Here is a 225,212-nt window from a genome sequence, read left to right on the forward strand (position 1 = left end):
TTTTGAGAGGGAATTTCCGTGGCTGATGACGGCATGCGCGATACGTGGAATTCCATCCTCGAAGCTCTTGCATCAGATCCCGGCGTAACACCACCTCTGTACGGTTTTGCTTCCCTCATTGAACCCAAGGGGATTATGGCCGGAACCTTCTATCTTGAAGTTCCCAATGATTTCACCCGCAGCATGGTTGAACAACGCTTACGTGGTCCTTTGCTTTCTGCAATCGGAAGTCTGGGTGAATTGAGTGAGATTTCCACGTTCGCCGTTGTTGTTAACCCAGATTTAGTTGCCTTAGATGAGCCAGCTCCGGCTGTTGAGGTGGAAGAGGTCAAAGAGGATCGCAACCCTGTGACTGCGCCAACGATTATGGCGACGGAAAGTGAACTGGAATCACGACTTAACCCTCGTTATAACTTTGACAGTTTTGTTATTGGTGGTTCAAACCGTTTCGCACATGCGGCAGCTGTTGCTGTTGCGGAAGCACCAGCAAAGGCATACAACCCTTTGTTTATTTATGGTGAATCAGGTTTGGGAAAAACACATCTTCTTCACGCTATTGGTCACTATGCGCAGAGTTTGTATCCCACCATTCGTGTTCGTTATGTCAGTAGCGAAGAGTTCACCAACGATTTCATTAACTCCATTGCAAATAACCGTGGCGCGGCTTTTCAGTCTCGTTACCGCAATATTGACATTTTGTTGATTGATGACATCCAATTCTTGCAGGGTAAAGCAGAGACTCAAGAAGCGTTTTTCCATACCTTCAACACATTGCACGATCACAACAAACAGGTTGTCATTACAAGCGATGTTCAACCCAAACATCTAACTGGTTTCGAAGACCGCATGCGCACCCGTTTCGAATGGGGCTTGATTACAGATGTTCAAACACCTGACTTAGAAACACGTATTGCCATTCTTCGCAAGAAGGCTGAGCGAGAAAAACTCAGCGTTCCAGACGACATCATGGAATTCATTGCTACCAAAGTAACCAGCAATATTCGTGAGCTTGAAGGAACACTCATCCGTGTAACGGCATTTGCCAACCTCAACAAACAAGCTGTTGATCTTCCTCTGGTACAAACAGTTCTTAAAGACCTCATCACGCTTGACGAAGATGACATCATTGCGCCGATTGACATCATCAACAACACGGCAGATTACTTCCGCCTCGGTATTGACGAACTAACTGGCACTTCTCGAGCCCAAGCAATTGCTACTGCACGTCAAATCGCTATGTATCTATGTCGTGAAATGACAAACCTTTCTTTGCCTAAAATTGGTCAGCTTTTTGGTGGTCGCGATCACACGACAGTGATGCACGCGTGTAAAAAAATTGCTGAATTAATGAAAGAACGTCGTTCTATTTACAACCAGGTCACCGAACTGACCACACGTATTAAGCAGCGAAACTCGTATTCTCGCAATAACTAGGGTTTTCCCCCTGTGGATAACTCTGTGAATATGTGGGGAAATCGCCGAATGAGCCTGTGTATGAAAAATAAATTCTTGTGAATAAGAATGTTCCTTGCCTCTTCTAGATAAGGCCCCCTGTGGGAAGTACTCACACGCCAAACACAACTTACGCTGATGTAGTTTCTAGTAGATATATGGAATTTGTTGAGTTATGCACACTATCCACAGGCGTTAAGAAGATTAAAGAGTTATTTAATTATTCATTGAGGTTCAATAACCTTTAAGACCCAGGCTTATTTCGCCTATAAAAACCGCGATAGCATGAAAGACCCAGGTTGGGTTTGAAGGAAAGGCGCCTCACGGTGAAGTTTCAAGTAAACAGAGATGTGCTCAGTGAAGCCGTTTCTTTTGCCGTCAAAATGCTCCCGGCTCGCACGACTTTGCCGATTCTTGCTGGTGTTCTCATTGAAGCGAACGCTGAAGGTCTTGTTTTCTCTTCTTTTGATTACGAAGTTTCAACCCAAACCAAAGTGGCTGCAACAGTTGAAACGCCTGGACGAGTTTTGGTTTCAGGCCGGTTGTTAGCAGAAATTGCTAACCGTTTACCCAATGCCCCAGTTACTTTTGAAAGCGTCGAGTCGCGCATTCAAGTCAGTTGTGGATCAGCAAACTTCACTCTTCTATCTATGCCAGTAGAGGAATATCCGACCATTCCTCAGGTTGAGGGAGAAACTGGTGTTCTCCCTGCGGAAGAATTCTCTTCCGCAGTAGCACAGGTTGCTGTTGCTGCGTCACGTGATGATGTCACTCCGGTAATTACCGGTGTACAGCTAGAAATCACCGGAAATTCCCTGAGTTTGGTTGCTACAGACCGTTATCGTGTCGCAATCCGCGATATTCCTTGGGAATCTACAGGAACAGTTTCTGACCTTACTGCGTTAGTTCCTGCGCGTACCATGCAAGAAATTGGTAAAACCTTCGGTCACAGCGGAAATATTTCCATTTCAATCACCAACAAAGACGATCGTGAACTGATTGCTTTCACTGCCGATAACAAGACTGTTACCTCGCTGCTGATTAAGGGTAACTTCCCACCCGTGAAGCGTTTGTTCCCCGAAAAAGTTGAAAACTACGCAGTAGTTAATACCGCAGATCTTATTGAAGCAACCCGCCGCGTCAAACTAGTTGTTGAGCGTGAAGCGGCTTTGCGGTTTACTTTCGCAAACAATTCTTTGACCCTAGAAGCCATTGGTGGAGAACAAGCTCAGGCTTCTGAAACTATTGATGCAGTGGTATCTGGTTCTGAAGTAGTTGTTTCACTTAAACCAGACTTCCTCCTTGATGGATTGGGTGCTGTTCACTCAGAATTTACGCGCATTGGCTTCACTTCTGTAGAGAACCCTGCAAAACCAGGACCTGTCTTGATAACAAGCCAAACTTCTAAAGACACTCCTTCTGAAGACGCGTACCGCTACTTATTGCAGCCCAACCTGCTTCTTCGCTAGGGCTCAAGGATTCTGAGCGATGCACGTAAGCTCACTCAGTCTTCGTGACTTTAGAAATTACGCCACTGCAGATATTGAACCTTCCGTTGGTTCTGTTGTTCTTGTCGGATCTAACGGTCAAGGCAAAACAAATATCGTCGAGGCCATCAATTTTCTGGCAACCCTGGGCTCTCACCGAACAAGCATCGATTCTGCGCTCATTCGCCAAGGATCTGATGCGGCCATTGTGCGAGTAAACCTCGCACATGATGGTCGCACGATCCTTCTCGAAGCGCAATTGAATCGAAACGGCGCAAATAAAGCGCAGGTGAACAGGGCAAATGCCAAATTGCGTGATTTCCCGCGATATATTTCCACGGTCATTTTTGCTCCGGAAGATTTGATGTTAATTCGTGGCGAACCAGCTGGGCGGCGCAAGTTCATGGATGACCTGATAATCCAGAGAACACCGCGATTGGCCGGTGTCGTTGCTGATTATGATCGAGTGCTCAAACAACGCAATACCTTACTGAAAACAGCCAAGGTCAAAGATGTAGAGGCTGGAAACTTAGGAACTCTCGACATTTGGGATGAACGGCTGGTTTCTCTCGGCACAGAAATCATGAGCGAGCGTCGCCGCCTACTGGCTGATCTTTCACTTCCACTGACCTCGGCTTATCATGCAATTGCCGGTGCAGATCATGAGGTTTCACTGGAAATTAAGCCCTCAATTACCGGAGCAGACAGCTCTGAAGAGTATTTGGCAGCCTTTAGACACAGTCTTGAAACTGGCCGAATTCAAGAAATCGAACGCGGAATAACTCTTGTTGGTCCACATCGAGATGATGTGGAATTCACACTTAACGGATTACCAGCAAAAGGCTACGCCAGCCACGGAGAAACATGGTCATATGCACTCTCCTTGAAACTCGCTGCAGCGCGACTGCTCCGTAGTGAATCAGTGTTGGGCGACCCCATTTTGATTTTGGATGACGTTTTCGCCGAGCTTGATTCAACACGACGCCAACGGTTAGCCGACGCCGTTGCTGATTTTGAACAAACATTTATCACTGCTGCCGTCGCAGAAGACGTACCAGAAGCCTTAATGACACACGTGTTTCATGTGCAACGAGGAACTATTCACGCCGATGGAGGTGATCAAGCTTGATGGCTTCTGAGGGCAGCGGGCCTGACGCCGCTAACGCGGCGGGGCCCGAAGAGACAGAATCTATGGCGCTGTATGCCCGGTTGAAGTCTCAGGCAACCGGTACACCCCGGACACAGCTTTCCCGGGATGCCAAAGCTCGGCGCCGAAATGCGCAAGAGCATGCCAGCGAAATGCCATTTTCTCCCGGCCGCGACCCCAAAGGACTCGATGACGTCCTGGCAAACCTCACTCAGGAACTGGGATGGAAGGCGCCTTTAGCCCAATCTGATGTGCTGACTGATTGGCCGGAGATTGTTGGACCGGACATCGCGGCGCGCACTAAAGTTTTGGGAATTACGGACTCCACGCTGTCTGTTCTATGCGAGTCAACAGCCTGGGCTACACAGCTGAGATTAATGAGTTCTGAAGTCCTCACGAAGGTGTTAAATTCTCACCCAGAATCCGGCATTACCGCCATCCGCTTTCAGGGACCCAACGCCCCAAGCTGGAAACGTGGCCCCAAATCAATTCCAGGGCGTGGTCCTCGCGATACTTACGGCTAAGAATAGGTTTCTGGTCAAGCACTAAATAAAAACGCGCCAGAGCCCGTTTCTTCTGATTTTCTCAGCTCGAAAAAGATAGAATTAGAGCTGTCACGAAACGTGCATAAGGGAGTTACGTAACGAATGTCTGAAGAATCTGAAAAGCCAACACCAGATGGCGAATATGGCGCCAGTAATATTCAGGTTCTTGAAGGACTCGAAGCAGTTCGTAAACGCCCGGGTATGTACATCGGTTCAACAGGGCCTAGAGGTTTACACCACTTGGTCTATGAGATCGTAGACAACTCTGTCGACGAGGCGCTCGCAGGATACTGCGACGACATCAAAGTCTTCATGCGCAAAGACGGCAGCATTCGGGTTATTGACAACGGTCGTGGAATTCCAGTGGATATCCACCCCACCGAAGGTAAGTCCACCGTAGAAGTTGTTCTGACAGTCCTGCACGCTGGTGGAAAGTTTGGCGGCGGCGGATACGCCGTATCCGGTGGTCTACATGGTGTGGGTAGTTCTGTTGTTAACGCGCTGTCATCTCACCTCGAAGTTGAGGTCAAACGTCAAGGCTTCTCGTACACCCAGAGTTACAACATTGGTGTTCCCGAGGCACCCCTTGCCAAGCAGGGACCGACCGATGAGACGGGAACCACCATTACCTTCTGGCCGAGTGCCGACATTTTTGAAACCGTCGAGTTTGATTACGAAACCCTGCGCGCACGCTTCCAACAGATGGCGTTCCTCAACAAGGGCCTGCGCATCACGCTCATTGATGAAAATCAAGAAGACAGTGAAGGCAACGCACTGACCGTTTCTTACATGTTTGAAAACGGCTTGATGGACTACGTCCAATACTTAAACACCATCAAGAAGAATGACATCGTTCACGACGAAATCATTTACTTCGAATCCGAAGATGCCGAGAAGAAGATTTCTTGTGAGATCGCCATGCAGTGGACCACTGCTTATAGCGAGAGTGTTCACACCTACGCGAACACCATCAACACACACGAGGGTGGAACACACGAAGAAGGCTTCCGTGCAGCAATGACCACATTGGTCAATAAGTATGCTCGCGAAAAAGGCATCCTCAAAGAAAAGGATGAAAACCTTTCCGGTGATGATGTCCGTGAAGGTTTGACTGCGGTTGTGTCAATCAAGTTGGGTGAACCCCAGTTCGAGGGTCAAACAAAGACCAAGCTCGGAAACACTGAAGCGAAAGCGTTTGTTCAGCGCATCACCGGTGACTTCCTTGGTGATTGGTTCGAACGCAATCCCAACCAGGCCAAAGAAATTATCCGCAAAGCACTGCAAGCAGCAACGGCGCGTATGGCTGCGCGCAAAGCACGCGAAACAGCCAGACGCAAGGGCTTGCTTGAGGGTGGAGGCATGCCCGGCAAGCTGAAGGACTGCGCAAGCAAAGACCCATCGATTTCTGAAATCTTCATGGTGGAGGGTGACTCCGCAGGTGGTTCCGCTGTTCAAGGACGTAACCCTGAAACTCAAGCCATTCTTCCTCTGCGAGGCAAGATCCTCAACGTTGAAAAGGCGCGCCTGGACAAGGCATTGGCAAACAACGAAGTCCAAGCCATGATCACGGCTTTTGGTGCAGGTATCGGTGAAGACTTCAACCCAGAAAAAGCCAGGTACCACAAGATTGTGCTCATGGCTGATGCGGACGTTGACGGCCAGCACATCACCACATTGCTTCTGACCCTGCTGTTCCGCTACATGAAGCCACTAATTGAGCTCGGATATGTCTACCTTGCACAACCGCCGCTGTATCGATTGAAGTGGTCGAACGCAGATCACGAGTATGTCTACTCCGATGAACAGCGAGACCGCCAACTTGAAGCTGGACTTGCTGCTGGCAAGAAGATTCCCAAGGACAACGGAATTCAGCGCTACAAGGGTCTGGGTGAAATGGACTATCGCGAGTTGTGGGACACCACCATGAACCCCGAAACCCGCACCTTGCTTCAGGTGACTCTGGATGACGCGGTAGCTGCCGATGAAATATTTTCAACCCTGATGGGTGAAGACGTGGAATCACGTCGAAACTTCATTCAGAAGAATGCAAAGGATGTGCGTTTCCTTGACATCTAACGACAACCTCGTCACTACTGACGAAAATGGAGAAAACCGCATCCAGCAGGTAGACCTGCAGTTGGAAATGCAGCGTTCGTATCTCGATTACGCCATGAGTGTGATCGTGGGCCGCGCACTTCCTGACGTTCGTGACGGACTCAAGCCTGTTCACCGACGTGTGATTTACGCGATGTATGACGGTGGCTACCGTCCCGACAAGGCATTCTCCAAGTGTGCCCGTGTTGTTGGTGACGTCATGGGCCAATTCCACCCTCACGGTGACTCAGCCATCTATGACGCACTCGTGCGCCTGGTTCAGCCCTGGTCGTTGCGCTACCCATTGGCTTTAGGTCAGGGAAACTTTGGTTCTGCCGGTAACGACTCCGCTGCTGCTCCTCGTTACACCGAAACAAAGATGGCTCCGCTGGCGCTGGAAATGGTTCGCGATATCGACGAAGAAACCGTCGACTTCCAGGACAACTACGACGGTCGCACCCAAGAGCCTTCCATTCTGCCTTCGCGCTTCCCCAACCTGCTGGTCAACGGTTCGGTGGGTATTGCAGTGGGTATGGCCACCAACATTCCTCCCCACAACCTGCGTGAAGTAGCCGAGGGTGCACTGTGGGCTCTTGCTAACCCCGATGCAACCCGTGAAGAACTTCTTGAAGCGCTCATTGCTCGAATCAAGGGACCTGACTTCCCCACCGGAGCGCAGATCCTGGGCGTCAAGGGAATTCAAGACGCTTACCGCACGGGCCGTGGATCCATCACGATGCGTGCAGTCGTCAACGTGGAAGAACTTCAGGGCCGTACTTGCCTCGTTGTGACCGAGCTCCCCTATCAGGTCAACCCTGACAACCTCGCAATCAAGATTGCGGAGCTGGTCAAGGATGGCAAGATCACCGGTATCGCAGATATCCGCGATGAGACCTCGGGTCGTACCGGTCAGCGCTTGGTCATCGTTCTCAAGCGGGATGCTGTAGCCAAGGTTGTTCTCAATAACCTCTACAAACAAACACAGCTTCAGGAAAACTTTGGCGCGAACATGCTCGCCATCGTTGATGGCATTCCCCGCACCCTCTCCATCGATGGATTCATCTCCAACTGGGTTGAGCATCAGATTGATGTCATTGTTCGCCGCACGCAGTTCCGTCTGCGTAAGGCAGAAGAGCGTATGCACATCCTCAAAGGTTACCTTGCAGCTCTGGATGCCCTCGATGAAGTGATTGCACTGATTCGCAAGAGCCCCACAGTTGAAGATGCCCGCGATGGACTGATGTCATTCCTCAAGATTGATGAGTTGCAAGCTCGTGCAATCTTGGAAATGCAGCTGCGCCGTCTTGCAGCACTTGAGCGTCAGAAGATCATTGATGAGGCAACTGAACTGGAAGCTCAGATTACGGAGTTCAACGCAATTCTGGCTAGCCCCGCCCGCCAGCGTGAAATAGTGTCGGAAGAACTCACCGATATCGTGGCTCGCTACGGCGATGACCGCCGTTCAGAAATCATGCCTGGTTTCGACGGCGACATGAATGTTGAAGACCTCATTCCTGAAGAGGAAATGGTTATCACGGTGACCCGCGGCGGATACGTCAAGCGCACCCGCAGCGACAACTATCGCAGTCAGCACCGCGGCGGTCGTGGTGTGAAGGGAGCGCAGCTCCGTGCAGATGACGTCGTGGAACACTTCTTTGTCACCACAACTCACCACTGGCTGTTGTTCTTCACCAACACCGGACGCGTCTACCGAGCGAAGGCGTACGAAGTTCAAGAAGCAGGCCGAGACGCAAAGGGTCAGCACATTGCAAACCTGCTTGCACTGGGCCCAGATGAGCAGGTCACACAGATTCTGGATATCCGTGACTACAAAGCAGCTCAGTACTTAGCCCTCGCTACTCGTGATGGTTTGATCAAGAAGACGGCGCTGACCGAATACGACACCAACCGCACCGGTGGAATCATCGCGATCAAGCTGCGTGAAGGAGACGAACTCGTCTCAGCACTCTTACTTGAAGAAGACTCCGATGTTCTCCTCGTTTCACGCAAGGGTATGAGTATCCGCTTCACGGCAACCGATGAGGCACTGCGCCCCATGGGGCGCTCAACCTCGGGTGTGACCGGCATGAAGTTCCGTGGCGGCGACAGCCTTCTGTCGGCTTCATTAGTCTCTGACTCGGGCTTTGTGTTCGTCGTCACCGAGGGTGGTTACGCGAAGCGAACTGACGCAGACCAATACCGCACACAAAACCGTGGTGGTCTAGGAATCAAGGTTGCCAAGCTCAGCGAAGACCGGGGAGACTTGGTCGGATCACTCATTGTGGGTGAAGAGGATGAGGTTCTTGTCGTTCTTGAATCAGGCAAAGTTGTTCGTTCCGCAGTAAATGAAGTTCCTGCCAAGGGTCGCGACACCATGGGTGTTGTCTTTGCCCGATTTGAAGAAGGCGACAAGATTCTTGCTGTCGCACGCAATTCAGAGCGTAATCTTGATTCTGCAGAAGAGCAGAACGAAGAAGAAGTAACCAGCGGAGACGCTGTAGTGGAAGAGGCACCAAATGAGTAGCTCCATGGCAGACAAGCTCAAGAGCAAGCTCCCCCAAAAGGGAGAAAAAGCACCCAAAGGCCCCGAAGCCAAGCAGGTTCGACTCAAGCTTGTTTATGTTGATTTCATGTCAGCACTCAAGCTTTCCTTCCTTCTTGGGTTAGCTCAGTTCATCGTTGTTGTCATCGGCACCTTCCTGATTTACCTCGTCTTTGTTCAGACCGGCATCTTCGAAACTGCCAACAGTGTTGCTGGTGAAGTCCTCGGTAGTGGAAGCGGTTTTGACCTGAATTCGGTCGCGTCAATTGGTAGAACTGTCGGTGCAGCAGCAGCTGTCGGCCTGGTTAACCTCATTGTGATTACTGTTTTGGGTGCCATCTGCGCAGTTCTCTACAACGCAGCTGCAAAGATCACCGGCGGTCTGTCCGTCGGATTCACCAACCAGCAGTAAACATAACAAGGCTCGATTTAGAGATTTGCCGAGATTCCGGTAGTCTCGAATCTGCCTAAGCGGGGCTATAGCTCAGGTGGTTAGAGCGCTTCACTGATAATGAAGAGGTCCCAGGTTCAAGTCCTGGTAGCCCCACGCAATTGCACTTTATAAATTGATGTAAAGTAGTAAAAGCAATCGGGGCCTTAGCTCAATTGGTAGAGCGCCTGCTTTGCAAGCAGGAGGTCAGGAGTTCGATTCTCCTAGGCTCCACAACAAAAAACACCCGCCAGTTCTGGCGGGTGTTTTGTTTTTACTTCTTGGGCCTCAAGGATTTGTAATCCCAGATGACCTCAGTGCTAAGACGTAAATATCTCCGGAGATCATCCACATTGATATTTGTAACGTTCGTGAAAGTGATGCCTGCGGCTCGGTGCTTGCCGACACCGAGAAGGCCAGGTTCGGAGAAGTCTTTCCCACTCCAGAACAACACCTTCACTCCCAGCTTGTGGTCTTGATACCCAACGATGGGAATGTCATCTAAGAACCACACCGGGGCACCATGCCACACCTTGTATGTCGCAGTGGGAAGTGCTTGAAGGAATTCTTGGAACAAGAAATCAATGACAGGTCTGTTATCTCCGGTCACCGCTTCGTTGTATTTCACTACATCAACCATCAGTTGCGTCTATACCTCTATCGAAAACTATGACTCATCAGCAGGGGATTGGCCTGTATCGAGAGCGTCCAAATACCTATTTCCGCCAGCACAAATCGCAAGCGCATTCTCGATAAGAGTCTCAACATCTTCTGATTCGAGAAGGGTGTGAAGTTCAGGACCCCCCACCGGCAGCATTCCGCACAGCTGCCAGATTGACGCAACAGGCTCATCAGAGATTTCAGTGTCGGCATCCCAGAGCATCTCGCCATACTTACTTGCACGAGTGAGCAGGTTACGAACCTCTAACTCAAGACTCATGCGCTGAGAATCAAACGTGTAATCCCAGACCAGCTCAGGAAGATACTCCACTTCTGCTCGAGGGTAAGGATCTGGTTCTAACCACTTTGTGATGACGAAACGCTTGGTGCCTGTGGCGGTGATGCCAAGGTTTTCATCGGTCATGCCAAAGTCTTCTACTTTGGCAACCGTGCCAATAGTCAGACGCTCAGGTTGTTGGCCTGCAGATACACGTTGAGGATATAGGGGAACACCAAAGACAGGGTTATCGGAACCAACCAGGTCTCCCATGAGTTTGAGGTAACGGGGCTCAAATACTCGTAATGCCAAAGGCATATAGGGCATCAAGACTGACCCCACGGGGAATTGGGGCAGAATCAACGCCATGAGGATTATTCGTCTTCAGAGACCCAGAGTTCGTCATCTGCGCGGAAGGTCTGCCAGACAACGTAACCAACGCCAAGAAGTGCGGCAACACCGATACCAATAGCGATGTACTTTCCAGCACTCGCGGAGGCGGGAGCAGGCGCAGACTTTGAAACGGCGGCCTTACCAGCAGCTAGTTTTGCAACCTGCTTGGTCAGTTCGCCGGCCCGCTTGTCACGTGCCGCATCAATGACAGAGAGAGTGCTTCCAATGGCTGCTGCAATGGAGGGGAGCACGTCTTCCACGATTTTGTCGCGGGTATTAGTGGCGGCGGTGCGAGTGCCCCGAACAACACGCGGCACTACTTCTTCACTCGTGACGCGACCGAGTTCACGACTGGCCTGTCGGACGACACTTCCAGCGTGTGCGAGAACCTGCTGCTGTTCGTGCAACAGTGCTTCAGCCTGCGCTTTGAGTGCTTCTGCTTCTGTCATCTTTTTGCGTGCCATATTCCCATCTTGCCACTGTTGTCTGGGAAAGGCACCAGAGCGGTTCCTCGTTCAGCGAACGCGCAGAGAATTGACAGTGTCTGTGTGGAAAGATTGAGGCATGTCAAAACACACTGCAGTTGCCACGATGAACACTTCTCTTGGCCCTATCAAGATCAACCTTTATGGAAACCACGCTCCTAAAACCGTGAAGAACTTTGTTGGTTTGGCCACGGGAGAAATCGAGTGGATCGACCCCAAGACCGGTGCAAAGCGCAATGACCCTCTCTACAACGGCGTCATATTCCACCGCATCATTCCAGACTTCATGATTCAAGGCGGTGACCCTCTGGGCACCGGAACCGGTGGCCCTGGCTACCAGTTCGATGACGAGATTCACCCTGAACTCGACTTCACTCAGCCTTACATCCTTGCCATGGCTAATGCAGGTACCTACGGCGGCAAGGGAACCAACGGTTCTCAGTTCTTCATCACCACTGCACCCACCACCTGGTTGCAGGGCAAGCACACCATCTTTGGTGAGGTTGCAGATGACGCAAGCCGTGCAATTGTTGACCAGCTGGGTAATGTCTCGACCGATGGCCGTGACCGCCCACTCGATGACGTTGTGATCGAGTCGATCACAGTCGAACAGGTCTAACTTTTCGTGACCAACGAAGCAGGTTGGGGGGCTACCGAGGAGGTAGCCCCTTCCTGTTACCGCCATCCAGACGCGGCAACCTTCGTTAGATGCCAGCGCTGCGATCGGTCAGTGTGTTACCAGTGCCAAACTCCGGCACCGGTGGGTGTTATTTGCCCGGAATGTTTAGGCCAAGCTCAAGCTCGTGCCCCTCGAGTAGGTCGACAAGCACTTGGTGGCAAAGCTAACCAGACTCCTGTCGTCACATATTCCCTGATCGGGATTACGTTCTTCTTCTATGTGTTGCAGTTATTGCCAGGTTTAGATGCCACAAGCTTTTTGGCCTATGCCCCGCTGTATAGCTACGGCGAATACAGTGCCATCGGCGCTCCTTATGAGCCGTGGCGCATGATTACCTCTGTTTTTGCGCATTCAACGGGCTTTATTTTCCACATCGTGTTGAACATGTACACACTGTGGGTTTTTGGCCAAATGTTGGAGCGTTTGCTCGGTCGTGGTCGTTTTCTTACCCTCTATCTTGCTTCCGGCCTAGCCGGATCGTTGGGCGTCATGTTTTGGGCTTCTCACAACACTTTTGTTGTGGGTGCATCCGGTGCAATATTTGGTTTGCTCGGCGCTTTCTTGGTTATTCAACGCAAGCTCGGCGGCGAAACAACCCAGCTATTAGTGCTTGTAGGCATTAACTTGGTTATTGGTTTCTTGCCAGGAATGAGCATCTCGTGGCAAGCACACTTGGGGGGTTTGCTCGGCGGTGCACTGCTGGGTTTGATCTTTGTGCAGACAAGGAAGCCCTCACAACAGAAGCTTCAGTTTGCTCTAATTAGTCTGACGGTGGCCGTTTTTGTCGGACTTGCCCTCTCACACGCCCCGATGTTTGTGGCGGGTTAACAAACACAGTTATCCACATGCTTATCCACATGGGGAGAATTACACGCGTGTAATTAGAGTTATCGCCACCTGGTAGTCATCAAGAAACCGATGAAGGCGATGCCAAAACCGACCAAGATGTTCCAGGAACCCAGTGCCATGATGGGCAGGGTTCCCTGGCTGATGTAGAAGACAATGATCCACACCAGTCCGATGAGCATGAAGCCAAACATGACGGGCTTGAACCAGACAGGATTCGGCGATTCGTGAGCCGAGGTCTCAGGGTTGCGGGGAGCCTTTGTACGCTTCTTCTTTTCTGCAGCCATAGTGTTCAGAAGTCTACCGAATTCAGCAACCCCACAGGAACACCTCGGTGACCCGGGTAAAGTTGGAAGAGTGTTCAAGCCAGCAACCCTCTCTCGTGTCATGGGCATTGTTGGCGAACTTCTCATTACCTTTGGTGTCATTGTTCTACTATTTCTGGCATGGCAGCTCTGGATTAACAACGCCGTTGTGGCAAACCAGCAGCAAGCAGCTTCTCAAGAACTCAGCAAAGAGTGGGCAACGGATAAGGACAAAACTGCCTCTGCGCCGGCGAATGAAGACTTCGGCCCGGCACCGGCGTTCGGCGGAGTGGCCGAAGGGGCTAAATTTGCCACGTTGTATATCCCACGTTTAGGACCTGACTCTACGCGCGTTGTTGCGAACGGGATCGACCTCAGTACCATTCTGGACAAGGGTTACTATGGCCACTACCCCGATACACAGTGGCCGGGTCAACCTGGAAACTTTGCGGTAGCTGTTCACCGCACAGGTAACGGCAGCCCATTTGCTGATGCGCCTCAACTCCAGCCAGGGGACAAGATTTATGTGGAAACGCAGGAAGGTTTCTACACGTACGCCGTGCGTAACTACGAATACGTGTTGCCTATTGGTGTGGATGTGTTACTTCCCGTGCCAGGCTCAAACAACCCGTCCAACGGTCAAAGCATTATTACGATTACTACCTGTAACCCACTGCTTGGGGATGCAGAACGCATGATTGTCTATGGAGTCCTTGAATCGTGGCGCCCACAATCTGCCGGGCCACCCCCAGCAATGGTGAAGAGTCAGAGCGGAGTGAGCTGATGTACGCAGCATTGTGGAGAATCCTGCCGGGAACACTCTGGGTAAAGATTGCTATTCTGGCGGCAGCAGCAATTGTTGTCATCACAATTTTGATGATGTTTGTTTTTCCTGCCGTCAACACGGCTATTTCAGTACGAGAGGTGACGGTAACGCAATGACCACCATTCTCGTTATTGATAACTACGACAGTTTTGTCTACACCCTCAATGGTTACCTCCAAGAACTCGGCGCAGAAACCGTCGTGGTGCGCAACGACCAGATTCCTCTCGAAGAACTTGATCAGACGTTGGCAGAATACGACGGGGTTCTTGTTTCACCGGGGCCTGGTAAACCTTCTGATGCGGGAGTTTCCATCGCAGCTGTGCACAGTGCACACAAGCAAGGTATTCCGCTTCTGGGTGTGTGCTTAGGGCACCAAGCCATTGGGGAAGCGTTCGGAGCGACAGTAACCAATGCAGAAGAGCTCATGCACGGAAAGACCTCACTGATTACTCACGACGGAGGGCAGTTCTATCAGAATGTTCCTCAGCCGTTTACAGCAACGAGATATCACTCACTTGCTGTCGTCAAGGACACCGTTCCAGCGGAACTAACTGTAACTAGTCAGACTGCCGGCGGCGTGATCATGGGCTTACAACACGATTCTGCACCGATTTATGGTGTGCAATTCCACCCTGAATCAGTGCTCACCGAAGGTGGATACACCATGCTCGGAAACTGGCTGGAAGTCTGCGGACTCACTGGTGCCGCTCAACTGGCTCTGACAAAGAGCCCACTGATTAGCTAACTAGCCAGCGCAGTAGCTGAGGGTAATGGGAACACCCTGGTTCGACAGCCCAGGAGGCACGGACTGTGATCGAACAGTAGGTTCTGCAGCTTTCGTGCAGCCCATATCTGCTTGAACAACTGGGAACAAGTTGAGATCGCCAAGCAAGTTACTTGCTTCGGCCACGCTCTTGCCGCGCACGTCAGGAATATCGATCTTTCCGTTGGAGACGGAGATGTTGACCGTGGCACCTTGGAAACGTTGCGTTCCGAAAACGGGGTCAGTTGCAATGACTGCACCTGCAGCAACGGTGGGGTTTGTTGATTCAGTGACGAGCCCAACCTTGAAGCCAGCGTCTGTGATTGTCGTTTTCGCTTCTTCTATTGGAAGACCTGATACATCAGGAATAGCAACTTTGGACTTTCCGGTCGAGACGAAAACTTGAACGAGGGCACCAGGCTCGATCACAGTTTCTTTACCCGGTTCGGTGCGAATAACCCTGCCAGTTTTTACTAAGCCACTGCTCTCTTCCACTTTCGTGGGATAAAGACCGAGATCTTTCAACTCTTTTTCTGCAGCCTCATAGGTTTCACCCTTGAGTTCAGGAACAGTCACCGTGCTGGTGGGGAACAGATTGACGGGTTTGAGGGTTGCCACCCACAGACCCATACCTGCAATCGCACCGAAGACCAGGGCAACAATTCCAACAATCGCCACAACCCGTTTAGGTTCAGGCCTGAATTCTTCAGGCTGAACCAGAGTTGGAGCAGTTTGTGGGTCGTCTCCAAAGAGGAATGCAAACTCGGCAGGTAATTCATTACTCGACGTGTCAGTCTTTTCAAGAGCAGGCTCGGAGATAGGGCCAAGAAGCTCTTCGATGGGCTCGGGTTTCGTCTCAGGAACGACAACCTTGCCTGAGGCAGCGTCCTGCAGTGCTGCGCCAAAGGCATGTGTTGATTGGTATCGATCCTTGGGTGCTTTAGATAGTGCTTTCAGCACAACAGCATCTAGAGCTGGAGTCACCTTTGCGTTGAATGTGCTGGGTGCAACAGGCTGCGCGTGAATGTGTTGGTGAGCCACGGCAACAGCAGTGTCTCCTTCAAAAGGAACCTTGCCGGTGAGCATTTCAAAGAGCACCACGCCAATTGCATAAATGTCGGTGCGAGCGTCGACCTTCTTGCCCTGAGCCTGCTCGGGGGAGAAATAGGCGGCAGTTCCCAACACAGAAGTTGTTTGGGCAAGGTCGTCAAAAGCAGCTGCTGCAGCACGGGCAATACCGAAATCGAGAACCTTTACATTTCCCTGACGGGTAATCATGATGTTGTCGGGCTTGATATCGCAGTGAACTATTCCAGCGCTGTGGGCAAACTCAACCGCATTGAGAATTTCTCCGGCAACGCGAACTGCTTCGGGAACCTTTAACGGACCACGGGCAACCAGTTTGGAAAGCTCGAGGCCTTCGACGTACTCCATGACCATGTAGGCACGAACATGTTCGGTTCCGTCGGAATCTGTGACGGTTTCTTCACCCGAATCGAGAACTTTGACGATGTTGGGATGAGTTAGCGAAGAAGCAGAGCGTGCTTCTTGCTGGAATCGTGAGAGAAACTTCTTGTTGTTCGCTAAGTCCTCATTGAGAACTTTGATCGCAACTTTTCTGCCCAAGACAGCATCATGGGCGATATATACCTCAGCCATACCGCCACTGCCAACAAGTTTGCCTAGCTCGTATCGGCCGGCAATTACCTGCTTATGTTCTGACACGTATTTCCCCCGGTTGAACTAATTTCAAACTTAGTTACCGAGTTGGTTCACGGTAAAGCCAGTTGTGGGTGAAGCTGCCGAAGGAGCAAGTCCTGAGCAGTTTGCTTGATAGCTCACAGTGTATGAACCAACTGGCTGGGCGGGAATCGCTCCAGTCGCTGATGTTACGGTCGAGATTACATTGCCGTTGAGCAAGATGTTATATCCACTCAGGGCATGACCTGAAGGGCACGAGCTGTATCCAGACCACGACACATTGATTGCTTGTGTTGGAGTGTAGGTTGCATCCCCCTCGTCCAAAATTGGGGCTGCAGTCGGGGCGGGAGCGATCGGCAACGCGTCGTAATAGGTCACGTTGATTGTGGTGCCATTAGGAACCTGAGGTCCGGTGGGATTGACGTCATAGACAACACCAACCTTGTCAGCACTTGGTGCCGCAGTACCCTTGACCGCGTTGACTGTCATGTTGAGCTTTTCCAAAGCCGCTGTTGCCTCAGCCAAAGGCTTGCCAACATAGTCAGCTTTGTTAATCGCTGCTGTTGTTGGGGTTGGGGTTCCCGTGGGAGTTTTGGTTGGAGTCTTTGTGGGCTTAGCGCTCTGGGTGGAGTTTGTTGGCGTGGGTTCTGGTGTGTTTCCACCAGAAGTTAACGCAATGATTCCACCGACGATAACGAGTAGGAGGACGCCACCGAGAGCAATGAGAGGCCACAACCAGGGGCTGCGCTTCTTCTTTTCTTCCTGCTCAACTGGTTCTGGAGCATCGGGAATGGTCAACACTGTTGTTGCACCCGTTGCTGCGGTGCGAGGCATCACAGTGGTGGCATCAAGTGGAGCAGTGGAGGTTCCGAGAACACCAGGAACTGCTGCTGCTGCACCCTGGAGATCACCGCGACGTAATGCCTGCGCCGCACGAGCGAGGTTTGCTGCCGACGCAGGTCGGTCTGCTGGTTTCTTGGCAATGCAGGAGTAGACCAGGTTACGAACTGGTTCCGCAATCGTGTCTGGAAGTGGTGGAGGCTCTTCGTTAATCTGTGCCATGGCGATGGCAACCTGTGATTCGCCGGTGAAGGGGCGCTTACCCGCCAAGCATTCGTATGCGACGATACCCAATGAGTAAATATCCGTGGAGGGCGAAGCGGGGTGACCACTAGCCTGCTCGGGAGAAAGGTATTGAACAGTTCCCATCACCTGGCCGGTAGCGGTCAAAGGAACCTGGTCTGCAATACGAGCAATACCAAAGTCCGTGATTTTGACGCGACCCTCGGGGGTAATCAGCATGTTTCCAGGCTTGATATCGCGGTGAACCAGGCCAGCACTGTGCGCTGCCTGCAAGGCAGCAGCAGTTTGAGCCATAATGTCGAGAACCTTGTCGATCGACAATGTCTTCTCACGCTCAATCACTGTCGAGAGGGGTTCGCCGGGAACAAGTTCCATCACGAGGTAAGCGGAGCCTTCTTCCTCGCCGTAGTCGTAGACGTTGGCGATGCCTTCGTGATTGACCAGAGCTGCGTGACGGGCTTCAGCTCGGAAACGCTCCAGGAACCCGGGGTCTCCCAGGTATTCGTCTTTCAAAATCTTGATGGCGACGAGGCGACCAATCACAAGGTCAGTTGCCTGCCAGACCTCACCCATGCCGCCAATGGCAATACGTGACTGGAGTTCATAACGACCACCAAAGGTCATTCCAGCTGTTGGCCTCATTTGTTTAACCCCGCCTCTAGTACTTTTCTCGCGATTGTTGCTGTTATTTCGTTGGAATCCCCGGACTGTCCGAGGCCGCCACCGTTTTCAACCAAAACAGTGACTGCGTATCGCGGGCTGTCTGCTGGGGCAAACCCGGTAAACCAGAAGGTGAATGGCTCGCCATCACCGTTTTCTGCTGTACCAGTTTTACCCGCAACATCAACTCCGCTAATTCTCGCATTAGTTGCCAGTCCTGAGCGAACAGAAGCCACCATCATGTCCCTGAGAGTTGCTGCATTCTCAGCGGACATTGCCTGGGAGAAGTCTTTCGCAGAAAACTGAGAAATTGGCTTGAGACTGGGTTCGAGCACCTGGTTGACCACATTCGGATACATCACCATGCCTCCGTTGGCGATCCCAGCGGAGACGAGCGCTATTTGAAGTGGTGTGGCTCGAACGTCATATTGGCCAAAGGATGCCAGTGCTGTTTGTGGATCATCCATCACGACAGGGAATTCGCTCACTGCCGTCTTCATGGGAATTTCAAAGCTCGTGTTGAATCCGAACTTCTTTGCCTGATCCAAAATGGCTTTGCGACCAAGCTCAAGCCCGAGTTCGGCGAACGGGATATTGCAGCTTTGCTTGAGCGCTTGTTCCAGCGTTACTTCAGCGCCGGCGCCGGGGCAGGGCCCACGGTTCCAGTTCTTGATAAAGACATCAGTTCCAGGCAGTTGGAAACTGGCAGGGTTGGGGAAGGTGCTTTCGGGTGTGTACTTACCGGACTCTAATGCTGCCGCGACCATGACGAGTTTGAACACTGAACCCGGTGGGTTCAAATCTCCTGCAATGGTCTTGTCGATAAGTGGCTCAAGCGGATCTTCATTCAGTGCGGTGTATGCCGCAATGACGTCATTGGTGTTGTGAGAGGCCAAAAGGTTGGGGTCATAACCCGGCTTGGATACCATAGCCAGAATTTTTCCTGTGCTGGGCTCCGTCACAATGATTGCGCCCTCGTAATCACCGAGTGCATCCCAGGAAGCTTGCTGCAATACAGGGTCAAGGGTCAGTTCAACACTGGCACCTTGAGGTTCTTGTCCAGTGAGGATGGCATTGAGTTGGTTGAGGAATTGCGACCCTGTCTTTCCGCTGAGGTAGGAATTCATCGCTCCTTCAATACCTGTCAATCCCTGGGTCAAGGTGAAGTATCCGGTCACATTCGAGTACACGAAAGGGTTCGGGTAGGTGCGCTGAAAGCGGTATTTGTTATCGACAGGAACAGATTCAGCAATAGGCGTTCCCGCAACAAGAATGGGCCCGCGCTTATAGCGGTAGCTCTCATACATTGTGCGGGTATTCCTGCTGTCGGCGGAGAGCTGATCAGCGGTAACAACTTGTACGACACTGGCAGCAATGAAGAGTGCGGTGAACATTCCTATCACCGCGAGTGTGACCCGTTTGAGTTCTCTGTTCATCAGACCACCAACCGCGGTTCGTTCCTGATGGAATCAGATAGGCGTAAGAGAAGTGCCGCAATCATCCAGTTGGCAACAAGTGAGCTACCACCTGCCGCGAGGAATGGAGTGGTCAGACCCGTCAAAGGAATTACGCGCAGCACACCACCGATCACGATGAAGCACTGCAAGGCAATAGTGAAAGAAAGCCCTACGGCTAAGAGCTTGCTGAAGTCATCGTGACCAGCAAACCCGATACGCAAACCCCGGCCAACAAGGAGGAGGTAGAGGCACAATATGGCGAAGATACCAGCTAGGCCCAGTTCTTCTCCCAGGCTGGCGATGATGTAGTCGCTTTGAGAAACCGGGGTGATTTCCGGCATTCCTTCACCCAAGCCGGTTCCAATGATGCCACCGTGAGCCAAGCCAAACAGCCCCTGGACCAGCTGGAAACTTCCGCCTGCCGCATTGAAGTTGTCGTTGTTAAACGCGTCATACCAGTTAGAAAAACGACCGTTGACATAGTCAAGGGTTTGGTTCGCTACAACGGCGCCCAAGCCCACGAGGCTCAGACCCAGGATGACCCAACTGCTTCGGCCGGTGGCGGTGTACAGCATGACGAGGAACAAGCCAAAGAAAAGCAGACCAGTTCCCAAGTCACGCTGCAACACAATCACACTCATCGACAGCGCCCAGACCACCAGAATGGGCCCAAGGTCACGGCCACGAGGAAAGCGCATACCGAGGAAGGTGCGCCCCACCATTGACAGGCTTTCTCGGCGTTGGACTAAGTACCCGGCAAAGAAAACGGCCAGAGCGATCTTGGCAATTTCGCCGGGCTGGAAGGTCAATCCCGCTATCTGGATCCACACCCGTGCACCATTAACTGTCAGCCCGAGACCGGGAACCATGGGCAAGAGCACCAAGATAACCGCAACAAGACCAGCAACATAGGTATACCGCTGGAGTATGCGCTGGTGGCGAATGAGCACAATCGTTCCCAGGGCGGCCCCCATCGCTAATGCAGACCAGGCAATTTGTTTGGTTGCAAAACCATCCCAGCCTTCAGCGCCAACAGCGAGGTCAATGCGGTAAATCTCGGCAATACCTAAACCATTGAGCAAAGCCGCGATAGGGAGAATGAGGGCATCAGCTTGCGGTGCAACAAAACGCATGGCGATGTGTATGGCAAAAACCAATACTGCAAGCAGAGCACAGATTGCTAACGGCCCAGCATCAACTTTGCCCAGAACACCGAGCTGCACCAATACCAAGGCGGCCACATTAATCGCACTGGCAAAAATGATGAGAACCAGTTCAACATTGCGCATACGTTGGGAAACACGAACGCGCTTAAGCCGCCCGATGGATCCGGTGGCCACAAAATCTGCTGGAGGAGTGACGCTCATTACTTCTGAGCCTCACTGGCGAGAGAATCCACCAACGCCTGTGCCTCACCAAAGGTGGGGAAAGGGATGGTCTGTTCAATTTGAGCCTTTTGATAGTCGGTCAAGCTATCTAAAGGAAGATCGGTATCGACATACACATGAGAGAGGCTGATGCCGGCAAAGTTTTGTGAGATGCCCTGATAAATCACAACAGAGTCGGCGTCACTACCGACATAAAACTGGGTTTGGCTCCACCGATAACCCAAGATTGCTGCAATAAAGAGAGCGCCGATAACCAGAATGAGAGAACTAATGAGCATGACACGACGACGAATACGTCTGGCCTTCACGGCATCCAGTTGAGCGGTCAGAGGCGGCGGTGGAACCGTCATACCGCCAGTTGAAATGGGAAGTTTCTTTGGCTTCGGCCGGGGCTTGTTTGTTCCCGAGGGAATGAGGCGCGGCTCTGGTTGTTTGATCGGCATGGGGCCTGCAACAGATCCAACAAGCTCAGCAATATTTTCTGGCCCATCAGCGGTGATGTCCACCACAACAACAGTGACGTTATCGGGGGCACCACCGGAGAGACTGGCCTGCACGAGAGTATCAGCGGCATCTTCTGCCGTTTCAGCTTCTTGTAAGAACGGAAGCAACCGGTCGGTATGCACAACACCGGTAAGCCCATCAGAGCAGAGCATCCAGCGATCTCCGACAGAGACTTCTAACACCACGGTGTCAATTTCTGGAGACCCGTCCACATCGCCAAGTACGCGCATGAGTACTGAGCGACGAGGGTGGTCGTGTGCTTCTTCTTCGGTTATGCGACCACTATCTATCAGTCGCTGCACGAAAGTGTGGTCAACGGTGACCTGGCTCAGGTTTCCTTCGCGCAAGAGATAAATACGTGAGTCACCAATGTGTGCCAACACAACCTGGTTGCCCACGCGAAGCATTGCACTGACCGTGGTGCCCAGACCAGCAAGCTCAGGATGTTCATAAACAACGTCAGCAAGCATGTCATTTGCTTGTAGCAACGTTTGAATCAGATCCCGCTGTGCTGCTTTCACATCGTCATATTCTTTATCCAGCTGCAGCATGTGGCGAATAACTAGGTGCGAAGCAACATCTCCACCAGCGTGACCACCCATGCCATCGGCAACGATGCTGAGATAGGTTCCTGCGTAGCCGGAATCCTGATTGGATGCCCTGACCTTGCCCACATTGGAGGCTGCTGCGCTGAACTGAGACATATGCCTGGCCTAGCGGCGAACCTCAAAGGTTGTTGCGCCCACAGTAATGGGGGTGTTCAGGGGAATGGGAACGGGTGAGCTCACCCGTGAACCTGCGAGCGTTGTTCCGTTGGTGGAGTCCAAGTCTCTTAACAACCATGACCCTCCACGAACCTCAAGACGGGCATGGTGAGTAGAGGTGTAGTCATCTTGAATCACCAGACTGGAGTCGGGAGAGCGACCAATAGTTATGACGTCACCCTGCAAAGGAAGTTCTTGGCCGGCGAGATCACCCGAAGTGATGACAAGGCGCAGCGGGGTTCCATCGGCAGGAGCAATTTCTTGTGAAATCTCAGGAGCTAGACGTGGTTGCGCAGAAGTGAGGAAAGACTGCGCTCCAGGTGCGCTCGCCGGCTGTGGCGCAGGAAGTTTACGAACACGCTGACCAAAGAGATCACTGCGCACTGCGTATACAACAAAGAAGACGAAGACCCACAGCGCAACTAGAAAACCTATGCGCAGGATCAGAAGTGTGAGCTCACTCACGTGGACCCCAGAATCCACCGGGCGCTGGCGCTGGAGGAGATGAAGTGCTTTCTGCGCCTGCTGCCTGTGGTAGGAGGCGCAGGGTGATGGATGTCTGTCCGATGGTGATGATGGAGTCGGCTTCTAAAGCAGAAGAGACGAGCTTGTGACCATTGAGCTTGGAACCGTTTGTGGAACCTAGGTCGTTAGCTTGAGCACGGGTACCGTCCCACAGAATTTCTACGTGCTTGCGTGAAATACCCGAGTCCTCCACGGTGATGTCTGCTTCAGTGCCGCGTCCAATAATTGTGCGCGATTTGTTAATGGGGTAACGCTTTCCAGCAATTTCCAAAACAGCAACCCAGGTCACTGTGCCACTGACGTTTTCGGAACTGACCTGAACAACACCAACAGCAAGTGCAGGATCTTGTTTGAGTGAAATCTTGATGCCACCGGCGAACTGGTAGTGCTGAGTTGCTGCATGTTTGGCTACGAGTCGGGTGAGCTCATCGATGAGTGTGTCGCCCATGCTGGACATCTGTTCGAAGTCGGAGGGAGAGAGACTCACAACAAAACGGTTAGGGGCAATGATGCGGTCGCGGGAGAGAACTGCTGCTTTGGTATCCAACTCTCGGCGAAGAGCGGCAGTGATTTCGACGGGCTGCAGGCCAGAGCGAAACGTCTTCGCGAACGCGCCATTGACAACGCGTTCGAGGCCGCGCTCAAGGTTGTCCAGAATGCCCACAGGTCTCCTTTAGGGGGATATATCTCCTCCCCAAATGGTACTCGGCTCGCTGTGAGCAAGCTGGATGCGCGCCGGGGCCTCACTCGATCCACGCACTCAAATGGCGCAGGGGGACTGCTCCGTGATAACCTCGACCAGTTCGCGCGAGTGGCGAAATGGCAGACGCGCTGGCTTCAGGTGCCAGTGCCCGCAAGGGCGTGGGGGTTCAAGTCCCCCCTCGCGCACGAACAAACCCCCGGTGTAATGCCGGGGGTTTTGCCGCTTAAGACACGAAATTCTCTTGAGAAGATTAGTTCTATTTCTGGGCGTGAGCTGAAAGAATCATTTTGAGCGCACTGATGCGCAACCCCCACGTATATAAGGAGTCATTTTCATGGCTAAATTCACCATTGGTAAGGCAGTAGCTGTTGTTGCTATTGCTGCAGCTGCAAGCTTTGGTATGTCTGCATGTGCAACCCCTGCACCTGAGCCAACCGAAACGACAATCGGTGGCGACATCGTTGCACCTATCGAACTCAACTACCAGGACATTGATGGCCAGACTCTTGAGTTGGTTGTTGGCCAGGTCGTCAACATCAACTACGGCGGCATCAACGACGGTGAAGTTGAAGTTTCGATTTCTGACCCTAAGGTTGTCGAGTACTCGGCTGCTGCCTACGAGAACGACACTCAGTTCTCTGCAGGTCTGCTGGCACTCTCTGGTGGTGAGTCAACGGTGACGTTCACCTTCGCTGGTGAGGACCCACGTGAGCTGAACATCCAGGTTCTTCTCAAGTAGTTCTGCTGCAGTGTGAGGGCGCCCCTTTCGGGGCGCCCTTCCTTGTTTAAGTCACTCATATTTCATTCAGAAAACTCCCAGACTACACACAGCTGAATCCCAACTTAAACCAAAGGTACAGAGCTAACGTAGTCATATGAGCACAACCGCTCACACATCAAAAGACTTTTACACCAAGGAGAAACAACATGATCAAGAACCACAAGATCGCAAAGGTAGGAGCTATCGCAGCTCTTGCTGCAGCAGCAACATTCAGCCTCGCAGCTTGCTCGAGCGCTGCAGATGAAGATTCATCGGGCGCAGACGAATCCAGCGAAACCAGCCAGGTCGTCGCACCCACCATCGTTGATGTTGCAACCCTCAACGGACAGACCGTAGACATCAACAACGGTTCATTCGTCGACATCACCACTGGTGACACCGATCCTGCTGACTGGACCGCAGTCGTCAAGGACCCTGCAGTGGTGGCATTCACCGCTGGCGGCAAGTCTGGTGACGCAGTCCTCAACCCCGGACTTCAGGGAACCCAGGCTGGATCAACCCAGGTTGAACTGACCAACAAGACCACCGGAGAGGTAGTTACCTTCACTGTCAACGTGAAGTAATTTCTCTCACGGCCTCCAAGACAGACGGCCTCTCCCGAATACGGGAGGGGCCGTTAGTCTGTTAACAATGACCGGTCACCAGCACTCTTCGGCACTGCCGACCTGGTTGGCGTTGGTTGTGGCATTTATTGCCGGGTGTTTCATGACAACCCAAGCTCGCCTCAACGGTGAACTTGCTGTAGATCTCGACAACGGTTTTGTTGCTGCCAGCATTTCCTTCGGCTCGGGGTTTGTGCTTCTGTGCATCATCATGTTGGTGTTTAAGCGTGGTCGGCAAGGTTACGGACGTATTGTTGCCGACATCAAGCAGCGCACCATTCCGTGGTGGTTCACCTTGGCTGGATGCGCGGGGGCTGGCTACGTGCTTTCGCAGTCAATAGTTATTGGTTTCACCGGTGTCGCTCTCTTCACTGTGGCCTTTGTTGCGGGACTCACTATCGGCTCGTTGCTGTTGGATGTCTGGGGTATCGGCCCCGCCGGAAAAAGACCTCTTACTCGCAACAGAGTCTTCGGCGCAGCGCTCGGCCTGGTTGCAGTCGTGGTGGGCGTGATGGGTCAACCCATACAGACTGAAGGACTTTTTCTCTTGGTCATGCCCTTGCTTTTTGGGGCAACTGTGGCCTGGCAGCAGGCGGCAAACGGTCGGCTGACAGTTTCAGCGGGAACTCCCTGGAGCTCTACATTTATCAACTTTGGCGTTGGCACAGGAGTGCTCCTCATCGCCACAGCCATCCGTGTCCTAGAAACAGGTTTCCCTCCCAACTTTCCCACCGAATGGTGGCTGTATGCCGGTGGCCCTATCGGCATTATATTTATCGCCGCAAATGCCGTCGTTGTTCGAGCAATTGGCGTACTGCTGTTGAGTTTAGGAACTATTGCAGGTCAATTGACCATGGCAATTGTCTTTGACTCTCTGAACTCCCACGGCCACCCCTTGGGACTTTCCACCTTTGCTGGCACCGCGCTGATATTTGTGGCCGTAATCATTGCGACACTTCCCAAGAAGCACAGCGCAGAGCACGCGGCTTAACCCAGAAGCAACTCTCGCAAGCGATCTGCTGAATACACCGTGGCAATTGCTCCGACCGCTTCTGCAGGAGAACCATAACCCCACTCCACGATGATGGTGGGCAGGTTGTGTGCAGCTGCACCCTCAACGTCGTAGATACGGTCACCAATGAGCACTGAGCGGGAAATGTCAGCACCGGCTTGCTGTAACTCATCTAAGGCGTGTCCAACAACATGTGCTTTAGAAGTTCGTGAGTCATCTTCTGATGCACCTGCAATAACCGTGAAATAGGAGGTCAAATCAAAGTGAGCCAAAATTGCTCGAGCCTGATCTTCCGGCTTGCTGGTGGCTAAAGCCAGAGGAACCCCTGCATCACGTAACGAATCAAGCAGGCCAAGGATGCCCGGGAAAATGGCTGAATCAAAGGCACCATCACGACGGTAGTCCTTGCGATAAATCGTGAGCGCTTCACGCGCTTGCACCTCTGTCATTCCGGCTCGTTCTTGGAAAGACGCTAGGAGAGGAGGGCCGATATATGCCATGAACTCTTCCCGGCTGGGAACGGGAAGTCCCAGGTGAGCAAATGTATCGGTGAGGGCATCGATGATCCCCGGAGCAGAGTCGAGGATGGTGCCGTCAAGATCAAAGAGAACAGCTGACCAGGTGCGGGAAACTACAGAATTCATAACTTGGCAAGCTTAGGGCGCAAACCTGCGAACGTGAACGAAGCTAGCAGGGTTTTCATCCTGCTGGGCTAGAACAAGCGGCCGTGCTTGTCCTCAACACCGCGCATCTCGTCATAATCCAAGATGAGTGTGCGAATTCCACGGTCCTCCGCCAATGTTTTGGCCTGGGGCTTAATCTCTTGGGCAGCAAAGACACCTTTTACTGGTGCAAGGTGGGGGTCACGGTTCATCAGCTCGAGGTATCGAGTCAGTTGCTCCACGCCATCAATCTCTCCCCGACGTTTAATTTCAACAGCTACGCTGTTGCCGTTTTCATCGCGAGCAAGAATGTCCACGGGGCCAATGGCAGTCATGTATTCGCGGCGAACTAGGGTATACCCCTCACCGAGAAGCTCAATTTGTGCCGCAAAGAGTTCTTGAAGTTCGGACTCAACGCCGTTTTTTATGAGTCCAGGATCCTCGCCGAGTTCATGTTCAACATCGTTGTAAATCTCATAAATGCTGACAACGAGCATATCTGCTGTCTTGGCATGGGTGACGCGCCATATTTCGGTTACCCCCACGTCAGCCTGGTCTTTTTCCGGCTCATGAGTGGTGAGCGAACAGGGCGGACTCATCCAGTTCAGCGGTTTGTAGGAGCCGCCATCAGAGTGAATCAGTAGGGAACCATCTTGCTTAAGCATCAGTACACGTGTTGCCAGTGGAAGGTGTGCACTCAAGCGCCCCGCATAATCCACGGAACATTTCGCAACAACAAGACGCATAGTTTTAGGCTACTTCGTTGTTGTGTAGGAGCAAGTTGACCAGCTCCTCCGCATTCGAGACGGCAGCCATAGCTCCAGCAAATTCTTTCTCATGTGCATAGCCCCACCGAACAAGAATGGTGGGAATTCCATTGTGGGCAGCACCGTCAGTGTCATAGAAACGATCACCAATCATGACAGCGTTATGGTTTCCTAACTGCTGAAGTGCTTCTGCAATTACGGCAGCCTTGTCGAGACGCTTCTCACTCCCACCAACAATGGCGGAGAAGTATTCAGCCATGCCATAAGCCTCACACAGGCGCTCTGCTTCATGCTGAGGTTTGCTGGTGGCAACGGCCATGGGGAATCCAGCGTCATGAAACGTTTTGAGCGTGGACAAAATCCACGGGAAGAGATGCTGATCCGTCAGGCCATCGCGCTCAGCAAGCGAGCGGTAGTAGGCACGAGACTCATCTAGATGTTCCGGGGCAATAAATCGCTGCAGTGAAGTGCCGGTGGGGGGACCAATCAGGTATCTCAACTGGTCAGCCGGTGGAGGGGTCACGCCAAAGTGAAGAAGCACCTCTGTCAGTCTGCGCACGATGGCTACCTCTGAATCCAGCAAGGTTCCATCCATATCCCATAACAGGGGAGCCCATGGCCCAGTTGTGGAAATCACCGGGCCGGGCGTGTAGTCAACCTCAAAGGTGGTCATGAGTGAGGAATCCGCTCTTCCCCAATCGTGTTTCCCCCGTCAACAGCAATGACTTGGCCGGTGATGTAACTAGCACCAGGAGAAGCAAGCCATGCCACTGCAGAAGCAATCTCCTGTGGAGTACCACTGCGTCCTGCGGGGACAATATTTCCCTCTGCGGCTTCGGATTCCAATTGAGAGCCGGTAGCAATCCATCCCGGTGCCACCGCATTCGCGGTGATACCGTGTGCAGCTTCATCTACCGCCAGAGCACGGGTGAAGCCCACCATCCCTGCCTTTGCCGCGGCATAAGCGACGTCACCGCGAGTGGCCATGAATGCGCCAGAGACGGAACTGACGTTGATAATGCGTCCCCACTTGGCTGAGCGCATGAAGGGGACAACCGCCCTGGTGGCATGAAATGCCGTGGTGAGGTTCATCGCCACGGTGGCATCCCATTGGCGGGTTGACATCTCGATATCACCCTGCGCAATTGTGTCTTCCCCGACTGTGACCATCCCAGCGTTATTGACCACGATGGTGGGTTGTGCAGAGACATCAGCGAGTGCCTGAGATAGTGAAGCAGCACCTGCTTCACTATCGAGCGTGCACACAATGCCTACCGCATCAATCCCCAGTGTTTCGAGCTCAGCAACCCTCTCATGAATGCGGTCGGTGGTGCCTGTCACAATGACGCGAGCACCTAGCTCTCCCAGAGCAACAGCACAAGCCAAACCAATACCGGTTGGGCTGCCTGCTCCGGTAATCAGAGCGGTGGTGTTTGCCAAGCTCAATGACGAGGGCAAATGAGGAAAAGTCATAACTTCAGGCTACCTAACAGCGAACATGCAGATGGAGCCCTGTTCAAACTTCTAGGCTTGACCTATGAGCAAAAACAGCGACCTTTCGGGAATCGACGTCATTGAATTAGATGAGAACGTTCGCCCCCAAGACGATCTCTACCGTCACGTCAACGGCAAGTGGGAAGAGCGAACTCCTATCCCTGCCGACAAAGCACGCTATGGCTCATTTCACATTCTTGCCGAGGAAGCAGAAAAGGCAGTTCGAGACATCATCATTGAGGGCCAGCAAGCTCCCGAAGGAACCCAGCAGCGCACCGTGGGTGATTTGTACACCAGCTTCATGGACACCGAACTCATCGAATCTTTAGGCGTTGCCCCTATTGAATCACAACTCGCTGTTGCGTCGAACGTAGCAACAATTTCCCAGCTGTTGGACACGGTAGCCAGGCTAGAACGCCAGGGTGTCGGCGGATTCCTTGAGCTGTTCGTTGATAACGATCCCGGCAACCCAGAACGCTATCTCGTCTTTGCCGAACAAGGCGGAATTAACCTTCCGGATGAAAGCTATTTCCGAGAAGAGAAGTTTGCCTCTGCACGCGAGGCATACCTGAACCACATTCAGCGCATGTTTGAACTCACAGCAGAACACCTGCCAACTACTGCGGGACTCGATAACGCAGCTGTTCGCGCACAACGCGTCTTTGATTTAGAGTCTGCGCTCGCCGCCGCTCACTGGGATAACGTTCGCACCCGTGATTCGGTGGCAACTTATAACCCGATGACCTGGGCTCAGGTGAAAGAACTTGTCGAATCCGGTGCACGCGAAGCGATAGATCTTGATGCGGTTGTGGGATCTGACCCTAATGAGCATGTTGCCGATCTGGACTTGTGGCTCACCGCCCTCGATGCGCCTTCCGGTGCATTGGACACTGTTGTTGTTCGCGAACCCAGCTTTCTTGAAGGACTCGGTGCCTTATTGACGCAGGAGCACCTTGAAGCGTGGCGTGACTGGCTCAGCTGGAACATCATTCACTCGGCTGCCCCATTTCTTCCTGCAGCATTTGTTTCAGAAAACTTTGACTTCTATGGGCGCACCCTGACTGGAACCCCAGAACAGCGTGAGCGCTGGAAGCGCGGAGTATCCCTCGTCGAGGGAGCAATGGGTGAAGCAGTAGGCCGGGTGTATGTGGAGCGCCACTTCCCTGAGCGAGCCAAAGCCGAGATGGACGTTTTGGTTTCTCATCTTATTGAGGCCTACCGCCAGTCGATTACGGAACTGGAGTGGATGAGCGAAGCCACCCGTAAGCGTGCTCTAGAAAAACTGGATAAGTTCACTCCCAAGGTTGGATACCCCGTCAAGTGGCGTGACTACTCCAGCCTCGTTGTCAGCCCCACCGACCTGGTTGGCAACATGAGACGAGTTGCCGAGTTTGAATTCCAGCGTGAGCTGGGCAAAATTGGCAAGCCCATTGACCGCGACGAGTGGTTCATGACTCCTCAAACTGTCAACGCCTATTACAACCCCGGATTTAACGAGATTGTTTTCCCGGCTGCAATCTTGCAGCCACCCTTCTTCCACCCAGACTGGGATGACGCAGCCAACTATGGCTCCATTGGAGCCGTCATCGGCCACGAGATTGGTCACGGTTTTGATGACCAAGGCTCACGCTTTGATGGTGATGGTTTGCTCACGGACTGGTGGACTGATGAGGACCGTGCTGCTTTTGAAGAGCGCACCAAGAGCCTTATTGATCAATACAACGCACTCTCGCCTAAGCAGGTTCCCGGGCACTTTGTTAATGGTGAGCTCACCATTGGTGAAAACATTGGTGACCTCGGCGGGCTGGCCATTGCGTGGAAGGCATACCTGATCTCTCTCAATGGTGAGGAGCCTCCGGTCATTGATGGTCTCACCGGTGCACAGCGCTTCTTCCTCAGCTGGGCGCAGTCCTGGCAGCAGAAGGGACGAGATGAAGAAGTCATTCGTCTTCTCGCTATCGATCCCCACTCACCGAACGAATTCCGTTGCAACCAAATTGTCCGCAACATCGATGCGTTCTATGACGCATTTGATGTTCATCCAGCTGATGAGCTCTGGCTTGACGCTGATGAGCGCGTCAGTATTTGGTAGCCCTTAGTAAGATTGCTCCTTATGGCCCCCACCTCTCGTCTTGATGCTGTTATTGCTCTCGCCCAACACCGTGGCTTTGTTTTCCAAGCTGGTGAAATTTATGGCGGCTCCCGCTCCGCATGGGACTACGGCCCCTTGGGTGTTGCTCTGAAAGAGAACATCAAGAAACAGTGGTGGAACTACATGGTCCAGCGCCGAGACGATGTCGTCGGCTTGGACTCTTCGGTCATTCTTCCTCGCAAGGTTTGGGAAGCTTCTGGTCACGTTGAAGTGTTCTCCGATCCATTGGTGGAGTGCACCAGCTGCCACAAACGTCACCGTGAAGATCACCTCATAGAGGCATTCGAGGAGCGCAAGGGCCGCGCCCCAGAAGGCGGTCTCGCCGAGGTTCCCTGCCCAGATTGTGGAACCCGTGGTGCATGGACTGAACCTAAGCCTTTCTCTGGTTTGCTCAAGACTTACCTTGGTCCCGTCGCTGAAGAAGCAGGTATGCATTACCTGCGCCCCGAAACCGCACAGGGCATCTTTGTGAACTTCGCCAACGTGCTGCAAGCAGCACGGATGAAGCCACCTTTCGGTATTGGTCAGATTGGTAAGAGTTTCCGTAACGAGATCACTCCCGGAAACTTCATTTTCCGCACCCGTGAGTTCGAACAGATGGAGATGGAATTCTTCGTCGAACCTGGCACGGACGAAGAATGGCACCAGTACTGGATTGACCACCGCTTCGCGTGGTATGTCGACCTAGGAATCAACCCTGACAACTTGCGTCTGTATGAACACGCCAAAGAGAAGCTTTCTCACTACTCCAAGCGCACTGTCGATATTGAGTACCGCTTCGGTTTCCAGAGCGGTGAGTTTGGTGAGCTGGAAGGTATTGCCAACCGCACCGACTTCGATCTCAAGACCCACACCGAACACTCGGGCAAAGATCTCTCCTACTTCGACCAGACCAAGAACGAGCGCTGGACTCCTTACGTCATCGAACCTGCGGCTGGTTTGACCAGATCTTTGATGGCATTCCTGGTCGATGCCTACGTCGAGGAAGAAGTGGAAAATGCCAAGGGCGGAACGGACAAGCGCACCGTGCTCAAACTTGATCCTCGTCTTGCACCCATCAAGGCTGCTGTGCTTCCTCTGTCTCGTAATGAACAGCTATCTCCCATGGCTAAGGAGCTTGCCTCTGAGCTGCGCCAGTCCTGGAATGTTGACTTCGATGACTCAGGTGCCATCGGCCGCCGTTACCGTCGCCAGGATGAAATCGGCACGCCGTTCTGTATCACTGTTGACTTTGAATCTCTTGAGGACAAGTCAGTGACCGTTCGTCACCGTGACACCATGGCGCAGGAGCGCATCCTCATTGAGGATTTGCACATGTACCTCGCTCTTGCTCTCAAGGGTGCATAGTTCGCCCTCGTCTCATGGCAGCAGCAAAGGCTTCCTCATCACGATGTGATGTGTTGACGATTGGCAGCGACCTTGCTGCTTTCGTTGCTGCATTGGATTGTGCCCGCATTGGGCTCAAGGTTGATTTGTGGATTCCGAAAGATGCAGATTTTTCAGGACCGGCAGAGTTCTCTCACCGGGGTGGAATTGTTGCTGCGGTTCTTGATGATCTCGGCGTTGACTACGAGATTGTCATCCCCGCCACTGGTGAGGAAGAGATTTGTGGAATCCCCGCCAATCCGTTTTCCCCTGCTGTTCGCGCAGCTGTGGGGTGGTCGGGTGCCTGGAGAATCTATCTCGACCGCATTAAGCCCGTGCTGACCATAGGCAATGAAACTAATCTCGGCACACTAGTTTCCCAGCGATTGGGTAAGGCAGCACTGACCAAACTTGTGGACCCTGTGGCTACTCAGCGCTACGGCTATCTGGCACAAGACCTTTCTGTTGATGCTGTTGCGCCGGGTCTTGCGCAAGCGTTGACCCGCTGCGGATCGTTGAGCAACGCAGTGGTTGAACTCATGCTGGCCGATCGCAGAATCGTTGAACGCGTAGTTGTTCCAGGCGGTCAACAAGCAATCCTCGACGCGGTGATTTCCAAGATGGACTACTTCGCCGAAAAAGTGACGCGGGTTGCAGACCCAACCAAAAAACTGGAATCTGCTTGGAAGAAAGCAGGTGTTATTCTTGCTGACCTCGGTGACGTTTCCATTCCGGATGGCATTAATCTCGAACGTATCGCTGAGGTAGGAATTTCCTCAAAATCCCCAGGTTTAGAGAGCGCTATCCCGGCATCCCAACATGCCGCACTGGGAATGAGAAGGGTGCTTTTGAGCGACCCTGAAAAACCTCCCATTGGGACTCTCAGCTTCGAGGGATAGGCTAGAGATGCAACATATGCGATTTTCGACATATTGAACGGAAGAAATCATGAAGGGCAAGCTCCTTTTCATTGCAGGTCTCGCAATTGGCTACGTCTTTGGCACCCGTGCTGGCCGTCGACGCTACGAGCAGATTAAGTCTGCCGCCCAGAACATCTGGGAGTCAGAGCCCGTTCAGTGGTCGGTCAAGCAGGCACAGGACGCTGTCGGCGATGTCGCTGAAGAAGCACTCACCGTTGCCAAGCGTGTCATTCACCAGGTCACTGGTGAAAAGCCTGCCGCGAAGAAGGCACCTGCCAAGAAGCCAGCCGCCAAGAAAGCTCCAACCGAGTCCGCTGCAAAAATGGCCGCACCCAAAACTGAACCTAAGCCTGCCGCGAAGTAACCATGTCTGCCTCTCAACCGTCAAATAAGGAAACCTCAGAGAAGTCTCTGTTCACACTGTTGCGTGAACTGCCCGGCATCCTGATGGATCTGCTGCAGGCAGAGTTTGAACAGTTCAAGCGTGAGATGGCACGCAAGCTCAAGAATCTGGGTGTTGGAGCAATACTCATTCTTATTGCTGTGACTCTGCTGAGCTTCCTCGTGTTCACTTTGCTGCTGGCCGGTATTTTCGCGTTGGCGCTTGTCATGCCACCCTGGGCAGCAGCACTCACCGTTGCCGGCATTCTGTTGTTGATCATCATTATCTTGGTGGGAATTGCTGCCGTGCAGTTCAAGAAGGGCAGCCCCCCACTACCCACCGAAACTTTCGATAGCGTCGTTAAAGATGCTCACGCATTCAAGGGAGATGACAACAATGGCATCTAACCCTCAGCTGAAAAAGGTTTCTGAAGAAGAGTTCTATGCTGAGCCTTCCTATGTTTCAACCTTGAACAACGCTGAACTTCAAGAACACCTCAGCGCAACACGTGACAAGCTCTCGACCACTTTGGATCAGTTGGAAGACAAAGCCAATGTTCCTAAGCAACTAGGCAAGGCGAGAGATCGTCTCCAGGCACGCTTCATGGTGATGCGAGAAGAACAACCACTTCTACTTCTGGGTATTGGTGTGGGCGCCGTGGCTCTTGCCGGCGCGATCATTGCAGGCGTTATTCGTTCAGCTCGTAAATAACCACGTTTTCAGATCGACATTAATGGCCGGTCAGCGGTTTCTTCAGTTTGTTGTCTGGAGCAACACAGGAGCACAATAGAGGCGATGTCATTTACCTCTCCGATCGAGACGCGCCCACTATACGGGCATCGCGTCCTTGTACCTCGCGGTGGACCCTGGGGCGACTCTGTCGCATCAGCTCTCCGCGCTAAAGGTGCATCAGCGGTAATTGCACCCATGGTGAACTTTGCCCCAACCGATGATGCCCCTGCGCTCGATGCTGCGTTGAAGTCGTTAGCTGCCGGTGAATTTGACTGGGTCACGTTAACGAGTGCAACAACAGTGGATGTTCTCTCGGCGCACCAGGCCGTCATTCCTCCGAGCACCAAAGTTGCTTGCGTTGGTGAAACAACAGCTACCGCTTTGGCTGCTGCTGGTTACAAAGCGGACCTTGCGCCCAGCGAGGAGAACACTGCTCACGGCCTGCTCGAAGAGTGGACTGCAGCAACCGGTGGCGTGATTCCACTTCGCGTTCTTACCCTGCGTTCTCAGATTGCAGTTCCGGTTTTGACTGAAGGTTTGATTCGCATTGGCCACGACGTTCACTCTGTGGTGGCATACCGCTCAGTTGGTGTTGATGTGTCCGAGGGCGTCATCACTGATGTTCGGCAGGGGAAGTTCAGCGCCATTCTGGTGACCTCAGGTTCTGTTGCAGAACAGATCTCGCTTCAGATTGGCGAGATCCCTGAGAAGACTTTCACCGCGGCAACAGGTCCTCGCACAGCAAAAGACGCGCGTTCATTTGGTTTGCGTATTGACGCCATCGCAGATGAAATCAATATTGAATCAATGGTCGACCTTCTTGTCGACCATGCTCTGAAGACTAAGCCTTAACGTTGGCGTGCTCGTCACAGTAGACGGGCTTCTCTGCACATTCCTCGCAAACAACCATCTGTTCTCTGCAGGACTTGTCAACACAGTTCACCATGTGGTTTGACTTGGTTCCACAGCTTACGCAAGTGCCTAAAAGTTTGACGTCGGGCGCGAAGTCCATGGTGATGCGCTTATCAAAGACATAGAGCGAGCCTTCCCACAGGCCCTGGTTTCCACGAGCCTCGCCATAGCGAACGATACCGCCATCTATTTGGTAGATCTCCTTGAAGCCCCTTGCTTTCATGATGGGGGTCAGGATTTCGCAGCGGATTCCACCGGTGCAGTAGGTGACGATGGGCTTGTCCTTGATGTGGTCATACTTACCACTTTCCAGTTCTCGTACGAAGTCGTGAGTGGTCTTCACGTCAGGGACGATGGCGTTCTTGAATCGACCAATCTCTGCTTCCCACGCATTACGACCGTCAAAGAAAAGAACTTCGTCACCACGCTCTGCCACGAGAGCATCAAGTTCGTGGGGCTTGAGCTTCTTTCCGCCGCCAACGATTCCGCGGCTGTTCACTTCGATTTCGTCGGGCACTCCAAAGGCAACAATTTCAGGACGTGCCTTCACGCTGAGCTTAGGGAAGTCCAGGCTTAGGCCGTTTTCGTCAAGCCCCGTTCCATCGCTCCATTTGGCGTCCATCTTTTTGAAGCCGGGATATTCCTTTGTTTTGCGCAGGTACATCTTGACGTTGTTGAGGTCTCCGCCCACGGTTCCGTTGATGCCGTGCTTGGAGATAAGGATGCGTCCACGAAGGTTCAAGCTTTCACACAGGTCACGCTGCCAGAGGCGAATTGCATCAGGGTCAGCAATGGGGGTGAATGCGTAATAGAGAAGAACTTTGGGAACTGCCATGTATATAAGGGTACGCGCCCTCGGCGAACATCGCACTATTCATATTGACAATCATTCTCAATAAGACTTAGTTTGTTTACATGAAAAAAGCTGCTACCCTCATTGCCCTCGCACTTGGCGCACTCTCTCTGAGCGCATGCAGTGCTCCCACAGAGAACACTGAAGGGCTGAGCATTGTTGCAACAACAACCCAGGTCACTGAATTCACCAGCACCATAGTTGGCTCTGAAGGAACTGTCACCGGACTGATTCAGCCCAATCAGAGTGCTCACTCTTTTGACCCATCGGCTAAACAACTGTTGCAGCTATCTCAAGCTGATGCTGTTGTCATGAACGGCGCAGACCTTGAGCCTTGGCTGCAAGACGCCCTGGATGCAGCTAACTTCTCGGGCGAGATCATCGATGCCTCGACCGGAATTGAACTGTTGGCTGCTGGTGAATCTGAAGAAGACCACGCGGGGCATGCTGAAGATGAGCACAACCACGGTGAGGGAGATCCGCATGTGTGGACATCGCCCGCCAACGCGGAAGTGATGGTCTCCAACATCGCAGCAGGACTTTCTGCCCTTCCTGAGGTAACAGACCAGATGAAGGCATCTTTTGAGGCGAATGCCACTTCCTATAACCAACAACTCACAATCTTGGATGAATGGATTGTGGCGAACTTTGCACAAGTTCCCGAGACACAACGACTCCTGGTTACCAATCACGACGCCTTTACTTACTTTGTTCATGCTTACGGCATCACTTTCCTGGGGTCGATCATCCCGAGCTTCGACGACAATGCTGAGCCAAGCGCTGCAGAATTAGATGCGCTTATCGCTCTCATTGAGGAGTCCGGCGCATCGGCAGTCTTTTCCGAAAGCTCTATCTCACCCAAGCTGGCAGAAACCATTGCCACTGAAGCAGGGGTAAAGGTGTATTCAGGTGATGATGCACTCTATTCAGATTCACTAGGTGTTGCTGGCTCTGCAGGGGAAACCTACATCAAAGCCACCATCCATAACGTGACCAAGCTGATGGAAGCATGGGGATACCTCGTGCTTCCCGTTCCCGCGGAGCTCACCTCATGAGCCCACGGACTCGGCCGATTCCCATCGTGACCAATGATGCTCTCACCATCACTGGAGGTTCCTTCAGTTATGGCACAACTCCAGCGCTAACAGATGTCACAATCTCGGTTAAGCCCGGTGAAGCCATGGCGTTAATTGGACCTAATGGTTCAGGAAAGTCAACGTTGCTCAAAGGGGTATTGGGGCTGATTCCACTTGTGGAAGGGTCAATGGGCTTGGGAAAAACCGAAGGCATTGGATACCTGCCTCAGACAGAACACATCGATCCTGAGTTCCCCGTCACCCTCAAGCAAGTGGTCATGATGGGGCGTTATCGCAAGCTAGGACTGTTTCGATTTCCCTCAAGTTCTGACCGTGCAGCGGTTCGCAAAGCCATCGCCAGCGTGGGGTTGACCAATGTAGCGAACAAGCGTTTTGGTTCACTTTCTGGCGGACAGCAACAACGTGGATTCCTCGCTCGGGCCCTAGCGTCAGAGCCCGGGCTTCTGCTGTTGGACGAACCATTCAATGGTTTAGATCAGCCCAACCGTGATGCGTTGACGCAGACCATTCGGGAACTCAAGAAAGCGGGTGTGGCCATCATCGTGACCACTCACGATTTGGACTTAGCTCGTGAAGTTTGTGACACCGTACTTTTTGTCAACGGACGTCAGGTTGCATTCGGTCCCAAAGAAGAAGTACTCACCCTGGCCAACCTGCAAGAAGTCTTCTCCGACTTCCAGGTTGAAATTGATGAGCACACTGTGGTCGTTCCTGGACACGAAGGTCACTAACAGTGAACCTCCTCGACTCCTTCACCACCGCATTCACCCTGCCCTTTATGGGCAGGGCTTTGTTGGTGCTCATGGTGTTGAGTATTGCCGCAGGCGTCATTGGTGTCTTTATCAACTTGCGCGGACTGGAATTCCTCAGTGACGGACTGACACATGCTGTGTTTCCTGGCCTAGCCGCCGGCTTCGTCTTCGCCGGTCAAGGTGGAGTCATCATCGGGGCACTCGTTGCAGCAGCTGCCGCAACGATTGTGCTCACCCTGATGAGCAACAATCGAGTGACTTCAGATGCCACCACTGCCATCGTGCTCACCGCCATGTTTAGCCTGGGAGTCATTATTGTCTCCGCATCTCCTGGTCGTGCAGGCGGGTTAGAACAGTTGCTCTTTGGCCATCTGCTCACCGTCACCGATACAGAAGCAGTCACGACCGCTGCTGTCGCAGCGGTTGCATTGCTACTTGTAGTTCTCACTTTTCGTAGGCAGGTGTTTCGTGCCTTTGATCCTGAGGGCAGTGCTGCTGCCGGCTATCGCCGGGTCAGCACTGAGCTGGTACTGAATGTTGCCATTGCGCTAGTGATAGTTGCGGCGTCCAATGCTGTGGGGAACCTTCTCGTCCTTGCTGTGTTAATTGTTCCCGGGGCACTGTCACGATTGGTCTCGAGCAGACTCGGCGGCATCTTCGCTGCCGCCATCGGTTCAGCTTTGCTTGCCTCCTGGTTAGGTCTTTCCATCGGATTCAATATTTCAGTCGTTGGTGGCGTTGATGTTCCCGCTGGAGCAACCGTTGCACTGAGCTTTGTTGCGCTGTATGCCATCGCCTTGGTTGCTCGAGTACTGCGAAGGGGTGTCAACGCATGAGTTACTTCGAGCGTGCCCTTGTCGTCATTGTCCTCATTGGTGCACTTGCAGGACTTGCTGGAGTCTTGGTTGTGTTGCGCAAGCGTGTGCTCTTTGCTCAAGCACTCACTCACGCAACATTCCCCGGTGCCGTCATCGCCACCATTCTGGGAGCAAGCTTGCAGGTGGGTGCACTGATTGCCTGCATCACTCTGGCTGTGATCTTGACATTTCTCAGTCGCATTCGCGGGCAAGGAACTCAGGCAGCATCTGGCGTGATGCTAACTGCCGGCTTTGCTGCGGGAGTTCTCCTTCAAGCGCTGAATCCCAGCATCCCCATCCAGATTGATTCCTTCCTTTTCGGTTCGATCCTTTCTGCAACATGGCTTGATGGAATCGTTGCGGCAGCAGCACTTGTGGCAGTGATTGCTGCGTTGTTGATTTGGGGGAAACAGATTCTTTTCTTCCTCTTTGATTCTGAAAGCTATGCCGCAACAGGAGCAAAGCCATGGTTGATGGATGCTGCCTTACTCCTCATCACCACAGTTACGGTCGTTGCTGCAATTCCCGCCGCTGGAGCAATCTTGGCTATTGCCCTGATTGCTGCGCCGGCTGCAGCCGCGCGATATTTCACCGACAAAATTGTGGTGATGTTGTGGCTTTCGCCCACACTCGGTGTGTGTGCCGGAGTCAGTGGCCTGCTTATTTCACGATGGGTTGGAGTCAGTGCAGGTGCAAGCATTGCTCTGGTGTCGGCCGCCATATTCTTCATCGCATGGGGAACATTCACCATGCGCCGCCCTGCAGTTTTGGGAGTAACCACATGAAGCGCAATACCTGGCAACGGGAAGCAGTGAGAACCGCACTGAATGAGCGCGGAGATTTCATCAGTGCTCAGAGACTTTACACAGAGCTCAAGTCAGAGGGCTCGCCCATTGGTTTGGCCACGGTCTATCGCGCTCTGACAGATCTTGTCTCGACAGACGAGGCAGATGCCCTCCAGTCTCCCGATGGAGAGAACCTCTATCGTGCATGCTCCAGTGATGGACATCACCACCATCTGATTTGCCGCCAGTGCGGTCACACCGAAGAAATCGAAGCTGAAGCCGTGGAATCCTGGGCTGCCCAAGTTGCCACAGAGCACGGATTTACTCAACCTCGTCACGTTGTGGATGTTTTTGGACTTTGCCAAAAGTGTTCCTAGAGCATCCGGTGTGACCAACTTCGGCTTAGTCTCGCGGAAGTTGAGCTCAGTGAGTTTGCATAAACAACCAGCCTCAACGTAGACTTGATCCTTGGCTGCGCGGAATTCCTCGCGTATGCAGTGCACGTTCTCTCTCCCTTCGTGAGTCGGGGGTGTTCGTGTGCAGACAAGGAATCTTGGGCAAGACAATCTCGTCTTGCGGTATTAGGAGGATAGACATGGCTGCGACCTGTCAGGTGACCGGAGCCGTACCCGGCTTTGGGCACAACATTTCACACTCGCACCGACGCACCAAGCGTCGTTTCGATCCCAACATTCAGAAGAAGACGTATTACGTACCCTCTCTTCGTCGCAATGTCACGCTGACTCTGTCGGCTAAGGGAATCAAGGTTATTGACGCACGTGGCATCGAGTCCGTGGTCAAGGACCTTCTCGCTCGTGGGGAGAAGATCTAATGGCTAAGCAACAGGACGTACGTCCCATCATCAAGCTGCGCTCGACCGCGGGAACTGGTTACACCTACGTAACCCGCAAGAACCGCCGCAACACCCCCGACCGTCTTGTACTCAAGAAGTACGACCCCGTAGTGCGTCAGCACGTTGAATTCCGTGAGGAGCGCTAAATGGCTAAGAAAAGCAAGATTGCTCGTAACGAGCAGCGCAAGGTAGTAGTAGAGCGTTACGCTGCAAAGCGTCTCGAACTCAAGAAGGCTCTGGTTGACCCCAACGGTACCCCTGAGTCCCGTGAAGCAGCTCGTCTCGGCCTGCAGAAGCTTCCTCGCAACGCTTCTCCAGTTCGTCTGCGTAGCCGCGACGCTATCGATGGCCGTCCCCGTGGTGTTCTCACCAAGTTCGGTATCTCTCGTGTGCGTTTCCGCGAAATGGCTCACCGTGGCGAATTGCCCGGTATCACCAAGTCAAGCTGGTAATCCACACGCATTAACTCTGCTGGCCTCGAACGACGTAAAGTTCGAGGCCAGCACTGTTTAAGCCCGATTTAAACCTTCAACCATCACTTCAGGTGTTCTCGTGCCACGCCGGTGCGAATTCCGCGTAAACACGCGGAAGTGCTGATACTTTTTCGAATGGTCAGACAGACCAAACGAGACGGCCCTTGTGGCTCAACCGTTCCAAACAAAGCGCTACTTCGGTAGCTCAAAGTCCAGGAGGACACAAATGGCTCTCAACAAGTCTGAGGTTGTCGCAGCAGTTGCCGCTCACACCAACCTTTCACAGGCAAACGTCAACGGCGTTATCGACGCTCTCTTCGCAGTTGTTGCTGCTGAAGTTGCTAAGGGTGGAAAGGTAACCATCCCTGGCTTCATCTCCTTCGAGCGCACCAACCGTGCAGCTCGCACCGGTCGTAACCCTCAGACCGGCGCAACCATCCAGATCGCAGCTTCCAAGTCTGTCAAGGTCTCGGCTGGTAGCAAGCTCAAGGCTGCTGTCAAGTAGTCACGAGTTTCACTCGCTTAGGTGGGTGTGGGCCTTCGGTCCACACCCACTCTGCATTTAACCTTCAGTAAAAATCTCTAGGCTTGACTTGTGTCTAGATTGTTCAAGATTGCTGCACCAGCACTCGCGTTGCTGGTTGCCTTCGTTGCACTCTTGATTGCTTTAGCTATTGGCGGAGGTTCGCGTACACAGGCTTTGGGTGACCCTGGTGATGTTGTTCGAATCGGGTTGCCGATTGCCAAACTGGTGGTCAATCTTTCAGCTGCTACGCTCATCGGTTCGCTTGCCCTCGCACTGTGGGCTTTCGCCTCGCGGGAGAAGGCCTACTTTCGCAGTATCGATATCGCTGCTGCTGCAGCACTGGTTTTGACGCTGGCTTCAGCTGCGACATCATTCCTGACGTTCCTCAACGTCAGCGCTATGCCCTTCTCACTCGATGACAAGTTCGGAAATCAACTCGGGTTCTTCCTCACCGAAATTGCCTTGGGCCAAGCCTGGTTAATCACGACAATCGTGGCTGCGTTCGTGGCCGTGCTGTGTATTGCGGTGACAAACCAGACCGCTCTGTTCTTTGTCGGTCTGGCAGCGGTGGGAACCTTGGTTCCCATGGCGCTGCAAGGTCACGCAGCTGGTGTCTCAGGCCACGCGATGGCCATTACCTCTATGGGTCTCCACCTCGTCTTTGTCTCGGTCTGGCTCGGCGGTGTGGTCACACTCGTATTGCTGCGAGGAATCATTGAGCCTGATCGACTCCAGATCATCGTTTCACGCTTCTCCACGCTGGCCATCATCGCCTTTATTGTTGTAGCCGTCTCTGGTGTGGCCAACGCAATGTTGCGCGTGGGAACACTCGAGAACCTTTTTGGAACCGCCTATGGACAGCTTGTGCTGGCCAAGGTTGCCGCCATGACTGCCTTGGGAGTGTTCGGTTTCTGGCAACGCGGTTTCTTGGTCAAACGCATGACCGGTGCCGCTGTACAAAAAATGTTTTGGTGGTTTATCGCCATCGAACTCGTTGTGATGGGTATTGCCTCCGGAATAGCGGCCGGATTGGCACGAACCCCAACACCTGTTGATCAGGTATTGAACCCCAACCCCACACCCGCAGAGATTCTGACGGGAGAGCCTCTGCCACCCGAGTTCACCTTCATGCGGCTTTTTACTGAATGGCGCATAGACCTCATCTGGATGTTGGTGTGTGGATTCGGTATCTTCTTCTATCTGGTTGGGGTCTACCGCCTGCACAAGCGTGGAGACAAGTGGCCCTGGTACAGGGCTGTGTTGTGGGTATCAGGTTTGCTCCTGCTGTTCTACATCACCAGTGGTGGTATCAACGCCTACGAGATGTACCTCTTCTCTGCCCACATGGGTGCACACATGGCATTGGGAATGATGGTTCCCATCTTGCTAGTTCCAGGTGCTCCGGTCACACTGGCCATGCGTGCTATTGACAAGCGGCAAGACGATTCCAGGGGTGGCCGTGAATGGATTCTCAAAGCTGTGCACTCTGGTTATGCCAACGTCATTTCGAATCCAATTTTTGCCACTGTGAACTTTGTCGGCTCGTTGTGGTTGTTCTACTACACCCCAATCTTCCGTTGGGCCACCAGTGACCATATCGGCCACGAGTGGATGATTGTTCACTTCTTACTCGCTGGATATTTGTTTGTTCAGTCCCTGATTGGTATTGACCCCGTCAAATCGCGGTTGCCTTATCCATTCCGACTGATTCAACTTCTTGCCGCGATGACCGTGCATGCTTTCTTTGGTTTGGGCGTCATGTCGAGCGAGAGTTTGATGTTGGCTGACTGGTATGGCGCCATGGGTCGAACTTGGGGCTCAACACCGCTCGAAGACCAGCAAGCTGGTGGCGCTATTGCCTGGAGCGTCGGTGAAATCCCCAACATGATTCTTTCGCTCATCCTCGGTTACCAGTGGTTCCGCTCGGATGCCAAAGAAGCTAAACGTAAAGACCGGCAAGCAGATCGCACCGACGATGCAGAGCTCAAGGCCTACAACGAGATGCTCGCCCGCCAAGCACAGCGGGATGCACAGCAGATCTAGGTTAACACGATGGCAAGATTGCCATCGCTTCGAATAGTGATGCTGATGTTGATGACCGCATCCACAGTTTGATCTAGCGGGGTTATGGATCCGTCATACAGGGACTGCACTTCACCAGTGATGCGCATCTTTCCCACGGCATTGCTAACTTGCCAGGTCGTTTCACCAGGCTGGACATCAATGTCGGGATATTCCACAACCTCCCAGGTTGGCTTGCCCACAATGCGATTACCTGTTTGATATCCAAAAGGACAACCGGTGGGTTGCAGCACTCGCTGCTTGACGCACTCATCGAGATAGTCGTTGACTTCCTTTTGAACGCGCTTCTTGAAAGCTGTGTTTGCCTGAACATCGACAACAACTTCTGCAGTATCTCCCGGGCTAGCCACATCAACCACAACTTTTTTGGCAGTCAACCAGGTCGAAGTGTGGTCAAAGACGTAGTTCCCGGGAGCAAACAGGACAAAGGTTCCTGTTCCACCCCATACCGTTGCGTCCTTGCCAGAAGGTGTCGAACGCAGATCAATCTGTCCCGAATCCCCCACACTAAAGGCAGCATCATGCCAAACAGAGACTTTGGCTCTCGCCAGTGGAGGCTCAGCAAAAGCCCACGACTCGAACACACCGAAGGTGTTCCCCAACTTAGTGAGCACGAAAGTTGCGGAAGCTTTTTGGCCCCCGAGAGTGTAGCTCGCGCTGACAGTGGTCTTCTCGTCATTGCCCTTCACCTCAGTGATGGTGATGTCACTGAGGTGGCCTAGGGCTGAGCCGCGCAACAAGGTCTTATCGACGTCTTCGGGAAGAGAATCTGCAACACCGGGCATGGAAAGCGCCGAGGCAGCATCATGACGTGCAAGGGCGGAGAGGTATTGGTTCACAAAACCCGAAGCGCTAAAGAGTGCGTTGTTAATTCCCACACCTATCAAGAATGTGAGGATGAGCAAGAGGGCAGTGGCGCCACCTAAAATCACGCCTTGGCGTTTGCTCAATTTCACTTCTTCATCCTACAAACCACGGCTGGGGGCCACCTCTCGCCGAGGCAGCGGCGAGTAAACTTGGGGAGTGAACACCGTCTCCTTATCACCGCAACAGCAGGAGGTGTTTAAGCTCATCGAGGAAACTCGAGAGCATGTGTTCATCACGGGGCGTGCAGGAACAGGCAAGTCCACTTTGCTGAATCATTTGGCATACACAACAGAGAAAACTATTGCGGTGTGTGCCCCCACAGGGGTGGCCGCTCTGAATGTCGGCGGCCAAACAATTCATTCCCTTTTTCGCCTGCCCACAGGATTGATTGGTTCTTTGGATCTGAACCATGGTCCGGACCAACGCAAGATTTTGAACGCCATCGACACACTGGTGATCGATGAAGTGTCGATGGTCAACGCAGACATCATGGATGCAATAGATCGCGCCCTGCGCGAAGCGCGCCATCGTAAGAAGGAAAGCTTCGGTGGCGTGCAGGTCATCATGTTTGGTGACCCCTATCAACTTTCTCCCGTTCCACCGCGCACCCCCGAAGAGAAGGAATACCTTCAAGCCAGGTATGCATCAAACTGGTTCTTTGACGCGGCAGTGTGGCAAGACACCCCGCTGCGGATTATTGAACTCACCGAGATTCACCGTCAGCGTGACGATGCGTTCAAAGAAATGTTGAACGCTGTTCGTCACGGAACGGTGACACCCTCTTTGGGCGCCGCACTCAATGCCGCAGGAAACAGGCCTGTTCCAGAGGGCGAAGACATCATTATTCTTGCCACTACCAATGCTCGCGTGAATGCTATCAACGCAGAACAGTTAGCCAAGTTGCCAGGGAAAAAGAAAGTAGCTGCTGCAGATATCAGTGGTGATTTTGCTGCAAACGCATTTCCGGCCGATGAGGATTTGGAACTCAAGCTGGGCGCTCAGGTGATGTTCTTACAAAACGACAGTGAGGGTCGCTGGGTCAATGGCACAGTCGGCACCGTCACCAAAATCACGGACACGGTTTTTGTCTCCGTTGCCGGAGTGGAACACGAGGTTCATCCGGTGACCTGGGAGAGATACAAATACTCCTACAAGCAGAGCACTGATGAGCTCAGCCGTGATGTGGTTGCAGAGTTCACGCAGTTCCCACTGCGGCTCGCCTGGGCGGTCACCATCCACAAGGCACAGGGTCAAACCTATGACCGGGCACTGATCGATATGGGTTCCCGGGCTTTTGCTCCGGGGCAAACCTATGTTGCGCTTAGCCGCATCACCTCACTTGAGGGCCTTTACCTCTCACGGCCTTTGCGCCCTTCTGATGTCATCGTTGATCCTGACGTTGAACGCTTTATGGGACGGGTCGAGTCTCTCGGCCAACCACTTGAGGGATAGCGATGATTGTCCTCATCGATGGTGACTGCGCACTGTGTGTGGGACTGATTGAGTGGTTGGGAAAACGAATCCCTACCGACAAACTCACGCCAAGTAACATCAGCATTGTTCCCGGCGAATCTGACTGGGGTGCCGAGCTACTTCGAGAAGCACAAGTTAGAGATTTTGACTCGGTTGTCGTGATCAGGGATGGCCTGGTTCTCCAAGAAAGCAACGCTGTTCTCGCACTTGCAGACGTGTTGCCTCGGCGTTGGCAGGTGCTAACGACGATAGCCAAAATCGTTCCCCGTCCTTTGCGCGATGCACTCTATCGATGGGTAGCGAGGAATAGGATCTCCTGGTTTGGGCGCAAGGAGATGTGTGTGCTCGAGTCTCCAATTGCCGTCGTGACCTATGGCCCACGAGGGAAACTCAATCGGCCCTGAAGCCGGCAATTAGTTCAGGCGATCAACCAGTGCGGAGGCCAAGCCAACGTATCCGGCGGGAGTGAGTTCCAGCAGGCGAGCCTTCGCTTCGTCACCAATCTCGAGCTCGGAAACAAAAGCAATCAGGTCGTCACGACCAATGCGCTTACCGCGAGTGAGTTCCTTGAGCAGGGCATACGGATCAGAAATGGTGGAGCGACCTGCAGCGACCTCAGCGCGAATGACGGTCTGGATAGCTTCGCCCAGGATTTCCCAGTTGGTGTCCAAGTCATAGGCAAGGGCTTCTGAATCCAGGTCGATTTCACTCAAACCTCGGCGAATGTTGTCCAAAGCTAACAGGGAGTGACCAAAGCCCACACCCACGTTGCGCTGCGTGGTGGAGTCGGTCAGGTCACGCTGCAGGCGGCTGGTCACCAAGGTGGCTGAGAGGGAGTCCAAGATTGCGCAGGAGAGCTCGAGGTTAGCTTCAGCGTTCTCGAAACGAATCGGGTTGATCTTGTGAGGCATGGTTGAGGAACCAGTTGCGCCAGCCTGTGGAATCTGGCGGAAGTAGCCCATCGAGATGTAGGTCCAGATGTCTGTGGCGAGGTTGTGAACAATACGGTTTGCGTGAGAGATCCGTGTGTACAGCTCTGCTTGCCAGTCGTGAGATTCAATTTGCGTGGTCAGCGGGTTCCACGTCAGACCCAAAGAGGTCACGAACTCTTCAGAAATCTGCGGCCAATGAGCAGCGGGGTCTGCAGCAAGATGTGCAGAGAATGTTCCTGTTGCTCCAGAGAACTTCCCCAGGTACTCGGATTGTTCTATTTGCTTCTGAATACGCTCAAGACGATAAACAAAAACTGCAAGCTCTTTACCCATCGTGGTGGGAGTAGCAGGCTGTCCGTGAGTCTTAGCCAGCATCGCTTCGTCGCGGTAGTCCACCGAGAGTTCACGCAAGCGCGCAATAACGGAGCTCAGCGCAGGCAGCCAAATGTTCTTCGTGGCGTCTCGCACGATGAGTGCGTAGGAAAGATTGTTAATGTCTTCGCTCGTGCAAGCAAAGTGGGTCAGCTCTGCAATGTGATCTAAACCGAGCTCAGTCAGCTTCGCGCGCACCAAATACTCGACAGCTTTCACGTCGTGACGAGTTGTAGCTTCGAGGCGAGCAAGCTCATCAATCTCTGGCTGGCCGAAGTCGGTCACCAGCGCGCGCAGGGCAGCAATGTTTGCTGCGCTGAGTGGACTGGTGCCAAACATGCTGTGGTTAGTGAGGTAAATCAACCACTCGACTTCCACCGTCACACGTGCACGGTTGAGACCTGCCTCCGAGAGGTATTCACCTAATGGGGAAACAACAGCGTGGTATCGACCATCGAGTGGGCTGAGTACCTGAGGAGGAAGCGTCATACCTCTATTCTCCCAAACATTTATGGCATCCCTTCACAGGCAGGGCAGGGCATTCCTTTCCACAGAAACACAGGAGCCTGATCTTGGCATTTCTGGACTGAAGCACAGTAGTGCCCGTGCACGATGACCTGTCCTCCTTCTCCTTGCCATTGCAAACCCGACTGATCTGGCATGACCTCGTAGCCACGATTGATGCCAGTATTCACACTCTTCGACATGGAGTTCCTGACCCACTGTGGTGGGGAAGTGCCAGAGTGTCCTATGACGCTCAAGTGGAAGAGATTATCTGTGAATTACTTCAGGCCAAGAGGGAAATTCTTCTCGCACTGGAGCATCCAGGATGTTGAGAACTTCTACCAGCACTGGGATAGACACTGTCGTCCTCGATGACCTCTCCGCCAGAGTGCATGCCCGCGCAGCAGAGCTTGAGCATGCCCTTTCCCGAGTCTTTCCCTCCTCATACACTTCAGCACCGCTTCGACTTTGTTTTGTTCTTTCGACTCAGTGCGCTCGCCGAGTGAGAAATCTCGCGATACAAGCTGCGGAAGGGTCGAGGCAGTATGCCCAGCGTGAGCTATATCTTCGGGGCGTCTCGGAACAAATCAGCTCCACCTTGATGTGGAATCTCGGCAGAGCAATGCCCACTCTGGTCGCAGCCTATGGCCCCGCCATCATTGGCGGCGTTGCCGTCGTGTTGGGGCTTTCTGCAGCGCGACGCATTGCACCTGGAAGTGCCTATGACGCATTTCTGACACAGTTCGAGAAGAGAGTGCCAGACCAAGGGCAAGTGTTGAGTTCTCCGTTAGTCGTGACGGCAACGGCGCATCTTGTTTCGGGAACTGATGATTTTGTGGCAGGAGTAGTGGGGCTGCCCAAACCATCTCGTGATGGCATCTTCTCCGGAGAAGATGCTGTAGCCACAGGAGTAATTGCGGGTTTAGGTCTGGTTGGTGCACGCACTCTGCAAGAGACTCCTGTTCGGGTCAGCGCGATCTCCCAATTCACTGCGTCAGCACCACAGGGATATCACGACGTTATTTCACGAATACCTCGTGCAGAAGATGGTGCAGAACAAATTCGCATCGAACACTACGAAACTGGCTATGTGGTGTATCTCGGCGGAACTATTGATGCCGGTGTTGAACCAGGCAATGAACCGTGGGATATGACGAGCAATATGCATTCGATAGCGGAGCTAGATTCGGGAAGCTATCGTGCCGCTGTGATGGCCATGAAGGAAGCTGGCATCACTGCAAGCGACAATGTCATTCTTGTCGGCCACTCTCAAGGTGGATTAATTGCAGCGCAGCTCGCAGCGTCAGGGGAGTATCGGGTCAGTGATGTGGTGACGGTGGGAGCTCCGCTTCATCACATCGTGGTTCCCGAAGACATCCATGTTGTGTCTGTAGAACACAGCGAAGACGTCATTCCATCCCTCAGTGGTGTGGCGGCACCCGTGGCGGTGGCCACACATCTCACCGTCAAACGGTCTCTGTATTCCGGTACGAGTGCTCCCAGGGATCAGGTTTTACCTGCTCACAACCTTTCTCGTTACATCGAGACAGGTGCGGTTATGGATCGCAGTAGTGACACCAAACTCGATGCACAACACCAACGCTTATCCAGGCAAATGCAGGGAACAGCAACGGTCACCACATTTCGTGGTGACCGTGTGCAGTGAAGATGTTTAGGCGTTCGCTGCCGGACGCAAAATCAGTCCGAGCAGCCAGCTGATAATCGAGAGCACCAGAGCTGCCCAGAAGCCTGCCCAGAAGCCCGCCACTTCAAGACCGTAACCAAATCCGAAGACCTGAGTTAGCCACGCAGCAAACATGAGCATCAGGCCGTTGACAACAAGAGCCATGAATCCCAAAGTCAAGATAAACAGGGGGAATGCCAAGAACCGCAGCACACGACCCACGGTTCCGTTGACAAGACCAAAAACGATGGCAACAAAAGCCAAAGTGAGAATGTGACCAATAGCTTGCTGATCGCGAGGAATAATCCAGAGGTTCTCAGGAAGCAATACGGTGGTCAACCAGAGCGCAATGGCGTTGATGACAACAGAAAGAGAAAAAGACTTCATGGTCTCATTCTCTCAGTTCCCAGATTTAGTTGGGTAGCTCCTAGGGTTTTGGCAAGAGATTGTAGAAGACCTACCAGTTTGAGCCCCTGAGACGGGATAGATTGGGTACATGGCCGATGAGACTTTAGATCCCATGGTGCAGTTCCTCACGCCCGAAGGTAACTTTGCTCCCAGCGAGAGCGCTGAAGAGTTTCTTCCCTACTTTCAGCGACTAACTGAGGCTGATCACCGCAAGTTCTACCGCGACATGGTTGTGATTCGTCGCTTCGACACCGAAGCAACCAACCTACAACGTCAAGGGCAGCTTGCACTCTGGGTTCCTAGCCACGGCCAAGAGGGGGCACAAGTTGGTTCTGCACACGCAACGAAAGACCAAGACCACATCTTCCCTGCCTACCGCGAGCATGCCATTGGGATGATTCGTGGCATAGATGTCTTAGACATCATCCGTGTTCTTCGCGGATTAACCCACGGCGGATGGGATCCCACCAACCCTGCCTACAAAAACTTCCACATCTATACCCTCGTGATTGGGTCTCAGGCACTTCATGCCACCGGGTATGGAATGGGCATCAACTTCGATGGCGCCACTAACACCGGAAACCCTGACACCGACCAGGCGGTTATTGTCTACTTCGGTGACGGGGCAACAAGCCAGGGAGATGTCAGCGAGGCCCTTGTCTTCGCAGCGAGCTACCAAACCCCTCAGGTGTTCTTTGTGCAAAATAATCACTGGGCTATCTCGGTCCCCGTCAGCACACAAGCACGTGTTCCGCTCTACAAGCGCGGTGAGGGATTCGGCATTCCCGGTGTTCAGGTGGACGGTAATGACGTCTTTGCTAGCTATGCGGTCACCGCCAAGCAACTCGATGATGCACGAAACGGAAAAGGCCCAAGCCTTATCGAGGCACACACCTACCGCATCGGCGCACACACCTCCAGCGATGATCCCACCAAGTACCGCACTGATGCGGAACTGGACTCCTGGATTGCCCGCGATCCCATCAGCCGCATGGAAGCATTCTTGCGCAACGCTGGTGCACCCCAGTCCTTCTTTGACGAAGTGCACAACGAGGCGGCAGACTTTGCCAGCGATATTCGCCGCCGCACCATTGAGCTTCCTAACCCGGAGCCTGCCAGCATGTTCAACCATGTTTACAGTGACCCACACCCGGTCACTGCAGAGCAGAGCGCGTGGCTGGCCGCCTATGAAGCATCCTTCGACGAGCAGGGAGGTGGTCACTAGTGGCTATAGAAAACCTTCCGCTTGGAAAGGCCATCAACCTGGGTCTGCGTCAGGCCATGCTCAATGACCCCAAAGTCATCATGATGGGTGAGGACATTGGAACTCTCGGTGGTGTCTTCCGAGTGACCGAAGGCCTCAAACAAGAATTCGGCGCCAACCGTGTGCTGGACACCCCGCTTGCAGAATCCGGAATCGTGGGCACAGCCATTGGTTTGGCTATGCGTGGCTACCGCCCCGTTGTTGAGATTCAGTTCAACGGTTTTGTCTACCCCGCATTCGATCAAATCACCAGCCAGCTTGCGAAACTCACCAACCGTCACGAGGGAGCCATGCAATTCCCGGTCGTGATTCGTATTCCCTACGGCGGTCACATTGGTGCAGTGGAGCACCACCAAGAAAGCAATGAAGCGTACTTCTTGCACACCGCTGGTTTGCGCGTGGTCAGCCCCAGCAATCCTCACGATGCCTATTGGATGATCCAAGAATCCATCCAGTCCAATGATCCAGTGATCTTCTTTGAGCCCATGAGTCGCTACTGGCCCAAGGCAGATGTCGACACCTCCGCATCGAACTTCCCGCTGCATGCATCACGAGTCGTGCGCCAAGGAACCGACGTGACTGTTGTCGGTCATGGAGCCATGGTCAGTGTTCTGCTGCAAGCAGCAGAAGTCGCTGCCCAAGAAGGCATGAGCTTGGAAGTAATTGACCTGCGTTCACTCTCACCGATTGATTACTCGCCCGTTTTGGAATCTGTTCGCAAGACCGGTCGTTGCGTGATTGCTCAGGAAGCTCCCGGCAATGTGAGCCTGGCTTCGGAGGTAGCCGCAACAATTACCGAGAAGGCCTTCTACTCTCTTGAAGCACCTGTGTTGCGTGTGACAGGATTCGACACCCCCTTCCCTCCAGCAAAGCTCGAGGCCATCTACCTACCCGACTCGGACCGCGTCCTTGACGCAGTCGACCGAGTGCTGAGTTACTAGGAGTGACCAGATGACGGTATCTAAGTTCTATCTTCCCGACGTTGGTGAAGGTCTCACTGAGGCAGAAATTGTTTCCTGGAAGGTCAAGCCTGGCGACTCGGTCGCCATCAACGACATCCTGGTTGAGATTGAGACGGCAAAGTCTCTCGTTGAGCTGCCCAGCCCCTATGAGGGTCAGGTCAGTGAACTTCTTGCCCAAGAGGGTGAAACTGTCGAGGTGGGAACTGCCATCATCACTATCTCTTCAGCTGGCGACTCTATGTTGACCGCCCCCACTCCTACCCTCGCTCAGGCAGCCATGGCGAACGAAGTGTTCGTCACCGCTGACAGCGAGATGGATGGCGCCAAGGACGCTAAAGACGAAGCCTCAGGAAGTGTTCTCGTTGGCTATGGCGTTGGCGGCCACGCCGCTACCCGTCGTCGTCGCGGCGGTAACGCTACAGCTCCCACCCCGCCTGCAGCACCTGCCGTAGTGACTTCGACCCCACAAGCAGTTGCTCCTACTCCCGTGGCTAAACGCCCAGCATCACTGCCTGTGACAGAAGCAGTGCCTGTCATTGCCAAGCCCCCTATTCGCAAGCTGGCTAAGGACTTAGACGTGAACCTCGCTGAAGTTCAGGCAACCGGTATCGCCGGAGAGATCACTCGTGATGACGTGATTCGCCACGCCTCACAAGCATCTGTTTTCCGCAACATTCAAACTCCTGAATGGCCTGAAGAGCGAGAAGAACGCATCCCCGTTAAGGGCGTGCGCAAGGCCATCGCGACGGCGATGGTGCAAAGCGCATTCACAGCCCCACACGTGTCTGTTTTCGTGGACGTTGATGCGACCCGCACCATGGAGTTCGTCAAGCGACTCAAGAACTCTCCTGACTTTGCTGGTGTGAAGGTGTCGCCACTGCTGATTCTGGCCAAGGCCATCATCTGGGCAGTGCGACGCAACCCCACCGTGAACTCCACCTGGACGGACAAAGAGATCATTGTTCATCGCTATGTGAACTTAGGTGTTGCCGCAGCAACACCTCGCGGTCTCATTGTTCCGAACGTCAAAGACTCTCAAGAGATGAGCCTGCTTGAGCTCGCTCAAGCTCTCGAGAAGCTCACTCTGGATGCTCGTGACGGAAAGACCTCGCCAGCTGACATGGCTGGTGGAACAATCACCGTGACCAACATCGGTGTGTTCGGCATGGACACCGGAACACCCATCTTGAACCCCGGTGAAGTGGGCATCTTGGCCCTCGGAACAATTAAGCAAAAGCCCTGGGTTGTCGACGGTGAGGTTCGTCCACGTTTCGTCACCACCTTGGGTGCTAGCTTTGACCACCGCGTCGTTGATGGTGATGTGGCAAGCCGCTTCTTGGCGGACGTGGCCAGCGTGGTTGAAGAGCCCGCGTTGCTGCTCGACTAGAGAGAGTCGAAGAAGGCCACCCAGATGGCCAAGCCGATAATCAGGATGCCACCGGTGCCTTGAACAATCGCCAAACGCTTGGGGTCTTTGGCAAACCAATCGCGAGCTAACCCCGCACCAATTGCATACATCGAGTCACTGAGCACCCCAATAACTTCGAAGATCAATCCGAGAATCAACAACTGCAACATCACGTTGCCCTGCTTCACGTCAACGAAGCCAGGCAGTACAGCGGTAAAGAACACCATGGTCTTGGGGTTACTTATTCCCACCAAGAATCCTTCACGCAGTGTTTTGAGTTTGGATTGCTGGGGGCCACTGGCATCAATATCGAAACCGTGGTCTTTGCGGTGACGGAAAGCTTGAATACCCAGGTAAGCAAGATAAGCCGCCCCTAGGTACTTGATGCCATAGAACAGAAACTCTGAACTGGCCACAATTGCGCCCAAGCCCAAAACCACTGCAATCAACCAAACTGAGGTGCCAATCGCATTACCGACAACCGTGAGAACACCGGCGCCCTTGCCCAGGGCAAGAGAGCGCCCGACCGCGAACATCACCGAGGGGCCGGGGATCAAAATGATCACCAGCGCCGCAATGGTGAACGCAATCAGGTTCTCAATAGGGGGCATGAGAAAAAACTAGCTACTTTCGAGAACAGCCATGGCGGCGTTGTGACCACCAATGCCGGACACAGCGCCACCACGACGGGCGCCAGAGCCACACAGCAGAACACCGGGGTACTCGGTTGCGACTCCCCAACGCTTGGCGGGAGTGGAGAGGTCGTCACCGTTTTCAACCCAGGGCCAGGAGAGCAGGCCGTGGAAAATGTTTCCGCCTGTCATGTTCAATGCGTCTTCCAAATCCAAGGTGGTCTTGGTTTCAACACACAACTCACCATTGGCATCACGCATGAGAACGTCTTCGATGGGCTCAGCGAGCACACTGTTGAGTGAGCGCAGCACTGCTTCTTGCAGCTGTGCTCGAACAGCATCATTGTTCTGACGGTTGACCAGAGAGTGTGGTGCGTGAATACCAAACACCGTCAGTGTCTGTGCGCCGGAAGAACGCAGCTCTGGCCCCAAGATGCTGGGATCACTGAGCGAGTGGCAATAAATTTCACACGGCATCGTTGACGGGATATTACCTGCAGCGGCTTCTTCGAAAGCTTTCTGCAACTGACCGTAAGTTTCGTTGATGTGAAAGGTTCCACCAAATGCCTGCTCGGGTGTGACGGTGGGATCGGCCAACTTGGGCAGTCGCTTGAGCAACAAATTAACTTTAACTTGAGCGCCCTCCGGGCGCTTCTCAGGTGCCAGTTCTTCGCCGAGCAACTGAGCAAGAACCCACGGAGAAACGTTAGCGAGAACCCAGGGAGTGCTGACTTCGTGTGCCCGACCATCTTTGGTGTAAAACACAGAACTGAGGTCACCCATTGATTGAGCTGGAGCAATAGCTGTTACTTCGGCTTCGGTAAGCAAGGATGCACCTGCCTCGCGTGCGGCGCGAGCAATTTCACCGGAGACGGCACCCATGCCACCTACGGGGACATCCCAGTCGCCGGTGGTGCCTCCAATCACGTGGTACAGGAAGCAGCGGTTTTGGTCCAGGCTCGCATCGTGGGGGTTGGAGAAGGTGCCGATAATGCCGTCGGTGTAGGCAACGCCACGGGCAACCTCACCCTGGATGTCGCGTTCAATGACCTCACCGAGAGGGCGCTCAATAAATTCATCCCACACAGCATCGTTTCCCAGAAGCTGCTTAGCTTCTGAGCGTGTGACGAGAGGCTCAGTCACTGTTGGCCATAGGGCCTTTGCTAGCTCGATGGTCTTGGCATAGAACTTCTCAAAGCCGGCAGCATCTTCTGTTTCCCCTATGCGCGAGAACGAGGATGCAGTTGCGGAAGCATCTTGGTTGTCGACAAGGAGACCGACTTCGGGGTTTCCAGGAACTGGAGTGTAGGACGAGTATCGACGGCGAATCAGTTTCACGTCTAACCCGAGGTCATCAATGATCTTCTGGGGCAAGAGGCTGACAAGGTAGCTGTAGCGGGACAGACGAGCATCAATGCCGTCAAAAGCTTCAGCTGAAATTGCAGCACCCCCAAGGTGGTCACTTCGCTCCAGCACAAGAACAGACCGTCCGGTCTTAGCTAAATAGGCGGCAGCGGTCAGGCCGTTGTGACCCCCGCCAACGATAACGACGTCGTAGGCTTCATTGCTCATTCCTCCAGCCTAGCGGGGACGTTTGGGAACAAACTATTCGCGATAAATGAGTCGTGACATCACGATAGAAGTTCTCGTGTGATCAACGTTAGGAGCGTTTCGCACTGCTTCCAAAGCATCCTCGAGGCTCGCAATATTGTGACTACGCATGTGCACAATCGCGTCGGCACTTCCGGAGACGGTCCCAGCATCAACAACATCTGGAACACCCTCGAGGAGTCGACGAAGCTCATCTGGAGCAACTGTGCCGCGGCAGAACAATTCCACATAGGCCTCGGTCTCCAGGCCCTCAACTGAGGGGTCCACGTGGATGGTAAATCCACGAATCACGCCGTCAGCCATCAAGCGATCGACACGACGTTTGACGGCTGAAGCAGACAGCCCAATCACGCTTCCGATGTCCCCATAGGCTGCTCGAGAGTTCTGACGCAGTTGATCAATGATGCGACGGTCCAAGTTGTCCATGAGATGAGCTTATAAAGTGGAGAGGTGAATACGCCCCTGCGAACCCGTCTGGCGATTTCTGCAGGAAAACTTGCAGCCGCCACATCGAGGCTTGCTGGCCGCGGTGAGGGAATGATTATTGGCGGCAAAGTTTCCCTCAAACTTTCTCCGCATGCTCTTGAACATCTTTCGCAGGGACGTGTTGCTGCTCTTGTTTCAGCAACAAATGGAAAGACCTCCACAACACGATTACTCGCCACCGCGCTGAGCCAAAGGGGACCGGTCGCTTCGCCCACCACTGGCGCGAATATGACAGAGGGTGCCGTATGGGCGCTGGCAACCGGTGCACCAGGAGCTCAGGCTGTGCTCGAAGTTGATGAAGCCTATCTGCCACGCATCGTGGCAGAGACACAACCGAAGGTTGTGCTCCTTGGTAACCTCAGCCGTGACCAGCTGGATCGCATGAGTGAAGTGGCCATGTTGGCACGCAAGTGGCGCAAGATGATTGAGCAGAACCCTGAGGTTCTGATCATCGCAAACGCGGATGATCCCATGATTGTTTTTGCAGCAGAAAAGGCCAAGAACATTGTGTGGGTTGCAGCGGGTCAGGCCTGGACAGCAGATTCTTCTGTCTGTCCCGAGTGTGGAACGTTGCTCACTCGTGACGAGAACTCATGGAACTGTTCAGGCTGTGGACGCAGGCGCCCAACACCCGACTGGGTTTTTGAGTGGACCGCCTCTGCGGGGACGCACCAAGCAACGGCGGTCTCACCGCAGGGCAAGAAATATGACCTATCCAAACTGAATTTGCCTGGACGCTTTAATGCGTCCAATGCAACGATGGCCTTAGCTGCCTGTAGTGAGTTGGGGGTTGACCTCGACAAAGCCGTCCAGCTCATGTCGGGCGTGGCTGCAGTATCAGGCCGCTATGCAATCGTGAAATCTGGTGCACTCAAAGTCCGCTTGTTATTGGCAAAGAACCCCGCTGGGTGGAGTGAACTTCTCGACATCATGCCCCCGGCACCAGCACCTGTGATCATCATGATTAATTCCAATCACGCCGACGGGCGTGATCCTTCCTGGTTGTGGGATGTGCCGTTTGAACGTTTAGCCGGGCGAACTGTTGTTGCGTCGGGTAATCGTCGACGTGATCTTGCTGTTCGACTTTTGCACGCCGGAGTTGATGCCCTGGTTGTGGAAGATCCTTTTGCCACGGATGCTGACCTGCCTGCCTCTGTTCGAGAGCTAGATGTCATTGATTGTGCAGCAACCTATACGGCCTTCCAAAAGATTCGTGTGGGCGCACTCGAAGGTGCGGTGGATGCATGAGCAAGACAGTAAAGATTGCTTCGATCTTTCCCACTTTGTTGGGAACCTATGGTGATGGTGGCAATGTGGCTGCACTCAAACACATTGCCGGCTTACATGAGATTGCTGTCGAGATTCTCGAAATTTCTCCCGGACAAACAGTTCCGCACGACGCGGACATCTATGTACTCGGTGGTGGTGAAGATACCGCGCAGTCCGCTGCCGCAGCTGCGCTGCACAGCAGCGGAGCGCTCGCCGAGGGTGTGAAGAACGGGGCTTCAATTTTTGCTATTTGCGCCGGATACCAAATCTTGGGCCACACTTTTCTCGATGCAGAAGGCAAACCCTCGCAGGGCTTAGGTCTGCTTGATGTCACCACGGATCGTTTAGAGAAGCGTGCTGTCGGAGAAATGATTGCCATCCCCAGTGAGTTCGCTCCAGTGGGACTTACCCAAGCCTTTACTGGGTACGAAAACCATGGCGGTCATACCCACTTGGGTTCTGATGTTCGCCCGCTGGCAACTGTCTCGCATGGTATCGGCAACGGCGATGGCACTGAAGGCGCCATCAATGGCAGAGTCATTGGCACCTATTTCCACGGACCCTGTTTAGTGCGCAATCCGCTCATGGCGGAGCAACTCTTGAGCTGGGCAGTTGATCGTCCACTGGAACACATCGTGGAGCCGGAAGTCGAAGCACTTCGCCAAGAACGATTCGATTTTGTCACCAAGACGTAGGATTGCCCAATGACCAGTGCTGCTCCAACAACCAAGCCTGAGAAATTATTCTTTGGCCAGCCCCGCCAACTCACCACGATCTTTGGCGTGGAAATGTGGGAGCGGTTCTCTTTCTACGGCATGCAGGGAATCCTGTTGTTGTACATGTTCTACCCTGCAGACAAGGGTGGTCTCGGTATCGACGTCAAGGTCGCTACCGGCATTGTGGGTGCTTATGGCGGTGGCGTGTATCTCGCCACCATTCTGGGCGCGTGGTTAGCTGACCGGCTTTTTGGCAGCGAACGTGTCCTGTTCTTTGCTGCGGTCATGGTCATGTTTGGCCACGTTGCGCTCGCGGTTTTGCCTGCTTACACCGGCCTGATTGTTGGTTTGATTCTGATTGCAATCGGTGCCGGTGGTGTGAAAGCAAACGCCACCAGCATTGTGGGGCAACTTTATGCACCTGGTGATGTTCGCAGAGATGCCGGTTTCTCTCTGTATTACCTAGGCATCAACCTGGGTGCATTTGTTGGCCCACTCGCCACCGGTTTCTTGCAGACCACCTACGGATTCCACTGGGGCTTCGGTCTTGCGGCAGTTGGTATGGCTGCCGGTTTGACCCAGTACTCGATTGGTCGCCGCAAGCTACCTGAACAAACGCGTCTTGTTCCTAATCCTCTTCCCGCAAACAAGAAGTGGGTTGTGGGAGCGTTGGCTCTGGCCGGCATTGCCCTCATAGCAATCTTGGTTCTCTCCGGAGTGATTACCAGTGGCAACCTCTCCACCGTGATCATTGTGGTGACGCTTGCCGCAGCTATTGCGTATTTCGTTGTCATTTTGGGTAGCAAGCTCATCACGACGGTGGAACGCAACCGGGTGCTGGCATTCATTCCGCTGTTTATTGCCTGTGCTGCGTTCTGGTCGCTGTATCAGCAGCAGTTCACTGTTGTGACGGTCTTTGCTAATGATCAGCTGAACCTGAGCATCTTTGGTTGGGACATGCCCGTCTCGTGGGTGCAGTCCATCAACCCCATTTTCATCCTTGCCCTCTCTGGTGTGTTCGCCGCACTGTGGACCAAATGGGGAACAAAGCAACCCAGTACCCCGGTCAAGATGGCTTTGGGAACAATCGTGATGGGTTTTGCTTTCTTGCTGTTCCTCACCATTTACAGCGCTGCACCACACACCGCACCACTGCTCGCTTTGGTTGCCATCTTGTTCGTGTTCACCATTGCTGAGCTTTTGATTTCTCCTGTGAGTCTCTCGGTGAGCACCAAGCTGGCACCGACTGCCTTCCGCACCCAGATGGTTGCCCTGTTGTTTCTTTCCAGCGCTTTGGGTACAGCAATGTCAGGTCAGCTCGCTGGTTTGTATGACGAGAAGCATCCAGAGATGAACTTTGATTACTTCGCCTACTCTGGCTTGGCAGCTATTGGTCTCGGTATTGTGCTCTTACTGATGCGCAAGTGGGTTCTCAAACTGATGGAAGGCGTTCGCTAATGAAAACCGCCGAATTCATTGATGCACAAGGTGTGACCATTGTCTATGACGTGTATTCGGTGAAGAACCCCCGAGCAGTTGTTCAAATCATGCACGGCCTCGGAGATCACGCAGGCCGCTATGCGCACGTCGCTGCCGCATTGAACTCGGCAGGGTTCTCGGTTTATGTCCCGGATCAGCGTGGACACGGTCGCACAGGTGTCAAGCAGTTTGGTGGAGATCTTTCCAAGCTAGGAAAGCTGGGTCCCGGCGGTTTCCGTGCCGCTGTTGCGGACTTCACTGAGATGACCAACATCATTCGTGCTGAGAACCCTGGGGTTCCCATCGTTTTGCTGGGCCACAGCATGGGGTCGCTCATGGGCCAAGTTCTGATCAATGATCACGCAGCAGACTATGCCGCGGTCGTTTTCTCGGGAAGTGCCTATCGCCAGCCAGGTTCCATGAATGCCGGCAAGCTCAATAAGCGCTTCGACACTCCAGGCTGCACCGGCCACGAGTGGCTCAGCCGTGACCCAGCTGTCTGGAAAGCATTCAAGGAAGACCCCTGGACCTTCGAAGCTGACACTCTCAAGCTCTATGGCGTTGCCGATGGCCTACGCCTGTTCGGCAAACCAGCTAAAGGTATGCCGCAGGTTCCACTGCTGCTCATTGTTGGTGAAGACGACACCTTGGGCGGTAAGCCCAGCAACATCAAACTTGCAGAAAGCTATATCGAGCGCGCTGGTCTAACCGATGTCACGTTGGGTGTTTATCCTGAAGCACGTCACGAAATTTTCAACGAAATCAACAAAGAAGAAGTCATTGACGACATGATCTCGTGGATTTCTGAACGGATTGCGTCCTAAACAATTCGGCAAGTGTTGCCGAGTTCCGCATCAATCCCGCCAGAACGGGCTGTGTCCACGTAGTTGGGGTGCAGATCCAGCCACTGGGTGACAAACCAGCACCCCGAGGTGACCTTCTTGGTCGTGGAGGCAATGATGTCGTCTATGGTGCGACGAACCAAGATGGCGCCCAAGCCTTCATTTCGATGAGCGGGGTCAATGAAGGTGCCTGTAATCATGATGTCGTTCTCACGAGAAAGGTAGTTGGCTACGCCAACTTCCTTCTCATCAACCAAGATGACATAGCGAGATTTGCTGGGCTGGTGAACGACTTCTGTGCTCATAGAACGAGCCTACGACGAGAACTGCCAGAATAGGCAGGTGAGTTCTGCAACCGGTCGCGTCATCAAGGGAAACAACCTTGATGTTTTGGCGACGTTGCCAGATGAGTCCGTCACCCTGATCTATATCGACCCACCGTTCAACACGGGACGTGAACAAACACGCAGCAAGGTCACTTCTGTCCTTGCTGCGGATGATTCCACCAAGGGTTTAGTGGGCTTCAAAGGCAAAAGCTATGAGCGCACCCGCAGCGACCTCATGAAATATGACGATCGCTTCGATGACTACTGGGCATTCCTCGAGCCTCGCCTGCGCGAAGCATGGCGTTTACTGGCCGACGATGGCACTCTCTATCTGCACCTCGACTACCGTGAGGCACACTATGCCAAGGTGATGCTGGATGCCCTTTTTGGCCGTGACAGTTTTATCAATGAACTCATTTGGGCTTATGACTATGGCGCAAAAGCCAAGGGTCGCTGGCCCGCCAAGCACGACACCATCTTGGTTTATGTGAAGAACCCCAAGACGTACTACTTCAACTCTGAAGAGGTCGACCGGGAGCCCTATATGGCTCCAGGTTTGGTCACGGCTGAGAAGGCCGCCAAAGGAAAACTTCCCACAGATGTGTGGTGGCACACCATCGTCTCTCCGACCGGCAAAGAGAAGACGGGCTATCCCACGCAAAAGCCTGAAGGTATTCTTCGCCGCATCATTCAAGCCTCCAGTCGCGAGGGCGACACTGTGCTGGACTTCTTTGCCGGCAGCGGAACAACCGGTGCTGCTGCTCTTGCTTTGGGTCGAAACTTCATCTTGGTGGATCAGAACCCTGAGTCACTCAAGGTGATGAAGTCACGTTTTGCCGAGTATGACAAGCAGGTGTCTTTTGAGTAATCACGAACTTCCACGCACGGAACAAACTCGAGTTAAGCGTCTTGATGAGAAGCAGGTTTTCGATCGCGATGCGTTGAACGCTCTTCTGGACGAGGCCATTTATGGTCACGTTGCTGTAGTTCGAGATGGTAAACCGATGGTGTTGCCTGTCGGTATTGGTCGGGATGGCGATCATCTGCTTATTCACGGCTCAACCGGGTCGGGGATCTTCCGGGAAATAGCAGATGGCCGAGATGTGTGCGTTGCAGTGACGCTGTTGGATGGCCTTGTGTATGCCCGCTCGGCTTTTGAGAGCTCAATTCATTACCGCTCTGCCGTCATCATGGGCACAGCAACAGTTATTGAAGGCGATCAGAAACTTGCTGCTTTGGCCACACTGACTAACCACATGATGCCAGGTCGCTGGGATGAGGTTCGCGAGACCACCAAGAAAGAACTCGCAGCAACCATGGTGCTGAGCATCCCGCTGGATGTTGCCAGCGTGAAGGTGAGTGCTGGTCCGGTTGATGAGTTCGAGAATGATGGAGATGACCGCTCCATCTGGGCAGGAGTTTTACCTCTCCGTGTTGTTGCGGGTGAACCGACAGCTTCTGAGATGACTCCAGAGGGAACTCCCATCTCACCCTCTGTCATTAGACAGACTCAGCGACTGGTCTAGTTCACAACCCTTGCGATGTTAACGAGGTGGGCCCCGGTGAATACCGGGGCCCACGTCAGTATTTGTTAGGAAGAAGCTTTGGCTTTCTTTTTGGCTTCTGCTTTTTCTTTGTGTGCTTGACGTGCAGCTTCACGCTTTTCAGCCTCTTTGAGGCGGATAGCTCCTGTAGCTGTTCCAGGCTCGACCATCGCGCCCATCATCTCAGCTGAACTCTCAGCAATGAGCATGGCATCTTCTTCAGCAGCTTCTTGCATCGCAGACTTCTGGCGAAGAGGAGTTGCTTTGAGGAACCAGCTGAGGATGAAGGCGATGGTTACAACGACCAGACCAATCCAATAAACCTGAACGGTTGCGTCAGCAAACCCAACGAGGAAGGGCTTTGCTAATGCTTCGTTGGCACCAACTAGGAATGACGTGTCACCGTTAAGGGAGGATCCAATCGCAGTGGGGTCTTTGTAGATTTCGATAATGGCCGCGTTGGCAGGGTCCTGAGTTACAGCAGGGTCTGCCAGTGCTTTGGCAACACCCGCGGTGATAGAGGGTGTGGTGAAGGCACTCTTGAGTGCTTCAGGAATGGCGTTGAAGAGTACTGAGAACAAAATGGCAGTTCCTGCAGTACCACCCATGGTGCGGAAGAAGGTCGACGAGCTGGTGGCGACACCAATGTCACGGGGACCAACAGAGTTCTGGCTGGCCACGGTGAGGGTTTGCATGAGCTGACCCAGACCAGCACCCATAAAGAACATGCCCAGCATGACAAACCAGAATGGGCTGTCCCAGCTCAGGCGTGTAAAGAGCAAGAAGCCCAGAATCATGAACGCAGTACCAACTCGAGGGAACCACTTGTAGCTTCCTGTGCGAGCCATAACCTGGCCACTCACAATGGACGCAATCATCATGCCCAGGATCATCGGCAGCATGAGCAGACCGCTCTCGGTGGGGGTAGCACCCTTGACCAACTGGAGGTAGAGAGGGATGGTCATCATGGCGCCGAACATGCCAAACCCAACAAACACACCCAAGATAGTGGCCATAGTGAAGGTTTGAGACTTGAACATCTTCATGGGGATCAGTGCGTCATCACCCATGGAGCGCTCAATCATGACGAAGGCGACAGCCGATGCCACACCGATGAGGTAGCAGGACAGGGATGCAGTGGAGAGCCAGCCCCACTCGCGACCTTGCTCAGCGACGAGAAGCAGGGGAACTGTTGCGGTAATAACCGTGGCAGCACCCCACCAGTCAATTCGAACTCGGCGGTGGGTCTTGGGCAGATGTAGTGCCTTGAGAACGATGCCGAGGGCCACGATTCCAATGGGCACGTTAATGAGGAAGACCCAACGCCATCCTGCGATGCCCAGAATTTCTGGAGTTCCTGAAAGCACACCACCAATGAGTGGGCCAATCACGCTGGAGACACCAAACACGGCAAGGAAGAAGCCTTGGTATTTTGCGCGCTCGCGAGGAGCAAGCATGTCGCCCATGATGGCCAGCGGCAATGCCATCAAACCACCAGCACCAAGGCCCTGGATGGCGCGATAACCCGCCAGCGAATACATCGTGTCTGCTGTTCCTGCCAGGAATGAACCGATGACGAAGATGCTGATGGCAATGATGAACAGCGGTCGGCGACCAAAGATGTCGCTGAGCTTGCCATAAAGAGGAGTCGAGATGGTCGACATGATCATGTAGGCCGTGGTGACCCAGGCTTGGAGAGCCATTCCGTCGAGGTCATCGGCGATAGTGCGCATCGAGGTGCTGACCACGGTTTGGTCGAGCGCGGAGAGGAACATACCGGACATCAGTCCGATCATGACGAGCATGATCTCTCGCTTGGACATCACCGCGTCGGCGACAGCTTTTGCAGACATATACAGCCTTTGGTTAGAAGGAAAACTTTTTAGTAGTTACTAAAAGTAACTGAGGTAACACATAGTATCCTAGAACCGCAAAAGCAACCACAATCTTCGCTGGGGGTGAACACATGAGTACTGATCTGAACAGCATTAAGGAACGTATCCAGGCAACAGATAGGGATGTCTTCTTCTCGGTGCTCTCCCACATTGGTGATAAGTGGAGTCTGGTTCTCCTCGGTGTGCTCAGTAGAGAACCCATGCGCTACACCCAACTGGTTGAACGCATCCCAAAGATTTCTCGCCGCATGCTCACGGTTACGCTGCGGCAGCTGGAACGCGACGGATTGATTGAACGCGTCGTTCACGCAGAAACCCCACCGTGGTTTGAATATGCACTAACCGAATTGGGTCAAACGCTCATTGTTCCTGTTCGCGCTCTCGCTGACTGGACGTTGGACAACATTGATCTCATTATTGAAAAGCGTGCCGCCTACGACCGGGAAAACCCCTCCACATGATTCGCACGACTGCCATGAGCTTTGTGTTGATCGCTTCTGTCTTTCTGGGAGGTTGCGCCACAGGAAGTGCTCACACTGCCACGTCAACCCCCACTGTCACCCAGAGTGCGACGCCAACACCCACAGCGACGCCAACACCGAAGCCTGCGCGCACGCCCTTCTTCGACATCGATGACCCCAACTCCATCACCGTGGTGGTGAATAAACACCGCCCACTCAATCCCAGCAACTTTGAATCACCGGACATGTCGGTGCCCACAGCACTCTCGAATCCCTACAGTCGCCCCTTGCGAACCGAAGCAGCTCAAGCACTCGATCGCATGGCCACCGATGCCGCAGCAGCTGGAATCCTGCTCAGCGTTGCCAGTGCCTATCGCAGCTACGACACCCAGGTTGCAACCTATAACGGCTTTGTCGCCCGGGATGGCCAAGCTAGAGCAGACACATACTCTGCAAGACCTGGTCACTCCGAACACCAAACCGGGTTGGCTGTTGACCTCAACGATGGCGGCCCTTGCCAGGTCGATGTCTGCTTCGCAGACACTGCCGCAGGGCAGTGGCTAGCCGCGAACTCCTGGCAGTACGGCTTCATCGTTCGCTACCCCAATGGCTACGACTCCATCACGGGGTACCAGTATGAGCCGTGGCACTTCCGTTATGTCGGAACACGCGTCTCAACTGCGATGCACAATCTAAACATCCCCACCCTGGAGCAGTTCTTTAACCTCGAACCTGCTCCGAGTTATTACTAAGAGTTCAGCGCAGCGTCCACAATCTTCTTTGCCTCTGCTTGAACAAGCTTGAGGTGCTCAGGACCCTTGAATGATTCCGCATAGATTTTGTAGACGTCTTCAGTACCTGAAGGGCGAGCAGCAAACCACGCCAATTCGGTTTCCACCTTCACACCGCCAATGGCTTCGCCGTTGCCGGGAGCGTGAGAGAGCTTGGCAATGATGGGATCGCCCGCAAGCTCTGTTGCGGTGATGTCATCACCGCTGAGCTTGCCCAGGCGAGCCTTCGCTTCGCGGTCTGCCGGTGCATCCACGCGGGCATAGGCAGGATTACCGAACTTCTGTGTGAGATTGGAATACAACTGTGAGGGGGTCTTGCCGGTGACGGCAATAATTTCTGCGGCCAGCAAAGCCAAAATGATGCCGTCCTTATCAGTGGTCCACACAGTTCCATCCTTACGGAGGAACGAGGCGCCGGCGCTTTCTTCACCGCCAAAGCCCACCGAGCCATCGACCAGACCGGGCACAAACCATTTGAAACCAACCGGAACTTCCCACAGCACTCGGCCTAAACCGTCGGCAACAAAGTTGATCATGGAGCTCGAGACCAAGGTCTTACCGATGCGGGCATCAGGACGCCATCCGGGACGGTGTGCAAACAGGTATTCAACGGCCACGGCGAGGTAGTGATTAGGGTTCATCAGTCCCGCATCGGGGGTGACAATGCCGTGACGGTCAGCATCTGCGTCGTTACCGGTGAGCAAATCAAAGTCGTGACGCTTGGAAATGAGGGACGCCATCGCATTCGGGCTAGAAGGATCCATGCGAATCTTCTCGTCCCAGTCCAAGGTCATAAATGACCAGGCGGGGTCAACCTCGGGGTTCACCACAGTGAGGTTGAGGCCATAGCGTTCCTTAATGGCGCTCCAATACGCCACAGAAGCTCCACCGAGAGGATCAGCACCGATGTGAACGCCCGATTCAGCAATAGCTTTCATGTCAATGACGTTCTCCAGATCAGCAACGTAGTGCTCGAGGAAGTCATACTCCTGAATTAACCCCTCAGGGTTGGTGCGCTTGACATCAACCAAGCCACCTTCGATCAGTTCGTTCGCCCGAGATGCAATCCAGTTTGTGGCAGAAGAGTCCGCAGGACCGCCGTGCGGAGGGTTGTATTTGAAGCCACCATCCTGAGGTGGGTTATGGCTGGGGGTCACCACAATGCCGTCAGCTTCATCCCCATGCCCGGCTTTGTTGTATTCCAAAATGGCGTGAGAGACAGCAGGCGTGGGTGTGAAACCGTCGCGTGAATCTGTGAACGTGCGAACACCATTTGCGGCAAGTACTTCCAGAGCCGTCTCGTGGGCCGGGCGGGACAAACCATGCGTATCCATGCCGATAAAGAGGGGACCGGTGATGCCTTGCAGAGCACGGTATTCCACAATTGCTTGGGTTGTTGCCAGGATGTGCTGCTCATTAAACGCAGCGTTGAGTGAAGAACCGCGGTGGCCACTGGTGCCAAAAACGACGCGCTGTTCAGGCACTGTCATATCTGGTGTCAGGTCGTAATAGGCCCTCACCAACTCATGAATATCAATGAGATCGGAGGGAAGGGCAGGGGTTCCGGCGCGAGTAGTCACAAGCCAAGTTTGCCAGTGCCGGTACATTTGGAACATGAGTTCTTCAGAAAAAGTTTCCACGGCGCCGGCATACAGCTATCTCGGGCCTGCCGGAACCTTTACTGAAGCTGCCCTCTCGCAGGTTCCTGAAGCTGCCGGAAAGACCTGGCACTCAGTCAATAATGTTGGCGAGGCTCTTGCAGACGTGGTCTCCGGTCGTTCTGTTGCAGCCATGATCGCCATTGAAAACTCGGTCGAAGGTGGCGTAACCGCAACCCAAGATGCTCTGGCCAACATCCCTAACTTGCGCATCATTGGCGAATACCTTGTCCCCGTTGAGTTCGATCTCGTCGCGCGAAAGGGAACTTCCCTCGCAGAAATTAACGTCATTAACGCCCACCCGGTTGCTTATGCTCAATGCCGTGGCTGGTTAGAAAAGACCCTGCCTCACCATGGCCACATTCCCTCCTCAAGCAATGTCGCGGCAGCGGCCAGTCTCCTCGAGACTGACACCGCTGATGCCGCCATTGCTCCTGCGGGCATCGCCAAACACTATGACGTGGATGTTCTGGCTTCAGGGATTGCAGACAACCCCAACGCGGTAACCAGATTCGTCCTCGTAAGTAAGACCACTGAACTTCCTGCACCCACAGGTTCAGATAAAACCAGTTTGATTGTGGAACTGCCCGATGACCGCGCCGGTGGACTGTTGGAGATGTTGGAACAGTTCGCAACTCGTGGTGTGAACCTCTCACTGATTCAGTCACGCCCCATCGGAGATGAATTTGGTCGATACCGATTCGTCATCGACGCGGAAGGTCACGCCCGTGACGAACGCGTTGCTGATGCGCTTCTTGGTTTGCGCCGCTTCAGCCCCAAGGTCATCTTCCTGGGTTCCTACCCTCGTGCAGACAAAGTCACCACCCAGCATTCCCAGCGTTACGCCGACGGCATCTTCCAAGATGCACGTGCGTGGCTTGCGGAAATACTCGGCGACTAGCCTGAACTAAACTGGGCATGTGATTGACCCAGTATTGCTTCGCGAAAACCCTGACGTTATCCGTGCCTCACAGGTGGCCAGAGGGTCAGACCCTGGATTAGTCGACGCTGCCATCGAAGCTGATGCTGCCCGCCGTTCCGCACTTGCCTACTTTGAAGAGCTCCGCGCTGAACAAAATGTGTTCAGCAAGAAAGTCGGTCAAGCTCAAGGTGACGAGAAGAAAGCACTCCTCGCTGAAGTTGCCGAGCTAGCTGCCAAGGTGAAGGAAGCTAACGCAGCTGCCACAGCAGCAGATGAGGCATACACCGAAGCTGCACGAAAGATTCACAACCCCATCATCGAGGGCATCCCATCCGGTGGCGAAGAAAACTTTGTCACTCTCCGTGAAGTGGGCACCATTCCCTCCTTCGACTTTGAGGCCAAAGACCACCTCGAACTCGGTGAACTTCTTGGCGCTATCGACATGCCCCGCGGCACCAAAGTTTCTGGTTCACGCTTTTACTTCCTCAAAGGAATTGGTGCTCGTCTCGAGCTTGCTCTGATGAACCTGGCTCTTGATCGGGCACTCGAAGCAGGATTCATTCCGCTCATCACCCCCACACTCGTGCGACCTGACATCATGCAGGGCACGGGTTTCCTAGGTGAGCACTCCGACGAAATCTATTACCTTCCTGCAGACGACCTGTATCTCACGGGAACAAGTGAGGTTGCGCTCGCCGGATATCACGCCGACGAAATCATCGACCTCAGCAACGGCCCACTGCGGTATGCCGGATGGTCAACGTGTTATCGCCGTGAAGCAGGATCTGGCGGAAAAGATACCCGCGGAATTATTCGAGTTCACCAGTTCAACAAACTCGAAATGTTTGTCTACACCACACCCGAGGAAGCTGAAGCAGAACACGACCGCCTGGTTGCCTGGCAAGAGGACATGCTTCAGTCTCTGGGATTGGCCTACCGTGTCATTGATGTTGCCGCTGGAGATTTGGGGTCTAGTGCTGCACGCAAGTTCGATATCGAAGCATGGGTTCCCACTCAGGGTGCATTCCGTGAACTAACCAGCACCTCGAACTGCACTACTTACCAGTCACGACGTCTTGACACCCGTTACCGCACTGAAACTGGAAAAACAGCACCGGTTGCCACACTCAATGGAACCCTCGCCACAACCCGTTGGTTGGTTGCCATTCTGGAAACCCATCAGCAGGCAGATGGTTCCGTCATAGTTCCTGAAGCTTTGCGCCCCTACCTGGGCGGTATTTCCGTTCTGACTCCATTGGATGCCCAGTGACCCAGGTTGCCCCAGAAGATCGGTGGCTTGTTGCCCTTGATGTTGATGGGACTCTGCTCACCCACCGCGGTGATGTAGCCCCAGAGGTTGTCGAGGCAGTCCGTGCCGCAGCAGCTCGTGGTCACGAGGTCATGCTGGCAACAGGCAGGGCCTTGGTTGAAACTATTCCGGTCCTGCGCCAGCTCGATATATGGCCTGAATATGTTGTGTGTTCTAACGGAGCAATGTTGCTCAAACGTGAACCTCTTGCCGATGACGGTTATGTCAAACATCATGTGGAAACATTTCGCCCCGAGGGAGTGCTTAACCTTGTCAAGGGTCATCTTCCTGACGGCATGTATGCCGTGGAAGATGAATTCGGTGACTACTACTTCACCGAACCTATTCCTGGCGTTGATCACAACTTGCTTGCCCACCAGGTCAAATTCGAAGAACTTCTTAACCTGCGAGCAACGCGCGTGGTCGTGGTCTCACCCGATCATGAAACAGAAGACTTCCTCCAGGTAGTTGAACGTATCGGCCTCAAGCAGGTGAGCTATTCCATCGGCTGGGCCGCCTGGCTCGATATAGCCCCGGAGGGTGTCAGCAAAGCCTCTGCATTAGAAAAGGTCCGTGAAGCATTAGGTTTTCCTCGGTCCAGATTGTTTGCTGCAGGAGATGGCAATAACGATATCCAGATGCTGGAGTGGGCTGCTGAGATGGGGCGCGGCGTTGCCATGGGTAATGCTGAACCAGAAATCAAGGCTGTTGCCAACGAAGTGTGTGGCCAGGTTCACGAGCTGGGATTGCTCGAAGCACTGGGTAAATTGCCCTAAAACCCGCTTTCAGGTCTTTCGCAGGATGCTCTGAAAGCCTAAAGCTTGTCATTCGGGTAGACTCATGCAGTCGAATTCTTCGTGAACTCGACAAGGAGGGCTGTCCGAGCGGCCGATGGAGCTGGTCTTGAAAACCAGTGTGCAGCAATGCATCGTGGGTTCGAATCCCACGCCCTCCGCCATATTCCGTCACTGATCGGGGAAAGCATGAGTGAGCAGAAAGCAACACGTGCGCGCCGCATACGCAGCGCGCGTGCCGCTATACGCCACGGCAATGTGGCACCCCGCAAGGGTGGCCGCACGCTTCTGAGTTGGATTGGCGCAGGCCTGGCCGTCGTCATGGTTGCTACCGCCTCCATTGCCGGTATCGCTTTTTGGGACATCGCTCGCGGCGCCAAAGAAGGTGTAGCACTGGCGAACGATCAGCGCATTCCTGACATCGGCGCTATCGAGGGTGGCGTGAACTTCCTTCTCGTCGGTAGTGACTCTCGCGAAGGCACCGACCCTGGTGTTTTCGATGCTGACCCCGGTAGCGTTCTCAACGACGTCAACATCCTGCTTCACATCTCAGCGGACCACACCAATGCAACCGTGGTTTCCATTCCCCGTGACATGGTTGTGCACTATGCGGACTGTCCCGACGGTGGTGGCGGCTGGTCTGGCCCCATTAACGGAACGTTGAACGAGGGTGGTCTGCCCTGTGTTGTTCTCACCGTTGAAGAGCTCACCGGCTTGAGTATCCCCTTCGCTGCCATGATTCAATTCAATGGCGTGATTGAGATGGCAAACGCCATCGGTGGTGTTGAGGTCTGCGTGGCCGAACCCATCGAGGACGAATACACCCAAACATTCCTCGATGCTGGAATGCACACCCTCTCAGGTCTCCAGGCACTGCAGTTCCTGCGCACTCGTCACGGTGTGGGTGACGGTAGTGACCTCGGCCGTATTTCCAACCAGCAAGTGTTCCTGTCTTCTTTGGTGCGCAAGCTCAAGAGTGCACAAACACTGACCAACCCTGTAGCGCTCTTCGGTCTGGCCAAGGCTGCTATCTCGAACATGACGCTCTCTAACAGCCTCAACAACATCGACACAATGATGTCTATCGCGATGGCGCTCAAAGATATTCCGCTCGAGAATGTTGTCTTCGTTCAGTACCCCAGCTCCACCGGTGGAACAGGAATTTATGCGGGCAAGGTTCAGCCCAATCAAGCCGAAGCTGAAGCTCTCTTTGCTGCGCTGTTGGCAGATCAGCCCATCGCATTGAGTGGAACCACCGGTAACGGTTCAGTGGTTGACCCTGATGCAGCAGCCAAGGCTGCTGCCCAGGCAGAAGCAGAAGCAAAAGCCGCCAAGAAGGCAACTGCTACACCGACCCCCACGGCAACACCGGGTGCAACAACTGCGCCCACACAAACCTCAGCTCCTGTTGAAGTTGCTGTTCTCCCAGAGAACGTGAACGGTCAGACAGCAAACGACTACACCTGCTCTGCTGGCCGCACTCTCGACCAACAGTAAGCCCCGATTATTCCCGTCACAGCTGTCCGGGTATGATTGCTCTGGTGCTTCTGCATGCCAGGAGTCCAAGGAGACGTCGCATAGTTCGGCCTAGTGCACCACCCTGCTAAGGTGGAGTCCTCGTAAGGGGACCGCGGGTTCAAATCCCGCCGTCTCCGCCAGAAAAGAAGCCCCGTAAGGGGCTTTCTTTATCGGAAAGGCGCACCGTGAAAAGACTCAGCCCAGCACTGTCGGCTTTGTATCTTGTCCTGATGATCACCGTGGTGGTCAGTATCGACAGTGCTTTTCTCCAGCACTATCCCGAGCTGCGACTGATTGGCAACATTCTTATCGTTGCTGTGTTCGCTGCAGGTTATTTCCTTCTTGCGCGTCTGAAGAAGTGAACCTGAATTTTCAACTCTCAACTTTTTCTTGAACCTTTGGGGTTTCTCCCGTATAGTCAAAAGGTCGGCTCTTGACACTGCATTGTGATGCAGATGGGTTTGTAAGTCAGGTGGGCCGGTTCCCCAACAATTCTGTTGGTGATAGTCACTCGAAGTGAATCGGTCCCGGCCAAAGACTGCCCGGGTTCTTATCAGCACGTTTGTGTGTTGTTTTGCAACGAATCCAACCCAGAGAAAAAGTCATGCCTAAGAATAAGAAACCAGCCGGCGGTCGTCCGGCTAAGAATTTTGAACCACGCTACGGCGCGAAGAAGTCCGGCGGTCCTTCCGCTGGTTCTCGCAGCCCTGGACACCGCGGATACCGTCCCGAGTCCACTGAAGCACCACGTAAAAACCGCTGGAGCAACGAAGACCGTGACGCACGTCGTGGTGCGCCTGCGGGCGAGCGTCCCGTTTACGGTGACCGCGCACCACGTGGTGACCGTAATGAACGCCCCGGATACAACCGCGGCGAGCGTTCTGATCGTCCTGCTTACGGTCACCGCACCGAGCGTCCACGTTACGAGCGTTCAGAGCGTGCTCCCTACGGAGATCGTGCACCACGTTCCGAGCGCCCCGCATACGGTGAGCGTTCCGAACGTCCTTCGTTCAACCGTGGTGACCGTAATGAACGTCCTGCGTACAACCGGGGAGAGCGTCCACGCTACGACCGTGATGGAGCACGCGCAGAGCGCGCTCCATATGGTGACCGTGCACCGAGGAACGACCGTCCTTCCTACGGGGACCGCAACGATCGCCCCGCCTACAGCCGCGGTGAGCGTTCTGAACGTCCACGTTACGAACGTTCCGAGCGCCCCTCCTACGGTGACCGTGCTCCGCGCGGTGAGCGTTCCTATGGTGAGCGTAACGACCGTCCCGCACGTAATTTTGGTGGGGATCGTCCACGCTGGAACAAAGACGAGGCTCCTCGTCGTTCCGCTTCAGACTTCTATCCTGCAAAGGACGAGAAGGCCCGCTTTACTCCTGAAGAAGACGTCGTTCTTGAGCGTCTGGAAGCACAAGCAACCACTGCAGCCGATGTTGACGGTGTGAGCTTCTCTGACCTGGGTTTGGGAGATAACATCTGCCGCCAGTTGGCAACCATGGGTGCTGTAGCACCATTCCCCATCCAGGCAGCAACTATTCCTGATGTGCTCTCCGGCAAGGATGTTCTTGGCCGTGGAAAGACCGGATCGGGAAAGACCATTGCCTTCGGTTCACCCGTTGTTGAACGCCTGATGGAAAACAACGGTGGCAAGGACCGCAAGCAGGGTCGTCCACCACGCGCTCTCATCCTGGCTCCAACCCGTGAGCTCGCAATGCAGATTGACCGTACCGTGCAGCCTATTGCTCGCTCTGTCGGTTTGTTCACCACTACTATCTTTGGTGGAGTACCTCAGCACAAGCAGGTCATGAGCCTGCGCCGAGGTGTGGACATCATCATTGCGACACCTGGTCGTTTGGAAGATCTCGTGGAGCAAGGTCACATTGACCTGGGCCACATCTCCATCACGGTGCTCGATGAAGCAGATCACATGTGTGATCTGGGCTTCCTCGAGCCTGTGCAGCGTATCCTTCGCGCCACCAAGGCAGATGGTCAACGACTCTTGTTCTCGGCAACCCTGGACAAGGGTGTTGCCGCAATCGTGAACGAGTTCCTGAAGGATCCCTCGGTTCACGAGGTTGCTGGTGAAGACCAAGCCTCTTCCACCATTGATCACCGTGTTCTCGTAGTTGATCACCGCGACAAGCCTTTCGTGATTGAACAGCTTGCAGCTCGTGAAGGAAAGACTTTGATCTTCTCGCGCACCCGTGCCTATGCTGAGCAGCTAGCTGACCAGCTAGAAGATGCAGGTATTCCAGCAACCAGCTTGCACGGTGACCTGAACCAAAACCGCCGAACACGTAACCTTCAGTTGCTGACCAGCGGACGTGTCAATGTCCTGGTGGCTACAGATGTTGCTGCTCGTGGTATCCACGTCGATGACATCGATCTGGTTATTCAGGCAGACGCTCCTGATGAGTACAAAACCTACATGCACCGCGCCGGTCGTACTGGCCGTGCAGGTAAGCAAGGAACTGTGGTGACGATTATTCCTCGCACCCGTCAGCGTCGCATGAACGACCTGTTAGGCCGCGCAGAGATCGAAGCCGAAATGGTTCCAGCACAGCCAGGAGACGAACTGCTTCAGCAGCTCGCTTCAGCAAACGCGTAGTTCTTAAGAGACAAGTGCCGCATCCTTCGGGTGCGGCACTTGTTCATTAACCCAGTGAACTAACTCAGAGCAAGAAGTGCTGCTGCGGTGAGTGCAAGAACCATACCTACCAGTTGAAGTTTGGTGATCTTCTCCCGCAGTACCAGTGCTGCCAGGATGATGGTTCCTGCGGGATACATCGCGGTGAGCACGGACATCACACTCAAGTTGCCCGTTTGAATGCCCAATAACAGCAGTGCGTTTCCTGTGGCGTCCAATAATCCACAGCCGAGGGCAAGCAAGATTCCGTTGCGGTAGTCGGTAGCTCCGGCGTCACCAACAATAAGATCTGCACGTGGCGAGCCATCTTTTCCGAGGTAGCCCTTTTTGTGAGCCCAGCGAATCAACGCCATTCCGAAGACCACGGAGAACATGATGGTGATGTTCACAAAACGGTTGAAAACCAGTGGGTAGAGGCCAGCATCTGAGGGCGCTTGATCAAGCACAATCAAGAAAAGACCGATCAGAATGCCCGAAATGACCGCGAAGATAATTCCACGTGCTTTGGGTTTCACCGCTTCTTTTTCTGGAGTGAAGGCAACCAAAACAATCGCGACAGCACCGATAACGAGTGCGACATAACCGAACCACACGAGGCTTTCACCGTTGATAAGCAAGGCCCACATCACAGGGAAGATTGCAGAGATCAGTGCACCTAGAGGGGAGAGAATACTCATCGGGCCAATGGCGAGTGCGGCATAGAGCAAGAGAATGGCTACAGCACCACATAGTCCTGAGAGCAAACCCCACACGATGGCGCCGTCACTGATTTCACCGGGAATGAGAAACGTGTAACCAATCAGCAGGAACAGGCCTATCAGTCCGGCAATACCTGTTGCCAAAAAGGCGCCCATCCGCTTAGAAGCAAGGCCTCCAAGGAAGTCACCGCTACCAAAAACAAGGGCCCCTGACAGGCCAAAAATTACGGTGAGCATTACTCCAGCCTAGATGTTTCCTGAGAGTCTCGGTGAGGAAACAACAAAGATAACGGGCTCTCTCAACTGAAAATTGTAGGAGCCCCACACACCGTTTGAAACTGGGTTCGTCATGCGCTCAAATAGGGCCTACGTTGTAGGTATCCGCCATGAAAGGCCACACACGATGTCTATCCTCGACAAAGTTGAGACAGTAAACGACGTTGCAACTGAAAATGAAGCCGCGATGATTGATCGCGCCTACTTATCTCGCTATTTGCTCGGCAAATGGGCAGACGTTCGGCTTGCCTCACGTGCCCTGGCCGGTAAGCCTGAGATGCACAACATCCCTGGTCTTGGCATGGAGGAGCACCGCGCTCGCGTGCTTGGCCAACTTAAGCTTTTGGTTGAAAACGGGCAGGTCCACCGGGCTTTCCCTGCCGCGTATGGTGGGCTCGATGACCACGGTGGAAACCTGGCAGCTTTCCAGGAGCTGGTAGCTGCTGACCCCTCCCTTCAGATCAAGTCGGGTGTGCAGTGGGGTTTGTTCACTGCCGCAATAGCTCACTTGGGAACCAAAGACCACCACGATCGTTTCTTGCCTTCTGCAATGTCATTGGAGACCCCTGGTATCTATGCCATGACCGAAACTGGCCACGGTTCCGACGTTTCTTCGCTCGCAACGACGGCTACTTTCGACGAGGCAACTGGGGAGTGGGTTATCAACACTCCTTTCCGTGGGGCGTGGAAGGACTACCTCGGTAATGCTGCCAAGCACGGCAAAGCTGCTGTTGTCTTTGCCCAGCTGATCACTAAAGGCGTGAGCCACGGTGTTCACGGTTTCTATGTGCCCATCCGCGATGAGAACGGAAACTTCCTCCCCGGCATCGGTGGTGAAGATGACGGTTACAAGGGTGGTCTCAACGGTATTGATAACGGTCGTCTGCATTTCAACCACGTTCGTATTCCTCGTAACAACCTGCTCAACCGTTACGGCGATGTCGATGAGAACGGAAACTACACCTCACCGATTGCCAGCCCAGGACGTCGTTTCTTCACCATGCTGGGAACCCTGGTGCAAGGACGTGTCTCCCTAGATGGTGCTTGTGTAAATGCTTCCAAGATTGGTCTGCAGATTGCAGTGACCTACGGTAACCAACGCCGCCAGTTCTCCAACCCCGGCCAGGAAGAAACAGTGCTTCTGGATTACCAGCGCCACCAGCGTCGCCTCATTCCTCTCATTGCGACCACCTATGCGCAGAGCTTCTCTCAGGAAGTTCTCCTTGAGAAGTTTGATGACGTGTTTAGTGGTCGTGAGGATTCTGACGCGAACCGCGAAGACTTAGAAACCATGGCAGCAGCCTTCAAGCCACTATCTACCTGGCATGCACTCAAGACTTTGCAAGATTGTCGCGAAGCATGTGGCGGTCAAGGCTTCCTGGCAGAAAACCGTCTCACACTCCTGCGTGCAGACATGGATGTCTATGCCACTTTCGAAGGGGACAACAACGTTCTGCTTCAGCTGGTTGCTAAGCGTCTCCTGACCGACTACAGCAAAAAGTTCAAAGATGCAGATACCGGTTCCCTTGCTCGCCTCGTGATGGAGCAGGTCACCGAACGTGCTGTGACGGGATCTGGTTTGAGACGTTTGGGTCAGAACGTCCACGACTTGGGTTCGACTGCTCGTGCCGTAAAGGAACTTCGTGATCCTGACACCCAACGCGATCTGCTCACCGACCGCGTCGAGACCATGATTGCCAACATCGCTCTTGAGTTGCGTGACGCAAAGAAGAATGGCCAGGAAGCAGAAGCTTTCAACCGGAACCAAAGCGCCCTGATCGAAGCAGCTATTGCTCACGGCAACTTACTGCAATGGGAAGCATTCACTAATGCTCTCGACAAGATCACTGATGAGGGAACTCGTCAGGTTGTGACCTGGGTTCGTGACCTCTTCGGCCTCCACGTCATTGAACAAAACCTGTCCTGGTATTTGATCAACGGTCGTCTGTCTGCTCAGCGAGCTTCTGCGGTGACCGCATATGTTGATCGTTTGATCACTCGCTTGCGTCCCCATGCTCAAGACCTTGTTGATGCTTTCGGGTATGGGCAAGAGCACCTTCGAGCTGAAATCTCCTCCGGTGTTGAGCAGGCTCGACAGGACGAAGCCAGGGCTTATATGGCTGAGCTGGTTCGTTCGGGTCAAGCACCTATTCCAGAAAAATCTTCCAGATAGTAGCCTCCAAGCACACAGAAGCCGCCTGACGTATTCGCCAGGCGGCTTCTGTGTTTGGTACTTAGATCACGTGGTTTTCGTCAGATTCTTTGATCTGCTCTACTTCCACTTTGCGTGTGGATCCAAGGGACAAGGTTGCTAAGAAACCAAGTACCAAGAATCCTGCAGCAGCGAAGGCACCGTAACGTGTTCCGTCAGAGAGCGCTTGCTTGGCGTTGTCTGCAATGGGCTGTGTGGTGGGATCAGCTTCGAGCTGAACAATTGCACCACCGGCACTATCAACAACAGCAGTGACAACCTGGGTGACCTGCTCTTCAGGCAAGCCTTCAGAGGTCAGGTCATTGGTGAGTTGAATTTGCACCGAGGTGAACAAGATAGTTCCCAAGATTGCGATGCCCAGTGCCGAACCAAGCTGGCGTGAAGTGCTCTGGGTTCCGGATGCCTGACCGGATTCTTGAACGGGAACATCTTTCAAGATGACGTTGGTCAGCTGAGCGGTAGCAAGACCAACGCCCAGACCGTAGACGAACAGCCACGGAACCACATTGATCCACGAAGCAGTGGGGCTGATAGCAAAGCCGACACCAGCCACCCCCACAATCTCAAGCAGGATACCCAACCGCACCATTGTGACGGGCGATACACGACCGGAGAGGCCGCCGGCTAGACCGGAGGCAACGAATGCACCACCGGCGAGACCCAAGAGAACAAAACCGGTCTGTAGTGCGTCATACCCAATGACGAACTGCAACCACAACGGCAGCGACAAGATGATGCCGAACTCTCCCAAAGAGATCACCATGGCGGCAATGTTTCCGTTGCGGAAGGAGGCAATGGTGAACAGGTTGAACGAGATGAGTGCCGACTTGCCCTTCCGGATGCGGTTAGCACCGTGGGCGATGAATAAGGTCGACGCCAGAATAAAGACAAGGAAGAGCACAGGGATGATTGAAATCTTTCCGGGCCACGTCCAGTCACCAACTGTGAATGGCTTGTTGACTTCCCACCAGCCATAGGTGCGACCTTCAATCAGGGCAAAGACCAGAGTCGACATCGCGATGACGGAGTAGAAAGCTCCCAGCCAGTCAATGCTGCCGGTGGCAGATTCTTCCTTTGATTCCTTGACGGTCAGCAGTGCACCAATAATGATGATGATGCCCAGGGGAATGTTGATACCAAAAGCCCAACGCCAGGAGTAGTCCGTGGTTAGCCATCCACCGAGTAGGGGCCCAACGGCCACCATTCCACCGATGGTGGAACCCCAAATAGCGAAGGCGATGCCACGCTCTTTGCCCTGGAAGGTTGCATTAACCAACGAAAGTGTGGTGGGAAGGACCATCGCCCCACCGAAACCTTGCAGCACACGAGCGGCAATCAAGATGTCGCCACTTTGGGAGAATCCAGCAATCACAGAGGACACCACAAAGATTGCCATACCAAGAACCATCACCTTACGGCGGCCGAAGCGGTCGGCTAGGGCACCAAAGACGAGAAGTAACGCAGCAAAGACGAGTGTGTAGGACTCTTGAACCCACTGCACTTGGGTGCTGGTAATTCCTAAGTCTTCGATGATAGAGGGAATCGACACATTGATAATGGTCGAATCCACAATGATGAGTGAAACGGCGAGGCTGATAAATAGCAGGCCAAACCAGCGTGTGCGGGGAGAAGTCATGAATTCAATCTACTCTGCACTCGACTGCGTAGGCTGGAGGCAAGGGAGGTGAAGAACTTGGCAGAATATTACGTAGAAATAGCAGAACCTCTCGAGCCCGGCCGCAAACCACGTCAGCACCACCCCACGCGTGAGCGGGTGAGAGGAAAAGGATATTTTCGCCGCCTCGGTCCGGGTATCGTCACCGGTGCCGCCGATGATGATCCTTCGGGAATTGGTACGTATTCTCAGGTAGGTGCCGCCACCGGGAACCGATTGCTGTGGAGTGCACCCCTGCTGCTTCCCCTCGCTTTTGCCGTTCAAGAAGCCTGCGCACGTATTGCTCTTGTGACTGGACACGGTTTGGCCGGCGTCATAAAGAGGCGCATGCCTGCGCCAATTTTGTACCTGTGTCTGGCGTTGGTTGTTGTTGCCAACACAGTCAATATTTCTGCAGACCTCGGTTCTATGGCTGCGGCGTTGCAGCTTCTTGTTCCTGTTCCACAACTTCTTGGTGTGGTGCTCTTCGCTGCGATTATTGTCATCGCTGAGGTGTTCGTTCCGTACCATCAATACGCCAAGATTCTGCGCTGGTTGTGTTTATCTTTGCTGGCCTACGTGGCTGTGATGTTCGTGGCTCAGGTTGAATGGTCCCAGGTTCTCCGTGATCTCTTTATTCCTCAGTTCACCTGGAGTAAAGGTGACATCGCGTTGCTTATTGCAATTGCGGGAACAACAATTTCTCCCTACCTGTTCTTCTGGCAATCTGCTGAGGAGGTTGAGGAACGACGAAAGAGCCCACACTATCGGGTGACAGCAACACACGTTCGTGCCATGCGTGGAGACGTCTTCGCTGGGATGTTTACCGGAGTTTTTGTGATGGCTGCCATCATGATTACGGCCGCGGCGACGTTGCACAAAAATGGAATTACAAATATTCAAACAGCCGAACAAGCCGCACAGGCACTGACCCCTATTGCGGGAGATTTTGCTGGAGTGCTTTTTTTGCTGGGCATCGTGGGAACAGGTTTGCTCAGTGTTCCCGTCCTGGCAGGAGCGAGTTCCTATGCCATGGCTGAAACCTTTGGCTGGCGTGAGAGTTTAGAGAAGCGCCCCAGCCAAGCTCGGGCTTTCTATGGCGTGATTTTCTTATCCATTTTGGTGGGCCTCGTTCTCAACCTCATCGGGCTCAACCCCATGCAGTTTCTCGTCATTGCTGCAATTACCAATGGCTTGGCCGCGCCAATACTGATGGCGGTGATTTGGTGGCTTGCCAGCGATGAAAAGCTCTTGGGCAAATGGAAGAGCCCCCTGTGGTCCAGAGTGCTTCTGGGCATCGCAACTTTCACAATGGCATTGCTGCCCTTGCTGTGGTTGTTAGCGCCCTAGGCAGCTACTTCTTTCTGCTTCTTCTTGCTGAAGACAAAGAGGTAAAGAATTTCGAGGATGCCTGCAGTGTTGAGAACAAACAGCACCGTGAACCAGGGAACAGACCTCAACGACCCTGCGCGATAGAGCGCGAAGGCCTTCCAGATTGAGCTCCAGAGAACGAGCACCATGATGAGGGCAAAGAGGCCAGGTTCTTCCATGAAGAGACCTTGATCAGTGTTCATAACACCATTCTATGAAACTCACCCTGTTTGTGAGCTGAATCTCCTGCTAGCGTCGAGCAGGTGAGCACAACGTCGCGCAAAATAACCGCTGTAATCCGCTGGGGAATTTCTGCATGGGTCTTCGCAGCCATCGCCACCCAGATTTGGTCCGAGGTCGTCAACGACGCTTTTTATCCAGAGAAGTACTTCAGCTACTTCACCATCCAATCCAGCCTGATCAACATCGTCGCCTTTGCGGTCGGTGGCTGGTTAGCGTGGACTCGCGTGCAGGATACGAGACTGTTCACCATCGTTCGTGTCTCTGTTTTCTCGTATGCGATTGTCACCGGTGTGGTGTACAACCTGTTGCTGCGCAACATTCCTTCTGAGGGTTACGAACCCCCTGCGTGGTGTAACGAAAGTACGCACGTGTGGGTCCCGATTGTGATTGTGCTCGAATGGCTGTTTGCTTCTGGCCGCATCTCACTGCGCCTGAGAGCAATGTGGTGGGCATTGCTGTATCCGCTTGGTTGGGTTGCCTTCACCGTGGTTCGGGGAATGATCACAGGATGGTGGCCATACCCCTTCCTGGAGCCTGATGGCCCCAATGGTGTTGGCGGTGTAGTGGCATACATCTGTGGTATTGCCGCATTCATGGCTTTCAATGCATTTATCGCATTGCTTATTGCACGCGTGTGGGCTCGCCTGCGCTCGCAACCTTTGCACCCATAAGAGTTCTAGGCTGAAGATATGAGCGATAGGTTCGACACCGCAGAAATTCTCAAGGCCAGCTTTACAGCAGAGGATCTTCTCGACGATGATGCTCCGACAACCCTGACCGAAGATGACGCCTGGCGCCAAGGTTATCCCTATGACACCAAGATGACCAGAAAAGAGTATGAGCACCGAAAGCATGTCTTACAGGTGGAACTACTCAAACTGCAGGTGTGGATTAAGGAGACAGGTCAGCGTGTCATCCTCTTGTTTGAAGGTCGCGATGCTGCCGGCAAGGGTGGAACCATCAAACGCTTCATGGAGCACCTCAACCCTCGTGGCGCACGAGTGGTTGCTCTGGAAAAACCAACAGAACGTGAACGCACCCAGTGGTATTTCCAACGCTATGTTGAGCACTTTCCTGCGGCCGGAGAACTGGTCATGTTTGACCGCTCCTGGTACAACCGGGCAGGTGTGGAACGTGTGATGGGGTATTGCACAGACGCCGAGTATGAGGAATTCATTCGCTCTGCTCCAGAGTTCGAACGCATGCTAGCCAACTCTGGGATCAAGATTTTCAAGTTTTGGTTCTCGGTTGGTGAAGCAGAACAGCGCCGGCGTTTTCTTGAACGTCGCACTGACCCCGTTAAAAGATGGAAGCTTTCCCCCACGGATTTAGCGTCCCTAGATAAATGGGATGCCTACACCGAAGCCAAAGAGGCAATGTTTAGAGCCACAAGCACGGATGTTGCACCGTGGACGGTGGTGAAGTCCAACGATAAGAAACGTGCACGTCTTGAGGCAATGAAGTGGGTTCTTAATGCTTTCGATTACGAGGGCAAAGATTCCAGCGTGATCGGTGAAAATGACTCACTGATTATCGGTAGCCCTGCAGATGTTTATGACCAGGGTGAATCACCTACAACGGCTATCCCTGTTGTCACGAAGCTGAGATAGACCCGATGCCTCTCAATCACGAAGCTCAGGCTTCCATCGAATTTTTCTCCCGACCTCGTGCAAGCAGGGCTGAACGGAAAGTGTTGGGGGAGCACTTGCGAGAACAAGTTCCCCTCGAAAGTCATGCTCAGCTGCCTGCGCCAGAACGCAGAGCTGATGCACTGACTATTCTTCGCAGTCAAGAAACAGTCCGCGAACCCACGCTCGTTCCGCTTCGTTATGAGCGAATGTCACAGAATCCCTTTGCCCATCTCCGTGGGGCTGCTGCTGTGATGGCACACGATCTTTCCCTGCAACCCACGAGTGGTATTGAAGTGCAACTGTGCGGAGATGCTCACTTAGCGAACTTTGGCATGTTTGCCTCACAAGAACGCAGTCTTGTTTTTGACCTCAATGATTTTGATGAAACGTCACCCGGACCATTTGAATGGGATGTTAAGCGCTTAGCAGCGAGCTTTGCTTTAGCTGCTCGCAACAACGGATTGAGCAGGGACGAACAGTTCACTGCGTGCCAGATTGCGGCCCAGTCTTATCGCGAATGGATGGCCGCCTTTAGTGAGCGTAAGACACTTGATCTATGGTTCGCCAAAGTGGATGTGAAGTGGATGATGTCTCAGATGAAAAATTCTGACATTCGCGACATGTTTGAAAAAGCAAGCAATAAGGCCAAGAAGAAAACAGTTGATTCTGCCGTGGACAAGCTCACTGAGGTTGTTGATGGTCAGCGACGGTTCCGTTCCGACCCACCGCTGTTGACCCCCATTGATGATGTGGAATTAGGAACCGTGGTTGAAGCGCTTGCGCCTGTGTTCACTGATTACATCACTACTTTGCAACCCGACAGAGCTGTATTACTTTCTCGTTACTCCTTCAAACACTTAGCTTTCAAAGTCGTCGGTGTGGGATCTGTTGGAACACGAGCGTATGTCATTTTGCTGGAATCCGGTGATGGGGAGCCGCTGATTCTTCAGGCTAAGCAGGCGGGCGCATCCGTGTTGGAGCCATATGTGGGGGAGAGTGTTTTTGCTAATGCAGGTGAGCGGGTCGTGGTGGGTACCCGTTTGATGCAGGCAACGGGAGATCCATTCCTTGGCTGGTGCCACGGTGGTACTGCAGTGCCACATGATTTCTACTTCCGCCAGCTGTGGGATATGAAGGGTTCGATTGATGTCGCCAAGTTGGATGTTGACGGCATTAATTCCTATTCCCGCATTTGCGGTGCAGTTCTCGCTAGGGCACATGCCCGTGCTGGTGATGCCTCGTTCATCACGGGATACTTAGGCACCTCAAAGACCTTTGATAGAGCCATCGCTGAGTATGCCCTGGGCTATGCCGATATTTCAGAGCATGATTATCAACAACTCGTCACTGAATTGGCAGCACAATGACCTCACCAGCATCGGTAGTTTCTGACATCACAATTCCGCTGGAATCTGGTGAACACATTCCTGGAAGGCTTGCCGTCCCATCCGGGAGGGGCCCTTTTCCCGCGGTGGTGATTGTGCACGAGGTTTTCGGTATCGATGAATCAATGACAGCCCACATCACTCGCATGGCCAGTGCGGGCTACCTTGTTCTCATGCCGGATCTCTATAGCAGGGGTGGAATGCGGAAATGTTTGAAAGCGACATTCCGCGCACTGGTGGATGGAACCGGTCAGGCATACCTGGATATTGAGGCTGCAAAAAACTATCTCCTATCCAGGCCTGATTGCACCGGCAAGATTGGCGTCATGGGCTTTTGCATGGGCGGCGGCTTTGCGTTGCAACTGGTGAATAAAGGCTATGACGCTGCAGCGGTGAACTATGGTCAAGCCGCGAAAGACCTCGATGCCCAACTACAGGGATCCTGCCCGATTGTGGCTAGTTTCGGCGGTAAAGACCTCTCCCTCAAGGGTGCTGGGCCACAGCTGGAGGCTGCGTTGACCAAAGCAGGTATCGCGCACGATGTGAAGGTTTACCCGGAAGCATCCCACGCATTTATGAACCCCACGCAAGCAGGACCAAAAGCTTTGCGGCCACTGATGAATACCGTAGTTGGGTTCAAGCCACGACCTGAGGAAGCAGCCGACGCCTGGCAGCGCATCGAGCGCTTCTTTGGCGAACATCTCGCCTGATGCGCGCCATTAAGCTGGAGGGGTGACTACACCCCAGCTTCCCGATCGCTCCAAGGCGCTGATGGACGCGCTCTCTAAGCGCGTCGTCATCGCTGATGGCGCCATGGGAACCATGCTGCAAGATCACAACCCAAGCCTGGAAGACTTTCAGCAGCTCGAGGGGTGTAACGAGATACTCAATGTGAGCCGCCCGGATATTGTCACCGCGGTTCATGATGCCTACTTCGAAACAGGAATTGATTGTGTTGAAACCAACACCTTTGGTGCCAACTGGTCCAACTTGGGTGACTATGGCATTGAAGATCGAATCACTGAGTTAGCACAGGCCGGGGCAGAAATAGCTCGAGCAAGCGCTGAAAAGTTTGAAGCCCAAGATGGTCGCATGCGATGGGTGCTGGGATCAATGGGGCCGGGAACAAAACTTCCCAGCCTGGGTCACACCACTTATGCCCACCTCAAAGCAACATTTGCTGAAGAAGCAGTCGGACTCATCCGCGGTGGGGCTGATGCTTTCCTAGTTGAAACCTCTCAAGATCTGTTACAAACCAAAGCTGCGGTTAACGGTTGTAAGCAAGCCATCGACGAAGAGGGCATCAAGCTCCCCATTTTTGTTGAGGTCACCGTGGAGACCACCGGAACCATGTTGATGGGTTCCGAGATTGGTGCAGCACTGACGGCCCTCGAGCCGCTAGGCATTGACATGATCGGGTTGAACTGCGCCACCGGTCCTGCCGAAATGAGCGAGCACCTCCGTCAACTGTCGAAGAATTCCACCGTTCCGGTCATGGTGATGCCCAACGCAGGTTTGCCAGAACTCACCGCCGATGGTGCTCGCTATCCACTTGGGCCAGAAGAGTTGGCAACCGCTCACGAACAGTTTGTGAAAGAGTTTGGTCTTGCTCTGGTTGGTGGATGTTGTGGGACAACTCCCGCACACCTCAAAGCTGTGGTTGACCGTGTTGGTGGGATGAAACTCTCGCCACGCAACCCTCAGCATGAAGCAGGTGTGGCAAGCCTCTACCAGCACGTCCCGTTTGACCAGGACAACACCTTCCTCGCTATTGGCGAGCGAACCAATGCCAACGGCTCCAAAGCGTTCCGTGAAGCGATGCTTGAGGGTCGTTGGGATGACTGTGTCGAGATTGCCCGAAAGCAAGTTCGTGACGGTGCCCACCTTCTTGATGTGTGCGTGGACTACGTCGGTCGCGATGGCACCGATGACGCCCGCGAAATCGTGTCACGATTCGCGAGTGCGTCGACGCTGCCATTAGTCATCGACTCCACAGAACCTGCCGTGCTGCAAGCGGGAATGGAACTAATTGGTGGTCGCCCAGTTGTGAACTCGGTCAACTTCGAAGATGGCGATGGACCTGATTCTCGTTTTGGCAGAATTATGCCGCTGGTGAAAGAACACGGCGCAGCCGTGATTGCTCTGACCATCGATGAAGAAGGTCAGGCACGCACCACTAAAGACAAAGTGCGCATTGCGAGTCGTTTGATTGACACCCTCGTTAACGACTGGGATATGCGCGTAGATGACATTATCGTTGATGCTCTCACCTTCCCCATCGCAACCGGTCAGGAAGAAACCAGGCGCGATGCCATTGAAACTATCGAAGCCATTCGCCAGATCAATGCCAAATACCCGGGGATTCACACCACATTGGGTGTCTCCAACGTTTCCTTTGGTTTGAACCCCGCCTCGCGTGCTGTGCTCAACTCGGTTTTCATCCACGAGGCAGTCGAGGCTGGCCTCGACTCTGCCATCGTGGATGCAGCCAAGATTGTTCCCCTGGCTTCCATCCCTGAGCAGCAGCGCAAAGTCGCCCTGGATTTGGTCTGGGACCGGCGAGAATACGATGCTGAGGGAAACCTCACCTATGACCCACTTGCCACCATGTTGGATCTCTTTGATGGTGTTGATTCAGCCAGTTTGAAAGATGCGCGTGCTGCAGAACTTGCCGCGCTTCCTGTGGGAGAGCGCCTCGAGCGCCGCATTATTGACGGCGAATCGAAAGGCCTCGACGAGGACCTCGACCTCGCCCGCGCCGAAGGTACTTCAGCACTCGACATCATCAATAACCACTTGCTGGCTGGCATGAAGGTGGTCGGTGAGCGCTTTGGTAGCGGTGAAATGCAGCTTCCATTCGTGCTGCAGTCCGCAGAAGTGATGAAGACCGCTGTGGCGTTGCTCGAACCTCATATGGAAAAGAGCGACGAAGCGGGCAAGGGAACCATCGTCCTGGCCACCGTCCGTGGTGACGTTCACGACATTGGTAAAAACTTGGTGGACATCATCCTCACTAACAACGGCTACGACGTCATCAATATCGGCATCAAAAAAACCATCAACGAAATCATTCAGGCTGCGGAAGAAAACAATGCTGATGTGATCGGGATGAGTGGTTTGCTGGTGAAGAGCACCGTGGTGATGAAAGAAAACCTTGAAGAACTCACCAGCCGTGGTTTGGGAACCAAGTGGCCCGTCATTCTCGGTGGTGCTGCCCTGACCCGAACTTTCGTAGAGGATGATTTAGCTTCTATGTTCGATGGCACCGTGCGATACGCACGCGATGCCTTCGAAGGTTTAGCCCTGATGGAACCACTGGTTGCCATCAGTCGTGGTGCTGATCCTGACAGTGTTGGGCTACCTCAACTCAAGAAGCGTATTCACAAGCAGAGCCTGCTGGAAGTAACCGAACCTGAGAACATGCCAACCCGTTCGGATGTGGCATTGGATAATCCCGTCCCCACACCACCATTTTGGGGAACACGCATCGTCAAGGGTATTGCGCTGGCTGATTATGCGGCTTTCCTCGATGAACGTGCCACGTTCATGGGGCAGTGGGGTCTCAAACCCAGTCGCGCCGATGACGGAGCCAGTTACGACGAGTTAGTCGAGACCGAAGGTCGCCCTCGCCTGCGTTACTGGCTTGATCGTATCCTTGCCGAGGGCATGATGGATGCCTCGGTTGTCTATGGTTACTTCCCTGCCGTGTCTGAAGGAGATGATCTCGTCATCCTCAACCACGGCGATGATCCTCAAGGAATTCTGGGCCAACCAGGACTTTTAGCACCAGATGGGGGCTCAGAGCAGCTTCCAGGCGGGGGAGCCCTTGGCACTGACCGCCTGCGATTTACCTTCCCACGCCAACGTCGTGATCGTCACTTGTGCCTCTCTGACTTCGTCAAGTCTCGAGAAAGCGGCCACGTAGATGTTGTGGGATTCCAGCTGGTCACCGTTGGTGCCACTGTCGACCAGTTCACCGCCAAAATGTTCGCAGAAAACGCATACCGCGACTATATGGAGCTCAACGGTTTAGCAATGCAGCTCACTGAGTCGTTAGCGGAGTTCTGGCACTCCCGAATGCGCGAAGAACTGGGATTCAAGGCTGAAGATCCTGATGATCTCGCAGGAATGTTCAAGCTCAACTACCGAGGTGCTCGCTTCTCCCTGGGATACCCCGCATGCCCTGATATGGAAGACCGCCGCAAGGTTGTTGAGTTACTACGGCCAGAACGTGTAGGCGTTGAACTGTCCGAAGAACTGCAGTTACATCCAGAACAGTCCACCGACGCTTTTGTATTCCACCACCCCGAGGCTAAATACTTCTCCGTCTAACTGAGAAACCTTCGGAGAGGGCAATTGATGCCCAACACCCAATAATTCGCATATGTCAAAATATGTACATAATAAATACACAAAATTATGTACATATTTACTACACTCTAGACATGTGGTACTCAAACCCCGATGTCATCGTCAGTGTTGCCGATGCTAGAGAGAATATTTCGAAGATTTTGAAGACTTTTCGGGCAGACCCGAATGCTCTTCCTGTGGTTTTGGGTGCGCACCGCAAACCTGAAGCGGTCATCGTTCCCTACAAGGACTACATAGCTGGCCGGAGGGTTCTTCAAGGCGGATCTGGCAACGTCAGTATGGAAGCCCTTGGCGAAATGAGCGAGGTTCTCCACAAACTGGCTGCCATGAACAACATCGATGAGTTGGCCATCTTTGGGCCCGCACTAACAGACTCACTGACAGAAAATGATCCTCTCGACATGTTGGTGGGACCTAGTGCTCAGGCCACATATTTTGACCTGGTGCAGTTTGCCACCGAGATGGAGTTGGTTCTGCGCAGGTTTGTCAACGTTGTCAACCGCGACGGATTACACCCCATCTCGGATGCACACATCCTCGAAGAAGCTGTGTATATCTAGAGTTTTGCTCGACGCAGGGCTTTCAAAGCCGGGGCACCAATGAGGGCAAGTCCGATTGCAGTTGTGATGGCGCGAACAGTGTCCCAGGTGAGGGTTGACGTCAGGAGCGTATAAACCACAAAATGGCTGAGGTTCTCAAACAGGCTGCCACCTGGAACGTAACTGATATCTGTTGCTGGCCCTACGCCAAATGGCCAGAACCAGAGGTTCATGATCGCGCCGAATAGATACGAGGCGCATACGCCGTAAAGCACCAGAACCACAATTTCTTTGCGACGGGATGATTTATCTGTGGGCGGGGTACTTCGCCCAGGCAGCAACCCAGCACCTGCACCCACCCAGCCGGCAGCAAACATTTGGAAAGCGGTCCACGGACCAAATCCGCCCCACAGCACAGAAGACAGTGCGATGGTGAGCATGCCGAGAAGAAAACCAAAGCGTGCACCAAAAGCACGACCGCCCAGAATCAGCACAATAAAGACAGCTTCAAAACCTCCCACTCCCGTGCTGGCAATGCGCACGGCTGTGCCCACGGCGGTCAGCAAACCCAAGAGGGCAAGAGTTTTGGAACTAGTAATGCTGCCATCAAGAATCAGCGACATCACGACAACCAGCAGTGGAACAACAGCAAAGACAACAAAAGGAACGGCGGCTTGGGTTTGGGTGGGAAGAGCAGAAGTGAACAGTGGCCAGGCAAAAGCAGCAAGTGCCAGGAGCGAGGCTGCCACCATAAGGCTCGTTCTCGTTGAACTCAGTCGCGTCATCATGCGTTCACCTGCTCGGGGTGAATTAGTGTTCCCTCGGCCACGGTGAAGATTTGCGCGTGAAGACTGCGCGCAAATTCACCATCGTGCGTAGCAAAAACCACAACAGTTCCCGTTTCGGCAACACAGCGCAGAACCTCTGCCATGGCAGAGCGTGAGTGAGGATCTAAACCTCGAGTGGGTTCGTCAATGGTGATGACACCTGGTTTCCAACTGAGTTGAAGAGCAATAGCTAGAGCACGTTGTGTTCCCGCAGATAAGTCACGAGGATGTGTTCTCAACAACTCCGGCGATAAAACATCACGAGATAACAGAGAGCGGAAGGTGAGCTTGGTCAGTCCCGTGTTGGCAGGAACACCAGCAATCTTGTCGGCATACTCAAGTTCTTCCGCCAAGCTTTCGGTCATGAACAGCCAAGAGGCCTCTTCGGGAACAGCTGCGATTCGGCTGACCTTTTGTGTTGCAGGAAGGGTCGATAGGTCTGTTCCCAACACTTCCACCACTCCAGCGGACTGTGTGTTGCTGAGTGCAGTTAGGAGCGATGTTTTTCCCACTCCGTTTGCGCCAGTGAGCGCGATGATCTCTCCCGTGCGTGCAGTGAAGGTGACATCACTCAAGACCTTCTTTTCACCGTGAGTAACTTCTAAGCCGTTGACGGCAAGAACCTGATCGGAGCTTGTCAACGGAAAAGTACGAGCAGGAAAGCTTGAAGCAGGAACAAATTTTCCTTCGGTAACTTTTCCAGCTTCAAGCACGAGCCAGCGAGGATCGAGACTCTCTAAAGCAGAAGTGTGGTGTTCAGAGAGCACGATGGTCATACCTGCGGCGCGGAGGTGATCCAGAATGTCGATGAGCTCAGACACTGACGCAGAATCAAGATCTGCTAGCGGCTCATCAAGTAACAGAATGTGGGGTGATGTCGCCAGTGCACTCGCGAGAGCCACCCGAGTTGCCTGACCAGCTGAGAGCATATCCACAGGTACGTCTGCATAGTCACAAAGACCATATATACCCAGGAGCTCTTCAATTCGGGAAGGAATGATTTCCTTGGTTTCACCGTGGAGGCGAAGAGTGTATTCCAGTTCTTCCCGTGCCGTGGATGCGGTGAAACTGAGGCGAACATTTTGGGGAACAAAACCAATGAGCTTTGCGGTGTCGCGCGGCGGTACATGAAGGCGGTCAACGCTACCCAGGCTGAGAGTACCTGTAGCTATGCCCGCATGGAAATGCTGGCTGAGGCCAGCGATGCTCTCTAAAAGAGATGTTTTTCCAGACCCTGTTGCACCCGTCAGCACGGTCACAGTGCCTGGGGCAAAAGAAACGGAAACATTGTTCAACACGGTGTGATTACCGAAGCTCAGAGAATATTCATCGAATGTGATGGGACTTGGAGTGGCCTCGCGAAGCTGTTCTTGCGAAGCAAAACCTTTAAGTTCCATTGCGGCAGCTGCGGCGACTGACTTTTCAACGGTGTGCTCGAGCACGGGAACGACCACGGCAAAACGAGAGGAGATTCCGCGCAGGGTTCGATACGTGTTGATCTTCTTTACTTGAGCAAGCAACGTGGGGAAGCTTGCCAACGCAATCATCAGCGCTGTTCCAACAGAACGCGAATACTTCAATCCTGAAAGGGAGATCAGCAGCTTCCTGAAGTCAATGAGAGAGCTCAATAAACCGCAGGCAATGATGACGGCCGCAAAAGGGAGGGCAAGCAGTGCCGCTTGCCCCACAGCGGTCCAACTGAATGATCCAAAGAGCAGGCGATAAATAATACGCAGTGCAATAAAGAAGCCGGCAAACGACAGACTCACCCACAAGGGTGTCCATCGTGAGCGACCGGGCAACATTATTCGCTCACGGGAGTGGGGGTGCTGTCACCGGTGGTGAAAACCAACCCGAGAGACTCACCCTTCTTGATAGTGAGATCGCCCAAACCAGACTGGGCATATTCCCACTGGCCGCCGGCAGATGATTTCTGCCACAGCGCCCAGTAGGCAAATGCGGGAGGCATATCTGCACAGGATTCAATAAATTCTGCTTGACCTTCAACAACAACTGGTTCAGTCGGAGAGGGCAGTCCATTGACTCGGCAGACAATCGCGTCGCCGTAGGTAGCTGTTCCTTCGGTTTCGAACCCGGCCTCGTGAACAACATCGATTGCTTTGGCGGAGTCACCAGAGATATCAACACAGGTCGTACTTCCGGTTCCATCGAGAACACCAAAGTTCACAACGACTTCAACGCCGTTGCATCCTGAAGTTTCTTCAGGGGTTGTTACGGCCGGGGCCGAAGAGCAGGCGGTGAAAGTGAAGGCAAGCAGCAGACCACTGGTTACCAGAAGAGCGCGGGGGATAGACATGGGTTCTCCAGAGATAAATACAGTACGCAGCTGGAGGCTTCCTTTGATGTGCGCGGTGGTATTAGTTTATCCAGACCGCTGAGGCACTATTGCGTAGAGTAAAGATATGACTGAACACGAACTACTTGAGCTGTGGAACAAGGCTCGTTTCCACATAGTTGTTTCTCAATTTGCGCCAACCTTCTTGCTCATTGTCACCGTGGGCCTCATTACCCTCGGCTTAGCATCAGCACCGCTGTTCCTCACCCTGGCAACAGTCGGAATTTTGCTTGCTTCTGGAATTTTGGGTGCGCTTGCTCAGTACTCCAGCGCAACACAAGCACAAGCTATCGCAGAAGATTTGGCAGCGGTGAAGAACCCATCAGCAGCAACTCGACAGGTTATTGCTTTTTCACAATGGCTCAACGTTGTTCGTTTTGTGACGCCAACAATCTTTGTGTTGATTTTCTTACTGCTAACAGCAGTTTTGCTTGTGGGCTAGAACCCGAAGTCTCCAAAATCACCAAAACCGGCGTCACCGAATCCGGCATCTCCCATACCAGGGTCGCCAAATCCTCCATCAGCTGAGATGGTTTCATTTGCGCCAAAATCTGAACCAGGATCGCCACCAGTGTCAGCACCTGCCGTGTCAGCTCCCATATCCATGGGCATGAAGGCAGTCATCAAACTTGATGCGATGACATAACCGGCAACGCTTCCCAGAAGCGAGCTAGCAAACATGGATCCAAAACCAGGAGCTGCACCTGCTTGTCCCAGTGTGCGTTCCATCGTTCCAGGCTGACGCATTTCAGAACGTGTAGCTGACACTGCCAGAGCACGTGGCTCCTCGCTCAGGGGAGCCTCCCCAGCAGGTGCGTCTGCACTGAGCTGGGTGTAAAGCATGTGACGCTGTTCGGGGGTGAGCTTGCTAAAAGCTTCCTCATGCACCTGTTCTATTGCTTCAGGGGAAGCCGTGCGCAGCAGGTAGCGGTATCGCTCAACAGCTATCTCGTCTTCGTTGCGAGCAGCACTCGCCTGACGAACCTGCTGTGTGGTGCGACGATATTCTTCGTCTTGGTTAGTTCCAAAGAGTTTGTCGAGAAATCCCATGGCAACAATGTATGGCGAATTGCTGAAAGATTGCCGAAAGATTCTTAGGAGTGAGCTGGTGTCTCCCGGGGAGCCCGAGCATCTGCCATCGCCCGGATAATGAAACCGACCACAGCGCCGGTAATGGCTATGGGAGCTATAGCTTCCCCGGCGCCACCTATCAGCACTGCGGCAAGAAGAGCACTAGTTGCAGGTAGTTTCAGAAAAGCTGCAGAAGCTCCAGCAATACCTGCAGCCGCAAATGCGCTCACAGGTGAGCCAGGGAAATGAAGGCTTACCAGCACTCCCACCGCAACACCCAAGAAGGTGATGGGGAAGATAGGTCCGCCACGGAAACCTGAGCCCAAGGTCAGGGAATAGATTGCTGTCTTGGCCAGCAGCACAACAATCACCACAACCACAGAGCTCTCGGCAATGAGGCCAGACATTCCGCTGTTTCCGCTAAAGAGCAGCTGGTTGAGTGGAACACCAAAGTAAGACTGTCCAACAAATACCAGCGCAATGATGATGGCAACAGAAATAAACAGTGTAGGAGCAAACATCTTGTCAGAGAAGGCTTGAACACGACCACCCAAGGCACGGGTAGACAGTGCAATCAGTCCGGCCAGCACAGCGACCAACACTGCTCCAAGAAAATCGCCGGGGTTGATGGTGGTGTAGTCAGGAATTCCGTGCACAGCTAGTGGGTGCCCCGCGAAGCCAGGAAAATTCCAGATACCTATTTGCACGACATAACTTGCCGCCAAGGCTGTCATTACGGGGATGACTAACACGTAGGGGACAACTCCCAGGGCAGCAAATTCCAAAATCATGAACGCAGTAATAAAGGGGTTACCGAAAACTGCACCTATGGCTGCAGCACCGGCAATAAACATCGCCGCTTTCCTGGTCTGCTCGTCTTTATTGCGGGTGAATACAAACGCAAGGCTCGTGCCCAAGATGATCAGTGGCGCCTCAGGACCTAGTGATGCTCCTGCAATCAAACTCACAAACGCAGTGAGCAAGATGGCTGGAGCGAAGCCACCAGGAGTATCAAAGTGGAACCCCGTCAACGGGCCAGGGCCTGCATGACCAGGCATCTTGCGAATGAAGATAATCAACACCGCAGCAACGATTAAGAAGATTCCTGCAAGCCACCAGGGTGCTTCGGTGAATCCCAGTGCGTGAGGAATGACCCCGTACAGAAACTCTTGGCCAAGCTCGACAAGCGTGAGAAAAGCCGTTGCAGCTAACGCCGCAAGAACACCAAAGATGGCGGGCATGACTAAAAGTGAGAGGAGCTGTTTCCCCGGAGAAGTCTTCATTCCTTCATTGTGGCGGGAAAGTTGACGTCATACTCCAAAAAACACAAAAGCCTCCGAATAAATCAGAGGCTTCCAGTGGTGGCTCCGACGGGCGTCGATCCCGTGACCTCACGATTTTCAGTCGTGTGGAGGACGATTCTGATGAATGAGTTTCAGTTACAAACCCATATATTACCTATTTCTATGGTGCTACTCGTTGACTTCAGTCGGGTTTGTTCTGAGGGTTTTATGGGCATCGACAATTCAGTTTCAAACAAGGATTGCTATAGCTCGGCTTCAATACCGGCAATGACAAATTTCTCTAAAGACGCTGCTTCAGTAATGAAAGGCTTTCCTGAATCTATTCGTTCTGCAGCAGAGGTTATCGCAGCAAAAATTAGGCTGACCTGAGAAGAAGGATCCTCGATACCCAACTCTTTTAGTGGCGAGATAAGGCTCGTAAGAAAGTAGCCGTGCATTGCCATTAGTTCGCCACGTTGTTCTTCACGCAGATTTTTGACGGAGATTTCTCTGACGACGCGGTGTTCTTTACTTGCCATGTGGGCGAGGGAGTAGTGAATCCACAGACGCACTTGTTCCATTGGCTCTTGTTCGGCCGAGACAATACGGTCGATCTCATTGCTGAGATCTGCCATGTCGTTGATGAGTAGTTCACCAAGAATGTTTTCTCGGGAGGAGAAATACTGATAAATCGCAGGACGTGACAATCCAGTTACTTGAGCGATTCGCGCCATGGAAATTCCCTCAATGCCGGATGAATCTAGCAACTCGAGAGCAGCCGTCAAAATCGCGTCTCTGCGGATATCTGCAATCGGGGAAATCATGATGGTTAATCCTATAAGCGTGCGGTTATAACGCTTTCAGTAATTTCTCAGCTTGAGCGCAGTTTCACTTGTTGCGCAGCGACTGACGCTGCCTTGGCAATTTTGTCCACGTCGTCATCTGTCAAAGCACCGGAGACAAACCACGCCTCAAATGCCGATGGAGGTACCGAAATTCCCTGTTCAAGAAGCGAATGGAAGAACACCGCAAATGCCGAAGTGTCCTGCTTTTTTGCATCATCAAAGTTACTGACGTTTTGAGAAGTGAAGAAGAAGGAAAAGAGGTTTCCCGCCTGCTGAAAACTGTGTTCGACATCTGCTGCGGTTAAGGCATTGGAGATAGCGGAACCCACTTCACGAGCTCTGGAATCAAGTGACAAATAAAGCTCAGAGTCACACAGTTCTAGCGTTGCCAGACCGGCAGTGGTGGCCACAGGGTTACCGCTCAGTGTGCCTGCTTGGTATACAGAACCGCTTGGGGCGAGAAGTTCCATGACGGAAGCAGAGCCACCCACGGCAGCCAACGGCATACCTCCGCCAATGACCTTGCCGAAGGTAAAGAGGTCAGGAGTCCAGGCTTCTTCAAGCCCAAACTTTCCCCACCATCCACCGTGAGAAATACGGAAGCCCGTCATGACCTCATCCAAGATGAACAGCGCACCGTTTTTCTTCGTGATATCCGAAAGGAATTTGTTGAAGCCTGGCGAAGGTGGAACAACGCCCATGTTGGCAGGAGTTGCTTCGGTGATGACAGCGGCAATGTCAGAACCTCGCTCAGCGAAGAGTCGATTCATGGCCTCAACATCATTGAAGGGAACAACAATGGTGTCTTGGGTTTGTCCTTGGGTGACTCCTGGAGAGTTGGGTAATCCAAGGGTTGCAATTCCGGAACCTGACTGAACCAACAAGGAATCACTGTGACCGTGGTAGCAGCCCGCAAACTTCACAATGAGATTGCGACCGGTTGCTGCACGAGCAAGACGAACAGCTGTCATCACAGCTTCTGTTCCGGAGGAAACAAAACGCACACGCTCACAGGCAGGAACGCGGGCAGCAATTTCTTCCGCGAGGAGTACTTCGCCGGGGCCTGGTGCACCAAAAGAGAATGACTTCTCCATTGCTGACTTCACACGGCTCACAACATGAGGATGTGCATGTCCCACAATCATGGGACCCCACGAACCCACAAGGTCCACGTATTCGTTGCCGTCAACATCCCAGATCTTTGAGCCTTCGCCCTTAACGAAGTAGCGAGGAGTGCCACCTACCGATTGAAATGCGCGAACAGGTGAACTCACGCCCCCAGGAATAATGCGCTGGGCACGGTTGTGCCATTGGAGAGAAGTCTCAAAAGTGGTCATGATTGCTCTTTCAGTTTTTGGGCAAATTCAAGTGCCCAGTAGGTGCAGATAATGTTTGCTCCAGCTCGCTTGAGGGCATAAAGCAGTTCGAAAATGGTTGCCTCGCGTGGGATTACACCTTGGGCAGCTGCTGTTTCAACCATGGAATACTCCCCCGAAACCACATAGGCGGCCACTGGCTTGGAAGAAAGTTGCGCTGCCTGGGTGAGAACATCCATATATGCGAGTGCAGGTTTCACCATCACCATGTCTGCGCCCTCTTCAAGGTCCAAGAGAATCTCTTCTGCACCTTCTTTGGTCCGACGGAAGTCTTGTTGATAGGTTTTGCGGTCGCCTGAGAGTTGTGATTCAACAGCGTTTCGGAATGGCCCATAGAAGTTCGAGGCATACTTAGCGGCGTAGGCAAGGATTCCTGTGTTTACAAACCCACGAGCATCCAGGCCAGCACGAATAGCTGCTACCTGTCCGTCCATCATTCCGCTGGTTCCCAGAAGATCAGCTCCTGTTTCTGCAAGGACTGATGCCATCGCTATGTAGTGCTCAAGCGTCGCATCATTATCGACAGCACCCGAGGAGTTCAACACTCCACAATGGCCGTGATCGGTGAACTCATCCAGGCACAAATCCGCCACAAGAACAAGCGCATCTCCCACGTGCTCACGTGCTGCTTTGATAACTCGAGACAAGATTCCCTCGGAGAGGCATGCCTGACTTCCTGTCTCGTCTCTATGCTCTGGAACAGCAAAGAACATGACAGAAACAATTCCGGCGGCAATCGCGTCATCGAGGACGTGAAGGAAAGTTTCTTCAGTATGTTGGAGCACCCCAGGCATTCCTTTGATCTCCCGTGGTTTAGTAATCCCCTCTTTCACAAAGACGGGGAGCATGAGATTCTTTGGGCTTAATGTGACATCTGCAACGAGCTCGCGCATCGCTGGGGTAGTCCGGAGCCGACGTGGGCGGTTAATCATGAACTGTGTGCTTTCAGATATTCGGAGATGGTCAAAGCAACAGTTTCAGGGCTTGGGTCAGCTGATACCGCAGATACGTTCAGGCCCAGTACCTCGGCTTGGGTAGCTGTTGTGCGCCCAGCACAAAACACTGGAAGATCAACATTTCCGTTGAAATCAACGAACGCTCGCGCAGCGCTAGGGGAGCGGAGCAGCACAGCGGAAATCTGACCTCCAGCGATTTGCTCAACAGATGCAGGAAGATGTGTGACGGCTTCCGTCGCGTAAATCACTTCTTCAATGAGCTCAAATCCCCGTGTAATGAGGGTCCGTGAGAGAGACTTCATCGCTATTGAGCTGGAGGGAATGATGACCGGACACGGTTCTGTTTGCGCAATAACCGCCGCTAAAGACTGTGAGTCTGCTTCCAGGGCACGAAGTACATTCACCGCTCCCACGTCACGCAATTGCTGTTCTGTTTGAGCACCGATGGCAGCTAATCTAAGTTCAGGTTGTGACTGAATAATCTGTGGAAGTTCATCCGGATTAAGTTCGGCCTGAAAAAAGGACAACGCATTAGTCGACGTAGCGACGAGCCATTTCTTTCCCGGCGCAATTAATGCGTCGCGCATTCGTGCGACACCCACTGGGTTATGCGCCTTGGTAATGCTCAGATAGGGGTCGACAATGCTCTCGATTCCATACGTGGCAAGCGCTGATTGATCAACATCATTTCTATTAGCACGGATGAGGAGGATGCTCATTTCCACGCCACCCTTTCTGCGATAGGGCTTACCTTCAACCGGGAAGCAATCTCCAGACCTAATTCGCTTGCCTGAGAGTATTCATCTATCCCAAGCTCAGCGCTAAGTTCTACTCGCTTGGACTCTCCGGTACTTTCCACAGACAACTCTGCACGGAGGGTGAGGGTTCCCTGATCCCACGAGGCCCAAGCTCCAATTGCTGTGGCGCAACCAGCATCGAGACCAACTAAGACGTGACGTTCTGCAGTGACAATGAGTCGAGTCTCTCTGTCATCGAGAACAGCGAGGAGCTCTCGGATCTCAAAATCTTCAGAGCGGCATTCAATAGATAACGCGCCTTGACCCGCTGCCGGGATGAAGTCCGTGTTGTCAAAGATTTCACACACCACATCTGCCCGTCCGATACGGTTCAGCCCTGCCATGGCGAGCAGGGTGGCATCGAACCCTCCCTGTTCCACCTTGGCAATTCTGGTATCGATATTTCCACGGATGGACATCACGGTCAGATCGGGTCGTAACTGCCGAATACGTGCTGTGCGTCGGGGTGAAGAAGTTCCGATGACAGCCCCTGCAGGCATTTGCATGAGCGTGATATTTCCTCGGCTGATGAAACCATCTCTCGAATCTTCACGGAGAGGAATACAAGCTGTGTCAATTCCTGGAAAGGGCTGAGCGGGGAGATCTTTCATCGAATGCACAATGAAGTCGACTTCATGCGAGAGGAGTGCATCGCGTAAAGCCGAGACGAACAGACCCGGAGTCTTTGCTTGATTGAGCGGTTCGGTGCTGATATCGCCCTGCGTCTGGATCAGTACTTCCTCAATCTGAAGATCGGGATACTTCAGGCATAGCTGGGAGGTAAAGAGTCGGGTCTGGGTGAGAGCCAAAAGACTTCCTCGGGTGCCCACACGTAATTTAGTCACGCTCATTCACCTCGATGTTGAACAGGAGTCGAACAGCATTGATGTAGTCGTCGTGATTACCATCAACAGCGAGCTCTTTGGCCTTCACTGAGGGCGCATGCAAGATTGCATTTGTGACCTTGCGCAGGGACTTCTGCACTTCCTCGGCAGCTGAATTCCCGGACTTTCGTCTTACGCTTTCAATCTCTTCATCAACCCAGAGACCGATGTGTGAGCGGAGAGCGGCAACGACAGGATCAATGCTCCGAGACGCCATACTGTTTTCAAAATTCGTCACAGCAGTATGAATTATTTCTCTTGCAGTGAGGACAGAATCAATGTGTTCTTGAGGAGCCCGATGTTTGATCTGCTCAAGATCAATCACACTCGTATGCTCAAGTTGAGAAACTTCGGGCGCGACATCTTTCGACAGTGATACATCGATGAGGACTAAATCTGGCTTGCCAGATCGGTGGGCGAGTACTTCCTGTGCAAGAGTTACATCGACGGCATACCCAGTTGCGCCACTTGCGCTAACGATGAGATCTACCTCTGCCATGACCTGGACAAGTTGGTCTTTGCTCACGGGAGTTGTTTCATGGTTTTCTGAAAACTTCTCTGCCCGTCCCGCACGTGAATACACAAAGATGTTGTCAACGCCGAGTCGTTGAATTGCCGCAGTAACTACTCTGGAATATGCACCGGTTCCAATGAGGAGAACGGACTTCCCGGCAATTCCACCCAGCTCTTCTGAAGCGATTTCTAGCGCCGTCATGATGACCGAACGTCCCGAAGCGCCGAGACCAGTTTCTGTCATCACGGCCTTGGAGACAGATGCTGCGTTTTGGAACAAATGGTTCAAGTTTTTGGAGACAAAGCCACGCTGATGCGCTTGTGTGAGTGAGCGTTTTACTTGGCCTGATATTTCTTCTTCGCCCACAATCATGGACTCAAGTCCTGATGCCACAGAAAACAAGTGCTGGGAAACACTATCGCCATAGAGGACCTTCAACATCGAGGTCACCACGTCAGTAGGAACTCCTAAAGCTTTTGCGACGACAGATGTGACGTAATCCAAAGAGTCGTGAAAAGACTCAGCTTCGAAATAGATCTCAAAACGGTTACAGGTCGCCAACACGACAACCCCTTCAAGAACAGAATCGCTCGGACTCAGGGCATTTAGTACCTCTGCCGATGCTGATTCAAACTTCTCGAGATCAGTTAACGGGGTGTCGTGGAAGTCAGTTCCTAAATAGACGAGTGCCACAAAGCTCAAGATAACAACAGGCCTTCTGACACCGTGTCAGCTTTTCTGATCGCACCGCTCTAGAGAATAAGCCTGTGATACTTCCTGCGGAACATCCTCTGAACACCGGCAAGACCAGTGCGTCTCTCTTGGTGCTGAACATGCGCGGTCACCGCACTTGTCCGTTGCCAGTGTGGTTCATGCGGCAAGCAGGGCGTTCACTTCCTGAATATCGGAAGTTGCGCGAAGGCATTGCGATGCTAGACAGTTGCCTCACTCCTGAGCTTGTCGTTGAGATCACCATGCAGCCGGTTCGCCGCCACGGTGTGGATGCTGCTATCTTCTTCTCTGACATTGTGATCCCCCTCAAACTTGCAGGACTCGATGTTGACATCAAGCCAGGAGTTGGGCCTGTGTTGGAACATCCGGTGCGCACCCAAGAAGCCGCCGACGCGTTGCACCACATCGATGCCGACGCCTTTGCTCCCATCACCACCGCTGTTGACATGCTCGTGAAGGAACTGGGTTCAACCCCCCTAATCGGGTTTGGTGGCGCTCCCTTCACCCTTGCCTCCTATCTCATCGAAGGTGGCCCATCGAAAGACCTTCCTCATTCCAGAGAGATGATGCGAAACCAGCCTGAGCTGTGGGCACAGATTTTGAACTGGTGTGCTGACATCACGGCACAGTTCATTTCTGCCCAGATTGTTGCAGGTGCGAGCGCACTCCAAGTATTTGATAGCTGGGCAGGACGTCTGAGCCCGGAAGAATATGAAACTTTTGCCAAGCCCTATTCAGAACGATTGTTTTCACAGCTTGCAATTCTCGTTGACAAGGATGGAGTTCCGGTTCCGCGCGTTCACTTTGGCGTAGGGACAGAGCCTCTCTTGGAATCCATGCATGGAGTTGGTGCAACCGTGATGGGTATTGATTCGCAGACTGATCTAGCTCGAGCATCTGCCCTCTTCCACGACAAGGTCCCTCTCCAAGGCAACATCTCTACAGAACTGTTGACAGCAAACTGGGAGACCTTGGCAGAACACATTGATTCAGTAATCGCTTCTGGCGTGAAGGCTCCAGGGCATGTGGTCAATCTGGGCCATGGTGTTCCTCCTGAAACAGATCCAGACGTGCTCACCCGAATTACTGAATACATCCACCGCACAACAGCATGATTCAAGCAGATCGGGTGGTCATTGGTGCCGGGATTTCCGGCATGCTGGCAGCGCTTCGGGCGACTTCCCGTGGCGAAACGGTTGTAGTTCTCGAGAAAGAAGCGCACGCTGGTGGACTGATTGCCCCCGTCACTATTGGCGAGATTGATATCGATGCTGGCGCTGAAGCGTTTTCAACCGCCGGGGAGAGCTTCCTGCAGCTGCTGAAAGAATTGGGGTTGAACGGCCACATCGTTTCCCCCCACCGAACCGATGCGCGCATCGTTGCCTCCCCGACGCTTCGATATCCGATTCCGCATGGTGTTTTAGGGATCCCGAGTTCACTTGAGGACCCCGAGCTCGCTTCCATCATTTCTCCGCAGGGACTGGAAGAAGCTCGCCACTTAGATTCTCGACCAGTCGGGGAGCTGCAGGATGTGACGGTGGCTGAACTGGTTGAAACCCGTCTCGGTTCTGAGTTTGTTGACAAGTTAGTCGATCCTCTGTTTAGCGGGGTTCACGGCTCGTCAGCGCACACGCTGTCGGCCGAATCCACAATTCCCGCACTTCTGCGAGCTCTTAGAGAAACAGGATCTCTGTGTTTAGCAGCACGACAAATTCGTGCCGCCCAGCCGCGGCCTGGAGCCGCCGTGGCAAGTCTTGATGGCGGCATGTTTACTTTCGTCGCTGAGCTCTATCGCCTTTTGGTGAGCAAGAAAGTTTGGTTCTCTTTCAACGGCAAAGTTGCCAGTGTCCAGCAGGAGAATGACCAGTGGCGCTGTGAAACGAGTAACGGAGCCTTCGTCAGCACCCACCTGACTATTGCAACCGGAATCAGTACTGCTGCACACGTTCTCACCCCCCGTGACAGTCCAGAAGCAGAGGCTGAACTTGCACCTCTGGAGACTCATTCCGTGGATGTTGCTCTCGTAATTCTGTTTGTCGAATCGACCCAGCTGGACTCCTTCCCCCTCGGTAGTGGAGCGCTCATTACGGAGAGCAGTGGCGTGACAGCCAAGGCATCAACTCATGTGAATGCCAAGTGGGAATGGGTAGACAATGCTCTGCCAAAGCATCACCATCTCATTCGCCTGAGTTACGGCAGAGATGGAATTCTTCCCGAGGGCGATCTCATTGCACTTGCTCACGATGACCTTCCCCGCCTCTACCAAATTGATGACTCGACTATTCACGGCGCGGTTGTTCAGCATTGGCCCGGTTCGCTCTATCAAGCAAGTTCTTCGGCCAAAGAATTACAAGAGCAACTCCTTCACACTGCACAAAAACTCGAAGTCGAACTGTGTGGCTCCTACATTTCCGGGAACGGACTACTTGGCATTACTCGTGATCACTACCAAAGGATGACCCCGTGACAGAAACAAAATTCGACACCATCAACGACACCATTCGCTACACCAACTGGACCGCATATCGCATGACGAGTCCCGTCGGTCTGCCTGACGCTGCGCAAGAAGAGTTCACCGAATGGGTTGCGAGCTTGGCTGCCCGCGACATCACCCTGCGTGGAACATACGACATTCGAGGGTTCCGTGGCGATACTGCATTGCTGTTATGGATTCATGCCAGCTCTGCAGAAGAAGTTCAGGATGCTCTCAAAGAGTTCTCCCGCCTTGAATTCGGCAATCACTTTGAATCCACCTGGTCTGGAATGGGACTTCATCGCCCTGCAGAGTTCAATCGGACTCACGTGCCCGGCTTCATGTTGGGCAAGGAAGCAAAGAGGTGGCTGTGCATGTATCCCTTCGTGCGCTCTTACGACTGGTACCTCATTCCTGAAGAGGAGCGTCGCGAGATGCTCGTCGAACACGGTGTTGCGGGTCACAAATACGAAGGCATCACTTCTAGCACGGTGGCGTCTTTTGCTCTTGGCGATTACGAGTGGCTGTTGGCTCTTGAATCTCAAGACCTCCACGAAATTGTTGACATGATGCGCGACCTCCGATACACCAAAGCACGAATGCACGTCCGCGAAGAAGTTCCTTTCTTCACCGGCCGCAACGTTGAACTGACACAGATTGCCGAGAACTTCTCATGACATACGACGCAATTCTCCTCACCTCTTTTGGCGGACCTGAAGGACCCGATGAAGTGATGCCCTATCTCGAGCGCGTCACAGCAGGTCGTGGTGTTCCACGAGAAAGGTTGGAAGAGGTCTCGCACCACTACCTAGCTCTAGGTGGTGTCAGCCCCATTAACGAACAAAACCGTGCTCTTCTTGCAGCAATGAAGGAGAGGTTCCCTGAACGCGGAATTGATATCCCGATCTATTGGGGTAATCGCAACAGTGCACCATTCTTTGCTGATGTCGTCAAGGAAATGTATGACAACGGCCACCGTCGTGTTCTTGCGTGGGTTACGAGCGCATACTCTTCCTACTCAGGGTGCAGACAATATCGAGAGAACCTCTATCAAGCCCTGGCGGACAATGACCTCGTCGGCAAAATGGTCATAGACAAAGTTCGTCACTACTTTGATCACCCAGGTTTCCTCCAGCCTGTTATCGAAGACCTTGAGGACAAACTCCAAGCAATGGTCAAGAACGGCCTAGATTTTTCAGAAATCGACGTCATGTTTGCCACCCATTCCATCCCAGATGCCATGGGTGAAACGAGTGGACCACCAGCTTTGCGAGAAACCTTTGAAAAGCCAGGCGGTGCCTATGCAGCGCAACATCTTGCTGCTGCAGAAATAGTGATGGATAAAGTCCACTCTGACCTAGGAGTTTCTCCGGTCTCATGGCAGCTCGTCTATCAATCTCGCAGTGGCTCCCCACAGGTACCCTGGCTCGAGCCTGACGTTAATGACGCAATACGTGATGCGCATAAGTCGGGTAAGAAAGGCGTCATTGTTGTTCCCATTGGATTCGTCAGCGACCATGTTGAGGTGATTTGGGATCTTGACAATGAAGCACAGGAAACTGCGTCAGAGCTTGGGTTGGAATTTGCTCGTGTCACTACTCCTGGGAGTAGCCTCGCTTTTACGGATGGCATCGCGGATCTCATTTTGGAACGGATCAACGAAGCTACGCCTCAAGCACTCTCACCTCTGGGACCTTGGCCAAGCCAATGTGCGGTGGGGTGTTGCCCTAATTTGAGACGTGAACTCAAAGTCATAGCCGAGGCCAGCGCAGAATAAGCAGGAAGCTCTGAAATCTGCTAATGATACATCCGACAGAAAATCAAAAAACCCCCGCGCAAGCGGGGGTTTGGTGGTGGCTCCGACGGGCGTCGATCCCGTGACCTCACGATTTTCAGTCGTGCGCTCTACCAACTGAGCTACAGAGCCCTAAGCAAAAGTGTCGCTTAGATGAAAAACCCTTCCGAAGAAGGGCATCCGCGACCCTGACGGGACTTGAACCCGCGACCTCCGCCGTGACAGGGCGGCGCGCTAACCAACTGCGCTACAGGGCCTTACATGGTAACTAATTTCAGTCTATATCCTGGTGACCCCAACGGGATTCGAACCCGTGTTGCCGCCGTGAAAGGGCGGAGTCCTAGGCCGCTAAACGATGGGGCCGGGAAGCAGACTGAAAGCAGCTACCGAGAGACAAGCATAGGGAATATTTGTTCGCTGCGCCAATCGAACTATCCACAGCTTCGGAGAGCCTTCCCAGCTTTCTCCAAGTTCGCTTGTTACTGTCGAAAAGACCGTGCCTATTAACGAGTGGAGATAGCATGCCTCGCAAGAGTGAATCGCGCACAGCGTCACGTCCCTCGTTGCGTGTTCTTCCTATCCTGCTGATAACTGCAGTGCTTGCTGTTGTTGCGCTCGTGGTGGGTAATTCTCTTGCCCAACCTGCTTATGCCGTGGACTATCCGTCCTGGCAGGACGTTCAAAACGCGAAAGCTAACGAGGCGGCCAAGAACGCACAGGTTCAAAAGATTCAAGGCTTAATAGCTGGTCTGCAAGCAGAAGTTGAGGCAACTCAAGCTGAAGCTGAAAAGAAGGGCGCTGAGTATCAGATTGCTCAGCAGAAGTTTGACGAAGCAGACATTCTGGCTCAGAACCTCACCGCTCAAGCACAAGCTAGTGCTGAAAAAGCAAAAACTGCTTCTACCCAAGCAGGACGCCTTGCTGCACAGCTATACCGTTCTGGCGGTAGTGATCTGAGCATGAACCTTCTGATGCAGAAAACCGCTGATGGAAGCGACAAGCTTCTGCAAAAGCTCGGCAGCATGAGCAAGATGGTCGAACGCTCCAACGCGATTTATGCTCAAGCTCAAACAGCAAAGAACGAAGCAGAGTCACTGTCTAAGCAAGCAGAGGTTGCAAAGACTGCACGTGAAGAGCTTCGCGTTCAAGCAGAGACTGCCATGAACGAAGCTATTGCCGCCAACGAGGCTGCCAACGCAAAGCTTGCAGAGAGTGAACAGCAGTCGGCAATTCTTGAAGCACAGCTTGCCGCACTCAAGGACACAACAGCTCAGACGGTTGCTGGCTACCAGGCCGGTGTTGAAGAACGTAAGCGTCAAGAAGAAGAAGCACGTCGCGCTGCTGCCGCTGCTGCCGCTGCGGCACTGGCTGCACAGGGCATCACGATTTCTAATGCAGGTTGGGCACACCCCGCTCCTGGTTATGGTGTGACCAGTGACTACGGCTGGCGTTCGATGGGTGACTTCCACCTCGGAACCGATATTGGTTCACGCTGTGGATCTCCTCTCTATGCTGCGTCCAGCGGAACCGTAACTTATGCAGGATGGCAGGGTTCCTACGGAAACTTGATTCGCATCAACCACGGTGGCGGTGTTTCCACTGGTTACGCTCACATCAGCCCAGGCGGAATCATGGTTTCTGTGGGCCAGCAGGTTTCAGTCGGTCAGCAGATCGCAACAACTGGAACAACCGGTAACTCCACTGGTTGCCACCTTCACTACGAAGTTCGTCTCAACGGATCAACCACGAACCCTCGCGCATTCATGGCTGATCGTGGAATCGGTTTCTAAACCACAACAGAGTTAACGACTGATGCCCCGCTCTGGTGAGCGGGGCATCAGTGATTAAAGACGACGTGCTTAGTGGCCTTCAGCCTTGAGGCGAGCAAAACCGTCAACAACAATTTGCTCTGCTTCGGCGGCGTTGCCCCAACCTTCGACGTTGACAAACTTGCCAGGCTCGAGGTCCTTGTAACGCTTGAAGAAGTGGTCGATTTCGTTCTTGGTCTGCTCAGGAACATCAGAGATGTCCTGGATGTGTGCCCAGCGAGGGTCCTTAGCTGGAACACAGATGACCTTGGCATCTGATCCAGCTTCGTCGCTCATGTTGAGTACACCAACGGGACGAACACTGACGCCAACACCTGGGAAGACAGGGTATTCGAGAAGAACGAGTGCGTCTACTGGGTCACCGTCGAGTCCGAGAGTGTTCTCGAAGAATCCGTAATCGGTGGGGTAAACGAAAGTGGTGAACAAAACACGGTCGAGGTACACACGACCTGTTTCGTGGTCTACCTCATATTTGTTGCGGCTTCCTTTAGGGATTTCAATGATGACATCGTACGCGGCCACGAGGGCTCCTTCACGGTTGGGATGAATACCTAATAACGTTACTTGATAATGACTCAACGACCTCGACTCACGCCAGCTGTGGCTGACGTTCGCCGTGCCGTTCGAACGAACCTCACAGATGTAGAACACGGCAGTGTTGTTCTCGTCGCGCTCAGCGGTGGACCAGATTCCCTCGCTTTGGCTGCAGGGCTTGCTTTCGAAGCCCCAAAATTAGGCCTGCGTGCTGGTGCCGTCATTGTGGATCACGGTTTGCAGCAGGGTTCTGCCGATGTTGCTGCGCGAGCTGCAGCACAGGCACAAGCCCTTGGCTTGGACCCGGTCATTATCCGTTCAGTGAAAGTTGTGCCACTGTCTGGACCTGAGGCTGATGCGCGCACTGCGCGCTATGCCGCACTAGATACGGTAGCCAAAGAAACGGGTGCTGTGGCTGTTCTGCTAGGACACACACTCGATGACCAAGCAGAAACAGTATTGCTCGGTCTCACTCGTGGTTCGGGTGCGACGAGTCTGGCTGGAATGAGCGAGATTAATGGAATTTATCGCCGACCGCTGCTGGGGATTCGTCGCACAGACACCGTTGCGGCCTGCAATGACCAGCAGCTAGAGCCATGGAACGACCCACATAACGAGGACAGCGCATATACGAGGGTTCGTATACGAACAGAGATCATGCCGCTGCTCGAAGACAAGCTTGGACCAGGTGTTGCTGAAGCTCTTGCTCGCACAGCTGAACAACTGCGCCAGGATGCAGTTGTATTGGACGCACTAGCTGAAGAAATTATGCCGACAGTTCTGGTGCCAGCACCGGGAGAGCCTGCCGACAACACCCGAGCAGGGTTAGAGATTACTCAGCTGGAAGGGTTGCCTGTAGCCATTCTGAATAGGGTTATTCGGCGCACCGCACTCGAGTTTTTTTCGGTCAGTTTGAGTGCAGCACACACCACTTCCATCACCAGACTTATTACGCACTGGCATGGACAGGGTGAAGCACACGTTCCCGGTATTAGAGTTGAGCGACAAGGTACTCAACTCGTTATGAGTTCCACCTCGTCCCCGCCCACCGAGTCTTCAGCTCACCAGCACTAAAGGATCGCACCCATGGAGTTGCGCGACGTCGAATCAGACATCACCGAAATCCTCTTCACCGAGGAGCAAATTCAACACCGCCTCGCAGAGCTTGCTCGCGAAATTGAGCGCGATTACGAAGGCAAAGACGTCCTCATCATCGCCGTGCTCAAGGGTGCTGTGATGGTGCTCAGTGATTTGGTGCGCGAGTTGAAGTTCCACGCACACATCGACTTCATGGCTGTGTCCTCCTATGGTTCCAGCACGAAGTCTTCAGGTGTTGTTCGTATCGTGAAAGACCTCGATGCTGAAATTGCTGGCCGTCACGTGCTCATCGTGGAAGACATTATTGACTCTGGTCTGACCCTGAACTGGTTAATCGGAAACCTTGAGTCCCGCGGCCCTGCTTCAATCGAGGTTGTGGCAATGTTCCGCAAGCCAGAAGCCATCAAAGAACCGGTAGACGTGAAATACGTGGGCTTTGATATTCCTCCAGCGTTCGTTATTGGCTATGGCCTCGACTACAACGAGGACTACCGCAACGTTCGTGGTTTGGCTGTTTTGGCTCCCCACGTTTACGGCGGAGAAGACCCCCACGCCTAAGAATCCTTCGGCGGATGCGATTCCGCCCTCGGCAAACACCCAGCGGGCATAGCGTTCCGCCCGATACCCTGAGAAGACCATGAAACTGAAGAACCTTCTGCGCGGTCCCCTGCTGTACATCGTTGTTGCCGTTGTTGCGGTCTGGGTTGGCTCATCGCTGATCTCGATGACCGGATTCCAATCGGTGAGCACCGACGATGGTTTGACCTTCCTTAAAGACAACAAGGTTGCCAGTGCCACCATTGTTGACATAGAGCAGCGCGTAGATCTCAAGCTCAAAGAAGCTGATGAGAAATACGGCACAGACGTGCAGTTCTTCTATGTGGCCCCTCGTGGTGTTCAGGTCGTTGATGCGGTGAACGCGTCCGAACTGACCGATGGCTTCAACGATGAGGTTCCTAAAGAGAACTGGTTCCTCAGCATGCTGGGCATCCTGCTGCCGGTTATCTTGATCGGTGCCTTCTTCTGGTTCATGCTCTCCTCCATGCAAGGTGGCGGCCGCGGTGTGATGCAGTTTGGTAAGTCACGCGCCAAGATGGTCACCAAAGAAACCCCCACCGTCACCTTTGCTGACGTGGCTGGTGCTAACGAGGCCGTGGAAGAACTGGCAGAAATCGTTGACTTCCTCAAAGAGCCCGAACGATTCCTGGCTGTGGGTGCTCGCATCCCCAAGGGTGTGCTGCTCTATGGCCCTCCCGGTACAGGTAAAACCCTTCTAGCTCGTGCAGTAGCTGGTGAAGCTGGCGTTCCTTTCTTCTCCATTTCTGGTTCCGACTTCGTTGAAATGTTTGTTGGTGTGGGTGCCAGCCGTGTACGCGACCTGTTCGAACAGGCTAAGCAGAACGCCCCCGCAATTATCTTCATCGATGAAATCGATGCCGTCGGTCGTCACCGTGGTGCCGGTATGGGTGGTGGTCACGACGAGCGTGAGCAGACCCTCAACCAGATGCTGGTGGAGATGGACGGCTTCGACGTCAAGGCCAACGTGATTTTGATTGCGGCCACCAACCGCCCTGACATTCTTGACCCTGCACTGCTGCGTCCAGGTCGTTTTGACCGCCAGATTGGTGTTGACGCGCCAGATCTGGAAGGCCGCAAGAAGATCTTGGAAGTTCACGCTAAGGGCAAGCCCATGGCGAAGAACGTTGATCTTGAAGTTGTCGCCCGCAAGACTCCTGGGTTTACCGGTGCTGACCTCGCCAACGTATTGAATGAAGCAGCGCTTCTGACTGCCCGCTCCAACGCGCAGCTAATCGATAACCGTGCACTCGACGAGTCCATCGACCGCGTGATTGCCGGACCTCAGCGTCGCAGCCGTGTGATGAAGGACCAAGAAAAGCTCATTACGGCATATCACGAGGGTGGTCACGCTCTGGCAGCTGCCGCAATGAACTTCTCTGACCCTGTAACCAAGGTGACGATTCTTCCGCGTGGTCGCGCCCTCGGTTACACCATGGTGCTTCCACTGGAAGATAAGTACTCGGTCACACGTAACGAACTACTTGACCAACTCACCTATGCGATGGGTGGTCGTGTTGCAGAAGAGATCGTTTTCCACGATCCCACCACCGGTGCATCGAACGACATTGAGAAAGCAACGAACATTGCCCGCAAGATGGTCACCGAATATGGCATGAGTGCAACCGTTGGTTCAGTCAAGCTCGGTGGCGCATCCGGTGAGATGTTCCTTGGTCGTGACATGGGTCACCAGCGTGACTACTCCGAGGTCATGGCCGAGCACGTGGATAAAGAAATTCGCGCTCTGATCGAGAACGCTCACACCGAAGCGTGGAAGGTGCTCAACTCAAACCGAAAGGTTTTGGACCGCCTCGCTACTGAACTTCTGGAGAAGGAAACCCTCGATCACAACCAGCTCGAGGAAATCTTCAAAGACGTGAAGAAGCTTCCCCTGCGTAAGCAGTGGCTCTCGAGCAATGAGCGACCAGTTTCCAAGCTTCCACCTGTGAAGGTTCCAGCTAAGAAGGCAGAACCAGCCGCGAAGGCAACTAAGCCTGCTGCCAAGCCAGCTGCCAAGAAGGCTCCTGCCAAAGCAGTAGCTGAGCCAGCTTCACGCTCACCCAAGAAGCCCAGCACCAAGGCATAATTATGGCAATCGACCGGGCACGTATTGAGGCTGCCGTCGTCGAGCTCCTGCACGCTATTGGCGAGGACCCGACGAAGGAGGGTTTTTCTACGACCCCGGAAAGGGTTGCACAGGCCTATTCGGAGTTCTTTGCTGGCGTGGGCGAGGACCCTCTGGTGCATCTTGCCGAGAGTGTTCCTGTCGACCAACTCTCTGATGCCGTGGTGGTCACCAACATCACCGTTAGGTCGATGTGTGAACACCATCTATTGCCGTTCTTAGGTGTTGCTCACTTGGCCTATCTGCCTGGCGACCGGGTTGTCGGGTTGGGAAAACTTCCTCGCGTTGTGAACACCCTGGCTGCACGTCCCCAGATGCAAGAAAGCCTGACCGAACAGATTGCGGACGCCTTGGTCGAGGGCTTGGACCCACGCGGAGTCGTGGTTGTTGTCGAAGCCAAACACCAGTGCGTGGGTGCACGTGGTGTGGAGCAAACCGACAGCCGAACCATCACTATTGCTTCTCGCGGGGAATTGACCGACCCTGTTGCACGTGCTGAAATTATGACGCTGATAGGTACGTCAACCGCAGGACATGATCATGGCTGAGCATCGCACCCTCATCATGGGGATTCTCAACGTCACCGAAGATTCGTTCAGTGACGGTGGAAAATTCCTCAACACCGAAGCCGCTATCAAGCACGGCATCGCCATGATGGAGCAGGGCGCTGACATCATCGACATTGGTGGAGAGTCCACTCGTCCAGGCGCGCAGCGCGTTAGCGTCGAAGAAGAACAACTCCGCGTGCTGCCGGTGGTGGGAGCACTGGTGCGCTCTGGCGCCACCGTCAGCATCGACACCATGAATGCTGCAACAGCACTGCTCGCCGTTGAGCATGGTGCAACCTATGTCAATGATGTCTCCGGTGGTCTTGCAGACTTTTTTATGCCCAAGATGGTTGCACAATCAGACGCGATGTATATCGCCAGTCACTGGCGTGGTCACTCCGTGGACATGGACAACAAAGCTCTCTATAAAGATGCACCCACAGACATCACTCGTGAATTGAGCGACAGGGTTGATGCACTTCTCGAAGAAGGCATCAAACCAGAGAAGCTCATCCTGGATCCAGGTTTAGGTTTTGCCAAAAACTCAGAACACAACTGGCAAATGCTCGGTCGCCTTGATGAGCTCAAAGCACTGGGCTATCCCCTGTTGATTGGTGCATCCCGGAAGCGTTTTCTTGCTTCTCTCCTTCCTGAAAACGCCACGATGGAAGATCGTGACTCTGCCAGTGTTGCCGTGAGCGTTCTGGCAGCACAAGCAGGGGTGTGGGGTGTGCGAGTTCATGATGTGGCTCGCACCTATGGGGCACTTCGTGTTTTGGAATCCTGGAATAAGGGCGCACGTGGTTAAGGATCGCATCGCACTTACTGGGTTGCGTGTCCACGCCAACCACGGCGTCTTCGACTTTGAACGCGAACAAGGTCAACTCTTCATCATTGATGTCACCGCCTGGCTTGATCTTTCTCCCGCTGCACTTTCCGATGACCTTGCGCAAACAGTGCACTATGGCGAACTGGCAGAAGAAGTGGTGGCAGCTGTTGCCAGTGAACCTGTAGACCTCATTGAAACAGTCGCAGAACGCGTGGCGCAGGTTGTGCTCACGCATAAGCCCGTTGACCGTGTTGAGGTCACCGTGCATAAACCCGAAGCTCCTATCAGCATCCCCTTTGCCGATGTCGCCGTCACGATTGAGCGTTCACGCTGATGGATGCTCCGCGCAGAAATGCCATCATCGCCTTTGGTTCCAACCTCGGTGATCGTGCACAGACCATTCGTGAAGCAGCTCGAGAAGTAGGCGATTTGGGCGGAACAGTGTTGCTGTCGATGTCTCCGCTGTATCAATCAGCTGCTATCAAACCTGAGGGTGTCGATCTGGATGCCCCGGAATATCTCAACGCCGTGGCACTGATCAACACCGACCTCCCTCCGCAGGATTTGTTGACCGAGCTAGCTGGCATTGAACAAGACCACGGTCGAGATCGTCATGAGCGTTGGGGTGATCGAACCCTCGATCTCGATATCGTGTGGATGGATGGGGTGGAGATGGCCACCGAGCATCTCACTATTCCTCACCCCCGTGCTTTAGAACGCTCCTTTGTGGTTGTTCCTTGGTGTGATGTTCAACCAGATGCCACAGTAGAACCAGTTGGAGCACTTGCTCCCTTGGCAGATCAACTACGTCACGAACTTCACCGATGGGAGGCCACAGCTTGAAACGCACAGGACCGGCTCCACTGATTGGACTCTTCCTCATAGGTGGCGTCGTTGCTTACCTCTTTGAGCTTGTCATGCAATCCCGGGGTGGACTCATTTTTGTTCCACCGCTCACTGTTGCCGTAACTTTGGCAGCCGTTGCTGTTGCAGTCATTCTGTTGGCTATTCCTATTCGTCGCCGTGTGACAGGAAAACGCAGAGAACCCATTGATCCGCTTTACGCTGCCCGCGTGTTGGCGCTCGCCAAAGCAAGCAGTCTTGCTGGGGCGCTACTTGGCGGTGTGGGAGCAGGAATACTGTTCTATCTCCTTAGTCGGCCTATTGCCCCCAACGGCGCAATTTTGACCAATGTGATTTCGCACATTGTTTCAGCAGTCATCCTTGTTGCAGCTGGCTTGATTGCCGAATCTTTGTGTGCTCTTCCCCCCGAGGATAACGATGAAGGGGCTGTCGGTGAACCAGCAGCGTGATGGACGCCTCGGCGTTGGCATCATCGGCGCTGGCAACGTCGGGCCCATTTTGGGAGCTGCGCTTGCAGGAGCCGGTCATGCTCTTGTTGGTATCTCCGCAATCTCCAAGCAGAGCAAAGAGCGCGCTGCCGCACTTCTTCCTCAGGTTCCCGTCTTGGATGTTACCCAGATCGTGGAGCGTAGCGAACTCGTCCTCATTGCTGTTCCCGATGAAGAACTTCCTGGCTTGATTACTGGCCTTGCCACTGCGGGAGCATGGCAGCCCGGACAGATCGTTCTGCACACCTCGGCGAAGTATGGAGTTGATGTTCTTCTGCCTGCGCAACAAGCTGGAGTCATTCCCCTGGCTTTGCACCCAGCTATGGCGTTCACCGGAACCAGCATGGATATTTCACGACTGAGCGAAAGCTACATTGCTGTGACAGCGCCAACACCAGTTTTACCTATTGGCCAAGCACTCGCCGTGGAAATGGGTGGCGAACCCATTGTTATTGCCGAGAACCAGCGGACTGCCTATGCCGAGGCCATTGCAACGGCCACGCAGTTTTCACTGGCCATCGTGGAGCAGGCAACTGGAATATTGGCAGACATGGGCATCGACAACCCTGGGCGCGTTGTTGCCCCCCTGATTCGATCGACAGTGGACAACGCCCTCGGTCAAGCTGGAGATGCATCACGTTTGGGCTTTACCGGAATCGACGATTTCGTATGAGCACACCCATCGTTCTCCACTCAGCGGCAGAGTTAGCAAAACTCAGAGCACAGCTGACCGCAGAAGGAAAGACTCTGGCACTCGTGCCCACCATGGGTGCTCTTCACCGGGGGCATCTGGCACTGGTATCACGTGCCCGTGAATTAGCGGATGTGGTGATGGTCTCCATTTTTGTGAACCCGCTGCAGTTTGGCGCTGGGGAAGATTTTGATCGGTATCCTCGCACCCTGGATTCAGATGTTGCTGCGCTCTCTGGGGCAGCAGAGTTTGTCTTTGCTCCTGACGCTGATGAGGTTTATCCAGACCGTGTGGGGGGAGAGGCTGTTCCCCTCCAGCACGCAGGACCAGTCGGTGATCTTTTTGAAGGGGCACGCAGACCAGGCCATTTCGATGGCGTGCTGACGGTGGTTGCCAGACTCTTTGATCTTGTTGAGCCAGACGTTGCAGTGTTTGGGCAAAAGGATGCCCAGCAGGTGTTCTTAGTTCGCCAGCTCATTACAAAGAACAGGGTGCCTATCACCTTTGAGGTGGTTCCCACCGTCCGTGAAGAAGATGGCGTTGCCCTCTCTAGCCGTAACCGTTACCTCAGCGAAGAAGAGCGCGCAGCGGCAGCAGCGCTGCCGCACGCTCTTCTTGCTGCATCTCATGCAGCACTGCATGAAGGTGTACAGGGTACTCGGGAAGCAGGCATCAGAGCATTCGAGCAGTACCCGCTGGTTAGACTTGAGTATCTCGACCTTGTCGATCCCACCACGTTCTTGCCTGCTGCAGATGACCATCAGGGGCCAGTCACTGTGGTGGTGGCCGCCAAGGTGGGAAATACACGCCTGATTGATACCGAAAACATTGAAAGACTCCACGCATGAGTGAGAACATCGCACCTGAGCCCGAACTGACAGAAGCCGAAGTCAGCGAGCAGAAGGCCGTTCGTCTTACCAAGCGTGAGCGCTTAAACGAACTGGGTATCGGGGCGTATCCCGTGACTGTTCCTGTCACCGACAGCATCAGCTCTGTTCGTGAACGCTTTGACGGTCTTGAAGCAGACGCCACAACTGGTGTGACCGTCGGCGTAGCTGGCCGTATTGTTCACCTGCGCAACACCGGCAAGCTCTGCTTTGCCAGTTTGCAGTCAGGTGACGGTAGCCGTATTCAGGCCATGGTGTCTTTGGCTGAAGTCGGCGATGAACAGCTTGAACTCTGGAAAGACCTCGTTGATTTAGGCGACCTCATCTTTGTCAGCGGTGAAGTTATTTCCTCACGCCGAGGCGAGCTTTCCATCATGGTCTCTGAATGGAAGATGGCCTCTAAAGCTGTTCTTCCCTTGCCCAACATGCACAACGAGCTCAACGAGGAAACTCGTGTTCGTGCCCGCTACCTTGACCTCATCGTGCGTGAACAAGCTCGCAAGACTGTCTTCGCTCGTGCGAAGACCATGGCGTCTTTGCGTCAGACCTTCACTTCATTGGATTTTGTTGAGGTTGAAACCCCCATGCTGCAGGTCATGCACGGTGGAGCATCAGCTCGCCCCTTCGTGACTCACTCCAATGCTTTCGATATGGAACTGTTCCTGCGCATCGCCCCCGAGCTGTATTTGAAGCGTGCTCTCGTTGGTGGCATCGAACGTGTCTATGAAATCAACCGCAACTTCCGTAATGAGGGCGCTGACAGCACACACTCACCTGAGTTTGCGATGCTCGAAGCCTATGAAGCCTACGGCGACTACAACTCCATTGCTGATCTCACCCAAAAGCTCATCCAGGATGCTGCTGTGTCCGTTGCCGGTAGCCACGTGGTCACCTGGGCTGATGGCACAGAGTTTGATCTTGGCGGCCAGTGGGATCGCATCAGCATGTACCACTCGCTCAGCGAAGCAGCCGGAGTAGAGATCACTCCTGAAACCTCTGTGGCTGAACTGCAACAACTGGCAGATAAAGAAGGCGTCGAAGTTCACCTGGCTAACCACGGCAAGCTCGTGGAAGAACTGTGGGAACACTTTGTCAAAGATGGCCTCAGCCGCCCCACATTTGTGATGGACTTCCCCGTCGAAACTAGCCCGCTGGTGAAAGAGCACCGCTCGATTCCAGGCGTAGTGGAGAAATGGGACCTCTACGTTCGTGGCTTCGAACTTGCCACCGGATATTCCGAACTCAATGACCCTGTGATTCAGCGTGAGCGTTTTGTGCAGCAAGCTGCATTGAGCGCAAAGGGCGATGTGGAAGCTATGCGCCTGGACGAAGATTTCCTCAAAGCTCTCGAGCACGCCATGCCACCTGCTGGCGGCATGGGTATGGGTATGGACCGCCTTCTCATGGCCATTACTGGTCTAGGTATCAGGGAAACCATTATGTTTCCCCTGGTGAAGTAATCAGTTCACACCGGTAGTCTGACAAGCATGGACAACTTCTGGCTCAACGCCCTGTGGTCGGTTACACCCACTGTCATTCTGGGGCTCTTGTTCTGGTTAATTATTCGGTCCATTTTGCGTTCGGACCGAACCGAACGCGAAACCTACGCCAAGCTGGAAGCCGAAGAACGCGCTAAGCGCGGTCTGTCTACGGACACACAATCGGGGGCTCAGCAATGACACAGGGTGACGTTAACTTCTGGATCACCATCATCCTGTTCCTGATTGACTTCGCTATCCGCGTAGCCGCCATCATTATTGTTCCTCGTAACCGCCGTCCTTCTTCTGCCTTGGGCTGGTTGCTCGCTATCTTCTTCATCCCGTTCATCGGCGTGATTTTGTTCCTGTTGATTGGTAGCCCACGTTTGGGCCGCAAGCGTCGCCGTCGTCAGGCAGAAATTAACCAGTTCATTATGGACGCCACTGAGGGAATGGACACTCTCAAGCACGATAAATCATGGCCTGCGTGGTTGGATTCCATCGTTGCCATGAACCGCAACTTGGGTGCTATGCCCATGATCGGCGGTAACAGCGCTCAGATGCAGATCGATTATGAGAAAAACTTTCTCGACATGGCAGCTGACATCGACAAGGCAAAGAACTACGTCCACGTCGAGTTCTATATTCTGGCTGCCGATTCCACGACAGAACCGCTTTTTCAAGCAATGGAGCGTGCTGTTCAGCGAGGCGTCACTGTCCGGGTTCTTTTTGACCACATCGCCGGTAAGCGCACCGTTGGGTACAAAGAAACAAAGAAGCGCCTGACGGCGATTGGCGCCGAATGGCACCTCATGCTTCCTTTCCTTCCTCTTGAAGGAAAGTATGAGCGTCCTGACCTGCGTAACCACCGCAAACTTCTCATCATTGACTCCAAGATTGGTTGGATGGGTTCACAAAACCTCATCGATTCCAGCTATCTCAAGAAGTCCAACATCAAGCGAGGGCTGCACTGGAAAGATGCCATGGTTCGCCTGGAGGGCCCCATCGTCGCTGGTCTCAACGCAATCTTCATTACCGACTGGTATTCCGAGACAGATGTCTTGCTAACCCGCGAAGCAGCACCACTGGCTGTGTCGTCGAATAAGAATGCGTTGGATTGCCAGATTGTTCCATCCGGACCTGGCTTCGCATCCGAGAACAACCTGCGCATGTTTTTAGCACTGATGTATTCAGCACAAGAAAAAATCATCATTACCTCGCCCTACTTCGTGCCCGATGAGTCTTTGATGTATGCCATCACCTCGGCATGTCAGCGTGGTGTTCGCGTGGAACTGTTTGTCTCCGAAATCGGAGACCAGGCCTTGGTTTACCACGCACAGCGTTCCTACTACGAAGCATTGCTTCGTGCCGGTGTTGTGATTTGGCTCTACAAAGCACCCACAATCTTGCACTCCAAGCACATGTCTATCGATGACGACGTTGCGGTCATTGGTTCTTCCAACATGGATATGAGATCCTTCTCGCTCAACCTTGAAGTTTCGCTCATGGTCAAGGGAGCTTCTTTCGTCAAGCAGATGCGCGAAGTAGAGGACGCTTATCGAGAGGATTCTCGTGCGCTCACCTTGGAAGAGTGGATGCAACAGCCACTGCGCTCAACCGTTCTTGACGGTTTGGCACGTCTAACTTCTTCTCTTCAGTAAACGAAGGTTGTCACAATGGCCTACGAAGCAGCTCCCACTCGCTACGACATTATGAATTACCGCAGAAGCGGTAAGTGGGGTTTGAAACTTCCTGAGATTTCCTTAGGTCTCTGTCATAACTTCGGTGACGAAGGTTCACTCAAGAACCAGAAGCAAATTCTTCGTCGAGCATTTGATTTGGGTGTGACTCACTTCGACCTTGCCAACAACTATGGCGTTCCTGCCGGCTCTGCCGAGTCACACTTCGGCGAGGTCCTCGCTTCAGATTTCAAGCCTTACCGAGACGAGATGGTCATCTCGTCCAAGGCAGGGTATTTCATGTGGGACGGCCCTTATGGGGAATGGGGGTCTCGCAAGTACTTGATCTCTTCCTTGGATCAGAGCCTGAAGCGCATGGGTCTGGACTACGTCGATATTTTCTACTCCCACCGTCCAGACCCCAACACCCCCATTGAGGAAACAATGGGCGCACTGGCTTCCATCGTGCAGCAGGGCAAGGCGCTGTATGTCGGTATCTCCTCCTACACCCCCGAGCAAACTCTGGCAGCAAAAAAGGAACTTGATCGACTCGGTGTTCCCCTGCTGATTCACCAGCCTCGCTACTCCATGTTTGATCGCACCATCGAGCGCTCTGGTTTGCTTTACACCCTTGATGAGATTGGTGCGGGTTGCATTGTGTTCTCGCCTTTGTCTCAAGGCATGCTCACCGATCGCTACTTGAAGGGCATCCCTAAGGATTCGCGTGCTGCCCTCGGCGTTCATCTCGGCGAAGAGCGCATCAATGAGGTTTATCTCGAGCGCGTCCGCGGTCTGGCGGCTATCGCCGAGGCCCGCGGCCAGACGCTCGCTCAAATGGCTTTGCTGTGGACACTGCGTAACCCTAGTGTCACCTCAGCACTCATTGGCGCCTCGTCGGTGAAGCAGCTCGAAGACAACATTGCCGCTATTCACGGTCCAGAGTTTGAGCCGGAAGAACTCGACGCAATCGATGAGTTTGCCATCCACGGAACAGACAGCGGATCCCACAGAAAAAGCTAATTACTCCCCCACATCAGCAGGAGTTCCACCTGTCATCCGAACAAGCTCACTAAAGGTGGTTTGGTAGACATAGGCCGGGTGACCTCCAGCTGACCAGATGGTCTCATATTGAGCAAGGTCGTTATCAACCAGAGTAGGAAGTTCGGTGGCAAGGCCCACGGGGGAGACTCCACCAATGACATAACCCGTTGCTGCACGCACATCATCAGCGTTGGCCTTGGTGATCTTCTTTCCACCAAAGGCAGCAGAAACTTTGTCGGTGTCCACGCGGTGTCCACCAGAACTCATCACGAGTACGGGTTCGCCATCGGCGAGGAAGACGAGCGAGTTTGCAATTTGACCACGGGTAATGCCAAGACCTTCTGCAGCGGCTTGGGCGGTGTGTGCGTTGTCATCGAGGCGAACAACATCACCATCTGCGCCGTGCTCTTTCAGAGCCGCCCGGAAACGCTCGACAGATTCGGGGTGTTGAATTTCAGTCATGGTTAGTGCTCGTGATTCACGGAGTCGCTGACCTGTAGTGCCATGCGACCGTGCGTAAACGCACCACCTGCACGTAGTGCTGCAGCGACCCAGGCTGCTTCAGCAATCTCGGCATCGTTTGCTCCAGCTTTGATAGCCCCCTTGGTGTGTGCATCGATACAGAAAGAGCATTGAGTGGTGAATGCGACACTCAGTGCCATGAGCTCGCGGAACTTGAGTGGAATAGCTCGGCCTTCTTCGGCAAAGACAGCGTTGTCGAAAGCGAGGAACGCCTCCATGATGTCGGGGGTTTCTTTTTTATACACGCGGCCGAACTTGCGGTTCTCGGTTCCGTCATAAAGATCACTCATGGCCTGGGCAACTTTCGTGGTCGAAGGTGAACGTGAGGCATTTCTGGGGCAGGTATTACGGCGCCCTCGTATGCGACGGTACCAAAGACTCCGTCAGGTTTGTTGCCCTCAACAACATCGCTTTGCCACTGCTGGCGCATCTGGACGATTTCTTCATGGCTGCGGCCGATGAAGTTCCACCACATCACGAGTTCTTCTTCAAAGGGCTCACCACCTATCAACAGAACTCGAGAGGGCGAATCGCCAGAGGCGATGGTGATGTTGGTGTGGCCAGGCTCAACATAGGCGAGTTCATCTTTGAGCGCCTGTTCACCGTTGACAGTAAGCTCACCCGAATCAATGAGGAAACCGTGTTCGAAGCTACGCTCTACCGGGATGGAGATGGTGGTGTTTTCGGGGATCAGGATCTCTGCTGCCACTAGTGGGGTAAAGGTTGTTGCTGTGGATGTCGCGGTCACGTCATCACCGGTGAGGCTTCCCACAAACACCGTGAACTGGGCCGAGCCAATACTCATGCGGGGAGAGATGTGGTGCTCAAAGAAGGGAGCAATGAACCTGTGTTCATCAGGTAGGGCAACCCATAACTGCACACCGTGGAGTCGGGAGGTGGTGCCGGTGGAAACCTCCGAGTGAGAAATTCCCGCACCTGCAGTCATCAGATTCACTTGACCAGGGCTGACCAATTGACTGCTGCCGACACTGTCGTGGTGCTCCACTTCGCCCTCAAAAAGCCAGGTGACTGTTTGCAAACCGGTGTGTGGGTGGGGGGCAACATGCATGCCACCGCTGAGTTCAACAAGGTCTGGACCAAAGTGATCAACAAAACACCACGCACCAATCGTGGTGCGGTGCCGGTTAGGTAAAGTTCTGCGCACCGTCATCGCTCGCAGGCCACCCAGGGGCACATCGCGAGGAGTCAGAATGCTCATACTTACAGACTACGTTTTGGGGTGAGCATTTATTCCATGCTCTAAGCGTTCCCCCTCCAGCGAACATCACCATTCCAGCTCACGCCGTGGGCGAACAGGGGCACCATTGAGGGCAATACGGCGTTACTCTCAAAAGCAAGACCTGCACTGGATACGAACACCACAGTGCTGATGGGAGAAAAATGTTTGAGAGATTTACCGACCGCGCTCGCCGCGTCGTTGTCTTGGCGCAAGAAGAAGCCAAGATGCTCAATCACAACTACATCGGCACTGAGCACATCCTCTTAGGTCTAATCCACGAAGGCGAAGGTGTTGCAGCAAAGGCTCTCGAGTCCCTCAACATCTCCCTCGACGCCGTGCGCGAGCAGGTCCAAGACATCATTGGTCAAGGCCAACAGCAGCCCACCGGCCACATTCCGTTTACTCCACGAGCAAAGAAAGTTCTTGAGCTTTCGCTGCGTGAAGCCCTGCAGCTAGGACACAACTACATTGGCACTGAGCACATCCTCTTAGGTCTCATCCGTGAGGGTGAAGGTGTTGCTGCTCAGGTGTTGGTCAAGCTCGGTGCTGATCTCAACCGTGTTCGTCAGCAAGTTATTCAGCTTCTCTCTGGCTTCCAGGGTAAGGAGCCTGTTGCGGCCGGAAACAAGGACGAGGCAGCTTCTGCTCAGGGTGGTTCTCAGGTTCTTGACCAGTTCGGTCGTAACCTCACTGCCGCTGCCCGTGAAGGAAAGCTTGACCCAGTTATTGGGCGCGAAAAAGAGATTGAACGCGTCATGCAGATTCTTTCTCGTCGTTCCAAGAACAACCCTGTTCTGATAGGTGAGCCCGGTGTTGGTAAGACTGCTGTTGTCGAAGGCCTCGCTCAGGCGATTGTTTCCGGTAATGTTCCTGAGACACTCAAGGACAAGCAGCTCTACACCCTCGACTTGGGTTCTCTCATTGCTGGTTCTCGATACCGTGGTGACTTTGAAGAGCGCCTCAAGAAGGTCACCAAGGAGATTCGCACCCGTGGCGACATCATTACTTTCATCGACGAGATTCACTCACTGGTTGGTGCTGGTGCTGCGGAAGGCGCAATCGATGCTGCCTCCATCCTCAAGCCTCTGCTTGCTCGTGGTGAACTCCAGACCATTGGTGCAACCACTCTGGATGAATATCGCAAGCACTTTGAGAAGGATGCAGCGCTGGAGCGCCGCTTCCAGCCCATTCAGGTTGCGGAGCCTTCCTTGCCTCACGCGATTAACATCTTGAAGGGTCTGCGCGACCGTTACGAAGCACACCACAAGGTTCAGATCACCGACGGCGCCATCGTGGCGGCAGCAAACCTTGCCGACCGTTACATCCAAGACCGCTTCCTTCCGGATAAGGCCATTGACCTTATTGACGAGGCAGGGGCTCGTCTGCGTCTATCCATCCTCTCCAACCCACCAGAGCTGCGTGAATTGGATGACCAGATTGCTCTGACCCGCAGCAAGAAGGAAGCAGCAATCGAAGACCAAGACTTCGAACGTGCTGCCGCATTGCGCGATGAAGAAAAGCAGCTGCAAGCTGAGCGTGTTCGCCGTGAGGCTGAGTGGCGCAAGGGCGATGCAGGTGGTCAGGGCATCGTGGACGAGGGCGTTATTGCCGAGGTTCTTGCCCAAGCGACTGGTATTCCTGTCTTCAAGCTCACCGAAGAAGAATCAGCTCGCCTGGTCTTCATGGAGAAGGCCCTGCACCAGCGTGTGATCGGACAAGAGAAAGCTATTGCCGCTCTGTCCAAGACCATTCGCCGCACCCGCGCGGGACTCAAAGACCCCAAGCGTCCTTCTGGGTCGTTCATCTTCGCCGGTCCAACTGGTGTTGGTAAGACCGAGCTGGCAAAGGCACTGGCTGAGTTCCTCTTTGACGACGAAAACGCCATGATCTCACTCGACATGAGTGAATACGGTGAAAAGCACACCGTTTCACGTCTGTTTGGTGCTCCTCCCGGATTCGTCGGATTCGAAGAGGGCGGTCAGCTCACTGAGAAGGTGCGCCGCAAGCCCTTTAGTGTTGTTCTCTTCGATGAGATTGAGAAGGCACACCCTGACATCTTCAACTCTCTGCTCCAGATTCTGGAAGAGGGTCGACTCACCGATGGTCAAGGACGTGTTGTTGACTTCAAGAACACCGTCATCATCATGACCACCAACCTGGGAACCAAGGAAATCTCCGGCGGCCCTGTTGGTTTCCAGCTTGAAGGGGACGCAGTCAATGACTACGACCGCATGCGCGGCAAGGTCAACGAAGAGCTCAAGAAGCACTTCAAGCCTGAGTTCCTCAACCGTGTTGATGACATCATTGTGTTCCCTCAGCTGAGCAAGGAAGAGCTGGTTCAGATTGTGGACCTGTTCACCAAGCGCCTGAGCGACCGCATGATGGATCGCGACATGACCATCGAGCTCACTCAAGCTGCGAAGGACCGCCTCATCGAGGTCGGCTTCGACCCAGCTCTGGGTGCTCGTCCGTTGCGTCGCGCCATGCAAGCCGAGGTCGAAGATCGCCTTTCCGAGAAGATTCTCGAAGGCCAGCTCGCAGCTGGAGATCACGTCCACGTGGACTTCATTGGTGGCGAATTCGTCTTCACCACCACTGCGCGTGAAGCGGTTGGCGTATCCGTTGCCTCTCAGGCCAACGGTATTTCGGCTACGCCAGAGATTGTGGCCGACGGGGAGTAATCCTCTCGCCAGAGTATTCTGGGGAGCATGACTTCTTCACCCATTCACGTTCGTCGTGCTCGCACGGCAGACGTGCCATGGATTCTCGAAGTCACGAAACCATTGGTTGACTCCCGAGTTTTGTTGGGCAAAGACGCTGTCTCTATTTATGAGGCTGTTCAAGAGTTCCGAATCGCCGAAGACAGCGACGGCAACCGCATCGGTTGCGGTGCTCTTCACGTCATGTGGCAAGACTTGGGTGAAATTCGTACCCTCGCTGTCACTCCCGAATGGCTGGGCAAAGGCGTTGGCGCTGCCATTTTGGCCAGGCTCGTCGACGATGCCACAGAGTTGGGACTTGGGCGACTCTTTTGCCTCACCTTTGAGGTGGACTTCTTTACCCGCCACGGTTTTGTGGAAGTCTCGGACGCCATCATTGATCCTGAAACCTATGCTCAACTGGTGCTTTCGCACGATGAGGGTGTCGCCGAATTCCTGGATCTTGCCCGTGTAAAACCCAACACTCTGGGAAATACAAGGATGCTGCGCGTCCTGTAGGTAATTTAGGGGCATGAGCTCTCAGATGCCTGGACAACCTGGACGCCTCTCACCCGCGGTTTATCGCCGCCGCAGATTGGTCGCTCTTCTCGCACTTATTGCTGTCGTTACTGCGGTTGTACTCATCATTGTTCGTCCCGGTCAGGCAACGCCAGAGCCCACCCCCACCGCAACAGCGAAACCCACACCCACCGCTGTTGCATCAGAGACTCCCACCCCTACCCCCACTCCAACAGTTGATGTGTCCTCCTATAAAGAGTGCGCTGTGAAGAACCTCGTGGTGACTCCTGTCACCGATGGTGTGGATTACCAAGCAGGTGTTTTGCCTAATCTGTCTCTCACTATCCAAAACACAGGAAGTACTGCCTGCTATTACAACGTGGGAACAGCGGCACAGCAGCTCACCATTACTTCCGGTGCAGAAACGTACTGGGTTTCCACCGACTGCCAAACAGAGAAGTCTGACACGGTCGCCATTTTGGAGCCCGGTGTTGTTTACCCTTCAGCTCCAGTTGCCTGGCCTCGTGAGCGCAGCGCTCCCGACACCTGTGGTGGCGTGCGCGATCAGGTTCCTGCCGGTGGTGCTTCCTATTACCTCACTGCCAAGGTGGGCGAAGCAACCTCCAAGACCTCAAGTCAGTTCCTGCTGTACTAGCACTTTTCTTTGAACGCCTGAAGGGCGTATGCTCGACCTCGTGACAAGTCCCTGGCTTGCCGACCCCGATGTTGTGGTTCCCGGCACTGTTCGCGCAGTCGTGCGCGACTCATGGTCGCGCGCGGAACAAAGCCAACTTGATCCTGATCGGATGCTCTCTCCACTTCTCTTTGAAAGCAGTGAACTTCACGACTATCGGGAAGCACACCCCCTGGCTCAAATGATGCCGGTTATTCGCAAGCTTCTTGTGCGCGATGCAGATAACGATTCAGGAATGCTCGTTGCTGTGGGGGACGCGATGGGACGCTTGCTTTGGGTTGAAGGTGACCAAGGGCTCAAGTCTCGTGCCGAGTCAATGATGTTTGTTGAAGGCTCTGACTGGAGTGAATCCGTGGCGGGAACCTCAGCACCGGGAACAGCCCTTGCCTTGGATCACGCGATTCAGATTCGCCGGGATGAGCATTACAACCGTCTTGTTCACGCCTGGAGTTGCACGGCTGTTCCTGTTCACGACCCAGAGACCAAAGCCATTATTGGTGTTATTGATATCACCGGGGGAGACCAAGCGGTGGATCGTCACACCATGCCACTGGTTGAGGCAACGGCTCACGCTGTTGAGACAGAGCTCATGGTGAGCAGGCTTCGCAGTCGTGATGCCGCATCCTCGCGGTCAGCTGCGAACTCCAAGTTTGTCTTGTTCAATAACTTGCCTTCTTCAGTGAAGAACAAATCAGCTCGGGCGACACTGCACATCCTTGGCCGAGATACAGCACTTCTCACCATTGGAGATCGCTCCCTCGAGTTGACTCAACGTCATGCAGAAATTATGACGCTGCTGGCCTGGAACCGTTCGGGGTTATCTGCCGAACGGTTGTCAGAGCTGTTGTGGGGAGACCCTTATGCCACGTCTCGCTTGCGCCCAGAAATGGTGCGCTTGCGCAAGCTCCTGGAGAAGTTCCAGCCGGGGATTGCACCAGAGTCTAAGCCGTATCGCCTCCCGGAGCAGGTTGAGATAGATGCCCAGCACGTCGTGGCTTTGCTGGATCGTGGCGCCCACCGGGCAGCGTTGTCCGCGTTCCGCGGGACGCTGCTTCCGGACTCGGTCTCACCGGGTATTGAAGAGATTCGAAACGAAGTGTGTTCGCACCTGCGTGAGTCACTCCTCAGTGATGCTTCGGTGGAAGTTCTGATGGACTACGCCAACTCCGAGCAAGGCTTAGAAGATCTTGATGTGTGGCATCAGGTGCTGAAGATGTTGCCGGCAAAGTCCCCCAAGCGTGCCCATGTGGTTGCTCATGTGGAGAATCTCGTCTTCCTGCAAGGGCAGTAATTCCCCTTCGCAACTTTCTGCAACCTTTCGCTCCCTAATGTTGTACTGCCATATCCGGCACTACGACAAAGACGTCGAAAGGTACATAAATGACTGTCTATGCAAACCCCGGCACACCTAATGCCGTCATCACGTTCAACCACAAATACGACAACTTCATTGGTGGCAAGTATGTTGCACCGTCGTCTGGTGAATACTTCGAGAACATCACGCCAGTAACTGGCCAGGTGTTCTGCGAGATCGCCCGCGGTAATGCCAAAGATGTTGACATGGCTGTTGCAGCAGGATGGAAAGCCTTCGAAACCTGGGGTAAGACCAGTGCCACCGAACGTGCCATCATCTTGAACAAGATTGCTGACCGTATGGAAGCAAACCTGGAGCTCCTTGCTGTTGCAGAGACCTGGGATAACGGTAAGCCTGTTCGTGAAACCATGGCCGCAGACATTCCTCTGGCCATTGACCACTTCCGCTACTTCGCTGGTGCCATTCGTGCTCAAGAAGGCGGCATTTCCGAACTTGACCACAACACCGTGGCCTACCACTTCCACGAGCCACTGGGTGTAGTTGGCCAGATCATTCCCTGGAACTTCCCCATCCTGATGGCTGTCTGGAAGCTTGCACCAGCACTGGCTGCAGGTAACTGCATCGTGCTCAAGCCAGCCGAACAAACCCCAGCATCGATCCACGTACTCCTGGATCTGATCAAGGACCTCATTCCAGATGGTGTGCTCAACATTGTTAACGGTTTCGGTATCGAAGCTGGTGCACCTCTTGCCTCTCACAACAACATCCGCAAGATTGCGTTCACTGGTGAAACCACCACTGGTCGCCTCATCATGCAGTACGCAAGTGAGAACCTCATTCCTGTCACACTCGAGCTCGGTGGAAAGAGCCCCAACATCTTCTTCGAAGACGTTGCAGCTCAGAAGGACGCCTACTACGAGAAGGCACAGGAAGGTTTCACCATGTTCGCCCTGAACCAGGGTGAAGTGTGCACCTGTCCTTCCCGTGCACTGATTCAGGGCTCCATCTATGACGGGTTCATGGCTGACGCTCTGCCTCGTGTGGGCAAGATCATCCAGGGCAACCCTCTGGACACCAACACCATGATTGGTGCACAGGCATCCAATGACCAGCTGGAGAAGATCCTCAGCTACATCGACATTGGTAAGGCTGAAGGTGCCAAGGTTCTCATCGGTGGTGAACGTGCAGACCTCGGTGGTGAACTCTCCGGTGGTTACTACGTCCAGCCCACTGTCTTCGAAGGTAAGAATTCCATGCGTATCTTCCAAGAGGAAATCTTTGGCCCTGTGGTGTCCGTCACCTCCTTCAAGGACTACGACGACGCCATCAGCATCGCCAACGACACCCTCTATGGTCTTGGCGCAGGTGTATGGAGCCGTACCGGTGACATCGCTTACCGTGCTGGTCGTGCCATTGAGGCAGGGCGCGTGTGGACCAACACCTACCACCAGTACCCTGCTCACGCTGCCTTCGGTGGCTACAAGCAGTCTGGTATCGGTCGCGAGAACCACAAGATGATGCTCGATCACTACCAGCAGACCAAGAACCTCTTGGTCTCCTACGCAGAAGGACCCATGGGCTTCTTCTAAATCGGCACTATCAAACAGGCAACAAACACGGGAGAATCATTACATGGACTACACGAGGGTTGATTACACGCAAGAAGCCGCTGAGCTTCTGCGCAAGATGACACTCAAGCACGGTCCGTTGATGTTTCACCAGTCGGGGGGCTGCTGTGATGGCAGCTCCCCGATGTGTTACCCCGTCGGGATGTTTCGGGTCGGGGGATCCGACGTCCTGCTGCAAAAACTCGAGATTGACGGCCTGGACCCCATCGAGTTTTATATGTCGGCATCGCAGTATGAGTATTGGAAATATACCCACCTCACCGTTGATGTGGTGAAGGGTCGAGGTAGCGGATTCTCGGTTGAAGCTCCCGAGGGAGTTCGTTTCATGATTCGCTCACGCATGCTCACCGACGAGGAGATCGAACACTTCGGTCTTCTCAAAGCTGAGGCTGTTTAGAAGGCAGCGTCAATTTCGCGCTCGCGGGCATCTTTTGCAGTGTCAAAGGCTGCCTTGAGTGCAGAGCGCAATGTTCCCACATTGTGATCAATGCGAGTGCTAAAGCCCAAGCGGGTCGCTTCGGCATCACGCTGCTTACCGCCAGTGACGGGCCGAATTTCTCCAGCCAAGGAAATTTCACCAAAAGCCGCCACAGTATGCGCAATTGGCTTGTCATGGAATGCACTCGCCACGGCAATAGCAATCGCTAGGTCAGCACCAGGCTCATTCAATCGAACACCGCCCACAGTGGAGACATAGACATCTTTGTCACTGAGTTTGAGTCCTGCTCGGCGCTCTAAGACAGCCAGCAACATGGCAACACGTGAGCTGTCTAACCCGTTGGTGACTCGACGAGGATTGGGAGCACTGCTGGGAACCACAAGCGCTTGGATTTCCACGGGAAGAGGTCTCTTGCCTTCCAGGGCAACCGTCGCACACGTTCCGGAAACAGCAACGGAAGACCGACTCAGGAATAAGCCGCTGGGGTCAGGGACTTCGGCGATGCCGTCACCTGTCATTTCGAAGCAGCCCACCTCGTCAGTGGGGCCAAAGCGGTTCTTGAGTGCGCGGACAAAGCGCAAGGCGGTTTGACGGTCTCCTTCGAAGTGGCAGACAACATCAACCAAGTGTTCGAGAAGGCGGGGCCCGGCAATGGTGCCGTCTTTGGTGACGTGACCAACGAGAAGAATGGGGAGGTTTCGTTCTTTCGCTACGCGAATGAGAACGCTAGTGACCTCGCGAACCTGGCTGGGTCCCCCAGCCAGACCATCCACCGCAGAGCTGGCAACAGTCTGTACGGAGTCAACAATGAGCAAGGCAGGTTGTACTGCATCAATTTGGCCGATGATGGTCGACAAATCTGTCTCAGCTGCAAGGTAGAGATTTTCGGTGAGCGCGCCCGTGCGCGACGCACGCAAACGTACTTGACTGACGGACTCTTCCGCGCTGACATAGAGAACTTTGATGTCTGTCTTGGCAGCGCGAGATGCCACCTCGAGAAGCAGAGTGGACTTTCCTACGCCAGGTTCTCCAGAAAGCAGGATGGCAGCACCGGGGACTATTCCCCCACCCAGCACACGGTCAAACTCGTTGATTCCGCTGGCCCAGTGGGAGAGTTCACCATCGACCGGAATTTCCGTGATGGGCCGAGCAGCATTCTCTTCGCTGACAAATACAGGGGTCATCTTGACTTGGATACCGGTCTTTGTGGACTCTTCCACGACGGTGCCCCATGCCTGGCATTCACCACAACGGCCAACCCACTTAACCGTGGTCCAACCACATTCAGTGCAGGTGTATCCAGGAGTTGCTTTGGCCATGCGGACAGCCTAGCTGTGGCGGCGGACAGTGGATTGGTGGCGTGCGCAAGCTGTGCGTAAACTCTTTAATACTGGTTCCGTGTCCGAGCGGCCGAAGGTGCAACTCTCGAAAAGTTGTGTACGTGAAAGCGTACCGTGGGTTCAAATCCCACCGGGACCGCCATAGGAAGTCGTTAGACAAAGAAAACACCTGAATGTTTTTATTCAGGTGTTTTCCTATGTGCGGTCAACTCCCGCGTGCTGATTAATCAATTTCTTTGCAGAAGCGGAACTGTCGCTTCAAGAACGACTCGGTTGGCGTCGTTTTTTCTTGTCCACATGATGGTGAGATCATTCAACAGTTGTGTACCCAATCCTGGAGTAGATGCTTCGGATACAGGGAAACCATTGTTTGATACCACTAACAAAATGTCTTGACCTTTCGGATCTAGGGCTAAGTGGACATCCACCTCAGTAGCGTCTCCATGACGGATGGCATTGGAAATGGCTTCCCGGAGAATCTCAGCAAGTACTCTGTTTGTTCCCTCTGACGCTTCAATGTGCTGTGTGAGATCTAGAGAAATATCTAGGTTGATGGCGACAGCACCGCTCCAGAGCTCGATGAGCTCCTGTATTGATTCTTCGATATTTTGTGTTTTGGTGTCAGGTTCCTTCAACAGCAAGAGTGCTTCAGCTATTGGTTGTCGAACATACTCAATATCTTTTTTGGTCAGTTTGGTGTTCGGAGCGAACTGTTCAAGCCTGAGAAGCGATGCCCAAATAGCATCTTGTATTGGGCCGTGGAGCACTCGTGACATCGATTCTTCAAATTGCCGAGCCTCGGAATTCTCACTCACAATTTCTCGCCTGACTTCGTTGTTAGCCAGTGTTAGTTCTGAATTTAGATCTTTGAGCATTCTGCGAGAAGTACCCACGAGAGCAATAGTTGTGAGGATTGCGACAAAGTAGAAGAACAACATGATGATTTTGTCGTACGAATTGATTTCCGAGATGAGGAAGAAAAACCATCCACCCAAGACAGATAGAACAAAGGGAACAGTGATGAAGAGGATTATTCGAGCAGGTAGGCCCCAGTGCTGAGGAACTTGGTTCCAAAAAAACCTGAATAGAACGAGCACGCCGAGAAAAATTATCGAAAATACAAGAGAATTCGCCAAGGTATTTGGTTTGTTATAGCTTGCGAGAGAAGTCAGTAGTGGGAAGTACATCCACAACACTGATATCAATGGGTACACAGGGTTCCCAGTGAATGTTTGACGAATCAAATTGCGAAGTGCAATCTTTGTTTCTGGAACTTCCAGTTTGGATTCCAGATCTAGTCGTGCTCCACGCCCTAGTTGATAGCTCAATGGTCTGACGACGGTATCTATTAAGTCTTTGAGTCTTTCTGCATCATGAGAAGAGTTATTTCCGTCTGCTAAGGCAAGAGAACTAGAAAGCTGGGTCTCAATGTTTGAAATGAGAGATTGTTTTCTGCTTTGCAACCTACTGTGCAAATCAAGCTGTGTGTTTTTTGATGTAGCGAGCAACGTCGCCAGTTGAGAGTTTTGACGCGAAAAGTCTCGCGCGGAAGCTATTAGATACCCCATGACAACTAGCACAATGAGTTGGTTTGCCTGCGCAGCTCCAAATCTTGCCCAGAATTGGCTGCTATCCGTTATTCCAAAATTTTGAAGTAACCAGTCAAATGTCGTTAATCTGAGCAAGATCGACGTTTCAAAAAGAATGAGAGTGCTTAAGGGCCTCAGCCACGTGGGTAAACGTGGATTAAGCACGTAACGGCCACATGCCAGAACTAATGCCATTGGGAGAAACGGAAGAGCATTTGCCAACCAAAAAAGCGGCATCTTTCCTTCAAGATCGACTTTAAAGTCCACCAATAGAGCGCCATTGAGTTGGATGAACAAAAGTAGCGCAACTGAGATCCAATTGATCGCTTCTTTGCGACCGAGGCTTCTCCAAAAATCAATCATGATTGTGGGCGCTTGGGGAGGCCACTCTCTGCTACAAAAATTCTCACTGCTTCAACTCGTGGCGAAATAAGGTCGTCTTGTGACAGTCCAAAGACTTTAAAGATTCCACGGATGATCTGTTCTACCGAAGAAATAGTCACCCCACGTTGCCGAGCTATTTCTTTATTGGAGAGTCCTTGGGCCATCATCTGCAAAATCTCTCTTTGAGTTTTTGTCAACATACCCAGACCGCCCACTCGCTGCCGGTCATGTCGTAGTGATTCTGTTTTGCCACGCATCGCCTCTTGGACAGCTGTTACTAAAGCATCAGTTGACTTAATGATGCTCTTTCTGAGGTACGCAACACCTTCTGGAATTCTTGCGTCTTTCATCCCAGCACTGACAGTGTCTCCGTGACGGCTCAGAAGAATAGGAGTGATGTCGGGTCTGATCTTGCGAACAAGTTGAACAAATTCAATACCGTTCGGACCAATGCCCAAATCAATGTCTACGAGAACTGCGTCTGGATCAAATTCACGAAGCGCACGCTTTGCTAAGAGAGCTGAAGTAGAAAGCTGTGCTTGAAAGCCTGCACTGGTTAACGCAGTTGTGATGAGCGAGCCAGTGAACTCGTCATCTTCGACAATGAGAATTCGACGCTGAAACATCTTTTGGCCCTTCGGTTAAATGTCAGTTTCTCATCATTCAGGTTCATACAGATGAGCAAATCAGGGGTATGCCACTGAAAGCAACAACCTGCATCTACAAGCAAAAACTTAACTATTCAATAGTTAGCCACTGAAAACGAGGTTCAGGTTTTGAAGACCTTTGTATTTTGACACCGTCTCATCTGAATTGTTGAGCGAGCTCATGATTTATTCACGAAAGCTTCGTGAATACGCAAATGGAAGTATTTCATGCCTAAAATTTTTCGACTCTTGTTAGCAACTTCTCTTTCGTTTTGCATGGTGTTCTTCGCCCTGCCTGCACACGCCACAACCCCTGACCCGACAATGCAGGGTGGTACTGAGGGAGTGCTTTTTGTCACGGAGATGACGGACGGTGCCATTTACATCGGTGATTTCAAATCAACACCGACTCCCAAGTCAATCTTCTGGCAAGACACAGCAAGCTCCGTAAACCAGGTTGCCGTTACTTCCGGTTACGTTGCTTGGGCGTCAAATGGCGGTGGATCGAACATCAGAGGCAAGGTATTAATATCGCCAATTGCCACAACTGCTGGCACGATAACTACAGTTTCTCTTCCTTTAACTGGCTCAACTGTTCCTGTAATTCATGCTCTAGCTGCGGACTATTTTGGGGAGAGATTCTATGCGGCCGCGAGCGACAATAAAATTTATTCGTTCAAGAGCGACGGCACAGATCTTCGCATTGAATTAAGCCACAGCTCAGTTATGAAAATTCGTTGGGGGATGTGGGTTGATTCTTACAACAACACATTGACCTATTGCACTTTCTCCAACTACGTCAATGGCGCAGATACACCAGGGGACCTGTTCCAATTCACAATTACAGGGTCCACTGTAAGTGCCCCCGTAACTCTCAAGGCTAATTTCCTCCAAGACTGCGATGGAGTAGGGGTCGATCCGGTTGACGGGAAAGTTTTTGCAGCGAGCTCTGCCGCGCCTTGGGCATCTTTTGCAACGTATCTTCCCTCAGATCCATCGTCATTCGCCACTATTGCATACAACCCTGTTCTGACGAGCACTGCACCTTCTTCAATGTTTGTTAGTCACTCAACAGGAAAGTTTTACTTCACAACTGAACAGTATGTGCATGAGGCAAATTTTGACGGAACACAAGTGCGAACACTGTATGTAGGGACTCATACTGGAGCAGGCTTTCAAAATCTAGCTGTCTACTATGGGGCAACAATTGCGAATATCAACAGTACAGCGGCGGCGGCTCGCGGAGACGTCCCTCAAAGTTCAAGTGGAACGTCTTCGATTTCTACCTCTAGTTCACCAAGCCTTGCAGCTACTGGCGACAGGACAGGCACAGCCCCATACTTCTTTGCTGGTGCCGCCATATTGTTCGGTTTAGGAATGCTGTTACTTCGAAACACCATCATCAGGAAGCGACGTTAATTCCTCTCAGTGCGAATGGGTCATCCAGGGCAGGGGTTTTGCTCTGAATGCGACCATTCCGGGAAAGTAAGGGTACTTGGGGCGGTGGAATTCAGTGGTGTGCCACTGAATTCCACAAGCTTCAACAGCGGGATTTCTTAACCTTTTGTTGGAGGCCAATTCCTATGTCATTTTTGTCGAGTCTTCAGCCTGTTCGCTTCGTTCTGGTGCTGCTGTTCATGGTTGGCACTTTGATTGCTTTTCAGCCACAGTCTGCTCAGGCAAGTGTTTCCTCAATCACGATTGTGAGCAATGGTGGGGCGTCCGAAGGCAACGGATGGTCAAAAACCAATGGAGTCATTACTTCTTCAGCGCCCGTGAGTATTAATGCTTCCGACATTGTTGCGTCGCTTGCTTCTGGGAATACTCAAATTTCTGCAACAACTATTGACGTCAATTCGGAAATAGTCTGGACCAATTCCTCGAAGCTCACTCTGACGGCGACTGGAGCATTGAATATCAATAAATCCATCCAGGCGTCCGGAACAACGGCAGCATTGGAGTTGACTTCAACGCCGTTGTATAAATTGGCAACTGGCTCCGGAGCAAGTATTCAACTCACGGGCGCAACACCTTCACTCACAATTAATTCTCAAGTCTTTACTGTGGTGAATACCAAGGCTCAGTTACTGGCACTCACTTCGTCATCAACCTTTATTGCCTTAGGAAGATCTTTAGCACTAACAGATACCTATTCAAACTCCGTGGTCACGGGAGCTTTTTCATCAGTATTCGACGGTCTTGGTAATGAAGTCTCCGGTCTGAAAATCACTACAGCGGCAGGACCAGCAACAAACCTCGGATTCTTTTCTGAATTGCGTGGAGCCACAATTCGCAATTTCGGAGTGACGAATGCATTTATCCAGACGACATCTTCAAGCACTTCGAATAACATCCGTGTTGGGCTTATTGCCGGGTTGGTTGGTGACTTAACTTCATCAACATCAACACCATCTGCTTATTCGTCAAACATTTCACATGTGTGGAGTTCAGGGTCTGTCGTCGCTCAAGACACAGCAGGTACTGATCAGCAAGGCTCTTTTTTTGCTGGGGGGCTAATTGGTTGCTTCAACAACGGCAGTCTCTTCATCTCTGATTCGTATTCGACTGCAACAGTAGGATCAGCGGGAACATATTCCAACCAAATGGCTAATGGCGGCTTATTGGGTGACGCATTTGCTCTCCACGGTACGAACGGAAATATTCATCTTGAGCTTGAGCGAACGTATTCAACAGGTGTAATCCTTGAGGGTGGACATGGACTTTACTACGGAACGGGTGGATTGGTAGGTCAGTTCATCGCTGATGGGTCAACATTCATTAAGGATTCTTTTTCGTGGGCAGCAATTACTGGAAGTGGGCAATCTGTCGGCGGTATAGCTGGTTGGCGTGAATGGTGGCAGTCACGAACCACAGGAGGAATTTACTCCAGCTATACAACCTTCACTACTTTGGGCAATTTCTGGCAAGCCAATAGCGCTTTTGATAGCTACACATCAGTAACAGCCACTCCAGGCACAACATTGCCCAATGGATTCAGTCCTTCAGTTTGGAGTAAATCATCGGGTTCGATGCCAATTCTGCAGGGATTAGCTTCGCCGCAGGTTCCATTGTTCGTCAAAGTTGTCGCACCAACTGATGGAACCTACAGCACCATGTCTTATGTCATCGTCGACTCTGCTGGGACAACTCAAAACCTAGCTACTCTCGGTTTAGCAGCACCAACGGGAACAGTTCAATACTCGATTCCCTCAGCAGTCAGTCCTGGAACTTATTCAGTCTCATATGTTTCAGGCCTCAGCCTCACCGGCGTCAATGCCAATAATTACTACCTCGCGCCATTCACGACACCAACTTCTGTCACAATTACATCTGCTCTGACGGCTCAGACGGTTACCTGGTCACCAACAAATACCTCGGCGTCATTCACCTCGGCCCAGCTCACACCGAATTCCTCCGCAACTTCTTCTGGCTCCGGTGCCATTAGCTACGCGGTAAACAATGCAGGAACTACCGGCTGCACAGTTTCTGGATCTAACCCTCCCGTGATTTCTTTCACGTCAGCAGGTGATTGTGTCGTTCGTGCCTCTGCGGCTGGAACGGTAACTGAAGCGTCAGCATTCAAAGATGTTGTTTTCACCATTACAACACCGCAGGCTCAAACAGTCACTTGGGCGCCTACCAACACTCAAGTTATGGCAAATGCGTCACCGTTAACCCCCTCTGTTTTAGCAACTACGAGCGGAACCGGAAACATCACATACAGTGTTCAATCTGACACCACATCCCAGTGCACAGTTGGCAACTCAACAGGAATCGTGAGTTTTTCTGGGGCGGGCGTATGCGTCATACGCGCAACTGCGAATGCAAATGCAACATATAGCTCTGCCTATAAAGACGTCACATTCACCATTGGATCCGCGACGACAACTATGTCGCTGACCTTGGATGTTGCTATTGGTAATGCGATAACAAACGCACCAGTTGATTATGCCACCACCGGTTTGCAGCCTGGCGCTGTCTGGAATCTTGTTTTGCGATCGACACCCCAAACCTTGGCCAGCGGAAATATCGGTTCTTTAGGTGCAGTTGTAGGCTCTACAGCAATTCCTTCGGGGCTCAGTGCTGGGTGGCATTCTTTGACCCTTTCAGGCACCAGCATTAATGGCGGTTTAGTCTCCACTGCAGTCTGGTTCGAAGTGAGTGCGACAGGAACATTGTTGGCCTCTCAGACAACTGAGCCTTCAGAAAACACGATAAGTCCAACTGGATTACCTAGGACTGGCTTAGCCGCTGTTAATTTTCTTATCTTGGGAATATCTTTGCTGCTCCTGGGAATGTATCTCCTGCTTGCCTACCGGGGAAAATTGGATACAGTTGCGTAATTCATTTTCAAGTTGGACTAATTAAGGCCTTTGAAAAGGACACATCGTGGACACAATTGAACGAAACTACGCATTTAGCTGAGTTATCGAAATGCCCTCAAGACGCTGTTTTTCCGCGCACTTCTCACATTCACCCAACTGTGACTGGGGCTATGTAAAGAATTTAATTCCCACCAGGACCGCCAGAAAAGCCCCCTATTTATTCAATAGGGGGCTTTTGTTATGGTCTGTGACTGGTACTGGGTTTACTTCGAGATTTTCTTTTTTCGAAGGACGAGCACAGATCCTGCTAGTAGCAGTCCCGCAGCGAAATAGAGTGCAACAGGCACAGCTCCGGAATTAGTTTGACCTGTTGCAGGAAGTGAAGACGGGGTTGGACTTGCAGTTGGACATGGCAAGTTTCCTGCGTCAGTAACACTGAGGCTAATGACATCGGAGGCGCTTTGAGCCCCAGCAGTTGCAGTAATTGTGTAGTTCGCTTGGCTTGATGCCGCGCTGGCCGTACCTGAAATTGAACCGGTGGCAGTGTTGAGGGACAATCCTGCCGGTAGCACTGGTGAAATTGCGTACGACGGGCTTGAAGCAAAGTTAGAAGCTGTCCAAGCGAAGTTGCTGGTGAAGGCAGTGCACGTATCTGCTACTTGACTAGGGTTACCAGCATTGAGCTCTGCAGGGAAACTAATTAATGAAGTGGCAGGAGTGTTGACATTTCGGGCGATAGCCATGTTGTCGAATTCAAAGCCACCTGAGGAACCCTGAGAGAAGACAAGTGTGTCAAAAGTTAACCCGTTAGCACCAATGAGGTGCACATATGCGAATGGTTCAGTGTTGGTGAGGTTTCCACATCGAGAGGTTGTGAGTACTGGGTTTCCAAAGTATTCACAAGATTGGTAGGACGTATTGTCAATTGCCGTAATTGAGCCCACGCCGTTATTGAGCAATGAAACAAGGGATGCAGTTGTGAAAGTTCCGACAAGGGTGCCAGAAGTTCCACCTGAGTAAAGCTTCACGGTGTTGTTAGCGTCACCTGCTGACCACCAGAAACCTAGGTAGCTTTCTGGTTGGTCGAGTGTAAGTGTCACAGTCTTGTTGCTGGGGACGCTCGCATAGTTGGTCCCGTTGCCCGAGGGCCGGCTCAATGCAGCACCTCCTGCTCCAGTGGTAGCGCCACCGTATTGGTTAGGACCAGAGATGCTGCAGCCGGTGGTGGTGATAGTTCCGATTGATGTTGAGGTGTCAGATGTCCATGCTGTAGGGCATGCACCTGTTGTGTAGCTGTTGAAGGTGGCGATTTCTGCACCAGCAACATAGGTGTTCTGAACCGTAGGGGGTGAAATGTAAAAGTTAAGCGTTGGATTTGATGCACTAGCGGAAACTGGTGAAAGCACCAGAGCGCAGAGTGCAGCGGTGAGAGATAGTCCAAGAAGCTTTTTCATTACAACCTATGTTTTTGGAAATTAGATCTTATTGAGAGGTGATGAGAGAAATACGCCCACTGCAATAAAGAATTGGGATGGGGAAAAGTTTTAATCCTTTCCTAAATTAGCAGAGAAAATACCTATGTTTTGATGTGTTTTTTCCTTAGTTCCCGCGCAAAACCCTATGGAGGAATTTAACCCTTCCCTCTTATGGCGCAGGGAAAAGAAAGATAGGTGCCCACTGCGGGTGGTAGGCATAAATAAGAACAAGGAAGACAACGACGTCAAAGAGTAAGTGCACGGTAATGACGTAGTAGACCGATTTACTCTTCTCAAAAATCCACGCCTGAATCAGCGCGAACGGAATCGTGAGTAAAGGTCCCCACGAGCGATAGCCAAGTTCCCAGAGGAATGAAACAAAAACGATTGCTTGTAAACCGTTGGCAAGCCACAACGGGAAGTGCCGCCTGAGCAGCGCAAAGATGGTGCAAATAAAGAACAGCTCATCCCAGATGCCGACAAAGCCAACGCCAACAAACAGTCGAGCAATTTCAGAAGGCTCGGCCACGGCAGGCCAGTTGAGATAACTTCCCGAGCCGATGAAATACACCGGCAGGATCAGCCACCCCAGGATGAGAACTAGTCCAAGCCAGATCCATTCCAACCTGGTCCACGGTTGTCCTGGTCTACCCGGAAAAGTAATGGCGTGGTCTTTGAAGACCCACCTGCTGAGTGAGTAGGGCACAGCAACAGCCAGAACCAGAACGGTTCCCATCAGAGCGATGTTGCCCCATTCCAGATTGGCTTTGAGGTCAATCTGTTCGATACCAACGAGGGGAATAGCGATAAGCAAAAGGTCTCTGGCAAAGCGCCATGAGATGGTGAAAGCGAGAGCAAGACCTGCGGTTACGGTGAGGTATCCCCACGGGGTATGCAGCACAAAAAACAGCGGGGCTGAACTGACTATCAACAGAGCTGACAGAAACATGCGTGCCCGAGTCCACTGAGTTGCGGGCAGGGTGAAACTGGACGCACTGGCAGTCATGCCTCAAGAGTATGTGACGACTGTTGGGAGTACTCTCAGCAAATTTCAAGCATTGGGTTTGAGAACTCACGCGCTAGGGTGAAGTCACGACTAAGGGGTAACACATCATGCATAAGAAGCTGTTCTGGGTTTATTTCATGCTCTCCATTGTGGGACTGATCACTGCCTGGATTTTCAACGGCATTGCAGTGATGAATCAGGAGGACTACCTGGGTGCCTGGTTTGGTTCTGCAGTTGATTGGGTGCTCTCGGCCGATCTCACTATCGTCGCCATCGCTGTAGTGGTGTTCATGATTACCGAATCTCGACGTATTGGAATGAAGCGTGTGTGGTTATACATCCTGCTTTCTGGTGTGACCGCGATGGCCTTCACCTTCCCACTGTTTATGGCCATGCGGGAGCGTCAGCTAGTCAAGAAAAGTTTGTTGGAAAACAAATAACCGGCTCTTTTGAGCTAAAGAACTGAGGTCTAAATTTACTTGTTTGAAGCGGTGGATCTTCTAAGCAAGAAAAATGTCGCACCTGTTAGGAGAAGTACCGCTCCCATCCAGAGAGAATCAATGTTTCCTCCTGTTTGAGGGAGAACTGCTGCACTAGATGTCGGTGTCACAGGTCCGATTCCCGAAGTTTGTAGCAGGGTTCCGCTGCTGCTTACTTCGAACCAGACTGCGTGAGAAATTATTTCACCGTTTGAACCTGTTCCAGTCAGCGTGATGCTGTGCCATCCTTCTGAGAGTCCGGCAGGAATTTGTGCCGAACCGGAAAGCAAACTGCTGCTAAAGGTTCCCGACGCAATTGTTTGCGGGTTCGAACGAACAATTAGCGTCCACGCAGAGTTACTTTGAAGGCCAGAAGCTGCATAATCAACAGTCGAGTTAGCAACATTTGAGCCGGTTGTCATATCTAACGCCAAGGAAACGGTAGGTGTAGATGAAGAGATACTGAAGTCCACATCCTGTGTGTCAGCGAGATAGTTTGTTGTGGATGCCGCTGTTGCACGAACTGAACAAATCCCAACTCCAGTAAAGCTCACAACGCCAGTTGAACTATCAACAGAGCAGCCGGTTGTTCGCGCATCAACCACACTGTAAGAGATTTGCCCATCACCGTTTGTCGTAGCAGGGCTTGAAGGAGTAACAGATGACAGATTTCGCAATACAGAAGTGTTCGTTGGGGCCCAAGTAACTGTTTGGGAGGGCAGAGGAGTCCACTGAGCGTGTAATGTCACGTTTGATGTGCCTGCCGAAACTGCTGAGGCGGTGAGGGCAGTGCCACCCGTGGCTGCTGCGAACCAGCCCGCGAAGGTATATCCAGAACGTGTTGGTGCGGTGGGAAATACCAAGGTGTTTCCGTATACGTAGCTTCCGTCATTGACTGCACTTCCACCGTGCTCGTCGTATGTGACGTTATAGGTATTGGCGCTCCACTGAGCGTAAAGTGTGACGCTTGCGTTGCCTGCTGAAACATCACTGGCACTTCGAGCTGTGCCCCCAGAGGATGCGGCAAACCAACCTAAGAATGAATGCCCGGTCTTAGTGGGGTTCGTGGGGTAAGTAAGGGAGCCACCGTGAGTAAATGTTCCATCATTGACAGCACTTCCCCCCTGTTCAATGTATGTGACGTTGTAAGTGTTTACCGCAAAAGCGGGATACAGGGTCGTGTTAGCGATGAGGTTATAAGAGCCCGTGGTTCCATTTGTTTGATTGGCGCTGTCAGCCCAGCCAGTGAATGTATAGCCAGGCTTTGCTAACGAACCGCTGTTCCCGTCGAGAGTTATGAGACCGTTTCCTGTCCTAGAAGCGGGTGCAGAGCCACTCGTTGAACCGGTTGCAGAGTAGGTCAGAGTATATGAAGCTGCATTGCTTGCAGCTTCTGCTGATGTAATTGCTGCAGTGTATATTCGGACGTATTTGATTGCACCGTTGAAGGAAGCATCAGTACCCCAGTTACTTCTGCCAATGTAATTGTTGTTTCGAATTACATTGAGCGGCAAAGAAGTATAGGTGCTTCCTAGATCGTTCGAATCGTTGAAGAAACTGACTTGGCCGACAGCCGTATCAATCTCCGCCCCATTTTTGTACATTCTGCACTTTGAGCCATCGAGAGTAATTACGAATTTGGCGAATACCCCTGCTTGTCCATTGTTTAGAAGTGCTTGATTCGTACTGATGCAGCGGGATTTACCATTTGCGCCATGAAAGATTTCTATGGCAAGTTCGTTGGGATTGCTTGACTCACCTAGCACCCCAACCCAAATGTTGTCTGCTGCTGGACCGTTGCCAAAATCAAAAATTCTTTCCCAGGCCTGGTTAGTGGCACCAAAATGACCTTCGAATTCGATAGTGATTCCACTTCCGAAGTTATTGAATCCTGAACCCATGTCAACATAGGAATTGCTTCCGAGATTGCTTGCCCCACTGTTGGGAAATTCCAGAGCACCTGTTGCATTGTTGTAATTGAGAGATCCGGTAATTGTTCCATTTCTATTGAATGAAGATAAGTCTCGCCACGTTCCCGGAGTTGATGAGTCATATGAACCAGAATCTGAAGCAACGAGGTTTAGAAACAAATCCGATGCTGAAACAGCATGAACTGCCGAAGAACCAAGGAGAACGAAAACAGTAGTAAGCGATAAAGCAGTTGTATTGCGCTTGAGCATGCGCTTAATCCAAGTGAACAACTCTTACCTCATCATCGGAACGCCCATTTAGGACTGAAACTTTATTCAGTCTAAACCAGCTGTCTATTTTGGGTTCATCAGAGCGATTACTGCTACACATCTGTATCTTTGAACTCATGGACGATCAAAACTCTGTAATGAGTGTGGGCTCGAAGAACTCAGTGTTGAGCTTATGGTCCACGAACTCGTTTATGTCCATCGGTTCTCGAGGATCAGCCTTTTCAATCGGATCCATTGGGTCCTTTGGCAGCATTCTTTCTATTGGTTCATTTCTGAGCGTGCTAAGCATTATGTCGAGCCTCGCATTTCTGGGCCTGATGGCGTCAAAGAAACGTGCCAAGCTTTCACGTCGCTGAAGTTTTTTCGCGCAGTTGGTGGATAAATCCCCCTCGCCGGGCAGTGTTCCGGTAGAAATAGGTCATGAGCGTGCGAACTCCTGATCCCAACGGCGGCTGGCTAAGTGACGACGAGCTCTCCTCGATCCGCCGCCGGCTTCCCCTTCTCTACGTTGAGGCAGTGCCTGTTCGGGTTGACGGTCTCGGAGTTGTCACAGAGGTTGGATTACTTCTTCGCGCAAATGCAACTGGAGAAATGACCCGCACAATCGTCTCTGGCCGTGTGATGTATGGCGAGACTCTTCGCGAAGCGCTGTTTCGCCACCTTGAAAAAGACTTGGGCCCCATGGCGTTCCCGCTCTTGCCAGCAAACCCCAATCCTTTCCACGTTGCAGAGTATTTCCCGCTTCCGGGCATCTCACAGTTCACCGATGAACGCCAGCACGCAGTCTCAATGGCATATGTGGTCCCCGTCACAGGCACGTGTGATCCGCGCCAAGACGCTTTGGAAATTACCTGGCTCACACCGCACGAGGCAGCCAGTAATGCGGTGACCTCTGAGATGGAGGGCGGTCGGGGAGCATTGCTCCGAGCCGCTTTAGCATCCGTTGGTGCACTGAATTAGCTAGTTCACCTCGAATAGGGGATTACCCCTTTCTTAAACAAAATGCCTGATTTTGGCTAAATTTCTGCCCGTATACTGATAGGGACTGTTTATTCCAGGTTTGTCGAGGCGAAAGGACATCGTGGATATCGAACTTCCCGTTGTGCCTGACAAAAAGGGACTAGACCCCCAGCAGGTTAACGTTGCTCTCACCGACGTGCAGATTGAGGTCTCACGCCTGGAATCTGAGCGTGCAGAAATAGATAAGCGCATTGACACTCTTACCCGTGAGGTCGCAGAAGTGCGCAGTGCTCTCAAACGCGCCAGCGCAAAGCCTTCCTTCTCTGATCTTGGTGCTGCGTTTGAGCAGACACTGCGAGTTGCTGAGGAACAAGCGGGCAAGCTCATCTCCGATGCACAAGCTACCAGTGCTCTCACTCGTCGAGCGGCAGAAGAAGAAGCTGCAGCAGTCACCGAAAACGCCAAAAAGCAAGCAGCAAAACTCATTGCAGACACCGAAGCCCGTGTTGAACGTCTGAACAAAGAATCTGAGAAGAAACTCAGCGATGCTCTCAAGACAGCGAAAGCAACTCTTGCCAATGCAGAAATTCAACACGAAGAAGCAATCAAGATTGCCGAAGCAATCACTGTTGGCGGCGCTCAGGTTCGCGAATCACTTGAGACTGAGTTGGCTCAAGAGATTGAACAGTCTCGTATTGAAATCGCAACATTACGCCAAGTACACGAACGCGATAAGCGACGGATCGACGAAGAAATCGAGATTCTCCGTGCCAAAGCAGAGCGTGACAACGGTCGCCTCATTGCCGAAAACGAAACGTACATCGCAAAACTGCTTGAAGAGTCACAAAAGAACCTCGATATCGCCCGGGAACGTGCACGCGAAATTCTGGTCGAGTCTCAAAAGAACTTTGCCATCTCACGCCAAGAGGGAGTTGCCCTCGTTCGTGAAGCTCGAGAAACCGCAGCAGGAATTATTCGCCGCGCACGTGCTCGTACGAACACTTTGACTGAACGTCTCGAAGAACGTTCTGCAATCTTGCTGGAGAATGGCGAGAGCTTGCTTGATGGCATCAACACGGAACGTGAGGCTGTCGAGGCCTTCAATTCTGAGCTGCGCATCATTGCGTTGTCTGAGCAGAACAAAGATGACGACAACCTGCTGAACTATGTTTCTATCGCAGATGACGAGCTTGCTGAAGAACTCACCGTCGAAGCTTTGGACATGAACGATGATTCCCCAACCGATGAGATGAAACGGTAGGGGTGAAGTATGGATCTGACTCGCTCTTTTAAAACTGTTCGTCGTAATGGTTATGACCCCAATGATGTTAAGCGTGTATTCCGTGATGCTGAAGTGCGCATGGAAGAACTTCGCCAAAGCACACGCTCAGGTATTGCCACCGTTGACAAGCTCGAGCGAGAGCTTGCTGACTTCCGTGATGCACTGCGCCGCTCGAACGCTAAACCCACGTTTGCTGACTTGGGTTCCGCATTCGAGCAGACCCTCCGTGTTGCTGAAGAGCAAGCAGACAAGCTGGTTGCCGATGCTGAAGCTGATGCCAAGGTAGTCCGGGAGTCAGCCCGCGCCGAAGCAGAAACCGTCACACGCGCGGCAAAAAACAAGGCCTCCGCTTTGCTTGTTGAAACCGAAGAAGCTATTGAAGACAAGCGCCTGGAAGTTGAGCGTGAAATAGCTCAGCTGAACATGAAGGCAGAGTCTCTTATTCTTCAGGGCAACACCGCTAAGGAAACCGCGCAGCGTCGTGACGCTGCACTGCTTGCCGAAGCTGAGCGCGATGCTGCTGACGTTCGTGCGCGGTTGCACCAAGAAATCGAAGACGCCAAGACTGAGCTGGAAACCCTGCGTCAAATTGCTGAGCGTGAACAGCTTCGTATCGAGCGTGAAATCAAGCTTGCTATGGAAGAGTCCGAACGTGAACGTCTTGCCCGTCACGAACAAGCAGTCGCTCAGGTTGAAGCACAAACTCTCGAAGCGAACGAGCTTCTGCGCGCAGCAGAAGAAGAAGCTCAGAGCCTCAACCAACAGATGGATGAGTTTGCTGCAACCACTCGCGCAGATGCCGAAGGCCTTCTCAATGCTGCACGCGAGAGTGCAACAAACCTGATTAGCCGCGCTCGTTCACGTGCTGAAACTCTAGCCATCCTCTTTGATGAGCACGCTCTCGAAATGATGGAGAAGGCAGAGCGTCGTCGAGAAAGTCTCGAGCGTCAGCGTGAAGCAATGCGCGAATTCTCTCTCGAACTCAAGGCACTGGCTTCGGCAGATGCCATGGTTTCGCTCGACGAATCTGAGTCTCAGCGCGACTAGGTTCTAGTTCCAGGTTGGTGCAAGTTTCTTCAGTTTTGCGCCGCGAATCTGCCAGAACGTCCATAGTCCTATAAAGACAAAGGGTGTGAGCAGTCCAGCTTTGATCACCAAGCGATCACGATAGAGAGTCTGGTTGTTATCTGCTGGTGAGATCGCCATGCGGTGATCCCAGTTTTTCACCATCTTCATGGGTCCACTGAGCGGCTTACCCGAGTCAATCATCATCCGAACGCCGCCAGGACGCTGAGTGAAACTGACGTCGATGGTTTGGTGACCCATTGGGATGACACCGAATAAACGCATGGAAACTTCGTGCGGACCATCACCTATCCACGCCTGAGGAAACCCGCCTGGTTCTTTGGAAACAATCTTGAGCCACGGAGAGGAGACAGCCGTGAAGACTTTCGGGTTGGCAATAGCCCGCCACGCAACATCAGGCTCACAATCGAGTGTGAGTCGAAGAAAGACGTTCATGGATGCCCCTGGTGGTGTGCGGGGGAATTCCCCCTCCTTCACACGCTAGCTGATTTCTCGCTTTTCCCAGTGGATTAAATTGGCGCGATTAAATCCCCGGCCACATTCACCGCAGCTCAACACTTTCTTGGGCTGACGGAAACGGTAGTGTTCATGCCCTGCTGGGCAGGTGCCCAGCCAGGGAGCAAGCTCATGTGCCGCACTTCCGTCATGGGTTCGCTTACCGTCATATCCCAGGTCATAGGCGATCTTCTTCCAGGTTGGGCCGTGTCCGGCCCGAGGTCCGGCAATCGCGTGAGCAACTTCGTGCAAGAGAATCTGATGAACTTCATCGTCCTCATATTTGGCAGCCAGGTGCCTGGAGACAGAGATCTTTTTTTCCGTGAAATTACACAGACCTGCGCGCGTGCGAGCATGGTCGAACCCAAAACTCCACACTGCGGGATCAAGATGCAGGCGGATGAGGGCATCGGCCCACTTTGTTACCCGATCCAGGTCTGCCATGGTTACTTCTTTGAAATCTGAAAGATTGTTTTATTCGGGGTGGGGGAGGCTATGGCGGTGGTGTCCAACACAATGGGGGCACTGCCAATGAACTGTTTCATTTCCGCACCCTCAACAGCTTTTGCCGGGTGAGGTCCACCTGCAAGCAGGCGGGGCAGCCATTGGCCAATGGCAGGATCCTGTGTTCCCACCAGAACCACATTGCCAAAGCGCCGCCCTTTGAGCACCTGTGTTTCTGCCAAAGCAATCACATGGGGAAGTACTGCGTTTAATGTTGCAGCCTGTCCACGGGCAAAGGCCAAGCCAGGACCGTCGGCCACATTAACAATGAGCACACCAGAAGGAGCAAGAAGCTTTGCTGCTTCGGTGTAAAACTCGACGCTGGTGACATGAGCGGGTGTGCGTGCTCCACTAAAAACATCCACAATCACGACATCGACGTTGCCGTGAAGTCCACTGGGCAGTTTGCCCAGGACTTCACGTGCATCGCCGTACCTCATGCGGATGTTTGCATTTTTTTGCAGGGGAAGGTGTTCCCTAACAAAGTCGATGAGGTCTTGCTCGAGTTCAATGACCTGTTGCCGGGAACCTGGCCTTGTTGCCTCGACATAGCGGGGGAGGGTGAGAGCGCCACCGCCTAAATGAACAGCGGTGATGGGTTGACCAGGTTTCCCAACCTGATCGAGAACGTGGCCAATGCGGCGAATGTATTCAAAAAAGAGCTCGCTGGGATCGTCAATAAAGACGTGTGATTGGGGAGTTCCATCAATATCGAGAATGAAGGCGCCATCTTGATATGGGTCAGGTTCAATAGTTGCGCGCAAACCGGAAGACTTCAGGGTGATGGTTGGGTTGGTCGCCATGTCTCTACACCACCAGAAAAATCGAACTAGACATCGGCCCGCAAACCGTTATAGAGTTGTAATTTGCGCTCGATGTTTTGTCATGCCCTCATATTGCGGTCGGGGTGACAGTACAACAATCTCGTGGAGAACTCCACGAGTGGCCCCACTTTAGCGGGTCTCATCGGGTTTGCAATTTATCCCACACCAACCACAACCATGATGGTCCATGACGGACCCACGGAGGTTATTTCCTTGGCTGCTGCGCGCAACGCAAAAGACACCAAGTCCATCAAGAACGGCCGTAGTGCATCGCGCTTGTCGTTCGCGAAGATTACGGACACTCTGACTGTTCCCGATCTTCTGGCACTTCAGACCGAGAGCTTTGACTGGCTCGTCGGAAATGAACACTGGCAGAAGCGTGTGGAAGAAGCAAAGAAGGAAGGTCGCCAGGACCTGCCTTCACGCACTGGTCTAGAAGAGATCTTTGAAGAGATCTCTCCCATCGAAAACCTCGATGAGACCATGCAGCTCTCTTTCACCAACCCGTATCTCGAGCCTGAGAAGTACTCCATCTTCGAGTGCAAGGAGCGTGGCAAGACCTACGCTGCTCCTCTGTATGTCGAAGCAGAGTTCATGAACCATGTCACGGGTGAAATTAAGACCCAGACCGTGTTCATGGGTGACTTCCCTCTCATGACCGAAAAGGGAACCTTCATCATCAACGGCACCGAGCGTGTAGTTGTGTCTCAGCTGGTTCGTTCCCCCGGTGTGTACTTCGAGCGTGCACAGGAAAAGACCTCTGACAAGGACGTTTACTCCGCACGCATCATCCCAAGCCGTGGCGCATGGCTCGAATTCGAAATCGACAAGCGTGACGCTGTTGGTGTTCGTATCGACCGTAAGCGTAAGCAGTCTGTCACTGTCTTCCTCAAGGCCCTCGGTCTGACCAGCGAAGAAATCGCAACTGAGTTTGCCGGTTATGACTCCATACTGCAGACCCTGGAAAAGGACACCATCCTCACCAAGGAAGACGCTCTGCGCGACATTTACCGCAAGCTCCGTCCAGGCGAGCAGGTTGCTGCTGAAGCTGCACGTGCGCTTCTGGACAACTTCTACTTCAGCCCCAAGCGCTACGACCTCGCCAAGGTAGGTCGTTACAAGATCAACCGCAAGCTCGGTCTTGAAGCTCCGCTGACTGACTCTGTTCTTCGCGTTGAAGACATCATTGCAACTATCAAGTACCTCGTTGCACTGCACAACGACGAGAAGACCTTCCCCGGTGTTCGCGATGGCAAGAAGGTTGACATTCGTCTCGACGTAGACGACATCGACCACTTCGGTAACCGTCGTATCCGCGCCGTCGGTGAGCTCATCCAGAACCAGGTTCGTACCGGTCTGTCCCGTATGGAGCGCGTCGTTCGCGAGCGCATGACCACTCAGGACATTGAGGCGATTACTCCTCAGACCCTGATCAACGTGCGTCCCGTTGTCGCAGCAATCAAGGAGTTCTTCGGAACCTCACAGCTGTCACAGTTCATGGACCAGAACAACCCGCTTGCTGGTTTGACCCACAAGCGTCGTCTGTCCGCTCTGGGCCCCGGTGGTCTCTCACGTGAGCGTGCAGGTGTTGAGGTTCGTGACGTTCACTCGTCTCACTACGGACGTATGTGTCCTATTGAAACCCCTGAAGGCCCCAACATTGGTCTGATTGGTTCGCTCGCATCCTTCGCGCGTATCAACGCTTTCGGTTTCATTGAGACCCCCTACCGCCGCGTGGTCAAGGGCAAGGTAACCGAGCACATCGATTACCTCACCGCTTCGGAAGAAGATGACTTCGTTGTGGCACAGGCAAACGCTCCACTGACCAAGGACAGCCACTTCGCTGAAGAGCGTGTTCTGGTTCGTCGTAAGGGTGGCGAGGTTGAACTCGTTCCTGCGGCTGAAGTGGACTACATGGATGTGTCCCCACGTCAGATGGTGTCTGTTGGTACCTCGCTGATTCCATTCCTCGAGCACGACGATGCAAACCGCGCACTCATGGGTGCCAACATGCAGCGTCAGGCTGTGCCACTGCTGCGTAGCGAAAGCCCGCTGGTTGGTACCGGTATGGAAAACTTCGCCGCAATCGATGCTGGTGACGTGATCCTCGCAAACGCTGCTGGTGTCGTTTCTGAGGTGTCGGCTGATGTCGTCACTGTTCAGCTCGATGCTGGTGGAACCGAGGACTACTTCCTGCGTAAGTTTGACCGCTCGAACCAGGGCACCAGCTACAACCACCGTGTCATCGTGACCGCTGGTGAGCGTGTTGAGGTTGGTCAGGTCATCGCTGATGGTCCTGCCACCGAAAACGGTGAACTGGCTCTGGGTAAGAACCTGCTCGTGGCATTCATGCCCTGGGAAGGTCACAACTTCGAGGATGCGATCATCCTCTCCCAGCGTCTGGTTCAGGACGACGTCCTTTCCTCAATTCACATCGAGGAATACGACGTTGATGCTCGTGACACCAAGCTGGGTAAGGAAGAGATCACTCGCGACCTGCCCAATGTGTCCCCTGAACTCATCGCTAACCTCGACGAGCGCGGCATCATCCGTATCGGTGCAGAGGTTCGCCCCGGCGACATCCTCGTCGGTAAGGTCACACCTAAGGGTGAGACTGAGCTTTCTGCTGAAGAGCGCCTGCTGCGCGCCATCTTCAATGAAAAGAGCCGCGAAGTTCGCGACACTTCTCTGAAGGTGCCTCACGGTGAAGCCGGAACCATCATTGGTGTGAAGGTATTCGACGCAGAGAACGACGAAGACGAGCTCGGCTCGGGCGTCAACCAGCGCGTTGTTGTCTACATCGCTCAGAAACGTAAGATCACCGAAGGTGACAAGCTTGCTGGTCGTCACGGAAACAAGGGTGTTATCGCCAAGATTCTCCCTGTTGAAGACATGCCATTCCTCGAAGACGGAACTCCTGTCGACGTCGTGCTCAACCCACTGGGTATCCCCGGTCGAATGAACTTCGGTCAGGTTTTGGAAACCCACCTCGGGTGGATTGCGAAGCAGGGTTGGAAGGTTGAAGGCAACCCAGAATGGGCTGCAAACCTTCCTGCAGAAGCATTCGAGGCTGCCCCTGGCACCAAGGTTGCTACCCCCGTGTTCGACGGTGCTCTCGAGGAGGAAATCGCTGGTCTACTCGATGTGACCACACCTACTCGTGACGGTGACCGCCTGATTGGTGCTTCCGGTAAGGCACGTCTGTTCGACGGTCGTTCTGGTGAGCCATTCCCTGAGCCCATCTCTGTGGGTTACATGTACATCCTGAAGCTGCACCACCTTGTCGATGACAAGATTCACGCACGTTCAACGGGTCCTTACTCGATGATCACGCAGCAGCCTCTGGGTGGTAAGGCACAGTTCGGTGGACAGCGCTTCGGTGAGATGGAGGTGTGGGCACTGGAAGCTTATGGTGCCGCTTACGCACTTCAGGAACTTCTCACCATCAAGTCCGACGACATCGTGGGCCGCGTCAAGGTCTACGAAGCCATCGTCAAGGGTGAGAACATCCAGGAACCCGGTATCCCCGAATCGTTCCGTGTTCTCATGAAGGAAATGCAGTCCCTCGGTCTCAACGTTGAGGTTCTCAACGAAGCTGGCGATGTCGTCAGCCTCCGCGACGCCGACGATGAGGCATACCGTGCCGCTGAAGAGCTCGGTATCAACATCTCTACCCGTTTCGAGTCTTCGTCCATCGACGAGATCTAAACGACAGTCAGACAAGTAAGAATCTAAGGAAAGAGTTAAATTGCTCGACGCAACCGCTTTTGACAAGCTTCGTATCGGTCTGGCCACTGCTGACGACATTCGTCGTTGGTCGTTTGGTGAGGTCAAGAAGCCCGAAACAATCAACTACCGTACCCTCAAGCCTGAGAAGGACGGCCTCTTTGGTGAGCAGATCTTCGGACCTTCTCGCGACTGGGAATGCTCCTGCGGCAAGTACAAGCGTGTCCGCTTCAAGGGCATCGTGTGTGAGCGCTGTGGCGTAGAGGTCACCAAGTCATCCGTGCGCCGTGAGCGCATGGGTCACATTGAGTTGGCCGCTCCCGTTACTCACATCTGGTACTTCAAGGGTGTTCCTAGCCGTCTGGGTTACCTCCTGGACATGGCGCCGAAGGACCTCGAAAAGGTCATCTACTTTGCTGCCTACATGGTTATCGACATCGATGAAGAGGGCCGTCACGCTGACATGCCTGGTCTGGAGAACGAGCTTCGTCTCGAGCTGAAGACCCTCGGCGACCAGCGCGATGCACGTATTGCTGACCGCATGCAGCGTCTGGAAAACGACCTGGCAGCTCTCGAAGCTGAAGGGGCAAAGTCCGACCAGAAGCGTCGTGCGAAGGACGTAGCTGAGAAGGAAATGTCTCAGATCCGCAAGTCCATCGACGACGAAATCGCTCGCCTCGAGCGCGTCTGGGAAGACTTCCGCAACCTCAAGGTTGGCGACCTCAAGCCTGAAGATGCTGTCTTCAACGAGCTGGTAGACCGCTACGGCCTCTACTTCGACGCCTTCATGGGTGCTGAAGCAATCAAGCGCCGCTTGGAAACCTTCGACCTGGAAGCAGAAGCGGAAGCTCTGCGTCTGGAAATCACCGAAGGTAAGGGTGCAAAGAAGATCCGTGCGATCAAGCGCCTCAAGGTTGTTTCTTCCTTCATCAACACCGGAACCAGCCCAGCGGCAATGGTTCTCGATGTTGTTCCTGTTATCCCACCAGAGCTTCGCCCCATGGTCCAGCTCGACGGTGGACGCTTTGCGACCTCTGACCTCAACGACCTTTACCGTCGTGTGATCAACCGCAACAACCGTCTGCGTCGTCTGCTTGACCTTGGTGCTCCAGAGATCATCGTGAACAACGAAAAGCGCATGCTGCAGGAAGCCGTTGACGCGCTGTTCGACAACGGTCGTCGTGGACGGCCCGTTACCGGAACCGGTAACCGTGCGCTGAAGTCACTCTCTGACATGCTCAAGGGTAAGCAGGGTCGTTTCCGTCAGAACCTGCTCGGTAAGCGCGTGGACTACTCCGGTCGTTCCGTGATTATCGTTGGTCCTCAGCTGAAGCTCCACCAGTGTGGTCTGCCCAAGCAGATGGCTCTCGAGCTGTTCAAGCCATTCGTGATCAAGCGTCTGATCGATCTGAGCCACGCTCAGAACATCAAGAGTGCTAAGCGCATGGTTGAGCGTAGCCGTCCCCAGGTGTGGGATGTTCTCGAAGAGATCATCCGCGAGCGTCCAGTTCTGCTGAACCGCGCACCAACCCTGCACCGCCTCGGTATTCAGGCATTCGAACCTCAGCTCATTGAAGGTAAGGCTATTCAGCTTCACCCTCTCGTGTGTGCTGCGTTCAACGCTGACTTCGACGGTGACCAGATGGCTGTTCACCTTCCTCTGTCGGTTGAGGCTCAGGCCGAAGCACGCATTCTCATGCTGGCTTCCAACAACATCCTCAAGCCTTCAGATGGTCGCCCCGTGACCTTGCCTACTCAGGACATGATCATTGGTCTGCACCACCTCACCACCGTGAAGGAAGGTGCAACCGGTGAAGGACGCGCATTCAGCTCAATTGCTGAGGCAATCCTGGCTCACGACCAGCACACGCTGGACCTCAACGCGATGGCACGCATTCGTCTGAACGATGTTGTCTTTGCAGAGGGTGACGCACCTGAGGGTTACACCGGTGGTCCCGTATTGGTCAACACCACGTTGGGCCAGGCACTTTTCAACGAGGCTCTGCCCGCTGATTACCCCTACGTCCAGAAGGTTGCTGACAAGGGCACCATCTCGGCTATTGTCAACGACCTTGCTGAGCGCTACCCCAAGACCGTGGTTGCTGCCACCCTTGACAACATCAAGGATGCTGGTTTCCACTGGGCTACTCGCTCGGGTGTGACCGTTGCACTCTCCGACGTTCTGACTCCTCCTAACAAGCGCGAAATCGTTGCTGGTTACGAGAAGTTGGCTGCCAAGGTTCAGTCTGAGTTCGAGAAGGGCATGATCACTGACAACGAACGTCGTCAGGAACTGATCAAGATCTGGACCGATGCTACTGCTGAAGTTGCTGAAGCTATGCTGAAGAACTTCCCTGCAAACAACACCATTAACCGCATGGTCACCTCTGGTGCTCGTGGTAACTGGCTGCAGGTTCGTAACATCGCGGGTATGCGTGGTCTGGTGAACAACCCGAAGGGTGAAATTATCCCTCGTCCGATCATCAACTCGTACCGTGAAGGTCTCTCCGTTGTGGAGTACTTCATCGCTACCCACGGTGCTCGTAAGGGTCTGGCTGACACCGCTCTGCGTACTGCAGACTCCGGTTACCTCACTCGTCGTCTCGTCGACGTCTCGCAGGATGTCATCATCCGCGAGGAGGACTGTGGCACCACCAAGGGTCTCGACCTGCCTATCGCTGCCGCTAACGCAGCCGGTGAGCTCGTCCGTGACGCCAACGTGGAGAACTCCATCTACGCTCGTAGCCTCGCTGCTGACGCAGTCGACGCCAAGGGTAATGTCATTGCCAAGGCTGGTGACGACGCAGGTGACGTTCTGATTGACACCCTCATCGCTGCTGGTATTCACGAGGTCAAGGTCCGCTCGGTCCTCACCTGTGAGTCTGCAACCGGTGTATGTGCTGCCTGCTACGGCCGTTCACTGGCGACCGGCAAGCTGGTCGACATCGGTGAAGCCGTCGGTATTATCGCTGCTCAGTCCATTGGTGAACCTGGTACTCAGCTCACCATGCGTACCTTCCACACGGGTGGTACCGCTGGTGCAGACGACATTACCCAGGGTCTGCCTCGTGTTCAGGAGCTCTTCGAAGCACGTACCCCTAAGGGTGCATCGCCTATCGCTGAGACTGCTGGTCGCATCACCATCGAAGAGACCGACAAGAGCCGTAAGGTCATCCTCACACCAGACAACGGTGATGAGCCTGTGATCTACCCTGTGCTCAAGCGTTCGACTCTCCTCGTATCTGATGGAGACCACGTTGAACTCGGACAGCAGCTCCAGGTTGGAACCGTTGACCCCAAGGAAGTTCTGCGCGTACAGGGCGTTCGCGCCGTACAGCAGCACCTCGTTGGTGGCGTGCAGGGTGTTTACCGCTCGCAGGGTGTACCTATCCACGACAAGCACATTGAGGTCATCGTTCGTCAGATGCTCCGCAAGGTAACTGTTGTTGAGCACGGTGACACTGAACTGCTCCCTGGTGAGCTCGTTGACCGCTCGCGTTACACCGAGCTCAACCGTGCTGCTCTGCAGGAAGGCAAGAAGACCGCTTCGGCTCGTCAGGAAGTCCTCGGTATTACCAAGGCATCTCTGGCAACTGAGTCATGGCTGTCGGCTGCCTCCTTCCAGGAGACCACCCGTGTTCTCACCCAGGCTGCGATGGACGGCAAGTCCGATCCTCTCGTCGGCCTCAAGGAGAACGTCATCATCGGTAAGCTCATCCCCGCCGGAACCGGTCTTGCGAAGTACCGCAACATCGCCGTCGAGGCAACCGAGGAAGCTAAGGCAGAACGCTACCCCAACCGCATCTTTGCGGCAGAGGGTGACTTCTCCGACGCTGACCTGAGCTTTGTCGACTTCGAGTCTTTCTCGTCGGATGACTTCTCGGGTAACTACAACTAAGTAGGAATCGAACTCTTCTCGAGTTTGAGACTTACCGAAAGCCCCGCCACAAGGCGGGGCTTTCGTCGTTGTACGCTGGGCGCATCATGAGTGATGTTGCACAGGAACACCCCGAGTTTTTCAAGCCAACTCCCGAAGAGGAGGCCGCTCGCGGTGCTGGTTTTTCCTCGGTGGCAGCAGGAACCAGTGCAGATTCTCCCGCTGTTGAGACCAAGCCCAGCAACCGCACTACGGCAGCGCTGGTAGCGCTGCTCGGGGGTGCGATCTTTGCTGTTCTCTACGCGTTAGCTGCCTGGGGTTATTCGGCGGCTGCCTGGCTATATGGATCTTCGTCAGCTGGCACGGAAGCTGCTGCGTTCATTCAAGAACGCAGTCTGAGCTTCCTGCTGACTCCGGTGTATTGGTTGACCGTTTTTGCCTTCACGCTCTACTTTGTCCTCCTGGCTATCCTGGTGAACACGGGCCACTGGCGCTCTTTTGTGCTGTGGGGTCTGCTGGTTGCTGTGTTGACGTATGCCACTGCTATTGGGGCGGGACTGCTCACTGTTCGTGCGTGGACCTTGACCTACAGTGAAGCAATTGAGTTTATGTGGCGTGGAATCGCCTTCAACCCGCTGGTGTTGGTTGCCGTTGTGCTCTCTCGTGAAATTCCTATCTGGCTCGGTGGTTGGATTGCGCTGAAGGCACGCAAGTATCGTGACGCGGACCAGAGAGCTGTTACTGAGGAAATTGCCGTTTGACCCGGTGCCATCAGCTGGGATAAGCTCTTTGATTGGTGCGTTTTGCGCGCCAGAAACACCTTAAGGGTCAACCCACTATTCCGGTGGTGAACCCCCACGGCATATCTGTCATCAATGACTCCACACTCGTGGCGTCGCGGCAGATGTTTAGCTAAATCGTTTAGCGGCTGTCACCGTGCAGTTTTAATAAGGAGAAATAGTGCCAACTATTAACCAGTTGGTTCGTAAGGGACGTACGCCTAAGGTCACCAAGACCAAGGCTCCAGCCCTGAAGTCGAACCCACAGCAGCGTGGCGTATGCACCCGTGTGTACACCACCACCCCTAAGAAGCCAAACTCGGCTCTTCGTAAGGTTGCTCGTGTCAAGCTCAGCAACGGAACCGAAGTAACCGCCTACATTCCCGGTGAAGGTCACAACCTCCAGGAGCACTCGATGGTGCTCGTTCGTGGTGGTCGTGTAAAGGACCTCCCCGGTGTTCGTTACAAGATCGTTCGTGGTGCTCTCGACACCCAGGCCGTGAAGAACCGTAAGCAGGCTCGTAGCCGCTACGGAGCGAAGATGGAGAAGAAGTAATGCCTCGTAAAGGTCCCGCTCCTAAGCGTCCCGTTGTCGCCGATCCCGTATACGGCGCCCCCATTGTTACCCAGCTCGTCAACAAGATTCTTCTTGATGGCAAGAAGGGTCTCGCAGAGCGCATCGTTTACGGTGCACTCGAAGGTGTAACCGCTAAGACCGGTGCAGATGCAGTCGTCACTCTCAAGAAGGCACTCGACAACGTGCGCCCCACCCTTGAGGTTCGCTCTCGCCGTGTTGGTGGTTCGACCTACCAGGTCCCCGTTGAGGTTAAGCCTCACCGTGCAAACACCCTCGCACTGCGTTGGTTGACCAGCTACGCCAAGGCTCGCCGCGAAAAGACCATGACCGAGCGTCTCATGAACGAGATTCTCGATGCATCAAACGGTCTGGGCGCAGCAGTCAAGCGTCGCGAAGACACCCACAAGATGGCCGAGTCGAACAAGGCCTTCGCTCACTACCGCTGGTAGATCAGAGCCAGTCCCTGTTCACCCCTAATTTCGGAGGAATCCTGTGGCACAAGACGTGCTTACTGACCTAAACAAGGTCCGCAACATCGGCATCATGGCCCACATCGATGCTGGAAAGACCACCACCACTGAGCGAATCCTGTTCTACACCGGTGTAAACCACAAGATCGGTGAAACTCACGATGGTGCGTCAACCATGGACTGGATGGCCCAGGAGCAGGAGCGTGGTATCACGATTACTTCTGCTGCAACCACCTGTTTCTGGAACAAGAACCAGATCAACATCATTGACACCCCCGGTCACGTTGACTTCACCGTGGAGGTGGAGCGTTCGCTCCGCGTTCTCGACGGTGCTGTTGCTGTGTTCGACGGTAAGGAAGGTGTTGAGCCTCAGTCTGAGACCGTATGGCGCCAGGCTGACAAGTACGACGTTCCTCGTATCTGCTTCGTCAACAAGATGGACAAGCTGGGTGCTGACTTCTACTTCACTGTAGACACCATCATCAAGCGTCTTGGCGCTAAGCCACTTGTTATCCAGCTTCCTATCGGTTTCGAGAACACCTTCGAAGGTGTTGTTGACCTGGTAGAGATGCGCGCACTCACCTGGCGTGGAGACGCTAAGGGTGACGTGGAAATGGGTGCCAAGTACGACATCGAAGAGATCCCAGCAGATCTCGTTGACAAGGCAAACGAATACCGCGCCAAGCTCATCGAAGCTGTTGCTGAAGGTGACGACGAACTACTCGAGCGTTACCTCAACGGTGACGACCAGTTCACTGTTGCTGAGATCAAGAAGGCCATCCGCAAGATGGTAATCGCTTCTGAGATCTACCCCGTTCTGTGTGGCTCTGCCTTCAAGAACCGTGGTGTTCAGCCTATGCTCGACGCTGTTGTGGACTACCTCCCCAGCCCGCTCGATGTTCCTGCAACCCAGGGTCACGACGTGCGCGATGAGGAAAAGGTTCTCGAGCGTAAGCCAGATGCAAAGGAGCCTTTCTCGGCTCTGGCCTTCAAGGTTGCGGTACACCCCTTCTTCGGCCGTCTGACCTACACCCGCGTTTACTCGGGTGCAGCTGACTCCGGTGCTCAGGTGCTCAACGCAACCAAGGACAAGAAGGAACGTATCGGCAAGATCTTCCAGATGCACGCCAACAAGGAAAACCCTGTTGAGTCGATGTCTGCTGGTCACATCTACGCCGTGATTGGTCTGAAGGACACCACCACTGGTGACACCCTCTGCGATCCTGCAAACCCCATTGTTCTTGAATCAATGAGCTTCCCCGAGCCTGTTATCTCGGTTGCTATTGAGCCCAAGACCAAGGCTGACCAGGAGAAGCTGGGTACTGCTATCCAGAAGCTTGCTGAAGAAGACCCCACCTTCCGTGTTGAGCAGGACCAGGAAACTGGTCAGACTGTGATCTCCGGTATGGGTGAGCTTCACCTCGATATCCTCGTTGACCGTATGCGTCGCGAGTTCAACGTTGAGGCAAACGTGGGTAAGCCACAGGTTGCCTACCGCGAGACCATTCGTCGCAAGGTAGACAAGCACGACTACACCCACAAGAAGCAGACCGGTGGTTCTGGTCAGTTTGCTAAGGTTCAGATCTCGCTCGAGCCTCTCACTGTTGAGGGCGACAAGATCTACGAATTCGATAACCAGGTCACTGGTGGACGTGTTCCTCGTGAATACATTCCATCTGTTGACGCTGGTTTCCAGGCCGCTATGGCAGTCGGTGTTCTCGCCGGCTACCCCATGGTCGGCGTCAAGGGCATCCTCGTTGATGGTGCCTACCACGACGTTGACTCATCGGAAATGGCCTTCAAGCTTGCAGGCTCTATGGCCTTCAAGGAGGCGGCCCGAAAGGCTGACCCCGTTCTTCTCGAGCCATTGATGGCTGTTGAAGTTCGTACTCCTGAGGAGTACATGGGTGACGTTATCGGTGACCTCAACTCTCGCCGTGGACAGATTCAGTCCATGGAAGATGCAACAGGCGTCAAGGTCGTTAGCGCCCTTGTTCCTCTGTCGGAAATGTTCGGATACGTCGGTGATCTGCGGTCGAAGACCTCAGGTCGTGCGGTGTACTCGATGACCTTCGACAGCTACGCCGAGGTCCCGAAGGCTGTCGCCGACGAGATCGTCCAGAAAAACAAGGGCGAGTAATTTCGCTCCTTGTGAGTTCAGTAAAATAAATCAAACCCTGTAGTTTCCAACCGGAAGCTACTCGAATGTCCTAGGAGGACCCCGTGGCTAAGGCCAAATTCGAGCGCAACAAGCCTCACGTAAACATCGGAACCATTGGTCACGTTGACCACGGTAAGACCACTCTTACCGCAGCTATCTCCAAGGTTCTCGCTGACACCTACCCATCCGCAACCAACGTTCAGCGCGACTTCGCGTCGATCGACTCCGCTCCTGAAGAGCGTCAGCGCGGTATTACCATCAACATCTCGCACGTTGAGTACGAGACCCCTAAGCGTCACTACGCACACGTTGACGCTCCTGGTCACGCCGACTACATCAAGAACATGATCACCGGTGCTGCTCAGATGGATGGCGCAATCCTCGTTGTTGCTGCTACCGACGGTCCTATGGCTCAGACTCGCGAGCACGTTCTGCTCGCAAAGCAGGTTGGTGTTCCTTACCTCCTCGTTGCTCTGAACAAGTCCGACATGGTTGACGACGAAGAAATCCTGGAGCTCGTCGAGCTCGAAGTTCGTGAACTCCTTTCCAGCCAGGGCTTCGATGGCGACAACGCTCCTGTTGTTCGCGTATCTGGTCTCAAGGCTCTCGAGGGTGACCCCAAGTGGACTCAGTCCATCCTGGACCTCATGGAAGCAGTAGACACCTCTGTTCCAGACCCAGTACGTGACAAGGACAAGCCATTCCTCATGCCTGTTGAGGACGTATTCACCATCACCGGTCGTGGAACCGTTGTAACTGGTCGCGCCGAGCGCGGTACCCTCCAGATCAACTCTGAAGTTGAAATCGTTGGTATCCGCCCAACTCAGAAGACCACTGTTACTGGTATCGAAATGTTCCACAAGCAGCTCGACGAAGCATGGGCTGGCGAGAACTGTGGTCTTCTTCTTCGCGGTACCAAGCGCGAAGAGGTTGAGCGTGGCCAGGTTGTTGTCAAGCCTGGTTCGGTTACTCCTCACACCAACTTCGAAGGAACTGCTTACATCCTTTCCAAGGATGAGGGTGGGCGTCACAACCCATTCTTCGGTAACTACCGTCCACAGTTCTACTTCCGTACCACCGACGTAACCGGCGTCATCACCCTGCCTGCTGGCAAGGAAATGGTTATGCCTGGTGACACCACTGACATGACCGTTGAGCTGATTCAGCCCATCGCTATGGAAGAGGGCCTCGGCTTCGCTATCCGTGAGGGTGGTCGTACCGTAGGTGCTGGTACCGTAACCAAGATCATCAAGTAATTTCATTACTGATCGGAAAGCCCCGGCCTCACGGCCGGGGCTTTCTTCGTTAACTTCGATAGATTTGAGGGCGTGAGTGTGCAACGCAAACAGCTAGTCGGCTACAGTGCCGTTGCTCTAGTTGTACTTGCTGCACTCATTCTTATTGCGCAGTGGCTGCGCACCCTGCCTGAGGTGGAACGCTTTCTCACCTCCTATCCAGGGACAACACCACTTCCGCAGAATGCGCCGGTGGGGATTCCCGCCTGGTTGGCCTGGCAACACTTTCTGAATTTCTTCTTCTTATTGTTTGTCATCCGTACGGGCTGGATAATTCGCTCCAAGAAACGCCCCCCAGCGTTTTGGACTCCCACAAAGTTTCGCCTGAATAAAAATGCCCCAGCACAACGCATGGGGTTGTATCACTGGTTCCACATCCAGATGGATTTCTTGTGGGTGCTCAATGGAGTGATCTTCATAGTGATGCTGTTTGTCACTGGACAGTGGGTGCGTATTGTTCCCACTTCGTGGGAGGTGTTCCCGAACGCTCTCTCAGCTGGACTGCAATATGCGTCACTGGATTGGCCCAGTGATAATGCGTGGGTGAACTACAACAGCCTGCAGGTGTTGGCCTATTTCCTCACTGTCTTTATTGCTGCACCCATTGCGATTAAGACCGGCCTGCGACTGTCGCCGCTGTGGCCGAAAGAGGGCTGGCTGCACCGGGTGTTCCCCGAGAAGCTCGCTAGGTCTTTGCACGTGATCGTGTTGTTCTATTTCTTTGTCTTCATCGTCGTGCACGTCACCCTCGTCTTCACTACAGGTGCTCTGCGTAATCTCAACATCATGTTTGCTGGCAATGATGGAACTTCGTGGCTGGGGGCCGGTATGTTCGCCCTGTCTGTTGTGGCGATGGTTATTGGTTGGGTGCTCATGCGCCCCAGCATTCTCAAACCGATTGCTGCTTTTTCTGGAAAAGTCCAAGGCTAAGCCTTCCCCCTCAGCGGAAGAGGGTGTGCGGTGAAAAGACCTCAAGAGGAATAGTCTTTCTGGCATGTGGGCGACACTGATGTCTCTACTGCCGAGCCGCGCAGACTATGTCGCCTTGCCCCGAACGTGGAAATCAGACCTTCTTGCCGGACTCACTGTAGGTATCGTTGCGCTGCCGCTCGCTCTCGCATTCGGAGTGAGCTCGGGTGTGGGTGCTGAAGCCGGTTTGATCACGGCAGTTGTCGCAGGGTTTATAGCCGCCGTCTTTGGCGGCTCCAATGTTCAAGTCTCGGGTCCAACCGGAGCCATGGTGGTGGTACTAGCTCCGATTGTGGCCAATCACGGTATTGCCTCGGTCGTGATTGTCGGCCTGCTGGCCGGGGTGTTTGTCCTCGTGATGGGAATCTTCCGGCTAGGCCGGGCAATCAGTTTTATTCCCTGGCCGGTCATCGAGGGTTTCACACTCGGAATTGCGGTCATCATTTTCTTGCAGCAAATACCTGCTGCGGTGGGCTCTCCTGAATTCGCAGAATCACCGAGTGCACTTATTTCTGCGTGGAATGCCATCGCGGCAACCAACCTCAATCTCGCGCTGTGGTCGTTAGGTGTTGTGTTACTGGTTGCCCTCATGATGGTTGTTGTTCCCACGGTGTTGCCCATCGTTCCTGGTTCTATTGTGGCGATTGTGGTGGTCACCTTGATTGCAGAGTTGAGCGGCTCACCCCTGCAACGTATCGGTGAACTTCCCAACTCCCTGCCACTTCCGGCCCTACCGGACTTTGCTGGAATCTCAGTGGGGGAGTTGATTGTTCCCGCCCTGGCAGTGGCAGCACTGGCAGCTATTGAATCTCTGCTCTCGGCACGCGTGGCAGCCTCGATGGCAAATACCGGAATCTTTAACCCCAACCGGGAACTCATCGGGCAAGGCCTGGCCTCGCTCGGGTCAGCGCTTTTCGGTGGCATGCCTGCCACCGGAGCAATTGCCCGCACCGCCGTGAATGTTCGCTCAGGCGCCCAGACCCGCATGGCAGCTATCGTGCACTCGGTGGTGTTGTTAGCCGTGGTCTACATCGCCACCGGTCCCGTCTCCAGGATTCCACTTGCTGCGCTTGCTGGAGTGCTCATGGTTACTGCGGTGCGGATGGTTCCCAGCCGTGCCGCGTGGAGGATTCTGCGCAGCACCAAACATGATGCGTTCATTTTTGTCATCACCGCGGTGATCACCGTCACCCTGGATCTGGTGGAAGCAGTGGTGGTGGGAATTCTTGTAACGGTGCTCTTTTCACTTCGCGCTCTGTTCATGCGCGGCCAAGTGCATCGAGTGACTTTGCCTGGGCCGTCACAGCCGTCAGATGAGCGGATCGCTTTGTTCCGGATTGAGGGGGCCCTCTTTTTTGGGGTTGCCGAGAAGATTCATGAAGAGGTCACTACTCATCCGGATGTGACTGTGGTGATTATTCAGCTCTCGGGAGTGCAGTTTCTTGATGCCACCGGTGCACAGATTGTGGCGGAGATGGTGACTCAGCTCGAACGGGACGGGAAAACCGCGATTATCAAGGGAATTCCCCAACAACACCGTGAGCTAATTACCCGCGTGGGAGTGCTGGGGCAACTGCGTCATCCCAACCATGTGTTTGATAATTTAGAGCTTGCCATCGCCCACGCACGCTCGCATATAACACGCGAAGATGCTGCGGCGGCGGAAGGTCGCCCACGACCCTTCTTTAGCTAGGGCAACTGTGGCGTCTTTAGTGGGGAAACTGCTCGACACGCCCGGGTTGCACTCTGGTTATAAAGTGTGGCAGACTCTTCAAGTTCGACATTTTCTGCCTTTGTGCAGAAATCACTACCCTGGCAGTGCATAACGGCGGAGAGATTCCGATCACGTTAGGCCGCAGGTAGAGAACATCGCCAAAGCTCTCAGCTGAGCCTGGGGTAACCCGGACTTTGCCGTGTTCGCGCGGGAGAGAGCCCAAGCACATTGACATGTAAACAGTGGTGCGACACCTAAAAGTAGAGTGCCAGCGTTTTAACGCGATGCGTCCAATGCGGTCCCGAGGCTGTACGACGCACTGAATGAAAGAGAGAGTCACATGGCGGGACAAAAGATCCGCATTCGACTTAAGTCATATGACCACGAGGTCATTGACTCCTCGGCGCGCAAGATTGTCGACACTGTAACCCGTGCGGGTGCAACTGTTGTCGGCCCTGTGCCCCTTCCTACCGAGAAGAACGTTGTTTGTGTAATCCGTTCTCCTCACAAGTACAAGGACAGCCGCGAGCACTTTGAGATGCGCACCCACAAGCGTTTGATCGACATCGTCGACCCCACGCCCAAGGCTGTTGACTCGCTCATGCGCCTTGACCTTCCTGCTGACGTCAACATTGAGATCAAGCTCTAGGGGACGACATGGCAAACGCAACTAAGACTGTTAAAGGTCTGCTGGGCAAGAAGCTTGGTATGACCCAGGTATGGGATGAGAACAACAAGCTTGTTCCCGTCACCGTTATCGAAATCACCCCTAACGTGGTTACTCAGCTGCGCACCACTGAGAAGGACGGCTACGAAGCTATTCAGATCGCTGGCGGCGCTATCGACCCTCGCAAGGTGAACAAGCCTGCAACTGGTCACTTCGAGAAGGCTGGAGTTACTCCTCGCCGCCACGTGACCGAAGTTCGCACCCCCGACGCTTCTTCCTACACTGTAGGCCAGGAACTCACCGTTGACTCCACCTTCGAAGCCGGCCAGAAAGTCGACGTCGTTGGAACCAGCAAGGGTAAGGGTTTCGCCGGTGTTATGAAGCGTCACAACTTCAAGGGTGTATCTGCATCTCACGGTGCACACCGTAACCACCGTAAGCCTGGTTCAATCGGTGCTTCCTCGACCCCCAGCCGCGTCTTCAAGGGAATGCGCATGGCCGGTCGTATGGGTGGAGAGCGCGTCACCGTGCTCAACCTCAAGGTTCACGCAGTAGACGCAGAGAAGGGCCTCTTGCTCGTCAAGGGAGCTGTTCCTGGTGCACGTGGCCGCCTCGTATTCGTTCGCAACGCAGTGAAGGGGGCGTAGTCCATGGCTACCGTTACCACTCTCGACGTCGTTGACCTCAAGGGCAAGAAAGCAGGCTCTGTCGAGCTTCCTGCAGAGCTCTTTGACGTTACCGTCAACGTCCCACTGATCCACCAGGTTGTCGTCGCTCAGCTTGCTGCTGCCCGTCAGGGTACGCACAAGGTCAAGGGCCGCGGCGAGGTTTCTGGTGCAGGTCGCAAGCCTTTCAAGCAGAAAGGAACCGGTCGCGCTCGTCAGGGTTCGATCCGTGCTCCTCACATGACCGGTGGTGGCATCGTGCACGGACCCGTGCCACGTAGCTACGCACAGCGCACCCCCAAGAAGATGATCGCTGCAGCTCTGCTCGGTGCTCTTTCTGACCGCGCTCGCGGTGGACGTATTCACGCCGTCACCGCATTTGGTGAGAAGGCTCCTTCCACCAAGGTCGCTGCCGAGTTCTTGAACACCATCGCTTCGAGCAAGAACGTACTGATCGTTCTTGACCGTAACGATGACCTGTCGCTCAAGAGCGTTCGCAACCTGCCTAACGTTCACGTTCTGAACTCAGACCAGCTGAACGCTTACGACGTGCTCGTCTCTGACGACATCGTGTTCACTCAGGAAGCAATCACTTCCTTCGTGAACAGCAAGAAGAAGGAAGAGGCCAAGTAATGACTAACGCAGCTTGGAACAAAGACCCACGCGATGTTGTCATCGCTCCGGTTGTCTCCGAAAAGAGCTACGGTCTGATCGACGAAGGTAAGTACACCTTCCTGGTTGACCCTCGCTCCAACAAGACCGAGATCAAGCTCGCTATCGAGAAGATCTTCTCGGTTGAGGTTGCTTCAATCAACACCCTGAACCGTCAGGGCAAGACCCGCCGTACCAAGTTTGGAATGGGTAAGCGCAAGGACACCAAGCGCGCCATTGTCACTCTGAAGTCCGGTTCCATCGACATCTTTACGGCCGTTGGCTAAGCGGAACGGATAAAGAGGATTAATCATGGCTATTCGTAAGTACAAGCCCACAACCCCGGGCCGTCGTGGCTCGAGCGTTGCGGACTTCGCTGAAATTACCCGCTCGACTCCTGAAAAGTCGTTACTTCGCCCCCTGTCCAAGACCGGTGGCCGTAACAACCAGGGTCGCATTACTACCCGTCACATCGGTGGTGGCCACAAGCGCCAGTACCGCGTTATCGACTTCCGTCGTAACGACAAGGACGGCGTATTGGCCAAGGTCGCTCACATTGAGTACGACCCCAACCGCACCGCACGTATTGCACTGCTCCACTTCGTTGACGGCACCAAGCGCTACATCTTGGCTCCCAACAAGCTGAGCCAGGGTGACTTCGTTGAGTCCGGCCCCAGCGCCGACATCAAGCCAGGTAACAACCTGCCTTTGAAGAACATCCCTACCGGTACCGTTATCCACGCGATCGAGCTCAAGCCCGGTGGCGGCGCAAAGATGGCGCGTTCGGCTGGTGCATCTGTTCGTCTCGTTGCTAAGGATGGCCCCTACGCGCAGCTTCGTCTGCCTTCGGGTGAAATCCGCAACGTTGATGCTCGTTGCCGCGCCACCATTGGTGAAGTTGGTAACGCAGAGCAGTCCAACATCAACTGGGGTAAAGCAGGACGTATGCGTTGGAAGGGCGTTCGCCCAACCGTTCGTGGTGTTGCTATGAACCCAGTCGACCACCCACACGGTGGTGGTGAGGGTAAGACCTCCGGTGGTCGTCACCCTGTCAGCCCCTGGGGTCAGAAGGAAGGCCGTACACGCCGTCCTAACCAGGAAAGTGACAAGCTCATCGTCCGTCGTCGTACCGTCGGCAAGAAGCGCTAGTAGGAGTTTAAGAAGATGCCACGCAGTCTTAAGAAGGGCCCCTTCGTTGACGAGCACCTGCTTCGCAAGGTTGTTCGCCAGAACGAGGCCAACACAAAGAACGTAATCAAGACCTGGTCACGTCGATCCATGATCATCCCCGCGATGCTCGGTCACACGATTGCAGTTCACGACGGTCGCAAGCACATTCCTGTGTTCGTTACCGAAACCATGGTCGGACACAAGCTTGGTGAATTTGCACCAACTCGTACCTTCCGTGGCCACGTGAAGGATGACAAGAAGGGCCGTCGCCGTTAATCGCGGTGACGAGAAGGAGTAGAAAATGGTGGAGTCAGTCGCACGCGTGCGTCACATCCGCGTTACCCCGATGAAGGCCCGACGCGTTGTAAACCTCATCCGTGGAAAGCAGGCTCACGAAGCTCTCGCGATTCTGAAGTTCGCACCTCAGACCGCATCTGAGCCCGTATACAAGCTTGTTGCTTCGGCAATCGCTAACGCTCGTGTCAAGGCAGATGCGTCTAACGCATTCCTCGACGAGCAGGACCTCTTCGTTTCAGCAGCTTTTGTTGACGAGGGTGCAACCCTGAAGCGTTTCCGTCCCCGTGCACAGGGTCGCGCATTCAAAATCTTGAAGCGCACCAGCCACATCACTGTCGTACTTGCTACCCCCGACGAGCTCGAGGTTGCTGGCAAGGCTGCGAAGAAGGAGGCCAAGTAATGGGCCAAAAAGTAAACCCCTACGGCTTCCGTCTGGGAATCACCACTGACCACGTGTCACGTTGGTTCTCTGACAGCACGAAGAAGGGTCAGCGTTACGCCGACTTCGTGACTGAGGATGTCAAGATCCGTCACATGCTCAGCGAGACCCTCGACCGTGCAGGTGTTGCACGTATCGAGATCGAGCGCACCCGTGACCGCGTTCGCGTCGACATTCACACTGCCCGTCCCGGCATTGTGATTGGTCGCCGTGGCGCCGAGGCAGAGCGCATCCGCGCTGACCTCGAAAAGCTCACAGGCAAGCAGATCCAGCTCAACATCCTCGAGGTGAAGAACCCTGAGGCTGAAGCTCAGCTGGTAGCTCAGGGTATTGCTGAGCAGCTTGCAGGTCGTGTGGCTTTCCGTCGCGCAATGCGTAAGGGCCTTCAGGGCGCTCAGCGTGCAGGAGCTAAGGGTATTCGTATCCAGGTTTCTGGTCGTCTGGGTGGCGCTGAAATGAGCCGCTCCGAGTTCTACCGCGAAGGTCGTGTGCCACTGCACACCCTCCGCGCGAACATCGACTACGGCTTCTACGAGGCCAAGACCACCTTCGGCCGCATTGGTGTGAAGGTATGGATTTACAAGGGCGACATCACCAACAAGGAGCTTGCTCGCGAGCAGGCAAACCAGAAGAGTGTCCGTCCCGAGCGTAGCGACCGTCCACGCCGTGCCCCTAAGGCAGAGGCTGCAGCGGTTCCAGCAGGAGTTGAGGCATAACCATGTTGATTCCACGTCGTGTAAAGCACCGTAAGCAGCACCACCCCGGCCGTTCCGGCCAGGCAACTGGTGGCACCAAGGTTTCCTTCGGTGAATTCGGTATCCAGGCACTGACCCCCGCCTACGTGACTAACCGTCAGATCGAGTCCGCTCGTATCGCGATGACCCGTCACATCAAGCGTGGTGGAAAGGTATGGATCAACATCTACCCTGACCGTCCTCTGACCAAGAAGCCAGCTGAAACTCGTATGGGTTCCGGTAAGGGTTCACCAGAGTGGTGGGTAGCTAACGTCAAGCCAGGCCGCGTCCTCTTTGAGCTCAGCGGTGTGAACGAGACCATTGCTCGTGAAGCAATGACTCGTGCAATCCACAAGCTGCCCCTCAAGGCACGCATCATCAAGCGCGAGGAGGGAGACGCATAATGGCTGTTGGATCCAAGGAGCTTCGTCCCAACGAACTCGACACTTTTGACAACGAGCGCCTCGTAGAAGAGCTCCGTAAGGCAAAGGAAGAGCTGTTCAACTTGCGCTTCCAGTCTGCTACCGGTCAGCTCGAAAGCCACGGACGCCTCCGTGCTGTCAAGCGCGATATCGCACGCATCTACACGGTTCTCCGTGAGCGCGAGCTCGGTATTCGTGCAACGCCTGCTGTAGCTGCTGCTCCAGCTAAGGCCGAGAAGAAGACCAAGGCCGCTAAGGCCGAGACCGCGGAGGAGACCGAATAATGGCTACCGCAAAGGCTAAGAAGGCCGAAGAGACTGAAGTACTCGTTCGCGGGTACCGTAAGGTTCGTCGTGGCTACGTCACCAGCGACAAGATGGACAAGACCATCGTTGTTGAGGTTGAAGACCGCGTGAAGCACCCTCTCTACGGCAAGGTTATTCGCCGCAGCTCGAAGGTGAAGGCTCACGATGAGCTCAACACTGCCGGCATCGGTGACCTGGTTGTTATCAGCGAGACCCGTCCGCTCAGCGCTTCTAAGCGCTGGCGCCTGGTCGAAATCGTCGAGAAGGCTAAGTAGGCCCTGGCCTACTTCGTAAAAGGAGTTAGAAGTGCTTCAGCAAGAATCACGCGTCAAGGTTGCCGACAACACCGGCGCCAAGGAGCTGCTCACGATTCGTGTTCTCGGTGGTTCCGGTCGTCGTTACGCCGGTCTCGGTGACGTTATCGTGGCAACCGTTAAGGACGCTATCCCCGGCGGAAACGTGAAGAAGGGTGACGTCGTTAAGGCTGTCGTCGTTCGTACCGTCAAGTCGACCCGTCGTCCCGACGGTTCCTACATCAAGTTCGATGAGAACGCAGCTGTCATCCTCAAGTCGGATGGCGAGCCTCGCGGTACTCGTATCTTCGGTCCTGTCGGTCGCGAACTGCGCGACAAGAAGTTCATGAAGATTGTTTCATTGGCTCCGGAGGTTATCTAGTCATGGCAAACATCAAGAAGGGTGACCTCGTACAGGTCATCACTGGTCGTAGCCAGGCTCGCGGCGGAGACCGTGGCAAGCAGGGCAAGGTAATTGAGGTTCTCACCGATCGCAACCGCGTCATCGTTGAGGGTGTCAACTACGTAACCAAGCACACCCGCGTTGGCCAGTCCGACCGCGGCACTAAGACCGGTGGTATCGAGACCGTTGAGGCTTCGATCCACATTTCAAACGTGGCAGTTGTTGACCCCTCGACCAAGAAGCCAACTCGCGTTGGTTTCCGCACTGAGACCGTCACCAAGAACGGCGCAAAGAAGACAGTGCGCGTCCGTTACGCCAAGAAGTCAGGTAAGGACCTGTAATGACAAACACCGCAGTAGCTGGCAAAATCCAGCCACGTCTCAAGGAAAAGTACAAGGCAGAACTTCAGCAAGCTTTGGCCGCTGAACTCGGCTTGAAGAACGTTCACGAGATCCCAACTCTCACCAAAATCGTGGTGAACATGGGTGTTGGTGAAGCAGCCAAGGATGGAAAGCTCATCGACTTCGCTGTCGCTGACCTGACCGCTATCACTGGCCAGAAGCCTTCGGTTACTAAGGCTCGCAAGTCAATTGCACAGTTCAAGCTGCGTGAAGGACAGCCCATTGGTGCACACGTTACCCTCCGTGGTGACCGCATGTGGGAATTCCTGGACCGCACACTGTCGTTGGCTCTTCCTCGTATCCGTGACTTCCGTGGTCTGTCCGACCGCCAGTTCGACGGACACGGAAACTACACCTTTGGTCTCACCGAGCAGACAATGTTCCACGAGATCAACCAGGACAAGATCGACCGTCCTCGCGGTATGGACATCACTGTTGTGACGACTGCCAAGAACGACACCGAGGGACGCGCATTGCTTCGTGCACTGGGCTTCCCATTCAAGTCGGTAGACACCTCTACCAACTAAGCACCACAGGTCGCCACCCGCGTAACGGATGGCGAAACCTGGTGAAAAAAGGATAAACACATGACAATGACAGATCCGGTCGCAGATATGCTGACCAGACTGCGCAACGCTAACTCGGCACACCACGATTCTGTGTCCATGCCGAACAGCAAGCTCAAGACCGGCATTGCCGAAATCCTCAAGTCTGAGGGTTACATCGCTGGTTGGGAAGTTGCAGACGCACGCGTAGGCAAGACTCTGACACTGAACCTCAAGTACAGTGCAGACCGCCACGCTTCCATCGTCGGCATCAAGCGTGTCTCGAAGCCTGGTCTTCGTGTCTACGCAAAGTCGAACGAAATCCCCAAGGTCCTCGGTGGCCTCGGTATTGCCATTCTGTCCACCTCTAGCGGTCTTCTGACTGACCGTGAAGCTGAGAAGAAGGGCGTAGGTGGGGAAGTCCTCGCCTACGTGTGGTAACCGAGAATGTCACGTATTGGTCGTCTTCCTATTGATATCCCTGGTGGTGTAACCGTGACCATTGATGGTCAGGACGTTACTACCAAGGGTCCTAAGGGCGAACTCAAGCTCACCATTTCTGCTCCAATCACTGCTGTGATTGAGGAGAACCAGGTAGTTGTGAGCCGTCCCGATGACGAGCGCAACTCGCGTTCGCTGCACGGTTTGACCCGTACCCTCATCGCTAACCAGATTGTTGGCGTCACCCAGGGCTACGAAAAGGGTCTCGAAGTAGTCGGTACTGGTTACCGTGTTGCTTCCAAGGGCGCTGGTGTTGAGTTTGCTCTCGGCTACTCGCACCCCATCACCGTGGAGCCTCCTGCAGGCATCACCTTCACTGTTGAGGGCAACAACAAGCTCATCGTGAGCGGCATCGACAAGCAAGCCGTCGGTGAAGTTGCTGCCAACATTCGTAAGCTGCGCAAGCCAGAGCCTTACAAGGGCAAGGGTGTGCGTTACGCCGGCGAAGTTGTTCGCCGCAAGGCTGGAAAGGCTGGTAAGTAGCCATGGCACTCGGAACCCGAGGAAAGTCCAAGTCGGCCGCTCGCGACCGCCGTCACGCACGTCTTCGCAAGAAGATCGAAGGAACTGCTGCACGTCCACGTCTGGTCGTCACCCGTTCTGCACGCCACGTATTTGTTCAGCTCGTCGACGACTCACAGGGTGTCACCGTTGCTTCGGCATCGACTCTCGAGTCCGACATGCGCACATTCGCTGGTGACAAGACCGCTAAGGCACGCAAGGTTGGCGAACTCGTCGCTGAGCGTGCAAAGAAGGTTGGAATTGAAGCTGTTGTCTTTGACCGCGGTGGAAACAAGTACGCCGGTCGCGTTGCCGCGATCGCCGATGGAGCTCGAGAGGGTGGATTGAGCCTGTGAGCGAGAACACTGTTAACGAAACTGAAGCTGCAGAAGCAGCTGTGGAAACTGCACTCGTAGACACCACCAACGAGCCTCGTGAGGCTCGCCGTGGTGGCCGTGAGCGCAACCCCAACAAGGATCGCAACCGCGATCGCGACGCCGAGAAGAGCCAGTTCCTCGAGCGCGTCGTCACCATCAACCGTGTATCCAAGGTAGTCAAGGGTGGTCGTCGCTTTAGCTTCACCGCTCTCGTCGTCGTCGGTGACGGTAACGGTATGGTTGGCGTTGGCTACGGTAAGGCGAAGGAAGTTCCCCTCGCTATCTCCAAGGGTGTTGAAGAAGCAAAGAAGGCTTTCTTCCGCGTACCACGCACCGGTAACACCATTCCTCACCCTGTTCAGGGCGAGGCAGCAGCCGGTGTTGTACTCCTTCGTCCCGCTGCTGCAGGTACCGGTGTTATCGCCGGTGGTCCAGTGCGTGCCGTACTTGAGTGCGCAGGCATCCACGACGTTCTGAGCAAGTCTCTTGGTTCGTCCAACACCATCAACATTGTTCACGCCACCGTGGAAGCACTGAAGCAGCTCGAAGAGCCTCGCGCCGTTGCTGCCCGTCGTGGTCTGGACTTTGACCAGGTTGCTCCTGCACGCCTCGTGCGCGCAGAAGCTGAGGCTGCAAAGGCAGGTGCCTAATGGCTGCTCGTCTCAAGGTGACACAGATCAAGTCCGTAATTAGCGAAAAGCAGAACCAGCGCGACACTCTTCGTAGCCTGGGTCTCAAGCGCATTGGCGACATCGTCGTCAAAGAGGACAGCCCGGTAACTCGCGGATACGTTCGCACCGTGGCTCACCTCGTCAAGGTCGAGGAGATTGACTAATGGCTGAAGAGAAGAAGGAAGCCGCTAAGAAGGCTCCAGCTGCGAAGGCTGCTGCTCCTAAGGCTGCCGCTGCGAAGGCACCTGCTGCCAAAGCTGCTGCACCTAAGGCTGCTGCGAAGCCTGCCGCAGAAAAGGCACCTGCTGCAAAGGCTGCTCCTAAGGCTGCCGCTAAGCCAGCTGCTGAGAAGACCGAAGCTCAGGCTGAGGCTCCCAAGGCTGCTGCTGCAAAGAAGCCTGCTGCAAAGAAGGCTGCTGCAGAACCTCGTGAGCACGTCCTTAAGGTGCACCACCTTCGTCCCGCTGAGGGCGCGAAGAAGGCTCGCACTCGCGTAGGCCGTGGTGAAGGTTCTAAGGGTAAGACTGCAGGTCGTGGTACCAAGGGAACGAAGGCTCGTTACCAGGTCAAGATCGGCTTTGAGGGTGGACAGATGCCTCTGCACATGCGTACCCCCAAGCTCCGCGGCTTCAAGAACCCCTTCCGTGTTGAGTACCAGGTTGTCAACCTGGACGCTCTTGCTGAGCTGTACCCCAACGGTGGAGATGTCACAGTAGCTGACCTCGTAGCCAAGGGCGCAGTTCGCAAGAACGAGAAGGTCAAGGTTCTTGGTAACGGCGACATCGCTGTTAAGCTGAACATTGCAGTAGACAAGGTCTCGAGCTCAGCAGAGCAAAAGATCGTGGCTGCAGGCGGTTCGATCAAGTAACCACCTGCTGGTTGCGCAAACGTAGCGTTACTGGCTCCCCCTGAGGGGAGCCAGTACGCGTTACAACCCCCAAGATTTACAGGAGTCATTTGTGATTAGTGCAATTGTGCGAATTTTCCGCACTCCAGACTTGCGCCGCAAGATTGGCTTCACGCTGGGAATTATCACCCTGTTCCGTCTGGGATCGTTCATCCCCGGACCCTACGTTGATTTTGGCAACGTTCAAAAGTGTCTCAACGCTAACCAAAACACTTCGGGCCTCTATGAGCTCGTCAACCTCTTTTCTGGTGGAGCTCTCCTCCAGCTGAGCATCTTTGCTCTGGGCATCATGCCCTACATCACGGCGTCGATCATCGTCCAGCTCTTGCGCGTGGTCATCCCTCACTTTGAAACGTTGTACAAGGAAGGTCAGGCTGGCCAGTCCAAGCTGACCCAGTACACCCGTTACCTCACCATTGCACTTGGTGTTCTGCAGTCGACCACACTGATCACTGTTGCTCGCTCGGGTGCACTCTTTGGAACCAACTCCACTCCTGAGTGTTCTCAGCTGCTCACCAATGACGCGTGGTACGCAATCCTGCTCATGGTGATCACCCTCACCGCAGGTACCGGTCTGATCATGTGGATGGCGGAACTGGTCACCGAGCGCGGTATCGGTAACGGTATGTCTTTGTTGATCTTCACCTCGATTGCAGCTGGCTTCCCTCGCTCTCTCGGAAACGTTTACAGCGCACGCGGTCTGAACACTCTGCTGATTGTGATCGCGCTGATTTTGGTTGTCATCGTTGCTGTTGTCTTCGTGGAGCAGTCACAGCGTCGTATTCCTGTTCAGTACGCCAAGCGTGTTGTTGGACGTCGCACCTACGGTGGTAACAACACTTACATCCCCATCAAGGTCAACATGGCTGGTGTGGTCCCCGTGATCTTCGCTTCCTCACTGTTGTACCTCCCCGCGCTGATTGCACAGTTCAACCAGCCAGCAGCTGGTCAACAGCCTGCGGCATGGGTGACCTGGATTTCTACCTACCTCACGCAGGGTGACCACCCGGTCTACATGCTGATGTTCTTCCTGCTGATTGTGGGCTTCACCTACTTCTATGTCGCCATTACCTTCAACCCTGTTGAGGTTGCCGACAACATGAAGCAATACGGTGGCTTCATCCCCGGCATTCGTGCCGGTCGCCCCACTGCCGAATATCTCGACTACGTGCTGACCCGCATTACCTTGCCTGGTTCGCTATACCTCGGTCTCGTCGCGATTTTGCCCCTGATTGTGCTCGCTCTGGCAGGCGCCAGCACCTCCTTCACATTCGGTGGAACATCTATACTTATCGTTGTAGGTGTTGGGCTGGAGACTGTGAAACAGATCGATTCGCAGTTACAACAGCGCCACTATGAAGGGCTATTGCGATAATGACTGGTACTCGCCTGCTGCTGATTGGACCACCCGGAGCAGGTAAGGGTACACAGGCAGCAATCCTCGCCGAAACATACGGTATTCCCGCTATTTCTACCGGAGATATCTTCCGCGCCAACGTTAAGAACGAGACTCCGTTGGGTCTCGAGGTGAAGGCAATCATGGCTCGCGGAGAGTATGTCCCCGACTCGTTGACCAATGCCATCGTCGAAGATCGCCTGCACGAAGCAGACGCTGCGAATGGTTTCCTCCTCGATGGATACCCTCGCACCATTGATCAGGTGAACGAGCTCGACCGGATGCTTTCCGCTGACGGGAAGGCTCTCGATGCTGTTGTTCTGATCACCGCAGACACCGATGTTGTGGTGGGGCGCTTGCTCAAGCGTGCTGAAATTGAAGGCCGTGCTGACGATACGGAAGAGGTCATCCGTCACCGCATGTCTGTCTATGAAGAGCAGACTGCTCCGCTTATCGACACCTACTCCGCTCGTGGCATTGTTGTCACCGTTGACGGTCTAGGCGCTGTGGAAGAAGTGACCTCTCGCATCGTTGACGCACTTTCTGCTGCCGGCGTTCAGGCCTAAAACAACAGATGGGTTTTCGCACCAATATTTATAAGTCCCCAGCACAGCTGAGGCTTATGGTGGAACCTGGACTCATTACCGCTGCTGCGCTCGACGCTGCACGTCCCCTGATTCGTGCTGGAGTCTCCACACTCGAGATTGACGCTGCGGCGGAAAAGGTCATCCGTGACCGCGGAGCAGAACCCAATTTCAAGTTGGTTCCTGGTTATCGCCACACCGTGTGTGCCTCGGTGAACGACGAAGTCGTTCACGGCATTCCTGGCGGTCGCATCCTTGAACCTGGCGACATCGTCTCGATCGATGCTGGTGCGCAATACAAAGAATGGAATGGGGACTCCGCCATTACAGTTGTTGTTCCCGACCCTAGCCGTCCTGAGGTTGTAGCTGAGCGTGAGCAGCTTTCCAGAATTACGGAAGGATCCCTCTGGGCAGGTATTGCTCGCTTGGCCAAAGCTAAGCACCTTAATGAGGTGGGAGATGCCATCCAGGGCTATATCGAACTTGAGGGTATGAAAGTTGGCCACCGCTACGGCATCCTCACTGATTACATAGGTCACGGTATTGGACGTGACATGCACGAAGCGCCCCCAGTGTTCAACTACCGTGTGAAGCAAAAGGGCCCTGAAGTAAAGCCTGGGCTGGTTGTAGCCATCGAGCCCATGGTTGTCACCGGCAAGATCGACACCTACGTTGCCGAGGATGACTGGACCGTCATCACCGAAGACGGTGGCATGGCTTCACACTGGGAACACTCGGTTGCTGTGCACAAAGATGGCATCTGGGTTCTCACTGCGCATGATGGTGGGGCTGCAGGCTTGGCACCCTTTGGTGTTGTGCCAACTCCGATTGCTTGAGTTGAGCACCGATATCCTTTATCCATGCGGCATCGCAATCAAGCTTCACTCAATACTTCGGCACTAATGCGCCTTTCACAGTTGATTATTTCTGTGGTCGCAGGTTTATGTTTGACTCTTCTATCTTCGTTGAGTGCACATGGTTCTGCTTCACCAACTGCTGGGCCAGTTTCAGGCGGGACGCCTGTGACGATTGACGGTATCAACTTTGTCAAGGTTTCCGTGGGCATTCGACATGCTCTGGGTCTCACTTCCCAGGGGACTGTATATTCCTGGGGATACAACGGTTATGGCGAATTAGGTGATGGCACCACTTCAAACAGTTCAGTGCCTGTACAAGTCAAGGGAATTGGCGGATCTGGATATTTAACAGACGTGACAGATATCTCTGCTGGCGGATGGTTTTCACTTGCTGTGAGTAATGGGCATGTAGTCAGCTGGGGGCTCAACAGCCGTGGCAATTTAGGCATCGGTACCTTGACAAATAGCTCAGTCCCCCTTGTTGTCAACGGCGTGGGGGGTTCCGGTGAACTCACAGGCATCAATGGTGTCGCTGCGGGTTTCAGTGAGGCGTATGCAACAAATGGAACGAATGTGTTTGCCTGGGGAAGTAATGATCATGGCCAATTGGGAAATAACCAAGTCGGTACAGATGCAAGATCGCCGGTGATTGTTTTGGGAATTAATGGCACTTCGCCACTAACAAATGTCACTGCAGTTGCTGCCGGAGCATTTTTTGGAATGGCAGTTAGCAATGGAACATTGGTTTCATGGGGTGCTAATTTTTATGGAAATCTTGGTGATGGTACAACCACAAATCGACCATATCCAGTCGTTGTTCAAGGGGTTGGTGGGTCAGGAACTCTTTCCGGCATAACAATGCTTGCAGCTGGAGAAAGCTTTGCGCTTGCTTCCTCGGGGGATGCTACTTATGCATGGGGCGATAATTTTTCGGGTGCCCTAGGTGATGGCACTTTAACAAATAGCTCCTCGCCTGTGCGAGTAATTGGCTTGGGTGGGACTGGCTATCTGACAGGCGTAACTTCCCTAGGTGCTGGTCTTTATCAAGCACTTGCTCTAACAACTTCAGGAGCAGTTGCTTGGGGAAGTAATGTTGGGGGATCCCTTGGCATTGGTTCAACAACTGCCAGCAATTATCCTGTCAGAATTCTCGGACTTGGTGGCCAAGGAAACTTGACCACTGCTACGAGCATTGATGGTGGAGAGTACTATTCCATGGCGGCAACACCGTCTGGAATGTTGGGTTGGGGATTGAGTTATTCAACTCTTATTGGTGACGGTGGTGCTGTTACGAATACGCAGGTTCCTGTAATTGGCCCCAATTTTCAACCTCTTCATGTGAGTTTTGGAATAGATAATGGAACTTCGCTTGTTGCCTCTGGGAATTATTGGAATGTGACGAGTCCTCAAGGAGCAGTCGGATCTGTTGTTCTGACAGCAACTGCGAATATATTCGGCGGAACAACACCTGGTGTACCCGCAACTACATCCTGGAATGCTGGGACCTTTACTTATGAACCAGCGTTAGCCAAGACTGGAGCAGCAAACTTCCTTCCAGTGCTTCTTGCATCAGTTGGAACTGTTGTACTCGGTGTCGCATTGCTGATTTTTCTCCGTCGCCAGGGGCGCCAGTAGAACGTGGTTGAGCAGCACTTACCTCAGCCCGAGTTGGCTTTCTCGGCGAATATCACATAAGCTTGTACTTTGGTGTCTGTTGCCATGCCTTTGGCGTGTCGTCAGAAACCATATTGCAACCGCAAGACCAGAAATCCCCAATTAAGCGATAAGTGAGTATATGGCGAAAAAAGACGGCGTCATTGAGATCGAAGGAACGATCACAGAAGCGTTGCCAAATGCCATGTTCCGCGTTGAGCTAACCAACGGACACAAGGTACTTGCCCACATTTCGGGCAAGATGCGCCAGCACTACATCCGAATCCTCCCTGAGGACAAGGTCATCGTAGAGCTGAGCCCATACGACCTTACTCGTGGCCGTATCGTTTACCGCTACAAATAAGGATTTCTGAGAAGTAACGGCCTGCGTGCAGGTACGAAGACAGCGAAATAGGTAAGAAAAATGAAGGTTAACCCCAGCGTTAAGCCCATCTGCGACAAGTGCAAGGTTATTCGCCGCCACGGAAACGTCATGGTGATCTGCGAGAACCCACGTCACAAGCAGCGCCAGGGTTAGTAACACCCCCACAGATTTTCACTCGCAGGAGTGAGAGACGCGGTTTCACCGCAACAACTGAAAAAAGCACTCCCAAGAATCTCAAGAAATTGAGAGGACACCTACGGTTGGAGGCCGTGGCACCGGGAATGCTCCACACCTCCACTACACACAAGGAGATGCCACCATGGCACGTCTTGCCGGAGTAGACATTCCACGCGAAAAGCGCGTGGAAGTTGCACTGACATACATCTACGGTGTTGGCCGTACGCGAGCTCTTAAGACTCTCGCCGACACCAAAATCAGCGGAGACATCCGCGTCAAGGACCTCACCGACGACCAGCTGGTCGCTCTGCGTGACTACATCGAAGGCAACTTCCGCGTAGAGGGTGACCTCCGCCGTGAAGTTCAGGCTGACATCCGCCGCAAGGTCGAGATCGGTAGCTACGAAGGTCTTCGCCACCGTAAGGGTCTGCCGGTTCGCGGTCAGCGCACCAAGACCAACGCTCGTACCCGTAAGGGACCAAAGCGTACCGTCGCCGGCAAGAAGAAGGCTAAGTAATCCGCGTAGGCGGGTACTAGCCCCATAAGGTTTTAGGAGAAATCATGGCAGCACCTAAGTCGGCAGTTCGCAAGCCGCGCAAAAAGGACAAGAAGAACGTAGCTGTGGGCCAGGCTCACATTAAGAGCACGTTCAACAACACCATCGTGTCAATCACTGACACCACTGGTGCCGTAATCAGCTGGGCATCGTCCGGTGGAGTTGGCTTCAAGGGTTCACGTAAGTCGACCCCATTCGCCGCTCAGCTCGCAGCAGAGTCTGCAGCACGCCAGGCACAAGAGCACGGCATGAAGAAGGTAGACGTCTTCGTCAAGGGCCCCGGCTCTGGACGTGAAACCGCAATTCGTTCGCTTCAGGCCGCAGGCCTTGAGGTTGGATCGATCTCGGATGTGACCCCACAGGCTCACAACGGATGCCGTCCACCTAAGCGTCGTCGCGTTTAGTTTTCCCCTCTTTCATAACTCAATAATTCATCGCTCACGCAAGTGTCATATATCGGACACTTAGCCGAAAGGAATACATAGTGCTCATTGCACAGCGCCCCACGCTTTCCGAAGAGAACATCTCCGAATACCGTTCACGTTTCATCATTGAACCGCTTGAACCAGGTTTCGGTTACACCCTCGGTAACTCTTTGCGTCGTACCCTGCTCTCCAGCATTCCTGGTGCAGCAGTAACCAGCATCCGTCTTGATGGCGTACTCCACGAGTTCTCCACCATCCCCGGTGTGAAGGAAGACGCAACTGAAATCATCCTGAACATCAAGTCTCTGGTTGTTTCCAGCGAGCACGACGAGCCCATCACCGCTTACTTGCGTAAGCAGGGTTCCGGTGTTGTTACCGCTGCAGACATCTCCGCACCTGCTGGTGTTGAGATCCACAACCCTGAGCTTGTTATCGCAACCCTCAACGACAAGGCCAAGTTCGAACTCGAGCTGACCATCGAGCGTGGACGTGGTTATGTCTCCAGCGCTCAGAACCGTTCAGAGTTCTCTGAGGCAGGTCAGATTCCTGTTGACTCGATCTACTCTCCAGTACTCAAGGTGACCTACCGCGTCGAGGCAACTCGTGCCGGTGAGCGCACTGACTTCGACCGTCTGGTTGTTGACGTGGAGACCAAGCCAGCTATCACTCCACGTGACGCTATGGCTTCTGCTGGTCGTACCCTGACCGAGCTGTTCGGTCTGGCCCGCGAGCTCAACACTGCTGCTGAAGGTATCGAGATCGGTCCCGCACCAGTAGACGCAGTTCTCAGCTCTGAGCTGTCGATTCCTGTTGAGGACCTCGACCTCTCTGTTCGTTCCTACAACTGCCTCAAGCGCGAAGGCATCAACACCGTTTCTGAGCTCGTAGCTTTGTCTGAAACTCAGTTGATGAACATCCGCAACTTCGGTCAGAAGTCGGTCGACGAGGTTCGCGACAAGCTCATCGAGATGGGTCTGTCTCTCAAGGATTCCGTCCCCGGATTCGACGGAGCACACTTCTACGGTGGCTTCGACGACGACGAGAACATCTAAGCGACTGTCTGTATAGACACGTCAGAAGTATTTACGGAGATATAGAAAATGCCTACCCCAACTAAGGGTCCACGCCTCGGAGGCGGTCCTGCACACGAGCGCTTGATGCTCGCGAACATGTCCGTTTCCCTGTTCACCCACAAGTCGATCAAGACCACCGAGACCAAGGCAAAGCGCCTGCGTCCCGTGGCTGAGCGTCTCATCACGTTTGCAAAGCGTGGAGACCTTCACGCACGTCGCCGTGCACTGTCGATCTTGCGTAACAAGGAAGCTGTTCACATCCTTTTCGCTGAAATCGCTCCACTGGTTGCTGAGCGTGAGGGCGGCTACACCCGCATCACCAAGCTCGGTTACCGCAAGGGTGACAACGCTCCTCTGGCACAGATCGAGCTCGTGCTCGAGCCAGTCAACAAGAAGCCTGCCAAGGCTAAGCCAGCTAAGGCTGAGGCTCCCAAGGCAGCAGCAGCTCCTGCAGCTGAGGTTGTTGAAGAGGTCGTCGTTGACGAGGTGACCGAAGAGGTCGCAGTTGACACTGCCGGTGAAGCAGAAGTTGAAACCGTTGTAGAAGAAACCGTTGCAGAGGTTGTTGAAGAAGCACCTGCTGCAGAGGAAGCTCCAGCAGCTGAGGAAGCGCCTGCTGCTGAAGAGACTCCTGAAGAGGAAGCTAAGTAGTCTTCACACAGAACATGTTCGAAGCCCCGGTGTTGATCGCCGGGGCTTCGAACGTTAACTCTGCTGTGTTCGAGACTTTAGACTCGAAGACGTGAATGAGGAATTACCAGAGAACGACGTCCTAGAGGACGACTTTTCTGACCTCATTGAGGTCGAAGGTGTTGTTCGACTTCGTTTGGACTTTGGCTACGACGGCACCGACTTTGCTGGCTGGGCTAAACAACCGGACAAGCGCACCGTTGAAGGAACCATGGAGCACGCCTTTGCGCAGGTGCTGCGCATGGATGTTTCCCCTCGCATCGTGGTTGCTGGTCGCACGGATGCTGGTGTTCATGCTGCGGCCCAGGTGGCGCATATCGATGTTCCTCTGGAGCAGCTCATCCGGGTCTCTTTCTCCCGAGAAGAACGCAGAGAACTTCAGGAGCAGGGCGGAATTCCTATCGTGGATGGTCTGCCTCTCGTTCCCCATTCGATGCTGCATGCGCTGATGCGCCGTGTTGATGGATCAATGGGACGCAATGCGGATGTCGTAATCAATAAGGTCACCGTTGCACCTGCAGGTTTTGATGCCCGCTTTTCACCACTAGCCAGACGCTATGAATATCGTCTGGCTGATGGCCTCGAACACGTGAACCCTATCGACAGGCGCAGAACTGCCTTTCACTTCTATCCGCTGGATGTGGATGCCATGAATGAGGCCGCCGAGATGATGCTGGGATTGCGGAACTTCAGTGCCTTTTGTCGACCACGTCCAGGCGCCACCACGATACGCGAATTGCAGGAGTTCCACTGGCAACGCGATGAACACGGGGTGATCGTCGCACAGCTGCAAGCTGATGCGTTCTGCCACTCCATGGTGAGGTCTTTGGTTGGCGCATGTGTGGCAGCAGGGTCTGGAACACATTCCCTGGATGCCATTGAGGATTTGCGGGATAAAGGTGATCGCACCAGCGTGTTTAAGGTCATGCCCGCCCACGGTTTGACCTTGACCCAGATTATTTATCCACCGGATGATGAGGTGGGCCAGCGGGCTGACCTGACCCGCAGCCGTCGCGAATTGACCGACGACGCTCCCATAGCGTAAATTAGACCCTTGGTGCTTGTTCTCTATGGACAGGCCGCCGAAGTTGAGCCCTCGACTGACGGGTTCTGCAAGCGAGATACTGCTTTCAGAACGCGACGACTGAGCGGGATACACGGACCACTCATTTCGACAAGAAAGCAGTATTACTGTGACTCGTACCTTTACGCCTAAGGCTGGAGAAGTTACACGCGGCTGGGTCATCATTGACGCAACCGACGTTGTTCTTGGACGCCTCGCTTCTCACGCAGCAACCATTCTGCGTGGCAAGAACAAGCCCACCTACACCCCTCACATGGACATGGGTGACTTCGTCATCATCATCAACGCAGACAAGGTTGTCCTCACCGGCAACAAGGCTACACAGAAGAAGGCTTACCGCCACTCTGGTTACCCAGGTGGTTTGACCGCTACTACCTACACCGATCTGCTCGAGAAGAACCCTGAGCGCGCAGTCGAGAAGGCTATCCGTGGCATGCTCCCCAAGACTTCTTTGGGACGTGACCAGTTCCGCAAGCTCAAGGTCTACCGTGGCGCAGAGCACCCTCACGCTGCACAGCAGCCCAAGGTATACACCCTCACTCAGGTAGCTCAGTAGAGCCTCGAAGACGTAGATAAAGGATTAGAAAAATCATGGCGGACAACGCAGAAATCGAGACCGAGACCGAAGAGGTCACCGAGTACTCAACCGAAACTCCTGTTGCAGCAGCCCCTAAGGCTCCTCGCGCAGTTCTCAACGTTCCAGGTGCAGCTGTAGGTCGTCGCAAGCAGGCTATTGCTCGCGTACGCCTCGTACCCGGTTCCGGCACCATCACGGTCAACGGCCGTGAGCTTGCCAACTATTTCCCCAACAAGCTGCACCAGCAGCTCATCAACGACCCCTTCACCGTGCTTGAGCTCGGTGGCGCATACGACGTTGTCGCACGCATCACCGGTGGTGGCCCTTCCGGTCAGGCTGGCGCACTGCGTCTTGCTATCGCTCGCGCACTGAACGAGATTGACCGCGACAACAACCGCGCGACCCTCAAGAAGGCAGGCTTCTTGACTCGTGACGCACGCGTCATCGAGCGCAAGAAGGCTGGTCTGAAGAAGGCTCGTAAGGCTTCACAGTTCTCGAAGCGTTAATCTCGCTTCTGTACTGAACGACTGTCCCTTGGCACGTCTATTCGGCACGGACGGTGTCCGAGGCTTAGCAAACCGTGAACTCACGGCAGATCTAACCTTGGCACTGGCCCAGTCGGCTGCGGTGGTTCTCACCAGCGGTCGCAGAGCCGAGGCCAGACGAGCTGAGGGACGTCGTGCTACAGCGGTCATTGCACGTGACCCTCGAATCTCGGGTGAATTCCTCACCGCGGCGTTATCTGCCGGGTTAGCAAGCTCGGGTATAGACGTGCTCGATGCAGGTGTTATTCCCACCCCCGCAGCTGCTTATCTTGTCAGCTCTATCGGTGCGGACTTTGGTGTGATGGTTTCTGCCTCACACAACCCTGCACCCGATAACGGCATCAAGTTCTTTGCTTTCGGCGGAACGAAGCTTCCTGATGAGGTCGAAGACCGCATCGAAGCTGCGTTAGACGCCGATCACCTGCTGCCCACCGGCGGTGAGGTTGGTCGTATTCGTCGCTTCGCAGATGCGGAAGACCGCTACGTTATTCACTTGCTCGGCACCCTGCCCAACAAGCTCAACGGTCTGCACGTGGTCTTGGATTGTGCTCACGGTGCAGCTTCGGCAATCTCTCCCGAGGTCTTCACCGATGCCGGTGCCAAGGTCACCGTCATCGCAGCAGACCCTGATGGATTAAACATCAACGATGGTGTGGGCTCCACCCACCTTGACGTGGTCGCTGCTGCCGTTGTTGCTCACGGTGCTGATATCGGGATTGCTCACGATGGTGACGCTGACCGTTGCCTGGCAGTCGATGCTCAGGGCAACGTCGTCGATGGCGACCAGATCATGGCAATCCTTGCGGTGTCGATGAAAGAGCGCGGTCACCTCAAGAACGACACTCTTGTTGCCACTGTGATGAGTAACCTTGGCCTGCACAAAGCCATGGAGAAGCACGGCATCACAGTCATTCAAACTGCTGTGGGGGACCGTTACGTTCTCGAAGGCCTCGCTGAGCACGATGCTTCCCTGGGTGGAGAGCAGTCTGGTCACGTCATCATGACCGAATATGCCACCACCGGTGATGGAATTTTGACCGGTTTGCACCTGGTTGCCGAAATGGCCCGCACCGGAAAGACAATCGCCGAGCTCGCTTCAGTGATGACCGTCTACCCTCAGATTTTGGTGAACGTCCGCGGTGTTGATCACCATTCCCTTGCTGGCAACGCTGTTATCGATGAAGCGGTGAAAGCGGCTGAAGCAGAACTTGCCGACACGGGCCGAGTTCTTCTTCGTCCTTCCGGAACCGAACCCATGGTTCGCGTCATGGTGGAAGCAGCCGACCAGGCTACTGCTGATCGCTTGGCACACAGTCTCGCTGATGTGGTCAAGGCAGAGCTTTCGCTCTAATCTTGAGCCGTTTCGTCTTAGATCTTTCTCAGTAACACTGTCGATACTGCGTGGTTCGCCGACTTGCGCAGCACCAAGGTTGCCCGTGAACGTGTGGGGCGGATGTTCTCTTCCAGGTTGGGAAGGTTAATGCGCTCCCAGAAATCTTGGGCTGTTGCCTTTGCCTCTTCTTCGGTCAGCTGTGAGTAGCGATGGAAGTAAGAATCGGGGTCGGTGAAGGCACTTCTTTGCAGGCTGAGGAATCTTTCCTGATACCAGGTGGCAATATCTGCCGTGCGGGCATCAACATAGATCGTGAAGTCGAAGAGATCACTGACTGCTAAACCACCACGGGTGGGAGGTTGCAACACATTCAGGCCTTCGACGATGAGTACATCAGGCTGGCGCACCACAATCTCTTCATCAGGGAGAATGTCGTAGTTCAAGTGGGAATACACCGGAGCGGTCGCTTCTTCCGCACCGCTTTTAATCTTGCTCACAAAACGCAGTAGGGCACGGCGGTCATAGCTTTCAGGAAAACCCTTGCGATCCAAGATGCCCCGGCGGAACAGTTCCGCATTGGGGTAGAGGAAACCATCGGTGGTGACCAGTTCCACGCGGGGAGTGTCCTCCCAGCGAGCCATGAGCATTTGCAGCAGGCGTGCCACCGTCGATTTCCCCACGGCGACCGAGCCGGCAACACCAATGACAAAGGGAGTTGTCGTGGCGCGCTCGCCGAGGAAATCGGTGGTGTCCCGGTGTAGTTTGCGTGCTCCGGTGGCATAGATCGAGAGCAACCTACTCAGTGGAAGATAGACATCTTCGACTTCTTTGAGGTCGAGACGGTCCCCCAGGCCACGCAAGCTCTCAATATCTGCCTCGGTGAGGGGAGATTTTGTCGTGGGCGCCAACTCTGCCCACTCTGCCCGGGAGATTTCCACAAAGGGGGTGGTGTGCGTATTGATTGCGCCGGTGTGCTCTAGCCTCACCTGCCTATTCTGCCCTAAACAAGCCAAATGCCGCTCGTGAACTAAACTAGAACTCTTATGTGTGGAATCGTGGGTTACGTCGGTCAGCAAGACACTCTTGCCGTTCTCTTGGGCGGTCTGAAGCGTCAGGAGTACCGCGGATATGACTCTGCCGGTATTGCTGTGCTCACCGAATCGGGGGCAATTGAAACAGCAAAAAAGGCAGGAAAGCTCCAGGCACTGGTTGACCTGTTAGAAACCAGCCCTGTTTCAGCTGGCCACACTGGTATTGGTCACACACGCTGGGCAACCCACGGTGGACCCACCGATGTGAACGCTCACCCACATCTAGGAGACGGTGGCAACCTTGCTCTGATTCACAACGGCATTATTGAAAACTTTGCTGAAATCAAAGAAGAAATGTTGGCCAAGGGATATGAGTTTGTCTCAGAAACTGACACTGCTGTTGCAGCTGTTTTGCTCGGAGACGTCTACCGCGAGGTGGGTGACCTGCGCGAAGCAATGCGCTTGGTTGTCAACCGCCTCGAGGGCGCATTTACGTTGCTGGCCGTGCACACTGATGCACCGCACCAGATTGTTGCTGCCCGCCACAACTCACCTCTGGTGATTGGTTTGGGTGAGGGAGAAAACTTCCTCGGCTCTGATGTGGCCGCCTTCGTTGAATACACCCACCGCGCTGCCGCAGTGGGACAGAATCAGGTCGTGCGAATTACGCCTGATTTAGTTGAAGTTATTGATTTTGACGGCAACCCTGTCGTCATTGAAGAGTATGAAATTGCCTGGGATGCCTCGGCCTCCGAAAAGGGTGGCTGGTCTTCCTTCATGGCCAAAGAAATCACCGAGAACCCCGACGCGGTAGCGAACTCCGTTCGCGGACGCGTCGTGGACGGACTCGTTGAGGTTCCTGAGCTCACTGAACTTGGTGATGATGTCTTGAACGGCATCAACCGCATCATCTTGGTTGCTTGTGGCACCGCGTCCTATGCCGGAATGGTTGGCGCCTATGCCATCGAGCAGTGGGCACGCATTCCAGTCGAAGTTCAGCTCTCGCACGAGTTCCGTTACCGCGATCCCGTGATTACTCCTGAGACGTTGGTTATTTCTATCAGCCAGTCAGGTGAAACCATGGACACCTTGATGGCGGTCAAATATGCTCGCGAACAGGGTGCCCGCACCATCTCGGTGTGTAACACCCAGGGTGCAACCATCCCTCGCGAATCTGACGCGGTTGTCTACACCCACGCAGGTCCTGAGGTTGCTGTTGCCTCCACCAAAGCGTTCGTTGCTCAGATCACCGCGCTGTACCTCATCGGCTTGCACATTGCACGCTCGAAGAACACTGTGAATGAGAAGGAACTGCGTCGTCTCGCTACCGACCTCCAGGCGTTGCCTGCGAAGGTCACCAAGGTATTGGAAACTGGCGAAAAGATTTCTCAGTTGGCTAAGTGGATGAGTGACACCCCTTCAGTGTTGTTCCTCGGCCGCCATGTGGGTTACCCCATCGCGTTGGAGGGTGCGCTCAAGCTTAAGGAGCTTGCCTACATCCACGCAGAAGGTTTCGCTGCCGGTGAGCTCAAGCACGGTCCTATTGCATTGATTGATCACGGTCAGCCTGTGTTCGTGATTGTTCCCAGCCCTCGCGGTTCAGCGCTGATTCACTCCAAGGTTGTCTCCAACATCCAAGAGATTCGTGCACGTGGTGCACGTGTTATCGCCATCGCAGAGCAGGGCGATGCAGCAGTCCTTCCCTATGCCGATGAGGTCATTCAGATTCCTCTGGCAGACCCTATGTTTGAACCCATCCTCGCTGTTGTTCCCCTGCAGATCTTCGCCATGGAACTGGCAGATGCTAAGGGCTTGGATGTGGACCAGCCACGTAACCTGGCCAAGTCGGTCACGGTCGAATAGACGCTCATGATCATGGGAGTGGGCGTCGACATCGTCGACATCGCTCGCTTTGAGCGGGCGCTTGAGCGCACCCCCAAACTTGCTGAACGTCTCTTTGTTGAATCAGAACGTGAACTTCCCGCGCATTCTTTGGCGGGCCGCTTCGCAGCCAAGGAAGCTCTCATCAAAGCTTTCGGTGGATCAGGTTCGATGACCTTCCACGACATGGTTGTGGTCAAGGACCAGCTGGGCAAGCCTTCCTTTGAGTTGAGTGGGGCAGCTGCCCACATGGCCACGGAACGGGGAATAACTTCGGTGCACCTGTCTATCTCGCATGACGCGGATGCTGCTGTTGCATTCGTGGTTGCCGAAGGCAGCGCCGCATGAGCCACACACCTTTTCGCATTGCCCGCGTCAACACCGATGCCATAGCTGGCAATGTTCGGCGCATTCGTGAGATCACCGGCGTGGACGATGTCATGGTTGTGGTCAAAGCTAATGCCTATGGCCACGGCATGGTTCCTGCTGCGCGTGCTGCGCTAGCTGGCGGTGCAACCTGGCTCGGTACAGCAGATATTGCTGAGGCACTTACCCTTCGTGGGGCAGGAATCACTGCTCCGGTGCTGTGTTGGATTCATGCACCAGATGAAACCTTCGACGAAGCAGTAGGGGCAGACATCACTCTCGGTGCAGTCTCTGTTGCACAACTGAACGCCATCGCGGCGGCTGGACACCGTGCCCACAAAACCCCTCGCGTTCACCTCAAATTGGACACCGGGCTAAGCCGTAATGGTGCCAGCCCAAACCAGTGGGATGCGTTCTTCCGCACTGCTACTGAACTCCACGCTTCAGGCGACCTTGTTGTTGAGGGCGTGATGAGTCACCTCTCAAACACCACCCCAGAAGATGACCTCGAACAGCTCAAGGTGTTTCAAGTGGGAATCTCTGAGCTGGCAGATGCTGGAATTGAACCTCCCTATGTTCACTTAGCAGCCTCGCTGGCAGCCCTGACGCTGCCTGAGACGCGATTCAATATGGTTCGATCAGGAATTGCTGCCTACGGTATTGGTCCCACCGAAGAACACCGTCCAGAACAGTTTGGTCTCACCCCGGCAATGACTCTCGAGGGTCGAGTGGTGGCAGTTCGTCGTGTTCCCGAAAACACGGGTGTGAGCTATGGCTACCTGCACCGCACGCCACACGAGAGCACCCTGGCATTGATTCCGTTTGGCTATGGTGATGGAATCAACCGTGACGCGTCCATGAATGGTCCAGTCCTTCTCAATGGCTCCACCTATCCGGTGGCGGGCCGCATTGCAATGGACCAGTTCCTGGTGAATGTGGGAGATGACCCTGTTGCCGTGGGAGACCACGTGGTGCTCTTTGGTAATCCTGAGCTCGGCCACCCGTCCGTGCATGACTGGGCAGCGGCCGCCGGATCTATTGGTTATGAGATTGTGACCAGGCTGATTCCTACACGCCTGGAATACATTTACGAGGGTCAGGCCTGATGCAGGGCACACGCACCATTTCCACTCCGGAAGAGATGCATGAGCTGGGCCTCGAGATTGGCCGCGAGCTTCGTGCCGGAGACGTACTTGTGTTGACTGGCCCCTTAGGTGCGGGCAAGACCACGCTCACCCGCGGTATTGGTGAAGGCCTGCAGGTTCGCGGAGCTGTTACTTCTCCCACCTTTGTTTTAGCCAGAACCCACCCGAGCTTGGTCGGTGGTGCACCTTTGGTGCACGTCGATGCCTATCGTCTCAACAGCGCTGTTGAACTCGATGATCTCGATATTGACTTTGCCAATTCTGTTGTCGTGGTCGAGTGGGGTGCCGGCATGCTCGAGGGCATCGTTGATTCTTGGCTCGATGTTGTTATTGAGCGCCCCGAGGGCGCTCAGGCCGGTGAGCTCGGTGAGGAACTCGTCGAGCCACGCCATGTCACCCTCACGGGGCACGGGTCACGATGGGAGCACCCATGACCGCAATCATTCTTGCCATTGACACTTCTGCCGGAACCAGTGTTGCTCTCGTCAGCCAGGGTCAAGTTCTCTCCTCACGCTCCACTCCCGACACCATGCGTCATGCCGAAGTGGTGGGGCCGTTCATTGAGGAAGTTCTCACCGAGGCAGGCGTGAAAGCAGAGAGCGTTACCCACGTTGCTGCAGGGATGGGGCCTGGCCCGTTCACAGGTCTGCGAGTGGGGATTGCTGCCGCCGATGCGTTCGCATTCGGCGCCGGGGCAATCCTGCTACCTATGGTGAGCCATGATGCTGTTGCTGCCGAACATTTCGCAACTAGTCATGAACCTGTTCTGGTGGTCACTGATGCACGGCGTAAGGAATTGTTTTGGAGTAAGTACTCCAAAAATGCGGATGGAATACCTACTCGAGTAGAAGGCCCCGCTCTCGCCAAGGCTGATGAGGTTCCACTGGCAGAAGGCCTTCGCTTAGATGCTCGTGAAGTTCACGCCCACTGGTTGGGACTCATTGCTGAGGCAATGTTCCTCCAAGGGAAAGAGTTCCCTCCAGCGACCGCAGTGTATTTGCGCTCCCCTGATGTGACCATGAGCAATGGCCCCAAGAGAGTTGTCCAAGAAATGCGCGGGGGCAAGAAATGATCAACAGCATTGTCTTGCGCCAGGCAGGCATCGACGACGTGCCCGCCATTATGGAGATCGAGACTCCTGTGTTTGGCCATGAGGCGTGGTCCACTGAAGCTATGGCGCGTGATGTTGCCGATCGCAACTGTTTCTATCTCGTTGCTGAGGCCCACACCGATGCGTTAGGTGGAGACCCACTTGTCGTGGGTTATGCCGGCCTTCTCGCGCCGAGAGGTTCTGGCGATGGTGATATCCAAACCATCGCTATTCATCCTGACTTCCGAAGCCACGGTCTCGGCCGCCGGCTCATGGAAGCACTTTTAGAAGAAGCAGAAGCGCTCCATGCGCGCCGCATCTTCCTAGAAGTGCGTGCAGATAATCCTCACGCAATCGCGTTGTATGCCTCGTTGGGGTTTGAAGAAATTGCGGTGCGACCCGGTTATTACCAACCAGAGGGTGTGGATGCAGTCATCATGAAGAAGGGAGCAGATCTGTGATGAATAGAGAAGCCCCCCTCGTGCTGGGAATTGAGACAAGCTGTGATGAGACGGGCATTGGCATTGTTCGTGGTCGCGAACTCTTGGCTAACGTCATTGCGTCCTCGATGGATGAGCATGCTCGGTATGGTGGCGTGGTTCCGGAAGTTGCTGCTCGTGCGCACTTGGAAGCTTTACGCCCCGCCCTCACCGAGGCTGTTGCCACGGCAGGCATCGAGCTGGCAGATCTCGATGCAGTTGCCGTCACGAGTGGCCCAGGACTTGCAGGTGCTCTGATGGTGGGCGTTGGTGCAGCTAAAGCCTTAGCGCTCTCGCTGAATAAACCTCTGTATGCCGTGAACCACCTCGTCGGTCACGTCGGTGCGGATGTTTTGGGCGAAGACGGCCCACTGGAATATCCCACCATCGCGCTTCTTGTCTCCGGTGGTCACACCTCGTTGCTTCTGGTCAAAGATCTCACCTCGGATGTGGTGATGCTCGGCGAAACCATTGATGACGCTGCTGGTGAAGCTTTTGACAAGGTAGCTCGAATCCTTGGCCTCCCCTATCCAGGCGGTCCCCACATCGATCGCGTTGCTGCCGAGGGGGACCCGAAAGCAATCCGGTTCCCCCGAGGGCTCACCCTCCCGAAGGACATGGACAAGCACCGGTATGACTTCTCTTTCTCTGGGTTGAAAACAGCAGTTGCCAGGTGGGTGGAAGTGCGCCGGGATGCCGGTGAAGAAGTACCTGTTGCTGATGTGGCAGCGAGCTTCCGCGAAGCAGTCGTGGACGTATTGACCGCCAAAGCTATTGCAGCATGCCAAGACCAGGGGGTTCCCCGGCTGTTACTTGGCGGTGGAGTTGTCGCCAATGCTCGCCTGCGCGAAGTGGCCAGCCAGCGGGCAGAAGCTGCCGGTGTTGAGTTGAGAATCCCTGCGTTCTCTCTGTGCACCGATAATGGCGCCATGATTGCTGCGTTAGCTTCAGAGCTCATTATGGAAGGTGCTCAGCCCTCCTCACTAAGTTTTGGAGCTGACAGCACACTCCCAGTTACAGACATCCACGTTCATTAGAATTAAGCCATGACAGAAAAAGCACCAAAGACTTCTAAGCCTGCAGCCAAAGCAGCAGCAAAGCCTGCTGCAGCTGAGACTGCAGCTCCAGCAGCACCAACCGTGACTGTTGTCTCCTCCGAGAAGACCAACACTCTCTCGATTGTTGCTCTCGTAGCCGGCATCGTCGGCCTTACTTTCATTCCCTTCCTAGCCAGCATCGTTGCTGTGGTCACCGGCCACATGGCACGCGCCGAAGTTCGTCGAACTGGTGAACAGGGCGGAGGCCTTGCTTTAGCTGGCCTCATCATGGGTTATGTCGGCATCGGCCTTGCTGTGATCGTTATTTCCCTGCTGTTCGCCTTCCTGGGCGTGGTTATCGCCTCGGGAATGGGAAATTACTACTACTAATCCTCTTGAGAGTACTCACGCCATCAGCCTCGGTTGATGGCGTGAGTTGTTTTTGCGGCGTCGAATGTAAATCTGATGAATTATCCGTTCACTTGAGTTCTCGTTTCACCACACTCAAGCCCAGGGTCACCACTTAATGAGTTGTTGCTCCACAAAGTTGTATTCGGCAGTTTCTTTGCCGGTGACAACGTAGTCATTGCTCTCCCAGCCAGGAGTGAATCCGCCTGCTGCGTGAATTGCTGAACGGATAGTTGCCATTGCTACGGCCGCGGCTTGGTCAAAGGTGCTTGCCTTGGCTGAAGAATTAATGCACACAAAACCAGTCTTGATTGTTGCGGTGTAGTCAGAATCTGAAATGCGGTCGTCAGCAGCTTCGATGGCCATCAATGCAGTCATCACCTGATCGAGGTGGTGGTCGAGATCTATTTCACCGGTGACAAAGAAACTTACCGAAACACGAACTGTTTCCATTTCTATATCCTTCCCGGGTAAATGAAACATGTTGCTCTCTCTAAGTATCTCAAAATGTTTTTCGCATAGTGAGGGTTGCTGGGCGTGAGGTGAATACCTGTTTGATGCTTTTCGGGACAGGGGCAAAATGCCCGGTAGTAGGTTGGTGGATTCCTGATTCGCCAGCCCTGGTCATCCAACATCAACAGCAAAGCTTGTAACTCTTTTTTGGTGTGTTTCTTCCAATATCCATTGCGACGAACCATGCGGTAACCGTAGGGATACGGTTGGAACAATTCATTTGCCGAGATGATGTTTGTGCACAGTTTCAGAGAATTGAGAAATGTGGACAACAGGGGCGGTTAGTTCACCCGCTGAGCCAAGAGCGCGACTCTGCGGTCACCGATCCGGGTGAGGAACAAGGTTGCTGATTCTGTTCCAGAGAGTTTGAGTTTCTTGCGGAACTCTGCCGGGTCAATATCAACCCCGCGCTTCTTTATTTCCAGAGTGCCAATGTTGCGCTTGTTCAGTTCAGTAGCAAGCTGTTTCACATCTAACGGGAACTGCTCGTGGATTTCGAAGGCAGCTGCAAAAGGGGAGCGGACTAACGTTTCACTGCTCATATAAGCAATGTGTTCATCGAGCATGTGGGCACTGAGTGAGCGAGCAAGATCACCAATGAGTCGTGCACGAATCACAGCACCGTCTGGTTCGTAGAGGTATCTGCCCAAAGGTCCCACTTCAGCATCAGCCGAGTCTGCTGCTGCGCTGAGCTCATGCATCCCTTCTGGTGTCATGATCAAGGCGGAGCGGGTAATGCCCTCCCTGGCCAGTGGGCCAAACCACAGCGCGAGCTCCACAACATCCCCACCCACAGAAACCCACTGTGCTTCACAGTTATCTGGAATGAGATCTCGATCGATGCCAGGGCCTAGTTTGATTCCGGTCGGCAGCTGCGCTGCGAGACCGAAAGCAAAATCAAGGGACGGCGAATAGTCTTCAGACTTGGTCAAGCGACTGGTGTTGCTGTGACCGGAGGTTCTGCGGGCAGGATCAAGATAAACACCCTCTATCCCGGTGAGGTCTGTTTCTTCGGCGGTGCCGTGAGAAACAGTTGCTTCAGGGAATGCGCTGAGGTTCACTACAGCTATCGCTGCCGTCACTTCATCGGCATCTACTGCATGGAGGGTCAGTCCCGCCCCGGCAAAAGCCAAGGCATCTGCCCCAATTCCACATCCCAGATCAGCAACGTGAGTGAGCCCTGCGCGAACAAAACGACCGGCATGAAGTGCTGCCACCGGCAGCCTAGTTGCCTGTTCAAGGCCGGCTTCGGTGAACAACATGCTGGAGGCAAAGTCACCGAACTTTGTTTGTGCTTTCGCGCGCAATTTAGCCTGGGTGAGCACAGAAGCCACTAATGACGCGGAATTTCCGGCTTTGCGTAACTCTGAGACGATCTTGAGCACGTCCGTTGTGGAGGAATACTCGGGCAGAGAATTCAGGAGAGCGAGCCCCTCGGGGGTGAGCAGTTCGCGTAGTTCAGCACTCTCCATGAGAGTAAACCTACCAAGTGATCAATTGGCACTCACATTGCGCGAGTGCTAATTGCCGTCTAGACTTGACCTCAGTACACGAACTGTATGTGTACTCCATTACTTACTTCCCGTTCAAGAAAGAGGTCAACCGTGTCGGTCGCCATTAAGCCGCTCGAAGATCGCATTGTTATCAAGCAGGTAGAAGCCGAGCAGACCACTGCTTCCGGTCTTGTCATTCCTGACACTGCTAAGGAAAAGCCCCAGGAGGGTGTTGTCGTTGCAGTAGGCCCCGGCCGCATCGACGACAACGGTAACCGTGTTCCTCTGGACATCGCCGAAGGTGACAAGGTTATCTACTCCAAGTACGGCGGAACCGAAGTTAAGTACGCCGGTGAAGAGTACCTTGTTCTCTCCGCTCGTGACGTTCTCGCGATCGTCGTTCGCTAACACAATCTCACGAGTAAGGGCCCCGGTTTCCGGGGCCCTTACTGGTTAACCTCTCAGGCTATTCACAGGAGTAGTCTCGAATAATGACTTCTCCAGCTTCACCTGCACCAGAGAAGCTCTCCCGTTCCGGTTTGCTCTATGCCTTTGGGGCATATGGCTTATGGGGCCTCTTCCCGCTCTACTTTCTCGCCTTGGAACCAGCAACCCCCTTTGAGGTTGTTGGCTACCGCATTCTCTTTTCTCTCGTCTTCTGTGCATTCCTCATTGCCGTCACGAGGAAATGGCGGCAACTCGCAGTCATTTTGAAACAGCGCAAGCTCATGCTCACTTTGGGCGTGGCAGCGGTCCTGATTTATATCAACTGGCAGGTCTTCATCCTGGCGGTGCTCAGTAACCAGATCGTGGAGTCGTCACTGGGCTATTTCATCAACCCCATCGTCACAGTTGTCTTGGGTGTGATCGTGCTGCGCGAGAAACTGCGCACTATGCAGTGGGTTGCCGTCGGCATCAGCTTCGTTGCCGTCATTGTGCTCACGGTGAGCTATGGTGCCATTCCCTGGATTTCACTGACCTTGGCAGCGTCCTTTGGTTTGTATGGTCTGATCAAGAAGCGCACTGGACTATCGGTTGATGCCATTAGTGGTCTCACTATTGAGACCATGTGGATGACGCCGGTGGCAATCATCCAGCTCATCATTGTTTCGAACCTGGTCGGGCTTTCCTTCTTTGGTTATGGACTCACTCACACTCTCTTACTTGCCTCAGCTGGTGTGGTCACCGCGGTGCCACTGATTATGTTTGGTGCAGGCGCTCGCCGACTGCCGTTGACCGCCATCGGATTGATTCAATACTCCACACCAGTGTTCTCGTTCTTGATGGCCGTCTTCGTCTTGCATGAGCCCATGCCACCGGTGCGCTGGGTGGGTTTCTTCATCATCTGGGTGGCCCTGATTGTGCTCACCACTGACATGCTGCGCCACGGCAAGGCGAACCGCCTTGCTCGCGCAGCTGAAGAACTCACTATCGAATAGAGCGCGTGCCATCTCAGCGAACTTACGTAGTGCTCGGTACTGTGGAGGCGGTAGTTAGTCGTTCACAGAAATGGGTACATCGTGGGTCTGAATAAGATTGCCGCCACAATCGTTGCAGGTGCGCTCGCACTCACGTTGGCTGGATGCTCCGGCGGTGAGGTAACACCCACTGCTACCCCAACTCCCGTGAAGCCTTCGGGTGACGGTGTGCTGCGCATTGGTGACATGACTCCAGTCACAGGCGACCTAGCTGCGTACTCTGCTTCTCAAGCTGCCGGTATTGAACTTGCTGTTCGTGAAATCAATGAACAGGGCGGCTACAACAAGGTTCCCGTCGAGGTCTTGCACCGCAACGCCGGTGACGGCGATGTGGCAGCAACTGAAGCCAGCTTCAATGATCTGGTCTCTCGTGGTGTCGACGTCATTATTGCTCCTGCCTCCACGGGTGTTGCTGAAACCTTGGTCGAGCTGGTGGCTAAGAACGACGCCAACGTGGCTATTGTCTCTATTGCCACCAAGGACAACGCGCCCAAGGGTGCGACAGTTACTGCAGTGAAAGCAGACGACGCTTTCGTTGCACAGCTGAAGAGCTCCGACCCTTCCGTGACCGAATACGGTTACGGTGCGGAGTCCTATGACCTCACTATTGCCTCAGCACTGGCAGCAACGGTTTCCAAAGATGACGGTGGCGCCTCGATTACTCAGGGCCTCATTGCTGTGACTAACCAGGCGGGCTTTAAGTGCACCAGCTACGGCATGTGCGTCTCTGCTGTTAACGATAAGCAGGCCATCAATTACGTGGGTCCTGCAGGCCAGATTAACTACGACACAGAAACCGGCGTTGCCTACTTTGGCAAGACCATCGTCGTAGAGAAGAAGAAAAAGTAGTCTTCGGCGCACATATCACGCGCCATTTGCACAAATTGTGCGCATAATCTGCGCAATATGACAATTTCTTTCGGTGTCTAACAGTTTGTTACCGAGTTGTAACCCGGAAATGTTGTTTCAGGAAACATGTCTCGCCTAGTTTGGTAATACAACGAAGTGCGTCCTGCGCGCTTCGACTCATATAAATCACCAAGGAGTACCATGCGAGAAATTTCTCTCCGCACTCGTGCACTCGGTGGTCTGGCTCTCGCAGCTACGTCAGCACTGGTGCTGGCTGGTTGTGCGTCTGGATCTTCCGACGGTGGCTCAAGCGAGGCTGCATACACCGCAGCTGACTGTGCCGCTGACAGCACCAGCGAAAACACCTTCAAGGTAGGAACTATCCTCCCCGTAACCGGTTCGCTTGCGTTCCTCGGCCCACCCGAAATTGCTGGTGTTGGCCTTGCAGTAGCTGACATCAACGCAGCTGGTGGCGTAAACGGTATGGACGCCTGCCTCTACCAGACTGACTCTGGTGACTCAAGCGACATGTCTGTCTCTACCGCTTCAGCTGAAGACCTCATCAAGCAGAAGGTTTCTGTTGTCATTGGTACAGCATCTTCGAGTGTTTCTCTCAACGTTGTTGACTCGTTCACCGAGGCAGGCATTGTGCAGATCTCTCCTGCTGACACCTCTGCAGCTCTTTCTGGCTACAGCCCCTTCTACTTCCGTACTGCACCACCAGACACCGTTCAGGGTTCTGCTCTCGGTCAGCTGATCGTCGGTGACGGAAACTCAACTGTTGCATTCCTCGTATTCAACGACTCCTACGGAACCGGTCTTCGTGACTCGACCGAAGCTGCAATCGTTGAAGGTGGCGGAAGCGTTGTTTACGGTGGAACCGGTAAGGGTCAGGAGTTCCCTCCTGCTCAGACCACCTTCTCCTCCGAAGTAACTGCAGCACTTGCAACCAACCCTGACGCTCTTGTTGTCATCGCATTCGATGAGACCAAGGCAATCATCCCCGAGCTCGTAGCTCAGGGCTGGACCATGGCTAACACCTACTTCACCGATGGAAACACCGGATCCTTCGAGAAGGACTTTGAAGCAGGTACCCTCGAAGGTGCTCAGGGAACCATCCCTGGTGCAGCTCCTTCGGACGAGGTAAAGGCACTCCTCGGCAAGTACTGGTCTGACGTTCAGGGCGAAGAGCTCACTGACTTCAGCTACGCTGCTGAGTCCTACGACTCGACCATCCTTGCTGCTCTCGCAGCAACCTTGGGCGGCGACAACACCCCAGCAACTATTCAGGCAAACCTGAAGGCAGTTTCTGGTGCTAACGGCGGCGAAAAGTGCACCACTTACACCGCTTGTGTTGACCTGATCAAGGCTGGCAAGGACATTCAGTACCAGGGTCCATCTTCGGTTGGTCCTTTCAACGACAAGAATGACCCATCCTCCGCGTTCATCGGTATCTACAAGTACAACGATGTCAACGTTCCAGTATGGGCATCTGCTGTTGAGGGTAAGTCCTAAGCAGTAATTGCACACTAAACAGCACCCCCGGTCTTCGGACCGGGGGTGCTGTTCTTTCACGCTATGGAATATTTCGAAGTAAGACATGTCCCGATATCCCCACAAAGACGGGGATGTTGTGTTGTGAGGCTCCGAACGATACACGGAACAGAAATACGATTTCTCTCCTTCGTATTACCGTGAGGTGGGTTTGCTCTCTGCAGGCCCTTAAACAAAGAGGAGCATTATGCGTGAACTTTCACTCCGCACACGTGCGCTCAGTGGTCTAGCTCTCGCAGCAACGTCAGCACTCGTGCTGGCTGGTTGTGCAAGCGGATCTTCTGACAACGCATCTGGCGCGACATACGCCGCTGCTGATTGTGCTGCAGACAGCACCAGCGACAACACATTCAAGGTCGGAACCTTGCTTCCCACCACCGGTAACCTTGCGTTCCTCGGCCCACCCGAAATTGCTGGTGTTGGTCTCGCAGTAGCGGATATCAACGCAGCTGGTGGCGTCAATGGTACCGACGCCTGTGTTTACAACACCGACTCTGGTGACTCCAGCGACATGTCTGTCTCTACGGCATCTGCAGAAGACCTCATTCAGCAGAAGGTGTCCTTCGTTCTTGGTGCTGCATCCTCGAGTGTGTCACTCAACGTAGTTGACGCCATCACCGAAGCAGGCATTGTTCAGATCTCTCCTGCAAACACTGCAGCAGCACTGTCTGGCTACAGCCCCTTCTACTTCCGTGTTGCACCACCAGACACCGTTCAGGGTAACGCTCTAGGCCAGCTCATCACCGGCGACGGAAACTCCAGCGTGGCATTCCTCGTCTTCAACGACTCCTACGGAACCGGTCTTCGTGACTCGACCGAAGCAGCTATCAATGAAGCTGGTGGAGAAGTTGTTTACGGCGGTAAGGGTAAGGGTCAGGAATTCCCCCCTTCTCAGACCACCTTCTCATCTGAGGTCACTGCAGCCCTGGCTGCTAATCCAGACGCACTCGTTGTGATCGCGTTCGATGAGACCAAGGCAATCATCCCCGAGCTCGTTGCTCAGGGTTGGGACATGGCTAACACCTACTTCGTTGACGGTAACACCAGTTCATTCGAAGCAGACTTCGAAGCAGGAACACTTGAGGGTGCTCAGGGAACCATTCCTGGTGCAGCTCCGTCAGACGAGCTCAAAGCATTGCTGAGCAAGTACTGGTCTGACGTGCAGGGTGAAGAACTCACTGACTTCATCTACGCAGCAGAATCCTACGACGCAACCATGCTTGCAGCACTTGCTGCAACCAAGGGTGGCGACAACACCCCAGCAACCATCCAGGCAAACCTGGCTGCAGTTTCTGGTGCTAACGGCGGCGAGAAGTGCACCACCTTCGCAGCCTGTGTCGACCTGATCAAGGCTGGTAAGGAAATTCAGTACCAGGGCCCATCTTCGATTGGTCCCTTCAACGAACTGAACGACCCATCCTCCGCATTTGTTGGTATTTACCAGTTCAACAACAAGAACGTTCCCATCTGGGCAACAGCTGTTGAGGGTAAGTCCTAATAACCTCGTCCAAGCGTTATGGTGATCGCTTGGTCTGAACAAAAGATGCTCCGAGAAGAAATTCTCGGAGCATCTTTGTGTTGAGGGAACTTACTCCCACTTAATAGTTCCTGGCGACAACCTCTTCACTTTGTGATGAGTGCTTGAACCTTATCCACATATTGGGTAGCAATCGCTAACAGGAGGCGCGCGGGGTTTTAGCGTACCCAGATGAGTGAAAAGAATACTTTACATTTAAGTAAAGTTTCCCGTACGCTGTTTTATGTGGGAACGCAAAAGGCCAATGAAGTTGGGGATTCATTTCTGGAAGATCTTGAACACTCTCCATTTGTTGCCCGAGAACTTGCAGCATCTCAATTGACAAATGATGCGCTGGTATTGCTCCAGACAGCTTTGACCAAAACTGGGACATCGCAGAAGGAACTAGCTGATCTGCTGGGTATTGGAGAAAGCAGAGTCTCCCAGGTCCTCAACGGTGACGGAAACATAAAGCTCACTACCCTTGCCCGGTACCTCAAAGCCTTGGGATACACGGTGAGCTTAGAAGCTCACCCGGTCAACGCCGGCACTTCCCAGCTTTCTCGGGCCAGAAGATCAAAATGATTCCCCTAGGTCAGTCAAGTGCTGTTTGAAATACTTATCAGCGAGTAAAATTGAAAAAGGCGGGAGGTTCTGTAATGACGATAATTTCTAGTGTTCAAATAAGCGAACAATCGAGACGCAAGCTTGCCATTGCACGAGCCATTCACAATGGTGAGATGGAAAATCTCACAGTGAACGAGCGTACCCGCAATGATATGAACGAGTATGCCCTCGGTCGAATCTCAGTTACTGAACTCATCAAGCGAGGCCGGGCACAGTTTGGTCTCAAATAACTTTGTAGACCCCTACAAAGATCCTGAGACAGGGATTTTTCGTAACCTCGTTGGTGCGAGAACTAAAGAGGCCTTAGATGAAGCTGAAGCTAACCTGGTTCCTCTGCGCGAGCTAGAGCTCTATTCATTCGATGAATTATCTATAGATGCCGTTTCTGAGATTCAGCAAATCCATCAACAGCTATTTCAAGATATCTACGACTGGGCAGGAAAGTTTAGAACCGTAGATATTAGAAAAAATATCGAAGGCGCTGAGCCATTCTTAGCTGCAACTCAAATTCCAGCTGCTCTGGGTTATTTTGAATCCAATTTGCGAGATGCGCAGCAACTCAAAAACCTTAGCCGTACTACATTTATTGAACAGCTAGCTAAGTTTTATGACGAACTGAACTTTATTCACCCGTTCCGAGAAGGAAACGGCCGAACGCAGCGAGTGTATTGGACTCGAATCGCTCTGAATGCCGGTTGGGAAATAAATTGGCTCTCCATTTCAGGTTTTGAAAATGACCGCGCCTGTCGAATTGCAGCAGAACAAAAGAATTTAGGGCCACTTCATAACCTCTTTGAGAAGTCAGTTCGTAAATTTGGACCCAACTCCTACTTCACAAGCACTTCTGGAAGCACTTTGGGCGGGTCACCGGGATATGTATCTCCAGAAACAGAGGCATATAAAGGTTCCTCTAACTAATGAATATGAAGCCCCGAGCCAAAAGATTCGGAGCTTCATTACTTAGAGCAGCGAGTTGCTACTCCCACTCAATAGTTCCTGGCGGCTTGCTGGTGACATCCAGCACGACGCGGTTGACCCCTGCTACCTCATTAGTGATGCGGTTAGAGATTTTGGCCAGGAGGTCATAGGGCAAACGTGTCCAGTCTGCGGTCATGGCGTCTTCTGAGGAGACAGGGCGCAACACAATGGGGTGACCATAAGTGCGACCATCACCCATGACGCCTACCGAGCGCACGTCAGCAAGCAGAACAACGGGACACTGCCAAATCTCATCGTCCAGACCAGCTGCGCTGAGTTCATGACGAACAATGGCATCTGCTTCGCGCAGCAGGTCGAGACGCTCTTGTGTGACCTCACCCACGATGCGAATACCCAAACCAGGACCAGGGAAGGGCTGGCGGCCCACGATCTCGTGAGGAAGACCGAGCTCTCGACCAATGGCGCGCACCTCATCCTTGAAGAGGGTGCGCAGAGGCTCTACGAGTTCAAACTGGAGGTCTTCGGGAAGACCACCGACGTTGTGGTGGCTCTTGATGTTGGCAGTTCCACTGCCACCACCAGATTCCACGACGTCGGGGTAGAGAGTTCCTTGAACCAAGAACTTGATGGGTTCCCCATCTGCCTCGGCTTCGGCCATGAGGTCGCGTTCAGCCTGCTCAAAGGTGCGAATAAATTCGCGACCAATAATCTTACGTTTGGTTTCTGGGTCACTCACACCCGCAAGTGCGGTGAGGAACTGTTCGCGGGCATCGACGGTCACCAAACGAATACCGGTGGCCTTGACGTAATCTTCTTCAACCTGACGGCGCTCGTCCTGACGCAGCAGTCCGTGGTCTACAAATACACACACCAGCTGGTCGCCGACAGCCTTGTGAACAATGGCAGCAGCTACCGCAGAGTCAACACCACCAGAAAGACCACAGATCACGCGTCCTGAGCCCACTTGAGCGCGGATAGCAGCCACCTGAGTCTCGATGACGTTCTCGCTGTTCCAATCTGCAGGGATACCAGCACATTTGTGCAAGAAGTTCTCCAGCAGGTCCTGACCGCACTCGGAATGCTTGACCTCAGGGTGCCATTGCACACCATAAAGTTTGCGCTCGTCGTTGGCGAAGGCCGCAACCGGGGTTGCGTCCGTTGAGGCAACGACAGTGAAGCCTGCAGGTGCAGTGGCAACCTGGTCACCGTGGCTCATCCACACGGTCTGGGTAACAGGCTGACCGCCCACGAGGGCGTGATCAGCCTGGAGGGTCACATCTGTAGCACCGTATTCACGGCCACCGGTTTGTGCGACGGTTCCACCGAGAGCCTGAGCCATGACCTGGAAGCCGTAGCAAATACCAAAGACGGGAATGCCGAGTTCCAGGATGGCAGGGTCCAGCGTGGGGGAGCCAGGCTCATAGACGCTGGAGGGCCCACCCGAGAGCACAATACCGACTGGGTTCTTGGCACTCACCTCTGCTGCAGTGATGGAGTGAGGAACAATCTCGGAATACACCCCAGCTTCGCGCACGCGACGAGCAATGAGCTGAGCGTATTGTGCGCCGAAGTCAACGACGAGAACGGGCTGGGGCTGACTCACGCGGCCTCTCCTTGGGTAGTGGCGGTGGTGTTCTGTTTTTCCAGAAATGCCTCGACCAGCTTGGCGTATTTAGCTTCAACGTAGAACGACAGACCAGGGATGATTCCACCTAAGGCGATGAAGAACAGCTTGCCAAAGTCCCAGCGCATCTTGGACCAGATACGGAAGCCTGCGAAGAGATAAATCACATAGAGCCAACCGTGGATAATCAAGATGCCCAGCGAGAGGTTGATAGCTTCCACAGTGTCAGAAGGTACGAGAGCCAAGAACCCGTTGGGCCCAAAGGCTTCGATTTCGTAGCCAGGTTCGAAGAAGACAAACTCACCGGTTTCGGGATTGGTCATTCCACCAGGCCACACAAAAGAGTTGGTGCGAATGTCGATGCAGTACTTCAAGATCATCTCTGCACACAACAGCAGCAGGAAGCCACCGGTGATGTAGGACATCACCTTGTAGAACTTCAGAGCCCCAGGAATTCGTGGGATATCAGCGGCGCGAGGGGCTAAAGGCATGGCTCTAGTTTACTTGTCCCTGTGCTTGCTCTTGTTCCTCAAGTTCACGCTCGTAGGCGTCTTTAACCAAGCGCCACCAGATAAAGAACGCAAAGCCAGCAAAGATAATCCACTCGAGTGCATAGAAGATGTTGAGCCAGTTCACCGCCCCCTCATTCATGGGCGGTATGGACTCTATGACCTCAAACCCAGCAGGTGCTTCACTGTCAATGAGGTACCCCTCATAGACGGGCCCGGCGAAGTCAGGCCAGATGTTTACCAGCGAGGCAACAGAGAGAGTGTTCTCACTGAGCGGGTCCATGCCGGGGTCTGGAATATCCGGCGCTTCGGTGGGCATGAAGCGACCGGTGTAGAGCTTCTCTTCTCTGGCAGGTGCAGCGTTGAATTCTGCCAGGGCAGCCAATGCGACATCCTCATCCGGTGTCCAGCCCAAAGCCACAGGAAGTGATGCCACGGGAGTGATCAGTCGACCCACCAGCCAGTAGCCAAGCTCGCCATAGTTGAGCCTGCCTTCCAAGAGGGTGTAGGACTCGGCAGCGAGATAGCCGGTGACTTCTGTCATGTGCCCACCGGCAATCTCCGAGATTGCCACAGTGGGCTTCTGCAGTTCCTCGAGAGGAACCACAATCTCTGACTCAGTGTTCACCGGCTGAGAAGACAAAATGGCACGTTCTAACTGCCACTTTCCTGCCCACGCAAAAACAGCAGCGGCAGCCATCACGAAAATGAGAAAGGCAATCCACTGCGGTTTCAGAGCGGTCTTGAGCATTAGGCCGGAGCCTCAACAATGTTGGGAACGGCAGTACGGATAGCGTTCGCAGCCTCGTCAGTGGTTTGCTGTTCGGCAGCAAACTCTGCCTCGATGGCCAGGCGATAGTTCTTCACTTCGGCCTTTTCTTGTGCTGCGCTCCAGCCCAGGTGTTTGCCGAGAATCTTCGCCACAACAGGTGCCGCGGCAACGCCGCGGTCGCGAGTTTCAATGTTGACGCGCGTACGACGTGTGAGCACATCTTCAATGTGCAGAGCACCTTCGTGGGTAACCGCATAGGTCACCTCTGCCAGCAGATAGTCCGGGTTTCCTGGCAGAGTCTGTGCTTGGGCAGCATCCTGCGCAATGATCTCCAGCACCTCATCAGTCATGGAGCCATACCGGTTCAGCAGGTGCTCTACCTGGGCAACGGTGAGCCCACTATCGCGTGCGGTGCGAGCACGTCTGTTCCAGGCACCTTTGTATCCGGCAGCGCCTAACAGGGGAACAGCAGAGGTGATGCTGCCGGGAATAGCCCAGCCAGGATCAGCTGCGGTGAGCTCCTCCACGGCAGCATTGACAGCGTCATTCGCCATGACACGGTAGGTAGTCCACTTGCCTCCAGCAATGAGGACAAGGCCAGGCTTGGGCTTGACCACCACGTGTTCCCGGCTGAGCTTGGCCGTGGATTCAGCATCTCCTGCCAGCAATGGCCTCAGACCCACATACACACCCTCAATGTCGTCATGAGTAATGGGGTCGTCGAGCACTGAGTTCACGTGGTCAAGTAAGTATTGAATATCGTCTGCGGTAGCAGAGGGGTGCACTTTGTCGTAGTGCCAGTCCGTATCGGTGGTGCCAATAATCCAGTGGCGTCCCCAGGGAATAACAAAGAGCACACTCTTTTCGGTGCGCATGATCAAGCCCATGACGGACTTGAAGCGATTCCGGGGAACCACGATGTGGATTCCCTTCGATGCTCGCACGCGCAGCGTGCCACCATCGTGCACGAGCTCTTGGGTTTCCCCCGTCCATACTCCGGTGGAGTTAATGATCTGCTTGGCGCGAATGGGGAATTCGTTTCCGGTCTCCACATCCCGCACGGTCACGCCCACGACAGCACCCTGTTCTTGGATGAAACCAATCACCTCGGTGCGGTTCGCCGCGAAGGCGCCTTTGGCGACCGCAGTGCGAACCAGGTTCGCCACATAGCGCGCATCATCCACGCGTCCGTCGTAATAGCTCATGCCGCCGATGATGCCGGAGGAGCGCAAGCTAGGAGCTGCTAAACCAATCTGACGTTTGCTCAGGTGACGGTGGTGGCGCACTCCTGGGCGGCGTCCGCCCATCCACGAGAAGGCGTCATAGAGCAGCATGCCTGCCCCCACATAGGCGCGCTCCCAGACGGGGTGCTCCACGGTGTAGAGGAAACGAATGGGCTTAACCAGGTGCGGAGCAATCTGCTGCAACAACAGACCACGTTCAATGAGTGCTTCTCGAACAAGATGGAAGTCCAACTGTTCTAGATAGCGAATACCACCGTGCACCAACTTGGAAGAACGACTCGAGGTTCCTGCCGCCCAGTCCTGTGCTTCCACAATGCCGACAGTTAATCCACGGGTTGCCGCATCGAGGGCACACCCGGAACCCACAATGCCGCCACCAATGACAAGAACATCCAGTTCCTGTGACTGCATGGCAGCCAAAGCTTCAGCGCGGGTGTGTGCACTAAGAATTCCCTGAACACCCGAAGCTGAAGCTGGCTGAGACATTAGAGAACCGGATCTGCCAAAGACATCGTGGTGGCACCGTGTGCCGCAGGGTTGTAAGGAGAAACCACAACCTCAACCCGCTGGAACTCTTTCAGGTCGGAGTATCCCGTGGTGGCCATGGAGCGACGCAGGGCGCCAACAATGTTGGCGCTACCGTCGGCGACGGTGGCAGGACCATAGAGAAGCTGTTCCAACGGAGCAACCTGGCCCACGTGCACCCGGTTACCACGCGGAAGCTCTTCGTGATGTGCTTCCTGGCCCCAGTGCCATCCACCACCAGGAGCCTCTGTCGCACGAGCTAGAGCAGAACCAAGCATGACAGCGTCAGCACCACAGGCAATCGCCTTGACCACGTCACCAGAGGTGCCTAAGCCACCATCTGCGATGACGTGGACGTAGCGGCCACCAGACTCATCCATGTAGTCGCGGCGTGCACCGGCAATATCTGCCAAGGCAGTGGCCATGGGTGCGTGAATACCCAACGAAGCACGTGTGGTCGTGGCGGCGCCACCACCAAAACCAACCAGGACACCGGCAGCACCGGTGCGCATTAAGTGCAGCGCTGCGGTGTAGGTGGCTGCGCCACCAACAATGACCGGAACGTCTAGTTCATAGATGAACTTCTTGAGGTTCAGTGCCTCAGTTTCTTTCGAGACGTGCTCTGCCGAGACCGTGTTACCACGAATCACAAACAGGTCAACACCAGCGTTGACAACCGTTTGGTAAAACTCCTGTGTGCGCTGCGGTGACAGTGCTGCAGCGACTGTCACACCGGCAGCGCGAATCTCAGCCAAGCGGGCAGTAATGAGCTCTGCCTTGATGGGCTCAGCATAAATTTCCTGCATACGCTTGGTAGCCGTTGCTGCAGGGAGAGAACGTATCTCAGAAAGAACAGGCAGAGGGTTCTCGTAGCGGGTCCACACACCTTCGAGGTTGAGCACCCCCACACCACCGTGTTTGCCCATGGCAATAGCGGTCTCGGGGGAGACCACCGAGTCCATCGGGGCAGCCAGGATAGGAATCTCAAACTGGTAGGCGTCAATACTCCAGGACACCGAAACGTCCTGAGGGTCACGTGTGCGCCGGGAGGGAACGACAGCAATGTCGTCAAAGGCGAACGCCCGGCGTGCGCGCTTTGAACGCCCAATTTCAATTTCAGTCACGGTAGTTCCCCAGATGTCTTTCGTTACTTACGGTAGTTCGGTGCTTCGACAACCATCTGGATGTCGTGTGGGTGGGACTCTTTCAAGCCGGCAGCAGTAATGCGGACAAACTTGCCTTTCGAGCGCAGCTCGTCAATGCTGCGCGCTCCCACATAGAACATGGACTGGCGTAAACCACCCACCAGCTGGTGTGCTACCGCGGCCAAAGGCCCGCGGTAGGCCACGCGGCCTTCAATACCTTCAGCAATGAGCTTGTCATCACTGGGGACGTCAGATTGGAAGTAGCGGTCCTTCGAGTACGAGGTGCGCTCGCCGCGAGTCTGCAGAGCTCCCAAGGAACCCATGCCGCGGTAGCTCTTGTACTGCTTGCCGTTGTCAAAGACGAGATCTCCGGGGCTCTCGTCGCATCCTGCGAAGAGAGAGCCCAGCATGACGGACTCAGCACCGGCAACCAGTGCCTTTGCAATGTCACCGGAGTACTGCAGACCACCATCAGCAATGACGGGAACACCGGCAGGACCAGCAGCCTGGTAGGCCTCCCAGATTGCAGTGACCTGAGGAACACCCACACCCGCAACAACACGAGTGGTGCAAATTGAGCCAGGGCCCACACCCACCTTGATGCCGTCAGCGCCGGCATCAACCAGTGCCTGTGCGCCCGAACGTGTTGCCACGTTGCCACCAACTACATCGATGTGTGCAAACGAAGGGTCAGCCTTGAGCTTCTTAATTATTTCCAGCACGCCCGCAGAGTCACCGTTAGCGGTGTCCACAACAAGAACGTCGACGCCTGCATCGCGCAGTGCCTCGGCGCGCTGCCAGGCGTCACCAAAGAAACCAATAGCAGCGCCGACCCGCAAGCGTCCTGCTTCATCTTTGGTGGCGTCAGGATACTTCTCGGACTTGTCAAAGTCTTTGGTGGTGATCAACCCAGTGAGCTTGCCAGCACCATCAACGATGGGCAGCTTCTCAATCTTGTGCTGAGCCAGCAACGAAATAGCGTCATCAGCTGAGACGCCTACCTGAGCAGTGACCAACGGCATGGGGGTCATGATCTCTTTGACGGTGAGCTTTTTCTTATCTGCATCAGAGACAAAGCGCATATCCCGGTTGGTAATAATGCCAACCAGCGTTCCTTCAGCATCGACCACGGGAAGACCGCTCACACGGAACTGACCGCACAGGCGGTCCACTTCAGCAACAGTGGCGTCAGCAGTTGTGGTGACCGGGTTAGTAATCATGCCGGACTCAGAGCGCTTAACCTTATCTACCTGGTCAGCTTGGTCTTCAATAGAAAGGTTGCGGTGCAGGATGCCAATACCGCCCTGGCGAGCCATGGCAATCGCCATCCGCGCCTCGGTCACGGTGTCCATGGCGCTAGAGATGAGGGGCTTCGAGAGCGTAATGCGGCGAGTAAAACGGCTTGAGGTGTTTGCTTCACTGGGAATAACATCCGTGTGGCCAGGAAGAAGCAGCACGTCGTCGTAGGTGAGTCCAACAAAACCAAATGGATCGTTCTCGACCATTGATTCCTCAATTTCTTAATCTATTTGTCTGAAATTTCGGGCAATTTTCCGCGCCGTTACAGTAAAGCCTCTGTAACCAAGCTTAACGGGTTGGAAAGTACACATATTCCCGTACTAAAGTTTTCCTTTGTTGGCAATATCGCGCTCATGTAATAAGTGCGACATAATCAACACGTATCGTGTGTCAAAGTCGACATTCGAGAAGCAAAATGGAGGGCATTGCGTGACCAACAGTTCGAATGCTCTCCCTATGGAGGTGCAGTGGTAAACACAGCTTTAGCGCGCCGTACCAGCCCTAAAAACCTACGAGTGCTCTTCGGTGTACTCCTGGGACTGTTGGTTCTTACATTCACGCTTGGGCAGGGAATTACTGCCAACGCCGCAACCAGCGAACCGTGTGTTCCTGACGCGGCGACTGCGTGCTTTAACGGAACCATCAAGGGTGCTGGTGAAGGCGTCGAAATCACCGTGTCAGGTAACGACCAAAACGTCGTAGCTGTCACGGACAAGGACGGAAAGTGGAACGCAGCGGTTACTGTCGCTGGCGTCTACACCATCACACTCGATGAGGCTACCCTTCCCGCTGGCGTCACCCTCGATGGTGAAGCAAGCCAAGAGCGTGACATCACGCTGGGATTCCAAAAGGGCGCCATCTTCAAAGTCACCGGCGGTGACAATGGTGGCGCAGACAACGGTGGTGGCTCCAACCCGGATGCTGCTGCTACCGGCTTTGACTGGGACCGTCTTGCACAGCAGGTAGTCTCTGGTCTGCGCCTGGGTCTGCTCCTCGCGTTGGCCTCAATTGGTTTGTCCCTCATCTACGGAACCACTGGTCTCTCCAGCTTCTCTCACGCTGAACAGGTCACCTTGGGTGGTTTGCTGGGTTACACCTTCGCAAACGTTCTCGGCCTGAACATCTTCCTCACCGTCCTCATCGTGGTTGTGCTCACCGGTGCCACCGGTTACATCCAAGATGCGGTGATATGGAAGCCTCTGCGTAAGAAGGGCCTGAGCCTCACCCAGATGATCATTGTGACCATCGGTCTGGCACTGGCCCTGCAGTACACCTTCCAGATGTTCTACGGGGCATCCACCGTCCGCATCTTGATGAAGAACCCCGACACCTTCACCATTGGCCCCGTCACCTTGACCTTCGAGTCACTGTGGGCCATGGGACTATCCATCGTGGTCCTCATCTTGGTAGGTCTGTTCCTGCTCAAGACGCGTACCGGTCGTGCGACCCGCGCCGTATCTGACAACCCAGCCCTTGCTGCTGCCTCAGGTATTGACGTCGACCGCATTATCCGCCTCGTGTGGGTACTGGCTACCGCGCTCGCTGGTCTTTCCGGTGTCATGCTCGGTCTGGTTCTCAACGGTATTAACTGGCAGACAGGTATGCAGCTTCTGCTCCTCATGTTCGCCGCAGTTACCTTGGGTGGTCTGGGTACCGCCTTCGGTGCCCTCGTTGGTTCCCTCATTATCGGTATGACCGTAGAGCTTGCCAACCTGGTCGTCCCTGGTGACTTCAAGTACGCAACAGCCCTTGTGCTTCTGATCATTGTCCTGCTGGTTCGTCCACAGGGTATCTTCGGTCGCAAAGAGCGGATCGGTTAAGGAGGACAGTCATGGATATGTGGATCAAAGTCTTCTATGACATGTCGGCGAACGCTATTCTGCCGACCACCGCAGCCTTTGCTATCGCAGCAATTGGTTTGAATGTGCACTTCGGTTTCACCGGACTGCTCAACATGGGTCAGGCAGGCTTCATGCTTGTTGGTGCCTACGCATTCTCCGTCACCACCATCATGGGCTGGCCTTTCTGGGCAGCCGTGCTGGCCACCCTCGCCGGTGGAACCATCTTCGCGTTGCTTCTGGGTATACCAACCCTGAAACTGCGTGGTGACTATCTGGCTATCGTGACCATTGCCGCCGCGGAAATTGTCCGTATGGTCGGTCGTGCCTCGGTACTCAACGATGTCACTGGTGGTTCTAACGGTCTAGCTGGTGAGCGTTACCGCAACGACTTCTCCGCTCTCTCACCATTCCCCGACGGACAGACCACCATCCTGTGGTTCACCTTCGACAACACTGGTGTGAACGGATGGTTCATCCGTATCGTTGCCTGGTCACTGGTCGTCATCTTCGCCATCCTGGTCTGGCTGCTCATGCGCAGCCCCTGGGGTCGTGTGATCAAGGGCATCCGTGAAGACGAAGACGCAGTTCGCAGCCTCGGCAAGAACGTCTTCGCCTTCAAGATGCAGTCCTTGATCATCGGTGGTGTCCTTGGTGCTATCGGAGGTATGTTCTACGTCCTCCCCACCTCGGTGCAGCCAGATGCTCTCGGTCGTAACATGACCTTCCTCATCTGGACCGCGATGCTCCTCGGTGGTGCTGCCACCATCTGGGGTCCCGTCTTAGGTTCCATCCTGTTCTTCGCTCTGCGTATCTTCATCCAGGGCACCGTGGACATCCTTGTCCCCGATGCCGTCTTGAACACGCAGCAGACCGAACAGTTCTCGTGGATCATGGTCGGTGTCGCACTGATGCTTCTGGTCATCTTTAGACCGCAAGGAATTTTGGGTAACAAGAAGGAGCTGAACTTCAATGTCTAGCACCACAAACAAGACCGCTGCTGAAGCTCGCGCTGAGCTCAAGAGCGTTGCCCACACTCCTGGCGCATCCAAGCCTGATGCCATCCTCACCGTCGACAATGTCGTGCGTGAGTTCGGCGGTAACCGTGCTGTGGATGTAGACCACCTCGAAGTTCAGCGCGGTGTGATCACCGCACTGATCGGACCCAACGGTGCCGGTAAGACCACCTTCTTCAACCTCATCACCGGATTCGACCAGCCCACTTCTGCAAAGAAGATGTTTGGTGGACCCTCCGCTGACAAGGCTGCGAAGTGGAGCTTCAACGGAAAGTACCTCGGAAATACCGCTGCTGCTTCGGTAGCAAAGAGCGGTATGGTCCGTACCTTCCAGCTCACCAAGGCACTGTCCCGTCTGACCGTTCTCCAGAACGTTCTCTTGGGTGCAAAGGACCAGCGTGGAGAAAACTTCCTCGCTGCCTTCATTAAGCCCCTCTGGGCAGCCCAGGAGAAAGAGAACACCGAGAAGGCTCTCGCCCTTCTCGAGCGCTTCAAGCTGCTCGAGAAGAAAGACGACCTCGCCGGTAGCCTCTCTGGTGGTCAGAAGAAACTACTCGAAATGGCCCGCGCTCTCATGAGCGACCCCGTCATGATCATGCTCGATGAGCCCATGGCTGGTGTGAACCCCGCACTGACACAGTCATTGCTGGGCCACATTCAGTCCCTGCGCGACGAGGGCATGACCGTGCTCTTCGTGGAGCACGACATGCACATGGTTCGCCACATTTCAGACTGGGTTGTCGTGATGGCAGAAGGTCGCGTCGTGGCGGAAGGTCCAGCGGACACCGTCATGAGCGACCAGGCCGTGATCGACGCCTACCTGGGAGCCCACCACGACACCGACCTCGGCGATGACTCATTGCTCGAAGACGGTGCCATGGACGCTCCAGCTGCAAAGGAGAAGAAGTAATGGCAAATGACATCAAGCCTGGTGTTGAGCCAGTACTGCGCGCCGACAACCTTGTTGCCGGCTACCTCCCCGGTGTGAACATCCTCAACGGATGTTCCATCGAGGCCTACCCTGGTGAGCTCATTGGAATTATCGGCCCCAACGGTGCCGGTAAGTCCACCCTGCTCAAGGCACTCTTCGGTCTGGTCAAGATTCGTGAGGGCAACGTAGTCCTCAACGGTGAAGACATCACCGGTTTCAAGACCAACAAGCTGGTACAGATGGGTGTGGGCTTCGTGCCACAGACCAACAACGTCTTCCCCAGCCTGACCATTGAAGAAAACCTTCAAATGGGTATCTTCTTACAACCCAAGCGTTTGAACGAACGTCTGGACGCCATCTTTGACATCTTCCCCGTGCTTAGAGACCGTCGTTCTCAGAGTGCAGGGTCGCTCTCTGGTGGTGAGCGTCAGTCCGTCGCGATGGCTCGCGCCCTGATGATGGACCCCAAGGTCCTTCTTCTGGACGAGCCATCGGCTGGTCTGTCTCCCGTTCGTCAGGACGAGACCTTCATTCGTACACGTCGAATCAACAAAGCCGGCGTCTCGGTGATCATGGTGGAGCAGAACGCTCGTCGTTGTCTCCAGATTGCTGACCGCGGTTATGTTCTAGACCAGGGACGCGATGCCTACACCGGCACCGGTCGCGAGCTAGCCGATGACCCTAAGGTCATCGAGCTGTACCTCGGAACCCTGGCAAAGGATGTTGACGAGAAGAAGTAGTCGATAAGACACAAGACTTCACCCCCGCAGAGATGCGGGGGTGAAGTGTTTAACGGCCAAGCCAGACCTACTGTCCGTGTTCTGCGATAAATTGATTCCATGGACCAAGGGAATGTCATCAAGGCGCTACGCGAATTTGTAAGCGAGCGCGATTGGTCACAATTTCACACCCCGGAGAATCTTGCTAAGAGCATCAGTATTGAGGCTTCAGAATTACTGGAGAACTTTCAGTGGAACTCTGAGGCGAATCTGGAAGAAGTTCAAGATGAGTTGGCAGATGTCCTGACCTACTGCTTACTTTTAGCGGACAAGCTGGGCTTGGATCCAAATGAAATCATTTTAGAAAAGCTGGCAAAAACTCAACAGAAATACCCTGTTGAGAAAGCGCGGGGGCGCAGCGACAAATATGACCAGCTTTAATATCGAACGTCTTCCTTTCAACAAAGACGCTGTCAGCGTCTGGGCAGATGCCGACTCTCGCCACAAGAACTGGCCGGTTGTTTACACAATTGAGGGAACCGATGAAATTTACATCGGTGAATCAACCAATGTTGCTAACCGAATGAAACAGCATCTCGATGCGGGCACACGCAGCCACCTCAAGACCATCAAAGTCATCCTTGACGACAGCTTCAACAAGTCAGTTTGCCTCGACCTTGAGTCACAACTCATTCGCTACCTGGCAGCAGATAGTAAATATAAAGTCCTCAACGGCAACCACGGAATAACTGACGCGGATTATTATGACCGCGAGAGATACCGAGAAACCTTCAATGAGCTCTTTGATGAACTCCTCAAAGAAGGTGTCTTCACCAGAAGCATCCCTGATATTGTCAACAGCGACCTTTTCAAGTTCTCTCCTTTCAAAGCGTTGAACACAGATCAGTCTGTGGCGATCGAAGGCGTGCTGGAGAAACTGTTTGAGGATCTCGAGAACAAGACTGATAGCCCCATAGTTATTCAGGGAGACCCTGGCACAGGGAAAACAATTGTTGCTGTCTATCTCATGAAGCTCTTGGTAGACATCGCAAAGAGCCAGCCAGACGAACAGCTAGACAGCGACTCAATGTTCTCTGATTTCTTTCAAGAGGGGTTCCGTGAACAACTCACAGACTTCACCTTTGGTTTGGTGATTCCACAGCAGTCGCTGCGGAAATCCATTGAGAAGGTATTTGCCAAGACTCCCGGACTCTCGAAGTCCATGGTTCTCAGCCCTTTCGATGCAGGTGCTTCGAAGGAACATTACGACCTCCTGATCGTGGATGAGTCACACCGACTCGGTCAGCGCTCGAACCAACCATCAGCAGCTCAGAATAAGAAGTTCACTGAGATCAACATCGCGCTTTTTGGCAATGACGACTTGTCCTGGACCCAGCTCGACTGGATTAGGGCTAAGAGTTCTCATCAGCTCTATCTGTTGGACTCAGCACAGAGTGTGAAACCAGCCGACCTACCAGCTGAGGTCACAACAGCACTTGTAGCCAAAGCTCGTGAATCCAAAAGTTATTTTCACCTTGCCTCACAAATGCGCGTCGCAGGTGGTTCGGATTACATCGAATTCATTGGCCGGGTGTTCGCTGGAACGCAGCAGGGCCCAGAGTCTTTCGGAAACTATGAACTTCGCCTCTTCGATGATTTAGCTGAAATGAGACAAGCAATATTCGAAAAAGACAAAGAAGTAGGTCTTTCTCGAATGATTGCCGGCTATGCCTGGCCATGGGTAAGCAAGAACAACCCAAATGCAATTGATATTCAAATTGGGGATGTTGGTCTCACCTGGAACAGAACAGCTACAGACTGGATCAACTCTCCAACCTCTCTAGAAGAGGTCGGCTCGATCCACACTGTTCAGGGTTATGACCTCAATTACGCCGGAGTCATTATTGGGCCGGACCTCAGCTATGACCTAATGGCGAAGAAGATTGTCTTCCATCGTGAGAATTATCACGACAAGAAGGGCAAAGAAAACAACCCGCGTCTCGGTATTGAGTACTCAGACGAAGATCTACTCAACTATGTGGTCAATATTTATCGTGTTCTTTTGACGCGGGGGATTAAGGGAACGTTTGTGTATGTGTGTGATCTTGATCTTCGTGATTACTTGATTCATTTTTTCAGAGGGCAAAATTCACGGGCTTAAGTACTTTGCATGAACCTTTTCATGATCATTGAAGTGTCCATCAATCATTGTCAGTGGTCGATGACAATGTTGAATAATAAAAATAAGAATTGTTTGAAGATCGGAATATTAATGCCTGAAGTTTCTGAAGCTTCAATTCAGGTTCATCGACTTGGTGAACTCTTTAGCGGCCCAGGAGGCTTGGCCTTGGGGGCGCATTATGCCGCAGACGAGGTTTCAGGCCATAAGATTCAGCATGCATGGGCAACCGACTATCACCGCGACACTTGTGACACATATGTAGCAAACATTCCGGGGGCGTCTCCCAATTCGGTTTTACATCAAGATGTGCGAACTATTGACTTTGGGGAGTTAGCACCTATTGATGGTCTTGCTTTTGGCTTCCCTTGTAATGACTTCAGCATCGTTGGAAAGCAATTAGGCACCGAAGGAAAGTTTGGGCCCCTCTACAAATTCGGGGTTAAAGCGCTGCAGAAACATCAACCTAAATGGTTTGTTGCAGAAAATGTAGGTGGCCTTAGAAACTCAAACGGTGGAGAAGCACTTAGACAAATTCTTTTGGAGCTTTCATTGGCAGGGCAAGGATACAAACTTGTTCCACATCTTTATAAGTTTGAAAAATATGGGGTTCCACAGGCTCGGCATCGAATTCTTATTGTAGGAATTCGGGCAGATCTGAACACCACGTTTCGTGTTCCCTCGACGGAGCCTTACAGCGATATCGATGTAAGCGCAGGCGGGAGAATTTCATTTCCGCCTATTCCAGCGCATGCACCTAACAACGATAAAACAGCACAGTCGAAACACGTCATTGAACGTCTCAAACATATAAAGCCAGGAGAAAATGCTTTCACCGCTAACATTCCATCTCACTTGAGGTTGAACGTACGCGGAGCCACTATTTCGCAAATTTACAAAAGGCTTGAGTTTGATAAACCAGCTTATACAGTCACTGGCTCCGGAGGTGGGGGCACCCATGTGTATCACTGGGAAGAGCCTCGTGCGCTTACGAATCGAGAACGTGCTCGACTTCAGACTTTCCCAGATGATTTTGTTTTTTTGGGTTCTAAAGAATCAGTCCGAAGGCAGATCGGTATGGCTGTCCCTGTTCAAGGTGCAAAAGTAATATTCGAGGCACTTTTTCGTTCTCTCAATGGAGAAGAATTTAAATCCGTGGAATCAAATCTTGGCCATCTTTTTTCCGCAACAAATAAGCAAGCATAAAACTTTAATCGAGAACATTGGGGGAGTTTTGGGACTGCAAAATAAAGTTCAATTAGACGCATTGGTTCAACAAATCTCGCTTTCAGTTATACAAGGCCAGTCGCTAGACGCAACAATGCATAATCTTGAAATGGCTTTTGGGGGTAAATCTCAATTACTTGTTGATGCGCGACTTGAATACGAGAAAAGATGCTTATCAAACAGATATGAACCTTTTCCACCCGTGATTGTAAGAGAAGGAATAAAGAAGCGATCTTGGTATCCAGGTACCCAACAAGGCGATAAATACTGGCCAAGAACGAGGAACCGTTTGGCAGAGTCTTCTGGTCTTGATGAAGAGGTGCTCATAGAGGTTGAGAAGCAGACCAACAAGATAATGTCCTTGTTGGATCCTCCAGGAGACATGAAGATTAACACCAGAGGGTTGGTTCTGGGTTATGTGCAAAGCGGTAAAACAACTAGTTTTGTGTCGCTCATTTCGAAAGCTGCTGATGTTGGATACAAATTTTTCATTGTCTTATCTGGAATGACGGATTCACTTAGGCAACAAACCCAAGATCGAATTGACGATCTTTTGTTGGCTGGGTCAGATCATGATTGGTATCAATTGACTGATCATGATCGAGATTTTCATGAATCTCCGAAAAATAGCGGGAATCTTCTTAGGAGCCACGAAAAAAGATTTATTTCTGTCGTAAAGAAGAATCAACCTCGATTGAAAAGATTGAAGCAATGGTTAGAGGATGCAGGTCAAACCACTCTTGCAAACACGCCAATATTAATTATCGACGACGAGGCAGATCAAGGAAGCATCAATACTGCTAAAGAGGGTGCGAGACGCTCTTCAATCAATCAGTTGATTATTGACTTACTCAAAACACCTAAGTCTGGCTATGTTGCCTACACAGCAACACCTTTTGCCAATTTATTAGTTGATCCAAATGAATCAGATGATTTATATCCTCGTGATTTTGTGATTTCATTGCCAAAGCCAGAAGGTTATTTTGGTTCAGAAAAGCTTTTTGGAACTTCCGATTATTCTGATCAGGATGAAATTGTTGATGTTATTCGCTCAATTGGTTTGGACGAGAGCATTCAGATGGTCCCGCCGAGAAAAACCAAAAATGCAATTGCGAAATACTCTCCTGAAGTCGGCCCGGCTTTGCGCCAATCATTAATTTGGTTTTTATTGGCTACAACTGCACGACGGATAAGAACAGGTGGAAAAGGTCACTCCACCATGCTCATTCACACAAGCATGCAGGCAGCATCACACGAAGCTGTTGCGGTAGTTGTCAGAAAATTCCTTGATGAATTATCCGAATCATTAAGTTCCTCATCATCAATGGTTTGGGAAGAGTTCCAAAATCTGTATTTGCGCGAAATACAACGTGTAAGCCCCTCGCAATTCGGGAACAAATCAATTGAATGGCCGGAAGTTCGTAACAATCTTTCAGCCACTTTGCGTGAAACCAAAGTTTTAGTGGATAACTATGTATCTGAAGACACCCTAATTTATGACAAAGAATTTCCAACCACAGCTATAGCCATTGGCGGAAATAGACTCTCTCGAGGATTGACGCTAGAAGGGCTTTGCTCAAGTTATTTTGTTCGTTCAGCATCTGCATACGACACCCTGTTACAAATGGGTCGATGGTTTGGCTATCGAAAAGGTTATGAAGATCTTTGCCGAATCTGGATCACTGAAGAACTCAAAAAATGGTTCAGGGACCTTTCACTAGTTGAGTCTGAAATACGTCAGGATATTCTCCGATATGAAGTTGAGGATCTTCAACCGAGCCAAGTTGGAGTCCGAATTCGTTCACATCCAGCAATGGCAATTACGGCAAGAGCAAAGATGAGAAGCGCAGTACTGGCTTCCATGACATATAGCGGGCAATCTCCACAGACGACTTTGTTTTCTGAAAACACTGAATGGCTGAGAACAAATGTTCTTGCTACAAAAGAGCTAATTCGTGATATTCAGAATTCTGGAAAACCCGAAAAATCATTTCCAAGTGGAAAAGTTGGCTTCTCAAGTGTTGAAGCCAGTACGATTTTGGATTTTATAAACAAATATGAATTCCATCCTGATAAACCAAGTTTGAATCGAGCCAAATTAGTTGAATATATTCAGGGCGAAATTAAAGCTGGTTCATTAAATCTTTGGAATGTGGTAATCAAAGAAGGGTCTGATGAAACAGTCTCTATTGATCTCGGATTGAATCAACCAGTTTCATTGTTGCAACGCACCAAAATAATCGATAGTGAAGCGGGCCAGGTAAATTTGCGAGCCGTTTCTTCTCCAGGGGATCGGCTTCTTGACTCAGATCTGACCCCTTCTGAAATATCAAAGAGGCTATCCGAGCAAACTGGAACTGAAGATAGCATTTCTCTGCGGCTTCGTCAGGAAGAGTTCGCTAACAGAGGATTGCTCTGTATTTATCCGATTGCCGGCCAAACAGCTACCAAGGTCAAACCAACCGTCAATCGTGCAAAATTGGAACTTGAAGAAAACATCATTGCAGTTTCGTTTTATTTTCCTTATGCACTTGGGAGATATACGTCAGTTGATTACATGACCGCAGATCTCAGCTCATTGTCACTTGAAGTAGAGGATGACGAATTTAGCGAAATTGAAATTGCTGACTCGAAGGATGCCACTCGATTAGAGGAGGGCGATTAACTATGTCTTCCAAGGAAAGATTTCAATTTTTAGCTTCAGTTTTAGAGGCCAACAATCAATACTTAACTTCAAACAGCGGATTAGTTGTAGGAAACCGTCATATACGATTTGCAGTCTCTCCCGACGGCTTCCCTGCCTTAGTCGTCCCAATTGTTTTGTCACGCGAGGGGAAGATCAATCTTGGTCTTCGAGCGATTCGGGCGGATGTATTCAACGGAAATTCTCCTGAACTTGAGGAAGGATCATTTTTTCGTCTCGAACTCCAAGATCACAATTTATTGCAGGAATTTTCATATCTAGTTGATGATGTACTTGACTCGCTTGGAACTAGTAACGATCTCCCGCAGATCAACCGGATTATTGACGTTGTCGAATCATGGAAGAAGCTTTTCTCAGAAGTCCTTGCTGAAAAAATCGATAACAATAAACTCACCGGCGTTTACGGCGAGTTGTTGTTCCTAGAAGCTTTAGTCACGGAATTGGGGCCAGGTGCAATTGAAATATGGCAAGGCTATAAATCCGAACGACATGATTTTGTCTCCAACGATGCATCAATTGAGGTCAAAACGAGTCTTTCCCGTGAAGGTTTTTGGGTCACAATTCATGGCTTGCACCAACTAGAAGGAGATAAATTAGGAATTTTGGGAATCAAGCTTGAGAGATCACCTCGAGGGAGATCATTTTCTGAGTTAGTTGATTCGATTTCTAAGTTAGGAGTTTCAAGTTCAGAAATAGAAAAATGTTTGCAAAAAATGGGAATTAACTCAATTGAAAGCGACAAACTAACTGCCCAGAAATATATCGTTTTTGATTCTAAGTTTTGTTTTGTGGACGATTTTTTTCCCAAAATTGTCCCTTCTTCATTGAAGAACCCAAGTACTGGTGAGCTGATACAAAATCTCAGTTACCAAGTAAACCTTGCTGCATTGAAGGGGAAGCTTGGTGAAGAGTCATTTAGAGAGGGCTGCTCACTACTTAGGGGTCAAATTGAAGCTTGATTTATTTAGTGCGCCGTATCCTCCACATGGCGCAACTGACGGTAAAGCTGCACAAAAAGCAATCGGCCAAACTGAGCTATCACTTTGGGAAGTAGTTTTCAGGGAAACATTTCAGAATTCCTGGGACGCTCGAGGGCAAGGTGCGACTCCAAGTTTTGGATTTGAGTTACAGACGATTTCTCCTCAGCATCTAGAGGTCCTTTCATCAGAAGTATTCTCCGAAATTCCCGCTGGACTAATTCCGTTGAAAGCATTCCTTGTCTCGGATAAGGAACTTCCAAGAGATCAAATGATTATTTGGGACAGCGGCACTAGGGGGCTTGGCGGCCCAATGCGTGCGGATGTAGTTGCAGGGCCAGGACAAAGAAGAGATTTTGTTGATTTTGTGTTCAATGTGGGCCGCGGAATAGATAAAGCAATAGGCGGCGGAACTTATGGGTTCGGTAAAGGAGTTATTTACGCGGCAAGCACATTAAGTACCTGCCTGGTCTATTCACAAACTTTGGTTGATGGACAAATCAACTACAGATTTATAGCTATTTCAGTTGCAGATCCTTATGAATTTGACGGCAGGTTGATGACGGGAAGGCATTGGTGGGGGATAGCCAAAACAGAAACGAATGTAGAAGCTGTCGTTGGGGACGAAGCCAGAAGGCTTGCTGAGCAACTGGGTATCGACAAGATTCCAGGCAATTCTACGGGAACCGTTATCTCCATTCTTTCGCCTAGAAAAGATTCAACTACCGAAACTTCGGACTTAATAAATGAAGTAATTAATTCCGCTCAAAAATGGGCGTGGCCTCACATGATTCAAGAGGTAAGTGAGGAGTTTGTTTCTTTTTCATTCAAACGGGATGGAGTTGTAGCTAGCCTCACTGAGATTTCGGATCACAAAGATTACAAACATTTTGTGTCTTCATTCGTTACTGCGTATAGAAATAAGGAATCCTCCACTTCATCAATTGAGTTTCCTTTACATATCAAACCTGTCAAGTTGAGAACTGAACCCTCCCACACGGGAGTGCTGGTTTATAACAGAAGTATTAGGCACCCTGCAGATGGGGTTAGCAACTTAAATGGCACTGTTGCATTAATGCGAAACCCATGCATCGTGGTTAAGTATCTCCAAGTAGCGGAGCCAGATTCAAACGAAGTTTTAAATGGAGTTTTCTTAGCTAGCAAATTAGCCGATGAGATTTTTGCAAAATCAGAGCCGGTTGCCCACAATGACTGGGCTCTCGAGCCGCAACAGGGAACATCTCCTAAGCCCGTCAGGAACACAATTCGTGACATCAAAAAAGTATTTTCCACTAGCTCAGGGAATATGAGAGCAAACACCAAAAGTGACCCGTCAAACATTGCTCGATTATCAAGAATCCTGGGAAAATCCTTAACAAATTCAGTTGGTAAGGGTTCAGAAACTGTTCCAACTTCTCGAGGCGGATCGGGGTCAAGACCCAAAAAGCTTTCGGTACAGTTACTACCTGACCACAATCTTTCGAGGGTTGGTAATCAACTCGTTACTGATTTTTCGGTCAAATTTTCTATTCCGGATTCTTACGATCTTTCTAATGATTTCGTTAGAGCTACTCCGAGAATTGCCTTGGAACCAGGCCATTTTGAGGAAGTTGCGGCGGGGGAAGAAGCTGAAACTTATGTGATTTGTTGGCTCGATGGTGAAGGGGCAATTTTGGTTGAAGGACCTGAACTTCCCCTTGGTGAAGTATTAAATTTCGAGGGAATTAAAGTTCGGCTCCTTCAGCCTAGAGATCTTGCAATTACTGTTCAGCTCAAAATCGAGGTGCGCTCATGATCCCCGTTTCTAATTCTTTTACCGTGATCCCTGCAAGTTTTGCTGAGTTGGCAAGAGTACTTGTAACCGTTGGAGATGATGAGCCAATAGCCAACCCAGAATTTCTAATGGATTGGACATATTTCGTAGATAGCAAAATACAAACGGAAATTGATCTGAAACTCAAGAAAATCTATGAAGTTTTAGAGTTAGACGATTCAGTAAAGTTGGGAATTTTTACTTCTTGGTTTAGCCCACATACGGGTATTCGTGGCGTCTCTTCAGTGATACCAATTGATGGGGATCATATAGTTCAAAATTTTGGACTTCCTGGAGAACTAGTGCGTGGGGACGCCAAGTTCTCTACACAAATAATTCTGTTAGAGGACGTTCACAAAACTCTTAGGGGAGACCTATCGCCGCATAGAGCATTTTCAATTTTATGGACAAAGGAATGGTCCATTCGACTCGAGGGTGCAGGAGCTAGAACACCTGTTCAACTTGTTGATTTTTCCGATTTTGTTTCGGGAAGGTCATTTCATGCCATGTGGAAAATAATTGTAGATGTTAAGGAACTAACGGCTCCCGCAGATGCATGTCTAAAGATCCTTCTTAATGCTCAAAATGTGTGGGTTAAAAATTATCTTGAGTCGCCAGAGAGTCAGGAATCATTATTATTCCTTCACTTCTTGCAACTTGATCTTTATCGCCAGTTAATTCGAGCTGCGATGTTTGATTGTGATGAATTTTCTGTGGCAGATGAATATCCTGCTGGTTCTATTGGGCAACAGCTTTTGGGGCCCATAGCTATTTTGGGCGGAAATATTGCTAAGTTATGCGAAGATTTTGAGTCAGATTCAGCTTCATTTGAGACAAACTTTCAATCCATTTTTGGCTCGGTGATCGTAAATGACTGAGGCTGAACACAGGAGAAGCTATCCGCGGGCTTCTTTGTTACAAGCAACTGCGCGGTTGGCCGAATTAAGTGGTATGAACATCGACGAAGCCTCAAAAGTAGCCAGTAATAATTTTGAGGGAATGCGGTTTCATCACACTCCAGAACAAATTGTTTCTGAAGAAGATTTGATGAGTCTTCGTCTAAAGACATTAGAGCTCGCTACAAAATTCGGATTTCCTACAACGCGGACAAGGCTTGACGGTCAAAGCGCAAATCAATTTGATATCGAGCTTGCTAGCTTGCTTTACAACGAAATGGAAATAATTCCTGCTGAAGCTGCAGACGATGAAGTCTGGTGGTTCATTACATTGTTCCTTCTTCCCGATGTAGCTTTGTGGAGATTCCCTCTTGCGAATGAAGTGTCAGCTGAAAGTCCAGCGACGTGGCATGTTCGTTTTATGGACCGACGAAGGGGTTTCTTTAGACAGGCCTGGTGGAGGTATTTCTTGCTTGGTAAGGAGGTTTGTGAAGTCTTCAATGAGGATGAATTCTTGAATCTTGTAGACAGAGTGGCACTGTCTGGTTATAAGCCGCTTGCAGAAGCATTAAGTTTCGAATTTATTTGCCGCCTCAAAACCTCAAATTATGTCAGCGGTGAGAGAAGAAGCGTTTTCCGTCAATCAATGATTCTGGCTCGAAGAGCACTTGGCCATGAAGCTGTGTATGCGATGGATACAGAACGAATGTCAATATTTGCATCAACTATTTTTGACAAATCTGAGAAATTGGTTCGTCAGGCGGCAATTGGTGATGAATCTATTGATGAGGCATTTCTAGAATCAGAGTTTAGTGAGGGAAGTTTAAACAAATTCTTAACCGAGCTGGGAACTATTGCACAAGTTCTTATGCCTTATATAACACGACCTAATCTCTCTGATCAATTTATATTTGAACTCCGAGAAATGCTGCCTGTATATGCAAGGTTGCACCCTGGAAATGAGCAGGTTGCAAAAATAAGCCAAGATTTAGAGCACTTACTGGCAGGAATTCAAGGCCTAAATCGCGAGGATCAATTGATTGTTTATGCCGCAACGGCATATTTCTTACTAGCAGAAGATGCAATACCTGATGCTTCAAAAGGCGGTTTTGATGATGATGAAAAGGTTCTTGATTTGGCCTTCAAATGCTTACAACGATCACGGCCATCCAGCGTAAAATAATTTTTTTATGCCGCAAGCTCAAAATCTCTAGAAGAAAACAAACCTACCTCCGAGCAAGCAGACTGAAGTATGGCGCTTGCGAACACTGCACGAGCAAAGATCTTTACCTTAACTCCTAATTTCTGGAGCGCTTCTGCTACATCGGCAAATATGTGGTCCCCTGATGCGATGACAACTTTGTCGTAACGCTTTTCAACGTTCTCTTCGTAGGCAATCTCAAGAAGTGCACGGTCTGCACCGTCGTGTCCAGGGAGCCAGACGGTGCGGGCTCCTGGCCAGCCGAATGCTGCCTCGAGTAGGTTCTGGGAGTAACTTACAGCAATAACAATGTGGGCATTCGTTGGGACATTGTTTGCTTCTAAATAAAAGGTGCGAAAGCGAGCGATATCTGCAGCTTTGACTTGGCCTGTGCCGAGTTCGTTCTCAATGTCGATGAGGTGTAGTTCGCGGTTAACGGTGTTTATGTGATGAATTTTCATGTGGATTCCCCTCCGATTGTTGTTGTGACATCAACTTACGGATACCCACTGACATTCTCGTGTCCAGTTAAGAAACTATTCCCATGTGTTTAAACCAGCAATCCATGTAGCAGGTTTGATCCTCAATCATTTTCTCGGGGAAAGTATTTTTCTAACAAAAAATTTACACTTCACCATTCTGCGTGAAGAAAACCAAGCGGCTTCAGTAACGGCATGCCGAACCAAATTTAAGTTCTGGGGAACTGCCAACAGAGGTATTTCATAAAACCACTTTTCCGGCTCAAAATCGAGGTGAGTTTGAGTTACCCAAACTCCTTTTGGAACTCCAACGGACAAGTAGTGATCTTTGGGTAGCATCACCGGATTCGCATTTACTTCGATTAGTACGTCAAAGCCTTGTGGAATTCGTCTGAGGTATTGCTTTGGATGGAAAGCAAGTTCAATAACTTCATTTTGAGGAATTTGCTCAAGGCCCCACTCATCCCCAAACGCTTCTTTGAGGAGAGTGCGCGGAACATTCAACTGTGAGGAGAGTCTAACGAATGATTTACGCCACACTTGTTCTCCAATCACCAGAATGACCTTCGGTTATCTCAATTAGAGAAGTTAGAAGCTGATTAGCAGTAGTCACAAACTCCTGTTTGAGATAGAAGCATTCCGCATTCAGAACATGGATTTTGCTCAGTTGTTTGCGTAGTTTTTGTAGCGCCTGAATCGCGAATCTTGTTTTCGGGATGATGCACAACCCAAGTCCCCTTTATTCGCGTACTTTCCGAGCGTTCAACGTCTCCAAAAATGTCCGTTACCTCGGTTTCTGATTGAAAACCGTTTGTGTATCCGTAATGAATCTCTAGGGGAGCAAAGCTGTCTTCTCTAAAGTATTTGATGTAGGTATCTAGGACAGTGCATCCCAAGGCTGGTATTTCCTTTGATAATGGTTCAAGAAATTGCTGGTTTGTGAGAGGTATCTTTTTCAGCTGGAGCGCTTCAATAAAGGGAATCAATTTCTGGTTTTCATCACCAATCATTTGATAATCCTATGGTTTCCCTCTAATGAAGCTTGTTCAAGGTCTAAGAATTTTATTAATTGGTGACCCAGTGAGGAGCAAGAATCTCTTCTGTCAGAGCTAGTGACTCTTCTCCAGACCTGAATCTCACCAACCAGTTCGTCCACTGCTGGGCATTCAGCCGGACGTACTCTTTGTTGAGGTTGCCCCAGGTGGTGGTGATCATGCTGTTTCGCTGGCCACGCTTGTGGAACTTCCTCACCTGCGTGTTGAGCTCAATGAACTCTTCTGGGGTGAATCCTGCAGCTCTGAACTCAAGTGCAAGATCAATCCAACCCTTGCTATTGGTTATACCTGTTCGCTTAGCGTGCCTGTCATGCAGACCCATGACGGTTGCACCTAAGAACATGGGCGGGAACTGCAGCGTTGCTGCAGTCCAAGCTCTGCGTTCTGCTTCACCATAGTCACCCCAGGGGTCTTCTTCAGGTGTGGTGTTCTCTGGGGTGTTGCTGGCGAGGGTGCCTTTCTGGAGCAGCCATTCATAGGCAGTGACGCCAAGGTCGTCCCAGTATCGGGCAACAGCAACCCACTGCCTATTCATGACGATGCCATCTCTTTCAAGGAGCTGAGTGTTCTGGAGCTTGCCCATGACACTCAGTTCAGTGGGCGGGTTATCCAGCAGAGCGTTACTCCACTGAAT

At 53.2% G+C, this 225,212-nt stretch carries 230 protein-coding genes and 10 tRNA genes (1 of these 240 running past the window's edge); 171 read left to right on the forward strand and 69 right to left on the reverse strand.

Annotated features, from left to right (window positions below):
• Window positions 1-12: 12 nt before the first annotated feature.
• The 9 genes from dnaA (at window position 13) to AURUGA1_RS00045 (ending at window position 9,931) form a co-directional block, all read left to right on the forward strand.
• A complete protein-coding gene (gene dnaA, locus AURUGA1_RS00005) occupies window positions 13-1,434 on the forward strand; it encodes a chromosomal replication initiator protein DnaA (protein ID WP_371412374.1) in 1,422 nt (473 codons plus the stop codon).
• Between the two features lie 344 nt (window positions 1,435-1,778).
• A complete protein-coding gene (dnaN, locus tag AURUGA1_RS00010; protein ID WP_114128330.1) occupies window positions 1,779-2,921 on the forward strand; it encodes a DNA polymerase III subunit beta in 1,143 nt (380 codons plus the stop codon).
• A gap of 19 nt (window positions 2,922-2,940) precedes the next feature.
• Window positions 2,941-4,068 carry a DNA replication/repair protein RecF gene (recF, locus tag AURUGA1_RS00015; protein WP_114128331.1) on the forward strand — a complete coding sequence of 376 codons (1,128 nt, stop codon included), beginning with the start codon at window positions 2,941-2,943 and terminating at the stop codon, window positions 4,066-4,068.
• Entirely contained in the window at window positions 4,068-4,610 is a 543-nt protein-coding gene (locus tag AURUGA1_RS00020; protein WP_114128332.1) for a DUF721 domain-containing protein, read from the forward strand. The genes recF and AURUGA1_RS00020 overlap by 1 nt, the downstream gene beginning before the upstream one ends.
• Before the next feature lie 123 nt (window positions 4,611-4,733).
• Complete coding sequence (gene gyrB / locus AURUGA1_RS00025; protein ID WP_114128333.1) at window positions 4,734-6,707, forward strand: DNA topoisomerase (ATP-hydrolyzing) subunit B; 1,974 nt, start codon at window positions 4,734-4,736, stop codon at window positions 6,705-6,707.
• Complete coding sequence (gene gyrA, locus AURUGA1_RS00030; protein WP_240187366.1) at window positions 6,697-9,249, forward strand: DNA gyrase subunit A; 2,553 nt, start codon at window positions 6,697-6,699, stop codon at window positions 9,247-9,249. The genes gyrB and gyrA overlap by 11 nt, the downstream gene beginning before the upstream one ends.
• Complete coding sequence (locus tag AURUGA1_RS00035) at window positions 9,242-9,679, forward strand: DUF3566 domain-containing protein (RefSeq protein WP_114128335.1); 438 nt, start codon at window positions 9,242-9,244, stop codon at window positions 9,677-9,679. The genes gyrA and AURUGA1_RS00035 overlap by 8 nt, the downstream gene beginning before the upstream one ends.
• A gap of 61 nt (window positions 9,680-9,740) precedes the next feature.
• A tRNA-Ile gene (locus tag AURUGA1_RS00040) sits at window positions 9,741-9,814 on the forward strand.
• Window positions 9,815-9,858: 44 nt separating this feature from the next.
• A tRNA-Ala gene (locus AURUGA1_RS00045) sits at window positions 9,859-9,931 on the forward strand.
• Window positions 9,932-9,971: 40 nt separating this feature from the next.
• Here the strand turns inward: AURUGA1_RS00045 and AURUGA1_RS00050 are convergent.
• Genes AURUGA1_RS00050 through AURUGA1_RS00060 form a run of 3 tightly spaced genes read right to left on the reverse strand, consistent with a single transcriptional unit; the run spans window position 9,972 to window position 11,491 of the window.
• On the reverse strand, window positions 9,972-10,337 hold the full coding sequence (locus AURUGA1_RS00050; protein ID WP_114128336.1) for a DUF1801 domain-containing protein: 366 nt from the start codon (window positions 10,335-10,337) through the stop codon (window positions 9,972-9,974).
• Between the two features lie 27 nt (window positions 10,338-10,364).
• Window positions 10,365-11,003, reverse strand: a complete 639-nt coding sequence (locus tag AURUGA1_RS00055; protein ID WP_114128337.1) for an LON peptidase substrate-binding domain-containing protein — start codon at window positions 11,001-11,003, stop codon at window positions 10,365-10,367.
• 5 nt (window positions 11,004-11,008) lie between these two features.
• Window positions 11,009-11,491, reverse strand: coding sequence for a hypothetical protein (locus AURUGA1_RS00060; protein ID WP_114128338.1), 483 nt, complete (start codon window positions 11,489-11,491; stop codon window positions 11,009-11,011).
• Between the two features lie 100 nt (window positions 11,492-11,591).
• Between AURUGA1_RS00060 and AURUGA1_RS00065 the strand changes: the two genes are divergently transcribed.
• Together AURUGA1_RS00065 and AURUGA1_RS00070 are read left to right on the forward strand one after the other, a co-directional pair.
• On the forward strand, window positions 11,592-12,131 hold the full coding sequence (locus AURUGA1_RS00065) for a peptidylprolyl isomerase (protein WP_096382886.1): 540 nt from the start codon (window positions 11,592-11,594) through the stop codon (window positions 12,129-12,131).
• Between the two features lie 141 nt (window positions 12,132-12,272).
• Window positions 12,273-13,019, forward strand: coding sequence for a rhomboid family intramembrane serine protease (locus AURUGA1_RS00070; protein ID WP_240187367.1), 747 nt, complete (start codon window positions 12,273-12,275; stop codon window positions 13,017-13,019).
• 59 nt (window positions 13,020-13,078) lie between these two features.
• On the opposite strand, the gene AURUGA1_RS00075 is transcribed toward AURUGA1_RS00070, so the two are convergent.
• Window positions 13,079-13,324, reverse strand: coding sequence for a cell division protein CrgA (locus tag AURUGA1_RS00075; protein WP_096382882.1), 246 nt, complete (start codon window positions 13,322-13,324; stop codon window positions 13,079-13,081).
• A gap of 70 nt (window positions 13,325-13,394) precedes the next feature.
• Between AURUGA1_RS00075 and AURUGA1_RS00080 the strand changes: the two genes are divergently transcribed.
• From AURUGA1_RS00080 to AURUGA1_RS00085, 3 genes are read left to right on the forward strand one after another with little or no spacing between them, the layout of a single operon-like run.
• Window positions 13,395-14,126: a class E sortase gene (locus AURUGA1_RS00080; protein WP_114128340.1), complete on the forward strand. Its 732-nt coding sequence runs from the start codon at window positions 13,395-13,397 to the stop codon at window positions 14,124-14,126.
• Window positions 14,126-14,284: a hypothetical protein gene (locus AURUGA1_RS08090; RefSeq protein ID WP_205214646.1), complete on the forward strand. Its 159-nt coding sequence runs from the start codon at window positions 14,126-14,128 to the stop codon at window positions 14,282-14,284. The genes AURUGA1_RS00080 and AURUGA1_RS08090 overlap by 1 nt, the downstream gene beginning before the upstream one ends.
• Entirely contained in the window at window positions 14,281-14,913 is a 633-nt protein-coding gene (locus tag AURUGA1_RS00085; protein ID WP_114128341.1) for an aminodeoxychorismate/anthranilate synthase component II, read from the forward strand. The genes AURUGA1_RS08090 and AURUGA1_RS00085 overlap by 4 nt, the downstream gene beginning before the upstream one ends.
• Here AURUGA1_RS00085 and pknB read toward each other — a convergent pair whose 3' ends face one another.
• From pknB to AURUGA1_RS00120, 7 genes are read right to left on the reverse strand one after another with little or no spacing between them, the layout of a single operon-like run.
• Window positions 14,914-16,656, reverse strand: coding sequence for a Stk1 family PASTA domain-containing Ser/Thr kinase (gene pknB / locus AURUGA1_RS00090; protein ID WP_114128342.1), 1,743 nt, complete (start codon window positions 16,654-16,656; stop codon window positions 14,914-14,916).
• 30 nt (window positions 16,657-16,686) lie between these two features.
• Window positions 16,687-18,357 carry a protein kinase gene (locus AURUGA1_RS00095; protein WP_114128343.1) on the reverse strand — a complete coding sequence of 557 codons (1,671 nt, stop codon included), beginning with the start codon at window positions 18,355-18,357 and terminating at the stop codon, window positions 16,687-16,689.
• Window positions 18,354-19,811 carry a penicillin-binding protein 2 gene (locus AURUGA1_RS00100; RefSeq protein ID WP_114128344.1) on the reverse strand — a complete coding sequence of 486 codons (1,458 nt, stop codon included), beginning with the start codon at window positions 19,809-19,811 and terminating at the stop codon, window positions 18,354-18,356. The genes AURUGA1_RS00095 and AURUGA1_RS00100 overlap by 4 nt, the downstream gene beginning before the upstream one ends.
• A complete protein-coding gene (locus AURUGA1_RS00105; RefSeq protein ID WP_114128345.1) occupies window positions 19,811-21,199 on the reverse strand; it encodes an FtsW/RodA/SpoVE family cell cycle protein in 1,389 nt (462 codons plus the stop codon). Before AURUGA1_RS00105 ends, AURUGA1_RS00100 begins: the two co-directional genes overlap by 1 nt.
• Window positions 21,199-22,428, reverse strand: coding sequence for a PP2C family serine/threonine-protein phosphatase (locus AURUGA1_RS00110; RefSeq protein WP_114128346.1), 1,230 nt, complete (start codon window positions 22,426-22,428; stop codon window positions 21,199-21,201). The genes AURUGA1_RS00105 and AURUGA1_RS00110 overlap by 1 nt, the downstream gene beginning before the upstream one ends.
• 9 nt (window positions 22,429-22,437) lie before the next feature.
• Window positions 22,438-22,953 (reverse strand): FHA domain-containing protein, encoded by a 516-nt coding sequence (locus AURUGA1_RS00115; protein WP_114128347.1) that lies wholly within the window; start codon window positions 22,951-22,953, stop codon window positions 22,438-22,440.
• On the reverse strand, window positions 22,946-23,677 hold the full coding sequence (locus tag AURUGA1_RS00120) for a DUF3662 and FHA domain-containing protein (protein ID WP_114128348.1): 732 nt from the start codon (window positions 23,675-23,677) through the stop codon (window positions 22,946-22,948). Before AURUGA1_RS00120 ends, AURUGA1_RS00115 begins: the two co-directional genes overlap by 8 nt.
• A 141-nt stretch (window positions 23,678-23,818) precedes the next feature.
• On the opposite strand from AURUGA1_RS00120, the gene AURUGA1_RS00125 reads away from it, so the two are divergent.
• The 4 genes from AURUGA1_RS00125 (at window position 23,819) to AURUGA1_RS00140 (ending at window position 26,090) form a co-directional block, all read left to right on the forward strand.
• Window positions 23,819-23,901, forward strand: a tRNA-Leu gene (locus AURUGA1_RS00125).
• A 149-nt stretch (window positions 23,902-24,050) separates the two neighbouring features.
• Window positions 24,051-24,455, forward strand: coding sequence for a hypothetical protein (locus AURUGA1_RS00130; protein WP_114128349.1), 405 nt, complete (start codon window positions 24,051-24,053; stop codon window positions 24,453-24,455).
• A gap of 188 nt (window positions 24,456-24,643) precedes the next feature.
• Complete coding sequence (locus AURUGA1_RS00135; protein WP_114128350.1) at window positions 24,644-25,060, forward strand: hypothetical protein; 417 nt, start codon at window positions 24,644-24,646, stop codon at window positions 25,058-25,060.
• A 67-nt stretch (window positions 25,061-25,127) separates the two neighbouring features.
• A complete protein-coding gene (locus AURUGA1_RS00140) occupies window positions 25,128-26,090 on the forward strand; it encodes a DMT family transporter (RefSeq protein ID WP_114128351.1) in 963 nt (320 codons plus the stop codon).
• Here AURUGA1_RS00140 and AURUGA1_RS00145 read toward each other — a convergent pair.
• The 4 genes from AURUGA1_RS00145 to AURUGA1_RS00160 form a co-directional block, all read right to left on the reverse strand.
• Window positions 26,087-26,755, reverse strand: coding sequence for an HAD hydrolase-like protein (locus tag AURUGA1_RS00145; RefSeq protein ID WP_114128352.1), 669 nt, complete (start codon window positions 26,753-26,755; stop codon window positions 26,087-26,089). The genes AURUGA1_RS00140 and AURUGA1_RS00145 overlap by 4 nt on opposite strands.
• A gap of 68 nt (window positions 26,756-26,823) precedes the next feature.
• Window positions 26,824-27,519, reverse strand: coding sequence for an endonuclease NucS (gene nucS, locus AURUGA1_RS00150; RefSeq protein ID WP_114128353.1), 696 nt, complete (start codon window positions 27,517-27,519; stop codon window positions 26,824-26,826).
• Between the two features lie 4 nt (window positions 27,520-27,523).
• Window positions 27,524-28,213 (reverse strand): HAD hydrolase-like protein, encoded by a 690-nt coding sequence (locus AURUGA1_RS00155; RefSeq protein WP_114128354.1) that lies wholly within the window; start codon window positions 28,211-28,213, stop codon window positions 27,524-27,526.
• Window positions 28,210-29,013 (reverse strand): SDR family NAD(P)-dependent oxidoreductase, encoded by an 804-nt coding sequence (locus AURUGA1_RS00160; RefSeq protein WP_114128355.1) that lies wholly within the window; start codon window positions 29,011-29,013, stop codon window positions 28,210-28,212. Before AURUGA1_RS00160 ends, AURUGA1_RS00155 begins: the two co-directional genes overlap by 4 nt.
• A gap of 64 nt (window positions 29,014-29,077) precedes the next feature.
• On the opposite strand from AURUGA1_RS00160, the gene AURUGA1_RS00165 reads away from it, so the two are divergent.
• From AURUGA1_RS00165 to AURUGA1_RS00195, 7 genes are all read left to right on the forward strand, one after another.
• Window positions 29,078-31,126: a M13 family metallopeptidase gene (locus AURUGA1_RS00165; protein ID WP_114128356.1), complete on the forward strand. Its 2,049-nt coding sequence runs from the start codon at window positions 29,078-29,080 to the stop codon at window positions 31,124-31,126.
• Window positions 31,127-31,147: 21 nt separating this feature from the next.
• Entirely contained in the window at window positions 31,148-32,533 is a 1,386-nt protein-coding gene (locus tag AURUGA1_RS00170; protein ID WP_114128357.1) for a glycine--tRNA ligase, read from the forward strand.
• A 14-nt stretch (window positions 32,534-32,547) separates the two neighbouring features.
• Window positions 32,548-33,450 (forward strand): hypothetical protein, encoded by a 903-nt coding sequence (locus AURUGA1_RS00175; RefSeq protein WP_114128358.1) that lies wholly within the window; start codon window positions 32,548-32,550, stop codon window positions 33,448-33,450.
• Window positions 33,451-33,499: 49 nt separating this feature from the next.
• Window positions 33,500-33,835: a YtxH domain-containing protein gene (locus AURUGA1_RS00180; protein WP_114128359.1), complete on the forward strand. Its 336-nt coding sequence runs from the start codon at window positions 33,500-33,502 to the stop codon at window positions 33,833-33,835.
• A 2-nt stretch (window positions 33,836-33,837) separates the two neighbouring features.
• Entirely contained in the window at window positions 33,838-34,260 is a 423-nt protein-coding gene (locus AURUGA1_RS00185; RefSeq protein ID WP_114128360.1) for a phage holin family protein, read from the forward strand.
• Window positions 34,250-34,564 carry a DUF3618 domain-containing protein gene (locus AURUGA1_RS00190; RefSeq protein WP_162784007.1) on the forward strand — a complete coding sequence of 105 codons (315 nt, stop codon included), beginning with the start codon at window positions 34,250-34,252 and terminating at the stop codon, window positions 34,562-34,564. The genes AURUGA1_RS00185 and AURUGA1_RS00190 overlap by 11 nt, the downstream gene beginning before the upstream one ends.
• Window positions 34,565-34,648: 84 nt before the next feature.
• Entirely contained in the window at window positions 34,649-35,437 is a 789-nt protein-coding gene (locus tag AURUGA1_RS00195) for a uroporphyrinogen-III synthase (RefSeq protein WP_114128362.1), read from the forward strand.
• Here the strand turns inward: AURUGA1_RS00195 and AURUGA1_RS00200 are convergent.
• Window positions 35,427-36,332, reverse strand: a complete 906-nt coding sequence (locus tag AURUGA1_RS00200; protein ID WP_114128363.1) for a rhodanese-related sulfurtransferase — start codon at window positions 36,330-36,332, stop codon at window positions 35,427-35,429. The two genes, AURUGA1_RS00195 and AURUGA1_RS00200, sit on opposite strands and share 11 nt — an antisense overlap.
• Before the next feature lie 80 nt (window positions 36,333-36,412).
• Between AURUGA1_RS00200 and AURUGA1_RS00205 the strand changes: the two genes are divergently transcribed.
• The 10 genes from AURUGA1_RS00205 to AURUGA1_RS00250 all read left to right on the forward strand — a co-directional run bounded on the left by AURUGA1_RS00205 (window position 36,413) and on the right by AURUGA1_RS00250 (window position 43,736).
• Complete coding sequence (locus AURUGA1_RS00205; RefSeq protein WP_114128364.1) at window positions 36,413-37,405, forward strand: metal ABC transporter substrate-binding protein; 993 nt, start codon at window positions 36,413-36,415, stop codon at window positions 37,403-37,405.
• The gene (locus AURUGA1_RS00210) at window positions 37,402-38,178 is read left to right on the forward strand and encodes a metal ABC transporter ATP-binding protein (protein ID WP_162784008.1); all 777 of its coding nucleotides are present in this window, start codon (window positions 37,402-37,404) and stop codon (window positions 38,176-38,178) included. Before AURUGA1_RS00205 ends, AURUGA1_RS00210 begins: the two co-directional genes overlap by 4 nt.
• A 2-nt stretch (window positions 38,179-38,180) precedes the next feature.
• Window positions 38,181-39,035, forward strand: coding sequence for a metal ABC transporter permease (locus AURUGA1_RS00215; RefSeq protein ID WP_114128366.1), 855 nt, complete (start codon window positions 38,181-38,183; stop codon window positions 39,033-39,035).
• Window positions 39,032-39,841, forward strand: a complete 810-nt coding sequence (locus AURUGA1_RS00220; RefSeq protein WP_114128367.1) for a metal ABC transporter permease — start codon at window positions 39,032-39,034, stop codon at window positions 39,839-39,841. The genes AURUGA1_RS00215 and AURUGA1_RS00220 overlap by 4 nt, the downstream gene beginning before the upstream one ends.
• Window positions 39,838-40,218, forward strand: coding sequence for a Fur family transcriptional regulator (locus AURUGA1_RS00225; RefSeq protein ID WP_114128368.1), 381 nt, complete (start codon window positions 39,838-39,840; stop codon window positions 40,216-40,218). Before AURUGA1_RS00220 ends, AURUGA1_RS00225 begins: the two co-directional genes overlap by 4 nt.
• 218 nt (window positions 40,219-40,436) lie before the next feature.
• Window positions 40,437-40,673: a 50S ribosomal protein L28 gene (gene rpmB, locus AURUGA1_RS00230; RefSeq protein ID WP_096382802.1), complete on the forward strand. Its 237-nt coding sequence runs from the start codon at window positions 40,437-40,439 to the stop codon at window positions 40,671-40,673.
• Window positions 40,673-40,840, forward strand: a complete 168-nt coding sequence (gene rpmG, locus AURUGA1_RS00235; RefSeq protein WP_114128369.1) for a 50S ribosomal protein L33 — start codon at window positions 40,673-40,675, stop codon at window positions 40,838-40,840. The genes rpmB and rpmG overlap by 1 nt, the downstream gene beginning before the upstream one ends.
• Window positions 40,841-41,146, forward strand: a complete 306-nt coding sequence (gene rpsN, locus AURUGA1_RS00240) for a 30S ribosomal protein S14 (protein WP_114128370.1) — start codon at window positions 40,841-40,843, stop codon at window positions 41,144-41,146.
• A 247-nt stretch (window positions 41,147-41,393) separates the two neighbouring features.
• Window positions 41,394-41,672, forward strand: coding sequence for an HU family DNA-binding protein (locus tag AURUGA1_RS00245; RefSeq protein WP_114128371.1), 279 nt, complete (start codon window positions 41,394-41,396; stop codon window positions 41,670-41,672).
• 90 nt (window positions 41,673-41,762) lie between these two features.
• Window positions 41,763-43,736, forward strand: a complete 1,974-nt coding sequence (locus AURUGA1_RS00250; RefSeq protein WP_205214647.1) for a cytochrome c oxidase assembly protein — start codon at window positions 41,763-41,765, stop codon at window positions 43,734-43,736.
• Here the strand turns inward: AURUGA1_RS00250 and AURUGA1_RS00255 are convergent.
• Window positions 43,733-44,725 (reverse strand): hypothetical protein, encoded by a 993-nt coding sequence (locus AURUGA1_RS00255; protein ID WP_162784009.1) that lies wholly within the window; start codon window positions 44,723-44,725, stop codon window positions 43,733-43,735. The two genes, AURUGA1_RS00250 and AURUGA1_RS00255, sit on opposite strands and share 4 nt — an antisense overlap.
• Window positions 44,726-44,798: 73 nt before the next feature.
• Between AURUGA1_RS00255 and AURUGA1_RS00260 the strand changes: the two genes are divergently transcribed.
• Window positions 44,799-46,094 (forward strand): ATP-dependent RecD-like DNA helicase, encoded by a 1,296-nt coding sequence (locus tag AURUGA1_RS00260; protein ID WP_114128373.1) that lies wholly within the window; start codon window positions 44,799-44,801, stop codon window positions 46,092-46,094.
• 2 nt (window positions 46,095-46,096) lie between these two features.
• The gene (locus AURUGA1_RS00265) at window positions 46,097-46,519 is read left to right on the forward strand and encodes a thiol-disulfide oxidoreductase DCC family protein (RefSeq protein ID WP_114128374.1); all 423 of its coding nucleotides are present in this window, start codon (window positions 46,097-46,099) and stop codon (window positions 46,517-46,519) included.
• A 9-nt stretch (window positions 46,520-46,528) separates the two neighbouring features.
• Here the strand turns inward: AURUGA1_RS00265 and purB are convergent, their stop codons facing one another.
• On the reverse strand, window positions 46,529-47,908 hold the full coding sequence (gene purB, locus AURUGA1_RS00270) for an adenylosuccinate lyase (RefSeq protein ID WP_114128375.1): 1,380 nt from the start codon (window positions 47,906-47,908) through the stop codon (window positions 46,529-46,531).
• A 116-nt stretch (window positions 47,909-48,024) separates the two neighbouring features.
• On the opposite strand from purB, the gene AURUGA1_RS00275 reads away from it, so the two are divergent.
• Entirely contained in the window at window positions 48,025-48,255 is a 231-nt protein-coding gene (locus AURUGA1_RS00275; RefSeq protein ID WP_162784010.1) for a hypothetical protein, read from the forward strand.
• A gap of 290 nt (window positions 48,256-48,545) precedes the next feature.
• On the forward strand, window positions 48,546-49,589 hold the full coding sequence (locus AURUGA1_RS00280; protein ID WP_162784011.1) for an alpha/beta hydrolase: 1,044 nt from the start codon (window positions 48,546-48,548) through the stop codon (window positions 49,587-49,589).
• 6 nt (window positions 49,590-49,595) lie between these two features.
• Here the strand turns inward: AURUGA1_RS00280 and AURUGA1_RS00285 are convergent, their stop codons facing one another.
• Window positions 49,596-49,994: a phage holin family protein gene (locus tag AURUGA1_RS00285; protein ID WP_114128378.1), complete on the reverse strand. Its 399-nt coding sequence runs from the start codon at window positions 49,992-49,994 to the stop codon at window positions 49,596-49,598.
• Between the two features lie 109 nt (window positions 49,995-50,103).
• Here AURUGA1_RS00285 and AURUGA1_RS00290 point away from each other — a divergent pair, with 109 nt between their 5' ends.
• Genes AURUGA1_RS00290 through AURUGA1_RS00300 form a run of 3 tightly spaced genes read left to right on the forward strand, consistent with a single transcriptional unit; the run spans window position 50,104 to window position 53,628 of the window.
• Entirely contained in the window at window positions 50,104-51,240 is a 1,137-nt protein-coding gene (locus AURUGA1_RS00290) for a thiamine pyrophosphate-dependent dehydrogenase E1 component subunit alpha (protein WP_114128379.1), read from the forward strand.
• A complete protein-coding gene (locus AURUGA1_RS00295; protein ID WP_114128380.1) occupies window positions 51,240-52,220 on the forward strand; it encodes an alpha-ketoacid dehydrogenase subunit beta in 981 nt (326 codons plus the stop codon). The genes AURUGA1_RS00290 and AURUGA1_RS00295 overlap by 1 nt, the downstream gene beginning before the upstream one ends.
• A gap of 10 nt (window positions 52,221-52,230) precedes the next feature.
• Window positions 52,231-53,628: a dihydrolipoamide acetyltransferase family protein gene (locus AURUGA1_RS00300; RefSeq protein WP_114128381.1), complete on the forward strand. Its 1,398-nt coding sequence runs from the start codon at window positions 52,231-52,233 to the stop codon at window positions 53,626-53,628.
• Here AURUGA1_RS00300 and AURUGA1_RS00305 read toward each other — a convergent pair.
• The 3 genes from AURUGA1_RS00305 to AURUGA1_RS00315 are packed head-to-tail and all read right to left on the reverse strand — an operon-like array spanning window position 53,625 to window position 56,318.
• Window positions 53,625-54,260 (reverse strand): LysE family translocator, encoded by a 636-nt coding sequence (locus AURUGA1_RS00305; RefSeq protein WP_114128382.1) that lies wholly within the window; start codon window positions 54,258-54,260, stop codon window positions 53,625-53,627. The two genes, AURUGA1_RS00300 and AURUGA1_RS00305, sit on opposite strands and share 4 nt — an antisense overlap.
• Window positions 54,261-54,269: 9 nt before the next feature.
• Window positions 54,270-55,853, reverse strand: coding sequence for an NAD(P)/FAD-dependent oxidoreductase (locus tag AURUGA1_RS00310; protein ID WP_114128383.1), 1,584 nt, complete (start codon window positions 55,851-55,853; stop codon window positions 54,270-54,272).
• A gap of 33 nt (window positions 55,854-55,886) precedes the next feature.
• The gene (locus AURUGA1_RS00315) at window positions 55,887-56,318 is read right to left on the reverse strand and encodes an Lrp/AsnC family transcriptional regulator (RefSeq protein ID WP_114128384.1); all 432 of its coding nucleotides are present in this window, start codon (window positions 56,316-56,318) and stop codon (window positions 55,887-55,889) included.
• Window positions 56,319-56,342: 24 nt separating this feature from the next.
• Between AURUGA1_RS00315 and AURUGA1_RS00320 the strand changes: the two genes are divergently transcribed.
• Genes AURUGA1_RS00320 through AURUGA1_RS00335 form a run of 4 tightly spaced genes read left to right on the forward strand, consistent with a single transcriptional unit; the run spans window position 56,343 to window position 60,666 of the window.
• Window positions 56,343-57,626: a MurT ligase domain-containing protein gene (locus tag AURUGA1_RS00320; RefSeq protein ID WP_205214648.1), complete on the forward strand. Its 1,284-nt coding sequence runs from the start codon at window positions 56,343-56,345 to the stop codon at window positions 57,624-57,626.
• Complete coding sequence (locus AURUGA1_RS00325; RefSeq protein ID WP_114128385.1) at window positions 57,623-58,342, forward strand: type 1 glutamine amidotransferase; 720 nt, start codon at window positions 57,623-57,625, stop codon at window positions 58,340-58,342. Before AURUGA1_RS00320 ends, AURUGA1_RS00325 begins: the two co-directional genes overlap by 4 nt.
• Before the next feature lie 9 nt (window positions 58,343-58,351).
• The gene (locus tag AURUGA1_RS00330) at window positions 58,352-59,821 is read left to right on the forward strand and encodes a peptide MFS transporter (protein WP_114128386.1); all 1,470 of its coding nucleotides are present in this window, start codon (window positions 58,352-58,354) and stop codon (window positions 59,819-59,821) included.
• Complete coding sequence (locus tag AURUGA1_RS00335; RefSeq protein ID WP_114128387.1) at window positions 59,821-60,666, forward strand: alpha/beta fold hydrolase; 846 nt, start codon at window positions 59,821-59,823, stop codon at window positions 60,664-60,666. The genes AURUGA1_RS00330 and AURUGA1_RS00335 overlap by 1 nt, the downstream gene beginning before the upstream one ends.
• Here AURUGA1_RS00335 and AURUGA1_RS00340 read toward each other — a convergent pair.
• Complete coding sequence (locus AURUGA1_RS00340) at window positions 60,663-60,989, reverse strand: GNAT family N-acetyltransferase (protein WP_114128388.1); 327 nt, start codon at window positions 60,987-60,989, stop codon at window positions 60,663-60,665. The two genes, AURUGA1_RS00335 and AURUGA1_RS00340, sit on opposite strands and share 4 nt — an antisense overlap.
• 37 nt (window positions 60,990-61,026) lie before the next feature.
• Between AURUGA1_RS00340 and AURUGA1_RS00345 the strand changes: the two genes are divergently transcribed.
• Together AURUGA1_RS00345 and AURUGA1_RS00350 are read left to right on the forward strand one after the other, a co-directional pair.
• Window positions 61,027-61,878 (forward strand): site-specific DNA-methyltransferase, encoded by an 852-nt coding sequence (locus AURUGA1_RS00345; protein WP_114128389.1) that lies wholly within the window; start codon window positions 61,027-61,029, stop codon window positions 61,876-61,878.
• On the forward strand, window positions 61,871-62,536 hold the full coding sequence (locus tag AURUGA1_RS00350; RefSeq protein WP_205214649.1) for a pyridoxamine 5'-phosphate oxidase family protein: 666 nt from the start codon (window positions 61,871-61,873) through the stop codon (window positions 62,534-62,536). The genes AURUGA1_RS00345 and AURUGA1_RS00350 overlap by 8 nt, the downstream gene beginning before the upstream one ends.
• 65 nt (window positions 62,537-62,601) lie before the next feature.
• Here the strand turns inward: AURUGA1_RS00350 and AURUGA1_RS00355 are convergent, their stop codons facing one another.
• Window positions 62,602-64,407, reverse strand: coding sequence for an MDR family MFS transporter (locus tag AURUGA1_RS00355; protein ID WP_240187368.1), 1,806 nt, complete (start codon window positions 64,405-64,407; stop codon window positions 62,602-62,604).
• 113 nt (window positions 64,408-64,520) lie between these two features.
• On the opposite strand from AURUGA1_RS00355, the gene AURUGA1_RS00360 reads away from it, so the two are divergent.
• On the forward strand, window positions 64,521-64,910 hold the full coding sequence (locus tag AURUGA1_RS00360) for a helix-turn-helix domain-containing protein (RefSeq protein WP_114128391.1): 390 nt from the start codon (window positions 64,521-64,523) through the stop codon (window positions 64,908-64,910).
• Entirely contained in the window at window positions 64,907-65,662 is a 756-nt protein-coding gene (locus AURUGA1_RS00365; RefSeq protein WP_114128392.1) for a D-alanyl-D-alanine carboxypeptidase family protein, read from the forward strand. Before AURUGA1_RS00360 ends, AURUGA1_RS00365 begins: the two co-directional genes overlap by 4 nt.
• Here the strand turns inward: AURUGA1_RS00365 and pgm are convergent.
• Complete coding sequence (gene pgm, locus AURUGA1_RS00370) at window positions 65,659-67,281, reverse strand: phosphoglucomutase (alpha-D-glucose-1,6-bisphosphate-dependent) (protein WP_114129657.1); 1,623 nt, start codon at window positions 67,279-67,281, stop codon at window positions 65,659-65,661. The two genes, AURUGA1_RS00365 and pgm, sit on opposite strands and share 4 nt — an antisense overlap.
• Window positions 67,282-67,315: 34 nt before the next feature.
• Between pgm and pheA the strand changes: the two genes are divergently transcribed.
• The 8 genes from pheA (at window position 67,316) to AURUGA1_RS00405 (ending at window position 74,519) form a co-directional block, all read left to right on the forward strand.
• Window positions 67,316-68,260, forward strand: a complete 945-nt coding sequence (gene pheA, locus AURUGA1_RS00375) for a prephenate dehydratase (protein ID WP_114128393.1) — start codon at window positions 67,316-67,318, stop codon at window positions 68,258-68,260.
• A gap of 19 nt (window positions 68,261-68,279) precedes the next feature.
• On the forward strand, window positions 68,280-69,551 hold the full coding sequence (gene serS / locus AURUGA1_RS00380; RefSeq protein ID WP_114128394.1) for a serine--tRNA ligase: 1,272 nt from the start codon (window positions 68,280-68,282) through the stop codon (window positions 69,549-69,551).
• A complete protein-coding gene (locus tag AURUGA1_RS00385; RefSeq protein ID WP_114128395.1) occupies window positions 69,548-70,366 on the forward strand; it encodes an HAD family hydrolase in 819 nt (272 codons plus the stop codon). The genes serS and AURUGA1_RS00385 overlap by 4 nt, the downstream gene beginning before the upstream one ends.
• A gap of 94 nt (window positions 70,367-70,460) precedes the next feature.
• A tRNA-Ser gene (locus tag AURUGA1_RS00390) sits at window positions 70,461-70,548 on the forward strand.
• Window positions 70,549-70,573: 25 nt separating this feature from the next.
• Window positions 70,574-71,881: an LCP family protein gene (locus AURUGA1_RS00395; protein WP_114128396.1), complete on the forward strand. Its 1,308-nt coding sequence runs from the start codon at window positions 70,574-70,576 to the stop codon at window positions 71,879-71,881.
• 69 nt (window positions 71,882-71,950) lie between these two features.
• Window positions 71,951-72,042 (forward strand) — tRNA-Ser (locus AURUGA1_RS00400).
• 45 nt (window positions 72,043-72,087) lie between these two features.
• On the forward strand, window positions 72,088-72,264 hold the full coding sequence (locus AURUGA1_RS08015; RefSeq protein WP_162784012.1) for a hypothetical protein: 177 nt from the start codon (window positions 72,088-72,090) through the stop codon (window positions 72,262-72,264).
• A 242-nt stretch (window positions 72,265-72,506) separates the two neighbouring features.
• Complete coding sequence (locus AURUGA1_RS00405; protein WP_114128397.1) at window positions 72,507-74,519, forward strand: DEAD/DEAH box helicase; 2,013 nt, start codon at window positions 72,507-72,509, stop codon at window positions 74,517-74,519.
• Between the two features lie 59 nt (window positions 74,520-74,578).
• On the opposite strand, the gene AURUGA1_RS00410 is transcribed toward AURUGA1_RS00405, so the two are convergent.
• A complete protein-coding gene (locus AURUGA1_RS00410; protein WP_114128398.1) occupies window positions 74,579-75,493 on the reverse strand; it encodes an EamA family transporter in 915 nt (304 codons plus the stop codon).
• A 166-nt stretch (window positions 75,494-75,659) separates the two neighbouring features.
• Between AURUGA1_RS00410 and AURUGA1_RS00415 the strand changes: the two genes are divergently transcribed.
• A complete protein-coding gene (locus AURUGA1_RS00415; RefSeq protein WP_114128399.1) occupies window positions 75,660-77,705 on the forward strand; it encodes an acyl-CoA dehydrogenase in 2,046 nt (681 codons plus the stop codon).
• 61 nt (window positions 77,706-77,766) lie between these two features.
• Here AURUGA1_RS00415 and AURUGA1_RS00420 read toward each other — a convergent pair whose 3' ends face one another.
• Complete coding sequence (locus AURUGA1_RS00420) at window positions 77,767-79,380, reverse strand: MFS transporter (protein ID WP_114128400.1); 1,614 nt, start codon at window positions 79,378-79,380, stop codon at window positions 77,767-77,769.
• A gap of 57 nt (window positions 79,381-79,437) precedes the next feature.
• Between AURUGA1_RS00420 and AURUGA1_RS00425 the strand changes: the two genes are divergently transcribed.
• The gene (locus AURUGA1_RS00425; RefSeq protein WP_162784013.1) at window positions 79,438-80,748 is read left to right on the forward strand and encodes an NRAMP family divalent metal transporter; all 1,311 of its coding nucleotides are present in this window, start codon (window positions 79,438-79,440) and stop codon (window positions 80,746-80,748) included.
• Here the strand turns inward: AURUGA1_RS00425 and AURUGA1_RS00430 are convergent.
• The gene (locus tag AURUGA1_RS00430; protein WP_114128402.1) at window positions 80,745-80,972 is read right to left on the reverse strand and encodes a DUF5652 family protein; all 228 of its coding nucleotides are present in this window, start codon (window positions 80,970-80,972) and stop codon (window positions 80,745-80,747) included. The two genes, AURUGA1_RS00425 and AURUGA1_RS00430, sit on opposite strands and share 4 nt — an antisense overlap.
• A 60-nt stretch (window positions 80,973-81,032) precedes the next feature.
• Between AURUGA1_RS00430 and AURUGA1_RS00435 the strand changes: the two genes are divergently transcribed.
• The 6 genes from AURUGA1_RS00435 to AURUGA1_RS00460 all read left to right on the forward strand — a co-directional run bounded on the left by AURUGA1_RS00435 (window position 81,033) and on the right by AURUGA1_RS00460 (window position 88,959).
• Window positions 81,033-81,683 carry a Pr6Pr family membrane protein gene (locus tag AURUGA1_RS00435; RefSeq protein ID WP_114128403.1) on the forward strand — a complete coding sequence of 217 codons (651 nt, stop codon included), beginning with the start codon at window positions 81,033-81,035 and terminating at the stop codon, window positions 81,681-81,683.
• An 18-nt stretch (window positions 81,684-81,701) separates the two neighbouring features.
• On the forward strand, window positions 81,702-82,622 hold the full coding sequence (gene ppk2 / locus AURUGA1_RS00440) for a polyphosphate kinase 2 (RefSeq protein ID WP_114128404.1): 921 nt from the start codon (window positions 81,702-81,704) through the stop codon (window positions 82,620-82,622).
• A 5-nt stretch (window positions 82,623-82,627) separates the two neighbouring features.
• Window positions 82,628-84,010 (forward strand): DUF2252 domain-containing protein, encoded by a 1,383-nt coding sequence (locus tag AURUGA1_RS00445; RefSeq protein WP_114128405.1) that lies wholly within the window; start codon window positions 82,628-82,630, stop codon window positions 84,008-84,010.
• Window positions 84,007-84,738, forward strand: coding sequence for a dienelactone hydrolase family protein (locus AURUGA1_RS00450; protein WP_114128406.1), 732 nt, complete (start codon window positions 84,007-84,009; stop codon window positions 84,736-84,738). The genes AURUGA1_RS00445 and AURUGA1_RS00450 overlap by 4 nt, the downstream gene beginning before the upstream one ends.
• Before the next feature lie 61 nt (window positions 84,739-84,799).
• A complete protein-coding gene (metH, locus tag AURUGA1_RS00455; protein WP_114129658.1) occupies window positions 84,800-88,360 on the forward strand; it encodes a methionine synthase in 3,561 nt (1,186 codons plus the stop codon).
• 113 nt (window positions 88,361-88,473) lie between these two features.
• The gene (locus tag AURUGA1_RS00460; RefSeq protein ID WP_114128407.1) at window positions 88,474-88,959 is read left to right on the forward strand and encodes a hypothetical protein; all 486 of its coding nucleotides are present in this window, start codon (window positions 88,474-88,476) and stop codon (window positions 88,957-88,959) included.
• Here AURUGA1_RS00460 and AURUGA1_RS00465 read toward each other — a convergent pair.
• Genes AURUGA1_RS00465 through AURUGA1_RS00475 form a run of 3 tightly spaced genes read right to left on the reverse strand, consistent with a single transcriptional unit; the run spans window position 88,956 to window position 92,082 of the window.
• The gene (locus AURUGA1_RS00465; protein WP_114128408.1) at window positions 88,956-89,726 is read right to left on the reverse strand and encodes an ECF transporter S component; all 771 of its coding nucleotides are present in this window, start codon (window positions 89,724-89,726) and stop codon (window positions 88,956-88,958) included. The two genes, AURUGA1_RS00460 and AURUGA1_RS00465, sit on opposite strands and share 4 nt — an antisense overlap.
• Entirely contained in the window at window positions 89,723-91,534 is a 1,812-nt protein-coding gene (locus AURUGA1_RS00470; RefSeq protein WP_162784014.1) for an ATP-binding cassette domain-containing protein, read from the reverse strand. The genes AURUGA1_RS00465 and AURUGA1_RS00470 overlap by 4 nt, the downstream gene beginning before the upstream one ends.
• Before the next feature lie 35 nt (window positions 91,535-91,569).
• Complete coding sequence (locus AURUGA1_RS00475) at window positions 91,570-92,082, reverse strand: hypothetical protein (protein WP_114128410.1); 513 nt, start codon at window positions 92,080-92,082, stop codon at window positions 91,570-91,572.
• Window positions 92,083-92,188: 106 nt separating this feature from the next.
• Here AURUGA1_RS00475 and AURUGA1_RS00480 point away from each other — a divergent pair, with 106 nt between their 5' ends.
• A complete protein-coding gene (locus AURUGA1_RS00480; RefSeq protein WP_114128411.1) occupies window positions 92,189-92,563 on the forward strand; it encodes a hypothetical protein in 375 nt (124 codons plus the stop codon).
• Here AURUGA1_RS00480 and AURUGA1_RS00485 read toward each other — a convergent pair.
• The 9 genes from AURUGA1_RS00485 to AURUGA1_RS00520 all read right to left on the reverse strand — a co-directional run bounded on the left by AURUGA1_RS00485 (window position 92,560) and on the right by AURUGA1_RS00520 (window position 100,540).
• Window positions 92,560-93,171, reverse strand: a complete 612-nt coding sequence (locus tag AURUGA1_RS00485; RefSeq protein ID WP_114128412.1) for a hypothetical protein — start codon at window positions 93,169-93,171, stop codon at window positions 92,560-92,562. The genes AURUGA1_RS00480 and AURUGA1_RS00485 overlap by 4 nt on opposite strands.
• Before the next feature lie 44 nt (window positions 93,172-93,215).
• The gene (locus tag AURUGA1_RS00490) at window positions 93,216-94,475 is read right to left on the reverse strand and encodes a chloride channel protein (RefSeq protein WP_114128413.1); all 1,260 of its coding nucleotides are present in this window, start codon (window positions 94,473-94,475) and stop codon (window positions 93,216-93,218) included.
• Between the two features lie 76 nt (window positions 94,476-94,551).
• Window positions 94,552-94,641, reverse strand: a tRNA-Ser gene (locus AURUGA1_RS08020).
• A gap of 97 nt (window positions 94,642-94,738) precedes the next feature.
• Window positions 94,739-95,299 carry a TetR/AcrR family transcriptional regulator gene (locus AURUGA1_RS00495; protein WP_114128414.1) on the reverse strand — a complete coding sequence of 187 codons (561 nt, stop codon included), beginning with the start codon at window positions 95,297-95,299 and terminating at the stop codon, window positions 94,739-94,741.
• Window positions 95,300-95,346: 47 nt separating this feature from the next.
• Window positions 95,347-96,657, reverse strand: a complete 1,311-nt coding sequence (gene hemL, locus AURUGA1_RS00500; RefSeq protein WP_114128415.1) for a glutamate-1-semialdehyde 2,1-aminomutase — start codon at window positions 96,655-96,657, stop codon at window positions 95,347-95,349.
• Window positions 96,654-97,628, reverse strand: a complete 975-nt coding sequence (gene hemB / locus AURUGA1_RS00505) for a porphobilinogen synthase (RefSeq protein WP_114128416.1) — start codon at window positions 97,626-97,628, stop codon at window positions 96,654-96,656. Before hemB ends, hemL begins: the two co-directional genes overlap by 4 nt.
• Window positions 97,625-98,371: a uroporphyrinogen-III synthase gene (locus tag AURUGA1_RS00510; protein ID WP_114128417.1), complete on the reverse strand. Its 747-nt coding sequence runs from the start codon at window positions 98,369-98,371 to the stop codon at window positions 97,625-97,627. Before AURUGA1_RS00510 ends, hemB begins: the two co-directional genes overlap by 4 nt.
• Entirely contained in the window at window positions 98,368-99,294 is a 927-nt protein-coding gene (hemC, locus tag AURUGA1_RS00515; RefSeq protein WP_205214650.1) for a hydroxymethylbilane synthase, read from the reverse strand. The genes AURUGA1_RS00510 and hemC overlap by 4 nt, the downstream gene beginning before the upstream one ends.
• Window positions 99,287-100,540, reverse strand: coding sequence for a glutamyl-tRNA reductase (locus AURUGA1_RS00520; RefSeq protein ID WP_162784015.1), 1,254 nt, complete (start codon window positions 100,538-100,540; stop codon window positions 99,287-99,289). The genes hemC and AURUGA1_RS00520 overlap by 8 nt, the downstream gene beginning before the upstream one ends.
• Before the next feature lie 74 nt (window positions 100,541-100,614).
• Here AURUGA1_RS00520 and hemE point away from each other — a divergent pair, with 74 nt between their 5' ends.
• The 4 genes from hemE to AURUGA1_RS00540 are packed head-to-tail and all read left to right on the forward strand — an operon-like array spanning window position 100,615 to window position 104,829.
• Window positions 100,615-101,694: a uroporphyrinogen decarboxylase gene (gene hemE, locus AURUGA1_RS00525; RefSeq protein ID WP_114128420.1), complete on the forward strand. Its 1,080-nt coding sequence runs from the start codon at window positions 100,615-100,617 to the stop codon at window positions 101,692-101,694.
• Complete coding sequence (gene hemG / locus AURUGA1_RS00530) at window positions 101,691-103,046, forward strand: protoporphyrinogen oxidase (protein ID WP_114128421.1); 1,356 nt, start codon at window positions 101,691-101,693, stop codon at window positions 103,044-103,046. The genes hemE and hemG overlap by 4 nt, the downstream gene beginning before the upstream one ends.
• The gene (hemQ, locus tag AURUGA1_RS00535; RefSeq protein WP_240187370.1) at window positions 103,043-103,729 is read left to right on the forward strand and encodes a hydrogen peroxide-dependent heme synthase; all 687 of its coding nucleotides are present in this window, start codon (window positions 103,043-103,045) and stop codon (window positions 103,727-103,729) included. The genes hemG and hemQ overlap by 4 nt, the downstream gene beginning before the upstream one ends.
• Window positions 103,726-104,829 (forward strand): ferrochelatase, encoded by a 1,104-nt coding sequence (locus AURUGA1_RS00540; protein ID WP_114128422.1) that lies wholly within the window; start codon window positions 103,726-103,728, stop codon window positions 104,827-104,829. The genes hemQ and AURUGA1_RS00540 overlap by 4 nt, the downstream gene beginning before the upstream one ends.
• 74 nt (window positions 104,830-104,903) lie before the next feature.
• Here AURUGA1_RS00540 and AURUGA1_RS00545 read toward each other — a convergent pair.
• From AURUGA1_RS00545 to AURUGA1_RS00555, 3 genes are all read right to left on the reverse strand, one after another.
• Window positions 104,904-104,979 (reverse strand) — tRNA-Phe (locus tag AURUGA1_RS00545).
• Between the two features lie 51 nt (window positions 104,980-105,030).
• Window positions 105,031-105,104 (reverse strand) — tRNA-Asp (locus tag AURUGA1_RS00550).
• A 30-nt stretch (window positions 105,105-105,134) separates the two neighbouring features.
• Window positions 105,135-105,210, reverse strand: a tRNA-Glu gene (locus AURUGA1_RS00555).
• 158 nt (window positions 105,211-105,368) lie between these two features.
• Here AURUGA1_RS00555 and AURUGA1_RS00560 point away from each other — a divergent pair.
• Window positions 105,369-106,637 carry a M23 family metallopeptidase gene (locus AURUGA1_RS00560; RefSeq protein WP_114128423.1) on the forward strand — a complete coding sequence of 423 codons (1,269 nt, stop codon included), beginning with the start codon at window positions 105,369-105,371 and terminating at the stop codon, window positions 106,635-106,637.
• 69 nt (window positions 106,638-106,706) lie between these two features.
• On the opposite strand, the gene AURUGA1_RS00565 is transcribed toward AURUGA1_RS00560, so the two are convergent.
• Window positions 106,707-107,198 carry an inorganic diphosphatase gene (locus tag AURUGA1_RS00565; RefSeq protein WP_096382673.1) on the reverse strand — a complete coding sequence of 164 codons (492 nt, stop codon included), beginning with the start codon at window positions 107,196-107,198 and terminating at the stop codon, window positions 106,707-106,709.
• Between the two features lie 48 nt (window positions 107,199-107,246).
• Here AURUGA1_RS00565 and tilS point away from each other — a divergent pair, with 48 nt between their 5' ends.
• The 14 genes from tilS (at window position 107,247) to AURUGA1_RS00635 (ending at window position 119,493) form a co-directional block, all read left to right on the forward strand.
• Window positions 107,247-108,284: a tRNA lysidine(34) synthetase TilS gene (tilS, locus tag AURUGA1_RS00570; RefSeq protein ID WP_114128424.1), complete on the forward strand. Its 1,038-nt coding sequence runs from the start codon at window positions 107,247-107,249 to the stop codon at window positions 108,282-108,284.
• Between the two features lie 12 nt (window positions 108,285-108,296).
• Entirely contained in the window at window positions 108,297-108,866 is a 570-nt protein-coding gene (gene hpt, locus AURUGA1_RS00575) for a hypoxanthine phosphoribosyltransferase (RefSeq protein WP_114128425.1), read from the forward strand.
• 79 nt (window positions 108,867-108,945) lie between these two features.
• Window positions 108,946-110,970, forward strand: a complete 2,025-nt coding sequence (gene ftsH / locus AURUGA1_RS00580; protein WP_114128426.1) for an ATP-dependent zinc metalloprotease FtsH — start codon at window positions 108,946-108,948, stop codon at window positions 110,968-110,970.
• A 2-nt stretch (window positions 110,971-110,972) separates the two neighbouring features.
• Complete coding sequence (gene folE, locus AURUGA1_RS00585) at window positions 110,973-111,557, forward strand: GTP cyclohydrolase I FolE (protein WP_205214651.1); 585 nt, start codon at window positions 110,973-110,975, stop codon at window positions 111,555-111,557.
• Window positions 111,550-112,365 (forward strand): dihydropteroate synthase, encoded by an 816-nt coding sequence (gene folP / locus AURUGA1_RS00590; protein ID WP_240187371.1) that lies wholly within the window; start codon window positions 111,550-111,552, stop codon window positions 112,363-112,365. Before folE ends, folP begins: the two co-directional genes overlap by 8 nt.
• Window positions 112,358-112,720 (forward strand): dihydroneopterin aldolase, encoded by a 363-nt coding sequence (gene folB / locus AURUGA1_RS00595; RefSeq protein WP_240187372.1) that lies wholly within the window; start codon window positions 112,358-112,360, stop codon window positions 112,718-112,720. The genes folP and folB overlap by 8 nt, the downstream gene beginning before the upstream one ends.
• Window positions 112,720-113,229 carry a 2-amino-4-hydroxy-6-hydroxymethyldihydropteridine diphosphokinase gene (gene folK / locus AURUGA1_RS00600; protein ID WP_114128429.1) on the forward strand — a complete coding sequence of 170 codons (510 nt, stop codon included), beginning with the start codon at window positions 112,720-112,722 and terminating at the stop codon, window positions 113,227-113,229. Before folB ends, folK begins: the two co-directional genes overlap by 1 nt.
• Window positions 113,226-113,699 (forward strand): DUF3180 domain-containing protein, encoded by a 474-nt coding sequence (locus AURUGA1_RS00605; RefSeq protein ID WP_114128430.1) that lies wholly within the window; start codon window positions 113,226-113,228, stop codon window positions 113,697-113,699. The genes folK and AURUGA1_RS00605 overlap by 4 nt, the downstream gene beginning before the upstream one ends.
• Entirely contained in the window at window positions 113,668-114,411 is a 744-nt protein-coding gene (locus tag AURUGA1_RS00610) for a Rossmann-like and DUF2520 domain-containing protein (RefSeq protein ID WP_114128431.1), read from the forward strand. The genes AURUGA1_RS00605 and AURUGA1_RS00610 overlap by 32 nt, the downstream gene beginning before the upstream one ends.
• A complete protein-coding gene (gene panC, locus AURUGA1_RS00615; RefSeq protein ID WP_114128432.1) occupies window positions 114,408-115,277 on the forward strand; it encodes a pantoate--beta-alanine ligase in 870 nt (289 codons plus the stop codon). Before AURUGA1_RS00610 ends, panC begins: the two co-directional genes overlap by 4 nt.
• Window positions 115,274-116,776 (forward strand): lysine--tRNA ligase, encoded by a 1,503-nt coding sequence (lysS, locus tag AURUGA1_RS00620; RefSeq protein ID WP_114128433.1) that lies wholly within the window; start codon window positions 115,274-115,276, stop codon window positions 116,774-116,776. The genes panC and lysS overlap by 4 nt, the downstream gene beginning before the upstream one ends.
• Before the next feature lie 27 nt (window positions 116,777-116,803).
• A complete protein-coding gene (locus AURUGA1_RS00625) occupies window positions 116,804-116,995 on the forward strand; it encodes a hypothetical protein (protein WP_114128434.1) in 192 nt (63 codons plus the stop codon).
• The gene (cls, locus tag AURUGA1_RS00630) at window positions 116,992-118,455 is read left to right on the forward strand and encodes a cardiolipin synthase (protein ID WP_114128435.1); all 1,464 of its coding nucleotides are present in this window, start codon (window positions 116,992-116,994) and stop codon (window positions 118,453-118,455) included. The genes AURUGA1_RS00625 and cls overlap by 4 nt, the downstream gene beginning before the upstream one ends.
• A gap of 15 nt (window positions 118,456-118,470) precedes the next feature.
• Window positions 118,471-119,493 carry an aldo/keto reductase gene (locus AURUGA1_RS00635; RefSeq protein WP_114128436.1) on the forward strand — a complete coding sequence of 341 codons (1,023 nt, stop codon included), beginning with the start codon at window positions 118,471-118,473 and terminating at the stop codon, window positions 119,491-119,493.
• Here AURUGA1_RS00635 and AURUGA1_RS00640 read toward each other — a convergent pair whose 3' ends face one another.
• From AURUGA1_RS00640 to AURUGA1_RS00650, 3 genes are read right to left on the reverse strand one after another with little or no spacing between them, the layout of a single operon-like run.
• Complete coding sequence (locus tag AURUGA1_RS00640; RefSeq protein WP_114128437.1) at window positions 119,494-119,976, reverse strand: YbaK/EbsC family protein; 483 nt, start codon at window positions 119,974-119,976, stop codon at window positions 119,494-119,496.
• Between the two features lie 2 nt (window positions 119,977-119,978).
• Window positions 119,979-120,326, reverse strand: coding sequence for a carboxymuconolactone decarboxylase family protein (locus tag AURUGA1_RS00645; RefSeq protein WP_114128438.1), 348 nt, complete (start codon window positions 120,324-120,326; stop codon window positions 119,979-119,981).
• A complete protein-coding gene (locus tag AURUGA1_RS00650; RefSeq protein WP_114128439.1) occupies window positions 120,323-121,255 on the reverse strand; it encodes a pirin family protein in 933 nt (310 codons plus the stop codon). The genes AURUGA1_RS00645 and AURUGA1_RS00650 overlap by 4 nt, the downstream gene beginning before the upstream one ends.
• 182 nt (window positions 121,256-121,437) lie before the next feature.
• Between AURUGA1_RS00650 and AURUGA1_RS00655 the strand changes: the two genes are divergently transcribed.
• The 6 genes from AURUGA1_RS00655 (at window position 121,438) to AURUGA1_RS00680 (ending at window position 128,528) form a co-directional block, all read left to right on the forward strand.
• Window positions 121,438-123,957, forward strand: coding sequence for an ATP-dependent Clp protease ATP-binding subunit (locus AURUGA1_RS00655; RefSeq protein ID WP_114128440.1), 2,520 nt, complete (start codon window positions 121,438-121,440; stop codon window positions 123,955-123,957).
• A gap of 27 nt (window positions 123,958-123,984) precedes the next feature.
• Window positions 123,985-124,494 carry an amino-acid N-acetyltransferase gene (locus AURUGA1_RS00660; RefSeq protein WP_096382630.1) on the forward strand — a complete coding sequence of 170 codons (510 nt, stop codon included), beginning with the start codon at window positions 123,985-123,987 and terminating at the stop codon, window positions 124,492-124,494.
• Window positions 124,495-124,507: 13 nt separating this feature from the next.
• Complete coding sequence (locus AURUGA1_RS00665; RefSeq protein WP_240187426.1) at window positions 124,508-125,149, forward strand: hypothetical protein; 642 nt, start codon at window positions 124,508-124,510, stop codon at window positions 125,147-125,149.
• Between the two features lie 28 nt (window positions 125,150-125,177).
• Window positions 125,178-126,479, forward strand: a complete 1,302-nt coding sequence (locus tag AURUGA1_RS00670; RefSeq protein WP_114128442.1) for a helix-turn-helix domain-containing protein — start codon at window positions 125,178-125,180, stop codon at window positions 126,477-126,479.
• 89 nt (window positions 126,480-126,568) lie between these two features.
• Window positions 126,569-128,092 (forward strand): aldehyde dehydrogenase family protein, encoded by a 1,524-nt coding sequence (locus AURUGA1_RS00675; RefSeq protein ID WP_114128443.1) that lies wholly within the window; start codon window positions 126,569-126,571, stop codon window positions 128,090-128,092.
• Between the two features lie 43 nt (window positions 128,093-128,135).
• The gene (locus tag AURUGA1_RS00680) at window positions 128,136-128,528 is read left to right on the forward strand and encodes a DUF779 domain-containing protein (protein ID WP_114128444.1); all 393 of its coding nucleotides are present in this window, start codon (window positions 128,136-128,138) and stop codon (window positions 128,526-128,528) included.
• Here AURUGA1_RS00680 and radA read toward each other — a convergent pair.
• Window positions 128,525-129,889, reverse strand: a complete 1,365-nt coding sequence (radA, locus tag AURUGA1_RS00685) for a DNA repair protein RadA (protein WP_114128445.1) — start codon at window positions 129,887-129,889, stop codon at window positions 128,525-128,527. The two genes, AURUGA1_RS00680 and radA, sit on opposite strands and share 4 nt — an antisense overlap.
• Before the next feature lie 73 nt (window positions 129,890-129,962).
• On the opposite strand from radA, the gene AURUGA1_RS00690 reads away from it, so the two are divergent.
• Window positions 129,963-130,052 (forward strand) — tRNA-Ser (locus AURUGA1_RS00690).
• An 85-nt stretch (window positions 130,053-130,137) separates the two neighbouring features.
• Here AURUGA1_RS00690 and AURUGA1_RS00695 read toward each other — a convergent pair.
• Both AURUGA1_RS00695 and AURUGA1_RS00700 read right to left on the reverse strand, forming a co-directional pair.
• On the reverse strand, window positions 130,138-131,862 hold the full coding sequence (locus tag AURUGA1_RS00695; protein ID WP_114128446.1) for a hypothetical protein: 1,725 nt from the start codon (window positions 131,860-131,862) through the stop codon (window positions 130,138-130,140).
• A complete protein-coding gene (locus AURUGA1_RS00700; protein ID WP_114128447.1) occupies window positions 131,859-132,509 on the reverse strand; it encodes a response regulator in 651 nt (216 codons plus the stop codon). The genes AURUGA1_RS00695 and AURUGA1_RS00700 overlap by 4 nt, the downstream gene beginning before the upstream one ends.
• Window positions 132,510-132,758: 249 nt before the next feature.
• Here AURUGA1_RS00700 and AURUGA1_RS00705 point away from each other — a divergent pair, with 249 nt between their 5' ends.
• The gene (locus AURUGA1_RS00705) at window positions 132,759-133,949 is read left to right on the forward strand and encodes a hypothetical protein (protein ID WP_114128448.1); all 1,191 of its coding nucleotides are present in this window, start codon (window positions 132,759-132,761) and stop codon (window positions 133,947-133,949) included.
• Between the two features lie 164 nt (window positions 133,950-134,113).
• Window positions 134,114-136,873, forward strand: coding sequence for a hypothetical protein (locus AURUGA1_RS00710; RefSeq protein ID WP_114128449.1), 2,760 nt, complete (start codon window positions 134,114-134,116; stop codon window positions 136,871-136,873).
• A gap of 245 nt (window positions 136,874-137,118) precedes the next feature.
• Here AURUGA1_RS00710 and AURUGA1_RS00715 read toward each other — a convergent pair whose 3' ends face one another.
• Window positions 137,119-138,309 carry a putative Ig domain-containing protein gene (locus tag AURUGA1_RS00715; protein WP_114128450.1) on the reverse strand — a complete coding sequence of 397 codons (1,191 nt, stop codon included), beginning with the start codon at window positions 138,307-138,309 and terminating at the stop codon, window positions 137,119-137,121.
• A gap of 190 nt (window positions 138,310-138,499) precedes the next feature.
• Entirely contained in the window at window positions 138,500-139,336 is an 837-nt protein-coding gene (locus tag AURUGA1_RS00720; RefSeq protein WP_114128451.1) for a CPBP family intramembrane glutamic endopeptidase, read from the reverse strand.
• A gap of 107 nt (window positions 139,337-139,443) precedes the next feature.
• Here AURUGA1_RS00720 and AURUGA1_RS00725 point away from each other — a divergent pair, with 107 nt between their 5' ends.
• Complete coding sequence (locus AURUGA1_RS00725; RefSeq protein WP_114128452.1) at window positions 139,444-139,776, forward strand: DUF2834 domain-containing protein; 333 nt, start codon at window positions 139,444-139,446, stop codon at window positions 139,774-139,776.
• Between the two features lie 35 nt (window positions 139,777-139,811).
• On the opposite strand, the gene AURUGA1_RS00730 is transcribed toward AURUGA1_RS00725, so the two are convergent.
• On the reverse strand, window positions 139,812-141,995 hold the full coding sequence (locus tag AURUGA1_RS00730) for an InlB B-repeat-containing protein (protein WP_114128453.1): 2,184 nt from the start codon (window positions 141,993-141,995) through the stop codon (window positions 139,812-139,814).
• A 137-nt stretch (window positions 141,996-142,132) separates the two neighbouring features.
• On the opposite strand from AURUGA1_RS00730, the gene AURUGA1_RS00735 reads away from it, so the two are divergent.
• The 4 genes from AURUGA1_RS00735 (at window position 142,133) to AURUGA1_RS00750 (ending at window position 145,305) form a co-directional block, all read left to right on the forward strand.
• Window positions 142,133-142,372, forward strand: a complete 240-nt coding sequence (locus AURUGA1_RS00735; RefSeq protein ID WP_114128454.1) for a hypothetical protein — start codon at window positions 142,133-142,135, stop codon at window positions 142,370-142,372.
• A gap of 64 nt (window positions 142,373-142,436) precedes the next feature.
• Window positions 142,437-142,976, forward strand: coding sequence for an NUDIX hydrolase family protein (locus AURUGA1_RS00740; RefSeq protein WP_114128455.1), 540 nt, complete (start codon window positions 142,437-142,439; stop codon window positions 142,974-142,976).
• A 121-nt stretch (window positions 142,977-143,097) separates the two neighbouring features.
• Window positions 143,098-144,237 carry a hypothetical protein gene (locus tag AURUGA1_RS00745; protein ID WP_114128456.1) on the forward strand — a complete coding sequence of 380 codons (1,140 nt, stop codon included), beginning with the start codon at window positions 143,098-143,100 and terminating at the stop codon, window positions 144,235-144,237.
• A 9-nt stretch (window positions 144,238-144,246) separates the two neighbouring features.
• On the forward strand, window positions 144,247-145,305 hold the full coding sequence (locus AURUGA1_RS00750) for a DivIVA domain-containing protein (protein WP_114128457.1): 1,059 nt from the start codon (window positions 144,247-144,249) through the stop codon (window positions 145,303-145,305).
• A gap of 3 nt (window positions 145,306-145,308) precedes the next feature.
• Here AURUGA1_RS00750 and AURUGA1_RS00755 read toward each other — a convergent pair whose 3' ends face one another.
• Genes AURUGA1_RS00755 through AURUGA1_RS00765 form a run of 3 tightly spaced genes read right to left on the reverse strand, consistent with a single transcriptional unit; the run spans window position 145,309 to window position 147,146 of the window.
• Entirely contained in the window at window positions 145,309-145,779 is a 471-nt protein-coding gene (locus AURUGA1_RS00755; RefSeq protein ID WP_114128458.1) for a hypothetical protein, read from the reverse strand.
• Window positions 145,780-145,824: 45 nt separating this feature from the next.
• Window positions 145,825-146,283 (reverse strand): SprT-like domain-containing protein, encoded by a 459-nt coding sequence (locus AURUGA1_RS00760; protein WP_096382579.1) that lies wholly within the window; start codon window positions 146,281-146,283, stop codon window positions 145,825-145,827.
• A 2-nt stretch (window positions 146,284-146,285) separates the two neighbouring features.
• Complete coding sequence (locus tag AURUGA1_RS00765; RefSeq protein WP_114128459.1) at window positions 146,286-147,146, reverse strand: spermidine synthase; 861 nt, start codon at window positions 147,144-147,146, stop codon at window positions 146,286-146,288.
• A gap of 234 nt (window positions 147,147-147,380) precedes the next feature.
• Between AURUGA1_RS00765 and rpoB the strand changes: the two genes are divergently transcribed.
• The 43 genes from rpoB to glmM all read left to right on the forward strand — a co-directional run bounded on the left by rpoB (window position 147,381) and on the right by glmM (window position 184,037).
• Complete coding sequence (rpoB, locus tag AURUGA1_RS00770; protein WP_096383515.1) at window positions 147,381-150,875, forward strand: DNA-directed RNA polymerase subunit beta; 3,495 nt, start codon at window positions 147,381-147,383, stop codon at window positions 150,873-150,875.
• 40 nt (window positions 150,876-150,915) lie between these two features.
• Window positions 150,916-154,791, forward strand: coding sequence for a DNA-directed RNA polymerase subunit beta' (rpoC, locus tag AURUGA1_RS00775; protein WP_114128460.1), 3,876 nt, complete (start codon window positions 150,916-150,918; stop codon window positions 154,789-154,791).
• Window positions 154,792-154,877: 86 nt separating this feature from the next.
• Window positions 154,878-155,531, forward strand: a complete 654-nt coding sequence (locus AURUGA1_RS00780; protein WP_114128461.1) for a hypothetical protein — start codon at window positions 154,878-154,880, stop codon at window positions 155,529-155,531.
• 199 nt (window positions 155,532-155,730) lie between these two features.
• Window positions 155,731-156,105, forward strand: a complete 375-nt coding sequence (rpsL, locus tag AURUGA1_RS00785) for a 30S ribosomal protein S12 (protein ID WP_096382570.1) — start codon at window positions 155,731-155,733, stop codon at window positions 156,103-156,105.
• The gene (gene rpsG / locus AURUGA1_RS00790) at window positions 156,105-156,575 is read left to right on the forward strand and encodes a 30S ribosomal protein S7 (RefSeq protein ID WP_096382567.1); all 471 of its coding nucleotides are present in this window, start codon (window positions 156,105-156,107) and stop codon (window positions 156,573-156,575) included. The genes rpsL and rpsG overlap by 1 nt, the downstream gene beginning before the upstream one ends.
• A 43-nt stretch (window positions 156,576-156,618) precedes the next feature.
• Window positions 156,619-158,736 carry an elongation factor G gene (fusA, locus tag AURUGA1_RS00795; RefSeq protein WP_114128462.1) on the forward strand — a complete coding sequence of 706 codons (2,118 nt, stop codon included), beginning with the start codon at window positions 156,619-156,621 and terminating at the stop codon, window positions 158,734-158,736.
• Window positions 158,737-158,819: 83 nt separating this feature from the next.
• A complete protein-coding gene (gene tuf, locus AURUGA1_RS00800) occupies window positions 158,820-160,013 on the forward strand; it encodes an elongation factor Tu (protein WP_096382562.1) in 1,194 nt (397 codons plus the stop codon).
• A 72-nt stretch (window positions 160,014-160,085) separates the two neighbouring features.
• The gene (locus AURUGA1_RS00805) at window positions 160,086-160,982 is read left to right on the forward strand and encodes a cytochrome b/b6 domain-containing protein (RefSeq protein ID WP_114128463.1); all 897 of its coding nucleotides are present in this window, start codon (window positions 160,086-160,088) and stop codon (window positions 160,980-160,982) included.
• A 64-nt stretch (window positions 160,983-161,046) separates the two neighbouring features.
• Complete coding sequence (locus AURUGA1_RS00810) at window positions 161,047-162,714, forward strand: SulP family inorganic anion transporter (protein ID WP_114128464.1); 1,668 nt, start codon at window positions 161,047-161,049, stop codon at window positions 162,712-162,714.
• Between the two features lie 361 nt (window positions 162,715-163,075).
• Window positions 163,076-163,384, forward strand: coding sequence for a 30S ribosomal protein S10 (gene rpsJ, locus AURUGA1_RS00815; protein ID WP_030147986.1), 309 nt, complete (start codon window positions 163,076-163,078; stop codon window positions 163,382-163,384).
• An 8-nt stretch (window positions 163,385-163,392) separates the two neighbouring features.
• Window positions 163,393-164,049 (forward strand): 50S ribosomal protein L3, encoded by a 657-nt coding sequence (rplC, locus tag AURUGA1_RS00820; RefSeq protein ID WP_114128465.1) that lies wholly within the window; start codon window positions 163,393-163,395, stop codon window positions 164,047-164,049.
• 3 nt (window positions 164,050-164,052) lie between these two features.
• Window positions 164,053-164,700, forward strand: a complete 648-nt coding sequence (gene rplD, locus AURUGA1_RS00825) for a 50S ribosomal protein L4 (RefSeq protein ID WP_096382552.1) — start codon at window positions 164,053-164,055, stop codon at window positions 164,698-164,700.
• The gene (rplW, locus tag AURUGA1_RS00830; protein ID WP_096382550.1) at window positions 164,700-165,005 is read left to right on the forward strand and encodes a 50S ribosomal protein L23; all 306 of its coding nucleotides are present in this window, start codon (window positions 164,700-164,702) and stop codon (window positions 165,003-165,005) included. The genes rplD and rplW overlap by 1 nt, the downstream gene beginning before the upstream one ends.
• Window positions 165,006-165,030: 25 nt before the next feature.
• Window positions 165,031-165,867 (forward strand): 50S ribosomal protein L2, encoded by an 837-nt coding sequence (gene rplB, locus AURUGA1_RS00835; RefSeq protein WP_096382548.1) that lies wholly within the window; start codon window positions 165,031-165,033, stop codon window positions 165,865-165,867.
• A gap of 15 nt (window positions 165,868-165,882) precedes the next feature.
• On the forward strand, window positions 165,883-166,164 hold the full coding sequence (rpsS, locus tag AURUGA1_RS00840; protein WP_096382546.1) for a 30S ribosomal protein S19: 282 nt from the start codon (window positions 165,883-165,885) through the stop codon (window positions 166,162-166,164).
• Between the two features lie 25 nt (window positions 166,165-166,189).
• A complete protein-coding gene (gene rplV, locus AURUGA1_RS00845; RefSeq protein WP_114128466.1) occupies window positions 166,190-166,585 on the forward strand; it encodes a 50S ribosomal protein L22 in 396 nt (131 codons plus the stop codon).
• Complete coding sequence (gene rpsC, locus AURUGA1_RS00850) at window positions 166,585-167,340, forward strand: 30S ribosomal protein S3 (RefSeq protein WP_096382541.1); 756 nt, start codon at window positions 166,585-166,587, stop codon at window positions 167,338-167,340. Before rplV ends, rpsC begins: the two co-directional genes overlap by 1 nt.
• Window positions 167,341-167,342: 2 nt before the next feature.
• The gene (gene rplP / locus AURUGA1_RS00855) at window positions 167,343-167,762 is read left to right on the forward strand and encodes a 50S ribosomal protein L16 (RefSeq protein ID WP_096382539.1); all 420 of its coding nucleotides are present in this window, start codon (window positions 167,343-167,345) and stop codon (window positions 167,760-167,762) included.
• Entirely contained in the window at window positions 167,762-168,064 is a 303-nt protein-coding gene (gene rpmC / locus AURUGA1_RS00860) for a 50S ribosomal protein L29 (RefSeq protein WP_096382536.1), read from the forward strand. The genes rplP and rpmC overlap by 1 nt, the downstream gene beginning before the upstream one ends.
• Window positions 168,064-168,360 carry a 30S ribosomal protein S17 gene (gene rpsQ, locus AURUGA1_RS00865; RefSeq protein ID WP_114128467.1) on the forward strand — a complete coding sequence of 99 codons (297 nt, stop codon included), beginning with the start codon at window positions 168,064-168,066 and terminating at the stop codon, window positions 168,358-168,360. The genes rpmC and rpsQ overlap by 1 nt, the downstream gene beginning before the upstream one ends.
• Window positions 168,361-168,391: 31 nt before the next feature.
• Window positions 168,392-168,760 carry a 50S ribosomal protein L14 gene (gene rplN, locus AURUGA1_RS00870; protein WP_096382532.1) on the forward strand — a complete coding sequence of 123 codons (369 nt, stop codon included), beginning with the start codon at window positions 168,392-168,394 and terminating at the stop codon, window positions 168,758-168,760.
• A 2-nt stretch (window positions 168,761-168,762) separates the two neighbouring features.
• Window positions 168,763-169,122 carry a 50S ribosomal protein L24 gene (gene rplX / locus AURUGA1_RS00875; protein ID WP_114128468.1) on the forward strand — a complete coding sequence of 120 codons (360 nt, stop codon included), beginning with the start codon at window positions 168,763-168,765 and terminating at the stop codon, window positions 169,120-169,122.
• Window positions 169,122-169,709 (forward strand): 50S ribosomal protein L5, encoded by a 588-nt coding sequence (gene rplE, locus AURUGA1_RS00880; protein WP_114128469.1) that lies wholly within the window; start codon window positions 169,122-169,124, stop codon window positions 169,707-169,709. The genes rplX and rplE overlap by 1 nt, the downstream gene beginning before the upstream one ends.
• Before the next feature lie 60 nt (window positions 169,710-169,769).
• The gene (gene rpsH, locus AURUGA1_RS00885) at window positions 169,770-170,168 is read left to right on the forward strand and encodes a 30S ribosomal protein S8 (protein ID WP_114128470.1); all 399 of its coding nucleotides are present in this window, start codon (window positions 169,770-169,772) and stop codon (window positions 170,166-170,168) included.
• Window positions 170,169-170,174: 6 nt separating this feature from the next.
• The gene (rplF, locus tag AURUGA1_RS00890) at window positions 170,175-170,711 is read left to right on the forward strand and encodes a 50S ribosomal protein L6 (RefSeq protein WP_096382523.1); all 537 of its coding nucleotides are present in this window, start codon (window positions 170,175-170,177) and stop codon (window positions 170,709-170,711) included.
• Between the two features lie 2 nt (window positions 170,712-170,713).
• Complete coding sequence (gene rplR / locus AURUGA1_RS00895; protein ID WP_096382520.1) at window positions 170,714-171,085, forward strand: 50S ribosomal protein L18; 372 nt, start codon at window positions 170,714-170,716, stop codon at window positions 171,083-171,085.
• Between the two features lie 41 nt (window positions 171,086-171,126).
• On the forward strand, window positions 171,127-171,756 hold the full coding sequence (gene rpsE, locus AURUGA1_RS00900) for a 30S ribosomal protein S5 (RefSeq protein ID WP_256372996.1): 630 nt from the start codon (window positions 171,127-171,129) through the stop codon (window positions 171,754-171,756).
• Complete coding sequence (gene rpmD, locus AURUGA1_RS00905) at window positions 171,756-171,941, forward strand: 50S ribosomal protein L30 (protein WP_096382516.1); 186 nt, start codon at window positions 171,756-171,758, stop codon at window positions 171,939-171,941. Before rpsE ends, rpmD begins: the two co-directional genes overlap by 1 nt.
• Window positions 171,941-172,645, forward strand: a complete 705-nt coding sequence (gene rplO, locus AURUGA1_RS00910) for a 50S ribosomal protein L15 (protein ID WP_096382513.1) — start codon at window positions 171,941-171,943, stop codon at window positions 172,643-172,645. The genes rpmD and rplO overlap by 1 nt, the downstream gene beginning before the upstream one ends.
• 91 nt (window positions 172,646-172,736) lie before the next feature.
• A complete protein-coding gene (gene secY, locus AURUGA1_RS00915; protein ID WP_114128472.1) occupies window positions 172,737-174,059 on the forward strand; it encodes a preprotein translocase subunit SecY in 1,323 nt (440 codons plus the stop codon).
• Entirely contained in the window at window positions 174,059-174,646 is a 588-nt protein-coding gene (locus tag AURUGA1_RS00920; RefSeq protein WP_205214652.1) for an adenylate kinase, read from the forward strand. Before secY ends, AURUGA1_RS00920 begins: the two co-directional genes overlap by 1 nt.
• 8 nt (window positions 174,647-174,654) lie before the next feature.
• Window positions 174,655-175,500, forward strand: a complete 846-nt coding sequence (map, locus tag AURUGA1_RS00925) for a type I methionyl aminopeptidase (protein ID WP_114128473.1) — start codon at window positions 174,655-174,657, stop codon at window positions 175,498-175,500.
• 24 nt (window positions 175,501-175,524) lie between these two features.
• Window positions 175,525-177,156, forward strand: coding sequence for a hypothetical protein (locus AURUGA1_RS00930; RefSeq protein ID WP_114128474.1), 1,632 nt, complete (start codon window positions 175,525-175,527; stop codon window positions 177,154-177,156).
• Between the two features lie 160 nt (window positions 177,157-177,316).
• Window positions 177,317-177,538, forward strand: coding sequence for a translation initiation factor IF-1 (gene infA, locus AURUGA1_RS00935; protein ID WP_096382508.1), 222 nt, complete (start codon window positions 177,317-177,319; stop codon window positions 177,536-177,538).
• A gap of 60 nt (window positions 177,539-177,598) precedes the next feature.
• Entirely contained in the window at window positions 177,599-177,712 is a 114-nt protein-coding gene (rpmJ, locus tag AURUGA1_RS00940) for a 50S ribosomal protein L36 (protein ID WP_047561540.1), read from the forward strand.
• Window positions 177,713-177,878: 166 nt separating this feature from the next.
• Window positions 177,879-178,253: a 30S ribosomal protein S13 gene (rpsM, locus tag AURUGA1_RS00945; protein WP_096382505.1), complete on the forward strand. Its 375-nt coding sequence runs from the start codon at window positions 177,879-177,881 to the stop codon at window positions 178,251-178,253.
• 44 nt (window positions 178,254-178,297) lie between these two features.
• Entirely contained in the window at window positions 178,298-178,696 is a 399-nt protein-coding gene (gene rpsK, locus AURUGA1_RS00950; protein WP_096382503.1) for a 30S ribosomal protein S11, read from the forward strand.
• Between the two features lie 80 nt (window positions 178,697-178,776).
• Window positions 178,777-179,769, forward strand: coding sequence for a DNA-directed RNA polymerase subunit alpha (locus AURUGA1_RS00955; protein WP_096382500.1), 993 nt, complete (start codon window positions 178,777-178,779; stop codon window positions 179,767-179,769).
• 48 nt (window positions 179,770-179,817) lie between these two features.
• Complete coding sequence (gene rplQ / locus AURUGA1_RS00960) at window positions 179,818-180,441, forward strand: 50S ribosomal protein L17 (protein ID WP_114128475.1); 624 nt, start codon at window positions 179,818-179,820, stop codon at window positions 180,439-180,441.
• Window positions 180,442-180,532: 91 nt separating this feature from the next.
• Window positions 180,533-181,525: a tRNA pseudouridine(38-40) synthase TruA gene (truA, locus tag AURUGA1_RS00965; RefSeq protein ID WP_371412361.1), complete on the forward strand. Its 993-nt coding sequence runs from the start codon at window positions 180,533-180,535 to the stop codon at window positions 181,523-181,525.
• A 148-nt stretch (window positions 181,526-181,673) separates the two neighbouring features.
• Complete coding sequence (gene rplM, locus AURUGA1_RS00970; RefSeq protein WP_114128476.1) at window positions 181,674-182,120, forward strand: 50S ribosomal protein L13; 447 nt, start codon at window positions 181,674-181,676, stop codon at window positions 182,118-182,120.
• Between the two features lie 35 nt (window positions 182,121-182,155).
• Complete coding sequence (gene rpsI, locus AURUGA1_RS00975) at window positions 182,156-182,647, forward strand: 30S ribosomal protein S9 (protein ID WP_114128477.1); 492 nt, start codon at window positions 182,156-182,158, stop codon at window positions 182,645-182,647.
• A gap of 28 nt (window positions 182,648-182,675) precedes the next feature.
• Complete coding sequence (gene glmM / locus AURUGA1_RS00980) at window positions 182,676-184,037, forward strand: phosphoglucosamine mutase (RefSeq protein ID WP_114128478.1); 1,362 nt, start codon at window positions 182,676-182,678, stop codon at window positions 184,035-184,037.
• A 17-nt stretch (window positions 184,038-184,054) separates the two neighbouring features.
• Here the strand turns inward: glmM and coaA are convergent, their stop codons facing one another.
• Window positions 184,055-185,005 carry a type I pantothenate kinase gene (coaA, locus tag AURUGA1_RS00985; protein ID WP_114128479.1) on the reverse strand — a complete coding sequence of 317 codons (951 nt, stop codon included), beginning with the start codon at window positions 185,003-185,005 and terminating at the stop codon, window positions 184,055-184,057.
• A gap of 57 nt (window positions 185,006-185,062) precedes the next feature.
• Here coaA and glmS point away from each other — a divergent pair, with 57 nt between their 5' ends.
• Genes glmS through AURUGA1_RS01025 form a run of 8 tightly spaced genes read left to right on the forward strand, consistent with a single transcriptional unit; the run spans window position 185,063 to window position 191,438 of the window.
• Window positions 185,063-186,913 (forward strand): glutamine--fructose-6-phosphate transaminase (isomerizing), encoded by a 1,851-nt coding sequence (gene glmS, locus AURUGA1_RS00990; RefSeq protein WP_114128480.1) that lies wholly within the window; start codon window positions 185,063-185,065, stop codon window positions 186,911-186,913.
• A 6-nt stretch (window positions 186,914-186,919) separates the two neighbouring features.
• Window positions 186,920-187,279, forward strand: a complete 360-nt coding sequence (locus AURUGA1_RS00995; protein ID WP_114128481.1) for a holo-ACP synthase — start codon at window positions 186,920-186,922, stop codon at window positions 187,277-187,279.
• The gene (alr, locus tag AURUGA1_RS01000) at window positions 187,276-188,403 is read left to right on the forward strand and encodes an alanine racemase (protein ID WP_114128482.1); all 1,128 of its coding nucleotides are present in this window, start codon (window positions 187,276-187,278) and stop codon (window positions 188,401-188,403) included. Before AURUGA1_RS00995 ends, alr begins: the two co-directional genes overlap by 4 nt.
• On the forward strand, window positions 188,403-188,876 hold the full coding sequence (gene tsaE, locus AURUGA1_RS01005; protein ID WP_114128483.1) for a tRNA (adenosine(37)-N6)-threonylcarbamoyltransferase complex ATPase subunit type 1 TsaE: 474 nt from the start codon (window positions 188,403-188,405) through the stop codon (window positions 188,874-188,876). The genes alr and tsaE overlap by 1 nt, the downstream gene beginning before the upstream one ends.
• Window positions 188,873-189,514, forward strand: coding sequence for a tRNA (adenosine(37)-N6)-threonylcarbamoyltransferase complex dimerization subunit type 1 TsaB (gene tsaB / locus AURUGA1_RS01010; protein ID WP_371412362.1), 642 nt, complete (start codon window positions 188,873-188,875; stop codon window positions 189,512-189,514). The genes tsaE and tsaB overlap by 4 nt, the downstream gene beginning before the upstream one ends.
• On the forward strand, window positions 189,511-189,993 hold the full coding sequence (gene rimI, locus AURUGA1_RS01015; protein WP_114128484.1) for a ribosomal protein S18-alanine N-acetyltransferase: 483 nt from the start codon (window positions 189,511-189,513) through the stop codon (window positions 189,991-189,993). The genes tsaB and rimI overlap by 4 nt, the downstream gene beginning before the upstream one ends.
• Window positions 189,993-191,048 carry a tRNA (adenosine(37)-N6)-threonylcarbamoyltransferase complex transferase subunit TsaD gene (gene tsaD / locus AURUGA1_RS01020; RefSeq protein ID WP_114128485.1) on the forward strand — a complete coding sequence of 352 codons (1,056 nt, stop codon included), beginning with the start codon at window positions 189,993-189,995 and terminating at the stop codon, window positions 191,046-191,048. Before rimI ends, tsaD begins: the two co-directional genes overlap by 1 nt.
• Window positions 191,049-191,057: 9 nt before the next feature.
• Entirely contained in the window at window positions 191,058-191,438 is a 381-nt protein-coding gene (locus tag AURUGA1_RS01025) for a DUF4190 domain-containing protein (RefSeq protein WP_114128486.1), read from the forward strand.
• 126 nt (window positions 191,439-191,564) lie between these two features.
• Here the strand turns inward: AURUGA1_RS01025 and AURUGA1_RS01030 are convergent, their stop codons facing one another.
• Both AURUGA1_RS01030 and AURUGA1_RS01040 read right to left on the reverse strand, forming a co-directional pair.
• The gene (locus AURUGA1_RS01030; protein WP_114128487.1) at window positions 191,565-191,909 is read right to left on the reverse strand and encodes a hypothetical protein; all 345 of its coding nucleotides are present in this window, start codon (window positions 191,907-191,909) and stop codon (window positions 191,565-191,567) included.
• Between the two features lie 341 nt (window positions 191,910-192,250).
• On the reverse strand, window positions 192,251-193,441 hold the full coding sequence (locus AURUGA1_RS01040) for a class I SAM-dependent methyltransferase (protein WP_114128488.1): 1,191 nt from the start codon (window positions 193,439-193,441) through the stop codon (window positions 192,251-192,253).
• Between the two features lie 132 nt (window positions 193,442-193,573).
• Between AURUGA1_RS01040 and groES the strand changes: the two genes are divergently transcribed.
• The 8 genes from groES (at window position 193,574) to AURUGA1_RS01075 (ending at window position 200,404) form a co-directional block, all read left to right on the forward strand.
• Window positions 193,574-193,870, forward strand: coding sequence for a co-chaperone GroES (gene groES / locus AURUGA1_RS01045; protein WP_096382469.1), 297 nt, complete (start codon window positions 193,574-193,576; stop codon window positions 193,868-193,870).
• An 83-nt stretch (window positions 193,871-193,953) separates the two neighbouring features.
• Window positions 193,954-194,901 (forward strand): EamA family transporter RarD, encoded by a 948-nt coding sequence (gene rarD, locus AURUGA1_RS01050; protein WP_114128489.1) that lies wholly within the window; start codon window positions 193,954-193,956, stop codon window positions 194,899-194,901.
• Between the two features lie 81 nt (window positions 194,902-194,982).
• Window positions 194,983-195,789 (forward strand): ABC transporter substrate-binding protein, encoded by an 807-nt coding sequence (locus AURUGA1_RS01055; protein ID WP_114128490.1) that lies wholly within the window; start codon window positions 194,983-194,985, stop codon window positions 195,787-195,789.
• A gap of 201 nt (window positions 195,790-195,990) precedes the next feature.
• Entirely contained in the window at window positions 195,991-197,304 is a 1,314-nt protein-coding gene (locus AURUGA1_RS01060; RefSeq protein ID WP_114128491.1) for an ABC transporter substrate-binding protein, read from the forward strand.
• A 226-nt stretch (window positions 197,305-197,530) separates the two neighbouring features.
• A complete protein-coding gene (locus AURUGA1_RS01065; protein WP_114128492.1) occupies window positions 197,531-198,841 on the forward strand; it encodes an ABC transporter substrate-binding protein in 1,311 nt (436 codons plus the stop codon).
• Window positions 198,842-199,051: 210 nt separating this feature from the next.
• Window positions 199,052-199,444 (forward strand): helix-turn-helix transcriptional regulator, encoded by a 393-nt coding sequence (locus AURUGA1_RS01070; RefSeq protein WP_114128493.1) that lies wholly within the window; start codon window positions 199,052-199,054, stop codon window positions 199,442-199,444.
• Between the two features lie 74 nt (window positions 199,445-199,518).
• Window positions 199,519-199,716 carry an antitoxin VbhA family protein gene (locus AURUGA1_RS08025; protein WP_162784016.1) on the forward strand — a complete coding sequence of 66 codons (198 nt, stop codon included), beginning with the start codon at window positions 199,519-199,521 and terminating at the stop codon, window positions 199,714-199,716.
• A complete protein-coding gene (locus AURUGA1_RS01075; protein WP_162784017.1) occupies window positions 199,703-200,404 on the forward strand; it encodes a Fic family protein in 702 nt (233 codons plus the stop codon). Before AURUGA1_RS08025 ends, AURUGA1_RS01075 begins: the two co-directional genes overlap by 14 nt.
• A gap of 58 nt (window positions 200,405-200,462) precedes the next feature.
• Here the strand turns inward: AURUGA1_RS01075 and guaA are convergent, their stop codons facing one another.
• From guaA to guaB, 6 genes are read right to left on the reverse strand one after another with little or no spacing between them, the layout of a single operon-like run.
• A complete protein-coding gene (gene guaA, locus AURUGA1_RS01080; protein ID WP_114128495.1) occupies window positions 200,463-202,028 on the reverse strand; it encodes a glutamine-hydrolyzing GMP synthase in 1,566 nt (521 codons plus the stop codon).
• On the reverse strand, window positions 202,025-202,540 hold the full coding sequence (locus AURUGA1_RS01085) for a DUF3817 domain-containing protein (protein ID WP_114128496.1): 516 nt from the start codon (window positions 202,538-202,540) through the stop codon (window positions 202,025-202,027). The genes guaA and AURUGA1_RS01085 overlap by 4 nt, the downstream gene beginning before the upstream one ends.
• A gap of 4 nt (window positions 202,541-202,544) precedes the next feature.
• The gene (locus tag AURUGA1_RS01090) at window positions 202,545-203,309 is read right to left on the reverse strand and encodes an SURF1 family cytochrome oxidase biogenesis protein (protein WP_114128497.1); all 765 of its coding nucleotides are present in this window, start codon (window positions 203,307-203,309) and stop codon (window positions 202,545-202,547) included.
• Window positions 203,309-205,060, reverse strand: coding sequence for a glycerol-3-phosphate dehydrogenase/oxidase (locus tag AURUGA1_RS01095; protein ID WP_114128498.1), 1,752 nt, complete (start codon window positions 205,058-205,060; stop codon window positions 203,309-203,311). Before AURUGA1_RS01095 ends, AURUGA1_RS01090 begins: the two co-directional genes overlap by 1 nt.
• Window positions 205,060-206,223, reverse strand: coding sequence for a GuaB3 family IMP dehydrogenase-related protein (locus tag AURUGA1_RS01100; protein ID WP_114128499.1), 1,164 nt, complete (start codon window positions 206,221-206,223; stop codon window positions 205,060-205,062). The genes AURUGA1_RS01095 and AURUGA1_RS01100 overlap by 1 nt, the downstream gene beginning before the upstream one ends.
• 23 nt (window positions 206,224-206,246) lie before the next feature.
• Window positions 206,247-207,749, reverse strand: coding sequence for an IMP dehydrogenase (gene guaB / locus AURUGA1_RS01105; RefSeq protein WP_114128500.1), 1,503 nt, complete (start codon window positions 207,747-207,749; stop codon window positions 206,247-206,249).
• A 261-nt stretch (window positions 207,750-208,010) separates the two neighbouring features.
• On the opposite strand from guaB, the gene AURUGA1_RS01110 reads away from it, so the two are divergent.
• The 12 genes from AURUGA1_RS01110 (at window position 208,011) to AURUGA1_RS01165 (ending at window position 223,026) form a co-directional block, all read left to right on the forward strand.
• The gene (locus AURUGA1_RS01110) at window positions 208,011-209,363 is read left to right on the forward strand and encodes a branched-chain amino acid ABC transporter permease (RefSeq protein WP_114129665.1); all 1,353 of its coding nucleotides are present in this window, start codon (window positions 208,011-208,013) and stop codon (window positions 209,361-209,363) included.
• A gap of 11 nt (window positions 209,364-209,374) precedes the next feature.
• A complete protein-coding gene (locus AURUGA1_RS01115; protein ID WP_114128501.1) occupies window positions 209,375-210,361 on the forward strand; it encodes a branched-chain amino acid ABC transporter permease in 987 nt (328 codons plus the stop codon).
• Window positions 210,354-211,307 carry an ABC transporter ATP-binding protein gene (locus AURUGA1_RS01120; RefSeq protein WP_114128502.1) on the forward strand — a complete coding sequence of 318 codons (954 nt, stop codon included), beginning with the start codon at window positions 210,354-210,356 and terminating at the stop codon, window positions 211,305-211,307. The genes AURUGA1_RS01115 and AURUGA1_RS01120 overlap by 8 nt, the downstream gene beginning before the upstream one ends.
• Entirely contained in the window at window positions 211,307-212,068 is a 762-nt protein-coding gene (locus AURUGA1_RS01125) for an ABC transporter ATP-binding protein (protein ID WP_096382436.1), read from the forward strand. The genes AURUGA1_RS01120 and AURUGA1_RS01125 overlap by 1 nt, the downstream gene beginning before the upstream one ends.
• A 99-nt stretch (window positions 212,069-212,167) precedes the next feature.
• Window positions 212,168-212,488, forward strand: a complete 321-nt coding sequence (locus tag AURUGA1_RS01130) for a nucleotide pyrophosphohydrolase (protein ID WP_114128503.1) — start codon at window positions 212,168-212,170, stop codon at window positions 212,486-212,488.
• Window positions 212,475-214,208 carry a DUF2075 domain-containing protein gene (locus AURUGA1_RS01135; protein WP_114128504.1) on the forward strand — a complete coding sequence of 578 codons (1,734 nt, stop codon included), beginning with the start codon at window positions 212,475-212,477 and terminating at the stop codon, window positions 214,206-214,208. Before AURUGA1_RS01130 ends, AURUGA1_RS01135 begins: the two co-directional genes overlap by 14 nt.
• 21 nt (window positions 214,209-214,229) lie before the next feature.
• Complete coding sequence (locus AURUGA1_RS01140) at window positions 214,230-215,432, forward strand: DNA cytosine methyltransferase (protein WP_240187373.1); 1,203 nt, start codon at window positions 214,230-214,232, stop codon at window positions 215,430-215,432.
• Window positions 215,395-218,118, forward strand: coding sequence for a Z1 domain-containing protein (locus AURUGA1_RS01145; protein WP_162784018.1), 2,724 nt, complete (start codon window positions 215,395-215,397; stop codon window positions 218,116-218,118). Before AURUGA1_RS01140 ends, AURUGA1_RS01145 begins: the two co-directional genes overlap by 38 nt.
• A gap of 2 nt (window positions 218,119-218,120) precedes the next feature.
• Window positions 218,121-219,116 carry a PD-(D/E)XK motif protein gene (locus AURUGA1_RS01150; protein ID WP_114128507.1) on the forward strand — a complete coding sequence of 332 codons (996 nt, stop codon included), beginning with the start codon at window positions 218,121-218,123 and terminating at the stop codon, window positions 219,114-219,116.
• The gene (locus AURUGA1_RS01155; RefSeq protein ID WP_114128508.1) at window positions 219,106-220,929 is read left to right on the forward strand and encodes a hypothetical protein; all 1,824 of its coding nucleotides are present in this window, start codon (window positions 219,106-219,108) and stop codon (window positions 220,927-220,929) included. The genes AURUGA1_RS01150 and AURUGA1_RS01155 overlap by 11 nt, the downstream gene beginning before the upstream one ends.
• Entirely contained in the window at window positions 220,926-221,825 is a 900-nt protein-coding gene (locus AURUGA1_RS01160; protein WP_114128509.1) for a hypothetical protein, read from the forward strand. Before AURUGA1_RS01155 ends, AURUGA1_RS01160 begins: the two co-directional genes overlap by 4 nt.
• Window positions 221,818-223,026: a hypothetical protein gene (locus AURUGA1_RS01165; RefSeq protein WP_114128510.1), complete on the forward strand. Its 1,209-nt coding sequence runs from the start codon at window positions 221,818-221,820 to the stop codon at window positions 223,024-223,026. The genes AURUGA1_RS01160 and AURUGA1_RS01165 overlap by 8 nt, the downstream gene beginning before the upstream one ends.
• A gap of 5 nt (window positions 223,027-223,031) precedes the next feature.
• On the opposite strand, the gene AURUGA1_RS01170 is transcribed toward AURUGA1_RS01165, so the two are convergent.
• The 4 genes from AURUGA1_RS01170 to AURUGA1_RS01185 form a co-directional block, all read right to left on the reverse strand.
• Window positions 223,032-223,505, reverse strand: a complete 474-nt coding sequence (locus AURUGA1_RS01170) for an NYN domain-containing protein (protein WP_114128511.1) — start codon at window positions 223,503-223,505, stop codon at window positions 223,032-223,034.
• Window positions 223,506-223,631: 126 nt separating this feature from the next.
• Window positions 223,632-224,063 carry a hypothetical protein gene (locus tag AURUGA1_RS01175; RefSeq protein WP_162784019.1) on the reverse strand — a complete coding sequence of 144 codons (432 nt, stop codon included), beginning with the start codon at window positions 224,061-224,063 and terminating at the stop codon, window positions 223,632-223,634.
• Window positions 224,064-224,122: 59 nt separating this feature from the next.
• A complete protein-coding gene (locus AURUGA1_RS01180; protein WP_114128513.1) occupies window positions 224,123-224,533 on the reverse strand; it encodes a hypothetical protein in 411 nt (136 codons plus the stop codon).
• A gap of 55 nt (window positions 224,534-224,588) precedes the next feature.
• Window positions 224,589-225,212: the 3' portion of a hypothetical protein gene (locus AURUGA1_RS01185; protein ID WP_114128514.1), read on the reverse strand. The gene runs 114 nt beyond the window's last position; only the last 624 of its 738 coding nucleotides appear in the window; its start codon lies beyond the right edge, outside the window; its stop codon occupies window positions 224,589-224,591.

Source organism: Aurantimicrobium sp. MWH-Uga1, from assembly GCF_003325955.1.
In the GTDB taxonomy this organism is placed as follows: domain Bacteria; phylum Actinomycetota; class Actinomycetes; order Actinomycetales; family Microbacteriaceae; genus Aurantimicrobium.

What these genes read in the sequence shown, in the direction of transcription:
- recF (WP_114128331.1), top strand. Translation starts at nt 2,941, where the DNA reads ATGCACGTAAGCTCACTCAGTCTTCGTGACTTTAGAAATTACGCCACT.
- AURUGA1_RS00020 (WP_114128332.1), top strand. Translation starts at nt 4,068, where the DNA reads ATGGCTTCTGAGGGCAGCGGGCCTGACGCCGCTAACGCGGCGGGGCCC.
- gyrB (WP_114128333.1), top strand. Translation starts at nt 4,734, where the DNA reads ATGTCTGAAGAATCTGAAAAGCCAACACCAGATGGCGAATATGGCGCC.
- AURUGA1_RS00035 (WP_114128335.1), top strand. Translation starts at nt 9,242, where the DNA reads ATGAGTAGCTCCATGGCAGACAAGCTCAAGAGCAAGCTCCCCCAAAAG.
- AURUGA1_RS00050 (WP_114128336.1), bottom strand. Translation starts at nt 10,337, where the DNA reads ATGGTTGATGTAGTGAAATACAACGAAGCGGTGACCGGAGATAACAGA.
- AURUGA1_RS00055 (WP_114128337.1), bottom strand. Translation starts at nt 11,003, where the DNA reads ATGGCGTTGATTCTGCCCCAATTCCCCGTGGGGTCAGTCTTGATGCCC.
- AURUGA1_RS00060 (WP_114128338.1), bottom strand. Translation starts at nt 11,491, where the DNA reads ATGGCACGCAAAAAGATGACAGAAGCAGAAGCACTCAAAGCGCAGGCT.
- AURUGA1_RS00065 (WP_096382886.1), top strand. Translation starts at nt 11,592, where the DNA reads ATGTCAAAACACACTGCAGTTGCCACGATGAACACTTCTCTTGGCCCT.
- AURUGA1_RS00075 (WP_096382882.1), bottom strand. Translation starts at nt 13,324, where the DNA reads ATGGCTGCAGAAAAGAAGAAGCGTACAAAGGCTCCCCGCAACCCTGAG.
- AURUGA1_RS08090 (WP_205214646.1), top strand. Translation starts at nt 14,126, where the DNA reads ATGTACGCAGCATTGTGGAGAATCCTGCCGGGAACACTCTGGGTAAAG.
- AURUGA1_RS00085 (WP_114128341.1), top strand. Translation starts at nt 14,281, where the DNA reads ATGACCACCATTCTCGTTATTGATAACTACGACAGTTTTGTCTACACC.
- AURUGA1_RS00095 (WP_114128343.1), bottom strand. Translation starts at nt 18,357, where the DNA reads ATGAGGCCAACAGCTGGAATGACCTTTGGTGGTCGTTATGAACTCCAG.
- AURUGA1_RS00100 (WP_114128344.1), bottom strand. Translation starts at nt 19,811, where the DNA reads ATGAACAGAGAACTCAAACGGGTCACACTCGCGGTGATAGGAATGTTC.
- AURUGA1_RS00105 (WP_114128345.1), bottom strand. Translation starts at nt 21,199, where the DNA reads ATGAGCGTCACTCCTCCAGCAGATTTTGTGGCCACCGGATCCATCGGG.
- AURUGA1_RS00110 (WP_114128346.1), bottom strand. Translation starts at nt 22,428, where the DNA reads ATGTCTCAGTTCAGCGCAGCAGCCTCCAATGTGGGCAAGGTCAGGGCA.
- AURUGA1_RS00130 (WP_114128349.1), top strand. Translation starts at nt 24,051, where the DNA reads ATGGCTAAATTCACCATTGGTAAGGCAGTAGCTGTTGTTGCTATTGCT.
- AURUGA1_RS00135 (WP_114128350.1), top strand. Translation starts at nt 24,644, where the DNA reads ATGATCAAGAACCACAAGATCGCAAAGGTAGGAGCTATCGCAGCTCTT.
- AURUGA1_RS00140 (WP_114128351.1), top strand. Translation starts at nt 25,128, where the DNA reads ATGACCGGTCACCAGCACTCTTCGGCACTGCCGACCTGGTTGGCGTTG.
- AURUGA1_RS00145 (WP_114128352.1), bottom strand. Translation starts at nt 26,755, where the DNA reads ATGAATTCTGTAGTTTCCCGCACCTGGTCAGCTGTTCTCTTTGATCTT.
- nucS (WP_114128353.1), bottom strand. Translation starts at nt 27,519, where the DNA reads ATGCGTCTTGTTGTTGCGAAATGTTCCGTGGATTATGCGGGGCGCTTG.
- AURUGA1_RS00155 (WP_114128354.1), bottom strand. Translation starts at nt 28,213, where the DNA reads ATGACCACCTTTGAGGTTGACTACACGCCCGGCCCGGTGATTTCCACA.
- AURUGA1_RS00160 (WP_114128355.1), bottom strand. Translation starts at nt 29,013, where the DNA reads ATGACTTTTCCTCATTTGCCCTCGTCATTGAGCTTGGCAAACACCACC.
- AURUGA1_RS00165 (WP_114128356.1), top strand. Translation starts at nt 29,078, where the DNA reads ATGAGCAAAAACAGCGACCTTTCGGGAATCGACGTCATTGAATTAGAT.
- AURUGA1_RS00170 (WP_114128357.1), top strand. Translation starts at nt 31,148, where the DNA reads ATGGCCCCCACCTCTCGTCTTGATGCTGTTATTGCTCTCGCCCAACAC.
- AURUGA1_RS00175 (WP_114128358.1), top strand. Translation starts at nt 32,548, where the DNA reads ATGGCAGCAGCAAAGGCTTCCTCATCACGATGTGATGTGTTGACGATT.
- AURUGA1_RS00180 (WP_114128359.1), top strand. Translation starts at nt 33,500, where the DNA reads ATGAAGGGCAAGCTCCTTTTCATTGCAGGTCTCGCAATTGGCTACGTC.
- AURUGA1_RS00185 (WP_114128360.1), top strand. Translation starts at nt 33,838, where the DNA reads ATGTCTGCCTCTCAACCGTCAAATAAGGAAACCTCAGAGAAGTCTCTG.
- AURUGA1_RS00190 (WP_162784007.1), top strand. Translation starts at nt 34,250, where the DNA reads ATGGCATCTAACCCTCAGCTGAAAAAGGTTTCTGAAGAAGAGTTCTAT.
- AURUGA1_RS00195 (WP_114128362.1), top strand. Translation starts at nt 34,649, where the DNA reads ATGTCATTTACCTCTCCGATCGAGACGCGCCCACTATACGGGCATCGC.
- AURUGA1_RS00200 (WP_114128363.1), bottom strand. Translation starts at nt 36,332, where the DNA reads ATGGCAGTTCCCAAAGTTCTTCTCTATTACGCATTCACCCCCATTGCT.
- AURUGA1_RS00205 (WP_114128364.1), top strand. Translation starts at nt 36,413, where the DNA reads ATGAAAAAAGCTGCTACCCTCATTGCCCTCGCACTTGGCGCACTCTCT.
- AURUGA1_RS00210 (WP_162784008.1), top strand. Translation starts at nt 37,402, where the DNA reads ATGAGCCCACGGACTCGGCCGATTCCCATCGTGACCAATGATGCTCTC.
- AURUGA1_RS00220 (WP_114128367.1), top strand. Translation starts at nt 39,032, where the DNA reads ATGAGTTACTTCGAGCGTGCCCTTGTCGTCATTGTCCTCATTGGTGCA.
- AURUGA1_RS00225 (WP_114128368.1), top strand. Translation starts at nt 39,838, where the DNA reads ATGAAGCGCAATACCTGGCAACGGGAAGCAGTGAGAACCGCACTGAAT.
- rpmB (WP_096382802.1), top strand. Translation starts at nt 40,437, where the DNA reads ATGGCTGCGACCTGTCAGGTGACCGGAGCCGTACCCGGCTTTGGGCAC.
- rpmG (WP_114128369.1), top strand. Translation starts at nt 40,673, where the DNA reads ATGGCTAAGCAACAGGACGTACGTCCCATCATCAAGCTGCGCTCGACC.
- rpsN (WP_114128370.1), top strand. Translation starts at nt 40,841, where the DNA reads ATGGCTAAGAAAAGCAAGATTGCTCGTAACGAGCAGCGCAAGGTAGTA.
- AURUGA1_RS00245 (WP_114128371.1), top strand. Translation starts at nt 41,394, where the DNA reads ATGGCTCTCAACAAGTCTGAGGTTGTCGCAGCAGTTGCCGCTCACACC.
- AURUGA1_RS00265 (WP_114128374.1), top strand. Translation starts at nt 46,097, where the DNA reads ATGATTGTCCTCATCGATGGTGACTGCGCACTGTGTGTGGGACTGATT.
- purB (WP_114128375.1), bottom strand. Translation starts at nt 47,908, where the DNA reads ATGACGCTTCCTCCTCAGGTACTCAGCCCACTCGATGGTCGATACCAC.
- AURUGA1_RS00280 (WP_162784011.1), top strand. Translation starts at nt 48,546, where the DNA reads ATGCCCACTCTGGTCGCAGCCTATGGCCCCGCCATCATTGGCGGCGTT.
- AURUGA1_RS00285 (WP_114128378.1), bottom strand. Translation starts at nt 49,994, where the DNA reads ATGAAGTCTTTTTCTCTTTCTGTTGTCATCAACGCCATTGCGCTCTGG.
- AURUGA1_RS00290 (WP_114128379.1), top strand. Translation starts at nt 50,104, where the DNA reads ATGGCCGATGAGACTTTAGATCCCATGGTGCAGTTCCTCACGCCCGAA.
- AURUGA1_RS00300 (WP_114128381.1), top strand. Translation starts at nt 52,231, where the DNA reads ATGACGGTATCTAAGTTCTATCTTCCCGACGTTGGTGAAGGTCTCACT.
- AURUGA1_RS00305 (WP_114128382.1), bottom strand. Translation starts at nt 54,260, where the DNA reads ATGCCCCCTATTGAGAACCTGATTGCGTTCACCATTGCGGCGCTGGTG.
- AURUGA1_RS00310 (WP_114128383.1), bottom strand. Translation starts at nt 55,853, where the DNA reads ATGAGCAATGAAGCCTACGACGTCGTTATCGTTGGCGGGGGTCACAAC.
- AURUGA1_RS00315 (WP_114128384.1), bottom strand. Translation starts at nt 56,318, where the DNA reads ATGGACAACTTGGACCGTCGCATCATTGATCAACTGCGTCAGAACTCT.
- AURUGA1_RS00325 (WP_114128385.1), top strand. Translation starts at nt 57,623, where the DNA reads ATGAGCAAGACAGTAAAGATTGCTTCGATCTTTCCCACTTTGTTGGGA.
- AURUGA1_RS00330 (WP_114128386.1), top strand. Translation starts at nt 58,352, where the DNA reads ATGACCAGTGCTGCTCCAACAACCAAGCCTGAGAAATTATTCTTTGGC.
- AURUGA1_RS00335 (WP_114128387.1), top strand. Translation starts at nt 59,821, where the DNA reads ATGAAAACCGCCGAATTCATTGATGCACAAGGTGTGACCATTGTCTAT.
- AURUGA1_RS00340 (WP_114128388.1), bottom strand. Translation starts at nt 60,989, where the DNA reads ATGAGCACAGAAGTCGTTCACCAGCCCAGCAAATCTCGCTATGTCATC.
- AURUGA1_RS00355 (WP_240187368.1), bottom strand. Translation starts at nt 64,407, where the DNA reads ATGTCTGCAAAAGCTGTCGCCGACGCGGTGATGTCCAAGCGAGAGATC.
- AURUGA1_RS00360 (WP_114128391.1), top strand. Translation starts at nt 64,521, where the DNA reads ATGAGTACTGATCTGAACAGCATTAAGGAACGTATCCAGGCAACAGAT.
- AURUGA1_RS00365 (WP_114128392.1), top strand. Translation starts at nt 64,907, where the DNA reads ATGATTCGCACGACTGCCATGAGCTTTGTGTTGATCGCTTCTGTCTTT.
- pheA (WP_114128393.1), top strand. Translation starts at nt 67,316, where the DNA reads ATGAGTTCTTCAGAAAAAGTTTCCACGGCGCCGGCATACAGCTATCTC.
- AURUGA1_RS00395 (WP_114128396.1), top strand. Translation starts at nt 70,574, where the DNA reads ATGAGTGAGCAGAAAGCAACACGTGCGCGCCGCATACGCAGCGCGCGT.
- AURUGA1_RS00405 (WP_114128397.1), top strand. Translation starts at nt 72,507, where the DNA reads ATGCCTAAGAATAAGAAACCAGCCGGCGGTCGTCCGGCTAAGAATTTT.
- AURUGA1_RS00410 (WP_114128398.1), bottom strand. Translation starts at nt 75,493, where the DNA reads ATGCTCACCGTAATTTTTGGCCTGTCAGGGGCCCTTGTTTTTGGTAGC.
- AURUGA1_RS00415 (WP_114128399.1), top strand. Translation starts at nt 75,660, where the DNA reads ATGTCTATCCTCGACAAAGTTGAGACAGTAAACGACGTTGCAACTGAA.
- AURUGA1_RS00420 (WP_114128400.1), bottom strand. Translation starts at nt 79,380, where the DNA reads ATGACTTCTCCCCGCACACGCTGGTTTGGCCTGCTATTTATCAGCCTC.
- AURUGA1_RS00430 (WP_114128402.1), bottom strand. Translation starts at nt 80,972, where the DNA reads ATGAACACTGATCAAGGTCTCTTCATGGAAGAACCTGGCCTCTTTGCC.
- ppk2 (WP_114128404.1), top strand. Translation starts at nt 81,702, where the DNA reads ATGAGCGATAGGTTCGACACCGCAGAAATTCTCAAGGCCAGCTTTACA.
- AURUGA1_RS00445 (WP_114128405.1), top strand. Translation starts at nt 82,628, where the DNA reads ATGCCTCTCAATCACGAAGCTCAGGCTTCCATCGAATTTTTCTCCCGA.
- AURUGA1_RS00450 (WP_114128406.1), top strand. Translation starts at nt 84,007, where the DNA reads ATGACCTCACCAGCATCGGTAGTTTCTGACATCACAATTCCGCTGGAA.
- metH (WP_114129658.1), top strand. Translation starts at nt 84,800, where the DNA reads ATGGACGCGCTCTCTAAGCGCGTCGTCATCGCTGATGGCGCCATGGGA.
- AURUGA1_RS00460 (WP_114128407.1), top strand. Translation starts at nt 88,474, where the DNA reads ATGTGGTACTCAAACCCCGATGTCATCGTCAGTGTTGCCGATGCTAGA.
- AURUGA1_RS00465 (WP_114128408.1), bottom strand. Translation starts at nt 89,726, where the DNA reads ATGATGACGCGACTGAGTTCAACGAGAACGAGCCTTATGGTGGCAGCC.
- AURUGA1_RS00475 (WP_114128410.1), bottom strand. Translation starts at nt 92,082, where the DNA reads ATGTCTATCCCCCGCGCTCTTCTGGTAACCAGTGGTCTGCTGCTTGCC.
- AURUGA1_RS00480 (WP_114128411.1), top strand. Translation starts at nt 92,189, where the DNA reads ATGACTGAACACGAACTACTTGAGCTGTGGAACAAGGCTCGTTTCCAC.
- AURUGA1_RS00485 (WP_114128412.1), bottom strand. Translation starts at nt 93,171, where the DNA reads ATGGGATTTCTCGACAAACTCTTTGGAACTAACCAAGACGAAGAATAT.
- AURUGA1_RS00490 (WP_114128413.1), bottom strand. Translation starts at nt 94,475, where the DNA reads ATGAAGACTTCTCCGGGGAAACAGCTCCTCTCACTTTTAGTCATGCCC.
- AURUGA1_RS00495 (WP_114128414.1), bottom strand. Translation starts at nt 95,299, where the DNA reads ATGATTTCCCCGATTGCAGATATCCGCAGAGACGCGATTTTGACGGCT.
- hemL (WP_114128415.1), bottom strand. Translation starts at nt 96,657, where the DNA reads ATGACCACTTTTGAGACTTCTCTCCAATGGCACAACCGTGCCCAGCGC.
- hemB (WP_114128416.1), bottom strand. Translation starts at nt 97,628, where the DNA reads ATGATTAACCGCCCACGTCGGCTCCGGACTACCCCAGCGATGCGCGAG.
- AURUGA1_RS00510 (WP_114128417.1), bottom strand. Translation starts at nt 98,371, where the DNA reads ATGAGCATCCTCCTCATCCGTGCTAATAGAAATGATGTTGATCAATCA.
- hemG (WP_114128421.1), top strand. Translation starts at nt 101,691, where the DNA reads ATGATTCAAGCAGATCGGGTGGTCATTGGTGCCGGGATTTCCGGCATG.
- AURUGA1_RS00540 (WP_114128422.1), top strand. Translation starts at nt 103,726, where the DNA reads ATGACATACGACGCAATTCTCCTCACCTCTTTTGGCGGACCTGAAGGA.
- AURUGA1_RS00560 (WP_114128423.1), top strand. Translation starts at nt 105,369, where the DNA reads ATGCCTCGCAAGAGTGAATCGCGCACAGCGTCACGTCCCTCGTTGCGT.
- tilS (WP_114128424.1), top strand. Translation starts at nt 107,247, where the DNA reads ATGACTCAACGACCTCGACTCACGCCAGCTGTGGCTGACGTTCGCCGT.
- hpt (WP_114128425.1), top strand. Translation starts at nt 108,297, where the DNA reads ATGGAGTTGCGCGACGTCGAATCAGACATCACCGAAATCCTCTTCACC.
- ftsH (WP_114128426.1), top strand. Translation starts at nt 108,946, where the DNA reads ATGAAACTGAAGAACCTTCTGCGCGGTCCCCTGCTGTACATCGTTGTT.
- folE (WP_205214651.1), top strand. Translation starts at nt 110,973, where the DNA reads ATGGCAATCGACCGGGCACGTATTGAGGCTGCCGTCGTCGAGCTCCTG.
- folP (WP_240187371.1), top strand. Translation starts at nt 111,550, where the DNA reads ATGGCTGAGCATCGCACCCTCATCATGGGGATTCTCAACGTCACCGAA.
- folK (WP_114128429.1), top strand. Translation starts at nt 112,720, where the DNA reads ATGGATGCTCCGCGCAGAAATGCCATCATCGCCTTTGGTTCCAACCTC.
- AURUGA1_RS00610 (WP_114128431.1), top strand. Translation starts at nt 113,668, where the DNA reads ATGAAGGGGCTGTCGGTGAACCAGCAGCGTGATGGACGCCTCGGCGTT.
- panC (WP_114128432.1), top strand. Translation starts at nt 114,408, where the DNA reads ATGAGCACACCCATCGTTCTCCACTCAGCGGCAGAGTTAGCAAAACTC.
- lysS (WP_114128433.1), top strand. Translation starts at nt 115,274, where the DNA reads ATGAGTGAGAACATCGCACCTGAGCCCGAACTGACAGAAGCCGAAGTC.
- AURUGA1_RS00625 (WP_114128434.1), top strand. Translation starts at nt 116,804, where the DNA reads ATGGACAACTTCTGGCTCAACGCCCTGTGGTCGGTTACACCCACTGTC.
- cls (WP_114128435.1), top strand. Translation starts at nt 116,992, where the DNA reads ATGACACAGGGTGACGTTAACTTCTGGATCACCATCATCCTGTTCCTG.
- AURUGA1_RS00635 (WP_114128436.1), top strand. Translation starts at nt 118,471, where the DNA reads ATGGCCTACGAAGCAGCTCCCACTCGCTACGACATTATGAATTACCGC.
- AURUGA1_RS00640 (WP_114128437.1), bottom strand. Translation starts at nt 119,976, where the DNA reads ATGACTGAAATTCAACACCCCGAATCTGTCGAGCGTTTCCGGGCGGCT.
- AURUGA1_RS00645 (WP_114128438.1), bottom strand. Translation starts at nt 120,326, where the DNA reads ATGAGTGATCTTTATGACGGAACCGAGAACCGCAAGTTCGGCCGCGTG.
- AURUGA1_RS00650 (WP_114128439.1), bottom strand. Translation starts at nt 121,255, where the DNA reads ATGAGCATTCTGACTCCTCGCGATGTGCCCCTGGGTGGCCTGCGAGCG.
- AURUGA1_RS00655 (WP_114128440.1), top strand. Translation starts at nt 121,438, where the DNA reads ATGTTTGAGAGATTTACCGACCGCGCTCGCCGCGTCGTTGTCTTGGCG.
- AURUGA1_RS00660 (WP_096382630.1), top strand. Translation starts at nt 123,985, where the DNA reads ATGACTTCTTCACCCATTCACGTTCGTCGTGCTCGCACGGCAGACGTG.
- AURUGA1_RS00665 (WP_240187426.1), top strand. Translation starts at nt 124,508, where the DNA reads ATGAGCTCTCAGATGCCTGGACAACCTGGACGCCTCTCACCCGCGGTT.
- AURUGA1_RS00670 (WP_114128442.1), top strand. Translation starts at nt 125,178, where the DNA reads ATGCTCGACCTCGTGACAAGTCCCTGGCTTGCCGACCCCGATGTTGTG.
- AURUGA1_RS00675 (WP_114128443.1), top strand. Translation starts at nt 126,569, where the DNA reads ATGACTGTCTATGCAAACCCCGGCACACCTAATGCCGTCATCACGTTC.
- AURUGA1_RS00680 (WP_114128444.1), top strand. Translation starts at nt 128,136, where the DNA reads ATGGACTACACGAGGGTTGATTACACGCAAGAAGCCGCTGAGCTTCTG.
- radA (WP_114128445.1), bottom strand. Translation starts at nt 129,889, where the DNA reads ATGGCCAAAGCAACTCCTGGATACACCTGCACTGAATGTGGTTGGACC.
- AURUGA1_RS00695 (WP_114128446.1), bottom strand. Translation starts at nt 131,862, where the DNA reads ATGATTGATTTTTGGAGAAGCCTCGGTCGCAAAGAAGCGATCAATTGG.
- AURUGA1_RS00700 (WP_114128447.1), bottom strand. Translation starts at nt 132,509, where the DNA reads ATGTTTCAGCGTCGAATTCTCATTGTCGAAGATGACGAGTTCACTGGC.
- AURUGA1_RS00705 (WP_114128448.1), top strand. Translation starts at nt 132,759, where the DNA reads ATGCCTAAAATTTTTCGACTCTTGTTAGCAACTTCTCTTTCGTTTTGC.
- AURUGA1_RS00710 (WP_114128449.1), top strand. Translation starts at nt 134,114, where the DNA reads ATGTCATTTTTGTCGAGTCTTCAGCCTGTTCGCTTCGTTCTGGTGCTG.
- AURUGA1_RS00715 (WP_114128450.1), bottom strand. Translation starts at nt 138,309, where the DNA reads ATGAAAAAGCTTCTTGGACTATCTCTCACCGCTGCACTCTGCGCTCTG.
- AURUGA1_RS00720 (WP_114128451.1), bottom strand. Translation starts at nt 139,336, where the DNA reads ATGACTGCCAGTGCGTCCAGTTTCACCCTGCCCGCAACTCAGTGGACT.
- AURUGA1_RS00725 (WP_114128452.1), top strand. Translation starts at nt 139,444, where the DNA reads ATGCATAAGAAGCTGTTCTGGGTTTATTTCATGCTCTCCATTGTGGGA.
- AURUGA1_RS00730 (WP_114128453.1), bottom strand. Translation starts at nt 141,995, where the DNA reads ATGCTCAAGCGCAATACAACTGCTTTATCGCTTACTACTGTTTTCGTT.
- AURUGA1_RS00735 (WP_114128454.1), top strand. Translation starts at nt 142,133, where the DNA reads ATGGACGATCAAAACTCTGTAATGAGTGTGGGCTCGAAGAACTCAGTG.
- AURUGA1_RS00740 (WP_114128455.1), top strand. Translation starts at nt 142,437, where the DNA reads ATGAGCGTGCGAACTCCTGATCCCAACGGCGGCTGGCTAAGTGACGAC.
- AURUGA1_RS00750 (WP_114128457.1), top strand. Translation starts at nt 144,247, where the DNA reads ATGGATCTGACTCGCTCTTTTAAAACTGTTCGTCGTAATGGTTATGAC.
- AURUGA1_RS00755 (WP_114128458.1), bottom strand. Translation starts at nt 145,779, where the DNA reads ATGAACGTCTTTCTTCGACTCACACTCGATTGTGAGCCTGATGTTGCG.
- AURUGA1_RS00760 (WP_096382579.1), bottom strand. Translation starts at nt 146,283, where the DNA reads ATGGCAGACCTGGATCGGGTAACAAAGTGGGCCGATGCCCTCATCCGC.
- AURUGA1_RS00765 (WP_114128459.1), bottom strand. Translation starts at nt 147,146, where the DNA reads ATGGCGACCAACCCAACCATCACCCTGAAGTCTTCCGGTTTGCGCGCA.
- AURUGA1_RS00780 (WP_114128461.1), top strand. Translation starts at nt 154,878, where the DNA reads ATGAGTGATGTTGCACAGGAACACCCCGAGTTTTTCAAGCCAACTCCC.
- rpsG (WP_096382567.1), top strand. Translation starts at nt 156,105, where the DNA reads ATGCCTCGTAAAGGTCCCGCTCCTAAGCGTCCCGTTGTCGCCGATCCC.
- AURUGA1_RS00810 (WP_114128464.1), top strand. Translation starts at nt 161,047, where the DNA reads ATGTGGGCGACACTGATGTCTCTACTGCCGAGCCGCGCAGACTATGTC.
- rpsJ (WP_030147986.1), top strand. Translation starts at nt 163,076, where the DNA reads ATGGCGGGACAAAAGATCCGCATTCGACTTAAGTCATATGACCACGAG.
- rplC (WP_114128465.1), top strand. Translation starts at nt 163,393, where the DNA reads ATGGCAAACGCAACTAAGACTGTTAAAGGTCTGCTGGGCAAGAAGCTT.
- rplD (WP_096382552.1), top strand. Translation starts at nt 164,053, where the DNA reads ATGGCTACCGTTACCACTCTCGACGTCGTTGACCTCAAGGGCAAGAAA.
- rplW (WP_096382550.1), top strand. Translation starts at nt 164,700, where the DNA reads ATGACTAACGCAGCTTGGAACAAAGACCCACGCGATGTTGTCATCGCT.
- rplB (WP_096382548.1), top strand. Translation starts at nt 165,031, where the DNA reads ATGGCTATTCGTAAGTACAAGCCCACAACCCCGGGCCGTCGTGGCTCG.
- rpsS (WP_096382546.1), top strand. Translation starts at nt 165,883, where the DNA reads ATGCCACGCAGTCTTAAGAAGGGCCCCTTCGTTGACGAGCACCTGCTT.
- rplV (WP_114128466.1), top strand. Translation starts at nt 166,190, where the DNA reads ATGGTGGAGTCAGTCGCACGCGTGCGTCACATCCGCGTTACCCCGATG.
- rpsC (WP_096382541.1), top strand. Translation starts at nt 166,585, where the DNA reads ATGGGCCAAAAAGTAAACCCCTACGGCTTCCGTCTGGGAATCACCACT.
- rplP (WP_096382539.1), top strand. Translation starts at nt 167,343, where the DNA reads ATGTTGATTCCACGTCGTGTAAAGCACCGTAAGCAGCACCACCCCGGC.
- rpmC (WP_096382536.1), top strand. Translation starts at nt 167,762, where the DNA reads ATGGCTGTTGGATCCAAGGAGCTTCGTCCCAACGAACTCGACACTTTT.
- rpsQ (WP_114128467.1), top strand. Translation starts at nt 168,064, where the DNA reads ATGGCTACCGCAAAGGCTAAGAAGGCCGAAGAGACTGAAGTACTCGTT.
- rplX (WP_114128468.1), top strand. Translation starts at nt 168,763, where the DNA reads ATGGCAAACATCAAGAAGGGTGACCTCGTACAGGTCATCACTGGTCGT.
- rplE (WP_114128469.1), top strand. Translation starts at nt 169,122, where the DNA reads ATGACAAACACCGCAGTAGCTGGCAAAATCCAGCCACGTCTCAAGGAA.
- rpsH (WP_114128470.1), top strand. Translation starts at nt 169,770, where the DNA reads ATGACAATGACAGATCCGGTCGCAGATATGCTGACCAGACTGCGCAAC.
- rplF (WP_096382523.1), top strand. Translation starts at nt 170,175, where the DNA reads ATGTCACGTATTGGTCGTCTTCCTATTGATATCCCTGGTGGTGTAACC.
- rplR (WP_096382520.1), top strand. Translation starts at nt 170,714, where the DNA reads ATGGCACTCGGAACCCGAGGAAAGTCCAAGTCGGCCGCTCGCGACCGC.
- rpmD (WP_096382516.1), top strand. Translation starts at nt 171,756, where the DNA reads ATGGCTGCTCGTCTCAAGGTGACACAGATCAAGTCCGTAATTAGCGAA.
- rplO (WP_096382513.1), top strand. Translation starts at nt 171,941, where the DNA reads ATGGCTGAAGAGAAGAAGGAAGCCGCTAAGAAGGCTCCAGCTGCGAAG.
- AURUGA1_RS00920 (WP_205214652.1), top strand. Translation starts at nt 174,059, where the DNA reads ATGACTGGTACTCGCCTGCTGCTGATTGGACCACCCGGAGCAGGTAAG.
- map (WP_114128473.1), top strand. Translation starts at nt 174,655, where the DNA reads ATGGGTTTTCGCACCAATATTTATAAGTCCCCAGCACAGCTGAGGCTT.
- AURUGA1_RS00930 (WP_114128474.1), top strand. Translation starts at nt 175,525, where the DNA reads ATGCGGCATCGCAATCAAGCTTCACTCAATACTTCGGCACTAATGCGC.
- infA (WP_096382508.1), top strand. Translation starts at nt 177,317, where the DNA reads ATGGCGAAAAAAGACGGCGTCATTGAGATCGAAGGAACGATCACAGAA.
- rpmJ (WP_047561540.1), top strand. Translation starts at nt 177,599, where the DNA reads ATGAAGGTTAACCCCAGCGTTAAGCCCATCTGCGACAAGTGCAAGGTT.
- rpsM (WP_096382505.1), top strand. Translation starts at nt 177,879, where the DNA reads ATGGCACGTCTTGCCGGAGTAGACATTCCACGCGAAAAGCGCGTGGAA.
- rpsK (WP_096382503.1), top strand. Translation starts at nt 178,298, where the DNA reads ATGGCAGCACCTAAGTCGGCAGTTCGCAAGCCGCGCAAAAAGGACAAG.
- rplQ (WP_114128475.1), top strand. Translation starts at nt 179,818, where the DNA reads ATGCCTACCCCAACTAAGGGTCCACGCCTCGGAGGCGGTCCTGCACAC.
- rpsI (WP_114128477.1), top strand. Translation starts at nt 182,156, where the DNA reads ATGGCGGACAACGCAGAAATCGAGACCGAGACCGAAGAGGTCACCGAG.
- glmS (WP_114128480.1), top strand. Translation starts at nt 185,063, where the DNA reads ATGTGTGGAATCGTGGGTTACGTCGGTCAGCAAGACACTCTTGCCGTT.
- AURUGA1_RS00995 (WP_114128481.1), top strand. Translation starts at nt 186,920, where the DNA reads ATGATCATGGGAGTGGGCGTCGACATCGTCGACATCGCTCGCTTTGAG.
- alr (WP_114128482.1), top strand. Translation starts at nt 187,276, where the DNA reads ATGAGCCACACACCTTTTCGCATTGCCCGCGTCAACACCGATGCCATA.
- tsaE (WP_114128483.1), top strand. Translation starts at nt 188,403, where the DNA reads ATGCAGGGCACACGCACCATTTCCACTCCGGAAGAGATGCATGAGCTG.
- tsaB (WP_371412362.1), top strand. Translation starts at nt 188,873, where the DNA reads ATGACCGCAATCATTCTTGCCATTGACACTTCTGCCGGAACCAGTGTT.
- rimI (WP_114128484.1), top strand. Translation starts at nt 189,511, where the DNA reads ATGATCAACAGCATTGTCTTGCGCCAGGCAGGCATCGACGACGTGCCC.
- tsaD (WP_114128485.1), top strand. Translation starts at nt 189,993, where the DNA reads ATGAATAGAGAAGCCCCCCTCGTGCTGGGAATTGAGACAAGCTGTGAT.
- AURUGA1_RS01025 (WP_114128486.1), top strand. Translation starts at nt 191,058, where the DNA reads ATGACAGAAAAAGCACCAAAGACTTCTAAGCCTGCAGCCAAAGCAGCA.
- AURUGA1_RS01030 (WP_114128487.1), bottom strand. Translation starts at nt 191,909, where the DNA reads ATGGAAACAGTTCGTGTTTCGGTAAGTTTCTTTGTCACCGGTGAAATA.
- AURUGA1_RS01040 (WP_114128488.1), bottom strand. Translation starts at nt 193,441, where the DNA reads ATGGAGAGTGCTGAACTACGCGAACTGCTCACCCCCGAGGGGCTCGCT.
- rarD (WP_114128489.1), top strand. Translation starts at nt 193,954, where the DNA reads ATGACTTCTCCAGCTTCACCTGCACCAGAGAAGCTCTCCCGTTCCGGT.
- AURUGA1_RS01060 (WP_114128491.1), top strand. Translation starts at nt 195,991, where the DNA reads ATGCGAGAAATTTCTCTCCGCACTCGTGCACTCGGTGGTCTGGCTCTC.
- AURUGA1_RS01065 (WP_114128492.1), top strand. Translation starts at nt 197,531, where the DNA reads ATGCGTGAACTTTCACTCCGCACACGTGCGCTCAGTGGTCTAGCTCTC.
- AURUGA1_RS01070 (WP_114128493.1), top strand. Translation starts at nt 199,052, where the DNA reads ATGAGTGAAAAGAATACTTTACATTTAAGTAAAGTTTCCCGTACGCTG.
- AURUGA1_RS08025 (WP_162784016.1), top strand. Translation starts at nt 199,519, where the DNA reads ATGACGATAATTTCTAGTGTTCAAATAAGCGAACAATCGAGACGCAAG.
- AURUGA1_RS01085 (WP_114128496.1), bottom strand. Translation starts at nt 202,540, where the DNA reads ATGCCTTTAGCCCCTCGCGCCGCTGATATCCCACGAATTCCTGGGGCT.
- AURUGA1_RS01090 (WP_114128497.1), bottom strand. Translation starts at nt 203,309, where the DNA reads ATGCTCAAGACCGCTCTGAAACCGCAGTGGATTGCCTTTCTCATTTTC.
- AURUGA1_RS01095 (WP_114128498.1), bottom strand. Translation starts at nt 205,060, where the DNA reads ATGTCTCAGCCAGCTTCAGCTTCGGGTGTTCAGGGAATTCTTAGTGCA.
- guaB (WP_114128500.1), bottom strand. Translation starts at nt 207,749, where the DNA reads ATGGTCGAGAACGATCCATTTGGTTTTGTTGGACTCACCTACGACGAC.
- AURUGA1_RS01115 (WP_114128501.1), top strand. Translation starts at nt 209,375, where the DNA reads ATGGATATGTGGATCAAAGTCTTCTATGACATGTCGGCGAACGCTATT.
- AURUGA1_RS01120 (WP_114128502.1), top strand. Translation starts at nt 210,354, where the DNA reads ATGTCTAGCACCACAAACAAGACCGCTGCTGAAGCTCGCGCTGAGCTC.
- AURUGA1_RS01125 (WP_096382436.1), top strand. Translation starts at nt 211,307, where the DNA reads ATGGCAAATGACATCAAGCCTGGTGTTGAGCCAGTACTGCGCGCCGAC.
- AURUGA1_RS01130 (WP_114128503.1), top strand. Translation starts at nt 212,168, where the DNA reads ATGGACCAAGGGAATGTCATCAAGGCGCTACGCGAATTTGTAAGCGAG.
- AURUGA1_RS01135 (WP_114128504.1), top strand. Translation starts at nt 212,475, where the DNA reads ATGACCAGCTTTAATATCGAACGTCTTCCTTTCAACAAAGACGCTGTC.
- AURUGA1_RS01140 (WP_240187373.1), top strand. Translation starts at nt 214,230, where the DNA reads ATGATCATTGAAGTGTCCATCAATCATTGTCAGTGGTCGATGACAATG.
- AURUGA1_RS01150 (WP_114128507.1), top strand. Translation starts at nt 218,121, where the DNA reads ATGTCTTCCAAGGAAAGATTTCAATTTTTAGCTTCAGTTTTAGAGGCC.
- AURUGA1_RS01160 (WP_114128509.1), top strand. Translation starts at nt 220,926, where the DNA reads ATGATCCCCGTTTCTAATTCTTTTACCGTGATCCCTGCAAGTTTTGCT.
- AURUGA1_RS01165 (WP_114128510.1), top strand. Translation starts at nt 221,818, where the DNA reads ATGACTGAGGCTGAACACAGGAGAAGCTATCCGCGGGCTTCTTTGTTA.
- AURUGA1_RS01170 (WP_114128511.1), bottom strand. Translation starts at nt 223,505, where the DNA reads ATGAAAATTCATCACATAAACACCGTTAACCGCGAACTACACCTCATC.
- AURUGA1_RS01180 (WP_114128513.1), bottom strand. Translation starts at nt 224,533, where the DNA reads ATGATTGGTGATGAAAACCAGAAATTGATTCCCTTTATTGAAGCGCTC.